This is a genomic window from Bartonella propinqua (assembly GCF_047263965.1).
Taxonomy (GTDB): domain Bacteria; phylum Pseudomonadota; class Alphaproteobacteria; order Rhizobiales; family Rhizobiaceae; genus Bartonella.
On record NZ_JBLEBK010000001.1, the window covers coordinates 153,650 to 384,335 of the forward strand.

At 38.4% G+C, this 230,686-nt stretch carries 178 protein-coding genes, 1 tRNA gene, 1 other RNA gene and 1 pseudogene (2 of these 181 cut by a window edge); 91 read left to right on the top strand and 90 right to left on the bottom strand.

Features of this window, described 5'->3' with window-relative positions; all coding sequences use genetic code 11:
• The 4 genes from ACMFKV_RS00665 to ihfB form a co-directional block, all read right to left on the bottom strand.
• On the bottom strand, window positions 1-818 hold the 5' portion of the coding sequence (locus ACMFKV_RS00665) for a TrmH family RNA methyltransferase (RefSeq protein WP_413154231.1). The gene continues 31 nt to the left of window position 1, outside the view; the window shows 818 of its 849 coding nt (coding positions 1-818); its start codon is at window positions 816-818; its stop codon lies beyond the left edge, outside the window.
• A gap of 2 nt (window positions 819-820) precedes the next feature.
• The gene (locus ACMFKV_RS00670; RefSeq protein WP_336287614.1) at window positions 821-1,753 is read right to left on the bottom strand and encodes a class I SAM-dependent methyltransferase; all 933 of its coding nucleotides are present in this window, start codon (window positions 1,751-1,753) and stop codon (window positions 821-823) included.
• A gap of 167 nt (window positions 1,754-1,920) precedes the next feature.
• Window positions 1,921-2,217 (bottom strand): LapA family protein, encoded by a 297-nt coding sequence (locus ACMFKV_RS00675; RefSeq protein ID WP_336287615.1) that lies wholly within the window; start codon window positions 2,215-2,217, stop codon window positions 1,921-1,923.
• A gap of 8 nt (window positions 2,218-2,225) precedes the next feature.
• Window positions 2,226-2,504, bottom strand: coding sequence for an integration host factor subunit beta (gene ihfB / locus ACMFKV_RS00680; protein WP_336287616.1), 279 nt, complete (start codon window positions 2,502-2,504; stop codon window positions 2,226-2,228).
• A gap of 190 nt (window positions 2,505-2,694) precedes the next feature.
• Between ihfB and lptC the strand changes: the two genes are divergently transcribed.
• The 8 genes from lptC (at window position 2,695) to ACMFKV_RS00720 (ending at window position 13,874) form a co-directional block, all read left to right on the top strand.
• The gene (gene lptC, locus ACMFKV_RS00685) at window positions 2,695-3,339 is read left to right on the top strand and encodes an LPS export ABC transporter periplasmic protein LptC (protein ID WP_413154232.1); all 645 of its coding nucleotides are present in this window, start codon (window positions 2,695-2,697) and stop codon (window positions 3,337-3,339) included.
• A gap of 83 nt (window positions 3,340-3,422) precedes the next feature.
• Window positions 3,423-4,031 (top strand): LptA/OstA family protein, encoded by a 609-nt coding sequence (locus tag ACMFKV_RS00690; protein ID WP_336287618.1) that lies wholly within the window; start codon window positions 3,423-3,425, stop codon window positions 4,029-4,031.
• 7 nt (window positions 4,032-4,038) lie between these two features.
• Complete coding sequence (gene lptB / locus ACMFKV_RS00695) at window positions 4,039-4,833, top strand: LPS export ABC transporter ATP-binding protein (RefSeq protein ID WP_413154235.1); 795 nt, start codon at window positions 4,039-4,041, stop codon at window positions 4,831-4,833.
• A gap of 1,122 nt (window positions 4,834-5,955) precedes the next feature.
• Entirely contained in the window at window positions 5,956-6,420 is a 465-nt protein-coding gene (ptsN, locus tag ACMFKV_RS00700; RefSeq protein ID WP_336287798.1) for a PTS IIA-like nitrogen regulatory protein PtsN, read from the top strand.
• A 943-nt stretch (window positions 6,421-7,363) separates the two neighbouring features.
• Window positions 7,364-7,873 carry an invasion associated locus B family protein gene (locus ACMFKV_RS00705; RefSeq protein ID WP_336287620.1) on the top strand — a complete coding sequence of 170 codons (510 nt, stop codon included), beginning with the start codon at window positions 7,364-7,366 and terminating at the stop codon, window positions 7,871-7,873.
• A gap of 34 nt (window positions 7,874-7,907) precedes the next feature.
• Complete coding sequence (gene rlmN, locus ACMFKV_RS00710) at window positions 7,908-9,143, top strand: dual-specificity RNA methyltransferase RlmN (protein WP_336287621.1); 1,236 nt, start codon at window positions 7,908-7,910, stop codon at window positions 9,141-9,143.
• 1,492 nt (window positions 9,144-10,635) lie between these two features.
• On the top strand, window positions 10,636-12,297 hold the full coding sequence (locus tag ACMFKV_RS00715; protein ID WP_336287622.1) for a lysine--tRNA ligase: 1,662 nt from the start codon (window positions 10,636-10,638) through the stop codon (window positions 12,295-12,297).
• Complete coding sequence (locus ACMFKV_RS00720; protein ID WP_413154236.1) at window positions 12,297-13,874, top strand: peptide chain release factor 3; 1,578 nt, start codon at window positions 12,297-12,299, stop codon at window positions 13,872-13,874. Before ACMFKV_RS00715 ends, ACMFKV_RS00720 begins: the two co-directional genes overlap by 1 nt.
• A gap of 110 nt (window positions 13,875-13,984) precedes the next feature.
• On the opposite strand, the gene trxA is transcribed toward ACMFKV_RS00720, so the two are convergent.
• The 14 genes from trxA to gyrB form a co-directional block, all read right to left on the bottom strand.
• Window positions 13,985-14,308 carry a thioredoxin gene (gene trxA, locus ACMFKV_RS00725; RefSeq protein WP_336287799.1) on the bottom strand — a complete coding sequence of 108 codons (324 nt, stop codon included), beginning with the start codon at window positions 14,306-14,308 and terminating at the stop codon, window positions 13,985-13,987.
• 108 nt (window positions 14,309-14,416) lie between these two features.
• Window positions 14,417-17,893 (bottom strand): double-strand break repair helicase AddA, encoded by a 3,477-nt coding sequence (addA, locus tag ACMFKV_RS00730; protein ID WP_413154237.1) that lies wholly within the window; start codon window positions 17,891-17,893, stop codon window positions 14,417-14,419.
• Window positions 17,890-21,033 (bottom strand): double-strand break repair protein AddB, encoded by a 3,144-nt coding sequence (addB, locus tag ACMFKV_RS00735; protein WP_413154239.1) that lies wholly within the window; start codon window positions 21,031-21,033, stop codon window positions 17,890-17,892. Before addB ends, addA begins: the two co-directional genes overlap by 4 nt.
• A 265-nt stretch (window positions 21,034-21,298) precedes the next feature.
• Complete coding sequence (tsaE, locus tag ACMFKV_RS00740; protein ID WP_413154241.1) at window positions 21,299-22,786, bottom strand: tRNA (adenosine(37)-N6)-threonylcarbamoyltransferase complex ATPase subunit type 1 TsaE; 1,488 nt, start codon at window positions 22,784-22,786, stop codon at window positions 21,299-21,301.
• 68 nt (window positions 22,787-22,854) lie between these two features.
• Window positions 22,855-25,320, bottom strand: coding sequence for a PAS domain-containing sensor histidine kinase (locus tag ACMFKV_RS00745; RefSeq protein ID WP_336287627.1), 2,466 nt, complete (start codon window positions 25,318-25,320; stop codon window positions 22,855-22,857).
• A gap of 39 nt (window positions 25,321-25,359) precedes the next feature.
• Entirely contained in the window at window positions 25,360-26,757 is a 1,398-nt protein-coding gene (ahcY, locus tag ACMFKV_RS00750; RefSeq protein ID WP_336287628.1) for an adenosylhomocysteinase, read from the bottom strand.
• Window positions 26,758-27,273: 516 nt separating this feature from the next.
• Complete coding sequence (locus tag ACMFKV_RS00755) at window positions 27,274-28,272, bottom strand: complex I NDUFA9 subunit family protein (RefSeq protein ID WP_413154242.1); 999 nt, start codon at window positions 28,270-28,272, stop codon at window positions 27,274-27,276.
• Between the two features lie 43 nt (window positions 28,273-28,315).
• On the bottom strand, window positions 28,316-29,635 hold the full coding sequence (locus ACMFKV_RS00760) for a bifunctional folylpolyglutamate synthase/dihydrofolate synthase (protein WP_413154243.1): 1,320 nt from the start codon (window positions 29,633-29,635) through the stop codon (window positions 28,316-28,318).
• Window positions 29,636-30,556 carry an acetyl-CoA carboxylase, carboxyltransferase subunit beta gene (accD, locus tag ACMFKV_RS00765; protein WP_336287631.1) on the bottom strand — a complete coding sequence of 307 codons (921 nt, stop codon included), beginning with the start codon at window positions 30,554-30,556 and terminating at the stop codon, window positions 29,636-29,638.
• Between the two features lie 482 nt (window positions 30,557-31,038).
• Window positions 31,039-31,758 carry a sulfate transporter family protein gene (locus tag ACMFKV_RS00770; RefSeq protein ID WP_413154244.1) on the bottom strand — a complete coding sequence of 240 codons (720 nt, stop codon included), beginning with the start codon at window positions 31,756-31,758 and terminating at the stop codon, window positions 31,039-31,041.
• 663 nt (window positions 31,759-32,421) lie between these two features.
• The gene (coaBC, locus tag ACMFKV_RS00775) at window positions 32,422-33,837 is read right to left on the bottom strand and encodes a bifunctional phosphopantothenoylcysteine decarboxylase/phosphopantothenate--cysteine ligase CoaBC (protein ID WP_413154245.1); all 1,416 of its coding nucleotides are present in this window, start codon (window positions 33,835-33,837) and stop codon (window positions 32,422-32,424) included.
• A 69-nt stretch (window positions 33,838-33,906) separates the two neighbouring features.
• Complete coding sequence (gene ubiB / locus ACMFKV_RS00780) at window positions 33,907-35,493, bottom strand: 2-polyprenylphenol 6-hydroxylase (RefSeq protein WP_336287634.1); 1,587 nt, start codon at window positions 35,491-35,493, stop codon at window positions 33,907-33,909.
• Between the two features lie 2 nt (window positions 35,494-35,495).
• Window positions 35,496-36,278 (bottom strand): bifunctional demethylmenaquinone methyltransferase/2-methoxy-6-polyprenyl-1,4-benzoquinol methylase UbiE, encoded by a 783-nt coding sequence (ubiE, locus tag ACMFKV_RS00785; RefSeq protein ID WP_413154247.1) that lies wholly within the window; start codon window positions 36,276-36,278, stop codon window positions 35,496-35,498.
• Window positions 36,279-36,396: 118 nt separating this feature from the next.
• On the bottom strand, window positions 36,397-38,829 hold the full coding sequence (gene gyrB, locus ACMFKV_RS00790; RefSeq protein WP_336287636.1) for a DNA topoisomerase (ATP-hydrolyzing) subunit B: 2,433 nt from the start codon (window positions 38,827-38,829) through the stop codon (window positions 36,397-36,399).
• A gap of 807 nt (window positions 38,830-39,636) precedes the next feature.
• Between gyrB and ACMFKV_RS00795 the strand changes: the two genes are divergently transcribed.
• Window positions 39,637-40,500 carry a transporter substrate-binding domain-containing protein gene (locus tag ACMFKV_RS00795; RefSeq protein WP_413154248.1) on the top strand — a complete coding sequence of 288 codons (864 nt, stop codon included), beginning with the start codon at window positions 39,637-39,639 and terminating at the stop codon, window positions 40,498-40,500.
• Window positions 40,501-40,514: 14 nt separating this feature from the next.
• Here ACMFKV_RS00795 and ACMFKV_RS00800 read toward each other — a convergent pair whose 3' ends face one another.
• Entirely contained in the window at window positions 40,515-42,047 is a 1,533-nt protein-coding gene (locus ACMFKV_RS00800) for a YifB family Mg chelatase-like AAA ATPase (protein WP_336287638.1), read from the bottom strand.
• A gap of 404 nt (window positions 42,048-42,451) precedes the next feature.
• Between ACMFKV_RS00800 and ACMFKV_RS00805 the strand changes: the two genes are divergently transcribed.
• Complete coding sequence (locus ACMFKV_RS00805) at window positions 42,452-44,416, top strand: autotransporter assembly complex protein TamA (RefSeq protein WP_336287800.1); 1,965 nt, start codon at window positions 42,452-42,454, stop codon at window positions 44,414-44,416.
• A complete protein-coding gene (locus ACMFKV_RS00810; RefSeq protein ID WP_413154249.1) occupies window positions 44,416-49,092 on the top strand; it encodes a translocation/assembly module TamB domain-containing protein in 4,677 nt (1,558 codons plus the stop codon). Before ACMFKV_RS00805 ends, ACMFKV_RS00810 begins: the two co-directional genes overlap by 1 nt.
• A 27-nt stretch (window positions 49,093-49,119) precedes the next feature.
• Here ACMFKV_RS00810 and ACMFKV_RS00815 read toward each other — a convergent pair whose 3' ends face one another.
• Window positions 49,120-50,886, bottom strand: a complete 1,767-nt coding sequence (locus tag ACMFKV_RS00815) for an ABC transporter ATP-binding protein (protein ID WP_336287640.1) — start codon at window positions 50,884-50,886, stop codon at window positions 49,120-49,122.
• Between the two features lie 220 nt (window positions 50,887-51,106).
• The gene (gene infC, locus ACMFKV_RS00820; RefSeq protein WP_336287641.1) at window positions 51,107-51,625 is read right to left on the bottom strand and encodes a translation initiation factor IF-3; all 519 of its coding nucleotides are present in this window, start codon (window positions 51,623-51,625) and stop codon (window positions 51,107-51,109) included.
• 192 nt (window positions 51,626-51,817) lie between these two features.
• Between infC and ACMFKV_RS00825 the strand changes: the two genes are divergently transcribed.
• The 3 genes from ACMFKV_RS00825 to dapE all read left to right on the top strand — a co-directional run bounded on the left by ACMFKV_RS00825 (window position 51,818) and on the right by dapE (window position 54,777).
• Window positions 51,818-52,606, top strand: a complete 789-nt coding sequence (locus ACMFKV_RS00825; RefSeq protein WP_336287642.1) for an alpha/beta hydrolase — start codon at window positions 51,818-51,820, stop codon at window positions 52,604-52,606.
• Window positions 52,607-52,642: 36 nt separating this feature from the next.
• Window positions 52,643-53,389 carry a M48 family metallopeptidase gene (locus ACMFKV_RS00830; protein WP_413154250.1) on the top strand — a complete coding sequence of 249 codons (747 nt, stop codon included), beginning with the start codon at window positions 52,643-52,645 and terminating at the stop codon, window positions 53,387-53,389.
• A 215-nt stretch (window positions 53,390-53,604) separates the two neighbouring features.
• The gene (dapE, locus tag ACMFKV_RS00835; RefSeq protein ID WP_413154251.1) at window positions 53,605-54,777 is read left to right on the top strand and encodes a succinyl-diaminopimelate desuccinylase; all 1,173 of its coding nucleotides are present in this window, start codon (window positions 53,605-53,607) and stop codon (window positions 54,775-54,777) included.
• Between the two features lie 41 nt (window positions 54,778-54,818).
• Here the strand turns inward: dapE and hemW are convergent, their stop codons facing one another.
• Both hemW and rdgB read right to left on the bottom strand, forming a co-directional pair.
• Window positions 54,819-56,018: a radical SAM family heme chaperone HemW gene (hemW, locus tag ACMFKV_RS00840; protein ID WP_336287645.1), complete on the bottom strand. Its 1,200-nt coding sequence runs from the start codon at window positions 56,016-56,018 to the stop codon at window positions 54,819-54,821.
• Window positions 56,015-56,662, bottom strand: coding sequence for an RdgB/HAM1 family non-canonical purine NTP pyrophosphatase (rdgB, locus tag ACMFKV_RS00845; protein ID WP_413154252.1), 648 nt, complete (start codon window positions 56,660-56,662; stop codon window positions 56,015-56,017). The genes hemW and rdgB overlap by 4 nt, the downstream gene beginning before the upstream one ends.
• 318 nt (window positions 56,663-56,980) lie before the next feature.
• Between rdgB and hrcA the strand changes: the two genes are divergently transcribed.
• Together hrcA and grpE are read left to right on the top strand one after the other, a co-directional pair.
• Entirely contained in the window at window positions 56,981-58,051 is a 1,071-nt protein-coding gene (hrcA, locus tag ACMFKV_RS00850) for a heat-inducible transcriptional repressor HrcA (RefSeq protein ID WP_336287801.1), read from the top strand.
• Between the two features lie 123 nt (window positions 58,052-58,174).
• On the top strand, window positions 58,175-58,855 hold the full coding sequence (grpE, locus tag ACMFKV_RS00855) for a nucleotide exchange factor GrpE (protein ID WP_336287647.1): 681 nt from the start codon (window positions 58,175-58,177) through the stop codon (window positions 58,853-58,855).
• 82 nt (window positions 58,856-58,937) lie between these two features.
• Here grpE and thpR read toward each other — a convergent pair whose 3' ends face one another.
• From thpR to ACMFKV_RS00885, 6 genes are all read right to left on the bottom strand, one after another.
• Complete coding sequence (thpR, locus tag ACMFKV_RS00860) at window positions 58,938-59,501, bottom strand: RNA 2',3'-cyclic phosphodiesterase (RefSeq protein WP_413154253.1); 564 nt, start codon at window positions 59,499-59,501, stop codon at window positions 58,938-58,940.
• Window positions 59,502-60,130: 629 nt separating this feature from the next.
• Window positions 60,131-60,430 (bottom strand): HPr family phosphocarrier protein, encoded by a 300-nt coding sequence (locus tag ACMFKV_RS00865; RefSeq protein ID WP_336287649.1) that lies wholly within the window; start codon window positions 60,428-60,430, stop codon window positions 60,131-60,133.
• Between the two features lie 17 nt (window positions 60,431-60,447).
• On the bottom strand, window positions 60,448-60,843 hold the full coding sequence (locus ACMFKV_RS00870; RefSeq protein WP_336287650.1) for a PTS sugar transporter subunit IIA: 396 nt from the start codon (window positions 60,841-60,843) through the stop codon (window positions 60,448-60,450).
• Window positions 60,844-60,970: 127 nt separating this feature from the next.
• Window positions 60,971-61,435 carry an HPr kinase/phosphatase C-terminal domain-containing protein gene (locus tag ACMFKV_RS00875; RefSeq protein ID WP_336287651.1) on the bottom strand — a complete coding sequence of 155 codons (465 nt, stop codon included), beginning with the start codon at window positions 61,433-61,435 and terminating at the stop codon, window positions 60,971-60,973.
• A 23-nt stretch (window positions 61,436-61,458) separates the two neighbouring features.
• Window positions 61,459-63,243 (bottom strand): sensor histidine kinase, encoded by a 1,785-nt coding sequence (locus tag ACMFKV_RS00880; protein ID WP_336287652.1) that lies wholly within the window; start codon window positions 63,241-63,243, stop codon window positions 61,459-61,461.
• Window positions 63,244-63,281: 38 nt separating this feature from the next.
• Window positions 63,282-64,004 carry a response regulator transcription factor gene (locus ACMFKV_RS00885; protein ID WP_336287653.1) on the bottom strand — a complete coding sequence of 241 codons (723 nt, stop codon included), beginning with the start codon at window positions 64,002-64,004 and terminating at the stop codon, window positions 63,282-63,284.
• Window positions 64,005-64,395: 391 nt separating this feature from the next.
• On the opposite strand from ACMFKV_RS00885, the gene lysM reads away from it, so the two are divergent.
• The gene (gene lysM, locus ACMFKV_RS00890) at window positions 64,396-64,845 is read left to right on the top strand and encodes a peptidoglycan-binding protein LysM (RefSeq protein WP_336287654.1); all 450 of its coding nucleotides are present in this window, start codon (window positions 64,396-64,398) and stop codon (window positions 64,843-64,845) included.
• Window positions 64,846-64,998: 153 nt separating this feature from the next.
• Here lysM and ACMFKV_RS00895 read toward each other — a convergent pair whose 3' ends face one another.
• Entirely contained in the window at window positions 64,999-65,472 is a 474-nt protein-coding gene (locus tag ACMFKV_RS00895) for a copper chaperone PCu(A)C (protein WP_413154254.1), read from the bottom strand.
• A 770-nt stretch (window positions 65,473-66,242) separates the two neighbouring features.
• On the opposite strand from ACMFKV_RS00895, the gene dnaK reads away from it, so the two are divergent.
• From dnaK to lepA, 5 genes are all read left to right on the top strand, one after another.
• Window positions 66,243-68,132: a molecular chaperone DnaK gene (dnaK, locus tag ACMFKV_RS00900; RefSeq protein WP_336287656.1), complete on the top strand. Its 1,890-nt coding sequence runs from the start codon at window positions 66,243-66,245 to the stop codon at window positions 68,130-68,132.
• A gap of 157 nt (window positions 68,133-68,289) precedes the next feature.
• Window positions 68,290-69,432, top strand: coding sequence for a molecular chaperone DnaJ (gene dnaJ, locus ACMFKV_RS00905; RefSeq protein ID WP_336287802.1), 1,143 nt, complete (start codon window positions 68,290-68,292; stop codon window positions 69,430-69,432).
• 820 nt (window positions 69,433-70,252) lie between these two features.
• Complete coding sequence (gene argB, locus ACMFKV_RS00910; RefSeq protein WP_336287803.1) at window positions 70,253-71,158, top strand: acetylglutamate kinase; 906 nt, start codon at window positions 70,253-70,255, stop codon at window positions 71,156-71,158.
• Between the two features lie 33 nt (window positions 71,159-71,191).
• On the top strand, window positions 71,192-72,088 hold the full coding sequence (locus ACMFKV_RS00915) for a DMT family transporter (protein WP_336287657.1): 897 nt from the start codon (window positions 71,192-71,194) through the stop codon (window positions 72,086-72,088).
• 547 nt (window positions 72,089-72,635) lie between these two features.
• Window positions 72,636-74,441 (top strand): translation elongation factor 4, encoded by a 1,806-nt coding sequence (gene lepA / locus ACMFKV_RS00920; RefSeq protein ID WP_413154255.1) that lies wholly within the window; start codon window positions 72,636-72,638, stop codon window positions 74,439-74,441.
• Between the two features lie 85 nt (window positions 74,442-74,526).
• Here the strand turns inward: lepA and dapD are convergent, their stop codons facing one another.
• The gene (gene dapD, locus ACMFKV_RS00925) at window positions 74,527-75,363 is read right to left on the bottom strand and encodes a 2,3,4,5-tetrahydropyridine-2,6-dicarboxylate N-succinyltransferase (RefSeq protein ID WP_413154256.1); all 837 of its coding nucleotides are present in this window, start codon (window positions 75,361-75,363) and stop codon (window positions 74,527-74,529) included.
• 193 nt (window positions 75,364-75,556) lie between these two features.
• On the opposite strand from dapD, the gene ACMFKV_RS00930 reads away from it, so the two are divergent.
• Window positions 75,557-76,336, top strand: a complete 780-nt coding sequence (locus ACMFKV_RS00930; protein ID WP_413154257.1) for an LOG family protein — start codon at window positions 75,557-75,559, stop codon at window positions 76,334-76,336.
• Window positions 76,337-76,367: 31 nt separating this feature from the next.
• Here ACMFKV_RS00930 and truA read toward each other — a convergent pair whose 3' ends face one another.
• From truA to def, 3 genes are read right to left on the bottom strand one after another with little or no spacing between them, the layout of a single operon-like run.
• Window positions 76,368-77,111 carry a tRNA pseudouridine(38-40) synthase TruA gene (truA, locus tag ACMFKV_RS00935; protein WP_413154258.1) on the bottom strand — a complete coding sequence of 248 codons (744 nt, stop codon included), beginning with the start codon at window positions 77,109-77,111 and terminating at the stop codon, window positions 76,368-76,370.
• A gap of 1 nt (window position 77,112) precedes the next feature.
• A complete protein-coding gene (gene fmt, locus ACMFKV_RS00940) occupies window positions 77,113-78,042 on the bottom strand; it encodes a methionyl-tRNA formyltransferase (protein ID WP_413154259.1) in 930 nt (309 codons plus the stop codon).
• Complete coding sequence (gene def, locus ACMFKV_RS00945) at window positions 78,042-78,572, bottom strand: peptide deformylase (protein WP_413154365.1); 531 nt, start codon at window positions 78,570-78,572, stop codon at window positions 78,042-78,044. The genes fmt and def overlap by 1 nt, the downstream gene beginning before the upstream one ends.
• 90 nt (window positions 78,573-78,662) lie before the next feature.
• Here def and ACMFKV_RS00950 point away from each other — a divergent pair, with 90 nt between their 5' ends.
• The gene (locus ACMFKV_RS00950; protein WP_413154260.1) at window positions 78,663-79,841 is read left to right on the top strand and encodes a DNA recombination protein RmuC; all 1,179 of its coding nucleotides are present in this window, start codon (window positions 78,663-78,665) and stop codon (window positions 79,839-79,841) included.
• Between the two features lie 99 nt (window positions 79,842-79,940).
• Complete coding sequence (locus ACMFKV_RS00955; RefSeq protein WP_413154261.1) at window positions 79,941-80,528, top strand: transglycosylase SLT domain-containing protein; 588 nt, start codon at window positions 79,941-79,943, stop codon at window positions 80,526-80,528.
• A 493-nt stretch (window positions 80,529-81,021) separates the two neighbouring features.
• Here ACMFKV_RS00955 and ACMFKV_RS00960 read toward each other — a convergent pair whose 3' ends face one another.
• Complete coding sequence (locus ACMFKV_RS00960; RefSeq protein ID WP_413154262.1) at window positions 81,022-81,273, bottom strand: BQ00720 family protein; 252 nt, start codon at window positions 81,271-81,273, stop codon at window positions 81,022-81,024.
• A gap of 143 nt (window positions 81,274-81,416) precedes the next feature.
• Window positions 81,417-81,713 carry an alpha-crystallin domain-containing protein gene (locus tag ACMFKV_RS00965; protein ID WP_413154263.1) on the bottom strand — a complete coding sequence of 99 codons (297 nt, stop codon included), beginning with the start codon at window positions 81,711-81,713 and terminating at the stop codon, window positions 81,417-81,419.
• A gap of 113 nt (window positions 81,714-81,826) precedes the next feature.
• On the opposite strand from ACMFKV_RS00965, the gene nth reads away from it, so the two are divergent.
• From nth to ACMFKV_RS01015, 10 genes are all read left to right on the top strand, one after another.
• The gene (nth, locus tag ACMFKV_RS00970) at window positions 81,827-82,567 is read left to right on the top strand and encodes an endonuclease III (RefSeq protein WP_413154264.1); all 741 of its coding nucleotides are present in this window, start codon (window positions 81,827-81,829) and stop codon (window positions 82,565-82,567) included.
• A gap of 135 nt (window positions 82,568-82,702) precedes the next feature.
• Window positions 82,703-82,906: a 50S ribosomal protein L35 gene (gene rpmI / locus ACMFKV_RS00975; RefSeq protein ID WP_336287667.1), complete on the top strand. Its 204-nt coding sequence runs from the start codon at window positions 82,703-82,705 to the stop codon at window positions 82,904-82,906.
• Window positions 82,907-82,939: 33 nt separating this feature from the next.
• Entirely contained in the window at window positions 82,940-83,341 is a 402-nt protein-coding gene (gene rplT / locus ACMFKV_RS00980; RefSeq protein ID WP_332059860.1) for a 50S ribosomal protein L20, read from the top strand.
• 93 nt (window positions 83,342-83,434) lie between these two features.
• Complete coding sequence (gene pheS / locus ACMFKV_RS00985) at window positions 83,435-84,520, top strand: phenylalanine--tRNA ligase subunit alpha (RefSeq protein WP_336287669.1); 1,086 nt, start codon at window positions 83,435-83,437, stop codon at window positions 84,518-84,520.
• Between the two features lie 32 nt (window positions 84,521-84,552).
• Window positions 84,553-86,967 (top strand): phenylalanine--tRNA ligase subunit beta, encoded by a 2,415-nt coding sequence (gene pheT / locus ACMFKV_RS00990; protein ID WP_413154265.1) that lies wholly within the window; start codon window positions 84,553-84,555, stop codon window positions 86,965-86,967.
• 276 nt (window positions 86,968-87,243) lie between these two features.
• Window positions 87,244-88,149 (top strand): metal ABC transporter substrate-binding protein, encoded by a 906-nt coding sequence (locus ACMFKV_RS00995; RefSeq protein ID WP_413154266.1) that lies wholly within the window; start codon window positions 87,244-87,246, stop codon window positions 88,147-88,149.
• Window positions 88,149-88,979: a manganese/iron ABC transporter ATP-binding protein gene (locus ACMFKV_RS01000; protein WP_413154267.1), complete on the top strand. Its 831-nt coding sequence runs from the start codon at window positions 88,149-88,151 to the stop codon at window positions 88,977-88,979. The genes ACMFKV_RS00995 and ACMFKV_RS01000 overlap by 1 nt, the downstream gene beginning before the upstream one ends.
• Window positions 88,976-89,830: a metal ABC transporter permease gene (locus ACMFKV_RS01005; protein WP_336287673.1), complete on the top strand. Its 855-nt coding sequence runs from the start codon at window positions 88,976-88,978 to the stop codon at window positions 89,828-89,830. The genes ACMFKV_RS01000 and ACMFKV_RS01005 overlap by 4 nt, the downstream gene beginning before the upstream one ends.
• A gap of 7 nt (window positions 89,831-89,837) precedes the next feature.
• Window positions 89,838-90,743, top strand: a complete 906-nt coding sequence (locus ACMFKV_RS01010; RefSeq protein WP_413154268.1) for a metal ABC transporter permease — start codon at window positions 89,838-89,840, stop codon at window positions 90,741-90,743.
• Between the two features lie 394 nt (window positions 90,744-91,137).
• The gene (locus ACMFKV_RS01015) at window positions 91,138-91,524 is read left to right on the top strand and encodes a YbaN family protein (protein WP_336287675.1); all 387 of its coding nucleotides are present in this window, start codon (window positions 91,138-91,140) and stop codon (window positions 91,522-91,524) included.
• 376 nt (window positions 91,525-91,900) lie between these two features.
• Here the strand turns inward: ACMFKV_RS01015 and pncB are convergent, their stop codons facing one another.
• From pncB to aroA, 5 genes are all read right to left on the bottom strand, one after another.
• Complete coding sequence (pncB, locus tag ACMFKV_RS01020; RefSeq protein WP_413154269.1) at window positions 91,901-93,205, bottom strand: nicotinate phosphoribosyltransferase; 1,305 nt, start codon at window positions 93,203-93,205, stop codon at window positions 91,901-91,903.
• Between the two features lie 131 nt (window positions 93,206-93,336).
• Complete coding sequence (locus tag ACMFKV_RS01025; protein WP_413154271.1) at window positions 93,337-101,919, bottom strand: GH36-type glycosyl hydrolase domain-containing protein; 8,583 nt, start codon at window positions 101,917-101,919, stop codon at window positions 93,337-93,339.
• 196 nt (window positions 101,920-102,115) lie between these two features.
• Complete coding sequence (rpsA, locus tag ACMFKV_RS01030; RefSeq protein ID WP_336287678.1) at window positions 102,116-103,816, bottom strand: 30S ribosomal protein S1; 1,701 nt, start codon at window positions 103,814-103,816, stop codon at window positions 102,116-102,118.
• 138 nt (window positions 103,817-103,954) lie between these two features.
• The gene (gene cmk / locus ACMFKV_RS01035) at window positions 103,955-104,599 is read right to left on the bottom strand and encodes a (d)CMP kinase (protein ID WP_413154272.1); all 645 of its coding nucleotides are present in this window, start codon (window positions 104,597-104,599) and stop codon (window positions 103,955-103,957) included.
• On the bottom strand, window positions 104,596-105,924 hold the full coding sequence (gene aroA, locus ACMFKV_RS01040) for a 3-phosphoshikimate 1-carboxyvinyltransferase (protein ID WP_413154273.1): 1,329 nt from the start codon (window positions 105,922-105,924) through the stop codon (window positions 104,596-104,598). The genes cmk and aroA overlap by 4 nt, the downstream gene beginning before the upstream one ends.
• A gap of 177 nt (window positions 105,925-106,101) precedes the next feature.
• Between aroA and ACMFKV_RS01045 the strand changes: the two genes are divergently transcribed.
• From ACMFKV_RS01045 to ilvD, 3 genes are all read left to right on the top strand, one after another.
• Complete coding sequence (locus tag ACMFKV_RS01045) at window positions 106,102-106,485, top strand: TIGR02300 family protein (RefSeq protein ID WP_336287681.1); 384 nt, start codon at window positions 106,102-106,104, stop codon at window positions 106,483-106,485.
• 119 nt (window positions 106,486-106,604) lie between these two features.
• A tRNA-Ala gene (locus ACMFKV_RS01050) sits at window positions 106,605-106,680 on the top strand.
• A gap of 468 nt (window positions 106,681-107,148) precedes the next feature.
• Complete coding sequence (gene ilvD / locus ACMFKV_RS01055; protein WP_336287682.1) at window positions 107,149-108,990, top strand: dihydroxy-acid dehydratase; 1,842 nt, start codon at window positions 107,149-107,151, stop codon at window positions 108,988-108,990.
• A gap of 312 nt (window positions 108,991-109,302) precedes the next feature.
• On the opposite strand, the gene mutS is transcribed toward ilvD, so the two are convergent.
• Window positions 109,303-112,053: a DNA mismatch repair protein MutS gene (gene mutS, locus ACMFKV_RS01060; RefSeq protein WP_336287683.1), complete on the bottom strand. Its 2,751-nt coding sequence runs from the start codon at window positions 112,051-112,053 to the stop codon at window positions 109,303-109,305.
• Between the two features lie 208 nt (window positions 112,054-112,261).
• On the opposite strand from mutS, the gene ACMFKV_RS01065 reads away from it, so the two are divergent.
• The gene (locus ACMFKV_RS01065; protein WP_336287684.1) at window positions 112,262-114,559 is read left to right on the top strand and encodes an NADP-dependent malic enzyme; all 2,298 of its coding nucleotides are present in this window, start codon (window positions 112,262-112,264) and stop codon (window positions 114,557-114,559) included.
• Between the two features lie 56 nt (window positions 114,560-114,615).
• On the opposite strand, the gene secB is transcribed toward ACMFKV_RS01065, so the two are convergent.
• Together secB and ACMFKV_RS01075 are read right to left on the bottom strand one after the other, a co-directional pair.
• Window positions 114,616-115,092 (bottom strand): protein-export chaperone SecB, encoded by a 477-nt coding sequence (gene secB / locus ACMFKV_RS01070; protein ID WP_336287685.1) that lies wholly within the window; start codon window positions 115,090-115,092, stop codon window positions 114,616-114,618.
• 140 nt (window positions 115,093-115,232) lie between these two features.
• Window positions 115,233-115,739, bottom strand: a complete 507-nt coding sequence (locus ACMFKV_RS01075) for an FxsA family protein (RefSeq protein WP_336287686.1) — start codon at window positions 115,737-115,739, stop codon at window positions 115,233-115,235.
• A 183-nt stretch (window positions 115,740-115,922) separates the two neighbouring features.
• Between ACMFKV_RS01075 and ACMFKV_RS01080 the strand changes: the two genes are divergently transcribed.
• Together ACMFKV_RS01080 and ACMFKV_RS01085 are read left to right on the top strand one after the other, a co-directional pair.
• On the top strand, window positions 115,923-116,615 hold the full coding sequence (locus tag ACMFKV_RS01080; RefSeq protein ID WP_336287687.1) for a Tim44/TimA family putative adaptor protein: 693 nt from the start codon (window positions 115,923-115,925) through the stop codon (window positions 116,613-116,615).
• 57 nt (window positions 116,616-116,672) lie between these two features.
• Window positions 116,673-117,272 (top strand): Smr/MutS family protein, encoded by a 600-nt coding sequence (locus ACMFKV_RS01085; RefSeq protein ID WP_413154274.1) that lies wholly within the window; start codon window positions 116,673-116,675, stop codon window positions 117,270-117,272.
• Window positions 117,273-117,990: 718 nt separating this feature from the next.
• On the opposite strand, the gene ACMFKV_RS01090 is transcribed toward ACMFKV_RS01085, so the two are convergent.
• Window positions 117,991-119,004, bottom strand: a complete 1,014-nt coding sequence (locus tag ACMFKV_RS01090) for an Hsp33 family molecular chaperone (protein ID WP_413154275.1) — start codon at window positions 119,002-119,004, stop codon at window positions 117,991-117,993.
• Between the two features lie 918 nt (window positions 119,005-119,922).
• Window positions 119,923-121,128 (bottom strand): aspartate aminotransferase family protein, encoded by a 1,206-nt coding sequence (locus ACMFKV_RS01095; protein WP_336287806.1) that lies wholly within the window; start codon window positions 121,126-121,128, stop codon window positions 119,923-119,925.
• 460 nt (window positions 121,129-121,588) lie between these two features.
• Here ACMFKV_RS01095 and ACMFKV_RS01100 point away from each other — a divergent pair, with 460 nt between their 5' ends.
• The gene (locus ACMFKV_RS01100; protein WP_336287690.1) at window positions 121,589-122,122 is read left to right on the top strand and encodes a GcrA family cell cycle regulator; all 534 of its coding nucleotides are present in this window, start codon (window positions 121,589-121,591) and stop codon (window positions 122,120-122,122) included.
• 142 nt (window positions 122,123-122,264) lie between these two features.
• On the opposite strand, the gene ACMFKV_RS01105 is transcribed toward ACMFKV_RS01100, so the two are convergent.
• From ACMFKV_RS01105 to ccmA, 5 genes are read right to left on the bottom strand one after another with little or no spacing between them, the layout of a single operon-like run.
• Window positions 122,265-122,894: a DsbE family thiol:disulfide interchange protein gene (locus tag ACMFKV_RS01105; RefSeq protein ID WP_336287691.1), complete on the bottom strand. Its 630-nt coding sequence runs from the start codon at window positions 122,892-122,894 to the stop codon at window positions 122,265-122,267.
• Window positions 122,869-123,120 carry a hypothetical protein gene (locus ACMFKV_RS01110; RefSeq protein WP_336287692.1) on the bottom strand — a complete coding sequence of 84 codons (252 nt, stop codon included), beginning with the start codon at window positions 123,118-123,120 and terminating at the stop codon, window positions 122,869-122,871. Before ACMFKV_RS01110 ends, ACMFKV_RS01105 begins: the two co-directional genes overlap by 26 nt.
• Window positions 123,108-123,887: a heme ABC transporter permease gene (locus ACMFKV_RS01115; protein ID WP_336287693.1), complete on the bottom strand. Its 780-nt coding sequence runs from the start codon at window positions 123,885-123,887 to the stop codon at window positions 123,108-123,110. The genes ACMFKV_RS01110 and ACMFKV_RS01115 overlap by 13 nt, the downstream gene beginning before the upstream one ends.
• Before the next feature lie 48 nt (window positions 123,888-123,935).
• Window positions 123,936-124,601 carry a heme exporter protein CcmB gene (ccmB, locus tag ACMFKV_RS01120; RefSeq protein ID WP_336287694.1) on the bottom strand — a complete coding sequence of 222 codons (666 nt, stop codon included), beginning with the start codon at window positions 124,599-124,601 and terminating at the stop codon, window positions 123,936-123,938.
• A gap of 1 nt (window position 124,602) precedes the next feature.
• Complete coding sequence (gene ccmA / locus ACMFKV_RS01125) at window positions 124,603-125,223, bottom strand: heme ABC exporter ATP-binding protein CcmA (protein WP_336287695.1); 621 nt, start codon at window positions 125,221-125,223, stop codon at window positions 124,603-124,605.
• Window positions 125,224-125,520: 297 nt separating this feature from the next.
• Here ccmA and acnA point away from each other — a divergent pair, with 297 nt between their 5' ends.
• The 11 genes from acnA to gpsA all read left to right on the top strand — a co-directional run bounded on the left by acnA (window position 125,521) and on the right by gpsA (window position 140,166).
• Window positions 125,521-128,208, top strand: a complete 2,688-nt coding sequence (gene acnA, locus ACMFKV_RS01130) for an aconitate hydratase AcnA (RefSeq protein ID WP_336287696.1) — start codon at window positions 125,521-125,523, stop codon at window positions 128,206-128,208.
• Between the two features lie 231 nt (window positions 128,209-128,439).
• The gene (rpsT, locus tag ACMFKV_RS01135) at window positions 128,440-128,706 is read left to right on the top strand and encodes a 30S ribosomal protein S20 (protein ID WP_332059824.1); all 267 of its coding nucleotides are present in this window, start codon (window positions 128,440-128,442) and stop codon (window positions 128,704-128,706) included.
• Window positions 128,707-129,400: 694 nt separating this feature from the next.
• Window positions 129,401-130,975: a chromosomal replication initiator protein DnaA gene (gene dnaA, locus ACMFKV_RS01140; protein ID WP_336287697.1), complete on the top strand. Its 1,575-nt coding sequence runs from the start codon at window positions 129,401-129,403 to the stop codon at window positions 130,973-130,975.
• A gap of 208 nt (window positions 130,976-131,183) precedes the next feature.
• Window positions 131,184-132,305: a DNA polymerase III subunit beta gene (gene dnaN, locus ACMFKV_RS01145; protein ID WP_336287698.1), complete on the top strand. Its 1,122-nt coding sequence runs from the start codon at window positions 131,184-131,186 to the stop codon at window positions 132,303-132,305.
• 20 nt (window positions 132,306-132,325) lie between these two features.
• On the top strand, window positions 132,326-133,459 hold the full coding sequence (recF, locus tag ACMFKV_RS01150) for a DNA replication/repair protein RecF (RefSeq protein WP_413154276.1): 1,134 nt from the start codon (window positions 132,326-132,328) through the stop codon (window positions 133,457-133,459).
• Window positions 133,460-133,510: 51 nt separating this feature from the next.
• Window positions 133,511-133,975 (top strand): type II 3-dehydroquinate dehydratase, encoded by a 465-nt coding sequence (gene aroQ, locus ACMFKV_RS01155; RefSeq protein WP_336287700.1) that lies wholly within the window; start codon window positions 133,511-133,513, stop codon window positions 133,973-133,975.
• Between the two features lie 117 nt (window positions 133,976-134,092).
• Window positions 134,093-135,064 (top strand): ubiquinol oxidase subunit II, encoded by a 972-nt coding sequence (gene cyoA / locus ACMFKV_RS01160; RefSeq protein WP_336287701.1) that lies wholly within the window; start codon window positions 134,093-134,095, stop codon window positions 135,062-135,064.
• A gap of 75 nt (window positions 135,065-135,139) precedes the next feature.
• Window positions 135,140-137,158, top strand: coding sequence for a cytochrome o ubiquinol oxidase subunit I (cyoB, locus tag ACMFKV_RS01165; protein ID WP_336287702.1), 2,019 nt, complete (start codon window positions 135,140-135,142; stop codon window positions 137,156-137,158).
• A 2-nt stretch (window positions 137,159-137,160) separates the two neighbouring features.
• Window positions 137,161-137,826 (top strand): cytochrome (ubi)quinol oxidase subunit III, encoded by a 666-nt coding sequence (locus ACMFKV_RS01170; RefSeq protein ID WP_336287807.1) that lies wholly within the window; start codon window positions 137,161-137,163, stop codon window positions 137,824-137,826.
• On the top strand, window positions 137,826-138,227 hold the full coding sequence (gene cyoD / locus ACMFKV_RS01175; RefSeq protein ID WP_336287703.1) for a cytochrome o ubiquinol oxidase subunit IV: 402 nt from the start codon (window positions 137,826-137,828) through the stop codon (window positions 138,225-138,227). Before ACMFKV_RS01170 ends, cyoD begins: the two co-directional genes overlap by 1 nt.
• 916 nt (window positions 138,228-139,143) lie before the next feature.
• Window positions 139,144-140,166, top strand: coding sequence for an NAD(P)H-dependent glycerol-3-phosphate dehydrogenase (gpsA, locus tag ACMFKV_RS01180; protein ID WP_336287704.1), 1,023 nt, complete (start codon window positions 139,144-139,146; stop codon window positions 140,164-140,166).
• A 273-nt stretch (window positions 140,167-140,439) separates the two neighbouring features.
• Here the strand turns inward: gpsA and fabI are convergent, their stop codons facing one another.
• From fabI to fabA, 3 genes are read right to left on the bottom strand one after another with little or no spacing between them, the layout of a single operon-like run.
• Window positions 140,440-141,258: an enoyl-ACP reductase FabI gene (gene fabI, locus ACMFKV_RS01185; protein ID WP_336287705.1), complete on the bottom strand. Its 819-nt coding sequence runs from the start codon at window positions 141,256-141,258 to the stop codon at window positions 140,440-140,442.
• Between the two features lie 48 nt (window positions 141,259-141,306).
• Complete coding sequence (fabB, locus tag ACMFKV_RS01190; RefSeq protein ID WP_336287706.1) at window positions 141,307-142,527, bottom strand: beta-ketoacyl-ACP synthase I; 1,221 nt, start codon at window positions 142,525-142,527, stop codon at window positions 141,307-141,309.
• Window positions 142,528-142,584: 57 nt separating this feature from the next.
• Entirely contained in the window at window positions 142,585-143,094 is a 510-nt protein-coding gene (gene fabA / locus ACMFKV_RS01195; protein WP_336287707.1) for a 3-hydroxyacyl-[acyl-carrier-protein] dehydratase FabA, read from the bottom strand.
• 237 nt (window positions 143,095-143,331) lie between these two features.
• On the opposite strand from fabA, the gene irrA reads away from it, so the two are divergent.
• Window positions 143,332-143,832: an iron response transcriptional regulator IrrA gene (gene irrA / locus ACMFKV_RS01200; RefSeq protein ID WP_336287708.1), complete on the top strand. Its 501-nt coding sequence runs from the start codon at window positions 143,332-143,334 to the stop codon at window positions 143,830-143,832.
• 53 nt (window positions 143,833-143,885) lie between these two features.
• On the opposite strand, the gene ACMFKV_RS01205 is transcribed toward irrA, so the two are convergent.
• The 5 genes from ACMFKV_RS01205 to ACMFKV_RS01225 form a co-directional block, all read right to left on the bottom strand.
• Window positions 143,886-144,446: an SH3 domain-containing protein gene (locus ACMFKV_RS01205; protein ID WP_413154277.1), complete on the bottom strand. Its 561-nt coding sequence runs from the start codon at window positions 144,444-144,446 to the stop codon at window positions 143,886-143,888.
• A 676-nt stretch (window positions 144,447-145,122) separates the two neighbouring features.
• A complete protein-coding gene (locus tag ACMFKV_RS01210) occupies window positions 145,123-145,986 on the bottom strand; it encodes a C40 family peptidase (protein ID WP_413154278.1) in 864 nt (287 codons plus the stop codon).
• Window positions 145,987-146,156: 170 nt separating this feature from the next.
• The gene (locus ACMFKV_RS01215; protein ID WP_336287711.1) at window positions 146,157-147,530 is read right to left on the bottom strand and encodes a leucyl aminopeptidase family protein; all 1,374 of its coding nucleotides are present in this window, start codon (window positions 147,528-147,530) and stop codon (window positions 146,157-146,159) included.
• A 13-nt stretch (window positions 147,531-147,543) separates the two neighbouring features.
• Window positions 147,544-148,488, bottom strand: a complete 945-nt coding sequence (coaA, locus tag ACMFKV_RS01220; protein WP_336287808.1) for a type I pantothenate kinase — start codon at window positions 148,486-148,488, stop codon at window positions 147,544-147,546.
• 181 nt (window positions 148,489-148,669) lie between these two features.
• The gene (locus tag ACMFKV_RS01225; protein ID WP_413154279.1) at window positions 148,670-149,659 is read right to left on the bottom strand and encodes an asparaginase; all 990 of its coding nucleotides are present in this window, start codon (window positions 149,657-149,659) and stop codon (window positions 148,670-148,672) included.
• 188 nt (window positions 149,660-149,847) lie between these two features.
• Between ACMFKV_RS01225 and hslV the strand changes: the two genes are divergently transcribed.
• Both hslV and hslU read left to right on the top strand, forming a co-directional pair.
• A complete protein-coding gene (gene hslV, locus ACMFKV_RS01230) occupies window positions 149,848-150,429 on the top strand; it encodes an ATP-dependent protease subunit HslV (protein WP_332059799.1) in 582 nt (193 codons plus the stop codon).
• The gene (gene hslU, locus ACMFKV_RS01235) at window positions 150,430-151,737 is read left to right on the top strand and encodes an ATP-dependent protease ATPase subunit HslU (protein WP_336287714.1); all 1,308 of its coding nucleotides are present in this window, start codon (window positions 150,430-150,432) and stop codon (window positions 151,735-151,737) included.
• A 20-nt stretch (window positions 151,738-151,757) separates the two neighbouring features.
• On the opposite strand, the gene ACMFKV_RS01240 is transcribed toward hslU, so the two are convergent.
• The 3 genes from ACMFKV_RS01240 to rpsO all read right to left on the bottom strand — a co-directional run bounded on the left by ACMFKV_RS01240 (window position 151,758) and on the right by rpsO (window position 155,564).
• Window positions 151,758-152,756, bottom strand: coding sequence for a class I SAM-dependent methyltransferase (locus ACMFKV_RS01240; RefSeq protein WP_336287715.1), 999 nt, complete (start codon window positions 152,754-152,756; stop codon window positions 151,758-151,760).
• Between the two features lie 72 nt (window positions 152,757-152,828).
• Window positions 152,829-155,030, bottom strand: coding sequence for a polyribonucleotide nucleotidyltransferase (gene pnp, locus ACMFKV_RS01245; protein ID WP_413154280.1), 2,202 nt, complete (start codon window positions 155,028-155,030; stop codon window positions 152,829-152,831).
• A 264-nt stretch (window positions 155,031-155,294) separates the two neighbouring features.
• The gene (gene rpsO, locus ACMFKV_RS01250) at window positions 155,295-155,564 is read right to left on the bottom strand and encodes a 30S ribosomal protein S15 (protein WP_332059793.1); all 270 of its coding nucleotides are present in this window, start codon (window positions 155,562-155,564) and stop codon (window positions 155,295-155,297) included.
• A 320-nt stretch (window positions 155,565-155,884) separates the two neighbouring features.
• Between rpsO and ACMFKV_RS01255 the strand changes: the two genes are divergently transcribed.
• Window positions 155,885-157,513, top strand: a complete 1,629-nt coding sequence (locus ACMFKV_RS01255) for an MFS transporter (RefSeq protein WP_413154281.1) — start codon at window positions 155,885-155,887, stop codon at window positions 157,511-157,513.
• Window positions 157,514-157,616: 103 nt separating this feature from the next.
• Here ACMFKV_RS01255 and truB read toward each other — a convergent pair whose 3' ends face one another.
• The 23 genes and pseudogenes from truB to ACMFKV_RS01370 all read right to left on the bottom strand — a co-directional run bounded on the left by truB (window position 157,617) and on the right by ACMFKV_RS01370 (window position 181,954).
• Complete coding sequence (truB, locus tag ACMFKV_RS01260) at window positions 157,617-158,579, bottom strand: tRNA pseudouridine(55) synthase TruB (protein ID WP_336287718.1); 963 nt, start codon at window positions 158,577-158,579, stop codon at window positions 157,617-157,619.
• A gap of 5 nt (window positions 158,580-158,584) precedes the next feature.
• Window positions 158,585-158,992, bottom strand: coding sequence for a 30S ribosome-binding factor RbfA (gene rbfA / locus ACMFKV_RS01265; RefSeq protein ID WP_413154282.1), 408 nt, complete (start codon window positions 158,990-158,992; stop codon window positions 158,585-158,587).
• A gap of 126 nt (window positions 158,993-159,118) precedes the next feature.
• Window positions 159,119-161,641: a translation initiation factor IF-2 gene (gene infB / locus ACMFKV_RS01270; RefSeq protein ID WP_413154283.1), complete on the bottom strand. Its 2,523-nt coding sequence runs from the start codon at window positions 161,639-161,641 to the stop codon at window positions 159,119-159,121.
• Window positions 161,638-162,273 (bottom strand): RNA-binding protein, encoded by a 636-nt coding sequence (locus ACMFKV_RS01275; RefSeq protein ID WP_336287721.1) that lies wholly within the window; start codon window positions 162,271-162,273, stop codon window positions 161,638-161,640. The genes infB and ACMFKV_RS01275 overlap by 4 nt, the downstream gene beginning before the upstream one ends.
• Complete coding sequence (gene nusA, locus ACMFKV_RS01280) at window positions 162,274-163,887, bottom strand: transcription termination factor NusA (protein WP_336287722.1); 1,614 nt, start codon at window positions 163,885-163,887, stop codon at window positions 162,274-162,276.
• 70 nt (window positions 163,888-163,957) lie between these two features.
• Window positions 163,958-164,563: a ribosome maturation factor RimP gene (rimP, locus tag ACMFKV_RS01285; protein ID WP_336287723.1), complete on the bottom strand. Its 606-nt coding sequence runs from the start codon at window positions 164,561-164,563 to the stop codon at window positions 163,958-163,960.
• A 152-nt stretch (window positions 164,564-164,715) separates the two neighbouring features.
• Window positions 164,716-165,417, bottom strand: a complete 702-nt coding sequence (locus ACMFKV_RS01290) for a tRNA (guanine(46)-N(7))-methyltransferase TrmB (protein ID WP_413154284.1) — start codon at window positions 165,415-165,417, stop codon at window positions 164,716-164,718.
• Complete coding sequence (gene metK / locus ACMFKV_RS01295) at window positions 165,414-166,682, bottom strand: methionine adenosyltransferase (RefSeq protein WP_336287725.1); 1,269 nt, start codon at window positions 166,680-166,682, stop codon at window positions 165,414-165,416. The genes ACMFKV_RS01290 and metK overlap by 4 nt, the downstream gene beginning before the upstream one ends.
• 130 nt (window positions 166,683-166,812) lie before the next feature.
• On the bottom strand, window positions 166,813-167,226 hold the full coding sequence (locus ACMFKV_RS01300; protein WP_332059779.1) for a helix-turn-helix domain-containing protein: 414 nt from the start codon (window positions 167,224-167,226) through the stop codon (window positions 166,813-166,815).
• Window positions 167,227-167,374: 148 nt separating this feature from the next.
• Complete coding sequence (lnt, locus tag ACMFKV_RS01305; protein ID WP_413154285.1) at window positions 167,375-169,009, bottom strand: apolipoprotein N-acyltransferase; 1,635 nt, start codon at window positions 169,007-169,009, stop codon at window positions 167,375-167,377.
• On the bottom strand, window positions 168,972-169,991 hold the full coding sequence (locus ACMFKV_RS01310; protein WP_336287727.1) for a hemolysin family protein: 1,020 nt from the start codon (window positions 169,989-169,991) through the stop codon (window positions 168,972-168,974). The genes lnt and ACMFKV_RS01310 overlap by 38 nt, the downstream gene beginning before the upstream one ends.
• Before the next feature lie 98 nt (window positions 169,992-170,089).
• Window positions 170,090-170,566, bottom strand: a complete 477-nt coding sequence (gene ybeY, locus ACMFKV_RS01315) for an rRNA maturation RNase YbeY (RefSeq protein ID WP_413154287.1) — start codon at window positions 170,564-170,566, stop codon at window positions 170,090-170,092.
• Complete coding sequence (locus tag ACMFKV_RS01320) at window positions 170,563-171,687, bottom strand: PhoH family protein (protein WP_413154288.1); 1,125 nt, start codon at window positions 171,685-171,687, stop codon at window positions 170,563-170,565. Before ACMFKV_RS01320 ends, ybeY begins: the two co-directional genes overlap by 4 nt.
• A 133-nt stretch (window positions 171,688-171,820) precedes the next feature.
• Window positions 171,821-173,197, bottom strand: a complete 1,377-nt coding sequence (gene miaB, locus ACMFKV_RS01325; protein ID WP_413154289.1) for a tRNA (N6-isopentenyl adenosine(37)-C2)-methylthiotransferase MiaB — start codon at window positions 173,195-173,197, stop codon at window positions 171,821-171,823.
• A gap of 30 nt (window positions 173,198-173,227) precedes the next feature.
• Window positions 173,228-173,719, bottom strand: coding sequence for a ribosomal protein S18-alanine N-acetyltransferase (rimI, locus tag ACMFKV_RS01330; protein WP_413154290.1), 492 nt, complete (start codon window positions 173,717-173,719; stop codon window positions 173,228-173,230).
• Window positions 173,719-174,402, bottom strand: coding sequence for a tRNA (adenosine(37)-N6)-threonylcarbamoyltransferase complex dimerization subunit type 1 TsaB (gene tsaB / locus ACMFKV_RS01335; RefSeq protein ID WP_336287731.1), 684 nt, complete (start codon window positions 174,400-174,402; stop codon window positions 173,719-173,721). The genes rimI and tsaB overlap by 1 nt, the downstream gene beginning before the upstream one ends.
• A 1,104-nt stretch (window positions 174,403-175,506) precedes the next feature.
• On the bottom strand, window positions 175,507-176,556 hold the full coding sequence (locus ACMFKV_RS01340; RefSeq protein ID WP_336287732.1) for a YeiH family protein: 1,050 nt from the start codon (window positions 176,554-176,556) through the stop codon (window positions 175,507-175,509).
• 49 nt (window positions 176,557-176,605) lie between these two features.
• Window positions 176,606-177,211 (bottom strand): recombination mediator RecR, encoded by a 606-nt coding sequence (gene recR, locus ACMFKV_RS01345; RefSeq protein WP_336287733.1) that lies wholly within the window; start codon window positions 177,209-177,211, stop codon window positions 176,606-176,608.
• 51 nt (window positions 177,212-177,262) lie between these two features.
• Window positions 177,263-177,586 (bottom strand): YbaB/EbfC family nucleoid-associated protein, encoded by a 324-nt coding sequence (locus ACMFKV_RS01350; RefSeq protein ID WP_332059766.1) that lies wholly within the window; start codon window positions 177,584-177,586, stop codon window positions 177,263-177,265.
• Window positions 177,587-177,607: 21 nt separating this feature from the next.
• The gene (locus ACMFKV_RS01355; RefSeq protein WP_413154291.1) at window positions 177,608-179,512 is read right to left on the bottom strand and encodes a DNA polymerase III subunit gamma/tau; all 1,905 of its coding nucleotides are present in this window, start codon (window positions 179,510-179,512) and stop codon (window positions 177,608-177,610) included.
• Between the two features lie 210 nt (window positions 179,513-179,722).
• Window positions 179,723-179,820, bottom strand: an RNA gene (gene ffs, locus ACMFKV_RS01360) — signal recognition particle sRNA small type.
• Window positions 179,821-180,350: 530 nt separating this feature from the next.
• Window positions 180,351-181,163 (bottom strand): annotated as a pseudogene (locus tag ACMFKV_RS01365) (prephenate dehydratase domain-containing protein).
• A 59-nt stretch (window positions 181,164-181,222) separates the two neighbouring features.
• Window positions 181,223-181,954, bottom strand: coding sequence for a 3-deoxy-manno-octulosonate cytidylyltransferase (locus ACMFKV_RS01370; RefSeq protein ID WP_413154366.1), 732 nt, complete (start codon window positions 181,952-181,954; stop codon window positions 181,223-181,225).
• Between the two features lie 115 nt (window positions 181,955-182,069).
• Between ACMFKV_RS01370 and ACMFKV_RS01375 the strand changes: the two genes are divergently transcribed.
• The 4 genes from ACMFKV_RS01375 to ACMFKV_RS01390 all read left to right on the top strand — a co-directional run bounded on the left by ACMFKV_RS01375 (window position 182,070) and on the right by ACMFKV_RS01390 (window position 186,645).
• Window positions 182,070-182,630, top strand: a complete 561-nt coding sequence (locus ACMFKV_RS01375) for a c-type cytochrome (protein WP_413154292.1) — start codon at window positions 182,070-182,072, stop codon at window positions 182,628-182,630.
• A 147-nt stretch (window positions 182,631-182,777) separates the two neighbouring features.
• Window positions 182,778-183,896 carry a microcin C ABC transporter permease YejB gene (locus ACMFKV_RS01380; protein WP_413154293.1) on the top strand — a complete coding sequence of 373 codons (1,119 nt, stop codon included), beginning with the start codon at window positions 182,778-182,780 and terminating at the stop codon, window positions 183,894-183,896.
• Window positions 183,896-185,038 carry an ABC transporter permease gene (locus tag ACMFKV_RS01385; protein ID WP_413154367.1) on the top strand — a complete coding sequence of 381 codons (1,143 nt, stop codon included), beginning with the start codon at window positions 183,896-183,898 and terminating at the stop codon, window positions 185,036-185,038. The genes ACMFKV_RS01380 and ACMFKV_RS01385 overlap by 1 nt, the downstream gene beginning before the upstream one ends.
• Window positions 185,035-186,645 (top strand): ABC transporter ATP-binding protein, encoded by a 1,611-nt coding sequence (locus tag ACMFKV_RS01390; RefSeq protein ID WP_413154294.1) that lies wholly within the window; start codon window positions 185,035-185,037, stop codon window positions 186,643-186,645. The genes ACMFKV_RS01385 and ACMFKV_RS01390 overlap by 4 nt, the downstream gene beginning before the upstream one ends.
• Here ACMFKV_RS01390 and ACMFKV_RS01395 read toward each other — a convergent pair.
• Complete coding sequence (locus tag ACMFKV_RS01395) at window positions 186,591-187,379, bottom strand: molybdopterin-synthase adenylyltransferase MoeB (protein WP_413154295.1); 789 nt, start codon at window positions 187,377-187,379, stop codon at window positions 186,591-186,593. The genes ACMFKV_RS01390 and ACMFKV_RS01395 overlap by 55 nt on opposite strands.
• Window positions 187,380-187,467: 88 nt before the next feature.
• On the opposite strand from ACMFKV_RS01395, the gene gshB reads away from it, so the two are divergent.
• The 19 genes from gshB (at window position 187,468) to ACMFKV_RS01490 (ending at window position 211,289) form a co-directional block, all read left to right on the top strand.
• Window positions 187,468-188,406, top strand: coding sequence for a glutathione synthase (gshB, locus tag ACMFKV_RS01400; protein WP_413154296.1), 939 nt, complete (start codon window positions 187,468-187,470; stop codon window positions 188,404-188,406).
• Between the two features lie 141 nt (window positions 188,407-188,547).
• The gene (locus tag ACMFKV_RS01405; protein WP_413154298.1) at window positions 188,548-189,594 is read left to right on the top strand and encodes a PstS family phosphate ABC transporter substrate-binding protein; all 1,047 of its coding nucleotides are present in this window, start codon (window positions 188,548-188,550) and stop codon (window positions 189,592-189,594) included.
• A 62-nt stretch (window positions 189,595-189,656) separates the two neighbouring features.
• Window positions 189,657-191,111 carry a phosphate ABC transporter permease subunit PstC gene (pstC, locus tag ACMFKV_RS01410; protein ID WP_413154300.1) on the top strand — a complete coding sequence of 485 codons (1,455 nt, stop codon included), beginning with the start codon at window positions 189,657-189,659 and terminating at the stop codon, window positions 191,109-191,111.
• Entirely contained in the window at window positions 191,108-192,400 is a 1,293-nt protein-coding gene (pstA, locus tag ACMFKV_RS01415; protein WP_413154301.1) for a phosphate ABC transporter permease PstA, read from the top strand. Before pstC ends, pstA begins: the two co-directional genes overlap by 4 nt.
• 43 nt (window positions 192,401-192,443) lie before the next feature.
• Entirely contained in the window at window positions 192,444-193,202 is a 759-nt protein-coding gene (gene pstB, locus ACMFKV_RS01420) for a phosphate ABC transporter ATP-binding protein PstB (RefSeq protein WP_336287743.1), read from the top strand.
• A gap of 19 nt (window positions 193,203-193,221) precedes the next feature.
• Window positions 193,222-193,944, top strand: coding sequence for a phosphate signaling complex protein PhoU (gene phoU, locus ACMFKV_RS01425; protein ID WP_336287744.1), 723 nt, complete (start codon window positions 193,222-193,224; stop codon window positions 193,942-193,944).
• Between the two features lie 707 nt (window positions 193,945-194,651).
• Entirely contained in the window at window positions 194,652-195,503 is an 852-nt protein-coding gene (locus ACMFKV_RS01430) for a cell wall hydrolase (RefSeq protein ID WP_413154302.1), read from the top strand.
• Window positions 195,504-195,535: 32 nt separating this feature from the next.
• Window positions 195,536-196,783: an aminopeptidase gene (locus ACMFKV_RS01435; RefSeq protein ID WP_413154303.1), complete on the top strand. Its 1,248-nt coding sequence runs from the start codon at window positions 195,536-195,538 to the stop codon at window positions 196,781-196,783.
• A 57-nt stretch (window positions 196,784-196,840) separates the two neighbouring features.
• Window positions 196,841-197,716, top strand: a complete 876-nt coding sequence (gene mutM, locus ACMFKV_RS01440; protein WP_413154304.1) for a bifunctional DNA-formamidopyrimidine glycosylase/DNA-(apurinic or apyrimidinic site) lyase — start codon at window positions 196,841-196,843, stop codon at window positions 197,714-197,716.
• Window positions 197,717-197,789: 73 nt separating this feature from the next.
• Window positions 197,790-199,178, top strand: a complete 1,389-nt coding sequence (locus tag ACMFKV_RS01445; RefSeq protein ID WP_413154305.1) for a dipeptidase — start codon at window positions 197,790-197,792, stop codon at window positions 199,176-199,178.
• A complete protein-coding gene (locus ACMFKV_RS01450) occupies window positions 199,179-199,799 on the top strand; it encodes a ribonuclease D (protein ID WP_413154306.1) in 621 nt (206 codons plus the stop codon). It begins immediately after the preceding gene.
• 541 nt (window positions 199,800-200,340) lie between these two features.
• Window positions 200,341-200,661 (top strand): hypothetical protein, encoded by a 321-nt coding sequence (locus ACMFKV_RS01455; RefSeq protein WP_413154307.1) that lies wholly within the window; start codon window positions 200,341-200,343, stop codon window positions 200,659-200,661.
• A gap of 1,171 nt (window positions 200,662-201,832) precedes the next feature.
• Window positions 201,833-202,669: an outer membrane protein gene (locus ACMFKV_RS01460; protein WP_413154308.1), complete on the top strand. Its 837-nt coding sequence runs from the start codon at window positions 201,833-201,835 to the stop codon at window positions 202,667-202,669.
• Window positions 202,670-202,917: 248 nt separating this feature from the next.
• Entirely contained in the window at window positions 202,918-203,766 is an 849-nt protein-coding gene (locus ACMFKV_RS01465; RefSeq protein WP_413154310.1) for an outer membrane protein, read from the top strand.
• A gap of 313 nt (window positions 203,767-204,079) precedes the next feature.
• Window positions 204,080-204,946 carry an outer membrane protein gene (locus tag ACMFKV_RS01470; protein ID WP_336287753.1) on the top strand — a complete coding sequence of 289 codons (867 nt, stop codon included), beginning with the start codon at window positions 204,080-204,082 and terminating at the stop codon, window positions 204,944-204,946.
• A gap of 224 nt (window positions 204,947-205,170) precedes the next feature.
• Window positions 205,171-206,079 (top strand): outer membrane protein, encoded by a 909-nt coding sequence (locus tag ACMFKV_RS01475; RefSeq protein WP_413154311.1) that lies wholly within the window; start codon window positions 205,171-205,173, stop codon window positions 206,077-206,079.
• A 139-nt stretch (window positions 206,080-206,218) separates the two neighbouring features.
• Window positions 206,219-207,673: an outer membrane protein gene (locus tag ACMFKV_RS01480; protein ID WP_413154313.1), complete on the top strand. Its 1,455-nt coding sequence runs from the start codon at window positions 206,219-206,221 to the stop codon at window positions 207,671-207,673.
• A gap of 253 nt (window positions 207,674-207,926) precedes the next feature.
• Window positions 207,927-210,842 carry an isoleucine--tRNA ligase gene (gene ileS, locus ACMFKV_RS01485; RefSeq protein ID WP_413154315.1) on the top strand — a complete coding sequence of 972 codons (2,916 nt, stop codon included), beginning with the start codon at window positions 207,927-207,929 and terminating at the stop codon, window positions 210,840-210,842.
• A 198-nt stretch (window positions 210,843-211,040) separates the two neighbouring features.
• Window positions 211,041-211,289 carry a hypothetical protein gene (locus ACMFKV_RS01490; RefSeq protein WP_336287757.1) on the top strand — a complete coding sequence of 83 codons (249 nt, stop codon included), beginning with the start codon at window positions 211,041-211,043 and terminating at the stop codon, window positions 211,287-211,289.
• A gap of 411 nt (window positions 211,290-211,700) precedes the next feature.
• Here ACMFKV_RS01490 and ACMFKV_RS01495 read toward each other — a convergent pair whose 3' ends face one another.
• The gene (locus tag ACMFKV_RS01495) at window positions 211,701-212,144 is read right to left on the bottom strand and encodes a nucleoside deaminase (protein ID WP_413154316.1); all 444 of its coding nucleotides are present in this window, start codon (window positions 212,142-212,144) and stop codon (window positions 211,701-211,703) included.
• A 273-nt stretch (window positions 212,145-212,417) separates the two neighbouring features.
• Here ACMFKV_RS01495 and ACMFKV_RS01500 point away from each other — a divergent pair, with 273 nt between their 5' ends.
• The 7 genes from ACMFKV_RS01500 (at window position 212,418) to lpxK (ending at window position 220,584) form a co-directional block, all read left to right on the top strand.
• On the top strand, window positions 212,418-213,821 hold the full coding sequence (locus tag ACMFKV_RS01500; RefSeq protein ID WP_413154318.1) for a pseudouridine synthase: 1,404 nt from the start codon (window positions 212,418-212,420) through the stop codon (window positions 213,819-213,821).
• Entirely contained in the window at window positions 213,802-214,371 is a 570-nt protein-coding gene (gene rsmD, locus ACMFKV_RS01505) for a 16S rRNA (guanine(966)-N(2))-methyltransferase RsmD (RefSeq protein ID WP_413154319.1), read from the top strand. Before ACMFKV_RS01500 ends, rsmD begins: the two co-directional genes overlap by 20 nt.
• A gap of 701 nt (window positions 214,372-215,072) precedes the next feature.
• Window positions 215,073-216,404, top strand: a complete 1,332-nt coding sequence (locus tag ACMFKV_RS01510) for a TldD/PmbA family protein (RefSeq protein ID WP_413154320.1) — start codon at window positions 215,073-215,075, stop codon at window positions 216,402-216,404.
• A complete protein-coding gene (locus tag ACMFKV_RS01515) occupies window positions 216,391-217,194 on the top strand; it encodes a 3'(2'),5'-bisphosphate nucleotidase CysQ (RefSeq protein WP_413154321.1) in 804 nt (267 codons plus the stop codon). The genes ACMFKV_RS01510 and ACMFKV_RS01515 overlap by 14 nt, the downstream gene beginning before the upstream one ends.
• A 45-nt stretch (window positions 217,195-217,239) precedes the next feature.
• Window positions 217,240-217,482, top strand: coding sequence for a DUF4170 domain-containing protein (locus ACMFKV_RS01520; RefSeq protein WP_336287762.1), 243 nt, complete (start codon window positions 217,240-217,242; stop codon window positions 217,480-217,482).
• A gap of 770 nt (window positions 217,483-218,252) precedes the next feature.
• Window positions 218,253-219,575 (top strand): lipid IV(A) 3-deoxy-D-manno-octulosonic acid transferase, encoded by a 1,323-nt coding sequence (gene waaA / locus ACMFKV_RS01525; protein WP_413154322.1) that lies wholly within the window; start codon window positions 218,253-218,255, stop codon window positions 219,573-219,575.
• A complete protein-coding gene (lpxK, locus tag ACMFKV_RS01530; RefSeq protein ID WP_413154323.1) occupies window positions 219,565-220,584 on the top strand; it encodes a tetraacyldisaccharide 4'-kinase in 1,020 nt (339 codons plus the stop codon). Before waaA ends, lpxK begins: the two co-directional genes overlap by 11 nt.
• 56 nt (window positions 220,585-220,640) lie before the next feature.
• Here the strand turns inward: lpxK and ACMFKV_RS01535 are convergent, their stop codons facing one another.
• Window positions 220,641-220,877, bottom strand: coding sequence for a DUF2093 domain-containing protein (locus ACMFKV_RS01535; RefSeq protein ID WP_413154324.1), 237 nt, complete (start codon window positions 220,875-220,877; stop codon window positions 220,641-220,643).
• Between the two features lie 131 nt (window positions 220,878-221,008).
• Window positions 221,009-222,853 carry a DNA mismatch repair endonuclease MutL gene (gene mutL / locus ACMFKV_RS01540; protein ID WP_413154326.1) on the bottom strand — a complete coding sequence of 615 codons (1,845 nt, stop codon included), beginning with the start codon at window positions 222,851-222,853 and terminating at the stop codon, window positions 221,009-221,011.
• Window positions 222,854-223,140: 287 nt separating this feature from the next.
• On the opposite strand from mutL, the gene ACMFKV_RS01545 reads away from it, so the two are divergent.
• The 4 genes from ACMFKV_RS01545 to ACMFKV_RS01560 all read left to right on the top strand — a co-directional run bounded on the left by ACMFKV_RS01545 (window position 223,141) and on the right by ACMFKV_RS01560 (window position 227,460).
• Entirely contained in the window at window positions 223,141-224,235 is a 1,095-nt protein-coding gene (locus ACMFKV_RS01545; protein WP_413154327.1) for a 2'-deoxycytidine 5'-triphosphate deaminase, read from the top strand.
• A gap of 390 nt (window positions 224,236-224,625) precedes the next feature.
• Entirely contained in the window at window positions 224,626-225,774 is a 1,149-nt protein-coding gene (gene lldD, locus ACMFKV_RS01550) for an FMN-dependent L-lactate dehydrogenase LldD (protein WP_336287768.1), read from the top strand.
• A gap of 404 nt (window positions 225,775-226,178) precedes the next feature.
• Window positions 226,179-226,322: a hypothetical protein gene (locus tag ACMFKV_RS01555; protein ID WP_336287769.1), complete on the top strand. Its 144-nt coding sequence runs from the start codon at window positions 226,179-226,181 to the stop codon at window positions 226,320-226,322.
• Between the two features lie 379 nt (window positions 226,323-226,701).
• A complete protein-coding gene (locus tag ACMFKV_RS01560; RefSeq protein WP_413154329.1) occupies window positions 226,702-227,460 on the top strand; it encodes a BID domain-containing T4SS effector in 759 nt (252 codons plus the stop codon).
• Between the two features lie 2,429 nt (window positions 227,461-229,889).
• Here the strand turns inward: ACMFKV_RS01560 and hutG are convergent.
• A protein-coding gene (gene hutG, locus ACMFKV_RS01565; protein WP_413154331.1) for an N-formylglutamate deformylase crosses the window boundary here: on the bottom strand, window positions 229,890-230,686 show its 3' portion. Its footprint extends 25 nt past the window's final position; only the last 797 of its 822 coding nucleotides appear in the window; the start codon falls outside the window, past its right edge; it ends in the stop codon at window positions 229,890-229,892.

Genomic DNA, 230,686 nt, shown 5'->3' on the forward strand with positions numbered 1-230,686 from the left:
AGATAAGAACGGCGAATTTCATAAAGCATAATCGCTGTTGCTACTGCCAGATTAAGCGAATCAGCACGCCCACTTTGAGGAATGCGCGCGAGTTTATCACAGCGACTTGCAAGAATGTCTGGTAAACCTTGTTTTTCATTGCCCATTAACAGTATAATAGGACCATTTTTGAAACCGATTTTACGATAATCGACAGTTCCTTTGAGATGCGTCCCAATGATCGTGCCTTCAAAGTGTGCAGACCAGTCTAAAAAGGCGCTTTCATCAAAACGGTAAAGTGGTATGGAAAAAATTGATCCCATTGTTGCACGCACTGCTTCAGGTGAGAAAGGATCTGTTGTTTCACCGATTAAAATAACACCTTTAGCTCCAACGGCATCAGCAGTACGGATAATAGTACCAAGATTTCCTGGATCACGCACCCGATCAAGCGCGATATAAACATCTTCTATCCGTTCTTTTATCATTTCAAGTGAGTGCCATTGTTGCTTGAAAATACCAATAACTGTTTGTGGATTATCGCGACGAGTGATAGATTCCATGACTTTTTGTGAAGCTTTAATGACGAAACCACCATTGGCTATAGTGCGTGCAGCGGTGTTTTCGATAACAGCATTACCAATTTCGCTTTTGGAAAAAATAAGTGTTTGTATTGTCCAACCCAGATTTAAGGCATCAATCACCAATTTAAGTCCTTCTGCCATAAAAAGACCTTCTCTATTTCGGTTTTTCTTTTGGCTGAGTGCTTTAATATCTTTAATGATGGGATTACTAAGGGAGGTGATTTCTTTAACTTTACCGATTTTTGGTATACACATATTCAGGCAGTCCAACGGCTAAAAAGAGAAGTGGAAAGGGCACGCCCAGCAGTTTCTTCGCGCAAGATCAGTTCTCCTGATTCAACTGTACCACCAAAATTTATGAATTCATCACGCATCAAAGTATGAAGTGTGTAAAAGGAGGCACGAATAGAATAAGCTGTGAGTATAATAGCAAGAGGCTTGTCGGATAAAAGTTTGCGACAATTTGTAATCATTGCTGGTAAGTGATCAAAAAGTTGCCAAACTTCACCATGAGGTCCACGTCCATATGCAGGAGGATCAAGGAGAATTATATCATAGTTTTTTTGACGGCGCAATTCGCGTTCGACAAATTTTACTGCATCATCGCAAATCCAGCGAATAGAGCGATCTGATAATCCAGCTATTTCTTGATTGGTTTTTGCCCAAGCAATAGCTTTTTTAGAAGCATCAACATGAGTAACATTTGCACCTGCGCGTGCTCCAATCAAAGAGGCAATACCTGTGTAACCAAAAAGATTTAATAATTTGACTGGACGTGTGGTTTTAACAATTTGTTCTTCCATTGAGCGCCAATGGGCATCTTGTTCAGGAAAAACACCTACATGACGAAAAGAAGTGAAGCGACCTAAAAAGGATAGTCCATTCCAAGAAAGTGGCCATGTTTCACCAAGCTGCTTTTTAGGAAAATACCAACGACCAACACCTTCTTCATCTCGGTTGCCTGTGAAAATGGCATCAACACTAGCCCAATGCTTTTGTGATAAAGCTGGTTTCCATAGCGCTTGACCTTCTGGTCGAATAATACGGTAAGCTCCATAACGTTCCAATTTTTTCCCATTACCAGAGTCTATGAGAGCATAATCTGCACTCACACCTGTTTCTAAAATAAGAGGTAACTTTTCCTGCGGATACATATTGCTATGGTGTGGTTGAAGGCATTGTGCAGGCATATTCAGTTTCACTATACAGTCATTAAAAAATTATATTAAAAGGCTATTAAATTTTTGTAATAATACAAAAATTTGAAATCGATTAAAATATGTATAAATGAGAGAAAAATTACTTTTAATATTGAGTAAAACACAATTAAAGGCGAGATGCCATTCAAATGTCATCATTATATCATATCAGCGATAGATATTTTTAATTTTTCGAGTTCAGCTTTGCTTTCTTTAAGAGCTTTTCTGCATTTATGGCATGCAAACCAATTGATTATACTTCCTAATAAAATACCTAGACCGAAAAAAATAAAAAGCCATATAAACAAAGGAGCTTGATAAGTAAAACTTTCAGAGTTTGTTCGAAAAGGATCAAGCGTTAAAGTAACCATTTGACGGTTAGCTATGATAAAGGCAATCAAAAGAACTGTGGGGGGTACCAAGATAATTGCTAAAAGGATACGTTTGGTAGTCATAAGTTTGCTCATTGATTAAGTCGATCACGCAAGTCTTTGCCAGTTTTGAAAAAAGGAATCCATTTTTCTTCGACGACAACAGCTTCACCTGTTCGTGGATTACGACCGTTACGTGCTGAGCGGCTTTTGACAGAAAAGGCTCCAAAACCGCGAAGTTCAACGCGATTTCCGTTAGCGAGTGCTGCTGAAATTTCTTCAAAAATAGCATTGACGATATTTTCCACATCACGTTGAAAAAGGTGTGGATTATGCCGAGCAATGATTTGTACAAGTTCTGACTTAACCAAAATGACCTCTCTTTCATACAAAAAAGATTTTTTGCAATTGTGCACTTTATGTACACACACTACATATATAAACGAGTGCAAGAAAAATAAAACCAAGAAAAAACAAATTGCAACAAACAAAATTTGAAAATACCCTTTATAGAGGCTATACAGATCGAGAAGCATGAAATATTTGAAAGATTAGGGTAGTATGGTCACACACAATCATTGTGAAGTCTTTTCAACAAAATCATCTTTTGGTGATATTTTAAAAAAAACATATCGTCATTCACGTCGCATTAGCATATTAAAGATTTTTTTACCTCTCTCAGCATTTGCTATGGCGCTGGTTTTTTGCTGGTTTACGTTTTTTTTTACTCCAAATGTTTCTGATCCTGTGATCTTGAATAATAAAGAAGATGGGATAATGAAATTGACAATGCTTAATCCAAAATTAGAAGGTTATACAAGTTCTCATGAACCTTATTGGATCAAAGCGGAAAAGGCATTTCAAGATTATACACGTTCTGGGATTGTAGGACTTCAAAATATCACAGCTGAGGCGTTTGTGGGCAAAAAGGGACGAGTTTTCCTTGATGCACAAGGGGGGATTTATGACAATATTAATGGTCGTTTACAATTAGACAAACCATTCACGATTACAACAAATGATGGAATGGTTGCACAATTTATTGAGGCAGATATTAATTTGTCTGATGGGCAATTAAGTACAAATAAACGTGTCAATATTCAGAGTGCGGGCTTGCATCTTGTAGCAAATGCTTTGCAAATTCGAGAAAAAAAACAAACCATGTATTTTCAAGGTGGTGTGCATTTAATCATTGATAAGCAATAAAAGAGTACCAATACGAACCTAGATGATCTTTATGAAAGAGAATTATATGTACGTGTAAACAAAAGAATTGAGAGTTGAGTGAAATGAAGCCAAAAACATCATACGGAAAATGGGGAGTCATATATTTGGCTTTTAGTATGGGGATATTAGGGCTTGGAGTAGTTTATGGATATGCTGAAGGAGCACGTTTGGGAATTAATCTCTCAAACAAAAAAGAGCCAGTAGAATTGTATGCAGATTCTTTAGAAATACGTGATAAAGAGGGAATGGCTCTCTTTGATGGTAATGTATCAGTGGTTCAGGGGAACCGTCTCCTGCGAACATCGAAATTAGTTGTTTATTACGATAAGGCGCATAAAGTAACGGATAGGGATCAAGCCAATACAGAAATAGTATCACCTATGAGGTTCGGATCAACAGGTGTTCAAAAAATGGAAGCCTTAGGAAAGGTTTATATAAAAATAGCTACGCAAATTGCTACGGGTGATAAAGGTATTTTTGATGGAAAGTCAAATATGATGACTTTGACAGGTAATAATGTTGTATTAATCGATGGTGATAATGTAGCAACAGGGTGCAAATTGATAGCAGATATGAAAACTGGAAAAATTTTGCTTGAAGGCTGTGAAACGTCTGAAAAAAAGGGTCGCGTTTCAATCATTTTAAAACAAAATCAAAAGAACGACCATTAAGATTTTTATGTTTGGAATCAAGAGAGAAAAAAAAACGGCTGGATGTGATCTTGCAGATGAAGCTTTAAAAGAGCCTTTAAAAAGAACTTTGATTGCGCATCATTTGATTAAAATTTACCGAAAAAGACAGGCTGTTAATGGTGTTTCTTTCGGTATTCGTACGGGAGAGGCTGTTGGCATTTTAGGTCCCAATGGTGCTGGTAAAACGACCTGTTTTTATATGGTTACAGGTCTTGTTAAATCTGATGGGGGATCAATAAAAATTGATGGATTTGATATCACCCATCTACCGATGTATCGGCGTGCTCGTTTAGGTATTGGGTATCTTCCGCAAGAAGCATCTATTTTTCGCGGACTTTCAGTAGAAAATAATATTAAAGCTGTTTTGGAGGTAATCGAAAAAGACCGCCGTAAACAACGTGAAGAGTTAGATGCGCTTTTACATGAATTTAAAATTGATCATTTACGCAAAATACCTGCCATTTCTTTGTCAGGGGGGGAACGTCGGCGCCTTGAAATTGCGCGCGCTTTAGCCTCTCGTCCCAATTTTCTATTACTTGATGAACCGTTTGCGGGAATTGACCCTATTGCCATTTTTGATATTCAACAGCTTATTCGCCATTTAACCCAACGTGGTATTGGTGTTTTGATAACTGATCATAATGTGCGTGAGACGTTAGGTCTTGTCGACCGCGCTTATATTATTCACGCAGGGAAAGTGTTAATTCACGGTTGTCCTAACGATATCATTAATAACGCTGACGTGCGAAAAATTTATTTAGGAAATCAGTTTTCTCTCTGATTTTACAGCTTTTATGAATTTTCATTTAAATTTAAGCAGAATTGATATTGTAAGCACAAACACTATTTTTCTTATATAGTGAATAACCAATCTCATTTTACAAAGCTTCAATGAACTTTATTTTGATCCTCAAATAGGTGTTGCCGATATGCGCGCTGCCATTGTGTGATCAGGAATTTTGTTGGTATAGGGTAAAATTTGTGATTATTTTAAAAAAATAGGACAAGTAAGGGTATTTGTAAGCTCAGATACACAATCAGATTTTTTATGATAGTTACATTTATTGCGTTATTTTTAACAAATTCCTTATTTGTGCCAAAACTTCTTTTATGACTACAATTTTAAACTAAGCTGTTGCTGAATGATGAGAAAAAGCTTCATCACAAGATAAGATAGTTTTATTGCTTTTGCAGTTTGATTTTCTTTAAATTGTATCATGGAAAAGGTATCGCTAGATTCACTTTATGATAAATAATAAATGAGGCGGTGAATAAAACTGTATTTCTGGAAGGTATATGAAGAGTGAGAATAGTTTTCTCTATCAAATCAAACAATATATAGATGATACTGTTATTGATATTCTGTGATTTATTACAGTTGTTAAATGTGTTCATACTACTTTTATTGCGTTATGGATTTAAAAACTATTGCATTATTGTAAAGATTAGTCCAAATTTACGGGCTATTTTAAAGATATCCATTAAATGTATTAGAGACTGTTTGAGTCATGGTAGTTTGCTGTTTTAAGTTGCACAGTAATTGTCAAAATAAAGTGCTGTTTTATATAGGTACGCTTTTCATGTTACGGGAACCAATTCTTGAAAGGAAATATCTAACGAAGAATTGTACACCAACTGTTATGACTGAAAGGTCGGTAAATTTATGAAGAGTGGCTATTACTGATATTATAGTGAACTTAGATTTTGTGAATAATTCCATTCCCTTTTTTCATTCTGTTAATTAAAAGCTGAATACTATTTATCGTTGAGTTGGTAGTAAGATGAATTGAATCATCATCTATTATGGATTGAAAAGTGGATATACATACGGTGAAATTAAGGTATCAATACCGCTTACTGATTTGTGGATGAGCATTTGAGTATGCAAAAGGAAAATGAAGGTATGAATTTGAGTGAGTTAATTGCACCGGAAGCAATTATTCCGGCTCTTAGGGCGAATTCGAAGAAACAAGTTTTGCAAATTTTAGCTGAAAAAGCAGCCGATCTAACAGGCCTTAATGAGCGTGTAATTTTTGATGTTGTTTTACAACGTGAAAAACTAGGATCAACAGGTCTAGGTGGTGGTATTGCTATTCCTCATGGAAAATTACCTGATATTAATAAAATTATTGGCATATTCGCTCACCTTGAAATTCCAGTTGATTTTGAAGCTCTCGATGATGAACCGATTGATCTCGTTTTTTTACTTTTGGCACCTGAAAATGCTGGTGCAGATCACTTAAAAGCTTTGTCACAGATTGCGCGTGTTTTGCGTCATTCTGATGTTGTTCAGAAGTTGCGTAATACATATGATGCTAATGTACTTTACACGTTATTGATTCAGAATTCAGCGTCAAATGCAGCTTAAAAAATGATGATGTGTGCATTGCGGTCATTGAATTCACAGTGGAATAGAAAACGGTATAATCTACGCTTGAAGAGAATGCTTACTTTAAAGAACTGAAGATAGAGCAAGTTGCTGATTTTTTTTAAGTTATTTTTATTTTTCATACTAGAATCACTCATTATCGTGATTTTAGATCTATTTACTTGGGTTATTCATTCATAAATTTCTATTTCTCAATCAGGTGATTGATGTGTTTCTTTGTAATGAATGTTTAAGCATCAAAATATATAAAAATTTCCTTTGTATAAGATGATGAGCATTTATATCTATCAAAGTAAGAAAAATTATATGCAGTGGTTGGTGCTAAAGTATTTCAGAGTCAATATGTCAGTAATGTTTGGTGCTTTTTTGCAAAATAACTTTGAAATAGTGTGAGAGTATTGTGCGGTAATATCGCAAGATATTCAAATATTGGCAAATAGTATTGAGTGAAAAGTAAGGTGTTTTACGGTTTTTACTGCTGCAAATATGTTGAATCTGTTAAATTGATTGATAACCTCTAAATGAGAGTGAAATTTGGAGTGTTATTTGATAGATGTTTTCCTAAAGTTTTGATCAAATTGTTTATAGTAGGGCAAGGTAGTTTGCTTTTTAGCAGACTGATAATGTATTACGCTTTATTTATTTTGAAATCCAATTGCTTCAAGAGATAATTTTTTATACAAAAAGCGAACTTAATAAAGTGAGATCAAAATATTTTTTTTAAAAATCCAATTATTAAGTAAGAAAATTCATGTTTTAGTAACTATTAAAGAGTCAAAATTAAACATAAAGATTTGTTCTGATGAGGGTGACAATATTTTATTTCTTGATAAGATTGGGAGAGCTACATAAGCAGTAAGCAGGCTTTTGTTGGAGCTTTGTCAGTGAAGAAGATTTTGTAAAGAATAAAGAAGTGAGCTAAATGAAGATATTTGAAAAGACGTTTATTGCTGCATTTGTAATGGTTGTGGTTACTCTTGAGATGGCATGGGCACAAACACCGAGCCGTTTGGATCAATTTGATGCTTGGGGAACCTATTCCTATAAATCACCAGAAAATACAATTTGCTACGTGTTGTCGGTGCCTTTGGAGTCGCTTCCAACAACGGTTAAGCATGGCGATAATTTCTTTTTGGTTACTAAACGTTCTCATTCACCTGTTTCTTTTGAACCGCAATTTATGGCTGGTTATACACTTAAGGAAGGATCAAGAGTTACTGTGACTATTGGAAATAAGGATTTTGACTTTTTTACGAAGGATTCATCGGCTTGGTTGGAGTCTCCAACGTTAGAAAAGCAGCTTGTTTCTGCTATGCGTTCTGGGAATAATATGACAGTGAAAGCTACCTCAAAACGGGGAACTCATACCACTTATACTTATTCTTTAAAAGGGGTAACTGCTGCATTAAATCGGGCACAAAAATGCCATTAAGAACACTTGTAATTTTAAAATAGTGATGAAATCAATGGCCATTTCATATGACCTCAAGCCAATAAGTGTATGTTCAACACTGAAGTCCGATGGTGTTGTAGTAAAGGAGAGATCTAAGCTACCTTTAATTGGTTTATCGCACGATGAAATGGTGGAGGCTTTAAAAGAAATTGGTGTGCCAAAACACCAAACGCGTATGCGTGTGCGTCAGCTTTGGCATTGGCTTTATGTACGGGGTGTTTCAAATTTTGATGAAATGCGGAATATTTCTAAGCCAATGCAAGAAATGCTTAAAAGCCATTTTTCCATTGCGCGTCCAGAAATTGTTGAAGAGCAAATATCAAAAGACGGTACGCGTAAATGGCTCTTACGTTTTCCAGCACGTGGGGCTGGGAAGCCTGTTGAAATTGAAACGGTCTATATCCCTGAAGAGGGACGTGGTACTTTATGTCTCTCATCTCAGGTAGGGTGTACATTAACTTGTTCTTTTTGCCATACGGGAACACAAGTACTTGTTCGAAATTTAACAGCGGAAGAAATTTTAGCACAATTATTGGTTGCACGTGATTGTTTAGGTGATTTTCCTGATAAAAATACCCCTGATGGTGCAATTGTTCCAATTGAAGGGCGCAAAATTACCAATATTGTTATGATGGGGATGGGGGAGCCACTTTATAATTTTGAAGCAGTCAAAAAAGCTTTATTAATTGCTTCTGATGGAGATGGGCTTTCTTTGTCAAAACGTCGCATTACTCTTTCGACGAGTGGAATCGTTCCTGGGATTGTACGAACGGGAGAGGAAATTGGGGTTATGTTGGCAATTTCACTTCATGCAGTGCATGATGCGCTACGAGATATGCTTGTTCCAATTAATAAAAAATATCCGCTTGCTATGTTAATGGATGCTTGCCGTAATTATCCTGGTCTTTCTAATGCTAGGCGAATTACATTTGAGTATGTTATGCTGAAAGATGTAAATGATAGTTTAGATGATGCAAAACGATTAGTTCAGTTACTTAAAGGTATTCCTGCTAAGATCAATTTAATTCCTTTTAATCCGTGGCCAAAGAGTAATTATCAATGTTCTGACTGGGAACAAATTGAGCGTTTTGCTGATGTGGTGAATCAAGCAGGCTATGCTTCGCCTATTCGAGTACCGCGCGGGCGCGATATTTTAGCTGCGTGCGGTCAGCTCAAATCTGCTTCAGAACGTTTACGAAAATCTGAACGTTTGCAGTTTGAATATGGAGTTGATAACAAGCAACTTTAATTTTGGCTGATTGGTTGATAAAAAAACTACGGTCATTAATATTATCGTAAATCTTCTCTTGTTTATCATAAAAAATCCACTTCTGCTTGCCTAAAGATGTTAAGCAAGATTCGTAAAATATGTTAATTGTGAACCCATAAAGCGGGCAAGTGTAAGAGGGATTTTTTTGAAAGTTTTGAATAAGACTATTCTTCATAAGAATGATGAAAATTGTAATTTGCAAAAAAATAAGAGCACAAGAAAGCTCTAAAATGAGCAATTTGTACGTGGTCATGAGGTCTGAGCATTAATAAGTTGTGGAAAAAAGTTACGTTAAAAAATGATTTTAGAGTTTAACAAATTAATTCCAATGCTGGCAAATGATGCGTCTAAGACTTTGGTGTTTTTAAAGATATTTGTTTGAAAGAAAAATGTAAGGTGTTGGCGTAATTGCTTGCAGGACTAAAAGATAAAAGGCATTTGCAATCTTAGGGGAAAAGCGCGTAGCTAGGTAAAAATAAGCGCCAATAAGCCAAATGCTACAGTGACAATTCAAATAAAAAAACTTATTGCCATCCCAAAGGCACATAATAATTTTAGCTTTTTTGTTTTATGCAATAGCCACTGCTCTACGATCATAGATGATATCAGGTTCTAGAGTAAGTGCTAAAATAAGCAATGTTATTGTACAATACAAATCGTCCAAGTAGAAGTAACATACAAATTTCTTTTGCTTGCAGTTTGTACAGAAACAGCTTTATTTGTTACTCTTTTGTTATAAAAATTGCCCTAAAAAGTGACCATAATGACTACTGGTTTTAAGATTTTTGTTTTAATTAATAAGCACATTTTATTATTTTTTCTCAAGGGAAGAGCTATAGTCGTGAAAATGGTAAAAACCGTTTTTTATGGGTGTGAAGTTGTGTTTTATAAAAATCTAAAAGATAAAATTTTCGACATTGAATCATCAAACGGATTTTTAAATAGATAAATTAATGTCGTTTTATTTTGATAAATCTATAACTTTTAAGGATAATCAGAGTGCTTATGGTTAAAAGAACGCTGTTGGTTTATTAAAAAAACGCAAAAAGCTTACACATATTCGTGACGCGTTTGGTAAGATAAGCAGAAGACGATATTCATTATATTTATTTATAGCTGAAAGACATGATTTCTGTTTAAACCTACAAAAAGGTACTTTCCTAACGGATTTTTGCTAATAGATACGCTCTTTGTTGCCTCTTAGCTCAAGGAAGCTTTCTTTTTACCAATAGGGATAATAGAGGAAATCTATAAGAAGGGCAATTAAAGCACCAGTCACTAAAATAAGCAAATTATAATTCATGATATTTCAGAGTTTTTGTTCCTATAAAAATAGGAAAAATTATCAGTAAAGCTCAGATAGGTGTTGTATCATGACAAAAATATAATAGGAGTTATGAAGCTTTTTGCTTGCTATTATTGACGAATAGATTCAAGAATCAAAAAAATTTAATTTTGTAGGATAAAAATAATGATGCGTGATCAGTGTGGTACTCTTAGCCTTACGCCTGAAGTAAGAGATGCAGCTATTGAGTCAAAAATTTGGCCATTTGAAGAAGCGCGTAAGATTATCAAACGATACGAAAAAACAGGTTATCCAGAGAGTATAATATTTGAAACAGGCTACGGACCTTCTGGTTTGCCGCATATTGGAACGTTTGGGGAAGTTGCTCGTACAACTATGGTGCGTCATGCCTTCCATATTTTAACTGAAAACAAGGTAAAAACAAAACTTCTTTGTTTTTCTGATGATATGGATGGTTTGCGTAAAGTTCCTGATAATGTGCCTGATCGCGAAAAAATGGAAAACTATATTGGTCAACCGCTCAGTTGTGTGCCAGATCCTTTTGGGGATGGTTATCCTTCCTTTGGAGCAGCAAATAATGCACGTTTGCGTGCTTTTCTTGATCGTTTTGGTTTTGATTATGAATTTGCAAGTGCCACTGATTATTATAGTTCTGGTTGTTTTGATGAAGCACTTATGAAAATACTTGCTTGTTATGATAAAGTGATGGCAATTATCTTGCCAACATTGGGTGAAGAACGGCGGGCTAGCTATTCACCTTTTTTACCTATTTCTCCTTTTTCTGGGAAAGTGTTGCAAGTGCCAATCATTGCTTATAGTGCTGAAAAAGGTACTGTCACTTATATTGAGCCTGAAACAGGAGAAACCATTGAAACGGAAGTGACAGGAGGAAAAGTCAAATGTCAATGGAAGGTAGATTGGGCAATGCGCTGGAAAGCGATAGGGGTCGATTATGAAATGGCAGGCAAAGATCTCATCGATTCCACAAATCTTTCTTCTAAAATTTGCAAAGTACTTGGTGGAAATCCGCCAGAAGGATTTAATTATGAGCTTTTTTTGGATGATAAGGGGCAGAAAATTTCCAAATCCAAGGGAAATGGCTTAACCATTGATGAGTGGTTAACTTATGCACCAACAGAGAGTTTAGCGCTTTACATGTTTTCAAAGCCCAAAACAGCAAAACGGCTTTATTTTGATGTTATTCCAAAAGTCGTTGATGAATATTATACGCATCTTTCTGCATATGGTCGTCAGAAATGGCAAGAGCGGCTTAACAACCCTGTATGGCATATCCATAATGGCTGCCCTCCACAGGTTGATTTGCCAGTATCTTTTGCTATGCTACTGAATTTGGTAAGTGCTTCAAATGCTGAAAATGAACAAGTTCTTTGGGGTTTTATTTCTCGCTATGCTGAAGGCGTAAATGCACAAACGCATCCAGAGCTTGATCTGTTGGTGAAATTTGCCATTAAATATTTTGACGTTTTTGTTAAACCAAATAAAAAATTTCGAATCCCTGATGAGTGTGAGCGCGCAACGTTGGTGAATATCGATATGAAATTAGCCAGTTTACCTGAAACTGCTGATGGAAACACTCTTCAAAATGCGCTTCTTGATGTTGCGCGTTTAAAAGAACGCTATCAAGATCATAGCAAAAAAAGTCCTGAAGGGGGACCAGGTGTTTCAAATGTTTTTTTTCAAATGTTGTATGAAGTTCTTTTAGGGCAAGAACGAGGACCACGATTGGGGTCATTTATTGCGCTGTATGGGATTAATGAAATGCGTGCACTTATTGCTGAAGCACTTACGCGATCTGTGGAGGAATAATGGAAAAAAGATCGCAAGAAGTAAAGCGGCGTCGCACATTTGCTATTATTGCTCACCCTGACGCAGGAAAAACAACGCTAACGGAAAAACTTTTATTGTTTGGTGGTGCTATTCAGCTTGCTGGTGAGGTAAAGGCGAAAAAAGATCGTATTCAAACCCGCTCTGATTGGATGTATATTGAGCGTGATCGTGGTATTTCGGTTGTCACATCAGTGATGACGTTTGAATATGAAAATCATATCTTTAATCTTTTAGATACTCCAGGGCATGAGGATTTTGCTGATGATACATATCGTACTCTCACGGCTGTTGATAGTGCGATCATGGTACTGGATGGTGCACGCGGAATTGAACCCAGAACACTGAAATTGTTTGAAGTGTGTCGGATGCGGGATATTCCTATTGTTACTTTTGTGAATAAAATGGATCGTGAAGCGTGTGATCCTTTAGAAATTTTAGATGAAATTGAAGAAAAACTCGCGCTTGATACCGCACCAATTACATGGCCTATTGGTGCTGGCAAGGATTTTATGGGAACTTTTGATATTCACCATGATCGTTTTCGTCAACAAGATGATGAGGTAATTCAACAGGCAGTTTCTGGACCTGATGAGGTTGCAAATTTACTTCCCGAAAATCGACGAGCGTCTTTTATTGAAGGAGTCAATCTTGCTCGCAATGCCTGCAAAAATTTTGATCTTCAAACTTTCCGTGAAGGACATATGACACCAGTTTATTTTGGTTCGGCTTTGCGAAATTTTGGTGTTCGTGATTTGATTAATGCACTGGTTGATTTTGGTCCCAGTCCCCGCGATCAAGTAGCAATTCAACGCAATGTCATAGCTACTGAACCTAAAATGACAGGATTTGTTTTTAAAATTCAAGCCAATATGGATCCCAATCATCGTGATCGGATTGCATTTTTTCGAGTGTGTTCGGGGACACTTGAACGTGGCATGAAGACAAAATTGGTGCGAACGGGGAAGCCAATGACACTTTCAACACCGCAATTTTTCTTTGCTCGTTCACGTCAAATTGCCGATAAAGCTTATGCTGGTGATATAGTCGGTATTCCCAATCACGGAACTTTGCGTATTGGTGATGTGCTGACGGAGGGAGAAGATATTTTCTTTAAAGGTATGCCTAATTTTGCGCCGGAAATTTTGCGTCGTGTTTGTTTGGGTGATCCAATGAAAGCAAAAAAACTTAAAGAAGCTTTACAACAAATGGCTGAAGAAGGAGTCGTACAATTATTTATTCCTGATGATGGATCGCCTGCTCTCATTGGTGTTATTGGTGCTTTGCAAATTGACGTTTTAATGGAGCGACTGAAGATGGAATATTGTTTACCAGTGAGCTTTGAAGCAGCACGCTTTAATATATGCCGCTGGATTTCTGCAGAAAGTAAAGATGAGATGCAAAAATTTCTCACCAATCATCGATCTGCTATTGCTCATGATTTAGAGGGTGCCCCAGTTTTCTTAGCAGAAAATCATTTTTCATTGAATTATGAAGCAGAGCGGGCACCAAAAATAAAATTTGCAGCTTTTAAAGATTATCAAATACATTCTGAATAAACAGACAAGATGTCTTTTTTGCAAAAATAAGAGTATTCTTAAAAAAAAGTCAAATGGAAAGGGAGAGGAAAAACCTCTCTCCTTTATAAAAAAGTCACTATGAGTGGATTTTAACGAAGACCATCTTTAACCCATTCGGAAACGCGTCCTTTAGAAGCTGCACCAACCATATTTGATGAGACATTTCCATTTTTGAACATCAATAAGGTGGGAATTGAGCGCACTCCATATTGGGTAGCCAGTTCGGGATTTTCATCGATATTTACTTTGGCAATTTTGACTTGATTTTGCATTTCTGTTGAAATTTCATCTAAAATCGGAGCAATCATTTTGCAAGGACCACACCATTCAGCCCAAAAATCAACTACAACAGGGGTGGAAGAAGCGAGCACTTCACTTTCAAAATTGCTCTTATCAATTTTTATACATGTCATTGATTTATCCTTTATCTTTGCTTCTATATCGGTACGATAGCGATTCATATCAAGCTATTCTTGCAAAGATAAAGGATAGGAAGCCTTAAGGGAAAGAGTTTTCTTGATTTACAAGGCAATTTCATCAAGAAGTGCATCGAGTTTTTCCGAGGTAAGATTAAAAACTTTTGCTTCTTTACTATAGATAAGAAGAGCTTGGATGTCTTTTTCGGGGTGAATAGCTTGCAATAATTTTCGATAAAGAGCCATTTGTAACAAATAGCGTGGTGCAATAGCGGCTTCGTTTTCGGGTGGTGTTCCAGTTTTAAAATCGGCAAAGATAACACTATTTTGCGTGATGTATAGACGGTCGATTTGTCCAGAAACTGCCTGCTCTTTTCCACGAATTTTGATAATGCCCATTAAGGAAACTTCAGCACGTGAAAGGTCAGAAAAGAGGGGTTTGAGAGAAGAGTTGTCTAAAATTTGCCAAACATGACGGAGTGCATCTTCTCGTTGGGTTTCATGCCAGTGAGAAGCCTTGGTGTTAAGATAGTGTTGGGCATAATCTCGACGTTTTTGGGGGGCGCAATCAGGCAAATATTGCAGCAATCGGTGCACAAGATTACCATATTCAATGGAAAAAGCTTGGTTAGTATTTGTTTTTCCTAAAACAGGTGAAATGTTAAGCTGTTTTGGATTGGGAAAAAGCTCAATATCAGATTCAATGGAAAGACTAGCAATAGAGGGCTTTAACGGTTTTGGTAAGGTTGGTTCTGTTGGTACTTTATGGTCAAAAAAATTGGGTAAAGGTGGAAGTGTTTGGCTTTCTGCACAAGACACTTCTTGGTTGATTGGTGAAGAAGGAGCAGATGTTATACTGTAGCGCCAAGCAGCAATATCTTCTGCAGGACCTTCTATAGGTACTGCGTGTGGTTTGAGAGCTTTCTTTATCAATTGTAGCCATGTTTGAGTCGGAGTTTTCTTACTGCTGTATCCACAAACAAATAGCCGATCTTCAGCACGGGTCATTCCTACATAGAGAAGACGTCTATACTCTTCTTCAGCACGCTCTTTTAAATGCAGAAGTGCTTTTTCAGAAATTTTTGTTTTAAATTCTGCATTGGGATGCCAGATAAAACCTTGTTGGTCGTTCAATTGTGTATTGCGCATGGGAACTTTAAGCAAATGAGGCGCATGCTGCGAATGCCAGATTGCACTACCAGAATCAACCAGAAAAACAACAGCAGCTTCCAGTCCTTTAGCGGCATGAACAGTCATAATACGAACTTCTTCGTGGTTTTGATCAAACTCACGTTTAATTTCTGGTTCGCTTTCGCTTAGTATTTCCAAAAAAGCTTGCAATCCTGGTAAGCCAGTTTTTTGAATAGCAAGCGTGTAATCCATGAAAGCATCAAGCACGTCATTTGCTTCAGAGCCTAAGCGAGCCAGAATTTTTTGTCGCCCTTTATCATTGTTAAGAATATGGCTATAAAATTCAAAAACAGGTATTTTATCTACTAAAGTGCGGTAATGGCTTAAACTTTCAAAGGCATTTTTAAAAGACTTTTGCGATGGTGCGTGCAGGGAAAGGCTTTGCCAAAGTGAGTCTGTACGTTGTGCAGCAAGCTGGTAAAGCTCATCTTCGGTAAGCCCAAAAAGTGGACTTTTTAAAACACAGGCAAGAGAAAGGTCATCTTGTGGTTGCAAAACAAAACGCGCAAGCGCCATTAAATCACGTACACTAATATGTTTGGTAAGCTGTAAACGGTCAGCACCAGCTACGGGGATGTTACGCAGTTTAAGTGCACGGGAAAGTGCAGAAACAAATTGACCACGATTACGAACCAAGATCATAATGTCACTGGCACGCAGTAAGCGCCCTTTTGCTGGAAGCATTTCCCCTTTATGTAACCAGTTTGCAATAGTTTCAGCAATTTTTTCTGCCAAACGCACTTCAGGTGTGTCTAAATGATCAACAGTTGCATGCCAATCCTCAGGCAGTTCATTTGTTTCTTTGGAAATGGCATCCCATAAAATAACATCACCAGGGCTATGAACACGAATAGCCTCATGCACTGTTTTTATATTGTCTGCTGAAAGACCTTTGTAATTTTCTGGCGTCTCAAAAACAAGATCAACGCTTTTAAGCACATCGGCTGTAGAGCGAAAAGAATAATTCAGTTGTATTTTTTCAAATTTTTGTTCTGCTTGTTGCGCTTTTTTTTGAATTATTCGTCCATTAGCGGCAAAATTTTCTGGTACGGCACCTTGAAAAGAATAAATGGATTGCTTTTCATCTCCAACAGCAAAAAGAGTGCGTATATTTGTGCGTTGACTGTAACCTGTGAAAAATTCTTCGGTTAAAAGTTGAATAATTTGCCATTGCTCAGGATTGGTATCTTGTGCCTCATCAAGCAGAATATGATCAAGACCACGGTCAAGTTTATACTGCACCCACTGGCTTGCACCTTTACGCTGCAGTAAATGAAGTGTGCGTTCAATGAGGTCATCAAAATCTAATAATCCGTTAGTCTTTTTTAAATTTGCATAAATTTTAAGATAAATGGCACAAAGCTGAAAAGCGGCAATATTAAATGTAACGATTTTGATACATTGATATTTGTCTAAAAGAACAGAAAGTTGGCTTTGTTTGTCTTCAATTTCTTTTTGAATAAAAGGCCAAATTTCATCTGATTTTTTAGAGGATAAGCGTGAAATGCTACGGGGGTTACTATCGGTTTTAAAATAAATATTTGAAATAATATTGATAATATTTGTTTCATCAGAAGCAAAAGCTAATTGAGAAAATTTATCAAGCATATCTTGGGCGCTTTTATTGCCATAAATTTGAAGATATTGGAGGGCATGAGGGGACAGTAAAGCAGTCTGTTGAATTTTTTTCAGTAGCAGTTGATTTGTTTCATCAGGTGCTAAATCAAAGAGTGCACGCAGTTGTTTTTCTCCATTTTCAGAGAGAATGAAAGTTAAAAAACGAGACAGTTTATGTTGCTTTTGGGCTGCTTCATCCAGCAATTCATCAAAAGTGTTTTCACTGATAATTTGAAGTAACTGTTTTAAAGCTGGTTGTGCATCTTTATGCGCTAAAAGTTGACGGCGCGCTTCTTGTAACAATTTTTTTCGATTAATATCATCAAGGAGTTCAAAATGTCCAGCGATATTGGCTTCTAACATAAATTGATGCAATAAAGATTCGCAAAATGCGTGAATCGTTTGGATTTTTAATCCCCCAGGTGTTTCGAGGGCACGAGCAAAGAGTTGACGTGCAGAAATTAATTTTTGCGCACTGACAGGTTTATTTTCAAGACGCGAGAGGACTATTTTGAGTTGCGCGTCATCAAGTTCATTCCAGCCAGAAAGTGTATTAAAAATTCGCGATTGCATAACCGCAGCGGCTGCGTTTGTATAAGTAAGACATAAAATGCGTGCTGGAGGGGTGCCGTTTAAAAGCAAACGGATGACGCGTTCGCTTAAAACATGTGTTTTTCCAGATCCTGCATTTGCAGAAACCCATACGTTTGTTTTTGGATGCGTTGCTTTTTTTTGTGCATTGAGGGCTGCTTTAGGAATAGAAAAAAGAGTCATGATTGATCTGCCTCGTGAGAATCACTTGACCATTCCCATAATCGCGCCAGATGGTCATAATCGCTTTCATATGTTGTTTTAAAGGGCACTGCATGTGAAAGATAGCCTTGTTGTGGATTTTGGTAATAGTCCATTAATGCAATAAGATGTTTCCATGCTTTTTTGCCAAGATTGATTGCGTCTTTTGAATCTTGTTCCGTGTTTTGCTTATTTTCTTCTTTTTTGTTTGAAAGAATTGACTGAGGCTTGATTTCACCTTTTTTATTGAGGGGGATATAAAGTAAATTTGATGGGGTAAAATCTTGAAAATCTTTAAAGGCTCCTTGCATTAACAAAGCTGTTTCTAATGCTAATTGTGGAAATAATAAATTGCGAACTTGTTTTGATGAGGGGGGAGTTCCAGTTTTAAAATCAAGAATTTCAACCATTTTGTTTGGCAAGGCATCAATACGATCAGCACGTCCTGAAAGCGTTACGCCTGTTGTCCCTATGGGGACTTTTTGGGATGCCACTTCGGCATATCGCTCCCGAGACCCAAGACTTCTTTCCCATTGAATGAAAAATGGAGCAAAATTTTCAAAAATAGTCCACCAGATTGTTTCAATATCGGGCGTTAAATTTAATTTATCGAATTCTTGGCGCCCAATTTTCAGGAGTGCATCTAATGCGTTTACAGCATTGGGATTTTTTATTTGTGTGCAAAAAGTGGCAAGAATAGCATGATAAAGTGTTCCGCGTTCTGCGGCGCAAGGGTCATGGATGAGTGCTTTAAGCGGTTTTAGGCGTAAAATTTTTTTTGCATAAATTGCATAAGGGTCATAGCGCAACGTTGTTATTTCGGTGACTGAAAAATGGCGTGGACGCATATTAAGAGGTGGTACAGGGCAAGGGCGTGTTGCACAGGCAATGATGTTTGTATTGTCAAGTGCTTTTGCCCAATGAAGCAATATTTCACCTCGCGCACAGATTTGTTCCCAAACCTGTTTTCCTATAACTGTTTCTAGACGTTGTAGCCAACGCGAAGGAATAGAGGGAGCATGATTAACCCGTTTAGCTCGGCTCATCACCACTTTGTCCATTCCCATAGCCCATTGAAAATCATGTGCAGAAAGACCAATGCGTTGTTCTGGCGGTTCAAGAGTTAACATCATTTTCATCGGTCGCGATAAAAAAGCATCATTGCGGGTTGTGATTGGCCATGATCCTTCATTAAGTCCGCCAATGACCATGGTATCAACTGTTTGCAGACGTGATTCCAAAGCGCCCCAGATGAATAAGCGTGGGTGTCCTCCAGGGGGAGGCGTTACGGAACGGGGCGCGATAAGAGCAGAGAACATAGCAGGCCATTCGCAAAGGCGAAATTTTAATCCTGATTTATCACATACAAGTTCACGCAAAAAGGTTGATAGGGCTTGTCCTGCTTCGTTTTGATAAAGATTTACAAGGGAATTGTTCTCATCATACCCAAAATTTTCAAAAACCTCAACAGTTGCTATTGCAGCTTCATTTATGGTGCATTCCTTTTGCTGTTTCATGAGAGATGTTAAAGGTTCAACAGCTTTGACTAAAAGATGACAAAGCAGACGCGCTTCTTCACTTTTTTGTTGGTCAAAAGAATCATTGTGAGAAATATCATGAGAATGTGTTTTCATCCATTTTTCAAAAAATTGATCACATTCACAAAGATTAATACGACCAGTACTGCCTCGAAGAATAAACAGTTCAAAGTTTTCTGCCATTTCACGTAAGTGATGACGATTTTGTCCAAGTGTTGTGAGCGGATGCTTAAGAAGAGAAAGAAAAGCAATTGGATCGTCAGGTTGAAACAGATTCTCTAAAAGAAGCCGTAACAAAGTGGAAGGCAGTGTTTGTGCAAGCGGTATTCCACCTGAATCATTTGCTTCGATTCCAAATCTTTGTAGTTCAGCTGCGACACGGCGCGCTAAATTACGGTCATTTGTAATAAGAGCTGCGGTTTTTGTAGGGTCTTCAATGGCATTGCGTAAAGCAACAGAAATGGCAAGAGCTTCTTCACGTTCATTAATGGCTTCAATGAGTGACCAATCTGCACAAAGGCTTTCATAATCGTCTCGTAAAATTTGTGCCCAGCGGTCTGTTGTAGAGGCTGGTCGGAACGCTTCTGATAAAAGAGCTGTACGTTTTTCCTTAATCACGCTTTGTTTGCCAATTTCGCGAACATGAATGCGTTGACATTTCATGAGAGATAAAAGTTTTTTAAAATGATATTGAGGGTGGCTAAAGGTGTTAGCTGCATGATCGAAAAAATCAAAAGTTGTTTTTTCTTTATGGATTGTGCCTAATACATCCCATTGTTCTTCGTCCATATGAAGATCAAGACCTGGAAGAACAACAGCTCCTTTGGGCAGACAGGAGATGACCTTTAAAAGATGTGCGACTGCGGGGATGGAACCTGTTGCACCAGCTGCAATAATAGGTTTATTGGGTTGTGTGCGGTGTAGAGTTTCCGCGTGCATTTTGAGTATTTGATTGCGCCATACAGCTGGATCGCTTTGTTGTCTTTCTTGTAAAATTTGCGGCCAGCTTTGTGTGACAATAGTAAGAAAATTAAGTGTTATTTGCCACCATTCAGCTACCATATCGGGTACAATTTCTTTAAGCTTTGACCAATCTGCTGATTCTGTTTCAACTTCATCCATCAAATGCGCTAAGTCTTGCGCAAGCCAAATTGCATCAGCAGTATGAGCAGGAATGAGTACATCTTCTGTACCAAACATGGCGCGCAGATGGGTGGGCAAATTTTCACGCCAAGGACGAATGAGGCGCGCTAAAAGTAAGAGACGCTCACTTTCTTCCATGGGGGGATTTAGAGTACTGGTATGGTTTTCAGCGAAGAGGAAGCTATCTTCGTCTACATCTCTTAAGGGGCGAATGGTTGGCAAGAAGGTTGATCGTGTGTCGCTTCTTTCAACAAAGGCTGCACGTAAAGCGCGAGCAGCACGGCGTGTCGGAACGTAGATGATGGTGTCAGCAAGAGCAGTTTGAATATCTCCGTTTGGTGCAAAATTATCAATAAGGGTATGAGAGAGCAGTGCATCGACAAAATTTGGTAAAAAAGCATTTCCTGAAGAAATAGAAAAGACACGCGGTTTATGAGTCATGTGATCACGTTTAGAATGTATGGAAATTATTCCATATTATTGATTATTTGCATTTTTTCTACTGTATACAATTTTCATAGAGGGAAAACTAAAAAGCTGTATTTGTGTAGAAATTTTGATTGGGGTTAAACTGTAATCTAGCAGATAATATCTGTTAATGACTATCAAAGATTTGGAAAAAAATAAAATATATTTATTTTCATATTCCACAGTGAAAGTGGATCGCTTTGGTTAAAGTAGTTTAAAAAAATTATAGCAAGACATCCTACGGTTCTTTTGAAAGGATACCTAATTCTTGATAAAAGTTTTGTAAAGGCGCAAGAATTGGATGTGAAAGGTTACGGGCAAGATACTCTCGTAGATGGGGTAGATGTTTAAGATAAGAAGATTTTCCATCTCGCTGGTGGAGACGTACAAAAATTCCTAAAATTGTCGAAATCCGTTGGGTACCTGCAAAAGCGAAAAGCTTACGTAATTCATCCTCATCAAAAGGTCGTGATGCTTGATGACGTGCGTTGCAATAAGCATCGAGAATTTTTGCTTCAAGTGTTGATGAAATAAACAGGCGTGCATCTTGTGCTAAGGAGACGAGGTCATAAGCTGTTGGACCTTTTAATCCATCTTGAAAATCAATCAGGCCAATGCGGGCAGTTCCTTCCTTATGCGCACGCCAAAGAATATTGGGCGAATGATAATCACGCATAACAAAGGTTTTTTCTCCTTGGGCGAGATTATCAAGATAGGGTTGCCAACAAGCAAAAAAAGCTTCACGTTGTTGTTGATCTAAGTTTTTTTTCGTTTGAAAAGGGAGATACCAGTCCAGCAATAAAGAGAGTTCTGATTGCATAGTCTGACGATTATAGGATGGAATTTGCAGCAAAAATGCTGAAAATTGTTTTTCTGAAGGCCACGCTTTTTGGTGGAAATCTGCCAGCAATTGGCTACAGGCGATATAACGTTCTTCTATGGGATTGCCAGTTTGATCTACAAGTCCTTCACGCCCTAGATATTCTAGAATCAAAAGACCTTTTTCAAAATCTTTGACAAAAATATGCGGGGCAGAAAATCCATTGTCTAAAATGATCTGGTTAATTCCTACAAATTGACGAATATCTTTTGCAAGATGGGTTATTTCTGAAGTATCTGTATTTTGTGCCATTTGCATGGTTTGCGCATCCATAAGGACTTCTTGATGATGTCCATCATCTAAAAGTTCATAGGTGCGTGCTGAGGCATCACCTGCCAAAAAATGGCGATGAACGTGACCGCGTCCATGGGCTGTTAAAAATTTACGAATTGCAAAGGATCGCTGTAAACGTTCAACAGAATGTTCTGCTGAAGTAAGAGTTAAATGACGCCCGCTGTCCTCATATTGCAAAGTGAGTGCAAAAGTAACCGATCCCAAAATATCTGCACTTTTTTCTGGCCATTCAACGAGTAAAATGCTTTGCTCACGTGCTTCATGAAGTCCTAATTCATCGATTTCCTCTGCCATAGAAAGTCGATAAAGGTCAGCATGAATAATTTCAAATTGTGGAAGTTGATAGCTTTGGGCAAGAGTGAAAGTAGGGCTTGGAACATCCAATGTATTGTCGTTTGCAAGTGTACGGATGAGTGTACGTGCGATGGTTGATTTCCCTGTTCCAAGATCGCCTTGGAGTGTCACAAGATCGCCAAGTTTTAAAGCGAGAGCTAAATCTTGCGCAAAGAGCTTTGTTGCTTCTTCATTTTCAAGAAAAAAACTAAAATTCATTAAGGTTTCCATGAAAGAGATGAGAAAAAGTTTTGTAAGTATAAAGTTTGTAAGTATAAAAAGTGAGATTAAAAAATTTTATCTTTTTTAGAAACTGGAAAAAAACATTTAACCGTTGTTCCTTGTCCTGCTCCAGTAAAAATTTCAACATGTCCACCATGGAGTTCAACAAAGCTTTTGACAAGGGAAAGACCAAGACCCGCTCCTGCACGTCCACCATGATGTGGATGAGAAGAAAAACGTTTGAAAATTCGGTCAAGAATGTCTTTTGGAATATCAGATCCTTTATTGTGGACACTGAAGATGATGTTCTCATCTTGTTCATCAGCACAAAATTCAATTGTGCTTGCTTCTGTTGCGAAATTAATAGCATTACTGAGAACATTAACAAAGATTTGATGCAAACGTGTTGCATCAGCAAAAATAAAATTTAAGGAAGGAGAAATTTGTTGTAAAAGCGTAATATGACGCCCGTTAAGGCGCTCTTCCACACGTGCTATTGCTTGCACCATAGCATCAGCAATGTTAACTGGTTTTATGTCCAACTCCATGATGCCTGCGTCAAGGGTGGCAAGGTCAAGAATATCATTAACGATATTCAAAAGCACACCTGACTCTGAATGAATATGTCTAAGATATTCATGTTGGCGTTCATTGATGGAGCCAAAGATTTGATCACGTAAAATATCAGAAAATCCAATAATATTAGTGAGAGGCGTACGCAATTCATAGGAAACATGTTGAACAAATTCATTGCGCAAACGGTCAGCACTTTCTAAGGCTTCATTTTTTTCTTGAAGAGCACGCGCGACATAGACAGTATCAGTGACATTAACGAAAGTGAGCATCGTCTCTCCATTGGGGAGTGGCAGCAATGTGTAATCAATGATTATTCCATTTTTGAGATCCATACGACCTGAGTATGTGTCACGTTTTTCAGCAAAACCAGTAATGAATTTGGTGAACTGATCCCATTCTTTCCCCACGGTTAGGGGGGCACAATGACTTTTTAGTTGTGCAATATGAGTCCCTTCTACCAATAAATTATAGGGGAGAGACCACAATTTCGATAAAGCTGGATTCGATAAACGAAGACGTCCATCGGTACCAAAAACCACCACTCCTTCTGAAAGCTTATCAAGTGTTTCGCCTTGTATTTTAATTAATGTATTATAACGTCGTTCAAGATCAACTTTTTCTGTGAGATTTTCGTAAAGCCAAGTGACACCTCCTTGTGGATGAGGGTTAGAAATAACACGCACCGTGCGTCCATCTGGAAGATTCCAAATTTGTTGATTCGATTCTGTTTGCTGGTAAGCTTTAAAAAGTTCTTCTTTCCATGCGCGCCAGTCAGGATGTTCACCAATAAGTCCTTTTTCACGCAAACGTTCAAGAAGCAATGTATGGCTTGGCTCACTTTCTAGAAAAGAACTTTCTAATGTCCATAAGATTTTAAAAGCGTGGTTGCAGAATTTTAATTTTTGGTTTGTATCAAAAACTGCTACAGCTGTCGAAATTTGATCAAGTGTTTCACAATGGCTTTGAAGAACACGTCTCATTTCATTGGCAAGATTTTCATATGCACTATCATCACGGGCAAAGGCTGCCATTCCTTCTGCTGTTGTAATACGTGTGAGATAAAAATGGTGTCGTTCTCCATCAATTACCGTATGAACATGTTCTTGAAAAATTGTTTCTGCCTCATCTATTTTGTGTTGTGTTGCTTCATTGAAAAGATCATTGACTTCATTGCATCCTTCTCGAAAGCCTGCCATTTCTCTAAAGGCACGATTGATAAAATAAATTTTCCCTTCACAATTTCGTATCCATACTGGTTCTTGAATCCGATCAAGAAGATTGCGCTGCATTCTTAATTCTGTAAGAATTCGCTCGATATCTTTCTGTAAACGAGCATTTTCGCTCTGCTGTGTTGAAATGTTTTGAAAACGTACAATGGCAACTGTTCCTGCAATTATACCTGTGGCTTGTAACAGCGTATTATTTGCGGTGGTGATAGAAAGTTCAAAAGGATGACAGTGAAAACGCAATTGAGTCAACGCATAGTCAAGTTCTCGTAGAGATGTTTCTTCAAGCCAGAGTTCAAAACGTTGAAAATTTTGCTGACTAATGCCTGTTTTTTGCAATGCGGGAATGTTGCCAACTACACGTGGTAAGGATGTTGGATTTTCCCAAATAAGAAGACACTGCTCTGTTTCTTCCAGAAGTCGTTCATAATACTTAAGTTTTTCAGAAAAATCTGCTTGAGTTGCTTTCAAAAGCTTCCATGAAGTTTTTTTTGCGCTTATAATAACGATTATGCACGTAAGAAGTGAAGCACAAGAGATTCCTCCGCAGAGGGCTAGAATGAGCCATGGACCATCTGGGAATGTGAAAGAAGGCAGTAGGTGCATTGTCGATGATTGAGCAATAGCATCCGTTGGAGAGAAAAGAAGAAGAAGACAAAAGATATCGATACAGATTTGGATCATTTTTTGAGCTTTTTCTTTGGGGGCATAGTCACCAAAGCTGAGCACGACGCGTTTTCCTTTTTTCTTTTCGCCCCAGAAAATGTTTTAGTAACGGTAATGATTTGGTTTATAGGGTCCTTGTGGTGTGACTCCAATATAGGCAGCCTGTTCTTCCGATAAAACACTTAATTTTACTCCTAAACGATCGAGATGAAGACGCGCAACTTTTTCATCAAGATGTTTGGGTAAAACAGTCACTTCATTTTTGTAGTTATCTGCGTGAGTAAAAAGTTCAATTTGCGCTAAAACTTGATTGGTAAATGAGGCGGACATAACAAAAGAGGGGTGACCTGTAGCATTACCGAGATTTAGTAAACGTCCCTCGGATAACAAAATTACACGTTTCCCATCAGGAAAGGTAATCATATCTACTTGCGGTTTAATATTTGTCCATGGCAGATTTCTAAGAGCTGACACTTGGATTTCATTATCAAAGTGACCAATATTTCCAAGAATACACATATCTTTCACTTGTTGCATATGGTCTAAGCGGACAACATCTTTATTGCCAGTTGTTGTTATGATAATATCAGCGCTAGAGGCTGCATCATCCAAAGTAACAACTTCGTAGCCATCCATAGCTGCTTGAAGGGCACAGATTGGGTCGATTTCTGTTACTTTAACGCGAGCTCCAGCACCTGAAAGGGATGCTGCTGAACCTTTACCCACATCACCATAACCACAGACAATAGCTGTTTTTCCAGCTATCATCACATCTGTTCCGCGTCGGATACCGTCTATTAATGATTCTCTACAACCATATTTATTATCAAATTTTGATTTCGTAACGCTATCATTGACGTTAATGGCAGGAAAAGGCAAAAATCCTTCCTTTTGTAATTGATAAAGACGATTTACTCCTGTCGTAGTTTCTTCGCTTATGCCTTTAATTGCTGCGCACTGGCGCGTAAAAAATCCTGGTGTAGTGTCCATACGCTTTTGAATTTGTTTGAAAAAAAAGCTTTCTTCTTCTGTTTTGGGATGAGATAGAATGTCTTTATTCGCTTCTGCGCGACATCCTGTTAAAATATAGTTTGTAGCATCAGCTCCATCATCCAAAATAAGGTTGGAGGGATTGCCATCAGGCCATTGGAAAATTGCGTCTATATAGGTCCAATATTCTTCAAGTGTTTCACCCTTGAATGCGAAAACAGCGGTACCTGTGGCTGCAATAGCTGCTGCTGCGTGATCTTGTGTAGAAAAAATATTGCTAGAACTCCATCGCACGTCAGCACCAATTGCTTTCAAAGTTTCAATTAAAACAGCTGTTTGAATGGTCATATGCAACGAGCCAGAAATGCGTGCTCCGCGTAGAGGTTGATGGGGGGAAAATTCTTTACGGCAAGCCATCAAACCAGGCATTTCCGTTTCAGCGATATCAAGTTCTTTACGACCATAGGCAGCAAGTGCGATATCTTTTACAACATAATCTTGAGCTGCCATTTTTTATTCCTTTAAAATCAATTTTTTTTAAGACGGTAGGAGAAATTGAAAAAAAATGCAAGCGGATAGAAAGACTTCTTTATGTGAAATTTATGTAAAAAATTCTTTTTAAGTTTCTACGAAATTTATGTGATTTACATATTAAGTAATAATGTTATAGGCAGCACAGAAAGGGATCCATGAAAATTTTATTGAGTGAATAAGTTTATCGATGTTCGTTTTTCAATAAAAGGGGAAACGCTTGGTAAAAAGCGTATTAAATTTGCTAAGACGTTGCAGAAGTACTGTTTTGTTCAAAAATAATCATTGAGCGCGTAACCACTGCTGAAGGATGCTTGAATTATTTAATTTTGAAGGAGGACAGTATGCAGGGAAAATTGTTATGAGATCACGCTTTATGGAAAAAGAATGAGACATATAATTTTCGTCACTATAATTATTCTCTCTTTGGTAAAGCGTGAACTAATTCAATCACAAAAAATACGCGCTAAGTTGGAGGAGAATAAGGAATACGCGCTATGCTGGTAAATTTTTGGAGAATTGACCCTGTGGACGGAACCGCCAAAGATAATTCGGTAAGATAGCAGCCATTGCTTTGGGGATAATTCCTACTCCTTCTAAAGTGTATCCATGTTTTATAGCTTCTTGAGAGACAATATTATCCACTTGCAGGAAACGTATCTGGTTGTTTGTTACCAGTGTTGGTATGAGAGGCAGTTTCCCAATAGTCCCCAAGAAACCTCCAAGAAAGAGCCCAACAGAAAGAGGCACAGAAAGAGTTGTTTTTTTGCGATGAATGATTTTTAATATATTTTTAAGAGCATTTGACAATGTGATAATCTGGGGACCACCAAGATCATAGCTTTTTCCAAAGATGACATGCTCTTCTAAAGCGCGCACAACAAATTCGGCAATATCACCAACATAGACGGGCTGCAATTTACTTTGTCCACCTCCAAAAAGAGGCATAATTGGTAAAAAACATGAAAAATTTGCTAAGGTGTTAAAGAAACAATCCTCTGGTCCAAAGATAACTGATGGACGCATAATGATTGCTTGAGGATGCGTATTATGAACGATTTGCTCACACAAAGATTTGACGTGCGCATAAAGAAATGAAGCGTTTTGATTGGCTACAAGTGTTGACATATAGATGAGTGGAATATTAGCTTGAGCTGTTAATTCGGAAACATTTTGTGTACCATCAACTTGTGTATTTTTAAAGTTTGATTGATTTGCTTGTGTTAAGCTACCAGGAAGAAATACTGCCCCATCTGCTCCAAGCAACGCACGTGCAACAGAGGCACGATGCTTGATATCAGTTTGGAGCATTTGGGTTTGTCCCACTTCCCCTATTTGTAGCATATAATAAGCTTTTTGCGGATAACGAACAGCGATACGAACGCGGTAACCTCGTTTAGTTAAAGTTTCAACAACATGGCGTCCTACAAAACCAGAACCGCCAAAAACGGTAATAAGCTTAGGATGTTGATAAAGTTTACAATCAAGTTGCATAATAAAAAGATCTATCTTCTAAAGCTCTATAAATAACCAATTTTTAGCATGGTGGTGTTTTATTGTCACGTAAAATATCGCCTGCAAGGTAAAGAGAACCACCAATAAGAACAGTCGCTTTTTGGTGCTCTGAATTAATTTTACGTAAAGCATCTTGTAGGCTAGCTTGTGGACTAGCAAAGAGTCCTGCTTTTTGGGCGGATTTCGCTAAAGTTGTTGGGCAAATACTTGCGTCGTTGCCGATCAACGAGATCGTGTACACTTTATCTACAATATTGGCTAGAGGGCGAAAATAACCAACAGCATCCTTCGTATTGAGCATGCCAACGACCATAACAATAGGGCGATTTAATTTTTTTTTCCATTGAGTAATCTCTGCTGCAACAACTTTTCCAGCAGCAGAGTTATGACCACCATCTAACCATAAATCAATATCAGGGGATAGTTGATCAACCAAATGCCCATGGGTAAGATGTTGCATTCGTGCTGGCCAATAAATATTTTGCAGAGCATGACTTATCGCTTGTTCTGAAAGTCGAAAACCTGCTTGATAAACTGCTTCAAGAGAAGCTCCAGCATTGGCAATTTGGTGCGCTCCAATAAGGTTAGGAAGCGGAAGATCCATTAAACCTTGACCATTTTGAAATACCATACGTCCATGTTCTGTATAGCTTTGATAATCTTGACCAAATAAAGAGTAAGGTGCTTTATTTGTATCAGCAAGGGCAGTTAAAGTGGAAACAGTTTCATTATGGTCTTGCTTACCAATAACCACTGGAACTTCTGATTTTATAATGCCTCCTTTTTGGAAAGCAATTTGTGCAATTGTGTTTCCAAGAAAGATCTCATGATCGTAATCAATGGGCATGATAAGGGATACTGCTGGTTTTGGAATGACATTTGTAGAATCAAAACGTCCTCCTAATCCAACTTCTAAAATCACAACATCGGCTGGATGTGCGCTAAACAGCATAAAGGCAGCTGCTGTGAAAATTTCAAAGACAGTAATCAGTTCTTGACGATTCGCTTTGATAACTTGATGAAGTGTTTCGGCTAATTGGTTTTCTGTGACAAGCTGACCACCTCCTATTTGACTTAATCGACAGCGTTCATTCCAGTTGACCAGATGAGGTGAGCTATATACATGAACGCGGTAGCCTGCACTTTCCAAAAGAGCGCGACAAATAGCTGAAGCAGATCCTTTGCCATTTGTTCCAGCAATATGAATAACAGGTGCAAGCTTTAAATGCGGGTTACCAAGATTCTCTAAAAGACGAAGAATACGCTCTAAAGAAAGATCAAATTTTTTAGGATAATTTTTCAGTATATCATCTACTATCCTTTGCACTTGGCTTTGTTCCATTTAAGCAGCTTCTGTTTTAGAAAATGACACCTGAGAACTTGTTGGGGATGGATTGGAAGGATTAATAGTAGCAGGACATTTCATCATTAAGCGTAAAAGCCGTGCAATGGTAGTTTTCATTTCTAAACGTGACACAACCATATCAAGCATACCATGTTTAAGAAGATATTCGCTACTTTGAAAACCCTCTGGTAAAGTTTCGCGTATGGTTTGCTGAATCACACGCGGTCCTGCAAAACCAATCATAGCACCAGGTTCGGCAATGTGAATATCACCAAGCATGGCGTAAGAAGCAGTAACACCACCTGTAGTTGGGTTTGTAAGAACGACAATATAGGGAAGTTTTGCTTCCTTCATCATTTCAATTGCTACGGTTGTACGGGGCATTTGCATCAATGATAGCGTTCCTTCTTGCATGCGTGCTCCACCAGAAGCGGAAAAAAGAACCAAGGGACATTTGTCGGCAATGGCAGTATCAAAAGCTTTGATGATAGCTTCTCCTGAAGCCATACCCAGTGACCCACCCATAAAGGAGAAGTCTTGAACGGTTGCAATAATCGGTAAGCCTTCAATAGTACCCCGTGCACTTAAGATATTATCATCAACACCAAGTTTGGCACGATAATCTTTTAATCGGTCAATGTAGCGTTTTTCATCGCGAAATTTCAAAGGATCTGTTACCACTTTTGGATTTTCAAGAGGTGTATAAACCCCATCATCAAAAAAATGAGTGAGACGATTTTTAGCGCTGATGCGCATGTGATGTCCTGAAGAGGGAATCACATATTGATTAGCTTCTAAATCTTTATGGAATACCATTTCACCGCTGGTGGGGTCTTTGATCCACAGATTGTCTGGAATTTCACGGCGTCTCAGTATAGAGTTGATTTTAGGACGAACATAACTTGTAATCCAGTTCATCTTTGTAACCTCTCTTTAAATGTTATACAATTTTTGTGCAATTTGAGGAAATATAAAATCAAATGCTTGCTTTTCTGGCTAAATAAACGGATCTATTTAATATTTTTATCATTGTATGTACAGCTTTCACCCCATTATCCTTTAATTTTTTATTTTTCCAATATCACAACGATAATTTTGAATAAGAGTATCCATGCAAATCTTTCAATGATTTTAATAGTTTACATCGTTTGCTTTTTTATTTTTAGATAAAATCTTACTCTCTGCGCCTGTTAGAAAAAAAGTTTCTCACTTATTTTTTATGGAAAATCAATATTGAATAATCCATTAATGTAAACGGTATGCGCCTGAAGCAACCCCCCTATTTTAAGCATAAATTAAAGCTACAATGGTTCAAAAAACAATGGATATAGACCGCATCATGTTAGCGAAATGGCAGTATTAGAGCAAGGATTTTTTGATTTTTATGGGTGATGAATGTGTTATTTTATTGTGATGCGTGTGATAGCTTTGGGGGAAAGCATTTTGTGTAAGTGTGTCATAAAGGCAGCTGCGAAAAGCGGCGTTGCTAAATTAAGAATAGGAATTGAAACAAAAAACGCTATCAATAATCCGGCGCCAAAAACCTTCGCGGAATGAGCGTTTAAAAAAGCATGAGCTTCTTGTTTGGATCGAAAACGATAGGCAACAAGCAAGAAGTATTCGCGGCCGAGCAAGCAGCCGTTAATAACATAAAAAGCAATTAAATTGATACCTGGCACGAAAAACAAAATAAAAGCGATTCCATTGCCGATAAGGCTTAAAGTCATAAATTTTAAAGAGAAAATGAGTGAGCGTCCAAATGGTATAGCGTATCCAAGAGGTTCGTGAGGGTAAGCTTCCTTTTCAATAATTTCAGCGGCAGAATCAATGAAAAAACCACCAATTATAGCTGTAATGGGAGCAATCAAAAAAGCCATGAATAAAGCAAAGCTAAAATGGAAAATGATAAGTATGATAAATCTTAACCATCCCGTCCAATCTGATAATTTGGGAAAAAAATAAGCAATCCAAAATTCAGAATAAGACATAAAAAGTTGGTGTAGGCATAGCCATATGATGACGAGAATAATAAAAGTAAGTCCCAGTACTTTTACCATTATAGTTCGATATTGTGGAGTGAAAAGATGCTGTAAAGCGTGATAGGCAGCAGTAAAAATCATAAATAGGAAAAAAGAAAGAAACCAAGATGTGGACTAGAAAATATATTATATATATTTGTTTTTTGAATCATAAAGTCAGGTCTCAATTATTTTGATTAAAAAGAGATAATGATATTATTTTTGCGAATAAAATGGATTTTTTGTTTTTATATATCATGAAATTTAGAATAATTTTTTCTGTGAAATTGATGAAATGGGTAAGATGAGTTGTCAGCAGGAGAACCCATTGAGATTAATGAGTTAAAGTTATGCTGGAGAGAAAGGAGTAGAAGCTTCAATCTTTAAATTAAGGCGAGGAAATTTTTAAGAAGCTTCTGCTTTAGCAAAAGTTTTAAATATTCTTGCGCAGAATGTATTGTATTTATTTTTATATGTAAAAAAGATTTAAGTAAAAGTTGTTTAGCAAAAAAAGTGTTATTGCAATTTGTTTAGTTAAGCAAGGTGTAGCTGTTGTTGATAGGGGGAGTGGCTATATTTGCAGTGCTTGTATAGCTATATACAATTAATTTTTTGAGGAGAGTATATTTTGGGTTTTCTTTGTATAATTGTTATCATTGGATTCGATTATTTAATGGATGCAGATATTTTTGCATAGTGGGTAGAATAAATTCATTGCTCATTTTATGGTGCGTTTTTAGCAAAATTAAATTATTTGAAGAAAATTTAAAGAATCTTTTGCTCATTTGAATGAGCAGAAGTATGAAGGCAGAAAAATGATACAATGACACCTGCTAATTTTTGAGCAACTTGTTGTTTACTCATGTGTGGCCATTGTTCGATATTTTCTTTGCTAACGAGACAAACTTGATTTGTATCAGCACCCATAACGCTTGTGCCATCAACATGAAAAGAAATATCATTAGCAAGGATAAAATTAGCGCCTTTTTCAACACGTTTTTTTTGCGCATTGGCAATGATGTCACAGGTTTCAGCGGCAAAACCAATCACGAGTGGAGGACGATTTGGAGCATGTCCAATCGTTGCTAGGATATCAGGGTTTTCCACTATGTGCAAAGATGGTGGTGTTTTGTTGGCACTTTTTTTAATTTTCTGCAAAGATTGTGTTTTGCTGCGCCAATCGCAAACAGCAGCAGCAAAAATAGCTCCATCGGCAGGCAATGCTTCTTGAACAGCTTGTAACATTTGATACGCTGTTTCAACATGAACGGTTTTTACGCCTTGTGGATCAGCAAGATTCACTGGTCCACAAATAAGCGTTACGTTGGCACCTAAATGCGCGAGAGCTGTTGCAATAGCGTGACCTTGTTTGCCTGAAGAGCGATTAGCAAGATAGCGTACAGGATCAATTGGTTCATGGGTGGGACCAGAAGTTACAATGAAATGACGACCAGAAAGTGTTTTTTCTTGTGCATTCAAAAGAGTTTCTACTGCAGCTACAATAGTTAAAGGTTCACTCATGCGTCCACAACCTGCTTCATCGCGCTCAGCCATTTTGCCGATTTCTGGTCCGACTATGTGCACACCATCTGTGCACAGTTGTGCGACATTGCGAACAGTTGCTGGATGTGCCCACATAGCTGGATTCATAGCTGGTGCAATCAAAAGTGGACAACGTGCTGCCAAAAGTACACAATTGGCTAGATCATCTCCTATACCATGAGCTATTTTTGCAATACGATTTGCTGTAGCTGGTGCTATAATAATCAAATCAGCATTATGTGCGAGCCGAATATGACCAATATCATGTTCTTCTTCGCGTGAAAATAAATCATTATACACAGTATTACCGCTCAGAGCTTCAGCTGCTAAAGGGGTAATGAATTTTTGTGCTGCTTTTGTCATAATAATGTTTAAGCGTGCTCCACGCTCTTGCAAACGGCGAATCAGATCAAGCGATTTATAGGATGCAATACTACCACCAATGATAAGAAGGATAGATTTTGATTGCAATGATTGCGCCTCAAGAGCACTTGCTTGAGATGAGCATATGGTTGGAGTTGCAGGATTGCTTAAAAGGCGACGAGCCTCTTCTTCCATAGAAACACCGTTTTTCGCGGCACGTATTCGCAAAGATTCTTTAATTTTAGGTGATAGGTTACGTATGGTAATATTTGCCATAAAATATATCCAAAAAACAAAGTGATTGCAATGATATCATCATAGATGTTTTTTAGTATATTGGATAGATTAGAAAGGATAAAAAAATAAAAAAGTCAATATAATGCAACAAAGTGCGATGATAAATAGACTATAACGGCTATAACGATTGGCACGACTTTGTTCAACAGCAAGCTGTTTGAGGGTGGTAGGAGAAAGATTAAATCCTCCTTCTATCATTTGGTTAAAATCTTCTTCTATACGTTGAAAATTTTGTATCAATTGTGGTGTTTTGCGCGCTAGCGAAAAGAGTGCTTGCGCCCCTTCACTAAAATCTTTTGCAAATCCTACAGGTCCTAGATTTTTACTAATCCATTCTTTCACAACTGGTTCAGAAGCTTTCCACATATTAAAATTTGGATCCAATGTGCGTGCAACACCTTCAACGACAACCATAGTTTTTTGTAATAATAAAAGTTCAGGACGCGTTTGCATATCAAATAACTCAGTGACTTCAAACAAGAGTGTGAGCAACTTAGCCATAGAAATACTTTGTGCTGATTGTCCGTGAATCGGTTCACCAATGGCGCGATTAGCTTGAGCAAAGCTCTCAATATTGTGGTGCGAAGGTACGTATCCTGCTTCAAAATGAGCGCGTGCTACCCGATGGTAATCACGAGTAATAAAGCCGTAAAGAATTTCAGCGAGGAAATACTTTTCTTTTTTTCCAAGTCGTCCTGTAATTCCTAAATCGACAGCAACAATACACCCATTTGGATCCACAAATAAATTACCAGGGTGCATATCTGCATGAAAAAAACCATCACGTAATGTATGACGAAGGAAAGATTGAACAAGCGTAATTGCGAGTATTTGCAAATCAAAGCCAGCTTTTTTAAGTTCAGAGATTTCGGATATTCTTATACCATCGATCCATTCCATTGTGAGAACATTGCGCCCTGTTCGTTCCCAATCAATTTTTGGTACTCGAAATCCTATATCATTTTGAATATTTTCAGCCATTTCTGATATGGCAGCCGCTTCTAACCGTAAATCCATTTCAAGACGTGTAGTTTGTGCCAAAGTGTCAACAACACAAACAGGACGAAGGCGTCGAGAGGCGGGGACATAACGCTCTTGAAGGTGAGCAATGAGGTAGAAGCTTTTAAGATCTTTAGCAAAACGATTTCTGATATTGGGACGAATGACTTTAACAGCACATTTTTTTTTATGGCCTGCTTCATCACAGTATTCAGCTGGATGAACTTGAGCAATAGAAGCGGCAGCAATAGGAGGATAGAAGTTTACGAATAAATCATCGATAGAACGACCAAGTGAATTTTCAATTTGGGCAATAGCAGCAGAGCAGGAAAATGTTTGAACACGATCTTGTAACTGTACCAAATCCTTCACGATATCACGTCCGACAATATCGGGTCTGGTGGCAAGAAATTGACCAAGTTTTATATAAGAAGGACCAAGCTTATTGATGGCATCTGAAATATTTTCAGATCGTCGCTTCTTTCTCGTTTTACGTCGCGCTAACATTCCTGCTATACGATGACAAAATGCTGGAAATCCTCGAAGATCGTCACTGGGAAGAGCACTCAAAACACCTTCACGTGCTAAAACCCATCCTGCACGCATCACTTGAAAGTAAGTAGAAATTTGCACCATTTTTAAATCTTCCAGCCTGAATGCAGTGTTGCGATTGCACCTGTGAGATTACGGTATGATACCCGTGAAAAACCCGCATTATTGATCATATGGGCAAAATCATCTTGTTTGGGAAATTTACGAATAGATTCAACTAAATAACGATAAGCGTCACCATCATTTGCAATAAGTTGACCCAGTTTGGGAATGACATTGAAAGACCAAAGGTCATAAATTTTGTCAAGCAGAGGCATCTCGACATTTGAAAATTCTAAACATAAAAAACGTCCACTTGGTTTTAAAACACGAAAAGCTTCTCTGAGGGCTTGGTCAATATGAGGTACATTGCGGATTCCAAAGGCGATTGTGTAAGCATTAAAACTTTGATCTTCAAAAGGCAAATGTTCTGCATTAGCTTCTACAAAGTCCATCAAAGGAGCTAGACCATTTTTTTGGGCGCGTTCTTTACCGATGCTGAGCATTGATCCATTAATATCAAGTACTGTAACATGGGCTTGTTGACGTGAAGCATTAAGAATACGAAAGGCGATATCACCAGTGCCGCCAGCTACATCAAGTGCCTTCCAACTGGAAAGTGCTGGGGGAGAAAGCCATGCAACCATGAAATTTTTCCACGCACGATGCAGTCCAAGCGATAAGATATCATTCATCTTATCATAATTTTCAGCGACAGAGTGAAACACATTATCCACCATGGACTGTTTTTGCGCTTCATCAATTTTTGTAAAGCCAAAAGAGTGCTCCATACCACCTTTGACTCCTACGCGTTCTGTTTCAGCTGTCATGTGCGTGACCTTTCTTATTTTTCTTTTATCGTAAATGAAATATAGAAGACATGTTCAAATACGAATAAAGCAACTATAAAACCGCGAAATTTATACAGCCAAAAACAAAAGAGTACCTTTAGATATCAAGATTGGCAACGCTCAAGGCATTGTCTTGAATAAAAGCCCGTCGAGGTTCAACTTCATCACCCATTAAACGGGAAAAGAGTGAATCTGCATCAGTTGCATCATTAATTTTAACTTGTAAAAGAGCGCGCGCATCAGGATTAAGAGTTGTTTCCCAAAGCTGTTCAGCATTCATTTCTCCAAGGCCTTTATAACGTTGTAGAGTGATGCCTTTTTTACCATTTGTAAAAATGCTCTCTAATAAGCTCATAGGTCCAAAAATGCGTTCTGATTTATCTTTGCGATGAAGAAGGGGAGAATGATTATATATTTCTATAAGATTTTTGGAAACATGATCAATTTGACGTGCATCAGCTGAGTTTATAAGTCCTGTATCGAGTGTGATAACGTCTTTAACTCCGCGTAAAATGCGTTCAAAAGATAAACCCCCATCTGGTATATATTGACCTGTCCAACCACGTTCCATATCATCGGCAATTAAATCAAGACGACGTGCCACATCATCAGCTGTTTTTTGAGCTTTTTCAGGTGTGGAAAAGGCTTCAAGATTAAAAGCGCCAACAATTGCTGCTTGTTCAACAATATTACGATTGTAGCGGGTATGAAGACCATTTAAAAGTTGACGTAATACACGGGCATCTTCAGCGAGTTGACGCAAATCAGCACCTGCACAAACTTCTCCTGTCGATAATTCTAATGTTGTTTCTTCTAGCCCAGTATCCATCAAAAATTCTTCGAATGCTGTTTCATTTTTGATATATTGAAAAGACTTTCCGCGTGTTACTTTGTAAAGAGGTGGTTGGGCAATATAAAGATGTCCACGCTCAATCAATTCAGGCATTTGCCTAAAAAAGAAAGTAAGCAGAAGAGTACGGATGTGCGCACCATCAACATCTGCATCGGTCATAATGATGATTTTATGATAACGTAATTTATCTGGTGAAAATTCATCCTTACCAATGGAAGTTCCAAGAGCAGTGATAAGCGTTCCAATCATATCCGATGAGAGCATTCGATCAAAACGTGCTCGTTCAACATTAAGAATTTTACCACGTAAAGGCAAAATTGCTTGATTTTGGCGTGAGCGCCCACTTTTTGCTGAGCCACCCGCCGAATCTCCTTCAACGATAAAAATCTCTGATTTTGCTGGATCACGTTCCTGACAATCAGAGAGTTTGCCTGGAAGAGATGTGATGTCAAGAGCTCCTTTGCGTCGTGTGAGTTCACGCGCTTTGCGTGCTGCTTCGCGCGCTGCTGCAGCTTCTATCACTTTCGTTGTAAGAATTTTTGCTTCACTGGGATGTTCTTCTAGCCACGCGGAAAGACCTTCATTCACCAAATTTTCAACAATAGGTCGTACCTCAGAGGAAACCAGTTTATCTTTTGTTTGTGAGGAAAATTTGGGATCGGGAACTTTAACTGAAAGAATAGCTGTGAGTCCTTCACGGCAATCATCGCCAGTGAGATTCACTTTTTCTTTTTTTGCAATGCCTGAAGATTCAGCGTAGCCGTTAATTTGACGTGTAAGAGCGCTGCGAAAACCTACCAAATGAGTTCCACCATCACGCTGAGGGATATTATTAGTAAAGCACAACACTTTTTCATGGTAGGAATCGTTCCACCATAGAGCAACATCAACGCTCATTCCATCCTTTTCATTTGTAATGTAAATAGGGTGATCGAGCAGCGCTTTTTTTGATTGGTCAATGTATTTGACAAATTCAACCAATCCGCCTTCATAGTGCAATTCAACTGACTGAACATCAGCATGGCGTTGATCAACAAGAAGAATATGCACACCAGAATTCAAAAATGCCAATTCCCGTAAACGGCGCTCCAAAGTTTCAAAGTCAAATTTAACCATAGTGAAAGTTTCAGAACTTGGTAAAAATCTGATTTCTGTTCCGCTTTCTGCATCGCAATCACCGATAATTTTTAATGGAGAATCGGCAACACCATTTGTGAATGATATTTCATGGATTTTCCCATTGCGTTTGATTCGCAGTTGTAACCAAACTGACAGTGCGTTAACAACAGAAACTCCAACACCGTGTAGTCCTCCTGAAACTTTATAAGAATTTTGATCAAATTTTCCGCCAGCATGAAGTTGGGTCATGATAACCTCAGCTGCTGAAACACCTTCTGTTGGATGAATATCGGTAGGGATGCCACGTCCATTATCACGAACGGAACAGGAGCCATCAGCATGGAGTGTAACATTTACAAGAGTGGCGTGACCCGCTAAGGCTTCATCAATAGCGTTGTCTACAACCTCGTAGACCATGTGATGCAGACCTGAACCATCATCTGTATCGCCGATATACATGCCAGGACGTTTGCGTACGGCATCAAGACCTTTGAGAACTTTAATGGAAGCGGCATCATAGTCATTATCGTAAATCGGTGAAGTTACTTCATCACTCATAAGTTAATCCATTTCTGTGTTTAATTTGCGATATTTCATTAGCTTTTTTAAAAGCTTAATGTTTTGGCCAGTTATTTATGGAATAACCACATTACACATTTACCGTATATCAAATTTATATTCAACATCTGTCAGTACATAATAGATAGAATGCTTTTTGCACACACAAATGATTATTGTACCATTTTATATTATGTTTTTAATGTAGAAAAACACTTAAAATTGGTTTGATGAAATTTCCTCTTATGATTAAAGTTTGAGGGGAGAAGAAAAGTTATTTGGGCATTACAATGATGCAAAAAGTAAGATGTTATTGTTTTTTGATGATTGATAAAAGTGTGTGGAAAGTTAATTAAGCCAATTTTTGTACTTTTATGAACACTTTGTTTTGCTGAGCTTTTGCATAATCCGACAAACTGGTAATGTATTTTACGTCATTTTTGTTGGCACATGAAAGGTTTTGATGAAGTTATATAATGATGCCTAAAATGTGTATAGCTTGTACGTTCAGCAAAATCAGAAGATCTTTTTTAAGAGTGAAATTTTATTTTGTGCTAAAAAAATTGCTTTTCTCCTAAACAGTTTTCTTTTGTGCGTTTTTTGGGAAAGGTTTGTGTACAAGTTCTGATCACACCAATGTATTTTGAAAATGTATGAACATTGTTAAATTTTTTAACAACTTTAAAGAACAACAAGACATGTTAATTTCTTAATGTGGCAGACATTTGAATAAAGTGCATTAAATACAGTGATTGGGCAGAATGACATTTTAGTTGTAAAAAAAATCGGGGGAAAAAGATTTTGATAATGAGTAAATCTATAGACGTGTTAAATGCTCTTATTGGAATTTTATTTATAGCATGGGGAGTTTTCTTTTCATCTTTTGCATCGGCAGAAACGGCTGGAAAATTACCCTCTTTTTTTGGTGCGCATGAACGTTTTGTGCAACTTGATACAACAGATATCGTTCGTTTGCGTTTTGTAACGACTTTTGATTTCCCCCCTTTTAATTTTCTTGATAAGACAGGGCACCTTGCAGGCTATAATATTGATTTGTTACGCGCTATTTGCTCAAAATTAAATCTTGAAAAATTCTGTGAGGTAGAAGTTATTCCTTGGGAAGAGCTAGTGGATCATGTCAAAAATGGTAACGCAGAAGTGATTATCGCTGGCTTAAAAGAAACAATAAAAACACAGCAGGATCTTGTGTTTACTCGGGCTTATCTGCGCTTTCCTGCTCGGTTTGTTGCTTCTCAAGTTGTGAATCTTGATGAGCCAATAAGCGAAAAACTTATACATTTAAACAGTGGGTTTTTACTCAAGAGTGCGCACGAAAAGCTATTTCATAGTTATTTTCCTGAAGCCAAATGGCAGGGATTTAAGAATAGGGAAGAGCTTTACAAAGCACTACAAGATCATAAAATTGATCTTATTTTTGATGATGGATTTGCTTTGTCTTTATGGTTGAATGATCCAAAGTCATTTGATTGCTGTCATTTTGTTGGGGGGGTGTATATGGCTCCACAGTTATTAGGAAAAGGAATGCGCATTGCTGTTGCAAAAAAGAATGCAAAATTGGTTCATATGCTCAATTATGCTTTGAAATCTTTAGAAGATGATGGCAAACTTGCAGAACTTTATCTGCGCTATTTTCCAGTCAGTTTTTATTGATGAATGTCTTAATCCTAGGTAAGCGCTGTTAACCTTTCATTTCCCAGTCGATAGGAAATCGCTTCGGCGAGATGATGGCGTGAAAGGTGATCTGCTTCTTCAAGATCGGCAATAGTGCGCGCGACTTTAAGAATGCGGTGATAAGCACGTGCAGAAAGATGCATCTTTTCACTCACATCCCGTAGGAGTGTGGCTGCATTTTTATCAAGAATAGCAATTTGTTCAATGATTTTAGCAGGGCAATCGCCATTGGTGCGAATATGGTCAAGACCCAATGCGGTAAAACGTTTGATTTGAATGGCGCGGCACCGTGCGACGCGTTTTGCAACATCGCAACTTTTTTCTGATTGTTCTGGTTGCATAAGATCCATAGCTGTTAAAGCGGGAACATCAATCCGTAAATCAATGCGATCAAGAAGAGGACCAGAAATGCGGGACTGATAATCAATTTGGCAGCGTATTCCTTTAGCACAAACATGACCTTTTTCACCTGCCATACCACATCGACAAGGGTTCATTGCAGCAATGAGTTGGATACGGGCAGGATAGCTGATGTGATGATTGGCTCGGGCAATAACACATTCTCCGCTTTCTAGAGGTTGACGAAGAGAATCAAGAACCTGTGGAGAAAATTCAGGCAATTCATCAAGAAATAAAACGCCATTATGTGCAAGTGAGACTTCTCCTGGTCGTCCTTTAAGACCACCACCGATCATTGCTGCCATAGAGGCAGAATGATGCGGGGCACGAAAAGGGCAGTGGAGTGAAATACTATTATGTACTGTTTCTCCTGTGATAGAAGCAATCAGAGAAACATCTAAAAGTTCACGGCTATCAAGAGGCGGCAAAATGGAAGGTAAGCGTTGTGCTAACATAGATTTTCCTGCACCAGGAGGACCTACAAATAAAAGATTATGCCGCCCAGCTGCGCAAACTTCTAATGCACGTTTGGCAGTTTTTTGTCCTTTAATTTCAGAAAGATCTGGAAGATCAGTTTGGATTTTATATTCGCGTGGTTGCGGGCGTTGTTGAATTTGGGTTCCTCTAAAATGATTAACCATAGTGAGAAGAGTCTCAGGTGCGAGAATATTCGTTTCTGCATTTGCCCATGCTGCTTCAGATCCGCATTGAGATGGACAAATAAGTCCTTTATCGAGTGATAAAGCTGTTATTGCAGCTGGTAAAACACCGTTGACTGCCGCGATAGATCCATCCAGTGATAATTCGCCTAGAATGATGTAGTCTTGCGCCACTTCAGGAGGCAGAAGTCCCATAGTAATCATTAAGCCCACTGCAATTGGCAAATCATAATGCGACCCCTCTTTAGGTAAATCAGCTGGTGCAAGATTAATGGTGACCCGTTTATTTGGCATAGAAAGCCCACAGGCGTGAATTGCTGCTTGCACACGTTCACGGCTCTCTGCGATTGCCTTATCGGCTAGTCCAACAATAGCCATTCCTATTTTTCCAGAGGAAATCATAACCTGAACGTCGACTGGCACCGCCTCTAGACCGCGAAAAGCAACAGTTGTAACATGCGCGATCATCAGTTTATTTTCCCCCTTTTGATTGTAAAGAGACAATCATATCTGTACATAAAAATCAAGAAGCGTCTGTATAGCTTTTGAGTTGAAGAGGCCTATATACCTATGCAGATTTTTGCAATGCCATTAAAAATGGTGATTTGCGTAAATTTAACTATGATAACATGATAATGTGCGGCTAAATAAAATATTTATAATGAGCTAAAAGAATATGTTAAAGAAAGAAGGGTTATTTGTGTCACACAGGAGCTCAGGGCTTTGTGAATAGAAAAAGAAATGTTTAAGTAAAGAGTGTCGTTTGGTATCATCAAATGTGTGAAATATCCTGAGTAGATGTGTTTATATTTCTTGTTTGGTGTTATTTATAAATAGAGCAGTGTAAAAAGTGTACTAAGGTATCTGATTTGATGATATATCAGGCAAGAATTTTGTTAAAATCAGGAACCATGCGTAGTATATTTATAGGTCTATGCTTTGTCTTTGCTTTTTCGCAACCGCTTGCAGCATTTGAGCTTTTCGGCATTCCTCTTTTTGGGCAAAGGAAGGCAAGTGTCTCTCCAAATAACGTCAACAGTACAGAGAAAATTTATAAAATTGAGGTTGTTGCACCACAAGGTGCACCATCAGAAGGTGTTAAAATAGTTAAGGCTGTATCTTCTCTTGTTGCTGATCAAAGTAAAGCATTATCTAGTTCTTCTGGTCTATTGGCTAAAGCCCGTTCGGATTATCGTGCAATTCTTTCTGCTCTTTATGCTGATGGACGCTATGGTGGTGTTATTAGTATTAAGATTAATGGTTTAGAAGTTGCTGATTTGAGCCCTGTGACTCAATTACCAGCAAAATCCAACATTGTTATTATGGTTGATGCTGGTCCACAATACATCTTTAGTGCTGCACGTATCAATAAAGTTGCTCCATTCACGAAATATAAAACCAATAAAATGCCTTCAATTGAAGAGTTAGGTTATAAAATTGGGGCTGTGGCACACTCTGACACCATTCTTAAAGCAGAAAGATGGACGATTGAGGGGTGGCGTCGACAAGGTTACGCTAAAGCTAAGATTATTAATCGTGAGATAGTTGCTGATCATGCTGCGCGTCTTATTGATGCGCAGATTACGGTTGATCTTGGAAAAGAGGCACATTATGGACCTTTAAGAATACATAATGTAAGTAAGAAGCCACGTATGGATTCAGCTTATATTGCATGGATGGCAGGGTTGAAACGAGGTCAGAAATACGATTCTGATGAACTTGCTAAGACGAATGAACGACTTACACGACTTGGTGTTTTTCGTTCTATGAATATACATGAAGCTGATGCAATTAACTCTGATGGTAGTTTGCCACTTATGCTTGTTCTGGAAGAACGTAAACTGCGACGTTTTGGTGTTGGTGGAAGTTATTCAACATTAGATGGTGCAGGTTTTGATACTTACTGGATGCATAACAATCTTTTTAGCCATGCAGAAAGCCTTAAAATTGAGACAAAAATAAGTGGTGTTGGCAGTAGTAAGAAGCAATCATACAATCTTAAAAACTTTGATTATCTTTTCGGAGGTACATTTATAAAGCCTGGTGTACTCACTCCGGATACAGATTTTAGAGCAGAGCTAAAAGTGCAGCAATGTGTCTTAGACAATTACACCACAAAAGCTATTAGTGGGAAATGGGGTGTTACACATATCTTTAGTGGCGATCTATCGGGGCAGGTTGCTTTAGAAGTTTCTCATGGTTATTCAGACGATATCTATTTTGGAAATCGTAATTTCACGACAATTGGGTTACCAAGTGGTTTGATTTACGATAGTCGTGATAATAAATTTGATGCGACAAAAGGTTTATATGGCGAAGCACTTCTTGAACCTTTTTACGAAATGCGTTTTGGCAATTTTGTTGCAAAAATGACTGTGGAAGGTCGTTCTTATTGGGTACTGGATGAAAAAGAACGTTTTGTTTTTGCAACGCGGACAAAGTTTGGTACAATTATTGGGAGTGTTACAGAACAAGTGCCTTCGGATACACTCTTCTTTGCTGGTGGAGGTGGATCTGTTCGTGGTTACGCCTATCGCAATATTGGCATTAAAACTGAAAATAATGCTATTATTGGCGGGCGGGCACTTGTTGAGGGTTCAGCAGAATTACGTTTTTCTTTAAATGATAAGATAGGGTTTGTCAGTTTTATTGATGGAGGTCTCATAGGCGAGAAAGCGCGATTTAACTTTTCTAGAAATATTAAATGGGGCGCTGGTATTGGAGGTCGCTACATGACAGGTCTTGGTCCTTTACGTGTTGACTTAGCTTTTCCCCTTCAGCGAGAAAAAGGTGATCCTCGCATTGGTTTTTATGTGGGAATAGGGCAAGCATTTTAATGAAAAAAATAGTGCGTTTATGGATCTTTTTATTTTTGCTTTTTCTTCTTCTGGTGAGTGCTGTTTCTTGTGTGCAGAAAGATACTTCACATCTAAGCAAAACGACAGCCTATAATCGTTCATGGCTCGTCTCTTTTATTGAACATAGACTTTCAACACCTAATCGTCAAATCCGTTTGCATAATATGCAAGGAGCAATATCTTCTCAAATATCAATTGATACTATTACTGTCAGTGATAAAAAAGGTGTTTGGCTTAAAATTACCAATGCTAAAATAGATTGGAACCGTTTAGCATTGCTGAGGGGACGTGTAGAGATTAACCAGCTTTTTGCTGAACAAGTTACGCTTTTACGCAAATCGCAGGGCGGCTCTTCGCTTGTTTCTTCCATTGAAGCGGGGGAATTTTCTTTACCTAGATTGCCTATAGCAGTTTCTGTTAATACGCTTATGGCTAAGCATGTAATGTTTGAACAGAACTTTTTGGGTTTTTCTGCTGATGTGTCCTTAAAAGGGCATTTAACCTTAGCTAAAGATGGTCTTGATGCTGACATAGCGGTTCATCGTTTAGATGAGCTAGGTTCTTTTTCTGTTTTGGCGAAGATATCTAATAGCAATCGTACAGCCAAAATTGATATTTCTGCTAATGAACCGCAAAACGGTATTGTGGCTAATATTCTTAATATTGAAAAGCGCCCTGCATTAAATCTCTCCATTAAAGGTGATGGTACTTTTGATGATTTGGTTGTCAGGCTTTATTTAAAGGCTGATGATGATCTTATTTTGGATGGAAATGTTACTCTTGCAAATATTTTAGAAGGATACAGTCTTTCTACAAATCTTGTAGGTACATTTGGTCTTTTTATGCCTCCTCAATATCGCAGTCTCTTTGAATCTGATGTGATGTTGAAAGCAGATGCGAGGATGACAAAAGAAGGTGTCGTGCATCTTGATCATATGGCTATTCAAGGTAAAGCAATCAATTTTGTTGCCAATGCTGAAATAACAGCAGATAGATTTTTACGCAGGCTTTTTGTTGATGGCAAGATTGCCCTTGATAAGGACAAAGAGTTTGCTCATTTACCAGTGCTGGAAGTACCAAAGTATGAAGATAGTTTAGAAAATCCAACGCGTACGGATAATCTTGCTTTAACCATTGATTATGGACGTGAAGGGCAGCAGTCTTGGAAGGGACAGCTTGTTATACATAATTTGGGTAATGAAAATGTTTATATTCGCGATGCTATTTTTGATATGGGGGGAGTGAGCGAAAATCTTGATAATGTAGCTTCTCGTCATGTCGGTATTCAGGTTAATGGAACGCTTCAAGGGATCACAAAAACTAAAGAGACATTAGCAGAAGGTTTAAGCCAAACGATTCATGTGCATTTAGATACAGATATTGTTTCTAAAAAACCAGTTTTGATCCATGATTTTAGTGTCACAGCTCAGGGTTTTTCTGCTTGGTTAAAAGGAAAAGTAAATCGTTTTGTTTTAAAAGGTGATCTTGGTTTAAAGGCACAAACATTAGCACCTTTAAACCTATTGAGTGAGCGACCACTTTCTGGTAGCGCAGATATTAAAGCCAGAGGAACTATTGGTTTAATGAGCGGTATTTTTGATATTAAATTATCAGGGATTGCTGACAATATAGAAATAGGTGTGAAACCTTTTGATCGTTTATTCAGGGGAAATCTCATTCTTTCAGGTGGTATTGCTCGGGATATGACGGGTTTAGTTTTGCGTCGTTTGGATTTGAGAAATCAATATGCAAACGTAAAGGCTGATGGGCATTTTTCAAGTGAAAGCGCTAAGATGGATTTAGCTGCTCAAATATCTGATCTTGCCATATTGGATCCAAGGATGAGCGGTGCATTTACAATCCAAAGTGCCGCGAGAGGACGCAATAACCTTATAACATTGAGTACGCGTGCTCATATTGCTGAAGCATTGTTAATGGGAAAGGAACTTCAGAATACAACATTTGTTATTCATACACATTTGGATAATACATCGCCGATTGCTTCTTCTTTAACAGGTTCTGTAAAAGGAGAGGGAACTTTTGCTAAAAAACCATTGTATGTATCTGCTTCTTTTAAAGATTCTGGTCAGGTTCGAAAGCTTCAGGGTATCAATATTAGAGGGGGAAGTGCGAAGATAACTGGTGATTTTTCTCAAACACTGGGAGGTTTTATAAAAGGTGCTTTGCATATTGATGCTGATGATATTTCAGTACTTTCTGCATTATTTTTGCAAGAAGGTAATGGAAAAGTAAAAGGAGATTTTGTTTTTGATGAACAAAATGGCATGCAAAAAGCTAATGTGAGAGCGCATATTGATCATTTGAGCTTTGCAAAGAATAGAATTCAAAAATTAGCAGTAGAAGCCAACATATTTGACCCTTTTGGTATGATACAGTTTGAGGGTTTGATCAATGCTGAACATATCCAAACACCTTTGGTGATGATCAATCATTTAAATGCTCATGCCAGTTGTAAGAATGAACAAACAGTTTTTACTGTTCAGGCAATGTTGCATAATAATACAAACACACAACTTTCTGGTCGTGTGATTACTGTGGGGCTTCCAGAAGGCGTAAAACGAGAAGTACAGATTGAAGCCATGGATGTAAAACAATCCAATCTCCACGTGACATTGCCTAAACCAGCTACGATTACTTTTGATAAAGATGGGATGGTGGTAAGCGAATTAGGATTCTCGGTTAATGGAGGCAAAGTTGCGCTTACGGGTAATTTTTATGATACCCTTAATCTGCATCTGACGATGAATACTTTTCCTGTCGCTTTAGCCAATTTATGGAAACCTAATCTTGGAGCTGCAGGCACTTTAACAGGACAGGTTATGATTCGCGGTAATTTGAAAAAACCTGATATGATCTATGATATCAAAGGTGAGAGTTTAACAACTGTTGCTCTTCAAAATAAAAAAATAATGCCTTTGGCACTCTCTGTTACGGGGAAAACAGTAAACCAAACCCTTACTTTAAATGCAGATTTAACAAGCGAGGGGATACAAGCACAAGCACAGGGAAGTGTATCTTTAGACAAAAACAAACTTGATATACATGTTAATTTGCAAAATTTATCTGCGCGTTTGGCTGATGGCTTTATTGAAGGGCAAGCGCTTGGCGGAATGGTGGTAGGCAAGGTTGATATTACTGGAACAGTGAAGGATCCATCTGCTCGTTTTGAGCTTTCTAGTCGGGGCATGACTGTTATGACCCCTAAGGGACGTATGCTGGTAAATATGAATGCACTTGGTTCTTATAAGCAATCGGCATTTCATATTGAAAATATAATAGCAACAGGAAATAAAGGACTAGATCTTTCCATAAATGGGCCTTTTTCTCTCAATGGTTTAGAGACTAAACTGAATATTAAGGGAAGAATGCCTCTTGATTTTGTTGATTTATTGTTAGCAAAGCGTGGTGCGTATGTAACGGGCACCGCAGAAATTGACACGACTCTAAATGGCACATTATTGCATCCACAGCTAAGCGGACATTTTTCTATAGTTGATGGTAGTTTTTTTGATTCACAAACAAATTTAGGATTCAATAATATAACGCTTATGGGCAAATTAAATGGCGACCATGTTCTTATAGAGAAGGCTTCTGCTTCTTCGAGTGGTGAGGGATCTCTTTCTGCTTCGGGTCGTATCACGAATGATTTACAGACAGATTTGATTATTCATCTCGACCGTGCCAATTATAACGATGGTTCTATGATTCTTGCAACATTGTCAGGCAAGATGACAGTGACGGGTCATTTTCTTGGTGAGCTTGTTATTGGTGGTGATGTTACAGTTGAAAAAGCTGAAATTCTTGTTCCCGATCATTTTCGAAATACAAAATTTCTTGATATTAAAAATAGGAATTTAACCAAATCGATTCAAAAAACGCTTGAACGTGCTGATGTGAAGAATTTTAGCAAAAATCGCAGTATTTCTCAAAAATCTTCATCTATTGTACAATTAAATATGCGTATTACTGCACATAATCAGTTTTTTGTACGTGGGAGAGGTTTAGATACTGAGTTAGGAGGACGCATTAATTTGACGGGTCCAGTATCTGACGTGCATCCAGTTGGTGAATTTCAGATGATTCGTGGACGTTTTGATATTCTTTCACAGCGTCTTGATTTTGATCAAGGACAAGCAAGCTTTAGCGGTAATCTTAATCCCACTGTTTATTTTGTGACAAACAATAATAGCGGCGATATTCGCGTTACTGTAACTGTAAGTGGAATGATTGATAATCTTGATGTTCATTTTTCTTCACAACCTAATTTGCCGCAGGATGAGGTTTTGGCGCGTTTGATTTTTAACCGTTCCCTTAGCGAGCTATCACCATTTCAGATTGCTCAGCTTGCAGCAGCTGCAGCTGATCTTGCAGGTGCTAATACATCTTTGTTGAACACTTTACGGACTAAAATTGGTCTTGATGATCTTGATGTTATCGTTAATGAAAAGGGTAATACAGGTCTACGTATTGGGCGCTATATACACAATAACATTTATTTGGGTTTTGAAGCGGAGTCTGATGGAACGACGAAGGGAACAATTAATTTAGACATTTCACGCCACCTTAAAGCTAAAGGCGCCATAGGGAATGAAAAGAATTCGAGTGTTGGCTTATTTTATGAAAAAGACTATTAAGGAGAGAGCTTTTTTAAATTTAATTGCTTAAAATTTTTGCTTTTTAAATTGGATATTATGAAGCTTTTTGTAAAAACCATTTTCTTTTTCCAGCAGTTCTTTTTGGGTTCCTTGTTCAATGAGTTGTCCATTTTGTATGACAACAATTTTATCAGCATGAGCAATTGTTGAGAGGCGATGGGCAATTATAATTGTCGTGCGCCCTTTGGTGAGGTGATGAAGAGCTTTACTAACTTGTGCTTCAGTATGTGAGTCCAATGCGCTTGTTGCTTCATCAAGAATTAAGATTTCGCTATCGTGAAGCATTGCTCTGGCGATGGCAAGTCGTTGTTTTTGTCCACCTGAAAGATTATTGCCATTATCGCCTATTTGTGTATCATAACCATTTGGCAAATCCATAATAAAGTCATGGGCATTGGCTGTTTTTGCTGCTTTAATGATATCATCGTCACTGGCACCTTCTTTTCCAAGTCCGATATTATATTTGATAGTTCCTTGAAAAAGAAAAGTATCTTGTCCTACATAGGCCATAAGATTTCGAAGGGAGCGAAATGTGATGTATCGAATGTCTTGTCCATTGATTAATATACGTCCCTGTGTGGGATCATAAAGGCGCATAATAAGATTGATAAAGGTTGATTTTCCCGAACCTGAAGGTCCCACTAATGCGGTCATTTTTCTTGGTTCTATTTCTAAATTGATGTCTTTCAGCACCATTTGATTATCCATATATGCGAAAGAAACATTTTCAAAACAAATAGCTCCTTGCGTTTTGTCCAGATCTTTAGCTTCTTCATGCTCTGTAACTGTAAGGGGATGGTCAAGTATTTCGTACATCGTGCGGATATTAACTAAACCAGATTCAATTTTGACACGCACATTTGCTAATCTTTTCGCAGGATCATAAGCGAGAAGTAGTGCGACAATGAAAGACATCAATTCACCTTGGACCCCTGCACGTTGTTTTGCAAGGTAACCAGAAAAGCAAATAATACCCGCAATGGCAATACCAGCGAGTGTTTCCATCATTGGATGTGTAATGGCTTCAAGTGTTGCAATATTGTTTGCCTGCTTTTCAACATCACAAACGGCTTTGTTCATACGCTTTTTCATTAATTCTTCTAATGAAAAAGCCTTTATGACCTGAATGCCAATAGTACTTTCTTGCACAATTTTGATGATTTCACCAAGCGAAAGAAGTTCTTTTTCCATAAGGTGACGAACATGTTTTAAAGTTATTCTTACCCCTAAAAAAGCCAATGGACCTACTATTAAGGTAATAGCAATTAATGCAAAATTTTGGATAAACATAACAAGCAATAAACCACTCACTGAGAGCAAATCACGTACAAAAGTTGTGATAATAGTATCAATGATATTACGGGCTGCTGTAGCATTGTGAGTCACACGGACAAGAAGATCGGATGATGTATTATTTTGATAAAAGGAGACTCCCTGTTCCATAAGGCGTGCATAAATTTTGCGCTGTTGTTCAGCGACGATACTATTTCCTGCTTTGCTTAGAAAATAAGTTTGGGCAAAAGTTGAAATTCCTTTGAGAATAAAAATGAAAGCAATGATGCTAGAAGTCAAAACAATCATACTAAAATTCTGCGCATCAATAATATAATTGACAACGTCACGTATAATCCATGCGCTGGCTGCAGTCGTGCAGGAAATGATGATCATTGAAAAAATAGCTGCACCGTACCATCGTGCATGTTTACGAAAATTTTCTCGTAAAAGACGAATGATAAGATGTCTATCAAAAGAAGAAATTTGTTTTTTGACCATGAAGCGCTTCTATATTTTATCGTTATTTATATAAGAGTGAGAGATTCTTTGTTAAAGGCAATGAGCCTTTTTGATAAAAAATACTCTCTTATAGAGAGGTTGGCTACATGCTAGCCGCTAATTTTAAAAAGCACCACAACAGCAACATGTGATGCTTTTAAAATCGTCTCCACGCTCACTCTTAAATCAGTTGCGTGCTATATGTCATCTTAATGAAAAATTATTTAGGCGCTATCACCATCATCATCTGACGGCCTTCAAGTTTTAACTCAGATTCAATTTTCGCGATTCCACTTGTATCTTCTTTAACTCTCTGAAGGAGCTTTAATCCAAGATCTTGGTGCGCCATCTCACGTCCACGAAAACGCAAAGTGATTTTTACTTTATCACCATTATTAATGAAACGATGAACAGCCTTAAGTTTGACTTCATAATCATGAACATCAACATTCGGACGCATCTTAATTTCTTTGACTTCGATGATTTTCTGTTTTTTGCGTGTCTCAGCGGCTTTTTTTTGGTTCTGATACTTCAGTTTGCCCAAATCAACGATTTTACATACAGGCGGTTCTGCATTTGGTACAATCTCGACCAAATCAAGTCCAACATCTGCAGCCATAGCAAGTGCTTCTTGTATCGAAACAATCCCTTGATGTTGTCCCTCATCATTGATAAGCTGAACGCAGGGAACCCGAATATCCTGATTTGAACGTGGCCCATCTTTTTGGGTATGTGTCATTTTAAACGGTCTGCGAATGGTTTACGCTCCTTCATTTAGATTCATCCATGAGGTAATTTAATATATAATTATGTACAAAAAAACAACTAGAATTCTTACTTTTTTCACCCTTTGATTTATTATTTTAGCGTTTGATTTGCAGGATAAAAACTTTTCTTTTATAAGTGGGAGTATTTTAAGGAGGAAATAATAATGGATCAAGATCTCCCTTGCCAATTTTTTTCATTTAAGGACACCGCTCTTGCAGTACGTCATCGTAAAGGCAGTTCCTCACCTGGTTTGGTTTGGATTACTGGTTATGGAGCTAGTATGCTGGCTAGTAAGGCGGTTATGGTTGATGCTTTTGCTCAAAAGAATGGTTTGTCTTGTTTACGTTTTGATCATTCTGGTCACGGAGAGTCTGAGGGAAATTTTCTTGAGGGAACGATTTCACGTTGGGTGGAGGAAAGTTTAGCGGTTATTGAAGCCTATTGTGAAGGACCACAGATTTTAATTGGTTCTTCTATGGGTGGGTGGATTGCTCTAAGGCTTGCTCAGATGCTAGCAAAGAAAAGTAAAATGCTTGCTGGTATGATGCTAATTGCACCTGCTCCTGATTTTACGCGAACAGTGGTAGAGCCATTGTTGGGTATAGTAGAATGGCAAATTTTGGAAGAAAAAGGATATATTGAAGTACCTGCAATCCGTAAAATTGGTTACGTGGAGCCAAAGCCTGTTTCAAAGGTGTTTATTAAAGATGGACGAGAAAATTTTGTTATGAAAGGGTGCATCGATGTTGGATGTCCAGTTCATATTCTGCACGGAATGGAAGATGAACAAATACCCTATCAGCATACATTGGATTTGCTTAATCATTTGCCTTTAAATGATGTAACATTGACGCTTGTTCGTGATGCAGATCATTCAATTTCGCGTCCGCAAGATTTGGATTGTATCGAAACGGCATTGAAATTATTGGTTGATCGAGTTCAGGCAAAATAAGAAGGGGCAAATTCATTGGTGTTGAAGACATAGTGTATGACTGTTTATGAACAGCACTTTATTTTCTCTAATCGCGTTGTGCCTCTACGAGTGCGGGAACGCAAATGCGCGCGCCGTTTTACATTACGTATTGATGCAGGCATCCAAGGAATTTGTGTAACAACACCACCAGAGACAAGTCTCAGTTCGGTTCAGGGGTTCATTGAAAAGCACCGATCTTGGATTGAGGCACGTCTTGCTCGCGTACAAGGTTTTCACGAAAGTTTTCATCTCAAAGAAGGTTCAACGATTCCTTTATTGGGTATTGCACATACCATTCGGCATAAAAAAGGACGCGGAGTGACTGAGATTGTTGCAAGTGGTGCGGGACAAGAGCCAAAAATTATTGTTTATGGTCAATTAGAATATTTGCCAAGGCGTGTCGCTGATGTTTTAAAAAAGCAGGCTGCACTTATTATAACGCCGATGGTGAGGCATTATGCAAATAAAGTAGAATGTCAAGTGAGATCAATTTGTTATAAGGATACCAAGAGCCGCTGGGGGTCTTGTTCAACAGATGGGCGTCTCTCTTTTTCTTGGCGTCTTGTTATGGCGCCAAAGGAAATTGTAGAGTATGTTGTTGCACATGAAGTAGCCCATCTTCTTGAAATGAATCATGGAAAAAAATTTTGGGATATTTGTGAAAAACTTTGTCCCGACAGTAAAGCTTGTCGTGCTTGGTTAAAGACAAATGGTTATAGGTTACATGCAGTCAATTTTCATTCATATAAGCTGGAGATATGATATATAAACTGGAGATATAAAAAATAAGACATATTTGATGGAACTTTTTATTTTGTATTCCGTTATATATGTGCTTCATTGCATGTTAAGGAAGCCATTGAAGCCTCAGCACGATTGTCTTCCCCTACTTGGTTTGCTGAGTGTCTTCAATGTTTTGCTTTATCTTTTTTGTAATTCAGCTTAAATAATGCTCAATTCAGATTGGAAAAGTACTTATGTGTGTTCTCACAAATCCTATTCAGCTATTACAAGCCCTTATCCGTTGCCCTTCTGTTACGCCTCATGAAGCAGGTGCCTTATCAACTTTAGAGCAATTTTTAAAAAAGATGGGATTTAGTGTTGAGCGTCCTGTTTTTTCAGATAAAAATACACAAGATGTTGAAAATCTTTATGCAAAAATGGGGAAAGAGGGTTCGCATCTTATGTTTGCTGGTCATACTGATGTGGTACCACCAGGAGAGCTAGAAAATTGGAAACATCCTCCTTTTAAAGGTGTAATAGATCAAGGGAAATTATATGGGCGGGGCGCCGTTGATATGAAGGGTGCGATCGCGTGCTTTATTGCAGCACTGGCTCGGGTTCTTGAGAAGCGTTCCATTAACGGAACAGTAAGTTTTCTGATCACTGGTGATGAAGAAGGTCCAGCTATTAACGGTACGGTAAAGCTTCTAAAGTGGGCAGAACAAAAAGGCGAAAAATGGACTGCGGCTCTTGTAGGAGAACCAACGAGCGTAAAAACCGTTGGTGATGTGATCAAGATTGGTCGTCGAGGATCAATTTCTGGTATCATTACGGTCAAAGGTTGCCAAGGTCATGTGGCTTTTCCTGAGCGGGCAGCCAATCCACTGCCTTTAGCAAGTAAACTTATCCAAGCATTGACACAAAATCCTTTGGATAAAGGAACGAAGAATTTTCAACCCAGTAATTTAGAATTAACAACCATTGATACAGGGAATTCTGCGGTAAATGTTATTCCAGCACAGACGACGATACGTTTTAATATACGCTACAATGATCTGTGGACAAAAGAAATGCTTGTGACAGAGATTGAAAAGCGTCTTGCTTTGGTGCAGCCAAAAAACAAGAGTGATCACTTACCTTACTATCAGCTGGAATGGGTGCAAAGTTTGGGGAGTGTTTTTGTGACTCAAAATGATAAACTCGTTAACACTTTATCAAATGCTATTGAAAGTGTGACAGGAAATGTACCAGAATGCTCAACTTCGGGGGGGACTTCTGATGCACGGTTTATTAAGGACTATTGCCCAGTGGTTGAGTTTGGTTTACCAGGGCAGACTATGCACATGGTAGATGAGTGTGTGGCTCTTGATGCAATGGAAAGTCTCACTTCTATTTATGAACGTTTTATTATCGATTTTTTTTCGTAGAAAAGCGATTACTTTGATGGCAGGTTGAAGTCATGTATATTTTAATTTGCCAGTTGGTTGATGATGTAGTCAAGAAGGATACGTCCTGTTGTTGTGGCTTTTAAGCACTGGTTTCCTACCATTTCTACCAATCCTTGTTGTTGTAAAGCGATAAGTTTGTCCATTGATAAACCATTGGGGCTTAAAGCTTCATAACGGATCAGATCTAAACCTTCCGAAAGACGCAAGCCCATGAGGAGCATTTCGTTTGCTTGTTGTACTTTGGTCAGTTGTTCTGTTTCGACGCAGCCATGCCCTGTAGTTTCGACTAACTCGAGCCAATGTTCGGGATATTTTTCATTTATTGTTACATAACGTTCATGGTTTGTAACTTGAGGTGAAGATGCTTTTGAAAAGGAAGAGGAATCGCTTGGTAGGTGCTTGATAAAGCGTCCATGTGCTCCTGGACCAAAGCCTGCATATTCATGATAACGCCAATAAAGAAGATTGTGCGCTGATTCAGCACCAGGGATTGCGTAATTTGAGATCTCATAGGCTGGAAGTCCACACATAGTGGTTATTTCTTGGGTGAGATGATACATATCTGCTGCAAGCTCTGATGCGGGGAGAATAAGTCTTCCTGCGGCATGAAGTCGTTTGAAAGCAGTGCCTTCCTCTATAGTCAATTGGTAAAGAGAAAGGTGGTCTGCTGCCAGATCAATGGCTTGAAAAAGTTCACATTTCCATTGCTCGAGTGTTTGTTCGGGGCGAGCATAAATTAAATCAAATGATAAACGTGGAAAAATTTCCCGCGCTAAAGTAATAGCGTGAAGGGCTTGTTTCACATCATGAAGACGACCAAGTTTTCGCAGTGCTTTGTCATTGAGTGCTTGTACGCCTAGAGAAAGGCGGTTAACCCCTGCTGCGCGATATCCACGAAAGCGCTCTGCTTCCACACTGGATGGGTTCGCTTCCAGTGTGATTTCAGCTTGATTATCGACTGTCCACTTTTTTGCGATAGCTTGCAATAAGGCATATACAGTCTGAGGCGTCATGAGGGAGGGTGTTCCTCCGCCGATAAAAATACTCGTAATATGACGTGGACCTATTTTATGGTATTGCGTTTCTATTTCGCGTTCAAAGGCGGTTACAAAACGTGGTTGATCCACCCCATTTACACGAACATGTGAATTAAAATCACAATAGGGGCATTTGGCAGTACAAAAGGGCCAATGAATGTAAATGCCAAAAGATTCATTCATGAGAGTGCCAAAAGGTTTTCTGCAAAAAGCTTGAAAGCGCGCGCGCGATGTGAGAGGGGTGTTTTATCATTGAGTTTCCAGCCATGTTTTTGCTCCGTTGACATTTCACCAAAAGTATTTTCATATCCATTTGGTAAAAAAATAGGGTCAAAGCCAAAACCTTTATCTCCGCGTGGAGGCCAAATAAATGTACCTTCAACGCTGCCGCGGAAATAATCTGCGTAACCATCGGGCCATGCAATACAGATGACCGATATAAATCGACTTTTCCGTTGGCTTTTTTCATATGCTCCAATTTTTTGAAGTTCGTCTTCTATTTTTTGCATAGCTTTTGAATAATTACGTGTACCATCGGATTGAAGAGCCCAATCGGCGGTATAAACACCTGGTGCGCCATTTAATGCATCTACTTCCATGCCAGAGTCATCAGATAGGGCAGGAAATCCTGTATTTTTTGCAGCTGAAAAGGCTTTGATGTAGGCATTTTCTTCAAATGTTGTTCCTGTTTCTTGCGGTTCGAGCAAACCGAGCTTCTTTGCTGAGAGTGTTGTTAAACCAAAAGGAGCGATCAATGTAGTAATTTCGTGCAATTTATCGATGTTATGTGTGGCAATGACGAGATTTTGAGTTGCTATGCTTCTCATATACATTTCTCCAAATGAAGTGAGGTGGCTGTTTTCTATATTTAAAACGAGCTGAAATGATCGTATGATATGGGTCTTACAAAATTTTACAAGATATGATTTTTCTATATGTTTGCTGATATTCAGTTTAAATAAGATTTTCTGTATTGGATGAGAGGGCAAGTGGGAGAAACCCATAGAAGTATCTTTCTTTTTGACTATGGTATTTTTTTTATGATAAATATGCGATATATCTTTGCACCACTTTAAACTATTTGACCAAACCTTGGCAGGATTTATATAAGAAGCAAGTATTTTTAAAGTAGTGAAACAATTGTGATGAGACACAAATCGATTGATGATGAACTAAAATGCCTTGATGAGCGTTCGCGTGATATTTTTCGTCATATTGTTGAAGCTTACCTTAATGATGGTGAACCTGTAGGATCACGAAATCTTTCACGGCTTTTACAACAGACATTATCACCTGCAACGATTCGTAATGTTATGAGTGATCTCGAACATCTTGGTTTGATCTATGCGCCTCATGTTTCTGCAGGACGAATGCCGACACAATCAGGCTTACGCTTTTTTGTTGATGCATTTATGGAAGCAGGTGATTTGCCGACGCAGGAGCGCGAAAATATTGAAAACCAAGTCAAAGAGGCTGGTCATACACAATCGGTTGAACATTTTCTCGTTCAAGCTAGCCAAGTTCTTTCAGATCTTTCACGTGGGGCAGGGCTAGTTCTTGCGACAAAGCATGAAGGAACATTGAAGCATATTGAATTTGTGCGCCTTGATGGGGAGCATGCTCTTGCAGTTTTAGTGACTCAAAGAGGTGAGGTTGAAAATCGTATTGTTCACTTACCAGAAGGGGTTACCCATGCACAATTGACAGAGGCAACAAATTTTCTTAATGCGCATATTCAGGGACGTACATTGCGTGAAGCGAAAGAGGAAATTGCGCGTTTATGCTCTGAAACACGAGCTGCACTCGATCATTTGTCTCATCATCTTGTTGAAACTGGGCTTGCTCTTTGGGGAGGAGAAGATGCTAATCATAAAATACATCTTATTGTTCGTGGGCGAAGCAATTTGCTTGAAAACGTGAGAGCAGAAGAAGATTTAGAGCGATTGCGACATCTGTTTGATGATCTGGAAACGCGTGAAAGTATGGCACAATTGCTCGATTTAACGGATGAAGGTTCGGGCGTTCGTATCTTTATTGGTTCGGAAAATAAGTTATTTTCGCTTTCTGGTTCTTCCTTAGTGGTGGCACCTTATTGTGATTCACAACAAAGGGTCGTTGGCGCTTTGGGGATTATTGGACCGACACGGCTTAATTATGCAAGGATCGTTCCTATGGTTGATTATACGGCTCAACTTGTGTCGCAATTGTTGCGTTAGATTATTAGGTTGGGTATTCTATTATAAACGTTCATTGTGTTGAGATGTGTAAATACCCCTTGATTTTTGTCTGTAAAGTTTCGATATCGAGAATAACAAGTCTTATGAAGGAATGAAATTTTTATGTCTAATGAAAAAAACAAATTTACTAGCGCTTCATTTGAAAATTGCGATTTGAAAAATCCAGCTGACCACGCTACGCTTAAACAAGCTGCTGATGAATTTTTGAAAATGCATGAAACAGAAAGCCACGCAGACGTTGAAGAGTGCACAGATGTTGAAAAAGAAAGCGATGAATGTACCAATTCCTTGGATACTTTGCAGGATGAAAATAAAGAACTAAAAGACCAACTTTTACGCCTTGCTGCAGATATGGAAAACCTTCGGCGCCGTACTGCGCGTGATGTGGCTGATGCGAGAGCTTATTCAATTGCTAATTTTGCACGTGATATGTTATCTGTCTCTGATAATCTTAATCGTGCTTTGGAGGCTATTCCAGAGGGTGCACGGGAAAATGATGCTGGTTTGAAAGCATTAGCTGAAGGTGTTGAAATGACTGAGCGTGCAATGATGGCAGCATTAGAGCGTCATGGGGTGAAGAAGATTCATCCCGAGGGACAAAAATTTGATCCCCATTTTCATCAAGCGATGTTTGAAATTCCTAATTCAGATGCTCCAGATAATACCGTTCAGCAGGTTGTTCAAGCAGGTTATATCATCGGTGAGCGTGTCCTGCGTCCAGCGATAGTTGGTGTCACAAAAAGTGGAGCAAAAGAAACTTTTGTTGAACCTGATACAGCATAAATACATTAGAAACAATATTCTCAGAATGAAACTATAATATTACATACGATTTTGCATTTCTGAGGCATTTTGCAAAGAAGTCCTAAAGGGTGTTTTTAGCACCCTTTTGTGCTTGAAGCTTCCAGCTTCCTTGCACAATATAAGGGACATTGTCATCGAGAGAAGGCGACGAAAATAAAACAAAATGATCAATATCAAAAAGAGGAAGCGAAAAACCACGCCGAGAAGATATATAAGAAGCAAGATCTTCAGGTTTAACATCGAGCAGTCGTGCAATGGTGATGTGGGGAGTAAACTTTCTTTGGTCACGAGGTAATTTTAAACGTTCTTGAATACACTGTATCTGTTCATGCAAAAGATTAAGAGTTTCACAAGGTTCAATACGGACAACGAGAGAATCAGGAATAGTTTCTGAATCAAAAACCTTGGAATGGTGAGTGCGTAATTGAAAAGGGGGAAGCTTTATTGTGTTAAGAGCACAAATAATCTCATCTGCTAGGGAGCGTTCAACTTCGCCAAAAAAATACAAAGTAATGTGAAAATTTTGCGGGTTCATCCATTGCACTTGAGGCAAGCCATGCTGCAATGATATAAGTTCTTTTGTTATTTCTTGAGGAATCTGAAGAGCACTAAACAGACGTAGCATAGACACTTCCTTATAACTTAAAAGACACCGCCATAAACACGACGATAGATAAGCTGATAGTAGCCCTATTGTGCTACCAAAAAAGACCCAATGATGCAGATAAAGAATGGCTAAAAAATGACTATCGTAATTATAAACTGAATTTGTAAGGTTTGTTGATTAAAAGGGTGGTTGTGATGCTAACAAGAGCCATATTTACGTAAAATTTATCGCAAAGATATAGAGTTAGAAAATTACTTGTGCTTTTATTAACAGCATTACAAATTTTTACAAATATAAAGAAAATTGATAAACTTTTGATCGTAAAATAATCTTCGCGGTTACCAAAAACAAATTCAAAATATTTTAGCATCATTAGTTAGAAGATCATATACTTCTCTTTTATAAATATTTAACTAAAAATGTTAAGCATGGTGATAGCTCTTTGTCTAAAGAGAGGTATGTACAAATATCGTCATATAACTGGCATAAATTCTTATATTTGCAAATGATTGTAGTGTTAAAAATATTCATATCTATACAGATATTATATGCTGATATTCATAAGAGAAAAAAGGAAGCTGATTAAAATAATGACGAGAAGAAGCTTTTTTCAATTAAGGTGATGATAATTTTTGAGGTGAAGAGCTTTAATTTTCCTCTCCAAATTTATTTTTGATGAGTGTTTCAAGAGCATCAAGAGCATCAGTTGCTTCGGGTCCTGAAACGTGGATAGTGATATTACAACCAGATGAAGCTGCTAACATCATAAGTCCCATAATTGATGAGCCACCGACGGTTTTTTCATCTTTTTCAACTTCAACAATGGCGTTAAAATTGTCAACAGTTTGTACAAATTTTGCAGAAGCACGTGCGTGCAATCCACGTTTATTACAAATATTGAGATGACGACTTAATGTATTATTGGGGAGAGTTTCTTTAGAGGGCATCAGTGTTTAATTATCCGCTAAATCATGCTTGGCACATTAATATATTTGCGCCCAGCTTCTTGTGCTATTTTTAAAGCCTCTGATAATGAAATATCAGGGCATTGACGAATAGAGATTAGTTTAATAAGCATGGGGAGGTTAACGCCCGCAATCATTTCAACCTGTCCTTTTTCAGTAACAGAAACAGCCATATTTGATGGTGTTCCACCGAATATATCTGTTAATATGATTACGCCATGATTTGTATTTGTGGAGGAAACTGCGGCTATAATATCAGTTCGGCGCTGATCAATGTCATCATCAGGATATATGCATATTGTTGCGAATTTTTCTTGTGTTCCAATAACATGTTCCACAGCATGTAAAAATTCGATAGCCAATCTGCCGTGCGTGACAAGCACGAGTCCAATCATTTTACAAAACTCCTGTTAACAAAGACCCCATATAGCAGGAATGTCATTTTACAAGGCTTTGTTGTACTTCCAAGAAAAATTTTCAAAAAAGAGAAAAAATAATGATTTTTTTATCTTTTGAAAAAAATTAGACAGATTTATGCCATATTGTTCTAAAAAAGAATGCTTCAATGGCTTGGCAAATGACTGTACAGTCTGCTTCGCGAAGGCTGGGGAGTTTTAAAAGAGGGATTCGCAAATCCGCAAATTTAAAAGTCTGATTTGTGTAGAAACGTTCATATTCAGAGCCGAGAAGAATAACGCAGTCAATAATTGTTTGTTTTTCGAACTCTATTGCATAAAGACCAGCACCGCGAATTTCTATGCCACCTTGTAAATTTTCTGGAGTATATCCGTGAAGTTTTCCATTTTTTACACAAAGCATTGTATAATCGTCACTGATAAGTTTTGCTTCACGTTTTGACCATCCAGCACGATCAAGTAAGGAAATTGTGAGAGCTGATTTTCCTGATCCCGATGGACCTATAATCAACAATCCTTTGCCTCCAAGTTGGAGACAGTTTGCATGCAGTATTTCATTTTTTTCTGTCATACTTTTTGCTTTGGATGGAGATCTTATTTGGCAAAGGGAAGTACAATAATAAATCGTGCACCAGTTTTACTATTTTCAGTTATGGGGTCAACAATATTTTCAGCTGTAATTGTTCCATTATGCGCTTCGATAATTTGCCGACTAATAAAAAGGCCGAGTCCTGAATTTTGTCCAAATGCATCCTCGCTTGGTCGATCGGTATAGAAGCGTTCAAAAATATGCTCAATATTTTCTGAACGAATACCAGGACCATTATCTTCAATAGTTAAGATGAGAGTTGAAGCGGTACTTTTCATAGTTATACGAATTTGTCCACCATTATTGGGAATAAAGGAGCGTGCATTTTCAATAAGATTGGAAATAACTTGACCTAAGCGAAGCTCATATCCTAACACAAGATAAGCTTTGCCATGAGGACGTGGAACAATATTAAGGCTAATATCAATAGTCTGCGTATTACGATGTATCTCATGGGTAGCATGAACAAAAGTTTCTAAAAGCAGACCCATATCAACAATTTGTGCGGTTTCACGGGCAAATTCTGCATCTAGCCGCGATGCATCAGAAATGTCGGTAATCAAACGATCAAGACGACGTACATCATGTTGGATAATTTCAAACAATTGTGTCTGCGCTTCTTTATTTTTAGCCAGTGGGAGCGTTTCAACAGCGCTACGCAATGAGGTAAGGGGATTTTTTAATTCATGGCTTACATCAGCGGCGAAGCGTTCAATAGCTTCAATGCGCGTATAAAGGGCATTGGTCATATCTCGAATAGAGGTCGAAAGATGACCAATTTCATCTTCGCGTGCAGAAAAATCAGGAATTTCTACACGTTTATTATTGCCGTTGCGTACACGATTGGCACAAGCAGACAATTTGCTTAATGGATAAGCAATTGTATGGGCTAAAAACAGGGAAAGTACCAAGAGTACACTACCGACAACGGCAAAGACTTTAAAAATAACCAGTCTTTCGCCCTTTACAATGTTATCGATGTCTGCTCCTGTGGTTGAAAGAAGAAGAACACCTACCACTGCACGATAGCGTTGAACAGGTACAGCAACAGAAACTATTAATTGACCTTGCTTGTTCCGTCTTCTAGCGGTGGCAAGAGAACCATTTAATGCTCGGTAAACTTCTGGATAAACAATAGTATTGCTTTTTGTTTGCTTTTTATCAAGGGAAATACCACTGCCATAAAGAATATTTAAAAACCATGAATAGAGGCGTTTCCATAGATTATGTTCAGTTTTGATAGAGGGTAAATCATAGCTGAAAACTTCGCCGCTAGAATAAATAACGCGTGAGTCAAGAAGCAATGTGGCATCACGGTCATAGATACGTGCTCTCGTTATTTTTGGCGTAATAAGACGTCGTAAAAGCGGGGCAACTCGTTCAGGATTAATAGGAAAGTCCCAAGAGTCAGTTGATTGCGGTGCTGGTGTGATGCTTTCTCCAACCTGTAATTCCAGAAGTTTTTGGGGGTCAATGAGAATAGAATTTGTATCTATTGTTGCAGAGGCAGCAATAGCTCCAGCGATAATTTTTCCCTGAATACACAAACTGTCAATTTTTGCTTCAATCAAACCATCGCGAAATTGATTAAGGTATAAAATGCCTGTAACAAGAATGCCAAGGGCAGCAAGATTTAAAATGACAATACGACGTGTAAGACTAGAAAAAAATAATTGTCTGTATAACCGTTGTACCCGAAAATGCAAATGGGCAAACATAGAAAATCGTTTTAAAGAAGCGTCGTTTGATGCTTTTTTTTGCAAAGTCTCCAATTGAACATTTTTTGTCATTGATTTGATCGCCGTTCAAACTTTTGCGACAAAATATTTTAAACCTCGTGAAAACGATAACCTACACCGTAAAGTGTTTCAATCATTGCAAAATCATTATCCACTTGTTTAAATTTTTTACGCAAACGCTTAATGTGACTATCGATGGTGCGATCATCTACATATACTTGGTCACTATAGGCAGCATCCATCAAAGCATCACGACTTTTCACAACTCCTGGGCGTTGTGCCAAGGTTTGAAGAATCAAAAATTCTGTGACAGTCAGGATAACAGGTTTATCTTTCCATGTACAGGTGTGACGTTCTTGATCCATCACAAGATCTCCACGTTTAAGAGAGGAGGCAGGTGAGACTCCTGTTGTAAGTGGCTGATTACGAGTGCTTGAACGACGTAAAATAGCTTTTACTCGCTCAATGAGAAGACGTTGAGAAAAAGGTTTTGTAATAAAATCGTCCGCTCCCATTTTAAGACCAAATAGCTCATCAATTTCATCATCCTTGGAAGTGAGAAAAATAACTGGAACATCAGATTTTTGACGAAGTCGACGTAGAAGCTCCATACCATCCATGCGAGGCATTTTAATATCAAAAATAGCTAAATGTGGGGGGTGCAATGTTAAGCCTTTGAGTGCAGATGCTCCATCCGTGTAGCTTTCAACTCGATAGCCTTCTGTCTCAAGCGCAAAAGATAAAGATGTTAAAATATTGCGGTCATCATCAACAAGTACAATCGTTTGGATGATTGTTGGAGTATCCTTCATGGCTTCTTAGACCTTTCTATTGCCGTGGTAGCAAATCGCCCACACTATTTATATGGGAGTTCACACTTTTTTTGCAAAGCAAATATGACACAAATTGTAGCAGAGTAAAAAAACCTTTTATCGTCATAATAAAAGCTGTTTTGTCTTTGCAGTTTTATAACGCTTTTGCATGTATTAAGTTCCATCTTCTGAGAATAAAATTTTTATTAAGGCATTTTTATCAAAATTTACCGTTATTTATGTCCAATAAATGGACAGACTGATTTGTGATAGTTGAAGTTTAGAAAACCCGCCTATCTGCTTTAAGAGCAAAAAAATTTTAAAAACAAAGAAAATAATATGGTGATAAACGAATACAAAATGTGTCTAAATTTCACAAAAGGAGATCATAATGGGACTATTTAATTTTGTTAGAACGGTTGGAGAAAAACTTGGTATTGGGGATCATGAACCAAAAGAAGAAGATTTTAAAGATGCATTTGATAATTTTCAGCTTGATACAGAAAAAGTAGGTGTTCGGATTGAAAATGGTAAAGCTATTTTGAGTGGTGAAGTTGAAGATAGGGAAACACTTGAAAAGGCGGTTTTAGTTGTTGGTAACACACAGGGAATTTCTTCTGTTGATATTGATCAATTAAAGATTGTGGATACTACATCTACAAAAGCTTCTCACTTTTATGAGGTGAAATCTGGTGAGAGTCTTTGGAAAATTGCTGAAAAAGTTTACGGAAAAGGGCAAGGTGATAAGAATGCATTCATTTTTGAAGCCAATAAACCAATGCTCAAATCACCTGATAAAATTTATCCTGGACAGGTTTTGCGTATTCCTGAGCTTGACTAAGTTTAACTAAATGTAAGGTGAAGTCTTTGATTTAAGATATATTTTATCTGCAACGCTGGATAAAAATAAGAAGCATAAAGTTCTTTTTATGCTTCCCAAGTGCCAAACTGATTAAGTATTAGTGAAAAAATTTATTAAATGAGTAAATAGGAACTATTCATATGTAGCTTCTGTATTTACGTAAAAATAAATGTCAATTGTACCAGCTTTTTCAAATGTTAGCTTTGCATTGATTTTATCGCCTAGTTTGAATGGTTGTGAAATCCCCATGAACATGACATGATTACCACCTGGCTTAAGTGTGACTTCGCCATTGCCAGGGATTTCGATGCCATTGGGAATTTTTTCCATTTTCATGATATCGTTAACGACTGTCATGGAATGAAGTTCTGTTGTTTGTACTCCATTTGCTGAAACAGAGATGAGACGGTCTGGAGTGTTGCCATGATTAATGATACTAAGATAACCACCACCAGACTTCGTCCCTGCGAGTGTTGGACGCGTCCAAGGGTGAATGATTTCTAAACTACCAAGTTTATATCCATGAGCGATTGCCGGCAAAGCTATAAGAGAAAAAATAAGAACTCCCAAGATATTTTTGATAACTTTTTTTGTAATAAGTATCATCATTATTCACCCTCATTCATTAAATCATTTTTGAAATCTGTGAATGCATTAGCAGAGTTTTTCGTCAAAATAAATAGAGAAAATTGCGCATTTTATTCTTGGTAAGAGTGCGTGAGTTTGTTGTTTTGTAAGGAAGGAGATGAGGTTTAAAATTGCGTGCATTTCAGAGAATAACGAAACGTTTATTTTTGTAATGGGCAAGATGAAATTAGCATAAGCTGAGATGTAAGAGATACTACGTTTATGAATTGCGTAAAAATATTACGGTTAGTGAGGGTTTATCTAAAGAAGATTGCGATTCGTGATATAAATCTGTAGCGCTCGAATAATATTTCAAAAATCTTTTACATACAGTGGCTTTTACATACAGTGGTTTGTGTATGGACAAAGAGTATCAGATAAGATGCTCATCATTACCTTTGTCATTGTTTTCAATTTTTACCAGTTAATGTTTTTCATGTTACAAGAATCAAAGAAGAAACTCACTGTTGTACCTACTTGTATTTTCAATGAGGGCGAATCTTTGCACGTGCATATTGAAAATACAGTACTCTTTTTAAGGAAAAACTTTATTTTGGAAATGTTTCTTCATTATCTCTTGTAGCGATAAGAGCTTGTTCTTATATACCAAGCAACGGAGCTTGTTGTGACTTTCAATTTATTGTTTTTGTGTAATTTGAAACGAGATGCAGGCTTTGAATGTGATAAGGAGCTGTTTTAAAAGGATGCTTGATGAAGGTTGAGGCAGCTTGCTGAATGGAGATTATAATATGGCAAAAGTAATTGGTATTGATTTGGGGACAACTAACTCTTGTGTCGCTGTTATGGATGGCAAAAATGCAAAGGTCATCGAAAATTCAGAAGGAGCGCGTACGACACCTTCTGTTGTTGCTTTCACTGATGGGGGTGAACGGCTTGTTGGTCAGCCTGCTAAACGACAAGCGGTTACAAATCCTGAAGGGACAGTTTTTGCAGTTAAGCGTTTGATTGGGCGCCGATTTGATGATCCCATGGTTGAAAAGGATAAAGCTCTTGTGCCTTATAAAATTGTTAAGGGCGACAATGGTGATGCGTGGGTTGAAGAAACGGGTAAAAAATATTCTCCATCGCAAATTTCAGCTATGATTTTGCAAAAGATGAAAGAAACTGCTGAGTCTTATCTGGGTGAAAAGGTTGAACAAGCAGTTATTACAGTTCCTGCTTACTTTAATGATGCGCAACGTCAGGCTACTAAAGATGCTGGTAAAATTGCTGGGCTTGAGGTTTTGCGGATCATCAATGAGCCAACAGCTGCTGCTTTAGCTTATGGTTTGGATAAAAAAGACGGGAAAACTATTGCTGTTTACGATCTTGGTGGCGGTACCTTTGATATTTCTGTCCTTGAAATCGGAGATGGCGTTTTTGAAGTTAAGTCGACCAATGGAGATACTTTTTTAGGTGGTGAAGACTTTGACATGCGCTTGGTTGGTTATTTTGCGGATGAATTCAAAAAGGAACAAGGCATTGATCTGAAAAATGATAAACTGGCATTGCAGCGCTTAAAAGAAGCGGCGGAAAAGGCGAAAATTGAACTTTCTTCTTCACAGCAAACAGAAGTTAATTTGCCATTTATCACAGCGGATCAATCTGGTCCAAAGCACTTGACGATGAAATTAACTCGGGCAAAATTTGAATCTTTAGTTGATGATTTAGTTCAACGTACTATCGAGCCTTGTAAAGCTGCATTAAAAGATGCTGGATTGAGTGCTGGCGAGATTGACGAAGTTGTTTTAGTGGGTGGTATGACTCGTATGCCCAAGATTCAGGAAGTGGTGCAAAGCTTTTTTGGCAAGGATCCACACAAAGGTGTTAATCCTGATGAAGTCGTTGCGATGGGTGCTGCCATTCAAGGGGGCGTACTGCAGGGCGATGTAAAAGATGTATTGCTCTTGGATGTAACGCCTTTGTCCTTGGGTATTGAAACGTTGGGTGGGGTCTTTACGCGTTTAATTGAACGCAATACAACTATCCCAACTAAAAAATCACAGGTTTTTTCAACGGCTGATGATAATCAAAATGCTGTGACTATTCGTGTTTTTCAAGGTGAACGCGAAATGGCTAGTGATAATAAACTGTTGGCGCAATTTGACCTTGTTGGTATTCCACCCGCACCACGTGGTGTGCCTCAGATTGAGGTTACTTTTGATATTGATGCAAACGGTATTGTGAATGTTTCAGCCAAAGATAAAGGAACTGGTAAAGAGCACCAGATTCGTATTCAGGCATCAGGTGGTTTGAGTGATTCTGATATCGAAAAAATGGTTAAAGATGCAGAAGAGCATGCGGCTGAAGATAAAAAGCGCCGTGAAGGTGTTGAAGTTAGAAATCAAGCGGAAGCTCTTATCCATTCAACTGAAAAGTCGCTGACTGAATATGGTGATAAAGTATCAGCTGAAGAGAAAGGGCAGATTGAAACAGCAATATCTGACTTGAAGTCTGCGCTTGATGGCACTGATACTGAAGAGGTAACAGCAAAGATGCAGAAATTAGCAGAAGTGAGTATGAAGCTTGGACAGGCTATGTATGAAGCTTCACAAGCAGCAGCCAATACTGAAACAGATACAGAAAATGGTGATGTTGTTGATGCTGATTTTGAAGAAATTAATGATAAGAAGAAATAGTGTAAGAAAATGTGTTAATGAATCAATAAACCCGGCCTTTGAAATATAAGGCGGGGCTTTATTGTTTGAGATTAGTTGCAACTCTGTTACTAAAGACATAAATTGAAAGCAAATGTTATCTTAAAATAGATGACAAATGATTTATCAGGAATACATGATGAAGGTTGATTATTATGAAATTCTTGGTGTGACCCGTGAATGTGATGATAAAAAGCTGAAATCCGCTTTTCGTAAGTTGGCAATGCAATATCATCCTGATCGTAACGCAGGGGATAAAGAGGCAGAGCGGAAATTTAAAGAAATTGGCGAAGCCTACGAAGTTCTCAAAGATCCTCAAAAGCGGGCTGCTTATGACCGCTTTGGTCATGCTGCCTTTGAAAATAACGGTCGAGAGGGAGCAAATCCATTTGGTGGTTTTGCTGCTGGCGGCGGATTTGCCGATATTTTTGAGGATTTTTTTGGTGAAATTATGGGGGGTGGACACCGTAAGCGTAGCGATGGCCGTGAGCGTGGTGCAGATCTGAGCTGTAATGTGGAAGTGACTTTGGAAGAGGCATTTTCAGGAAAAACCGCACAAATTAATATTCCCAGTTCTGTTACTTGTGATACTTGTGAGGGGTCAGGTGCGAAAAAGGGGTCTAAGCCACAAACTTGTGGGACTTGCCATGGGTCTGGTCGTGTGCGTGCTGCGCAAGGCTTTTTTTCCATTGAACGAACATGTCATGTATGTCATGGACGCGGTGAAACCATTACGGATCCATGTCCCAAATGCCACGGGAAAAAACGGGTAGAAAAAAACCGTTCATTGAGTGTAAATATTCCAGCTGGTATTGAAGATGGTACACGTATCCGTCTTTCTGGTGAGGGTGACACTGGTATTCGTGGTGGTCCCAACGGTGATCTTTATATTTTTCTTTCTATTAAACCACATGAATTTTTTCAGCGAGATGGAGCAGATCTTCATTGTCGCGTTCCTATTTCAATGGTTACAGCTGCTTTAGGAGGTGAATTTGAGGTTTCTGATCTTGATGGTGTTAAAGCACGTGTTAAGGTTCCAGAAGGTACTCAAAATGGATGTCAGTTCCGCCTTAAAGGTAAAGGAATGCCTATGTTGCGCCAGAAAGAAAGAGGTGATCTTTATATCCATATCACTATTGAAACACCGCAGAAGCTGACGAAAGAGCAACGTGAGTTGTTACAAGAGTTTGAGAAGCTTTCAAATCATGAAAATTCGCCGCAATCGCACGGTTTTTTCTCACGTATGAAAGAATTTTTTGAGAATATTTCTGGTCAAAGTTAGTAAGGAAGTGTGAAAAAGGCATGCCTAACGGATTATTTTGGTGAAATATTTCAGAATTTTTTTCTCCGATTAGGTATGTCTGATTCTGTGCATATGAAAGAGCATGAATAAATGCTAGACGTTTTACAGTTCTAGGGCTGTTATGATGTTATAAAGATGTTATAAAATAGTAATTTTGAAATTTACGTCTTTTGAAGGGAGTGAATGGTTACTAAGAGAGGGGTTGTGTGTATTTTTTTGCATAAACAGAGGGAATGGCTTTCTTCTTGTAGTGAGATAAAATCTGCAGAAGGGTGTTTAAATTTTTTTCGGGTATTTTTCTGTTGTGAGTGAGATGATTTTAATTATCACGAAGATAGTGGGCACTTTAACAATTTCGCAAGTTGTTTCAAAGAAGTATGTATAGTTTAGAAGAATGTAGTAATGAAGTGTGTGTACTACAGATTTTTTTGATTTGATTTTGTTTTTGCACTAAAAAATCAACAGTTGTATATATTCACACTCTTGTGAAAGAGTTTATTATAAGATACAATAAACCTATTAATGTACGATGTTTCTTGAAATTTTTGTTAAATTCTTCTGCTAAATTTTATACATAAGGTCATAAGAGAGTGACAGTGTATATTTTTTTCAATTCCTTTGTAGCAATCATTACTAAGAAAGCTAATTTTAATTCATCTCATTATTACTTTGATCGTAATGTTAAGGTAACTTGACGATTGTCAAGGAGATGGAGAGAGCAAGATTTGTTTTAAAATTTGTTTTCACTTTTCCTAAATTTCATTAAGAGATGGTGAAAAATGATGAGGAGGCTCTTTTGATGGATGATGTTGGGAAAGTTGCTGCAGATATTTTTGAAAAACAGGCAGCATTTTTGTCGTCTTCTTTACCTTATATGCAAAAATATGAAAATGAAACTGTCGTTGTAAAATATGGCGGTCATGCTATGGGGGATCCTGATTTGGGGCGGGCATTTGCGCGCGACATTGCTTTGCTGAAGCAATCAGGCATTAACCCTATTGTGGTTCATGGCGGTGGTCCTCAAATTGCTAAAATTTTAATGAAAATGGGGATTGAATCGCGGTTTGAGAATGGTTTACGCGTGACCGATGAACGAATCGTTGAAGTCGTTGAAATGGTGTTGGCAGGATCTATAAACAAAGAAATTGTTGCTCTCATAAATGCTGAAGGTGAATGGGCAATAGGATTATGTGGTAAGGATGGTAATATGGTTTTTGCCGAAAAGGCTTATAAAACTGTGATTGATCCTGATTCGCATATTGAGCGTGTTTTAGATTTAGGATTTGTTGGTGAACCTGTTGAAGTTGATCGAAGATTACTAGATCTTTTGGCATGTTCTGAAATGATCCCAGTTCTTGCTCCTGTTGCTCCAGGTCGCGATGGCAAAACTTATAATATTAATGCTGATATTTTTGCTGGAGCCATTGCTGGTGCTTTAGAAGCAAAGCGCCTTTTGTTTCTGACTGATGTGTCTGGAGTATTGGATAGAGAAGGTAAGATTTTAAAGGAACTCACAATCGCTGAAGCTGAAAAGCTTATCAAGAATGGAACAATTTCAGGAGGTATGATTCCAAAAGTAGAAACATGTATTAATGCCCTTCGAAATGGGGTAGAAGGAGTAGTTATCTTGAATGGTAAAACGCCTCATTCTGTTTTGCTTGAATTGTTTACCGAACACGGTGTTGGGACTCTTATCGTTTCCTAAAATGTAGAAGAATAAGTCGAAGGATGGAATTTTATGGCTGAAATAAAACAGTTAAAACGCCCTTCATTTAGTCAACAGGAATTGGTGCTATTTTCTGCAACAATACTGTGGGGGATTACATTTTTAGTCACACATACGGCGGTACGCTATAGTGGTCCTCTCTTTTTTATAGGGTTTCGTTTTATCGTTGCTTCATTTATGTGTGGGATGATTTTTGGGCGATCTATGAAGGGTATAACGGCTTATGAAATTTTTGCTGGTATCGCTGTTGGTTTTGCAATGTTTCTTGGTTATGCTTTGCAAGCATCTGGGCTTCAGACGATTATCAGTAGTCAATCGGCTTTTATTACAGCACTTTATGTGCCGATGGTTCCAATATTGCAATGGATTATTTTTAAAAAATCCCCTCGTTTAACCAGTTGGATTGGTATTATTTTTGCTTTTGTTGGGCTTATGTTTGTTTCAGGACAAGGGATAAAGGGGATTCATTTTTCAAAAGGTGAAATTCTTACTTTGCTAGGCGCCTTAGCGATTGCTGTGGAAATCATTCTTATTGGTTTTTTTGCTAGTAAAGTTAATAGCTATCGTATTACAATTGTACAGTTGTTTTTTGCGAGTTTTTGTTCATTTTCTTGTATGCCTTTAATAGGAGAAAGCATTCCTGCATTTTCGTGGGTGTGGGTGAGTGTTGGTATGGGATTGGCACTCATGAGTGCAGTAATTCAATTAGCTATGAACTGGGCACAAAAATCTATCTCCCCTACTCGTGCAACACTTATTTACGCAGGTGAGCCCGTTTGGGCTGGCATTGTTGGGCGTTTGGCTGGTGAACATTTATCTCCTCTAGCTTTATTGGGTGGTTTGTTTATTCTGATCGGGATTGTTGTGGCTGAATTACAACCCTCACAATGGCGGAAAAAAATAAAATGATTCAAAAAAAATGAGCTTTCTTTTCTCAAGACAACAATTTGAATGATGATTTTTTTTTAAACAGGGATATTCATTGAGGTTTTGAAAAGCTTATACACGGTCAAATAAAATAAGATGAAAGAATAAGGCAAAATTTTCATCTTTATGGTTTTTTCGGGAAAGCTAAAATTTTGTATTTTAAAAAGATATTAAAAGACAAAGTGCTTGCCAGATTTTACTTTTGGGGGGGGGGTGTTTTTTACCTAAGTTTACAAAGTGAACTGTAATCCACAGGCAAAAAAAGCATAGTACACAGGCTTTGATCAACAGATCAAATTGTAGAGAGATTTTTGATATGAGCTAAAGAGTGTTGATAATACTTCTAAACTTATTTGAGAAAATAAAAAAGCATTTGGATATTTTTGAAGGTTTTTATTACGATTGAGTTAATTAGATTTCAAGGAGCAAGGTTCGTTTTTTACAGAGCACTTTTTTCTTTTTTTAAAGATGTTCAAAGGTATGTAATTGGTCTTTGCGTTTTGTGTTATTCTTTGCTAAATCGCCCTGTATGACTGTAGATCGCAATTATATACGTAATTTTTCCATTGTAGCACACATCGACCATGGAAAGTCGACTTTGGCTGATCGTTTAATTCAAATGACTGGTGGTCTTGAAACACGAGAAATGAAAGACCAAGTTCTGGATTCTATGGATATTGAGCGCGAGCGTGGAATTACCATTAAAGCACAAACGGTACGTTTACATTATAAAGCAAAGAATGGTGAAACTTATATTTTGAATCTTATTGATACACCTGGTCATGTTGATTTTGCTTATGAAGTTTCACGTTCGTTAGCAGCTTGTGAGGGTTCACTGTTGGTGGTAGATGCGAGCCAAGGTGTCGAGGCACAAACATTAGCAAATGTTTACCAAGCTATTGATAATTCCCATGAACTGGTTGTTGTGCTCAATAAAATTGATTTGCCAGCAGCAGAGCCTGAGCGTGTTAAAGAACAAATTGAAGATGTGATTGGTATTGATACGTCCAAGGCAGTGGAAATATCGGCAAAAACAGGCTTGGGTATTGCTGATGTTTTAGAAGCAATTGTGATGGAATTACCACCTCCACCTACAGGTGATGTTGTCAAACCCCTAAAGGCAATGCTGGTTGATAGTTGGTATGATGCTTACCTTGGTGTTATCGTTTTGGTTCGAGTGATTGATGGCGTATTAAAAAAAGGTCAAACCATTCGCATGATGGATACAGGGGCAAAATATCCAGTTGAACGGGTTGGGGTATTTACTCCTAAAATGGTACAGATTGATGAATTAGGACCAGGAGAAATTGGTTTTATAACAGCATCTATTAAAGAAGTTGCTGATACACGGGTTGGCGACACTATTACTGAAGAACGCCGCCCTTGTGAAGAAGTTTTGCCTGGTTTTAGACCTGCTCAACCAGTTGTTTTTTGTGGTCTTTTTCCAGTTGATGCAGCCGATTTTGAAGATTTACGTGCAGCCATGGGTAAATTACGCTTAAATGATGCTAGTTTTTCTTTTGAGATGGAAACATCAGCTGCTTTAGGTTTTGGTTTTCGTTGTGGTTTTTTAGGACTTCTTCATCTTGAAATTATTCAAGAGCGTTTAGAGCGTGAATTTAATTTAGATTTAATCGCTACAGCACCTTCTGTCGTTTATCGTATGAATATGAATGATGGTTCTGTTAAGGAATTGCACAATCCAGCTGATATGCCTGATCTTGTTAAGATTACTTCCATTGAAGAGCCATGGATTCGGGCAACAATTATGACGCCTGATAATTATCTTGGGGCAGTTTTGGAACTTTGCCAAGAACGGCGTGGACAACAGGTTGGTTTATCTTATGTTGGGACGCGTGCTATGGTGACGTATGATTTACCCTTAAATGAAGTTGTTTTCGATTTTTATGATCGTTTAAAATCAATCTCAAAGGGATATGCTTCTTTCGACTATCAGATGCGTGAATATTCTGAAGGTGATTTGGTTAAAATGTCTATTTTGGTCAATGGAGAATCGATCGATGCTTTGTCGATGCTTGTGCATCGCAGCATAGCAGAAAAGCGCGGACGTTCTATGTGTGAAAAACTTAGAGATCTTATTCCTCAACATATGTTTCAAATTCCAATTCAAGCGGCAATTGGTGGTAGAGTTATTGCTCGTGAAACAATTCGTGCTTTGCGTAAAGATGTAACAGCTAAATGTTATGGTGGTGATATTACCCGTAAGCGCAAACTTTTGGAAAAGCAAAAAGAAGGAAAAAAACGAATGCGTCAGTTTGGAAAAGTAGAAATTCCGCAGTCAGCTTTTATTCAAGCTCTTAAAATGAGTAAATAATGAACAAAAAGAGAAGTTTTCTTCTCTTTTTATTTTTTTTCTTTTGTACGTTTTTTATGGATTTAAAGTTTTTGAAAAATGCTTTTTAATCGCGCAAAAGATCATTAATCGCCGTTGTTTCTCGTGTTTTTTTGTCAACGCGTTTAACAATAACAGCACAATAAAGGTTAGGTCCTGCATCTCCATTTTGTAACGGTTTTCCAGGTAAAGATCCTGGAACAACAACGGAATAGGCAGGCACTTCACCTATGAAAATTTCGCCTGTTGTACGGTCAATAATTTTTGTAGATTTCCCAATAAAGACTCCCATACTTAAAACAGCACCTTCACGGACAATACACCCTTCAACGATTTCAGAACGTGCGCCAATAAAACAATGATCTTCAATAATTGTTGGGTTGGCTTGAAGTGGTTCCAAAACACCTCCAATACCAGCACCACCAGAAAGGTGAACATGTTTACCGATTTGTGCACAGGAGCCAACTGTGGCCCACGTATCAATCATTGTTCCTTCACCAACATAGGCACCAAGATTTACAAAGGATGGCATTAATATGACGTTAGGTGCAATATAGGCAGAATGACGTACAATTGCTCCAGGAACTGAGCGGAAATTCGTTTTTTTAAAATCATCTTCTTGCCAACCAGAAAATTTTGAAGATACTTTATCCCACCAATATGACTCATTGCTTCCACCAGAAATGATGCGCATAGGATTGAGTCGAAAGGACAAAAGAACAGCTTTTTTCAACCATTGGTTTACATGCCATTGCCCATTTTCTTGGCGTTCAGCTACACGAACTTCTCCTTTATCCAGAAGATCCAATGCATATTCAACACTAGAACGGATTTCCCCTTTTGTTGTGGTGTTAATAGAATCGCGATTGTTAAACGCTTCTTCGATAATTGTTTTAAATTGCATGCAATTAATCTTTCCAAAAGGTTCCATTAAATAAGTTGAAAGCATCAAGATTTATCATTTATAATTTACGCGAAGACATATATGTAGTCAATAAAAGGACTCAACAGGAATATAAGACAGATACGTAGGAAAAGATGAAATAAGCAAAAATAGCTAGATACCATCTCTCCATATGAAAAGGAAAGACCAAAAAATGAGTGAAGTATCTGATGTATCACAAGTGCGTTCACTAACTGATTGTTTAGCTTATATGGATCAAAAATTTATGGCACGCCCTGAACTGCGTTCACAGCGTATTGGCCTTGAATTTTTAAAAGTAGAAATAACATTGCAGGAATATGATATTCAATCAACAGTTGTTTTATTTGGTGGAGCGCGTATTCCTGAACCTAGCCAAGAAGCATGGGCAGCAGAAAATGAAATGCAAAAGAAAAATTTGCAAACTATGTCACATTATTATGATCAAGCGCGGGAGTTTGCGCGGTTATGTTCACGTTATTCTGCCACGACTAAATATCGTGAATTTGTGGTTGTCACAGGAGGAGGGCCTGGGATAATGGAGGCAGGAAATCGTGGTGCCGCTGATGTTGGAGCGCCAACGATTGGGTTGAATATTGTTTTACCACATGAGCAAGAGCCAAATCCTTATGTAACACCGCATTTGTGTTTTAATTTTCAGTATTTTGGGATGCGCAAAATGCATTTTTTAATGCGGGCAAAGGCATTGGCTATTTTCCCTGGAGGATTTGGAACTTTAGATGAATTATTTGAAACGCTTACTCTAATACAAACGGGGCGTATGAAACGAGTTCCGATTTTAATGTTTGGCAAAGAGTTTTGGGACAATGTTGTCAATTTTGATTATTTGTCTGCGCAAGGTATGATTTCTCCTTCCGATGTAGCTCTTGTAACATTTGTTAATACAGCAGCGGAAGCCTTTGAAGAAATTCGTTCTTTTTATAAGCTTTGTTAATCACTTTTGAAGAAGTGATTCTTTAAGGTAGCTAATAGTCAACTTGTGTCAAATAGAGTCCTGAAGGAGGTGCGACCATACCACAACGTGTGCGGTCTTTGGCATGAAGAGCTGCTTCAAGGTCTTTAGCAGTCCAGCGTCCAATGCCAATTTCCATAAGGCTTCCTGCAAATGAACGGATTTGATGATGAAGAAAGGAGCGGGCTTGTGCATATAGCAAAATTTCTTCTCCTTGCCTTTGAACATCAAGGCGTTCAAGGGTGCGAATAGGACTTTCAGCTTGGCAGTGCGCTGAGCGGAAAGTGGTAAAGTCATGTCGTCCTAAAAGTTTTTGGGCTGCTTCGTGCATGGCATCAGCATTGAGAGGTTTTGGTATCCACCATACACGTTTGGCATTGAGTGCGGGTGGTGCGCGGCGATTGAGAATTTTAAAAAGATAATGGCGTTTTGTTGCACAAAAGCGTGCATGAAAAGTTTCAGAGACATTTTGTACACTCAAAATTGAAATATCTTCTTTTTGTTGTTGTAAGTGAGCATTGAGCGCATCACGTACAGTATGAGCGTGCCAGTTTTTTTCAAAATCGATATGAGCAACTTGTCCTGTAGCATGTACACCCGCATCAGTTCTCCCAGCAGTTGTAATGGTCAGTTGTTGACCACTAAAGCGAAAAATAGCCAGTTCAAGAGCTCCTTGTATAGTACGGAGTTTTTCTTGACGTTGCCAGCCAAAATAATTTGAACCATCATATTCAAGGGTAAGCTTAAAACGTGGCATATTAAAAAACTGCAGAAATATGAGATCCATGCAAAAATGTTGCGCTATCAAGAATTTTTCCACCAGATCTTTGGAGATGAGTTATTTCAAGACGCCCTTGTCCACAATGGATAATCAATTTATTTGGCTCTATTTTACCAATTTCAAGAGAATGACCCGCTGCTAAACGGCTTCCAAGAATTTTTATCCGTTGCCGTTTTCCTCCTATAGTCATTTCACACCAGCAACCAGGAGAGGGAGAGAGAGCACAGATATGCTTATGAATGGATTCTGCTGATTTCGTCCAGTCAATTTGTGTTTCTTCCTTTCGAATTTTGGAGGCATAGGTTATTCCATCCAATGATTGTGGAGTGAGTTTAAGTTGACCTTTTTCAAGGGCGGACAAAGCTTCCACAATGAGTTCTGCTCCTATATGCGAAAGCTTATCTGAAAGTTCTTGGGCTGTAATGTTATCGGTGATAGGGGTGGATCGAGATAAAGCAATAGGCCCTGTATCAAGACCTTCATCCATTTTCATGATCATTATCCCTGTTTCCTTATCACCAGCCATAATTGCACGCTGAATAGGTGCAGCGCCTCTCCACCGCGGTAATAATGAAGCATGGGCATTAAAACAGCCAAATCGCGGTGCTTCAAGAATGGCTTTCGGTAAGAGCAGCCCGTAAGCTACAATGATCGCAACATCAACGGAGAGCGCTGCAAATTGAGCTTGTTCTTCGGCTGTTTTAAACGTTTGAGGAGTGAATACAGGAATGGATTTTGCTTGTGCTGCATTTTGAACAGGTGAGGGGATTGGCTTAAGACCACGACGTCCCGCTGGACGGGGAGGCTGACTGTAAACAGCTACAATATCATGACCAGCATCTAATAAAGCATGTAAAATGGGTACAGAAAAACTTGGTGTTCCCATAAAACTTAAACGTAATGCCATTACAAAATTGTTTCCCGTATATTTTTTTCTTTTGCTCGTTTTTTTAATTTTCGTATTGCCATATCGCGTTTAATCTTCGAAATATGATCAATAAAAAGGCAGCCATTTAGATGGTCAATTTCATGCTGTAAGCAAGTAGCTAAGAGGTGGTCAGCTTCAATTTCCATTTGCTTTCCTTGGCGATCTTGATAGCGAACACAGAGGCGTTTGGGACGTTCGACTTCTGCGTAATATTCAGGAATAGAAAGACAACCCTCTTTGCAAATATTGCGCTCATCTGAAAGCCATAAAATTTCTGGATTGATAATAATAAGCGGATTCTTCTGAGCATCATCTCTAGAGACATCTATGGTCAAAATACGCAATGGTATTCCAACTTGAATGGCGGCAAGACCAATTCCTTGAGCATTATACATGGTGTCCAACATATCATCAGCAAGTTTTTGGAGAGTTGAATCAATATGTTCAACGGGTTTGGACACTTCTCGTAAAACTGGATCAGGTAGAGTCACTAAAGATTTCATTAACATTAACATAGACTAATCAATGGTTTGTTATGGGTCAATATTGAATAATAAATTTTTGCGCTTTTTTACGATAAGAGCATTATATTGTTTTTCATGTTTGATTCGTTTTTTTCTTTTTTACTCTTTAGTGAGTCTTTTGCTAGATTGATAGTTCTACTTTTATTAGTTTGTTTAGCATTTTTTATGCTCATACGCTCACATAGAAAAAAAGCACTTTTAGAAAGTGAAATGGCCAAACGTGCTTGTGAAGTGCAAATGCAGATGGAAACATTGTTGAAGACACAAACTGAAATGCAAGGGCGTATGCAAGCAATGGTAGAAATTTTTGGTCAAAAGCAGACTGAATTGAATCAGTCTATTCGTGAACAGTTCAATATGATGACAACAAACGTGGGGCAAACTCTACAAGTGCAAACTAAATCTACTTATGAAAATTTAACGCGTTTGCAAGAACGATTAGCGGTGATCGATGCTGCACAGAATAATATTCAGTCACTTACGGGGCAAGTAGTTCAGCTGCAGGCAATCTTAAGTAATAAACAGACACGCGGCACTTTTGGTCAGGGACGTATGGAAGCAATTATCGCTGATGCTTTGCCAGCAAATTCTTATGTTTTTCAAGCGACTCTTTCAAATGGGAAGCGACCAGATTGTCTCATTCATATGCCTCATAAATCACCTTCTCTGGTTATTGATGCTAAATTTCCTTTAGAGGCTTGGAATGCGATGCGAAAAGCACCATCACCTCAAGAGCGTCAGGAGGCAGAACGTCAATTTCGCGCTGATATGGAGGTGCATATTCGTGATATTGCGCAAAAATACTTGATTCCTAGAGAAACGCACGATACGGCTTTTCTTTTTGTACCATCGGAATCGATTTTTGCAACAATTTATGAAGATTTTGAGTCATTGGTACAAAAGGCTAATCAAGCACATGTGATTATTGTTTCTCCATCTTTATTGATGTTATCTGTTCAAGTTGTACAAACTATCATGAAAGACGCGCGAATGCGTGAACAAGCGCATTTGATCCAGTCAGAAGTAGCAAAATTAATGAAAGATTTTGGGCGAATGGATACACGTGTTCGCGATTTACAGAAGCATTTTTACAAAGTGGGTGAGGATGTTGAAGCAATTTTGATATCATCTTCTAAAATTATGAAGCGAGCTAATCGTATTGAAGCTTTTGAATTAAAAGAGAGTGATTCTATGCAAACGCAAGCGAAAACTCCTGTTGAGTCGCAAACATTGCGGTTGGTTGATGAGGATTAAAGCAAAGCTTCCAATACAGTAGAATGTGATCATCTCTTTTGTTGATTAAAAAATTTTTTAATATTTTTATTTTATTTCTTAATGAAGAGGAATAAAAATATGCGGAACCTTGTATTTTTAGGAATATTTGTGTTTTTGTTAGGAGGGTGCGCTACAAAACCTCCCATATATACGAATAATGCTTGCGCTATTTTTGCTCAAAAAGGTGGTTTTTTTAATAATTGGAGAAAAGCTGCTAAAAGAGCAGAAATGTATCATGGGATTCCTATGCCTATTATTTTGGCAACTATTAATGTAGAATCGGGTTTTCGTCACAATGCACGTCCTCCGCGCAAAAAATTGCTTGGTTTTATTCCATGGAAGCGTCGGTCGACAGCGTATGGTTATTCTCAAGCAATTGATGGTACGTGGACAATGTATCTCCGCTCTACAGGAAGATTGTTTGCGCGGCGTAACAATTTTGCAGATGCTGCTGATTTTGTTGCTTGGTATCATCGCCAAAGTGTTCAACGTAATGGTGTTAGGGTTGATGATGCATATAGCCTTTATTTAAATTATCATATGGGACATGGTGCTTATGCTCGCAGTGGGGGGTATGCAACTGCAGCACTTATAAAAGCAGCACAGCGTATGGAAAGAATAGCTAAAAACTATGAACAGCAATTAAGAGCATGTGGGCTGCGTTAGGAAAAATTTTACAAATGCCTGAATCGGGAATAGGGTTGGTTTTAAAGTTGGTTTGATAACAAAGTTTATCGTAACGCGAATGTGGGTACGAGGTGGCGGATTACGCAAGTTAAATAAGCTTAGGCAATAGAAGCTTTTGCAATGCGTGATGAAGACGGTATTGTGTAAAAATTTTTGTTAAAAAGAGGATATGGTATCAGGAGACGAGGCGTTCAACATACAAATCTGAAATGTACCAAATAACACTTTTCAACGTTCTTTGTGTAAAGAGAAAGAAAAAATAAGCGCTGCTACTCTAAAAGATTGATGATACATAATAGAGGCAGTTCAAAATAAAATGCACGTACACACTTTCTAAATTAAAAATAGCCATAATTTCTTAAAATGAGAATTGTTTTTTCCAATTCATTAACAGAAACAGGCTTACTCTTTTACTTTACTGAACAGAGCTGACAGGATTTAAGGACAACTCAATCATTTTTTGTAAGATAGTCTAGTGCAAAGTTACGATTTGTAGTTCATGCTCATTGGCTCCTGCGAGAGCGACAGAACGTTCGTCAGATAAAATGATCGGATAACCTGTTTCACCAAAGAGAGCCCATATCGTAATTCCTGGGGTCATTGGTGGAAGATCTGGAAAATTGGTAGCCAGATCATCTGTACAAACTTTTTTTAAATAAGCAATCTGCCCTGCATCAGAGTGGGTTATGTTTTGCACTGATAAGTTTTGTTTTTGTTCTCCCATCTCATCGTTCCTTTACGTTTTGATTTTTTTCACTCACCATTGTTGGCTGTGATTGGAATCTGTTTTGTTTGTTTTTGTTTAATGTCTGTAGATTAGTTTATAAAAGACCATTTTTCAACTCAGCATTTGTGATGTATATTCCCTTAAGTAAAAAAAGATGTGGTAGCTATCGCGTGATAAAAATATCGGTAATTTTTACGGTCTAGTTTTTTACTATAAATAATCAGTTGAGTATCGTTGAGAAAAACACCAAGATTATTGACTTTAAATCCAGAAGCAGCCAGAGTTATACATATACGATTTATATTATCGATTTTTTGTAAACGCTCAATATTATAGTCTAGGTGAACTCCATTAGTTTTATCAATATGTTGTAACGTTTTCTTTGCTGTTTCAAATCCTGAAAAAAGGGGATTGGAGAAAGGCATCACATATGTCATTGTGAATATCTCTTCAAAGTGGCTATTTAATCAAACTCTAAAAAGCGTTTTCTGCATTCTTTCCATATGGCGAGTGTGAGTAATAACTTCAAGAGAAAAGGTGAGAGAGTTCAATGACACAAAAAACAATAAAATTGTCACAGGGAAGAAAAGCTGCTGAAGCATTGTACAAAGAAGACGAGATTGCAGAAATATTTCGCCGTTTTTCAGTTCAACGTCCTCATCCCAAAAGCGATCTCATTTATACCAATGTTTTTACTCTTTTGATTGCGGTTATCCTTTCTGCTCAAGCGACAGATGTTAGCGTTAATAAAGCGACAAAAGAATTATTTCGTCTCGCGGATCAACCAGAAAAAATGATTGCATTAGGAGAAGAAGAAATTGCACGTCATATTCGTACTATTGGTCTTTGGCGTGCAAAAGCGCGCAATGTTTATGCACTTTGCCACTTTTTAATGGATCGGTATGATGGTCATGTACCTGATAGTCGTGAAGCGCTTATGGCACTCCCTGGAGTGGGGCGTAAAACTGCTAATGTTGTTTTAAATGTTGCTTTTGGACAACCTACTATGGCAGTAGATACGCATATTTTTCGTCTTGGGAACCGTCTTGGTTTAGCACCTGGAAAAACGCCAGAGATCGTTGAAGAAAAGTTGCTAAAAATTATACCAATTCGTTATCTTTGTTATGCGCATCATTGGCTCATTTTGCATGGACGCTATATTTGTCAAGCACGTAAAGTACAGTGTACACAATGCATCATTGCTGATTTATGTAAAGCAACAATAAAAACAAATGCAATTCCAGCACCTTTGGTTGAAGTTCAAGGCAATGGGGCTCCGATTTTTTTTTGATACGATCTTGCTATTTTGTGTATACTGGCTTATGAAAATATTGTTGGAGCCGCCCGGCAGGGCATGCCGTGGCTGTTCAGGTGCTTGTTCAAGCTTTGGTCAGCTTGATCGATTTTAGAGATGTGGAGTAGCAAAATGCCCAAAATGAAGACCAAATCATCCGCTAAAAAGCGGTTTAAAATCACTGCATTAGGTAACGTTAAAGCAACAGCTGCGGGAAAACGGCATGGGATGATTAAACGTTCCAATAAGTTTATTCGTGATTCACGTGGAACAATGGTTCTGAGTAAGTCAGATGCTAAAAAGATCGTCCAGTGTTATTTGCCAAATGGCGTTTAAGTTTCGCGCTTTTGATTTTTAGGAGAGTATCATATGGCACGTGTAAAAAGAGGTGTTACAGCGCACGCTAAGCACAAAAAAGTTCTTAAACAGGCTGAAGGTTTTTACGGTCGACGTAAAAATACTATTCGTGCAGCTAAAGCAGCAGTTGATCGTTCAAAGCAATACGCTTATCGTGATCGCAAAAATAGGAAGCGTACATTCCGTGCTTTGTGGATTCAAAGAATTAATGCTGCTGTTCGTGCAGAAGGTTTAACTTACGGGCGCTTTATTGATGGCTTATCAAAAGCTGGTATTGAGGTTGATCGTAAGGTTCTTTCAGACATAGCGATCCATGAATCGGCAGCATTTTCTGCTTTAGTGGCTTCTGCAAAAGAGGCTTTGGAATATCTGAAAGATACAACGCCTAATGCTTTTGAAGGCGCTGTCAAGTAAGCCAGTCGTATTCTGTTAAAGCATTTATTTATTCGGGATCCCGTACTGGTTATTGCTGGTGCGGGTTTTTTTTATTCAAAAATAGGCAAAAATATGAACGATATTGAGCGTCTAGAACAAGAAATTTGTTTAGCTTTAGAAGCAGCGGGTGATGAACAGGCACTTGAGGCAGTACGTATTGCGGCATTAGGTAAAAAAGGCAGCATTTCTGAAAAGTTAAAAGCGTTAGGAAAAATGAATGCCGAAGAGCGTCATCAAGTAGGATCAGTTCTTAATGGATTAAAAAGTCGTGTTTTAGAGCTATGGGCGCAAAGACGTGATTTTCTTAAAAGACAAGCAATGGATGCACGTCTTGCTCGTGAAACGGTTGATATCACTTTACCTGTCCGTTCTTCTCCTGTTGAGCGGGGGCGTATTCATCCTATCTCACAGGTAACTGAGGAAATTATAGCTATTTATACGAATATGGGTTTTTCTATTGCTGAGGGACCAGATATTGAAACAGATTATTATAACTTTACTGCATTGAATTTTCCTGAAGGTCATCCAGCTCGCGAAATGCATGATACCTTCTTTTTTGATGTTGATAAAACGAAAGAGCAGAAATTATTGCGTACCCATACATCACCTGTACAAATTCGTACGATGGAAAAGCAGAAACCACCTATACGTATCATCATTCCTGGAAAAACTTACCGTATGGATTCAGATGCGACCCATTCCCCAATGTTTCATCAGGTAGAGGGTCTTGTGATTGATAAAACTTCTACTATTGCACATATGATGTGGCTTCATGAGACGTTTTGTAAAGCTTTTTTTGAAGTTTCTTCTGTGAAGATGCGTTTTCGTCCATCTTTTTTTCCTTTTACCGAACCATCTATGGAGGTGGATATTCAATGTGATCGTTCTGGTTCAGAAGTAAAGTTCGGGGAAGGGCAGGATTGGTTAGAAATCTTAGGATGCGGAATGGTGCATCCTCATGTCTTGAAGAATGTTGGTTTAGATCCTGATGAATATCAGGGTTTTGCGTGGGGAATGGGCATTGATCGTATTGCCATGTTAAAATACGGTATGCCTGATTTGCGGGCTTTTTTTGATGCTGACCTACGTTGGTTAGATCATTATGGTTTTCGCTGTTTTGATATGCCCGCTTTTTTTTCTAATTTAAAAAATGTGTGATCTTGTCCATAGCTTTCATATGAGGTTTTAAAATGAAATTTACATTGTCTTGGTTGAAAGATCACTTAGAAACAGACGCGTCTTTGGATGAGATTTGCGATAAGTTAACAGCTATTGGTCTTGAGGTTGAACATGTTGATGATCGTTCTTTTTTAAAAGGTTTTGTAATTGCAAAAGTTTTAACGGCAACAAAACATCCTGACGCAGATAAGTTACAGATTTTATCGGTAGATACGGGCTCTGGTACACCTATGCAAGTTGTTTGCGGGGCACCAAATGCACGGAGTGGGCTTGTTGGTGTTCTTGCGTTACCTGGTACTTATGTGCCTGGACTTGATGTGACATTATCTGTGGGCAAAATTCGCGGTGTTGAAAGCTTCGGGATGATGTGTTCACAAGAAGAACTTAAGTTATCGAATGAACATGATGGGATTATAGAGCTTCCAGAGGATGCACCTATAGGAGGTTTATTTTCAGTTTATGCAGGCTTAAATGATCCAATCATTGATATTGGTTTGACACCTAATCGTTCTGATTGCACAGGTGTTCGCGGTATTGCGCGTGATCTTGCAGCTACTGGAATTGGACAATTAAAAGAATTGTCTTTGCCGCAATTTATAGCTTCTTTTGAAACATCGATTCATGTCTCTCTAGATTTTTCGCAAGACTCATCATTATGTTTAGGTTTTGCTTGGCGTGAAGTGCGCAATGTTCAAAATGGCGTATCACCACAATGGATGCAGCAACGTTTGAGTGCGATTGGTTTGAGACCGATTAATGCGCTGGTTGATATGACAAATTACATAAGTTTTGACCTTGGGCGTCCACTTCATGTTTTTGATGCAGATAAAGTAAAAGGAAATTTAGTTGTACGTCGTGGTCGTGAAGGAGAACAGCTTCAAGCGCTTGACGGAAAAACCTATAATTTGGGTGTTAAAGATTGTGTCATTGCAGATGAAGAAGGTGTCGTCTCGATTGCTGGTATCATGGGTGGTGAAAGAACAAGCTGTGATGAAACAACGCGTCGCGTTCTTATTGAATCAGCGCTTTGGGATGCATATAGCATTGCACAGACGGGGCGCGCATTAGGACTTATCAGTGATGCACGTTATCGATTTGAACGAGGTGTTGATCCAGCTTTTATGGAAATAGGGCTTGAGATTGCGACAGAATTGGCTGTGCGTCTTTGTGGTGGTGAAGTATCAAAGACAAGGGTTGTTGGTTATCAGCAGCCAAAAATCAAACAGATTACCTTTCCGTTTTCTGAAATTAAGCGTTTGACACATTTGGAAATAGAGCGTGAGCAAGTCATTACTATTTTGACAAAGCTCGGATTTCACATTGAAGGGGAAGGGGATGTGGTTACAGTGAGCGTGCCAACGTGGCGTCCTGATATTGTCGGTAAAGCTGATTTAGTGGAAGAAGTGATGAGGGTTTATGGGTTGGATAAAATTAAGCCCATCCCGTTAGAAGAATTTGTAGAAGGAAAAGGTCAAACTTTAACATGCTCGCAGATTCACTCACGTGTTACACGTTTAGCTTTAGTGCATCGTGGTATGAGGGAAGCAGTGACGTGGTCCTTTATTTCTGAAAGTCAAGCACTTGCTTTTGGAGGTGGTCATGCACAGCTTAAATTAGCAAATCCTATTACTGTTGATATGTCAGTGATGCGTCCTTCTCTGTTGCCAGGTTTGCTTGTGGCAGCGCAGCGAAATGTTGATCGTGGTTTTTTAGATCTTGCTTTGTTTGAAGTTTCTAGCATCTATGAAGGTGATACACCTGATAAACAGCAACGTGTTGCTGGTGGTATTCGCCGTGGAACAGAACGATTTGAAGGAGTAGGACGTTTTTGGAATGGGAATGCAGCAGCAGTTGATGTTTTTGATGCTAAAGCAGATGCATTGGCTGTTCTAGAAGCGTGCGGTATGGATGTTAATAAGATTCAAATTGAAGCTGGAGCACCTGATTGGTATCATCCTGGTCGTTCAGGGGTTATAAAGCTTGGATCAAAGATTATTCTTGGTTTTTTTGGCATTTTTCATCCTGCTACATTAGAGAAATTGGGTGTGAGCGGTTCTTTATGCGGTTTTGAAATTTTTCTTGATCGGATTCCAGAACCCAGAAAAAAGGCAACGAAAAGTCGTTCTCCTTTAAAGCTATTGCCTTTTCAAATGGTGCGTCGTGATTTTGCGTTTGTAGTTGATAAAACGGTTGCTTCTTCTCTTATTGTTCGCGCTGCAAGTGCAGCAGATAAAAAGCTTATTCATTCAGTGCAAATTTTTGATCTTTTTGAAGATTTAGCGCTTGGAGAAGATAAAAAATCTGTTGCAATTGAAGTTACTATTCAACCTATTGAGCGAACTTTGACTGATGAAGATCTAGAAAAGCTTGCTTTAAAAGTGGTGGAGAACGTTACCAAGATGACGGGTGCATATTTGCGCTGTTAAATATTATTTTTTTTTATCGGATCATCTTATGAAGTGGGAGTACTTTTCAGTGCTCCCTTAATTTTTATGTAGTTCAAGACCCATAAAGCTATATGAAATTTGCCTTCGTATTAAAACATACCCTTTTGAAATATCCGCTTTTAAAAATGTGAGAAAGAACATTGTTAAATAGTTTAAAAATTTATTTTTTTGTGAAAGTCCTTCATTGCAAAAATAAAAGATAGCTGTTATTAGTTAAAACATTAATGCAAATCATTAGCAATAAAGAGAGAATCAATGAACGTAAAAGCGATTTTTACTATAGTTTTTGGGAGTGTTATTTTTTTTACACCCAATTTAGCTTTGTCTGCTGGAAAATTTAAGGCTGTTACAACTTTTACTGTCATTGCTGATATGGCACGGAATGTAGCAGGTGATGTCGCTGATGTTGAATCAATCACTAAACCTGGGGCTGAAATTCACGAATATCAACCTACCCCTCGCGATCTTATGCGCGCGCAAGGAGCAAATCTTATATTATGGAATGGGTTAGAGTTAGAACTTTGGTTTGAAAAATTTTTTCAAAATATCAAAGATGTTCCGAGTGTCGTTGTTTCAGAAGGCATTGTGCCGATTAAAATTGGTGAGGGGCCTTACAGTGGAAAGCCGAATCCTCATGCATGGATGTCCCCGAATGCGGCTTTGATTTACGTTGATAATATTCGCGACGCTTTCGTAAAATACGATCCTGAACATGCTTCTATTTATGAAGAAAACGCTGAAGCTTATAAACAGAAAATTCGCTCAATGATTGAGCCTATTAGAGTTGAATTAGAAGCATTGCCAGAAGACAAACGCTGGCTTGTGACCAGTGAGGGTGCATTTAGTTATCTGGCTCGCGACTTTAATTTAAAAGAACTTTATCTGTGGCCAATTAATGCTGATCAGCAAGGAACACCACAGCAAGTTAAGCATGTTATTGATATGGTTCGCAAATACAATATCCATGCAGTTTTTTCTGAGAGTACTATTTCTCCAGCACCTGCCAAGCAGGTCGCAAGAGAAACAGGGGCAAAATACGGTGGCGTTCTTTACGTCGATTCACTAAGTGAAGCAAATGGTGAGGTTCCAACCTATATTGATTTGTTACGTGTTACAAGTGATCGGATTGCTCGTGCTTTATTAGACGGAGTAAAAGGGTAATGACTGAAACTGGAATATTTGCTCAAGGGGTAACAGTAACTTATCGTAATGGGCATACAGCTTTGCGTGAAGTAAATTTTGAAAGCCCAACAGGTTCTATTACGGCATTGATTGGCGTTAATGGATCAGGTAAGTCAACATTATTTAAAGCTATTATGGGATTTGTACGCCCTTCAAAGGGAAAGATTCGCATGTTTGATTTGCCAGTTGCGGCAGCTTTAAAACAGAACCTCATTGCGTATGTTCCTCAAAATGAGGATGTTGATTGGAATTTTCCTGTTCTCGTTGAAGATGTTGTTTTAATGGGGCGGTATGGTCACATGAATTTTTTTCGCTATGCGCGGGAAAAAGATTATGAAGCTGTCCGTATTGCATTAGAGCGTGTCGATATGTTGGCATTTGCCAAGCGTCAAATTGGGGAGCTTTCTGGTGGTCAGAAGAAGCGTGTTTTTCTAGCACGCGCTCTGGCACAGCAGGCGAAAGCTATTTTATTAGATGAACCATTTACAGGGGTTGATGTTACAACAGAAGATAAAATTATTGCCTTGTTGCAAGATTTACGGAAAGAAGGCGCTGTAATATTGGTTTCTACCCACAATTTAGGCTCTGTTCGTGAGTTTTGTGATCACACGATTTTAATAAAAGGAACTGTTTTGGCTTCTGGGGTAACAGACATAGTCTTTACACAAAAGAATCTCGAAAAAACTTTTGATGGTGCTTTACACCATCATATTTTTGATTTTCAAGATACAACAAAAAATGATGTGTTTATAGAAAGTAAAAAAACGTTAGACTTTGAGAAGGTTCAAAAAGTGGAGAGTATTGCGTGATGTCTTGGTTGCTTGAGCCATTGAGCTATCAATATATGGTTAATGCTATGTGGGTGTCAGGGTTAGTTGGGTGTGTTTGTGCCTTTCTTTCTGCTTTTTTGATGTTGAAAGGTTGGTCGTTAATTGGCGATGCGCTTTCCCATTCGATTGTGCCTGGAGTAGCGGGAGCTTACCTTTTGGGGTTGCCTTTTTCGCTTGGAGCCTTTTTTTCTGGTGGGCTTGCAGCAGCAGCGATGCTCTTTTTTAACCATCGAACAAAGCTGAAAGAAGATACCATTATTGGTTTAATTTTTTCTTCCTTTTTTGCTTTTGGGTTATTTCTCAAATCATTAAAACCGATGTCTGTTAATATTGATACGATTGTTTTAGGGAATATTTTGGCAGTAAGTGCGTCAGATATTTTACAATTGGCTTTTATTGGGTTTTTTTCTTTATTGATATTGTTTTTGAAGTGGAAAGATATATTAGTTGCTTTATTTGATGAGACGCATGCGAGTGCTATTGGATTAAATGTAAAATTTTTAAAGATTCTTTTCTTTACATTGCTGTCTGCTTGTACTGTTGCTGCTATGCAGACAGTGGGGGCTTTTTTAGTTATCTGTCTTGTCGTAACGCCAGGAGCGACAGCTTACCTTTTAAGTGATCGTTTTGTGAATATTTTGCTTATTGCAGTTGTGATTGGAACATTCACAAGTATATTTGGCGTTTATGTAAGTTATTTTTTGAATGCGCAAACTGGTGGTCTTGTTGTGCTGTTTCAGGCATTTTTATTTATTATGGCCTTCATTTTTGCTCCTAAACACGGCTTTATTGCTGCCCGCTTACGTATAAAAGCGGCAAAAAAAGTGTAATAATATCATGATTGATTGTTTGCTACTTCCTTTTCAGTTTTCTTTTATGCTTAAGGGCATGGTTATTGTTATGATCCTTTCTGTTCCAATGGCAATGCTTTCTTGTTTTCTTATTTTAAAAGGATGGGCGCTTTTAGGTGATGCGATTTCCCATGCAGTTTTTCCTGGCGTAGTTGTTGGTTATATGGCAACGCCGTGGGTGATAGCATTTTTAACCTCTTTACCATTTGCTTGGTTTCAGCACGTAGATTCAGCTAATGTTACGATGACTTTGATCGCTTGCGGTGCGTTCGTGGCGGGTATGATTTGTGCTATCGTAACAGGTTTCTTAGGGAGCAATAGCCGCATTAAACAAGATACCGTGATGGGTGTTGTTTTTTCGTCAATGTTTGGTTTGGGGCTTGTGCTGGCAACGGCTATTTACAGCAACCTAGATTTGAATCATATTCTCTTCGGGAATCTTTTGGGTGTTAACTGGCTTGATATTACGCAGACGGCGGTAATTTCTGTTATCGTTACTTTTATTCTAGGAGCAAAATGGCGTGACTTTATGCTGTATATTTTTGATTCAGTTCAAGGTCGTGCAATGGGATTGCGAATATCGGTGCTTCACTATACTCTTTTAACAATGATTTCCCTTACTATTGTTGCGGCTTTGAAAGCCGTTGGTATTGTTTTGGTAATTTCTTTATTGATAGCGCCAGGAGCGATTGCGTATCTTATCACTAAACGCTTTTTTTCTATGTTGGTGATTGCTGTACTTGTTGCAGCTTTCTCTGGTTTTTTAGGAATTTATTTAAGTTTATTTATTGGCTCTGATTCTGCTGCCACAATTGTATTAATTTTAACACTCATTTTTATTGCTATTTTTATATCACTATTTTTTCGTCGAGACACGATGCAAAAAATTTGAGTAACATAAGTTCGTGCATAGCAGTCATGCATTTTTGTGTGTTGTCTCTTGTGCTTATTTTAACTAAACAAAGGACGTTAGATTATTTTCCTCCTAATATCTAGCAAATGAATGCGGTATTTCCTCCCCCCCTAAACGCTGCATTCATAATTAAGAGGCTGCGTTGATTTATTCTGCAGCCTTTTTACTTTTTTCCTAAAAATTTGTTCTAATTGCTTGAAATTTTTGAAATGGTTATCATATTGCGTAGGCTGTTCTATGCTTTGGAAGAAATGATCACTCGAAAATATGCTTATCCAATGAAGTGATATTAGGAAGTGATTTTATACATCTAAAGCGTGTGAAAAGCAGAGAGGATACAGATGTTTTTCATAAAGGAAAGTGGCACTAGAGGATGAAAAAATATTTTAAGACATCTTACCCTTTGCGTATTTGTTATTTGATAGCAGGCTGGGCAATGGTTATATTGGGTGTTATTGGTATTGTGTTACCTATTATGCCAACAGTTCCCTTTTTATTAGTTGCCTCGTGGTGTTTTGCTCGTTCATCACCACGTTTTTATTCTTGGTTGAATAATCATCGCATTTTTGGTTTGCCTATTAGGCAATGGAAAGAAAAGAGAGCTATCCCAACATTCGTTAAAATTTTTGTTATGGTTAGTATGGCGTGTGGTTTTTTATCATTTTTGATGATATTACACCCCGCCTTGTGGTTTACCTTATTGGTTGCAGCTACTTTGCTTTTGATTGCTATTTATATTATGACACGCCCATCTTCATAATAACAAAAGTCAAAGATTTTATTAGCTAAACGGCATTTTTATTTTTTCTGATTTGTTTGAGCTACTAATAATAGAGAGTTTTGCCTCTAGGCTTTAGGATAATATTTATATATTAGCTGATTAATTTTTAAAAAATAGTTATAAAACTACTTATTGTTTGGATAGAATGGCGTGCTTGTGAAGCAGTTTTATTAATAAGCAAGTTATCATGCGAATAGCCCAATTAGCTGTCCATAAATCACCTTGATTGATAATGATAGGCTTATCTTTATATGAGCGTTATTTCTGTAAGTTGAAGGTGAGAGAGAACAGTGTTATTGATCTGTTACTGATTTCATAATCACTTATTTTGATTGTATACAAACGAGTTTATGATTTAAGTTTTTATAGGCCGAGAAACACGTTTTTTATTACCAAAAAACTTGAGATAATATTGTATTTTTTGCGGATCACCAATTGTTTTTTCAGGATTATCTGAAAGTTTTACAGCTGGTCTGCCGTTGACATGAGTGACTTTACAGACAAGGGAGAGAGCATCAAGAGTTGCAATTCTTTGGGGTGCACAGCCTGCAAAATCATTGGTAAGATCTGTTCCCCATCCAAAACTCATACGCACTTTTCCATGGAAATGATGATAAGTTTTTTCAATAGTATCTACATCAAGTGCATCAGAAAAGATCAATAATTTTTCACGTGGGTCTTTTCCTTTTTCTTTCCACCATTCGATAATGCGTTTGCCACCCTCAATGGGGGGAGCACTATCAGGTCTGAAACCTGTCCAATCAGCTACCCAATCTGGTGCATTACGTAAAAATGCTTCTGTACCAAAGGTATCAGGCAAAACAATTAAAAGATTTCCGCCATAATAACGATTCCAATCTTGCAGGACTTGATAAGGCGCTTTACGCAATTCATCATCACTATTGGTGAGAGCGGCAATGACCATAGGTAGTTCATGTGCATTTGTACCAAGAGCTTCTAAATCGGTATCCATGGCGAGAAGGATATTGGAAGTGCCTATCAAAGAATCTCCAACACCTTCTTTTAATGCTTCTACACACCAGCGTTGCCATAAAAAAGAATGACGACGTCTTGTACCAAAGTCGGATATTTTAATATCAGGTAATTTTTTGAGATGTTCAACTTTACTCCACATTTTTGCTTTAGCACGAGCATAAAGCACGTCAAGTGCAAAACGATCCAAGTTTTTCATGGCAGCACGTGAACGTAATTCACTGATAATGGCAAGGGCAGGAATTTCCCACATGGAGCTGTGAGTCCACAAACCACTAAAATGAAGGATATATTGTCCGTCTTTGCGGGTTAGCTCATATTCTGGTAGTTGAAAATTTTCAAGCCAATTAAGAAAATCTGGTTCGAAAATTTGTTTACGTCCATAAAATGTGTTTCCAGCAAGCCAGATCATTTCTTTTTTCGTAAAGCGTAAACTACGGGCATGATCAAGTTGAGCACGCAGTTCACCTTCATCAATATCATCGGCAAGACGTATTGTTTTGGTACGGTTTATGAGGGAAAAAGTAACATGTACATTTGGATAAAGTCCCCAAATCATCTGCACCATAAGAAGCTTATAAAAATCCGTGTCGAGAAGTGAACGAATAATTGGATCAAGTTTCCAAGTATGGTTGTAAACACGTTTAGCAATGTCCGTATGATTCATGACTCTTTCTTTTTCAGCTAAGTAAAATTGAAGATTATGACGCACCAACGTAAACATCATAGGAAACGCAGGAACTATAACAACTCTGTATTTTTGAGCAAGAGTAAAAAAGTTTGCTATCTTTTCTGTTTTTAGGATTTGAGGGTGCGTATAATTTCATGTATACCTGCTTTTTTTAACTTTATTCCTGCATGAACATTGGCATATTCTTTACCATCAACATGGAGTATATTTTTGAGTCCCCGCTTGACCTTTATTGTATAAACAGCATCAGAAAATTTTATTTTCGCTTCATATTTCATCCAGAAGGAAGGCAAATGTGGATATAAAAATAATTGATTGGCTTGACGGTGAATCCCAAGAATAGCATGTGTTGCAGTACGGTAGAACCAGCCTGCTGAACCTGTATACCATGTCCAACCACCTTGTCCACGGCGTGGTTCAATGGCGTAGATGTCTGCAGCCATTACATAAGGTTCAACACGATAAATTTCAGGATTTTTCCCATGGGTAATTGGGTTGATCATAGAAAACAAACGATAGGCTTTATCGTTCTCACCCATTTCAGCAAGCGCTAAAATGCTCCAAATAGCACCATGAGTGTATTGACCACCATTTTCTCGAATCCCTGGAGGATAACCTTTTATGTAACCAGGTTCGAGAGTACTTTTATCAAAAGGTGGCCAGAAGAGACGTATAAGCCCCCCTTTTTCATCATATAGATGCTCGAACATTGATGCCATTGCTTGTTTTTGGCGTTTAGACGATGCCATTTGAGAAATGACAGCCCAAGATTGAGCAATCGTATCAATTTTGCATTCATCATTTATTTTGGAACCAAGGGGAGTTGCATCATCAAAATAACCACGTCGATACCAAGCGCCATCCCAGCCGTTTTTTTCTAAAGCCTTGGTCAAACGTTTAAGATGTGTGTTCCATGCTTCAACATGGCTGTTATCATCACGGTTTTTAGCAAGAGGAATAAATGCTTGTAACGTAGTGCCAAGAAACCACCCTAACCAAGTACTTTCGCCTTTCCCTTCAATACCTACCAAATTCATGCCATCATTCCAATCACCGCCTAAAATAAGGGGGAGACCATGTTGTCCGCAGCGTTTGATGGCAAGATCTAAAGCCAAAACACAATGTTCATAAAGTGTTGCAGTTTTTGAGGATTGTGTGGGTTGAAAATAAGTATCGTGTTGCTTTGTGTTCAGAGAAGCTCCTTCAATGAAAGCAATTGGAGTATCAAGAAATGCGTAATCACCAGTAGTGTTTACATAAAGAGCTGTTCCATATGCGAGCCAGACAATGTCATCAGAAATGAGTGTGCGGACACCAGCATTGGTATCGGGTAGCCACCAGTGCTGTACATCACCTTCAGGAAATTGATGAGCTGCGGCGTTTAATAATTGTTCACGCGCAAGTTGTGGTTTCAACAATAACAAAGACAAGCTATCTTGCAATTGGTCGCGGAAGCCAAAGGCACCACTGGCTTGATAAAAAGCTGCACGTGCCATCATGCGGCATGCATAGATTTGATAAGGAAGCCAATGATTGACCATGATATCGAAGGAAGGATCGGGTGTTTTTACTTGGATTGGAGAAACGAAATCACTCCATTGTTGCTTTTGTTGCGCTAACAAAATTTCAAAATTACTTGTACGCACTTGGTCTAGCAATTTTTTAGCTTCTTGCATATTTTCAGTACTGCCAAGATAGAAGACTATTTCTTTTGTTTGCTCTGGTAACAGATCAATATCATAGGCGAATGCCGAGCAAGGATCACGTCCTGCTTCAATCGTATTTGAAAGGGCATCAGCTTGACGGATAGCTTGTGGATGTATGATTGTTCCTAGTGAACCGATAAATTCAGTACGATCGGTGGTGGTACTGGTTGGCATTTCGGATGCTGATAAAAATGTCACTTGTTGAGATTTTTCGATGTGATAGGGATTTTGAATAAAATGTGCACCACGTTTAGAATCATAATAGGGGATAATAAAGGGTGCATATTTTGTGCGGACGTTTCCCAAAACCCATTCAACATAGTTATAAAGACGTAAGCTACGTGTTTTTTTTCCTTTATTTTTGAGGATCAAACGAGAAAAGCGAACAGGTTTTTCTTGATCGAGTGTATGGGTGAGTTCTAATACAATTTCTGAATGTGTGGATTTGAAGGTCGAGAATCCAAAACCATGACAAGCTTCATATACGACGCTTTCATTACATTCTACAGCAGAAACGGGTGAAAAACAGCTTAAAGATTGGCGATCTACAAGGTAAAGTGCTTCCCCTGGGCGGTTAGAAACTGGATCATTGCTCCAAGGGGTTAATTGGTAATCACGGCTGTTATTGACCCAAGTAAAAAGTGCACCTTCAGCGGATACATGAAAGCCAAAATTGTGGTTGGCAATGACGTTAATCCACGGATGTGGTGTGGTGGTGCGTCCGTTAAGGCGTATGACATAATAGTTATGATGGTTAAAACCGCCATAACCATTCCAGTATTTTAAATCTTCTCCGTGAGTAGGCAGAGCGGATGATTTTTGTGAACTGATAGGATCAACGGAAGCAAAGAAGTGTTGTTTGATTGGTGTTATTTTCTTTCTTTTGCCGTGTTTTTTGTCGTTTAATTTATAATGAAATCTTTGATGATTATTGCGAGTTACCAGATCAAAATCGCTATCATCAATACGTTTGAGCTGTTCAAATAAGGAACCATTTTGAGCATGAAGTATGATGCGGGCTGATGCAAGAAGCGTTTTAAAACTTTGTTCGTTTATTTGGTCACGCCGAAGTGTAAAAATATGTTGGTGTTTATTATCGATGTCGTTGATATGGTGATGGTAAGATTCACAGACCCATTCAATAGCGCGTTGCGTATCTTGTATATAGGAGAATGCTTGTTCATTTAAAATGACAAGATCAACAATTAGCCCGCGCATACGCCAATATTTATGTGCTTTAAGCAGTTCGCGTAATACAGTTATGTCCCCTTCATTATCTAATCTGAGAAGACAGATAGGATAATCACCTGAAATGGACATTGACCAAAGATCAGATTGCTTACCAAGAGTTTTTGCCAATATTTCAGAAGGGAGACGCCATGTTTGATCTGGATAGATAAGTGGTGTTGCGTATTTTTGATAAGTAATAGCTTCTTTAAGGTGGATACCACTTTGATACAACGAAATTTGCGAGCGTATCCACGCCAGTGACAATTCTTGTTGGAAAATATTGGGTTGTTGATAATGTTTAATATGATTATGCAGTGTTTCTTTTGCATTGGCAGCAAAAGTCCAAAAAATAAGTTCTGCTGTTTCATGTGCTGGAATTTTTATATGACATCTGATAGAGATGATTGGGTCAAGAACACAACCTTGACTGTTATTGAAGCGAGCATTTTGGTCAAATGCAGCAGGATGATGAATGGATCGACCTCGACCAATAAACAAGTAACGATCAGTTTCAGCTTCTATTTTTTGAATAATGTGAGCTGTATCGGTAACAAAATGAGCAATATAAATTTCAGGATCATGGAGGGAGCGTTTGCGCCTTTTTACAAAAATTGTTCTTCCTCCTTCAGCAATTTCTGTTTCTATAAACATACGTGAAAAAGCAGGATGAGCGCAATCTGTTTCCATTGTTGCTAATGCGAGTTCACCATAAGAAGTAACTTCAATGAAGCGATCTCTATTTGTTGTATTCATAAGTTGGATACGTCTGCCTTCACCATTATTTTCAGCGGTAACAAGACATTCAAGTGTTGATTTGATGCCGTCAACTATTTTCGTATATTCAGCTTTTTCATCTGTAAAAATGCTGATCGTTTCTTCTTCAACAATACGTGTTGGTTCACCAGTAGCAGACCACCAATGTCCGCTATGCGTATCACGTATGAAAAATAAAAATCCTTGTTGATCTTCGGTAGCATCAGGAATAAAGCGTGTAATTGTATAATCGTGCCAGCGGCTATAACCAGAACCACTGGCTGTCAGCATTGTAGAATAACAACCATTAGATAAGAGCAAAGTTGCGCGTGGTTTGAGTAACGGGTTAGTGATAATGCGTGAAGGGGCATCGTCAAATGCTTGAGAGCTATTGCGTATAGGATTAACATTTTTGGTATGAATGATAGGAATTTGATGCGGAGCTCTTTCCTGTAATAATAACTGTGCTGCTTCAATGACGGGATCACGGTGAAAGCGATCACGCATCCGCCCTTGAAAAATGACATTGTTAATAGCAAGAATAGACATGCCATGATGATGTGCATAATAATTGCGCACAATGGCGTATTTTTTTCCTTTTTGTACACGTGAAGGCGTGAAATCAACAGAGTCATAGTAACCGTATGTTCCTAAAGCTCCAAGATTACGCAATCGTTTTAAATTGCTTATAGCTTGGGAGGGTGCGTATTGTGTAGCTAAAAGACTGGCATAGGGAGCAATAACAGCATTGCGTGAGAGACCACGTTGGAGTCCGAGGTTTGGAACACCAAAATTGGTGTATTGGTAGTTCATGAGGTGATCGCGGGCATTAAATGCAGCTTCTGAGATACCCCACGGTAATCCCCGTTTATGAGCGTATTGTATTTGATGACGAACGATTAATCGATTAGTTTGATCGAGTATAGATCCCAAAGGTTCATGCATGATGAGAGATGGCATGAGATATTCGAACATGGAGCCAGACCATGATAGAAGGGCACTTTTCCAACCGATTGGAACAAGTAATCGTCCGAGATGAAACCAATGTTTAAATTTGATATCTCCTTTTGCGATTGCAAAAAGACTTGCGAGGCGTGCTTCTGAAGCAAGAAGGTCATAGCAACTTTCATCAAGTTTATTTTCTTGAACACGATATCCAATGGATAAGAGATGCCGTTCAGATTGCTCTAAAAAGTCAAATTTCATATCAAAGGCTATTTGCCGCGTTTTTACAGCTAAAGTTTTTAATTTTTTGCGAAGTTCTTCGGTATTATAATTACTGGTTACATCGTGATGATGCGCTTCACAAGTTTCCACAAGGCATTTTGCCCAAGAGAGTGCACGCGCAGATTCTATCGTTTGAGTTTTTTGATCGAGTCCATCTATTAAATGTACGATATCATGAGCAATGCCCAAGAGGTTAAGAATACAGTGAGTAAGAGCATCTGATTTTTCTTTAAGAAAAATATTGGTAGTGCGATGAAAATAAGTAATATGTTTTTTGATTTGTTGATGTAAAGGACGTAAAATGCGCTGATTATCTGGAATTTCTTTGACAACTTCTTCAAGAATAGCACTGACATCACATAGAGCCACTCGGTTACTTTGCAGAAAAACATGAGGTATTTCAGCCCATTCACTTAAGGCTGAGGAGAGTGTGATTAAGTGACCAGCAAGATTTCCTGAATCAACTGTGGATACATAAGTTGGCAGGAGAGGTTTGAGTGTATCCGTTGCATACCAATTGTAGAGGTGGCCACGGAATTTTTCCATTTTTGCAAGAGAGCTTAATGTGCATTCAACGCGTGTAATGGTTTCTTCAAAACTAATCCAGCCAAAATCACGAGCAGCAATGATGGAAAGAAGATAGACTCCAATATTAGTGGGGGATGTGCGTTGAGCGATAAGAGGTTTGGGATCTTCTTGAAAATTATCAGGTGGCAAATAATTATTTTGCGCATCGACAAAAGTTGCATAATAAAGCCATGTCCGTCGTGCAATACATCGTAGTGTTTTATTATCCTGTGAAGATATATTAAGAGTATCTTGAGAGGTTGAAGGTTGGCTGACAATCCATGCAATCAAGGGTGAAAAAAACCATGCTAGCCCAAAGGGTAAAGCAATGAAGCTTGTAGGGCTATGAGAAAATAGAGGTGGTGCTATTGCAAAAATACCGATAAGCGATGCTGGCCACATTGTAAGAACATAGAAATCCAAACTGTTGGGAATCAATTTTGCTGTAGCGGAAGTTTTCCATTCAAGGAGGTGCTTTTTGGAAATCTTCATGCGATAAAGTGTGCGGATAATCGCATCAGTCATAAAATAAGCTGAATGGGCAAGAAGTGTAGTTTTAAGAAATATATCCGCTAGCGTAAGGGCAGTTTTGTTTAAAATTAATTGGAGTTGTCCGCGCAAAGAATGATCAAAATTGACCGAAACGAGAAGTTGTAATATACCTAAAATTGGCGAGATAAAGAGGCTTAGCAGCAAGAATATTTGCCAGATGATTGCTATCTTTAACGGTAAAAAAGACCATCCCACGATTGTTGTAATCAGCCACATAAGCGGTATGAGAGAACGGCGCAGGTTATCTTGTATTTTCCAACGCGTAATGGAACTCATTTGAGATCGAGAAAAGAGATAAGGCAACAATTGCCAATCGCCGCGAGTCCAGCGGTGATAACGAATCACATCAACATTATAGGCTGTTGGGTAATCTTCAATCACTTCTACGTTATTGACTAATGCAGCACGTGCATAGCCTCCTTCCAAAAGATCATGGCTAAGAACGGTATTTTCTTTAATTTTTCCATCAAGTGCTTGTTCAAATGCATCAATATTATAAAGGCCTTTACCAACAAAAGTTCCTTCTCCTAAAAGATCTTGGTAAGTATCAGAAACAGCAAAGACATAAGGATCAATGCCACGATTGGTAGAAAAGACGCGTTGCAGAATTGATGTTTCTTTGTCCGTTGTAAGAGAAGGTGTAATACGAGGTTGCAAAATGCTGTAACCCTTTATAACCCGTCCAGTTTGCGGATCAAAAATGGGATGGTTGAGCGGATGATTAAGTTTTCCAACGAGTTTTGTGACACCTTCGGGGGTTAGACGTGTGTCTGAATCTAGAGTCATAATAAAACGGCAATCCATAGGAAGACGTGGATTTGGAGGATAAAAGCTTGTGTTTTGATTGCCTCTTAATAACAAATTGAGTTCATGAAGTTTACCACGCTTGCGTTCCCATCCCATCCAGCAATTTTCGCTCGTATTATAAAGACGCCGACGGTGTAAAAGGAAAAAGAGAGGGATGTCATCACGATGATAACGGTGATTCAGCTTATCGATACTTTTTTGCGCATAGTGAAAAAGGTCAAGATCTTCTTGCGTTTCTTCTAATGGAGCATCATTCCAGTCCGTGATGAGTGCAAAATGAATTGCACCTTTAGGATTAGAAAGGTAGTGTACTTCAAGATTGCGTACTTGCTCATCAATATAATCGCGTGATGTGATTAATGTCGGCACGACAACCATTGTACGTGCATGTTTGGGAATACCATTTTTATATTCATAACCAATAAGCTGTCTTGGTGGGATAAACCATGAAACAACAGTGTTGAAGAAGGCAAAAGCAGCTTCCATAGCAGGAAAAAGTGCTAATGCGGTAAAAAGAAAGCCCATCCATGGTGTTATGTCAGATGTTCGTAACAGAGTATAGATTGTGAGCAAAAGAGCGAGCGTCAAAAGCGAGACGGGAATTGCAATTATTTCTATCTTTGAGAAACGGTAAGTTCGTAGCCATTTTTTGAAAAAAGGTGGAGTATATTTACAAACCTCTTCAAATACATAACGCCCTTCATCGACGAGATACCATCCAACAGAAGAAATGTTATGATGAGGGGTATCTTCAGAGGAAGAAAGTGTCATTTCTATAGCTTTGCGTGCAACTTCTATCTCACTAAAAGGTGAAAAACGTGCAATTTTTTCGATTACTTGTCGATAGATATTGCGTGAATGAGAATCAATTTCAGAAAAATCACTATTTTCACGTAAAATAGAGTCTACAGAACTGACTGTTTCAAACCATACCGTCCAATCAATGTCATCAATAGTTTTAAGGGCACGAACAACGTTGCCCATGGTTACACCATCTGCTGCTTGACGGGTGTGTTCATCGGTTGTCGCAATTTCTAGGCTGCTGCCTTGGTTATGCAATTGCTTTTCAAGCCAAGTTAATGCTGTTGTTGAATCGAAAGATGTATTTCGCAGGCGGTAAAATAAATGGGCTGAAAAGGTTGAATGAGCGGTAAATGCTTCATACAGAGTAAAAAGAGTGTGTAATTTCGTTTCATTTTCGGCAAGAAAAATTTGATCAGCTGCTTGGTGAGCGAGATGGCACATATGACGCGCTTGTTCAATACACAATGAAAGACGACGGACATTTTCAATTAAGAGCATCTGTATGACAGAAGGAAGTGCCCATAACTCACCAATTTTAAGGGCGCAAATTTTTTGAAATCCATTGATCGTAGCTGTGAGCGTTTCTTGTGAAAATTTGCTGTCTGTATGAGCAATATAAAGCCAAGCTAAAGCGAAGATACGTGGCATTTCCGCCTTTTGTTGATAAAGGGGAAGTTGTTTAATGAAGGACTTTGGTAAGCTGCGGCGTAGCTGTTGTATGGTTTTGTCAATAGTATAATGATTATCAATAAGCCATTGAGCAGACGGTGTAATGGTTTCATCGTTTCGAGCAGCTATATCGCTGGTATGAAAGGCATGGAGAATAAATTTAGCATTTTCGTTTAAGCGCTTGTGAAAGTTTTTTCCTCCGTCATACGCAGGAAGTAAGACCTCTTTTTCTAAAGCGATATCATGACCTAATTTATAGAGTTCGTCTTGCGATTTATAAGGTGAGCGAATAGGAAAATTGGTTTCAGTGAGACAATAGTTTTCTGTTTGGTGAGAAAAAAAATACTTCATGAAAGATATTTTAAGCACCGTCATATTTCATTGCCATCACTTATGTGGTTTCTTTTATTTAATAGGCTATTGGCATTTTTATCTCAATAATAAGATTTGTATTTGAGAGTGTTTACAATTTTTTAATCAGATAATCGAAAATTCCTTATGGCAGTTCATTGAAGAATAAAAAAGGTCGCCCGAGAAACAAGCGACCTTATTAATTTAATCTATTTAATCATTAATCTTGTTCTTGCTTTTTCAAAGCAGCACCGAGGATATCGCCAAGAGAAGCGCCTGAGTCTGTTGAACCATATTGTGCAACAGCTTCTTTTTCTTCTGCGATTTCTAGGGCTTTGATAGATATTGAAAGTTTACGTGTTTTTTTGTCGAATGCAGTGATACGAGCATCGACTCTCTGACCAATAGAGAAACGTTCTGGACGTTGCTCATCACGATCACGTGCTAAATCAGCGCGGCGAATAGTTGTTTCAAGATTATGGTCAATCAATTTTACATTGATGTCATTGTCGTTGATTCCAGTAACTTCACAGGTTACGACAGCACCTTTGCGGAGTTCGCCAGCAGCAGCTGCTTCTCCAACTTTATCGCTAGAAAGTTGCTTAATTCCAAGAGAAATACGCTCTTTTTCAACGTCAACATCAAGTACGACAGCTTTAACAATATCGCCTTTATTATAAGTATCGATAACTTGTTCACCAGGACGATTCCAATCCAGATCAGAGAGATGAACCATACCGTCAACATCGCCTTCAAGTCCAATGAAGAGACCGAATTCTGTTTTGTTTTTAACTTCTCCTTCAATTTGCGAATTCACAGGGAATTTATTAGCAAAAGCTACCCACGGATTTTCAAATGTCTGTTTTAAACCTAGAGAAATACGGCGTTTAGAAGGATCAATTTCAAGAACAACCACTTCTACTTCTTGTGATGTAGACAAAATTTTTCCAGGGTGGACATTTTTCTTTGTCCAACTCATTTCAGAAACGTGGATCAATCCTTCGATTCCTGGTTCAATTTCAACAAAACCACCATAGTCGGTAATGTTGGTAACAGCTCCAGTAATTTTTTTACCAATCGGATATCTGGCACTGATGCTTTCCCAAGGATCACTTTCGAGTTGTTTCATTCCAAGTGAAATACGATGCGTATCTTGATTGATGCGAATAATTTGAACTTTAATCGTTTGACCAATTGTAAGAATTTCGGATGGGTGATTAACACGCCGCCATGCCATATCCGTGACATGTAAGAGACCGTCAATTCCACCAAGATCAACAAAGGCACCATAATCGGTGATATTTTTAACAACACCTTCAACGATTTGGTTTTCTTCAAGGTTTTGAACAATTTCTGAACGCTGTTCGGCGCGGCTTTCCTCTAAGACAGTACGACGTGAGACAACAATATTGCCACGACGACGATCCATTTTCAAAATTTCAAAGGATTGTGAATTGTGCATTAACGGTGAAACATCACGAATGGGACGAATATCAACTTGGCTGCGAGGCAAGAAGGCAACAGCACCATCAAGATCGACGGTAAAGCCACCTTTTACTTGGCTAAAGATAACTCCGTTGACGCGTGCGCCAGCGTTGAATTTTTCTTCCAAACGAATCCAGCTTTCTTCACGTCGTGCTTTTTCACGGGATAGAACAGCTTCACCCATCGCATTTTCAATGCGCTCAATGTAAACTTCAACTTCATCACCAACTTGTAAAGAGCCATCTTTTCCTTTAGCTCCGAATTCCTTGAGTGGAATACGCCCTTCAACTTTAAGACCAGCATCAATAATAGCCATGTCTTTTTCGATTGCAATGACACGGCCTTTAACAACGGCTCCTTCATTGAGGTCATTGGTTTGGAAAGATTCCATTAAAAGGGTTTCAAAATCCGCTGTTGTAGGATTGTATTGTGACATAAGAACTCCTGATACAGACCTTTATAGTAAAAGGTATAAGCGCTAGGTTAGTGTTGATATAAAGTAATTTCCAATCTTTATTTCTTAAAATACAGGAAAAAATTAGCGCTAGACTAAAAATTACCTTGACGATTTTATTTAAACGCCATGGGCTTTTATGACAGGGTCAATAAAGGCACATGCAGTTATGAATGCTGCTTCTATACTCAATTCTGACGTATCAAGCAAGAGGGCGTTTTTTGCTGGTTTGAGCGGGCTTTGTTTGCGGGTTATATCGCGACTATCACGTTGTTTAAGATCGGCAAGAATCTCATTATAATCTGCTTGGTGTCCTTTTTTTAAAATTTCCTGATAGCGACGTTTTGCACGTATTTGAACATCTGCTAAAATGTAAAGCTTAATATCTGCATTGGGGCAGACGACAGTACCAATATCGCGACCATCAAGCACACTGCCGGGCAAAATTTTGGCAAAATTACTTTGTTTTGCAACAAGAGTTTCGCGTACAGCTGGTATAAGCGCTATTTTTGAAGCTGCTTCGCCAAGCGCATGAGAAGAAAGAAGAGTCGGATTTAAGGTATTGAAATCAAGTTCTTTAGCATAAGCAACAGCACTTTTTTCATTATCCAGAGCAACTTTTTGTTGTAAAAGTGTATGAGCAACAGCACGATACGTGAGCCCAGTATCTAAATGGCGCAGGCGATAATGGGTGGCAAGTTTGCGTGCTAATGTCCCTTTACCTGAGGCTGCTGGTCCATCAATTGCAATAACAAAAGGTTTCAATAAATTTTCCCCCCGAGTTGTCGTATAAAAGGGATAAATTCTGGAAAGCTTGTGGCAATCATCTGTTTATCATCAATGGTAACAGGTTTTTCTGATGCTAATCCAAAGACAAGAAAGCACATAGCAATTCGATGATCAAGATGCGTTGTGACGTGTCCACCACCCAATCCTTTGGCAGAGCTTTTTCCATGTACGATGAGAAAATCTTTACCTTCTTCACACTTTATGTGATTGATTGTTAATCCTCGTGCAACAGCAGAGAGTCGATCTGATTCTTTAACACGCAACTCTTCGATTCCTAGCATAGTGGTTTTGCCTTCAGCAAAGGCTGCTGCTACTGCTAAGGCGGGATATTCATCAATCATTGATGGAGCGCGTTCTTTGGGTACAGTTACACCTTTTAGCGCTGATGATTGAACCCGAAGGTCGGCAACATCTTCTCCACCTGTTTGGCGTTGATTCAAAAATTCAATATTTGCCCCCATTTCCCACAATGTTTCAATAAGACCGATTCGAGAGTTATTTATAAGGACATTTTCAATGGTAATATCAGAATCTTTGACAAGAAGAGCTGCGATAAGTGGAAAAGCTGCAGAAGAAGGGTCACCTGGAATATCAATAGTTTGTCCCGTAAGATGTGGTTGCCCATTGAGATGAATAAAACGTGTGCCTTCTGCATTTATTTCTATCTCAAGTTCAGCACCAAACGCTTTTAACATTTTTTCCGTATGATCTCGAGTGAGAATCGGTTCAATAACGGTTGTGGTGCCAGCGATATTGAGTCCGGCAAGAAGTATTGCTGACTTAACTTGGGCAGAAGCCATTGGAATACGATAGCGAATCGGGTTAGCCATTCTTGGACCGTAAAGCGTTAAAGGGAGACGGTCGCCCTGTGTCGCTTCAATTTCAACGCCTATTAAACGCAATGGGTCGAGAATACGTCCCATTGGGCGTCTAGAGAGAGAGGCATCACCGATAAAGGTTGTTTTCATATGGTAAGGACCAACCATTCCCATAATCAGTCGGGCACCTGTTCCAGCATTTCCAAAGTTTAAAGGTTGCTGTGCTTGTAAAAGACAGCCATTACCAGTTCCACGGATGATCCAGAGGTTGTTTTTTTTATGAATACAGGCTCCCATAGCGCGCATAGCTGCAGCTGTATTGAGGACGTCATCGCTTTCAAGCAATCCGTGAATATATGTTTCACCATTTGCTAATCCTCCCAATATAAGAGATCGATGGGAGATTGATTTGTCTCCTGGTATCTTAATTTTGCCAGAGAGGTTGGTAGATTGGTAGGCAGTTATGGGTATTGCTTTTTGCATAGAAGTTCTATTTAATCCCAATTAAATAAAGCACCCTTTAACATATGCTTTGAAAGGCGTCATGAGGAAATCCATTGGGAATGATATATTTATCTTTGACAAAGGTATTGTCTTTCGATTAAGCACCATAAAATTCGTTTTTTAGTGGAATGATAGTTAACCAAAGAGGGACGGTTCATGGCAAAACAAGAACTTGGAACTAAACGCGTTGATCCAGAAACGGGAAAGAAGTTTTATGATCTTAATCGCGACCCTATTGTGTCGCCTTATACAGGGATTTCTTATCCTCGTTCTTATTTTGAAGTTGCAGCAGCTGAAGCGAGTAGTGAAGAAGAAGTTGATGCTGAAGAATTGGATACAGCGCTTGAAAAATCTGCCTTTATGCTTCTTGAAGAGGATGTTGATGATTCTAAAGACGATGATCTTCCTGATTTGGGAGACAGTGATGTGGATCTTGGTGATGACGATGATACGTTTTTGTCTCATGATGATGACGATGAAGATGATGACGTTACCGAGATTTTCGGAGGCAATAGTGTTTCTAGTGATGATGATGCTTAAAAAGTGAGAAACTATTCTTCATCACTTAATACAAATTCTTCTTGATCTTCGAGTGCTCTCGTTTTAAAAAATTTTTTGAGATTGTTTATATCCTTTGGGATAAGGGAATTTATTTTCGTGGGGCTATAGCTCAGCTGGGAGAGCGCTTGCATGGCATGCAAGAGGTCAGCGGTTCGATCCCGCTTAGCTCCACCAAAAAACTAGAATATTTTTTTAATATAGAATAGTAATTTTGAAGAAAGATTTCTCTGCTTATTGAAAAGCAGTTTGGTGTTTATAATAATTCTTCCCTATATTTTTCGACGGATTCTATAATGCGCTTATTCACTGTGCGCCTTTTATTGATTTACAATACTTACGGGGCTTTATTATTATGAAAGCGAAAAAGTAAGTTAGTAATATTTTTGTAGTGCGTATAAAAAAGAAAAAAAGCTATTTTTAACTTATATCACATCATTAAGGTAACAGCAGAAGATTCTACTGAACAGTTTTGTTGGATTATGAAAAATGGCTGTTGAGTAGGGCTTATACATACATAGATGGAAATTTTGTGATTTAAATGTCTCAATAAGAGACATTTTTTATTTCTAATGTTAGAGCTCTTGTTTTTATGGTTGTGTTGCAGCACAACAGAAAAATGGAATTATTTGAGGGGAAAAAATAATGCCTTCTTACCGTTCAAGAACATCGACTCATGGACGCAATATGGCAGGGGCTCGTGGTCTCTGGCGTGCAACAGGGATGAAAGACACTGATTTTGGTAAGCCCATTATTGCGGTTGCGAACTCTTTTACGCAATTTGTACCAGGACATGTACATTTAAAAGATCTTGGGCAACTTGTTGCACGAGAAATAGCTGCTGTTGGCGGTGTCGCGAAGGAGTTTAACACGATTGCTGTGGATGATGGAATTGCTATGGGGCACGACGGAATGCTTTATTCTTTGCCTTCACGTGAAATCATTGCTGATTCTGTTGAATATATGGTTAATGCTCATTGTGCTGATGCACTCGTGTGTATTTCCAATTGTGATAAAATTACGCCTGGTATGTTAATGGCTTCTCTAAGGTTGAACATTCCAACAATTTTTGTTTCAGGCGGTCCTATGGAAGCGGGTAAGATTAAATGGAAAGATCAAGATCTGAGTGTTGACTTAGTTGATGCAATGGTTGCTGCGGCTTCAGAACATAATTCAGAAGAAGAAGTTGCTGAAATGGAGCGTGCTGCTTGTCCTACATGTGGTTCTTGTTCAGGAATGTTTACTGCAAATTCCATGAATTGCCTTACTGAGGCATTAGGGCTTTCTCTTCCTGGCAATGGATCAATGTTAGCAACACATGCAGATCGTCGGATGCTTTTTGAAGAAGCTGGACGACAGATTGTTTCATTGTCTAAGCGTTATTATGAAAAAGGCGATGAGACAGTTTTGCCACGTTCTATTGCTTCGCGAAAGGCTTTTGAAAATGCAATGACCGTTGATATTTCTATGGGAGGATCAACCAATACTGTTTTGCATCTTTTAGCAGCTGCGCAAGAAGGTGAGGTAGATTTTACTATGACGGATATTGATCGTCTTTCACGTCAAGTTCCTGTTTTATGCAAGGTTGCACCTGCTATTGCTAATGTGCATATGGAAGATGTCCACCGCGCTGGTGGTATTATGAGACTTTTAGGAGAATTGGATGCAGCGAAACTCATTGATACATCGGTTTATACGGTTCATGCAAAAACAATGAAAGAAGCTCTTTGTCGTTGGGATGTGAAACAAACTCATGAATCAATAATTCATGAATTCTATCGTGCAGCACCAGGCGGTGTGCCAACACAGACAGCTTTTAATCAGTCTTGTCGCTATGATACTCTTGATCTTGATTGTGAAAAAGGGGTAATTCGCGATATTAAACATGCTTATTCGCAAGATGGAGGATTGGCGGTTCTTTATGGGAATCTTGCAAAGGATGGCTGTATTGTGAAAACAGCAGGTGTTGATCCATCAATTTTAACTTTTAAAGGTCCAGCAAGGATTTTTGAAAGCCAAGATTCAGCTGTTTCTGCGATTTTGACCGATAAAATTAAATCAGGTGATATCGTTTTAATTCGTTATGAAGGTCCGCGCGGTGGACCTGGAATGCAGGAAATGCTTTATCCAACGAGTTATCTGAAGTCCAAGGGATTAGGAAAGGCTTGTGCACTTATAACGGATGGTCGCTTTTCAGGAGGGACTTCAGGGCTTTCTATTGGGCATATTTCACCAGAGGCTGCTGAAGGAGGAATAATTGCTCTGGTAGAAGAGGGTGATATAATAGAAATTGATATCCCTAATCGTGCCATTCATATGTTGGTTGATGATGCTGAGATGATACAGCGTCGTGCTAAAATGCAAAAAAAGGGAAAAGCAGCTTGGCAACCAGTTGAAAAGCGTAAACGTAAAATTTCAAAGGCTCTCAAAGCATATGCAGCTATGACGACTTCTGCGGCAAAAGGCGCAGTTCGTAATGTTTTATAGATGAAGAGTTCATCTTAGGTGGGGGAGATAGAGCTTTTAGAGATTGTGATGCCTTTGCATGATATTTTAAGCAGACTGCTCTCTTAGCCTCGCAGAAGATTGCGAATCATTGTGAATATAAGATTTGAGGATTGTTGTAGATTTTATCCTTTTTTGTATGAAATCTTATAATTTGATCTTGGAAAATATTATGCGCAAATTTTTTCTCTATACGCTACATTATCAAGATACATTGAATAAAAAGCAAATGACAGTATGGTAGGTACGTCAGTGTGAACTGAGAATCATAGAGAAAGGGCGCTTTTTTTAAATTTACTTTATAGGGAGAGTGTCTTTTTCAAGTTGTTTAAGATGATAAAGTGCTTCTAAAGCATCTTTAGGAGAGAGTTCATCAGGATGAATATTTTTTAAAGCTTCATGGAGTACGCAACGTTTGTTTGTTTCTTCATTAATGGGAGATGTTGCTTTAAGAGAAAATAGCGGTAAATCATCAATTAATTTATGTCCTTTTCCAGCCATTTCGCCTTGTTCTAATTGGTGCAGAACATCTGTAGCACGTGTAATAACCGCTGCGGGAAGTCCCGCAAGTTTTGCAACTTGTACCCCATAAGATCGATCTGCAGCACCTTGTGTAACCTCATGAAGAAAAACCACATCACCATCCCAATTTTTGACTTTCATTGTTACATTATGAAGACGGTTAAGTTTTTCGGTGAGTGCAGTCATTTCATGAAAGTGCGTAGCAAGAATGGCACGACAGTGGTTAACTTCATGAAGATATTCAACTGCTGCCCAAGCAATTGAAAGTCCATCAAAAGTTGATGTTCCCCGTCCGATTTCGTCAAGGATAACAAGAGAATGACTACTAGCATGATTAAGAATTGTTGCTGTTTCAACCATTTCCATCATAAAGGTTGAGCGTCCCCGTGCAAGATCATCAGAAGCACCAACACGACTAAATAAGCGATCGACAACACCAATATGTGCTGAAGTGGCTGGCACAAAAGAGCCCATTTGCGCCATAATAGCGATAAGAGCATTTTGCCGTAAAAAAGTTGATTTTCCTCCCATATTGGGACCTGTTAAAAGCCAAATTGCTGCATATTGATGATTTTTTTGCACAGAAAGGTCACAATTGTTCGCAACAAATGGTTCTGCAGCTTGTTTTCGTAGTGCTTGCTCTACGACAGGATGGCGTCCAGCGGTGATATGAAAGGTAAGTGATTGGTCAATTTTTGGACGACAATATCCTTGTTCCTCAGCTAAATATGCTAAAGCAACAGATACGTCTAAAACAGCAAGTGCTTCAGCTGCTTTACGAATAAAATCAGCCTGTTCGGTAATTTCATTAACAAGAGTATCAAAAATTTCCAACTCGAGAGTCATAACATGGTTGGCTGCATGGGCAATACGCGTTTCAAGTTCGGCAAGTTCTGTTGTGGTAAAACGCATAGCGTTTGCCATTGTTTGTCGGTGAATAAAACGCGCTTTTGCTTGTGGAGTATTGGTGAGAGCAGGTGCTTGTAAATTGGTTACTTCAATGAAATAGCCTAAAATATTATTATGCTTTATCTTGAGTGTTTTAATATCTGTTTCTTTAGCGTATTGTGCTTGAAGTTCAGCAATAATACGGCGGGATTCATCACGCAGAGCACGCATTTCATCTAGCTCTTTATGATAATGAGGACGAATAAAACCACCATCGCGTTTAAGCAGTGGGAGATCATCGGCTAATGCCTGTTCTAAATGAAGATGCAAAGCTGTGGGTAAATGTGAGAAAACATGTTGTACATCACTTATTTCTTGAGGAGGCAATTCATTATTAAGAAGCTGATTAAGTTCACGAATAATGTCAAAACCACGCTGAATTGTCGCCATATCACGTGGTCCTCCTCGACCAAGAGCCAAGCGTGAAACTGCGCGGGGCATATCTGGTCCCCCTTTTAAAATAAGCCGTATAGCTTCTGCAAGAGAAGTGTTGCGTAGAAAAAAGGCAATTGAATCTAAGCGCTTATCAATAGTTGAAGGTGTGGTTAGAGGAGCAATTAAACGATCAACGAGAAGGCGTGATCCTCCTCCTGTTACAGTGCGATCAATGGCTTTTAGTAAGCTTCCATCACGTTGACCTGATGTGGTTCGAACAAGTTCAAGACTCTGTCTAGTTGCTGCGTCAATAAAAAGGGTAGCACTTTCATTTTGGCGCTCAGGACGCATGAGAGGAGGACGGTGAGAAATTTGCGTTTTTTCGATATAGCGAATGGCAGCAGCGATTGCAGAAAGTTCGGGGCGCGAATAATCGGCAACACCTTCAAGGGTTGAGAGTTTAAAATAGCTGCAAATGTCGCGTTCAGCAGTGATTACATCAAAAAGACTAGCTGGTTGAGGTGAAATGATACGATCGAGAACATTAAAAAGCGATTTGTGAGATTTATCATAAAAAAAGGAGTCAGCTACAATGATTTCTTGTGGATCCACACGCATAATGTCTGCTAAAAGTTTTTCATGGCGGCTTTCTGCTACACGAAAGATACCTGTTGAGATATCAATCCAAGAAAGAGCAAATTCTTCTCCATCGCTGGTTTTAATGCGGGTCAGTGTCATCAGATAATTTGCACGCGTTGGATCAAGAAGCTTTTCTTCTGTTATGGTTCCAGGTGTGACAAGGCGAACAACATCGCGTCGAACAACCGATTTTGATCCGCGTTTTTTAGCTTCTGCTGGATTTTCTGTCTGTTCACAGACAGCAACGCGATAACCACAAGAAATCAGCTTTTGCAAATAATCATCCGCAGCATGAACTGGAACACCACACATAGGGATATCTTCACCCAAATGTTTGCCGCGTGTTGTGAGTGTAATTCCTAAAGCCTGAGCAGCTTCAATCGCATCATTAAAAAATAATTCATAAAAATCACCCATACGGTAAAAAAGAAGGGAGTCGTTATTGACTGCTTTGATTTCTATATATTGCTCCATCATAGGTGTGAGGCGTTCTTGGTGCGGAACAGATAAAGGCGCGGGTTGTGAGATTAAATCATTTTTATGCTCAGTTTTATTATTCATTTTTACGCGCTTGATCCTTTCAATAGAGGCTTTGATACCCTTTTTTGTTTACTTCAATGCTTGTCTTCATTATCTCTAAATTGAAACGCATGATCATATCTGTTAAAGCGAGCATAGCGACTTCTGGCATATGAATCAAATTTTAAAATCAGATAATTAACGCATTATCGAACAGGAATTTGCACTGTTTTTGGAGAAATGAAGTAAGATGAAAAAAAGTGAACAGGATCAAAAAGCCTATCAAACGGTTTATAGTGTCAGTGAGCGAGAAGCTCTTGATTTTCATAGTCGTGGTCGACCTGGAAAGCTTGAAATTGTTGCGACAAAATCTATGGCAACGCAGCATGATTTAGCACTTGCTTATTCGCCAGGTGTTGCTGTTCCAGTTAAAGCAATTGCTCAAAATCCAGCGCTGGCTTATGATTATACGGCAAAAGGCAATCTTGTTGCTGTTATATCAAATGGAACTGCTATTTTGGGTTTAGGCAATTTAGGTGCGTTGGCATCTAAACCAGTAATGGAAGGCAAAGCAGTACTTTTTAAGCGCTTTGCAGATATTGATTCAATTGATCTGGAAGTTGATACAAATGATACGGAAAGTTTTATCAATCTGGTGCGTCATTTAGAGCCTTCTTTTGGTGGGATAAATCTTGAGGACATTAAAGCACCTGAGTGTTTTATGATCGAAAGTCGCTTACGTGAAATAATGAATATTCCTGTTTTTCACGACGATCAGCACGGTACTGCAATCATTGTAGCTGCGGGTGTGCTTAATGCTTTGTATTTAACTGGGCGTGATATGGAAAACACAAGGTTGGTTTGTAATGGTGCTGGTTCTGCAGGAATTGCTTGTATTGAACTCATTAAGGCAATGGGGTTTCGGTCTGAAAATATCATATTATGTGATACGAAGGGTGTTGTCTATGAAGGTCGTGAGGAGGGGATGAATCAGTGGAAGTCTGCTCATGCTATTCGAACGGATAAACGTACTCTTGCTGAGGCGATGGAAGGTGCTGATATGTTTTTCGGTGTTTCTGCCAAAGGTGCAATTACTCCTGAGATGGTAAAGTCGATGGCACCTCAGCCAATCATTTTTGCTATGGCTAATCCCGATCCAGAAATTACGCCAGAAGAGGTTATGCAAGTGCGTGAGGATGCTATTATAGCGACAGGTCGTTCAGATTATCCAAATCAGATAAATAATGTTCTTTGTTTTCCTTATATATTTCGTGGTGCACTTGATGTACGCGCAACGGTCATTAATGAAGAAATGAAAATTGCTGCAGCAAGAGCTCTGGCAGATTTAGCTCATGAGGAAGTGCCTGAGAGTGTTGCGGAAGCTTATCGCGGAAAGCGATTGAAATTTGGTCGAAATTATATCATCCCTGTTCCTTTTGACCCGCGTTTGTTTACGGTTGTTTCAATTGCAGTGGCAAAAGCAGCAATGGAAAGCGGTGTCGCACAAAAGCACATTGATGATTTAGAGGCTTATGAGCGTGATTTGAATGCGAGACGTGATCCCATCTCTTCCATTATGCGTGGTGTTTATAATCATGTTCGTCAAGCGCCAAAACAAATTATTTTTGCAGAAGGTGAAGAAGAACAGGTAATGCGGGCAGCTGTGTCCTATGTTCATCAAAAATTGGGGCAAGCAGTTTTGATTGGTTGCGAAGAAAAAATTAAGAAAACTGCTATTGTTGCTGGTATTGATCTTGAGCGTGAAGGCATTTCTGTTATGAACGCTAAGCTCTCTTGCCGTACCGATGCTTATGCAAATTATCTTTATAAAAAGATGCAGCGCCAAGGTTGGTTATTGCGTGATTGTCATCGCCGCATCAATAATGATCGCAATTATTTTGCTGCTTGTATGGTAGCGTTAGGGGATGGTGATGCAATGGTTACAGGGGTGACACGCAATTATGAGACAGCATTAATTGATATACGTCGCGTAATTAATGAGAAACCAAAAGAACGGTTGATTGGTATCTCAATGGCTATTTGTCGTGGGCGGACTGTATTTATTGCTGATACAGCCGTTTACGAGAGCCCTAACGCTGAAGAACTTGCTGATATAGCAGAACAGGCAGCTTCTTTTGTTTGTAATTTAGGATATCAACCGCGGGTGGCATTTGTAGCATTTTCTACTTTCAGCTATGTGAAAGGACAGGTTACACAGCATATTCAGGATGCTATTAATATTTTGCATGAACGCAAGGTTAGCTTTGAATGTGATGGAGAAATAAGTGCTGATGTGGCACTCAATTCAAAATTGATGCAGCAATATCCCTTTCTGGGACTAACGGAGCCTGCTAATATTTTGGTGATGCCTGGATATCACGCATCTTCCATCGCTAGCAAAATGTTACAAGAGCTCGGTGAAGCAACCATTATCGGTCCTATTTTGATTGGATTGGAGAGATCTGTTCAAATTGTGCCGTTTAGTGGAAACGATACGGATGTTGTCAATATCGCAACTTTAGCTGCTTATCATGCAAAAAAATTATAAAAAAAAGGCCTCTGATATTTCAGGGCCTTTTTGATAATAAAGAAACAAAGTTTGTTTTAAGATGGTTGTGTCTGGCTGTTTTTTTGTTCTTCAGCAATACGTTTTTGAAATAGAGCTGCAAAATCAATCGGATCAATCCACAAAGGTGGGAAACCACCATTTTGAGTAGCATCAGATATAATTTGCCGCGCAAATGGAAATAAAAGACGAGGACATTCAATGAAAACAAGTGGCATAACATGTTCTTGTGAAATATTTTTAATATGGAAAACACCACCATAAATTAATTCTACGTGAAATAACGTTTCAGTGTCATCATCGGCTTTGACTGAGAGGGATAAAACGACATCATAATTGTCATCACCAATTGGATTGGCGTTGACATTGATGTTGATATCGATTTGCGGTGCCTTCTCACGTGGATGCAGTGAGCGAGGGGCATTTGGATTTTCAAATGAAAAATCTTTTAAATATTGAGTCAATACAGCAAAAACTGGTTCTCCACCATTGTTATTAATTTCACCTTCAGCCATACTACGAACCTCTCATTATAATGTGTGTATTTCTATTTTATATCTAACGACCAAGCTGGTTACCACGCCTTACAAAAGGTTGCAAGAAACGCTCTCCTTGTCTTTATTATTTTATGTCCGTGACAGATTTTTTAGGCATTTCAATGATTATTATCATTTTTTCGCCACGGTGATTCTTTGACATTGTGAATTTGATATTCTTCTTCTTTAAGTTCAATTATTTTTTCAAATTTATTTTTGGTATTGTCATTGTTCTTATGATAGCTGCTGGTGTTGTTATTAAATGACAAAAACAAATACCAGATAATTTTACGGACTGGTTTAATAAGGAGTAGTATTCCTAAAATATCGCTTACAAATCCAGGAACAATAAGTAAAATTGCACCAATAATGATGAAGGCATCATTGATTATATAATTCTCTAATGTACGTCCTTGAATAAGCTCACGTTGTATATTTTTTAAAATGCTAATACCTTGAATTCGCAATAAAATACTGCCAACAACTGTCGTTAGAATGATCAAGCTCAAAGTTGCCAAAATTCCAATTTCTTTGCCAACAAAGATAAAACTAGCGATTTCGATTAAGGGAGCGCCAAAAATGACAATAACAAAAAAGCGAGGATTTATAGGGTAAGATTTGATCACATGAAAATTCCCTTTTCAAAATTTGAGGCAAAAAATTATTAAAAGTTATCCTTTTTGAACTTAAATTGGGAACTATAAAAAATATTTAAATGATAGATTCCCTATTTTACATGTTTATTGATAAATGATATTGACTGCAATGTTTATTACAGATCATCTTAGGTTTGGAGATTGACAGTGTCCATGGAATTTGACATCGTACTTGTCGTAGCTCTTGTTATTATGGTTGTCGTTTTTGTGCAGCTGCGTAATGTTTTAGGAAAACGGATTGGTTTTGAAAAGCCTCCCTTTGATCCTTATTCAGATTGCTCTAAAAAACAGGTTGAGACAGAAACGGGTGATAATATTGTTTCGTTCCCTCACCAAGTCAATTCGCAAAAGGGCGATTTTAGTGAAATTAACGCAATTGCACCTGAGGGAAGTGTTTTGAATGAAGGCTTGCGGGCTATTCGTCAGAGCGATCCTCATTTTTCTCCTCAATTTTTTATCAAGGGTGCTCAAGTTGCTTATGAAATGATTGTCACAGCTTTTGCCAAAGGTGATCGTGATCAGCTTAAAAAATTGCTTTCTCAGGATGTCTTTGAAAGTTTTTGCGCGGCTATTGAGCAACGCGAAAGAAACAGTGAAAAAGTCCAGTTCACTTTTGTTGGAATTAATAAGATCGAATTTGTTGCGGCAGCAATGCAAGAAAAAGAAGAGTTTTTAACTGTGCGTATTGTCAGTGAAATGATTTCTGTAACTTATAATGAGCAGGAAGAATGTATAGATGGTGATCCTGAAACTATTGTAGAAGTTAGAGATGTTTGGACTTTTGTTCGCAATAGTCTATCATCAGATCCCAACTGGAAGCTTTTTGCAACAGAAGATGAAAATTAAAACGCTTTTCGTCCATAAAATCATATAGATAAGATTTATAAGAGATTGAAAACTGAAATGGCTACGGGGAAATGGAGACAAAAAGGGGATCCATTAGTTTTAAAAGACCGCCTTTTATGGGAAATGGTATGTCGTACTATAATACCGCTTCATAATCAGCTTCACTCTCCTCTTCCAGAAGAGGCTGCAAATGTTGACCATGAAAACCAACGTGTAGCACAAATTTATCCATTTTTTCAGGAAAATCAACAGAGACCAATAACGGCTAAAAAAGAAAAAACGGCTAAAAAAGAAAAGGAACCTGTTGCACAGGCACATACAGATCATTCCTTCGATCGTATAGCACATCGTAAAATTGCCAAAGGTCGTTATCCTATTGATGCGCATCTTGATCTTCATGGTTATACGCAGGAGGAGGCTTACTTTTTCTTAAAAAATTTTCTAAAATCATCGCAGCAAAATGGGTTGCGCTATGTGCTCGTGATTACAGGAAAAGGTCGATCGCATGGGAGTGATGGCGTTCTGTCTCATTTTGTTCCTCATTGGTTGTCAACACCAGCTTTTCGATATTATGTGCATGAATTTGGGCAAGCTGCTCGTCAGCATGGTGGTGGTGGTGCGCTGTATGTTCGGTTGCGCCGTTCTGTATTAAGGTAAGGGTATGTTTTTTTGGTTATTTTAGATTGAGTGTTGGTTTCATCAAGAGCGATATTTTGCGAACCCTATTTTCTTGTAAGAGATGTGAAAGCAAACGATTTTTTTAGTATTTGCATTATCATTTTCAATTTTTGCGGGCAGTGATCTTTGCTGTTGCGATTTTAAGAGTTGCTGTTATTGCAAAACAGAATATGTGTGCAATCATGATCTGTATAGCAGCCACTTAGAGCATCGCAGAAATTTGGGTAAGTTCTGATTTTTCAGTAATTAAACGTTTGTTTGCAGCTTTGTATTTGATGATTTGTTACATAATCACATGTTTTATAATGTTTTTGGCAGTTGCGCTGTCAAAGTCATACAGTTTTTTGTCTTTGCTTTTTTAATCGTGGGATGTGCTGTCATTGAGGCTTATCGTTATCATTAAAAAGAACTCGAAGGAGTTAGTTTGATTTGTAAGCGATCAATTTCTGATATGTAAAATATGACAGAGATATTTTAAAAGAAGGTGAAATTTTTGAAACGAAAGCTGTGCTGATAGATTGTAATGGAATTTGTTACTGATTTTAACAGGAGCGTTATAGGTGTAAAGGAGTGAGCGAGTTGAAGGGGATGAGATAAACAAAACTGCTGAGGCTCAGTCAGTTAATGCTAAGATACAATGGTATGATAAAATTAACTTAGGATATTATAGCATTTTCTTTATTGTGAGAAATATTTATCATGTTTTTTCTTGAGAAAATTCTTGTGGCTTAAAATGATAAACTGTTGAGCAAAATTCGCATGTCACCGAAATATGTTCGTCTTTAATCATTTGGATACGTTCTTCAGAGGGAAATCCTTCTAGTATGTCTTTAATTTTTTTGCGCGAACAGGAGCATTGATTCACAAGAGAAAGAGATGTAAAAACTCTGACGCCTTGTTCATGGAAAAGGCGGAACAATAGTCGTTTGCTACCAACTTGAGGATCGGTCAATTCTGTATTTTCAATGGTTGCAGTGAGCGCTTTGGCTTCTTGCCACTGATCTTCAAGTTGGGCACGAGTTTTGGTTTCTGCTAATTTTTTATTGGATTCACATATTTTATGATGAGCTGGTGATGTTTGGGGTAAAAGTTGGGTTAAAACACCTCCGGCTCTCCAGCTTTTTTGCGGTTTTCCTTGTTGGTCGCGGTTAATCAAGATAGCGACCGCTAAACGAATATCGGTTGGGATTTGCTCTGATTGGTCAAAATAAGCACGGGAAACTTCTTGTAAATTTGATCCATCTAGTTCAACAATTCCCTGATAGCGCTGCGTATAAGTGCCTTGATCGATGGTGAAGGCTAAAGTTCCTTTGCCAAGAAGTGTTTCTGAGGATGTCTGACCATTGGCTATTGCTTGTTTTAGGTTTTCTTCATCAAAACGAGCGTAACCACGCAGACTGGAAGGAGGAGAAAAGTCGCAAACCAACATATTAACTGGTCCATTGGAGTGAGTTTGTAAAATGAACTTTCCTTTAAGTTTTAGGGAAGTACCAAGAAGAACGGTCAAAACTAAAGCTTCTGCTAAAAGGTAAGAAACAGGTTCAGGATATTGATGCCTTGTAAGAATGGAATCTAAAGTTTCCCCAAGTTGTACGGCACGCCCACGGATATCAAGTTCTTCGACTTGAAAGGGAATAACAGTATCATCTTCACTCATGTAGATGTTATGGAGAGAAGTTTTATTTTTGGCTTGTTCGTGCTTGTTGCCCATATTTTCGCCTTTTATGTTATTTGTTTTGGCAGGTTATTGTGAAGAGAAAAACGCATCTTGTAAACACCATGAAGGAACTACTTTTTAGGCATGAAGAGGATTTTTATATTAAAATGCGGTTTATTGAACGCAAAATCTATAACTTCTTGATTATGATGAATGAGACAGTGCATGAAGAAGGTGTTGGATTTAGCGTATTCATCACGGGTTCATTGGCTTGATAAGGCTTAAGGCATGAGTGATTGTGGCTACAAAGTGTTTATCCTAAAAACTCCACGTGTCTATAATGATGTAATCGATATCTTCGGCAGTTTTTAGGGATTATTTGTGCGTGTAATATTTACTTTGTGTGTGTGCTGCCAGATTAACATTTTGCCTGTGATTCAGATCAAGTTGCAAATGAAAATTAAGGAAAGTTTGCTGTGTTTATCAAGGGGTGGATGACATTATTGCCATCTTTTATCCAAGAAAATATTTTCTAACAGTATGTCTGCAATGTTCTTTATAGGTGCTAAAGCTTGGCAAAGATATATGATCTGTAAAATTGTTAATGACGAAAATTTTGAACATACTGCGTTCATTTCAATAGCGTGTGATATTTGAACCCGTAGAATAATGTACTTCATAAAAAGTGATAATATTTGTGCAATATCTGGGAGATTTTACAGTGCGCGGACTGCTTTTTTTGAAGTAATTAATGAGTAATGTTTTCATCAAACGAAACATATTTATATTTTTATTAAATGAAGCACGTGCGTGTAGATAATTTTCCGAAAATCATCGTTAATATTTTTCTAACAAAATATTATGAATTTTTTGCGCTGAAATTCATTTCGAGGTGCTTTGCATAAGAGGAGCGCGCGCTTTACGGGCAAATAGATAAATGAGTGAAGTGATAAGGATTTATTTATCATGATATTACATTTGTCGTTCTTTGTTTGTTTGTGAAAGATAGGAAATTGCTTTTTCAATACGATATAAGCTTTCATCTATTTCTTCTTCAGTGATGATAAGGGGAGGTAATAAACGCACTACGTTATTGTTGGCACCAACACTCAAAATATATTCATTTTCCAATGCGTTAATGACAACATGAGAGGGGATGACACATTGAATCCCTACCATAAGACCTATGCCCTGAACTGCACAGATAATGTCGGGGTAAGTATTTAAAATTGTCGAGAGCCCACTTTTTAGCTTATACCCCATGCGCTGAACATGGTGGAGAAAGTCTGGTTCTAATATGATATCAAGAACACTGTTGCCTACAGCCATACCGAGAAGATTTCCTCCAAAGGTTGAGCCGTGAGTTCCTAGTGTCATACTTTTTGCAGCTTTATCTGTTGCAAGGCAAGCTCCTAACGGAAATCCACCACCCAATCCCTTTGCGAGGGTAAGAATATCAGGTACGATATCGCTCCACTCATAAGCAAAAAACTTCCCCGTCCGTCCAATGCCAGTTTGGACTTCATCCAAAATCAACAAAAGATTATTATCATCACATATTTTGCGCAAAAGCTTTAAATTTTCATAAGATACCGTTCGTATTCCTCCTTCTCCTTGAATAGGTTCAATAAGGATGGCTGCGGTATTTTTATTGATAGCGTTATGTAAAGCAATTTCATCACAAAAGGGAATTTGAATAAATCCACCAGCTTTAGGTCCAAAGCCTTCAAGATATTCTTTTTGCCCAGTAGCAGCAAGCGTTGCAAGTGTGCGTCCGTGAAATGCTCCTTCAAAAGTAATAATTTCAACACGTGTTGGATGACCGGATGCATGATGATAGTGACGAGCAGTTTTAAATGCACATTCCAGTGCCTCGGCACCAGAATTGCAGAAAAAGACCTTATCAGCAAAGCTGTTTGCACAAAGTCGTGCAGCAAGAGTTTCTTGTTCAGGTGATTGAAAAAGATTGGAGACATGCCACAGCTTTTCAGCTTGTGTTTTAAGCGTATCAACCAATTTGGGGTGTGCGTATCCTAATGCATTGACGGCAATACCAGATGTACAGTCAAGATAACGCTCTCCTTTATCGGAAATAAGCCATACACCGTCACCTTGCTTAAAATGTAAATGACGTCGAGCAAAACACTGGTAAAGTGGGTGTGTAGCGATGGTATTCATCATTATTTCCTTTATGTTGTGAGTTTTGCAATGCCACCAATAAAACTGTGCTGCGTCTCTCAATACAGTATAGCAGCGTTTTATTACGATAAATTATCGATATAAATGATTGCATTGATTGACAAAAAGTCAATAAAAGTTCTGAAAGGGGTATATTTGTATAAAAAAATCTTGAATAAAAGGAACAATTTTATCTATGATTGATTCGCAAGTTGGGGAAAACATCCTAAATAGACCTTTTAAAAGGGAAAGACACTTGTCATTGAGTCAGTGCATATTGTAGTTTAAATCGGCAAGCGAAATTGTATTTCGGTTCGTAAATTCCACAGGTTGAGTGAAGTTTTTTGTGCTCGGGTAGGGTATAAGAATTTTTCATTCAGCTTATTTGAGAATATGATTGAAATATTTGAAAGGTGCAATAGAGCGCATCTCGATGAGGTGATTGGAATGGAGTGCTGGTATGAGTTGGACATGTGAACGTGTTGAACTTCTTAAGAAGTTTTGGAGTGAAGGTTTAAGTGCAAGTCAGATTGCAGCTCAGTTGGGTGGAGTGAGTAGGAATGCAGTGATTGGTAAAGTGCATCGGCTAAAGCTACCAGGACGTGGTAAAACAGCGCCAGTGGTGTCACGTGCGCAAAAGGCATCTGCAAGTGTTAGTCCATCGGTTTCGCGGATGCATCGCACTGCATCGACGGTATTACCAACGAATGCTGCTTCTTGCAGTGTTGGAGCGACAGCTTTAAAGATGGAATTTGTCGCTGAGGAAGTAACAGAAATTGATGTATCTGCAAAATCAGACGTAGTTGTACCTATGTCTCGCCATCTTAGTCTTTTGCAGTTAAGTGAAAATACATGTAGATGGCCAGTCGGAGATCCTTTGTCACCAGATTTTCATTTCTGTGGTGCCGATTCTGGTGAAAATAGTTCTTATTGTGCCTTTCATGCAAAAATAGCATTTCAGCCAATATCTGAAAGACGGCGGATAAGAGTGTAGTATTTATTGCTGTAGCTTTTATACTTTATCATTTAGGTCTCAAGTTTAAATATATATATCCGCTATGAAAGGGGATTTTTGCGAGAATATTTCGTTAGTGAGCTTAAAGATTATTCTCAGCGAGGGGCTTTTTATTCAAATTTTATCTCTTGATGTTACTGTATGATGGTGTGTTATTGGATATTTCCTTTGTTATTATAGCCTTTTCGATTTTCGGTAAAATTTCTTTTTGGTAAATTTGCCATGTTAAAGTGCCAACATGTTTAGCAATGATGATGCTGTTTTTATTCAAAAGAAAGGTTTCAGGTGGTCCATATACACCCCAGTTTATGGCTGTACGTCCCGAAATATCAAAGCCAATAAATTTGAAAGGGTTCCCAAAATTTTTTAGAAAACGTTGGGCATTTTCTTTGTTATCCTTGTAGTTAATTCCAATAAGGTCAAAGCGTTTATCTTGTGCAATTTTCATAAGAAGAGAGTGCTCTTCGCGACAAGGTAGACACCAAGAGCCCCAAAAATTGACCAATGTTACACGCCCTTTAAACTGTTCTGAATCTAAATAATTTTCATTGTCAAGTAAGGGAAGATAGGTTTTGGGGACGGGTTTTTCAGTTAGTGTGTTTGGGATAAGAGAAGTGTTGCTGAAATATTTGCTGTCCATGAGACCGAAGAAAAAAATCATAAGAAGGAAAAAAAGTAAAAATGGTCCAAAAAAGCTGAAAAAAACAGGAAAAGATACGTTTTTTTTAGGTGTTTGAGGAGTGCGTTTCATTGTACTTTTCTTTTTGGAATAATTCTTTTTCTTTTAACTGTTGTAGAGTTTTTTTTTGGTGTACGCTTTTGCGAAGAATATGCCCAATAAGGCAAAGAAGAGAAATTGCAGAAAGTATGTAGCTCAAAACAACAATTTGCTCGTGGCGAAGAGTGCCAAGGAAAAAATCAATTTGCTGAGACAGATTCCCTAAAAACCCATTCTGGGTACCATTTAGGTTGAACATGACGAAGAATCCTGATGTCGTGCGCGACGTGCTTCTTTGATCTGAAGTGCTTGGATATGACGATTGACGATTTCGTTTCGCATAGCCATTAAATATAACAAAATAAACGTAAAGGTAAAACAAAATATCATTGTTATGAGTGGCCATAACATAGCACTATCGATTGTTGTGCCTCCTGAACGTAAAAGCGATGCTGATTGATGGAGTGTGTTCCACCAGTTAACGGAAAATTTGATAATAGGAATATTCACAAATCCCACCAATATCAAAATTGCTGTAGCACGCGCAGCTTTTTTTTGGTTATCAAAAGCGCGAGCAAGCATAACAATGGCGAGGTAGATAAAAAATAGGATAAAAACCGATGTTAGTCGTGCATCCCACACCCACCATGTTCCCCATGTAGGACGTCCCCAAAGTGCTCCTGTCATTAGAGCTAAGGCTGTGAAAATTGTGCCGATAGGCGCACCACATTTAAGTGCTATATCAGCGAGAGGATGCTTCCAAATCAGAGTTCCTAGTGCGGCAGTGCACATCACCACGTAACAAAATGTAGATAACCATGCAAATGGTACATGAAGATACATGATCTTAACAGTCATACCTTGTTGATAGTCATCAGGGGAGTGCATAATAAGAGTAAGCCCTAAGAGAAGAAAACACAATGTTATGGTGGTTAACCAAGGCAAAACAACACCACTTATTTCCATGAAACGGGTTAAGCTTGCAGGAAATGATTCCATTTTATGTGTGTGAGATATTTTATCCATAAGTTTATATAATAGGTAGACTTTAGCTGTACAGCAAATTATCTTTTACTATTCTGATAAATATTTGAGTGTTATAGCTGCAACAAAAGAGCTAAGAAGACTCAAAATGAGCGAAAAAGCGGCGAGAAGAGCCAAGGCAGTAAGAAAAGGGACATTTGGATTTGTTGGAGCTGCAGCAGCCACAATACCAAAAATCATGATTGGAATTACCCATGGTAGAATGATAATAAAAATGAGAAGAGTGCTGTGCAATAATGATGTCGCTAATGCTGCTCCAACAGCACCAATAAAAATGATGGCTGGTGTTCCACATAAAAGAGTGAGTATTGTTGTCAAAGTTGTCACTGTATCTAAATGAAGCATCAATGCTAAAATAGGTGTAACAAAAATAAGGGGCAGCATAGTTCCTACCCAATGGGCAAGGCACTTGGTAAACACAATCAGCGTTAGACTTTGTCTTTGTCCCGAGAGAATGAATTGGTCAAGATTTCCGTCATCGTGATCGGTTTGAAAAAGTTTATTTAGATTAAGGAGTCCAGCAAGAAGGGCTCCAAACCATAACATGCCTGGACCTATTCGTGCGAGGGTTTTCGGATCTGGTCCAATGGCGAAGGGGGTTATGACAATAACCGCGATGAAAAATAAAAGTCCTGTTAACGAGGAAGCTTGTGGCGATAAGGTTAACCTAAGATCACGCCAAAATAGCACTTTCATTTTATTCTCTCCCAAGAGGTAGAAAATTTTCTAGAATAATCTCATGGTTTTTTGGGGTGGGGAGTGGTATATGGGTTGCAGCGATAATCATGCCGCCTTGGTTTAAATGGTGCTGGAAAAGATCGGCAAGGATAGTTTGAGCTTGACTATCAAGTCCAACTATCGGTTCATCTAAAATCCAAATAGGGCGATAAGATAGCAAAAGGCGGGCAATGGCAACACGTCTTTTTTGTCCAGTTGATAAAACTTTAAAGGGTAAATGTCCAAGATCAGCAAGACCAATGTCTGCAAGGGCTTCATGGGGATGGCGCATATGTTGCCCATAAAATGCTGACCAAAATTGTAAATTATCAATAACTGATAAGGGAGATTTCATGGCATTTTGATGTCCTAAATAATGACATGCAGTTGCCACGGGGTATGTGTGTTCGTGGTCTTTCAATATTACATAACCTTCAGTAGCTTCAAGAAAGCCAGCAATGATTCGAAGTAAGGTAGATTTTCCGATACCATTCGAACCTGTGATTGTCATAAGTTGCTGGGGAAATAAACAAAAAGAAAGACCTTGAAATAAAATTTCTTCGCCTCTCTGTGCTGCTAAATTTTTACCCAATAATATCATATGGATTGCCTAGTTTTGCCATTGTTTGTGTAATCTTTATTGCATTATAAGACAAAAAACACGTTTTTTATGTAATTGTGCCTAGAATAGTTCTAGAAATAGTTCTATAAGCCATGTTGCACCAGCAACGAATGGAGAATGGTTTTTGGCGCTGATTTTCGAATTTGCCTATGAGAGAGGGCGGAAGGAGAAAATGAAAAGTAGGGGGTGGCTACGTTTGCGCGCAAGCTGCGATCTTGACTCGCAGGTTGTTCATTCTGGGAAATCGGATAATTTTTAGTATGAGGGTGGGCAGTCATGTCTCAAATTGATAGCTTTAATTGTTGCAAAACTTTAGATATTGATGGCAAAGAATACACTTATTATAGTTTGATTGAAGCGGAAAAAAATGGGCTCCATGGTGTTTCTCGTTTGCCGTTTTCAATGAAAGTTATTCTCGAAAATTTATTACGATTCGAAGATGGTCGCACAGTTAAGAGAGAAGATATTTTAAACGTTGCTAAATGGCTAAATGATAAAGGCAGCGCTGGTGCAGAAATCGCCTATCGCCCTGCACGCGTTCTCATGCAAGATTTTACAGGTGTTCCTGCAGTTGTTGATCTTTCCGCAATGCGGGATGCTATGGTTAAACTTGGGGGTGATGCTGAAAAAATCAATCCTCTCATCCCCGTCGATTTAGTCATTGACCACTCAATTATCGTTGATAATTTTGGCAATCCTATGGCTTTTAAGGAAAATGTTGAGTATGAATATGAGCGCAATAGTGAGCGCTATCGTTTCTTGAAGTGGGGGCAGCAAGCTTTTCAAAATTTTCGCGTTGTTCCTCCAGGCACGGGAATTTGCCATCAGGTTAATCTGGAATATTTAGCACAATGTGTGTGGATGAAGGATGAAGAAGGACGTCGGACGATTTATCCTGATACTTGTGTGGGCACTGATTCGCATACGACTATGGTGAACGGTTTGGGTGTTTTGGGATGGGGTGTTGGTGGTATTGAAGCAGAAGCAGCAATGTTAGGACAGCCTGTTTCTATGTTATTACCTGAAGTTATTGGCTTTCGTTTAACAGGTAAGCTTAAAGAGGGTGTGACTGCTACTGATTTAGTGTTGATGGTGACGCAAATGTTACGCAAGAAGGGCGTCGTCGGTAAATTTGTTGAGTTTTTTGGCTCTGGTTTGGAACATATGACGCTTGCTGATCGAGCGACAATTGCGAATATGGCACCTGAATATGGGGCAACATGTGGTTTTTTCCCAATTGATAAAGAAACTGTGCGTTATCTCAATATGACAGGGCGCGATGAACATCAGATTGCTTTAGTGGAAGCTTATTCTAAAGTCCAAGGGATGTGGCATGATGAAATGGTTGCCGATCCCATTTTTAGCGATACAATTGAATTGGATATGGGAAGTGTTGTGTCTTCTATGGCGGGTCCTAAGCGCCCTGAAGGGCGTATTGCATTGGAAAATGTTGGGCAGGGTTTTGAAGAGGCATTGGTTAATGACTATAAGAAGACTGTTGGGCAAGATGATCGTCATCACGCTGAAAATGAGGAATACGATCTTGGTCACGGCGATGTGGTGATTGCTGCGATTACTTCCTGCACGAATACATCAAACCCGAGTGTCCTTATTGCTGCAGGGCTTTTGGCACGGAATGCTGTGGCAAAAGGTCTCAAGAGCAAACCATGGGTTAAGACTTCTCTTGCACCTGGTTCGCAAGTTGTTGAAGCCTATCTTCTCAATTCGGGTCTCCAAAAAGATTTGGATACGCTAGGATTTAACGTGGTAGGTTTTGGATGCACAACGTGTATTGGGAATTCTGGTCCTTTGTTACCAATTATTTCTAAAACAATTAATGATAATGGTTTAATTGCTGCTGCAGTTCTTTCAGGAAATCGTAACTTTGAAGGGCGTGTATCGCCCGATGTGCAAGCGAATTATTTAGCTTCGCCGCCGTTGGTTGTTGCGCACGCTTTAGCTGGAACAGTGCGTAAAGATTTAACCAAGGAACCTCTTGGTGAAGGTTCAGATGGTCAACCAGTGTATTTGAAAGATATTTGGCCAACTTCTGAAGAAATACAGGAATTTATTGAAAAGAACGTTACACGTAAGATTTTTGTTGAAAAATATGCAGATGTATTTAAGGGAGATGAAAATTGGCAAAAAGTTCAGGTTCCCACGGGTGTAACCTATTCTTGGGATGAGCAATCAACCTATGTGCGTAATCCGCCTTATTTCGATGGCATGCAGAAGATTCCTAATGTTTTATCAGATATTAAGGATGCGCGGATTTTGGGTTTGTTTGGTGATAAAATTACGACGGATCATATTTCTCCTGCTGGTTCCATTAAAATTGATTCTCCTGCTGGGAAGTATTTAACTGATCATGGTGTTCAAGCGGCTGATTTTAACCAATACGGCACTCGTCGTGGGAATCATGAAGTTATGATGCGTGGAACCTTTGCTAATATTCGCATTCGTAACTTCATGTTAGGAGAAAATGGTCGTGAAGGAGGCTATACAGTTCATTATCCGTCCGGAAAGGAACAGGCAATTTATGATGCAGCGATGATGTATAAGCGGGAAGGCGTTCCGCTCGTTGTTTTTGCTGGTATTGAGTATGGTAATGGATCTTCCCGTGATTGGGCGGCTAAGGGTACCAATCTTCTTGGTGTAAAGGCAGTGATTGCTCAGTCTTTTGAGCGGATTCATCGCTCTAATCTTGTCGGTATGGGAATTGTTCCTTTTGTATTTGAGGCTGGTGCAAGTTGGCAATCTTTTGGCTTAAGAGGAGATGAAAAGGTAACAATTGAAGGAATTCATGATTTAAAGCCTCGTCAAAAGACTGTAGCCATAATCACTTTTTCTGATGGAAGAGTGCAAACAATTCCATTATTGTGCCGTGTCGATACTGAAGATGAGTTAGATTATTTGCATCACGGTGGTATTTTGCAGTATGTTTTGCGTAATTTAGCCGTTTAAATTGCATTTGTCTGCTTTGGGAGGATTTTGAATTATTCAATTGAGTATAGAGGCGTTGGATTGCAGATTTTTTTATGCTCATTTTTGAGAATTCGATTGACGTTGGTTTTAAGGTTGCGTTATAAGTCCGTTTGGTTATCAATAGCTCGATAGTTGGGTTTAAATTTGTTTGTGTTGGTAGAGATATCACTGAGGATGTTTTTACCAATGAGTTGAAAGAAAGAGATATTTATGGCGAATACACCTTCGGCTCAAAAGGCGGTGCGTAAAGTTATTGCGCGTACGCAAGTCAATAGAGCCCGCCGTTCACGTGTTCGTACCTTTATGCGTAAATTTGATGATGCTTTAGCTGGTGGTGATAGGGCATCTGCGGAAGCAGCATTTAGGGATTTTGAGCCTGAAATTATGCGTGCGGTTTCTAAAGGAGTTTTTCATAAAAATGCTGCGGCGCGGAAAGTATCGCGTTTAGCGAAACGCTTGAAGGCTCTTAGCGCGTAAGCTTTTTTCATTTAATTGTTAATAGAAATTAGGTTAGCATCTATATTAGGTGCTAACTTTTTTCTTTCTAAAAATCTTATACCTTTTAGGGGTATGGGAGAGATTCTTCCTGTTAAAAAGCAGAGTAAATTTGCGGAATTTTGATGGTTATCCACAAGCTCTGTGGATTTTTGCAGAGTCTTTTTTGTCAAGCTTTTTTTATTTTTTTTTTTGATCCGCATAAATTCTTTATTATTGGTAAATTTAGAGAAAAAAAAGTGAATTGAATCAATTATTTTTCTCGTCTTTATGTTTATATTTGCAAGTTTTTAGAGGTTTTTGATTTTATTTTGACCTCTTGCATTTCCCCTCTGCAGTTTTGTATGGTTCTTATGAAGATTGAAAATACACAAGGTTCGTATCGGCTCATTATTCTGTATTGAAATGTAGAATGCTTTTTACGGATTATATGAAGCTTTATGTTAAAAAGGTTCTGTGATGTGTTTTTTAATTTTCTTGATTGATATGTTTTCTGTTTTGAAGAACGTATTGTGCCATTAGTACAAGTAAATCTTATTGGTCATCTTTATTAGTTGGATTGTAATGAGGCTATCCTAGGGGGGGATATCTTATTTGGGGTAGGGCGTCCTTACCTTCGCTAAAGCAATTTTAGCTGTTTGGTGGGACAAAGTTTTGGTTTTTATCGGGATGAAAGATGGTGGATAAATTGAACTCTAAAGCTAGTTCCTTTAAAAGGGTTTCGGTGAATATCCTGTCGGCAGAGAGAATAATAAATAATAAGATGACGGATATAGGTGGGGCTGTTAGTGCAAATGCTTTTGCAGAACATCCGATTATCTCAGAGGAGGAAGGTGCAGCGGCTTTCGCACGTGTAATGGCGCAATTAAAAGCGCAGGTTGGTATCGAGGCTTATACAAGTTGGTTTGGTCGTTTAAAGCTTGCTGAATATAACCGTAATCTTATAAAGCTTTCTGTTCCTACAGCGTTTTTGCGTTCGTGGATTAATAATCACTATGGTTCTCTTTTGACCAGTTTATGGAAACAAGAAAATTCAGCGATTCTTCGTGTTGAAGTTATTGTTCGCGGTATGAAGCGTGTTTCGAAAGGCGTTGCGTGTGCAACAAGTGCAGACCCTGTTGTTGTTCCTGAGGAGCAGACGACCTCATCTTGCGCTGAAAGCTATGCAGAGTATTCGGGAAAGAGCGTTCAGGCGGGTATCTTTGGTTCGCCACTTGATTCTCGCTATACTTTTGAAAATTTTGTTGAAGGTTCTTCTAATCGTGTTGCTTTAGCTGCAGCGCGTTCGATTGCAGAGGGGCATAAAAGTGCTTTGCGATTTAATCCTCTTTTTATTCACGCATCTGTTGGTTTAGGAAAAACACATTTGCTTCAAGCTACTGCAGCTGCTGCGCTGAGTCGTTTAATGCCTGCGCGGGTTATTTATTTGACTGCTGAATATTTTATGTGGCGTTTTGCAACGGCTATTCGTGATAATGATGCTCTTTCTTTTAAAGAACAGCTTCGCGATATTGATCTTTTAATTATTGATGATATGCAATTTTTGCAAGGAAAGTCGATACAGCATGAGTTTTGTCATTTACTTAATATGTTGCTTGATAGTGCAAAACAAGTTGTTGTCGCTGCAGATCGTCCGCCAGCAGAATTAGAATCGCTTGATCTTCGGGTTCGCTCTCGTCTTCAAGGTGGGGTATCCCTTGAAATTGAAGCGCCAGATTATGAAATGCGCTTGCAAATGTTGCGTCAACGGTTAAAAGTAGCGCAACAAGATGATAATATGGTTGCAATTTCTGATGATGTTTTGGAATATATTGCTAAGACAGTTTTGGGATCAGGGCGTGATATTGAAGGGGCATTTAATCAGTTATTATTTCGTCAGTCTTTCGAATCTGATTTATCTTTAGAGCGGATTGATGAGTTATTGGGTCACTTGACACGTTCAGGCGAGCCTAAGCGTATTAGAATCGAAGAAATTCAGCGTACGGTTGCACGTCATTATAATGTCTCTAAGCAGGATTTGTTATCTAATCGTCGAACGCGTACAGTTGTAAAGCCCCGACAAGTGGCTATGTATTTGGCAAAAATGTTGACACCTCGCTCATTACCAGAGATTGGGCGTCGTTTTGGAGGTCGTGACCACACGACAGTTTTGCATGCTGTGCGTAAGATTGAAGATTTGGTTTGTGATGATCAGACATTAGCAAAAGAGCTTGAGCTGCTGAAGAGGTTGATCGGAGAGCAGGCTGTATAATCAGGCTGTATAATATTGGTAGTTTCTTTTCTGTTTGTTGGAAGTGTTGGAGTGAGATTAAAGGGGGGGGCTATTTTCTGTGTGCAGTAGTTACTTGCCATTTGAAGAGAGGTTGAATAAAGTTCTATAAGTGATTCTTTTGAGTAATTTGTTGTCTTTTAATATAGAGAATCTTTATAGTGCTTAGTAAATTATAACGGGGATTTTTATGCGTATTGCAGTTGATCGCAGTCAATTTCTCAAGTCTCTTGGTCGCGTTCACCGTGTGGTTGAGCGTCGTAATACTGTTCCTATTTTGTCGAATGTTTTAATTGATGCAGAAAATGGCGGTGTGCAATTAAAAGCAACAGATCTTGATTTAGAGGTTACGGAATCTTTTGTTGCCAATGTTGAGCAAGCAGGAGCAACAACTGTTCCTGCGCATTTGTTGTATGAAATAGTTCGAAAACTTCCTGATGGCAGTGAGATTATATTATCAGTTGATGTACAACAAGCTGGTAAAATGTCTATTGTTTCTGGTTGTGCTAACTTTCAGCTTCAATGTCTTCCTAAAGAAGATTTTCCAGAGTCGCTTCCAGGTCAATTTGGTTATTGTTTTTCTTTATCAGCATCAAGTTTGAAGCATTTGCTTGATTGTACGCAATTTGCTATTTCTACCGAAGAAACGCGTTATTATCTTAATGGTATTTATTTTCATGTAATTGATGATGGTGTTTTGAAGCTGCGTTTAGTTGCTACTGATGGTCATCGTCTGGCACAAGTTGATATGAAGGCTCCTGCAGGGGTTGATGGTATGCCAGGTATCATTATTCCTCGTAAAGCTGTAGGGGAGTTGCAGAAACTTCTTTCTGAGGAAATCGATGGTGATGTACGTATAGAGCTCTCAGAAACAAAAATTTGTTTTTCCGTAGGGTCTTTAGTTTTTACATCAAAGTTGATTGATGGAACATTTCCAGAGTATCAACGTGTTATTCCTCTTGGAAATGATAAGGAATTGGTTGTCAATAGACAAGATTTTTCTTCTGCGGTTGATCGTGTTTCAACGATTTCGAGTGATCGTGGGCGTGCGGTGAAGTTGATGATTAAACAGGGACAATTAAGGCTTGTTGTTAATAATCCTGATTCTGGGAGCGCAGAAGATCAATTAGCCGTAACTTATGCATCTGATCCGCTTGAAATAGGGTTTAATTCACGGTATCTTTTAGATATTGCTGGGCAGCTTTCGAGCGATGAGATGGTTTTTATGCTAGCTGAGGCGGGGGCTCCTGCTTTGATTCGTGATAATGGCGATGCAGATGCGCTTTATGTGCTGATGCCTATTCGCGTTTAAGAGCGGTTGTTTTGCAGTGCATGGTTGGTTATGTGCACAAAGTAGCAGTGAGGCAGCTAAGGTTAGCGCATTATCGTAATTATGATTCCTTTAATATTCATTTTTCAGGTCAGCATGTGGTTTTTACTGGTCATAACGGTGCTGGTAAAACTAATCTTTTAGAAGCGTTGTCTTTTCTTTCTCCTGGTCGTGGTTTACGGCGCGCAGCTTATTCTGATATTAGTTTTTCGAAGAGTGGAGGTGCAGGGTTTGTTGTGTTTGCTCGCCTTGAATGCGCTCTTTATGGTGAAGTGAATATTGGTACAGCTTTGGAAATTGGCGATAATAGTCGAAAAGTCCATATCAATGGTGTAAATGAGACAGGCGATTGTTTAACAGATTACTGTCATATTAGTGTATTGACTCCCTCTATGGATGGGCTTTTTACAGGTGCTTCGCTTGAGCGTCGTCGTTTTTTGGATCGTATGGTTTTGGCTATTGATCCTTTGCATGGTCGCCGCATCGCAGATTATGACAAGGTTATGCGCGCACGTAATCGTTTATTTTTGGATGGAAGTGAAGATCGTGCTTGGTTTGATGCTTTAGAAATGCAGATGGCAGAACTTGCAACAGCTATTGCTGCCGCACGTGTTGATGTTATTCGACTTTTGAATGATATGTTTGTACAAACATCAGTTGATACACCTTTTCCACGAGCTTTTTTGCAAATTGATGGTTTTGTAGAAACAGCTCTTAGTAATGTATCAGCGGTTGAAGTTGAAGAGCAATTTTGTGATAGGTTGCGACGTAACCGTGCAATAGATCGTGCTGCTGGACGAACATTAGAAGGACCACATCGTACGGATTTACAAGTTTTTTATGCTGATAAAAATATGCCTGCAATATCTTGCTCAACAGGTGAACAGAAAGCTCTGTTGATAGGTTTGGTTTTGTGTCATGCGCGTTTAACAGGCATGATGTCGGATAAGGCACCTATTCTTCTTCTTGATGAAATGGCTGCCCATCTTGATTCTCATAGGCGTGCTGCTTTGTTTGATATTCTTGATGACTTAGGTGGGCAAACATTTATGACAGGAACAGATCGCGTTTTATTTGACGCCTTAAAAGGAAGAGCAGAATTTTTTGAAATTAAAGCTGGATCTTTATTGCAGTAAAAGCATGATAAAAGGTTTTTATAAGGTTATGACTAAGAAAAGAGACTCATTATGTCTACTATTATAACAGTTTTAAATGGTCCTAATTTAAATTTTCTTGGTAAACGCGAACCAGAAATTTATGGCACTGAAACTTTGGAGGCAATTGAGCGGCTCTGCAGGGAATATGCAGCAAAGCTTGATGTCACACTGCGCTTTTATCAAAGTAACTATGAGGGACAATTGATAGAATGGATACAAGAAGCGATTGGGGTAAGTGCTGGATTAATCATCAATCCAGCTGCTTATAGCCATACATCTGTTGCGATTCTTGATGCGTTAAAAATATTTACAGGTCCCATAGTAGAAGTTCATTTGTCCAATATTTATCAGCGTGAAGATTTTCGTCATCAGTCTTATACTGCTGTGGGTGCGGATGCGGTTATTGCTGGGTGTGGTAGTGAAGGGTATTGGTTTGCGCTTGAATATATTATTAAGCGGCTTAAATTTGGCATAAGGGAGACAAAAAATATATAATACCAATGAAGGGGTTTTAATTTACTTGATAATTCTTTTTAAATAAGTAAGCATAATGTATATGGTGTTGTTGGTTTTTTGATGATAATTTCCAATATATTATGATGGGGCAGTAGAATGATAGATTTTTTAAAACGGATGAATATGCTCGTGATTTTGGGAATTGCGTTGCTTTTATCTGGTTGTAAAATTGATGTTCTTCAGCCGTCAGGGTATGTTGCGCGTCAACAGCTTATTTTGATTATTACGTGCGTTGTCGTGATGCTGTGTGTTGTGATCCCAGTGATGATTGCAGTGGTTGTTTTAGCCATAAAATATCGCGCATCTAATACGGCAGAAGAATATTTACCTGATTGGGGGCATTCAAATAAACTTGAAGCATTTATGTGGGGTGTTCCAATTATCATTGTAACAATTTTAGGTTCATTAACGGCTTATTATACTTATAAGCTTGAACCTGCGAAGTCACTTCCAGTAGATGTTGTTGGTGAAGAAAAGCCATTACAAGTAGATGTTGTGGCTCTCGATTGGAAGTGGCTATTCATTTATCCTGAGTACAATGTTGCATCAATCAATGAAATTTATGCGCCTAAAGGTCGTCAGGTTTTGTTGCAGTTGACATCAGAGAGTTCTGTGAATGCCTTTTGGGTACCAAAATTAGGTACGGTTCTTTATGTTATGCCGCAAATGAATTCTAAATTGCATTTGGTGGCTGATGAGCAAGGAGTATTCAAAGGAAGCTCGGCAAATTACAGCGGTGATGGTTTTGCAGGTATGCGGTTTTTATGGCATTCTGTATCTTCGCAGGAATTTGACAATTGGATTGCTAAAGCTCGTGCTAATGGTCAAAGACTGGATCGCGCGTCTTATCGTCAACTTTCCATTGCGCCTCGTATGGGGGAAGTTGCTGCAAAGGAAAAGGATGCGAGGGTTCGTTATTTTGCACCTGTTGAGAAGCGGCTTTACTACCGGATTGTCAATCGGTGTGTTGATGAAAATACAGTGTGTAATGAAGACTTGATGAAGCGCGCTGCGGCTCAAACACTTTGGGGTGCGCTTTGTTCTGTTTTTGATCCTGGTATTATTTAGAGCATCAATCGAGAAAGAATCCTTTTTAAAATAAGGTTTCTTTAAAACTGAAATTCATTTGATATGGGTTGAGAAATGTTTGGAAGACTTACAGATCCTACGGCTGGTGCTTTTCATGCACTTACACATGAGCCAATTGTTTTATACACATGTATTGCGATTGTTTTTGGTGGCTTAGTTGCTGTTATTGCTTTGACAGTGCTTGGATGGTGGGGAGTTTTATGGCGAGACTGGATTACAACAGTTGACCATAAACGCATCGGTATTATGTATATTATTCTAGGCATTATTATGCTTGTTCGTGGTTTTGCTGATGCAATTATGATGCGAACACACCAAGCTTTTGCTCTTGGGAGTGAAACGGCAGGTTATTTGCCGCCTGAGCATTTTGATCAGATTTTTTCAGCTCATGGTGTCATTATGATTTTCTTTATGGCAACGCCGATTTTATTTGGTCTTTTCAATTATCTTGTACCGCTTCAAATTGGTGCTCGCGATGTTGCATTTCCATTTGCGAATAATCTTGGGTTTTGGATTACAGCTGCGGCGGCGATATTGATTAATGTATCACTGGGTGTTGGTAATTTTGGTCGTGGTGGTTGGTTGATGTATCCACCTTTTTCAGAGTTGCAAAATAGTCCAGATACAGGGGTTGATTATTATTTGTGGTCGCTTCAGCTTTCTGGTATTGCAACGACAATGGGAGCAATTAATTTTGTTGCGACCATCATTAAAATGCGTGCTCCTGGAATGACGATGATGAAAATGCCTGTCTTTTGTTGGAGCGCTTTTGTCAGTAATATTCTTATTTTAGTTATTTATCCTGTCTTGGCTGTAGCATTTGCATTATTGGCATGTGATCGTTATTTGAATATGAATTTTTTTACCAATGTTGCTGGCGGCAATCCAATGGTATGGATTAATTACGTTTGGATTTTTGGTCATCCTGAAGTTTATGTTCTCGTTGTTCCTGCTTTTGGGATTGTTTCCGAAATTGTGTCAACTTTTTCTTCAAAACGCCTCTTTGGTTATACTTCAATGGTATGGGCAATAGTGGTTATTTTGATTCTTTCGCTTCTTGTTTGGGGACATCATTTCTTTACAATGGGTGGGGGTGAAGCTGTGAATACTTTTTTTGGTGTCGCAACGATGATCATTGCAGTTCCAACAGGTGTTAAAGTCTTTAATTGGTTGCTGACTATGTATAAAGGTCGGATTCGTTTTGAGCCTCCAATGCTTTGGTGTATGGGGATGATATTTACGTTCGTTGGTGGAGGATTAACAGGTGTTTTGATGGCAATTGTTCCTGCTGATTGGCAGTTTCATAATTCTCTGTTTTTAATAGCTCATTTTCATCATACAATTATTGGAGGGGTTGTCTTTGCTTATTTGGGTGGGTTAGCTTTTTGGTTTCCAAAAGTTTTTGGCTTTAAACCAAACCGTATATTAGGCATTGCATCTTGTTGGTGCTGGTTTATTGGTTTTTATCTTGCTTTCTTCCCAGTTTATGCGCTTGGTTTGATGGGGGCTACGCGCCGACTTCAACATTATACTGAACCTAGTTGGCAGCCAATGTTTATTATTGCGGCAATGGGTGCTGTTATTATCCTCTTTGGGATTGTTTGTTTTGTGCTGCAAATTGTTTTAGCTATTTGGTATGGTATTAAGCATAAAGGGTGCTTGCCAGTAACGTTGAATGATCCTTGGGGTGATGCACGTACACTTGAGTGGTCTGTTTCTTCACCTCCTCCTTCTTATAATTTTGCAACACTTCCAGAAGTGCGGACTGAGGATGCTTATTGGGATATGAAAAAAAGTGGGTATCAGCGTCCGACAAGTGGATTTACAAAAATCCATATGCCATCAAATACGTCAGCTGGAATTGTTGCAGGTTTTTTCTCATTAATCGTTGGTTTTGCTCTTGTTTGGCATATTTGGTGGCTTACTGTGGTTGGGTTAATTGGTTTCATTGTGACGATCATTTGCCATTCATTAATGGGCGATCATCATGGTTATTATATTTCATCTGAAGAGGTGCAGAAGACGGAAGATATCTTCACGGCTGTTCTTAAAGAACAAGGAGTGAAAGCATGAGTATGAGTGCGGTGACAACAAATAACACTGATACGGATGAGCATCATCACGACAATAGTTCGACAATGATATTTGGTTTTTGGGTTTATATTCTTTCAGATTTAATCCTGTTCTCAACACTTTTTTCAAGTTTTGCAGTTTTTTCTGCTGCTTATGGTGGGGGAAAAGCGGGCAATGAGTTTATAAATTTAAACTTTGTTTTGGTTGAGACTGCCATTTTATTGTTATCATCGATTACGTATGGGATCACTATGATACAAGTCCATAAGAAGAACCTTATTGGTGTATATTCATGGATGGCTTTTACTTTTATGCTTGGGGGTTGTTTTATTGGAATGGAAATATACGAATTCCATGAGCTTTTGAGCGAAGTATTTTATTACGACCCTAGCGCTTATGCTGGTATTGATCCTGTGACAGGTGTCAAACTTTTTGGACGAGAAGTGCTTTCTGCTTATTGGTCAGCATTTTTTGCTTTGGTTGGTACTCATGGTCTCCATGTGAGTGCTGGCTTACTTTGGATGATAGTGATGTTTTTTCATTTACGTCGTCATGGTTTAGATCAAGATAACAAGACACGCTTAGAATGTCTTTCAATTTTTTGGCATTTGCTTGATATTGTATGGGTTGGTGTTTTTACTATGGTTTACCTATTAGGAGCATTATAATGAGTTCGCATAACGAAACACACAGTCCAACTATTGGTTCTTATCTTGTCGGCTTTATTTTGGCTGTTATTTTCACTTTAGCTTCCTTTATTCCTGTGATGTATGGGATGCTGTATAGCTTAGCGGTAAGCACGAAAGTTATTTATCTTATTGGAATGGCGCTTATCCAGATTACCATACAGATTGTTTTCTTTTTACACTTAAATTCTGGTCCAGATGCTAAGTGGAATTTGGCAACTTTATGGTTTACGGTAATGTGCGTTTTCATTATTATAGGAGGAACTTGGTGGGCTATTTCTCATTTGAATTATAATATGATGGGTGGTTCAGGACGCGTTATCGTTATTGAGCCAGAAACGAATATGGCAGTACCAGAAGAAACGATATTGGAAAAGCAATAGCCAGAAATTTGCCACTTTTTTATAGTGGCAAAATATGGGGCGTCAAAACGAGATATATACAATGCCATTTTATTTAGGATAAGAGTGGTGAGTTTTATGCTGTGAAAAAGACCACGGGTTCCGATTTGGAAAAAAGGTTTTGTTATGTCAGATAGGCAATTGTATATATTTAAGGTTGTTGTGCTAAGGAATAATGTTATCAAAAATTTATTTGCTGCTTAAATTCTCCTTGTGTGTTGAATTAAAATAGAGTCAGAAAGAATGTGTAATTGGAATATATCTGATTGCCCTCAGAGAAAGTTCATTTCCCGATGTGATGCGTGACCACACATCGGTAATGTACCCAGTACTTAGTGTTACTTTTGTCAACCGTTGTCAATGATTTTGGCTTTTAAAATTTTAATTTTCATAACCAAAATACTGCGTGAAAATAGCGGTATAACTGAGTTGATAAAGAAAAAAAGATTGTTATTGATTGATGTTCTTTTAGTAATTTTTATAGAGGGTCGTTTTTTATTTAATGGATTTTCTATCATCAGAAATAAAGAACAATTACAATAACATGAAAAAATAGGAAAGGCATAAAAAGCCTATGATTGTTATCTTAGCAAATGAAAAGAAAACATTCAAATCTATGAAAATTGTTGAACAGTATGACTTTGCATGTGCTTTTATTTTAAAAGAGAGAGTTTAGTGAAACAGTTTTGATTTGAGGAAAATAACTAGGACATATAAGCAATGATTCTTATATAATTCAGTACAAGATCAGAGGATTTCTAAAAGGTTATTCATGTTTAAAATCATGAAGAGGTTATTTCAGCTTTAGTGAATTTATATTAAAGATATTTCACTTAAAGGTATGCGCAACGATAACATATATTAAAATTAAAAATTTAAAGGATTATCAAGGAACTTAATGAATGTTATTTCGATAACGGTTATTGGTGCTGGATCTTATGGCACTGCATTAGCTATTGCGCTTGCGCGTAACGGTCATCATGTTTTACTTTGGGGATATAATCCTCAACATGTAAAAGAATTAAAAGAGTATCGTTGCAATCAGGCATTTTTGCCTGATGTTCAATTTCCTGACAATGTATTACCTGAAGCTTCGCTTGAAACTGCAATAACGGCAAGCCGCAATATATTACTCGCTGTTCCAAGTCATGTATTTCGTCAGGTATTGTATAATATTCAACCTTATTTGGATCAACATTCACGTATTATTTGGGCAACGAAAGGTTTGGAGCATGGTACAGGGCGCCTTTTACAAGAAGTTGTTCGCGAGATTTTAGGCGATAAAATCCCTCTAGCTGTATTTTCTGGACCAACTTTTGCCAAAGAGCTTGCTATCGGTTTGCCTACAGCAATTACAGTAGCAGCTTCTGATGCTGAGTTTAGTGAAGAATTACAACAACTCTTCCCCTGTGACAAAAATTTTAGGGTGTATAAAAGTTCAGACATGATTGGTGTTCAGCTAGGTGGGGCAGTCAAAAATGTTATTGCTATTGGTGCAGGAATATCAGATGGTATGGGGTTTGGAGCAAATGCTCGGACAGCTCTCATTACACGAGGATTAACTGAAATCAGTCGCTTAGGTATCGCTATGGGCGCTGAGTTTTCTACATTTATGGGAATGACAGGTTTAGGTGATCTAGTTTTGACATGTACTGATAACCAGTCACGCAACCGCCGTTTTGGAATGCTGCTTGGCCAAGGAATGGATAAAGAAGAAGCAGAAAAACAGGTCGGTCAAGTTGTTGAAGGTTATTTAAACACTAAGGAGGTGTATACGTTAGCGCAACGTATTAGGGTAGAAATGCCAATTACAGAGCAAATTTATCAGGTCCTATATTGCAATAAAAATGTTTCTGAAGCAGCTAACACATTATTGAACCGTACACTCAAAGATGAAATATACGATACACGGTGTCTTTAAATTCATTATTCAAGCATATGAAAGGGTGTGACGCTGTTACGATAAGAATCTTCAAAACAACATTGAATTTATCAAATGGATGATAAAATTGCAGTGAAGAGGAGGTTTATATAGTCAATTTTTATGCAACATGACTTAAAAATCTTGAACATTTTTTAAGTCATATTTTTGCAAATAAATTACCTTTTTCAGCCATATATACATCATTTATATGAGAAAAAAGGTATTCAATATATTTCTGAAATGACAAAGAAAATAGCTATTTTTTATATTTTATTCTTCTTGAGCATCTTCACTTTTCTTTAATTCTTCAAGTATTGGCATAGACATGATGTTATAGCCTGAATCAACATAATGAATTTCGCCCGTAACACCTGATGATAAATCAGAGAGCAAGTAAAGAGCAGCTTTTCCAATTTCGTTAATGTTTACAGTACGACGTAGGGGTGCATTACGGCGCTGATACGAAAAAATTGCTCGTGCAGCTGCAATGCCATTGCCTGCTAAAGTTCTAACAGGACCAGCTGAAATTGCGTTGACACGTATATTTTGTGGACCAAAATCTGCAGCTAGATAACGTACCATAGCTTCTAAAGCAGCTTTAGCAACACCCATGATATTGTAATTTGGTACCACTTGTTGTGAGGCTCCATAAGTGAGTGTTAGAAGTGCACCTCCATTGGGCATAAGTTTACCAGCGCGCTGGGCAATTTCAGTAAAGGAATAAGCTGAAATAACCATTGTGCGGTTAAAATTTTCGCGTGTTGTAACATCAACATAACGCCCTTTGAGTTGACTCTTATCTGAAAACCCAATGGCATGAACGACGAAATCGATTGCTTTCCATTCTTTTTCAAGATATTCAAAAACATGATCAACATTTTCAATTTTTTCAACATCGCATTCAAGCAACAATTTACAACCGAGCTTTTCTGCTAGTGGTTGCACACGTTTTCCAAAGGCATCTCCTTGATAGGTAAATGCTAACTCAGCTCCTGCTTTTGCTAATTGACATGCAATACCCCAAGCAATTGAATGGTCATTTGCAACCCCCATAATAAGGCCACGTTTGCCCTCCATCAAACCTTTCATATTATTCTCCGTAAGACCTTGCTTTTAAATCTAGCTAGAAACTTTTGTTTATGCATAGCGTTGGAAAACGAGTGTTGCATTAGTACCGCCAAAGCCAAATGTATTCGACAATACAGTATTAAGTTGTTGATGATCACGACGCTTGCGAACAATTGGCATATCAGAGAAAACTGGATCAAGCTCTTCAATATGAGCACTTTCGCAAATGAAATTATGATTCATCATTAACAATGTATAGATTGCTTCTTGAACACCTGCTGCACCTAAGGAATGACCAGTCAAAGATTTTGTGGCAGAAATTGGTGGGCATTGCTCGCCAGCTCCAAAGATACGGCGGATTGCATCTATTTCAGGGGGATCACCAACAGGCGTTGCTGTTGCATGAGGGTTGATATAATCAATTTTATTATTCACAGTTGTAAGCGCCATGCGCATGCACCGTTCTGCTCCCTCACCAGATGGAGCAACCATATCGTGACCATCGGATGTAGCACCATAGCCAACAATTTCCCCGTAGATTTTTGCACCACGCGCCTTAGCTAGCTCTAGTTCTTCAAGAACCAAAACACCAGCTCCACCAGCAATAACAAATCCATCACGATTAATGTCATAAGCACGCGAAGCTTTTTCTGGTACGTCATTATATTTGCTAGACATAGCACCCATGGCATCAAATAAAACAGATAATGTCCAGTCCAGATCTTCGCAGCCGCCAGCAAAGACGCGATTCTGTCTGCCGTACTTTATCATTTCATAAGCATTGCCGATACAATGATTAGATGTAGCACATGCCGAAGAAATTGAATAGTTTACTCCTTTAATTTTAAAAAAAGTTGCAAGTGTTGCAGATGCTGTAGAACTCATCGCTTTAGGTACAACAAAAGGACCAACACGCTTTGGAGCTTTTTGACGTGTAATGTCAGCAGCTTCAACAATCGATTGCGTTGAAGCTCCTCCAGATCCCATGATAATGCCTGTGTATTCATTTGATACTTCATGAGGCTCTAAACCTGCATCAGTGATCGCTTGATCCATCGCAATATGATTCCAAGCTGTCCCGCGTCCATGAAAACGTAAAGCACGTCGATCAACCAGTTCTTCTATATTGATATCAGGTTTGCCATGAACTCTACTACGGAAGCCTAATTCGGCATACTGGGGCGCGTAAGAAATTCCAGATTTTGCTTCACGTAAACTGGTTAAAACAGCTTGCAGGTTATTCCCAATCGCAGAGACAATTCCCATTCCAGTTACAACAACTCGACGCATTCATACCTCCTTGTTTTGTATAGAATAACAAAAAGCCTCTTCTGATAGGAATAATATTCAATCTTCTTTAAATAAAGCAACACGTAAATCATTCGCTTTATAGATGGATTCTCCATCTGCTTTCACCCATCCATCGGCTATTCCCAAGACCAAATTTCCACGTCGGATACGTTTAAAGTCTATTCCATATTCAAGAAGTTTGGTTTGTGGAGTTACCATACCTGATAATTTTACTTCACCTGTTGATATAGCTCTTCCTTTTCCTAGCTCACCTAACCAACCGAGAAAAAAACCTGTTAATTGCCACATACCATCCAGACCGAGACATCCTGGCATAACAGGATCACCCATAAAGTGACAATCAAAGAACCATAAGTCTGGGGTAATGTCAAATTCGGCACGAACCATCCCTTTATTATATTCACCATCAGTTTCACTAATCTGGGTGATTCGATGAACCATCAACATCGGTGGTAAAGGTAATTGTGCATTGCCTTTACCAAACATTTCGCCGCGAGCGCAGCTTAGAAGCTCTTCATAAGTGTAGCAGGACTTTTGTTCAGCCATTGTTACTCCATTTATTTGTATATGTTTTTACTTCTGCGCTTTTCCCCAACTTACTTTTAGAGCAAATTTTAAAGAGAGGGAAATGATTTTATATTATTTTTGATGACAAACTCCCTTTTTTATGTATCCTATAAGGGTAAGTATTTAAAATAGAGAATAAAAAGATTATACTGCATATCATTTCTGTTTTACAGAATTTTAGCTTTGCTTGAGTACAAATATTATACAATTTGTAACATGATAGTGAGCGCAGGTGATTTAGGCTTGAATGAAGAGGAACGGTTCGTGCAAGACTGTGGAAAGGTTGTGAATTATCATTCCATATCTGTGTTAGAAAAGCGTTTACGTCAAAATGGTTTGCGACCAACACGTCAGCGATTAGAACTTGCCAATATGATTTTTGCTCAAGGCAATCGCCACATTGCTGCTGAAGAATTGTATGAAGAAGCAGTGAGTGCGGGTGTACCAGTGTCTTTGGCAACGGTTTATAATACGCTTCATCAATTTACGGAAGCAGGGTTGCTACGTATTATTGCTGTAGAGGGTTCTAAAACTTGGTTTGATACGAATACTTCTGATCACTATCATTTTTACATTGAGGGTGAAAATCGTATTCTTGATATTCCTTGCGGTTTAGGTGAATCTCCTATTGTTGGGAATTTGCCTCAACCGCCAGAAGGTATGGAAATTTCGCATGTTGATTTGATTGTACGGTTAAAACCAAAGAATCCATCTTGATTTTGGGAATCAGGAAGTCCAAAATAAAAATTGAACATGGCTCGTTTAAAAATTTACCAATTTTTGATTTTTTCATCAGGATAGATTCCCCATAACTGGGATTGATGGAGCCATCCGCGGATATTATGGATGCTTAATTCGCACCAGTGTCCATCGCATTGGCGAATATTACCAATAACATTAGGCTCTATTTCTGCCACGACTTTTGCATTGTTTGTGGGGCTTTTACGCAGCATAAGTCTTTTTGTTTTATCTTTTTGCCACGGAATAGTTATGGCAGTTCGCTTGCCTGATAAAAGCGATTGATACACCCATCCTTCATCGCCTTCAGCATCACGGATTTTACGCCATTGATCATATTCTTGGATAATTTCAATAGGTAAGCCTTTTTTGTGGTAAGTAAAAATGATAGCATAATTACTTCCTGGTCCGACGCGCACATTAACGCGAGTGGGTTTAATTGAAGCAAACCGTGGGAGCGGCAAACCGCTTGGTCCTAAATTTTGATTAGATGTTTGTGCATAAGAAAAATTAAGGAAACTAAATGACAATACACCTGCCATTAAGATACATGGTGAAGGTACTAAAAGTCGAAGCCATCTAGAATATTGCACGTTTAACCCCTTTGTTTCTTCATTTTTTATATATTGGAAACCTAAAATCTAAAAAATAGGCTCAAGAATGATCAAATCTATGGCAAGTCGCTCGTTAAAGAGATTTAGACAACAAGAAAATTATTACGAAAATAACAAGATAAACAAAGTAAAATTTGAATTTCTTGATACTCGTTTAATTAATATAGCGCGCTTGTAATATGTAATATTTTATTGAAAGTATATTAAATCAATCAACAAGTTTTTACAATATTTTCAAAATGAAAAAGAATTGATAAAAGGTTTTTAAATGGGTGCTAAATATTAAGGTTTATCAAACCGTTAATTCCAATATGATATAAGTGAATCTGTAAGAGTGTAGATATCTATTCGTTGGCATATAAGCAACAGCTGCGGTTTTGTATTATTAAGCTAAGTATAAAGTAAAAATAGTTCTATTTTCCGAGTGTACGAACAATTGTTTTTGAAAATATGTACCTGAAGATGAAAGATGTTTACAGAATAAATGAGAAAAACTCATAGTTCTTTATGAAACGACATTCGGGTTTAAAGACAATACGTTTTGTACTTTTAAAAAAATTCATTTGAATTGATATATTATTGAAAAAGTATTTTACAAAATAGAAGGAAATCCGATTTTTCAATCTATTAAAGACACACCTTATTCAAGCGTGTATTATTTTTCCTGAATTGGTCGACGTTTTGCTACAGGATATTGATGTTTTTTAGCAATACGGGTAATTGCTGTTTCCAATGGTTCGATCATAACGTCCATAGAGAAGCCATTTGCGTGGATGATATTTTCGTGATCAATCATAATGGCGACATGGCCTTTCCAAAAAATCAAATCGCCTCGTTGAAGTTTGTCACTGTCCGTGAGTTGTCTGCCTATAGTTTTTTCTTGCATATCGGCATCGCGTAAAACCATTTGATCAGTCATCATCATGGAGAGCTGAACTAACCCAGAGCAATCAATCCCAAAACCGCTGACACCACCCCAAAGGTAAGGTGTGCGGATAAAAGTTTCTGCAACTGTAACGTAATCTTCATACACACGTCCAATGGGACTGAGATGGCAGGAAATGATCGCTTTTCCACTGTTAAGGATAGAATACATTGTACCACGGACTTCAGTTTCATCAACAACACTTACTTTACTTCCCATAGATAAGGGGTACTCTATTGGTCCACGTAAGTCGGCTTGTAAATATTGAAAAGTGCGTGGTACTGAAACTACATGTGTTTGTTTTATGTTTGATGTACAAAGAACTGTTGTATCAATATAACCTACATAGCCATCTTTGAGAGATTGACCCCATGACATAGTTTCCCCTTGTTCAAAGATTAAAAGTTCTTCTCCCAATAAGCACTCTGTTTGTCTTTCGCTTTGTGTATTACTTTCTTTAAATAGCCCAGCGACAGGCGTATTAACGCGTTTTTTTTCACCTTTAACAAAGCGCTGAGCTACAATTTCTGTTTTAAGACGTTGATCTGCTAAATCATCTCTAAACGCGTACAATCTCGAATCTTTATCAGCCATCTGTTTACCTCTTATTTTTTGCTTTTTATCTTCAAATAAGCTCATAAAAACTATATTTGTGGGATTTTTTTATCCTTGAATACAGCACAAAGCTGCAGTTTAAGATGCCAAGCAGTCACCCATAAACAGAAAAAATGTCCATTTTTATGGACATTTTTTGTCAAGTTTTGTTAGGTGTGATTTTTAAAAAGGTTATAAAGGGCGCGAATAACCTGTGCAGATCCGCCGACGGGATAGCCTGGTTTTTCTTTTGAAACCCATCCATAAATATCAAAATGAGCAAAACGTTCAGCTTTTTCAACAAAAGAGTTAAGAAATAAAGCAGCAACTATGGAGCCAGCATAACTGTTTCCAGTTATATTGTTAAGATCAGCGATTGGTGATGATAATGCTTCTTTATAAGGTTTCCAAAGTGGCATTTGCCAAAGAGGATCAGAAACAGAGTGGGAAGATTGAGAAATTTGTTGCGCCCATATTGGGTCATTACAATAAAATGCGGGAAGATCTGGTCCTAATGCTATGCTAGCTGCTCCTGTTAAAGTAGCCATACAAAGCATAAATTGTGGACTTTCTTCGTCACCGTAAGTGAGTGCATCAGCTAAAATAAGTCGACCTTCAGCATCTGTATTGCCAATTTCAACATTTAAACCTTTACGACTTTGAAGAATATCGCCTGGTCGGTAAGCATTGGCAGAAATTGCATTTTCAACGGCTGGAATCAAAACACGCAGACGGAAGGGTAATTTGGCGTCCATGATAAGTTTAGCCAATCCCAAGACATGCGCACTACCTCCCATGTCTTTTTTCATTAATAACATATTATTGGCAGATTTAATATCTAATCCCCCAGTATCGAAACTTACGCCTTTGCCAACTAACGTTATTTTAGGATGGTTTTCTTGCCCCCAGCGCAGATCAATCAGCCGCGGTGGTGTACTGCTGGCACGTCCTACGGCATGAATCATTGGAAAATTATGTGTTAACAATTCATCTCCGCAAATGCTTTCAACGTGAGCACTGTAGGTTTCAGCGAGTTGGCGTGCTGTTTTCTCGATAATTTCAGGACTCATGTCATTGGCTGGAGTATTAATAAGATCACGAACCAAAAAGACAGTTTCATAAATTCTTTGCAGTTCATCAAGATTAACCGTGTTGTTTACATGGATTGATAATGATTTGAAGGGGGAATTTTGACGATAGCGGTTAAATTGATAACTTCCTAATGCCAACCCAAGATAGGTATTTATTTCATGGGAGGCTGCGCCTTCTAAATGCCAATGACCGGCGGGAAGATTTTTAGCGAGGAGTCCAGTGATAAAAGGTTCGTCACCATTGCCTAATCCAAATAAAACCTTTTTTAAATGTCCTGCTTCGTGAGGAATAAATAATATTTGTCCCGCTTTCCCAGTGAAGTCATTAGCTTTCATCCATGTTGTTGTTGACGCATCAAGTGATAAGTCAGCAAGGCTTGTTGGGCTTACCAAAAAAACAGGACAACTATTATCAGCGCGTGTTGGGGTGAAATTAATGTGATGTAGAGACATATTCAAAGAATCCTTATAATCGCCGCAGTGCGACATATTCGACCAAATGATTTTTTCCCTTACGTAAAATGAGATTAGATCGTGGTCGTGTTGGTAGTATATTTTCTTGTAAATTTTTCAAATTAATTGTTTGCCAAAGGTTTTCAGCGATTTTTGAAGCTTCTTTTTCATTGAGCAGTGCATAACGATGAAAATAGGATTCAGGGTTTTGAAAAGCCGTTTTGCGTAAATGTTTAAAACGCTTCAAGTACCAGTGACGGATTACCTCGGTTTCAGCATCTACATAAATTGAAAAATCAAAAAAATCTGAAACAAAAGGAATGATTTTGCCATCCTTGGGAAGATCATTGACTTGCAGCACATTAATACCTTCAACAATTAAGATATCGGGACAATCAATAGTAATTGTTTGATTTTCCAGAACATCATATGCCGTATGCGAATAAAGCGGGGCACTAACATTACCGATACCAGCTTTTATAGCAGAAAGAAAGCATAACAATTTTTTAATATCATAAGAATCGGGAAATCCTTTACGATTCATGCGATTTTTTTGTTGTAAAATAGCGTTAGGATAAAGAAAACCATCAGTTGTAACCAGATCCACTTTAAGACTAGACGTCCAACGTTTCAAAAGTTCTTGAAGAATGCGAGCGGTGGTCGACTTTCCTACTGCAACAGATCCAGCAATTCCAATGATAAATGGAGTTTTTCTGGCTCCTTCTTTATGTAAAAATTGCTGACGTTTTTGAAAAAGTTCCTGCACTGCTTCAACATGGCATGATAACAGACGTGATAAGGAGAGATAAATGCGCTGTACTTCCTCAAGATCAATTGGATCATCAATTGAGCGTAAGCGTTTAATTTCATCAAAAGTCAAAGTAAGTGGTGTGTCTGCACGAAACTGAGACCATTCTTGTGCAGTAAAAATATTATAGGGCGAATACCGGTCAGAAATAGATTTGACCAGATTATCTTTTTGAGCAATTTTTGATATAGTTATATCAGTCATTTGTACGGGGCAAAAATTTTTTTCTGTGACAATGATTAAAGGATGGAAAGGCAGATCGTGCAGATCGTTTTGTATCCAGCCCCAATTTTATTTTGCATGTTCTCTTCTTTAAGATAATAGATAATAGTTAGCTTATAGTCCAGTCATTCCAGCGTGTACTAATTTGCGTTAATGATAGCTCTTGTGCCAAAAACGCCCATAAAAGTAAACGTGCTTTTGTTGCTGATAAATAACCAGACATGAGAGCACCAGAAGTGATCATATCGGTTTCTGAACCTTTATAGCCATAGGTTATACGGGTTGTTGAGCCATTATAACAACGGCTAGCAATAATGATTGGTATTTTTTGTGCATATTGTCGCACGATGTCTGCTGCTTGAAAACTACAGTGTCCCGCGCCAAAGCCAGCGATAACTATGCCTGCATAATACCCACTTTCAAGGCAAAATTTCATTAACTGTGTATCAGAAGATAAGGAGGAATATATGAGAGCAACTTGGTGATTATCTTTTTGGGGAATCTCAAAAGTTGTAGGAAAGAAATTTTGATCATTGAAATAAATCAGTTGTCCCTCCAAAATGGTTCCTAAAGTACCCGCTGGATCTGACTGAAATGTTTCAATTTTTACGGTATGGCTTTTTTGGATCCAATAAGGTGAGTGAATTGTATCATTTATGACAACTAAAACGCCTTTATTCCGACTTTGTGGATGAGCAGCAACGCGGGTTGCTGCCAAAATATTAGCTGGTCCATCAGCACTTAATTCATTGGGTGTACGCATAGCACCAGTTATAATGAGTGGTTCAGCCTTATTCCAGTAAAGAGAAAGAAAAAAAGCTGTTTCTTCCAATGTATCAGTGCCTTGGGTTAAAACAATACCTTCTGCGCCAGCCTTTATTTGTTGTGTTGCCCATTCTATTACTTCAAAAAGAATTTTAAAAGACAAAGATCCACTTGGTAATTGGGTTAATGTTTGTGCATGAATATTAGCAACGTTATTTAAGCTGGGAACACTTTTTATGAGTATGTCTGAAGTTAAAGTCGGTTGCATTTGACCAAAATTATCAGCAACCATTGCAATTGTTCCTCCCAATGTTCCTATGGCTATTCTTTTCATAATTTTTCCTTTAAAGAGGCAAATTGTTTATAAAAGTTATTTAGCAACAATTTGCATTGACAACAATGAGATCATTTTTTTTATTTCAACAAATTGAGTTGTGCTTTGCTGTATATGTTCTTAAATAAAGAGAGTAGTAATTGGATTTTATATTTGATGGAGAAAAATCAATATTAAGGAGTTTCTTTATGGCAGAACATAAGCCTGACATAATGTATGGTACGACTATTATTACTGTACGAAAAGGCGGCAAGGTCGTGATGGCTGGTGATGGTCAGGTTTCACTTGGGCAGACGATTATGAAAGGTAATGCACGAAAAGTGCGTCGTCTTGGGAAAGGTGGAGTGGTTATCGCTGGTTTTGCAGGCGCTACAGCAGATGCTTTTACGCTGTTGGAAAGATTAGAAACGAAACTTGAGCAATATCCTGATCAGCTCATGCGTGCATGCGTAGAGCTTGCAAAAGATTGGCGAACAGATCGCTATTTGCGTCGTCTTGAAGCCATGATGCTTGTGGCAGATAAAAAAGTAACTTTAGCTTTAACAGGGCTTGGTGATGTATTAGAACCAGAAGATGGTGTTATGGCCATTGGTTCTGGAGGCAATTTTGCCCTTTCGGCGGCACGAGCACTCATGGATATGGATTTGGATGCAGAAACCATTGCCCGTAAAGCGATGGATATTGCCGCTAAAATTTGTGTTTACACCAATGATCATTTCACGATTGAAACATTGGATGCAGAATTATCTTCTTTAGAGAAAGCTATTTGAATGTGTGTTGTATTTTCCCCTCGCGAGACTGTTTCTGAACTCGATCGTTTTATCATTGGTCAAGATGATGCTAAGCGTTCTGTTGCTATTGCACTGCGCAATCGGTGGCGTAGACAACAGCTTGATGGCCCGATGCGTGAAGAGGTTATGCCCAAAAATATTTTGATGATAGGACCAACAGGTGTTGGTAAAACGGGTATAGCGCGTCGATTAGCAAAACTTGCTGGAGCACCCTTCGTTAAAGTAGAAGCTACTAAATTTACTGAAGTTGGCTATGTAGGACGCGATGTTGAGCAAATTATTCGTGATCTTGTTGAAATTGCAATTTCTCTCGTGCGTGAAAAGAAACGGGATGAAGTGAAAGCAAAAGCTCATATTAATGCTGAAGAGCGCGTTTTGGATGCTCTTGTTGGAAAAACCGCAAGTCCTGCTACCCGTGATAATTTTCGCAAAAAATTGCGTGAAGGTGAATTGGATGATAAAGAAATTGAAATTGAAGTAGCTGATAATAGTAACAGCGCTTCAACTTTTGACATTCCTGGTATGCCTGGTGCGCAAATGGGAATTATGAATTTATCAGATATTTTTTGCAAAATGGGTGGTCGTACAAAGATTCGCAAAATTATAGTAAAGGACGCTTTTAAGCCTCTCATTGACGATGAGTCTGAGAAACTTCTTGATCAGGATCAAGTTATTCAAGAAGCACTGCGCGTTGCTGAAAATGATGGTATTGTTTTTATTGATGAGATTGATAAAATTGCGACCCGAGATGGTGGAGCAGGTGCTACCGTTTCGCGTGAGGGAGTCCAACGAGATCTTTTGCCTCTTGTTGAAGGAACAACAATTGCCACAAAATATGGGCAAATTAAAACAGATCACATTCTTTTTATCGCTTCAGGCGCGTTTCATGTCTCCAAGCCATCTGATTTATTACCAGAGTTGCAGGGACGTTTGCCTATCCGCGTAGAGCTAAATGCTTTAACGCGAGAAGATTTACGACGTATTTTGACCGAACCTGAAGCCAGCCTGATTAAGCAATATATTGCTTTGATGGCAACGGAAGAGGTTCATTTAGAAATTACTGATGATGCAATTGATGCTTTAGCTGATATTGCTGTGGATTTAAACGCAAGGATTGAAAATATAGGGGCGCGTCGTTTACAAACGGTAATGGAGCGTGTTTTAGATGAAATTTCTTTTACTGCACCTGATAAAGCTGGAACTTCATTTAAAGTTGACGCTGCTTATGTCAGGCAATCTATAGGTGAACTTGCTTCTGATGTAGATCTTTCACGTTTCATTCTTTAAGAGTTATTGTTTATTGTTATCTATCGACATGCTTGGATAACTTTGAAGCTAGAGGTAGTTTCATGTATTAAGACTGTGCGAAAGATGTTTTTTAACAATGTTTCATAAGGCAGATGGCGATTAGCAACGAGAAGCAAATTGCCATTAGGCTTTAGATATTTAGCAGCATTCGTAATGAAATGCTGACCCAGTGAAATATCGGTAGTTTGTTGTGTGTGAAATGGTGGGTTGGAAATGATTGTATCGTACAGGTCTGTGATGGGTTCATGTACGAGATCATGCCAATAAAAATTAATAGGGAGAGCAGAATTTCTGTGCTTTAGGTGCTGTTTTGCTGCCTCCAAAGCGTTGTAGTCGGCTTCATAGAGGTCAAGAGCAGTTAATTTTTCACTTTTCTCAAGTGCAGCGTGAGAAAGGAAGCCCCAGCCAGCACCGAAATCGGCAATTTTCCCAGAAATAACTTCGTGCATATGTAGAACAAGCACAGCAGATCCAGGATCGACACGTCCGTGTGAAAACATTCCAGAACTTGTCTGAAATTTATTTTCAAAAAAGAGCGGTGGTGAGCGCAATTGTGCAATATTTTGTTTATCTATTTGTTGTGGAACTTGAAGCCAGAATACCAGTCCATGATTTTTGGACAATTTATCGGTGATGGGGACAATTGTTTTAACCCATTTCAACATTGAAGCGGCACCAGCAGTTTTATTCCCAGCAACGACAATCCATCCATTGGGTTTAACATGTTCTAATAAATCAAGAAAACAATTTTGATTAAAACCACGATATTTGCTCAATTGCAAAAATGCACCATCATAGGTAGAAATTTTGTCTATTTGGGGAGAGCAGCGAAATTGAGCATTGGAAAATTTTAAAAAATCTGGTCGCCAAGGCGTTATGATTTCTAAATTTTGTGCCCATTCTGAGGCAGGAACTTCAGGTAAACCAAAACTCAGCCAATTTTGACTTGAATGAGGAAGCGGAAGATCATGGTTTTCAAAAGGTAAGAACAGTAACACATATGGCTCTTTTAAAGAAAAATGCCATTCCCTTTTTGAGATGGCATTTTATTTCGTGATAAAAGAAAAATATCAACTTTCTTTTTTCTTACGACGGCGCTTGTTTTCAGAGTTACTTTTTTCATCAGCGCTATTTTCTTTGTCAACCTTTATCGAATTGTCGTCAGTAATTTCTTTACCAGTCTGTTGATCAACATTTTTCATTGATAATCGAATTTTACCACGCTCATCAAAACCCATTAATTTGACCCAAACTTTATCGCTTTCTTTAACAACATCAGTTGTTTTGGCAACACGCTCTGATGCAAGTTGAGAGATATGAACGAGTCCATCGCGTGAACCAAAAAAATTTACAAATGCACCAAACTCTGCAGTTTTTACAACTGTTCCTTGATAAATAGCACCGACTTCAGGTTCATCAACGATCGAATGAATCCAACGTTTTGCTGCTTCAATAGTTTTAGCATCTGCAGAGGCGATTTTGATCGTTCCATCATCTTCAATATTGATTTTGGCTCCAGTTTGTTCCACAATTTCTCGGATTACTTTTCCGCCAGAACCGATAACATCGCGGATTTTATCAACAGAGATGTTCATAACTTCGATGCGTGGAGAAAATTCACTAAGTTCATCACGTGCGCTGGTTAAAGCTTTGCCCATTTCGTTGAGAATATGGATTCGACCACCTTTAGCTTGCTCAAGTGCAATTTTCATAATCTCTTCAGTAATACCATCAATTTTGATATCCATTTGCAAAGCAGTGATACCATTTTTTGTACCTGCTACTTTAAAGTCCATGTCACCGAGGTGATCTTCATCTCCTAAAATATCAGATAAAATGGCAAAGCGCTCACCTTCTTTAATCAAACCCATGGCAATACCTGCAACGGGACGTACCAAAGGTACACCAGCATCCATCAATGCAAGTGCTGTTCCACAAACAGTTGCCATTGAAGAGGATCCATTTGACTCAGTAATTTCTGAGACAGCACGAATGGTATAAGGGAAGGATTCTTTACTGGGCAACATGGGATGAATGGCACGCCACGCCAGTTTTCCGTGCCCGATTTCACGACGACCAGGAGAGCCAATACGTCCTATTTCTCCCACTGAAAATGGAGGAAAATTGTAGTGGAGTAAGAATGTTTCTTTATACATACCTGTTAAAGAATCAATATATTGTTCATCTTCACCAGTTCCCAGTGTTGCAACAACCATTGCTTGGGTTTCTCCACGGGTAAAGAGGGCTGATCCATGTGTTCTAGGTAAGATACCCACTTCTGATTGGATGGGACGTACTGTTGAAAGATCGCGCCCATCAATGCGCTTTCCTGTATTTAGAATGTTCCAGCGAACAATTCTTGCTTGCAACTGCTTAAAGACGGTTGCAATTTGATCTGCGTTAAATTTACACTCCCCTTCAGCTTCGGACATAAATTTGTTTATAACTTCTGTTTTAAGTGTATCAATTGCAATGTGACGTTCTTGTTTATCAGTAATTGTATAAGCTTTTTTTATGTTCTCTTCAGCTATTTCCAATATAGCTTTTTCGAGGTCAGATAGATCTTCAGGAATGAAATCGCGTGGATCTTTTGCAGCAACTTCAGCAAGTTTGATAATGGCATCGATCACAGGTTGGAAGCCTTTTTGCCCAAACATAACTGCACCTAACATGACATCTTCAGGCAATTCTTGTGCTTCTGATTCAACCATCAATACTGCGCTTTCTGTTCCAGCAACAATAAGATCAAGTTTGGATTCAGGCATTTCGTCGATATGAGGATTAAGAACGTATTGTCCATTACAATAGCCAACACGGGCACCAGCAAGAGGTCCCATAAAAGGAACGCCTGATAAGGTCAATGCGGCAGAAGATGCAATCATTGCTAGGATATCGGGATTATTTTCAAGATCGTGCTGTATAACGGAAACAATGATTTGGGTATCATTTTTATAACCGTCAACAAAGAGAGGGCGAATTGGACGATCAATTAAACGTGAAATTAATGTTTCACTTTCACTTGGTCGGCTTTCACGCTTAAAATAGCCGCCAGGTATTTTACCAACAGCATAGGATTTTTCTTGATAATTAACAGTAAGTGGAAAAAAGTCTTGGTCTGGTTTTGGGCTTTTCGCTGACACAACGGTTGCTAAGACAATTGTTTCACCATAGGTAGCAATCACTGCACCATCAGCTTGACGCGCTATTTTCCCTGTTTCGAGGGTGAGTGGTCGACCAGCCCATTCAATTTCTATCTTGTGCGTTTTGAACATTTTTTATCCTTAAATGGTCAATGTTTACATTCTAAGTGCTCACATTCCAGTGTTGTGTAGCATATTTAAAGCCACGGGCAGGATAACAAGGTACTTCTATTTTTCACCAGAGGAGGGGAATAAATCACAATTAAAATGTGAAGCAACTAATAATCCTGCCCCATGACGGCTGCTTATCAGTTTTTTTTAAATTGTTAACTAAAAGCAGCAAGCTGGAACACAGAGGTGGACTTTTATAAAAATATCATCCACCCGTCTTTACTTTTAGCGACGCAAACCTAACTTTCCGATAAGTGTTTGATAACGATCTTGGTCAATTTCTTTAAGGTAATCAAGAAGGCGACGGCGTTGGGATACCATCTTTAAAAGACCACGACGAGAATGGTTATCTTTTTTGTGAGATTTAAAGTGATTAGTCAAATTAGAAATACGTTCAGAAAGCACAGCAACCTGCACTTCTGGTGATCCTGTATCACCGGCTTTATTTGCATATTCCGCAACAAGAGCTTGTTTACGTTCAGCTGTAATCGACATCGTATTATCCTTTCAATAAACAAAGAAACAAAGGTCACCCACAGCCGAGATGTCGTTCAGCAAGGGTCCGCGAAAAAACAAGGAGAGCCAAAGACTCTTACCTGTCTTGGCGTTTATATAGGAAAGAAGGTCAAAATGCTAGTCCTTGAAAGTATCTTGAAGATCTTATTAATAAATGGTTTTATTTTGCAATGTTGATTTTTAAAATACTGTAAGGGAAATTTTTAAAAAATTATGCATCATTTTGATACAAATATTTTTGCTTTACAGAGTATGTTTATAGTAACAAAAGCAATAGAATGCCGATTTGGAGGCAAAAGATGCAGAATATTTCAACGTTAAAACTTTTTCATAATTCAATATTTCGTAATTTATGGTCAGCTACACTCGTTTCTAATTTAGGAGGACTTATACAAAATGTAGGAGCGAGTTGGTTGATGGCGTTGATTAGTTCTTCACATTCTATGGTTGGGCTTGTTCAAAGCGCTACAGTATTGCCGCTTGTTGTATTTTCTTTAGTTGCAGGAGCGTTAGCCGACAATTTTAATCGGCGTAAAATTATGTTGTGTGCGCAGATTATAATAATGATTGTATCAATTAATTTGGTTATTTTATCCTATATGGAGCTTTTGACACCTTGGCTTTTGCTATGCTTTACATTTTTTATAGGATGTGGAAATGCTTTTTATAATCCTTCTTGGCAAGCAACCATGGGGGATATTGTGAGCAGAGAAAATATTCCTGCAGCTGTTAGCCTGAATAGTGTTGGCTTTAATTTAATGCGTAGTGTAGGTCCTGCTATTGGTGGTGTGATCATCGCTACTTTGGGTGCAACAGCGGCTTTTTTATTCAATGTTATAAGTTATATTCCTTTAATTGGCGCTTTATTTTTGTGGAAACCGAACTATAAAAGCAACCCATTGCCACGGGAAAGATTTTTAGGGGCAGTTGCAGATGGTTTGCGTTATGTTGCGATGTCACCTAATCTCCTAAATATTATGGTTCGAGCGTTCCTTTTTGGTACTGGAGCGATTTCGATTTTGGCACTATTGCCAGTCGTTGCGCGTGAAATACTTGGAGGAAGTGCACTTCTTTATGGTACATTGTTGGGTTGTTTTGGTTTAGGAGCGATTGTAGCAGGTGTGATTAATGCCTCTGTACGGCGTTATTTTAGTTCAGAAATGATTATTGCAAGTGCATTTATTGGTTTTGCCTTTTCTTGCCTTTCGTTAGCAATGAGTCGCTCATTGATTGTAAGCCATCTTGTTTTATTTCCTGCAGGTTTATGTTGGGTTTTGGCGTTATCGTTGTTTAATACATCTGTGCAGCTTTCTACACCACGCTGGGTTGTTGCACGTACTTTAGCGCTTTATCAAACGGCATCTTATGGTGGTATGGCCATTGGAAGCGCAATTTGGGGAGCATTTGCTGATGGCTATTCTCTAAAAGTTGCTTTGTACGTTTGTACTTTATTTTTAATTTTTGGGGCTTTTGCAGGGGTAAAATTTAAAATTCAAGAAATTCCTCAGATAGATCTTGATCCTCTTGATCACTTCAGAGAGCCAGAGCTTTTACTTGATCTAAAAGCACGAAGTGGTCCTATTATGATTATGATCAACTATCAAATTCACGAAAATGATCTCGAAGAATTTCTGAAAGTGATGACACGTCGTCGCCATATTCGTTTACGTGATGGTGCTCGTCAATGGGTTCTTTTACGTGATCTTGAAAAGCCTGAATGTTGGACAGAAGCCTACCATATGCCAACATGGGTGGATTATTTGCGCCATAATCATCGTCGTACAAAAGCAGATGCAGAAGTGAATAAGCATCTACGTCGCTTAAATTATGCGCCTAATGGTATAAGAGTACATCGCATGATTGAGCGGCAGACAATACCACAGGTCAATGAAATGCATTTAAAACCATCTGCCGATCACTTACCTTGATAGTATCAAGAAGGTAAGCATAAAGAAACGAGAATAGTTTTATTTTGTTTATGAGGATAAAAAATATTTTGCTTGCAAAAAATTGTCGTGGGCAACAAATTTATTAAATTGTGAAAATTCGCTTTGGTGTAAATTGGCTCTTGTCAAGGGTTCCTATAGCAAGAAGTTGGTTTTTGTAAATTACACAAACTTCTTCTTCATCAATGGGTGCACTATGATCGTTGAGAAGTATTGAATTGCCCATCATTATACGCTGTGCTTGGGTTTCGCTAAGGATATAGTGTGAAAGACAATTTAGTGCAGCCCCTGTTTCAATTAATAATTCATCAAGTTTTGTGAAATCTCTTTTAGGGGAATCATCATGTTGATTTGTTGTTATATTTTTATCTAGTCCTGCAACTTTTAGTGCGTCCCATGTAATGAGATCATCTTCACAAAAAGGTACAACTGCGATACGTCTTAAGTCGGCAATATACCCGTAACAACCCAAGTCACGTCCCATATCGCGTGCTAAGGAGCGCACATAGGTTCCTTTCCCACACGTTATTTCAAAGACAGTGTGTTTTTCTGAGGTGAATTCAATTAATTTAAAAGTTTCTATTTCCACTTGACGTGGCGGAATTTCAAAAATTTCACCTTCACGTGCTAAGTCATAGGCGCGGTTACCAGCAATTTTGATTGCTGAAAATTGTGGAGGTATTTGCAGAATAACACCTGTATATTTAGGGAGAAGGGCGCGTATCTCTTCTTGTGTCGGACGTTTAGAAGATGTCTTAGTGACCTCTCCTTCTAGATCATCCGTTAAACGCTCTTCCCCCCAAGCGATTTGGAAACGATAAGTTTTTGAGCCTTTCATAACATAGGGAACAGTTTTAGTTGCTTCACCCAATGCAATTGGCAGGAGACCAGAAGCAAGGGGATCAAGTGTGCCTGCATGTCCTGCTTTTTGTGCATTGAAGAGCCATTTAATTTTTGCAACAGCTTCTGTTGATCTCATTCCTTTTGGTTTATCGAATATTACCCAGCCAGAAACAGAACGACCTTTTTTTTTGCGTTTCCTTATCATATTTTTTAATCCTCATGCTTATGATGATTGTGCAGATCGCGTGCTACCTCGGGTAAGCGAAGCAGAGCATCAATTTTTGCAAAATTATCGAAGCTGCTATCAAGTCGAAAACGCAGTTCAGGCATATATTTCATTTGTCGCAGTGAATAACTTATTTCGCCACGGATAAAACGGTTATGTTTATTGAGGATATGAATAACATCGGCATGGGACGCATTATTAAGAGTGCTGAGGAGAGAAACAAAACAGGTAGCAATTTTTAAATCTGGAGACATGCGCACTTCAGAAATAGAAATCACAACGTTTTTCAAAGCATCGTCAAATAAAATCCCTCGCTGCAGTATATGAGCTACCGCGTGACGCACCTGTTCTCCCACTCTTAATTGTCGTTGTGATGGATTTGCATTTTTCATTGAAGTTGTACCTTAAGTTACAATTCCTTTTTGCTTGATTACTTTAAAAGATAAGAAAAAACAGAGGCATTGCGTATAAAACCCAATAACTTTTCTCATTTTACAAAGAGTAAAGCCATTGGATTTTTATAATGTGCGATGAATATGCTCGACGCGGAAGGTTTCAATGATGTCTCCAGCACGGATATCTTCATAATTTTCAAATGCCATTCCACATTCTTGACCACTTTGCACTTCATTAACTTCATCCTTGAAGCGTTTGAGTGTTTTAAGTTTTCCTTCGTGAATGACAATATTATCGCGGACAAGGCGAACACCCGCCCCACGTTCTATTTTACCTTCTGTAACGCGACATCCAGCAACTTTTCCGATTTTTGTAATGTTAAAGACTTCTAAAACTTCAGCATTACCAAGGAAAGTCTCACGCTGCTCTGGTGAGAGCAATCCTGACATAGCGGCTTTTATATCGTCAACAAGGTCATAAATGATGTTATAATAACGAATTTCAATTCCTTGTACCTTGGCTGAATCACGAACTTGTTTATTGGCTCGAACATTAAAGCCAATTACGGCAGAGTTGGAAGCTTCAGCGAGAGAAATATCACTTTCAGTGATACCACCAGCACCAGAATGCACAATGCGTGCACGCACTTCCTCATTCCCAAGTTTTTCTAATGCTGAAGCAATTGCCTCAATAGATCCTTGTACATCTCCTTTAATAATAAGAGGAAATTCTTGAACACCAGTGGTTTGTAATTTGGTCATCATTTGTTCAAGAGAACCGCGCGAACCAGTTTGTCGAGCTACAGCTTTATCGCGTGCTAATCGTTGACGATATTCAGCAATTTCCCGTGCTTTTGCTTCATGAGTGACAACAGCAAAACGGTCACCAGCTTGTGGTGTACCTTGCATACCTAAAATTTCGATGGGTGTAGAGGGGAGTGCTTCTTTTACATGGTGACCATGATCGTCAATCAAGGCGCGTACACGACCCCACTCATTACCAGCGACAATAATATCAGAAGGATGTAGTGTTCCTTTTTGGACAAGAACTGTTGCGACAGATCCACGACCACGATCCAGTTTGGCTTCAATGACAACACCTTCTGCAGTTCGTTTTGGATCTGCTTTTAAATCAAGCATCTCAGCTTGAAGGAGAATAGCTTCGAGAAGCTTATCGAGATTTTGACCAGTTTTAGCAGAAACCTCGACTTCTAAAGTTTCTCCCCCCATAGTTTCAACAAATACTTCGTGTTGTAGAAGCTCTGTACGCACTTTTTGTGCATCAGCAGTTGGTTTATCAATTTTATTGATAGCAACAATAATGGGCACACCAGCAGCTTTCGCATGATTGATTGATTCAATTGTTTGCGGCATGACACTATCATCAGCGGCGACAACCAGAACGGCGATATCCGTAACACGAGCTCCACGAGCACGCATAGCTGTAAAGGCAGCATGCCCAGGAGTATCAATGAAGGTAATCTTTTGACCGTTTTTTTCTACTTGATAAGCACCAATATGCTGCGTAATGCCGCCAGCTTCACCAGAAACAACATTTGCTTTTCGAATAGCATCGAGAAGAGAAGTTTTTCCGTGGTCGACATGACCCATAATGGTTACGACTGGTGGGCGTTGCTGCATTTTTTGAGGATTATCAGCTATATTAAAGATGCCTTCTTCTACGTCAGATTCTAGAACACGTTTAACAGTGTGACCAAATTCAACCGCGATGAGCTCGGCAACATCTGCATCAATAATATCGCCAGGTTTCATCATTTGTCCCTGTTTCATCAGAAATTTAATCACATCGACGGAGCGTTCAGTCATGCGCTGCGCAAGTTCTTGAATAGTAATAGTCTCAGGAAGGATAACTTCGCGGGAAATTTTTTCTCTTGGCTCTTGGTTTTGTGCACGTTTAAACTTTTCTTGTCTGCGGCGCATTGCAGCCATTGAGCGCCCGCGTGCACTTCCTTCTTCGTCTAGTGCACTATTGAGGGTAATTTTTCCACGACGTCGTTCATCGGCACCTTTTACAATTTTGGGTGCACGCACTTCTGATTTAGCAGAATTTGTACGTCGATTATGTCTGTCATCATCTTTATTGTCATCTACTTTACGTTTTTCAATCGTAGTTGTATTTTTAGGCGTGACGGGAATGTCTATCGGTTCTGTTAGGGGAACAGAAGAGGAAAGGGATGGAGCTTCTATCGTAGAGCTTTCACTTTCTTGATGTATTTTTGCTTCCTGTGCTTTTTGCTGCAAATTTTGTTCACGTTCTTTAGCGCGTCTTTCTTCTTCTTTGGCTTTTTGACGCATTATTTTTTCTTGAATATGCGCTTCTTCTAATGCACGAAATCTCGCTTCCATTTCAGCTGATGAGAGATCACTTTTGGCTACAGGCTCACTCGGCATTGCTTCTTCAAACCGTGGTTTAGAGCGTTGAGGAGCCACGTGTGGTTTCGTAATTTGCTGCGGTGTTTCAGCTTTTTCATCAGGTCGCGTAATTTTACGCCGTTTAGTTTCGACGACCACAGCCTTCGTACGGCCATGGCTAAAGTTTTGTTTGACCGTGCTAGTTTCTAGGACTGACCGTTTTAAGGTCAGTGTCCTCTTGACTGTTGTTTTGTCGTTATTATTTTCACTCATTGTATTTCCTTCACGACTTGTGCCGTCATCTCACTAGGCTTACTATGCTTGTCATCACGATAGGCGATCAACTTGTATAATGTTTTGAGAAACCCTTCTGCAGCTTTCGTATTCAATAAGGCTGTGTGCATTACAGGATTAGTCCCAAAAGCCATTCTCATTTCATCACTTGTAAATAAAGATATGGTTTTTATGTTCTGGTTTGTTTGTTGTTGTATTGTATGAATGGCTTGTGAAATTTTTCGTTTCCCATCTTCTGTAGCTCCTTTAGCGTGAAGTACGAGAATGACTTGACCAGAGCGGATAGCTGCATCAACTTTGGTTGCCCCCGTGACAATAGCACCTGCTTTTCGCATCATGGAAAGGCTTCCAAGAGCAGCTTTTAGCAAAAGTGTATCTACAATATGCGCAAGATCTGATGCAACCTCAACATCTGTTTTAAAGCTTTTTTTAAAAGCTTTTTGTTTGACTGCTTCCTCAACGACAGAGTAGTTAGCAGAGACCCATACGCCACGTCCAGGCAAATTGGCTTTAAGATCAGGGACAATTTGATTATTGGGACCAATAACAAAACGGATCAGCATTTTTGCTGAAGCATTTTTTCTTGTCACAATACAGGTCCGTCCATTCATTTAAAGTGTATCCACATTCAAATCATCTATTGTTTCGTTTTCTACAGAAGTTTCTGTAACAAGATCCGCTTGGTCTATCCAGCCTGCTTGCACACGCGCAGCTAAAATCATAGCTTCTGCATCAGCGCGTGTAATGTCAAAAGAGCTCAATATCCCAGAAAAATTTTGTGTTTGCCCTTCTTTACGTTCTCTCCAGCCAACCAAGTCGTCAACTGCATAGCCTGCAAAATCTTCCATTGTTTTTACACCATCTTCACCAACAGCAACTAACATAGCACTTGTCATTCCAGGAAGTGTGCGCAGTTCATCAGAGACACCGAGTTTTTTACGCTTTTCATCGAGTTCTTTTTCTTTGTGTTCTAGATAGTCGCGTGCACGGCTTTGGATTTCTGCTGCAGTTTCATGATCAAAACCATCAATGGAGGCGATTTCTTCAAGGTCAATATAGGCAATTTCCTCAATGGAGGAAAAACCTTCTGATGCCATAACTTGTCCAATCATTTCATCAACATCTAAGGATTCCATAAACAGCTTGCTGCGTTCTGTAAATTCTTTTTGACGATTTTCAGATTCTTCTTGTTCCGTTAGGATATCAATATTCCATCCTGTTAATTGTGAAGCTAAACGCACATTCTGTCCACGACGACCAATAGCGAGACTAAGCTGATCATCAGGTACAACGACTTCAATACGTTCTGCATCTTCATCAAGGACAACTTTGGAAACTTCAGCAGGCTGCAGTGCATTGACGATAAATGTTGCAGCATCAGGAGACCAAGGAATAATATCAATTTTTTCGCCTTGTAATTCTGAAACGACAGCTTGAACACGGCTCCCTCGCATTCCAACACACGCTCCAACAGGATCGATCGAGCCATCGCGTGAAACAACGGCAATTTTAGCACGTGAGCCTGGATCACGGGCAACAGATTTAATTTCTATAATACCATCGTAGATTTCGGGCACTTCCATGGTAAAAAGCTTCACCATAAACTGGGGATGTGTGCGTGAAAGAAAAATTTGTGGACCTCGCTGTTCGCGGTGCACATCATTGACAAAGGCACGAATACGATCTCCATAACGGAAAGCTTCACGTGGAATTAATTCATCACGTCGCACAATAGCTTCACCACGTCCCAGATCAACGATCACATTGCCGTATTCTACGCGTTTTACTGTACCAGAAACAATTTTACCAACTTTATTTTTGAATTCTTCATATTGTTGATCACGCTCCGCATCGCGTACCTTTTGTACAATAACTTGTTTAGCAGATTGTGCTGCGATGCGTCCAAAGTCCATGGGAGGCAAAAGGTCGGAAAAAAAATCACCAATTTTTGCGTCTACTTTATGTTTAAGTGCATCAGATAATGTGATTTCAGTTGTATAATCTTCAACGACATCAACAATTTTAAGCAAGCGTTGTAATTTAATTTCACCTGTTTTGGAATTAATTTCAGCACGGATATTGGTTTCTTGACCATAACGAGAACGCGCTGCTTTCTGAATAGCATCGGCCATCGCAGAAATGACAATCTCACGGTCAATCGATTTTTCGCGTGCAACAGCATCTGCAATTTGCAGAATTTCAAGCCTGTTAGCGCTTGTAGCCATCGATTTTCTCCTTCTTTATGCCACACGATGGGTATTGATCCCAGTGATATTAATTTTCATAATATAGTGCTTATTTTGAGATGTTAGAATTATCTTTAAGAGTTAATTGTTGACTTAAATCTTTATTTTTTTTCAACGTATCACGAATAAGTTCATCGGTAAGCACCAAACGCGCATCGATGATGCTATCAAAAGGAATAAAGGTATACATGGCTTCTCCATAAGCGGCTTTATCGGTGTTTAAAGTAAAGCCATCTTGTGTAATATTTGTGAGCGTTCCACGAAATTTTTTGCGTCCATCAATTGTTATTTTTGTTTCAATTTTTGCAATATGTCCCTCCCAATAAAAGAAGTCAGACTTTCTTACCAATGGACGATCAATCCCAGGAGATGAAATTTCTAAATGATATTTGCGTTCAATAACATTTTGTACATCAAGAAGAGGAGAAACAGTTCGACTAACAGTTTCACAATCTTCTATTGTCATGGAGCCATCAGCGTGCTCAACCATAATCTGAAGCGTTAAACCATTCAAGCCAAGAAGTTTTACGCGAACCAAACGAAAACCTAAAGGCTTAAGCAGCGGTATAATAAGAGCAGCAACCTGTGCTTCAATGCCATTTTCTTCAAATAGACGTGGCTCATCAATGTTGCTTATTCTTTCAGTGTTGTTCATACTACTTTATCCAAGTCGGTTCCATGAGCTTCATGATATTAAAAAGGAGCGGGTCTACATAGCCCACTCCTCATCATAAGACCAAGAATTTACCCATTGATACTCTTAAATTCAAAATTTTTCAAGTTGTTTATAATAAAGCGGTTCATCATTTATTTTTTGATAAAAGTAAGATAGGTAGGTGTTCGTCCTTCGCGTAAAGCTTTCTTTTCATAGCGAGTGCTTAGCCATAATGGATAAGGAATTTTCCAATCTTGGGGGCTTTCTGCATTCCATTCAAAGCTGTTATGGTGTATACAATGATATAGGGTCCAGTTTACATAACTATCTATATCGCTGGCAAAGCGAAATTTTCTACCTGTTTTGAGAACACGAGCAAAACGATCAAGATTTTTTATATTAATGAAGCGTCGTTTCCAATGCTTTTTTTTAGGCCATGGATCAGGATAGAAAAGATCTATGCCATCAAGTGATGCATTTGGTAGCCAATCAAGGAGATGCGTGGCATCATCATTATAAAGGCGAAGATGATTTTGGTGTTGTTTATGCTGTTCAATAGACATCAATATTTTTGCCATGCCATTGATGAAGGGCTCTACACCGATAAAACCAGTTTGTGGAAAATATTCCATTGCATGAAGTAAATGTTCACCACCACCAAAGCCAATTTCAAGCCGGACTTCTTTTACTTTGCTGAAAAATAAGGACGTTAAATCTCGGGGTGTAGGGTGACTTAAATCAATGTTAAGAGTTGGAAGAAGTGTTTTTATACGTACAAGCTGACTATTTCGTAGCCGTTTTCCTTGTCGGCGACCAAAAAAAGCCCCACTCATATGCCTGTTATATACAATCATGGTACTTTAACCATTGTTTGAAGCTTTTTAATGAGATCAGTTTTTTCCCATGAAAACGAGCCATCAGGTTTTGGTTTGCGTCCAAAATGACCATAAGCGGCTGTTTTTGTATAAATGGGTTTGTTAAGATTAAGATGCTTGCGGATACCTGTCGGTGAAAGATCCATTATTTTGCGGATTGCAGCTTCCAGAACACTTTCATCAACTTTGCCTGTTCCATGAAGATTAAGATAAATGGATAAGGGTTGTGCAACGCCAATTGCATAGGATAGTTGAATAGTGCATCGTTCTGCTAAATCAGCTGCAACAATATTCTTAGCTAGATAACGTGCAGCATAAGCTGCAGAACGGTCAACTTTCGTTGTATCTTTTCCTGAAAAAGCTCCTCCACCATGAGGTGCTGCACCTCCATAAGTGTCAACGATAATTTTGCGTCCCGTTAATCCCGCATCGCTTCTGGGACCACCGATAACAAATTTTCCTGTTGGGTTAATGTACCAACTGCATTGAGCAGAAATGGGAATGTCATGCAAAGCTTGACGAATATAAGGCTCAACCACTGTGCGGACTTTATTAGAATCCCAATTTTCATCTAAATGCTGTGTCGAAAGAACGATGGATGTTACCTCTATAGGCTGCCCATTTTTATACCGTATTGTTATTTGACTTTTGGCATCTGGTCCTAATTTCCCAGTTTCTCCTTCCTGTTTATGGCGGGCTGCGGCAAGAAGCTCTAAAATCTTATGCGCATAATAAATTGGCGCGGGCATGAGATCTGGTGTTTCTCGGCAAGCATACCCGAACATGATACCTTGATCACCTGCTCCTTCTTCACCATGTCGATCTATTGCATTATCAACACCTTGAGCAATATCTGTTGATTGAGGGCGCAAAAAAACATCAATTTTAACAGTTTTCCAGTGAAAGCCTAATTGTTCATAACCAATTGCACGAATAGCACGGCGTGCTACTGCTCGAAAACGAGTAGGGTTAATGAGCGGAAAACCAGTTTCATCATAGATAAATTCTTTATTTTTATCTCTCTTTAACAGTGTATCAGGAACACGTACTTCACCAGCAATAACAACACGATTTACACTTACTAAAGTTTCGCAAGCGATTCGTACCAGCCATGGATCGGTACCAGTTTTTTGAGCTTCTTTGTAGACCATATCAACAATTTCATCGGAAATACGATCACAAATTTTATCAGGGTGTCCTTCCGATACCGATTCACTAGTAAAAAGATAATCTTGATGCGGCATAGAAGCTCCTTCAAAAAAGAAAATGAATACTCTATTAATGTTTATTAAGACTGTCTATTTGCCAATCCCATGGCAAATCGTCAATGTTGATTTATGAAGTGATAAAGGAAAAGGATATAATTTTTTTATTTTATAGTTTATTTGTCAAATCTTCTTCAGACAGTGCTTTAGCCAAATCAATAATTTTTCGACGTACTTTGGCATCAGAGATATTAGTAAAAGCTCGCATAAGTTGGATTCCTTCATTGCTGGAGCAAAAATCCATAAAATTGCTATCGCTTTCAGCAAAACCTTCTATATGTTGTGTAGCAATGCCTTTATCAAAAAAATAAGAAACAGGCACATCCATAATTTCTGCAATTGCTTGAAGACGGCTTGCACCAATACGGTTTGTACCTTTTTCATATTTTTGGATTTGTTGGAAAGTGATGCCTAGTTTTTCCCCCAATTTTTCTTGGGTAAGTCCTAAAATGTTACGACGTAAACGAATACGGGTTCCGACATAAATATCTATAGGATCGGGCTTTTTTTTAGTATCGGTCATAATGCAACTCTTCATTTTCAGCGCTTTACTTCCAAACCAACATCAGATTTATGTGAGGTTAGTCTATCACACAATTAAGAGAATATGTAATATTTTTTCCCAACGTCACTGATATGCAAGGTGCAATATCATATACATGGGCACTTGATTACTTAGACTGTTTTGTAAAACCAAAAACAGCGCAACACAATAGCATAAGAATGAATAAGATGAAAGTGGAGAATATTCTGTATTTGTTGCTCCATGTAGGAGGAATAGGTGATGGAATTGGTGAATCAATGATGCCAATAGCATTCTGTTTAAGAGCTACAACGATTCGCCCATAAGAATCAATAACAGCTGATATTCCATTATTGGCTACGCGTATGAGGGGAATCCCCAATTCAACTGCGCGCAATCGTGCTTGTTGAAAATGTTGGTATGGACCAGGTGTAACGCCAAACCACGCATCATTTGTAATATTAATAATTGCTTGAGGAGGGGAACCTTTAAAAGTCATTTCATTAGGAAATATTGCTTCATAACAAATCAACGGAAGATAAGAAAAGCCGTTTGGCATTGTGACAGTTTTGCGTACACTAGCAGCACTATATCCACCTATATTATCAGCAAGGGCATGCAGTCCAATTTTATTCAACAAATTCTGATAGGGAAGATATTCACCAAAGGGAACTAGATGAAGTTTATCGGAGGTATTAAGAATATCACCTTTTGCATTAACCACCGCGATTGTATTAAAATGCCGCGTTTGAGCATTAAGAGAATTATTATCGGTGCGTACAGCTCCAATAATAGCCCATTGTTCAGGTTTGAGAAGAGAAGCAATATGCACTGCAAGAGCGGGCGAATCATTGAGAATATAGGGGACGGATGCTTCAGGCCATATGATAAAGTCAGGTTCATGTTTGTGATTGGCTGTTGGCGTAGCGCTTAGGTTCATATGAGTTGTTAATATAGCTCTTGGTACAGTGTTATCCAATTTTGCGTTTTGCTTGATAGAGGGCTGGACAATACGTACCCAAAGATTGCTTTTTTTATAATCAGCTGTGTTGGGTGCTGTATTGAGACGATAAAGTCCAAAACCACTGTGGGCTAATATAAGGGATAGGCAGAGAAAAAGTGCAAATTTCTTTTTTTCATTCGTTAAGAAAACAGTTGGTAGACTGTAGGCTAAAACAGCAAGAATATTCATTCCGTAAAGCCCTACTATGACATCTGATTGCATGAATATCGGGGTTGGCATAGCTGTATAACCAAGGGCATTCCATGGAAATCCTGTGAACAGAATAGCACGTAACCACTCTGCCAAGCCTAGCGCAAAAGCCAAGGTAAAGAAGCGTGCTATTCCTTTTGTCCACAACAAACCAACAATAAAACCAGCAAAAAACCAATAAAGAGAAAGGTAGAGAGGAGGGCAAAGAATAGCAAATGGTACTGCCCAGCCAAAAGTAACAGGATCTATCAATAAAGCATTTCCCAGCCACCAAAGGCTGCAAATAAAGTAACTGAAGCCGAAGGTTCCACAACTTAAAGCATAGGTTAGAAGGCGTTTTTTATTGTTTTGAATGGCACTTATTTTGTCAAGAAAGACAATAAAAACGGGAAAAGTTAAAAAGCAGACTGGCGTGAAACAAAAGGGTGGAAGTGCAAAAGACGTAAACGCACCACACAAAAACACTACTGCTTGCCGTTTCCAGCCAGTAACAGCAAACAAGAAAAGCATGAAGCTATTAAAAGATACTCGGCTATTCTTTAGAAATAACATTTTGCTTAAAATTTTCATTTTCCGAGATACGAAAAATGCGCAATCGCTTAATTCGACGTTTATCGGCTTCTAAAATACGGAATTGATAGCCTGGCACGGCTTTAATGACTTCACCTTTTGTAGGAATACGATCAAGAATAGAAACGATTAAACCACCAATGGTATCAACTTCGTCACCGTGTTCTCCTACGATAAAGTCAGGTCCAAGAGCTTTTTTTACATCTTCTAACTCTGTTTTTGCATCAACAAGCCATTTATTGTTAGGTTCGCGCACAATAGCATTATCAACATTGTCATGTTCATCTTCGATATCACCAACGACCAGCTCGACAATATCTTCCATAGAAACTAAACCATCTGTGCCACCATGTTCATCAATAACCAAAGCCATTTGTGTTCGTGTAGTTTGCATACGCGTTAGTAATTTGCTTGCTAACATGGAGCTAGGAACGAAGAGAACAGTTCGAATCAGATCTAGTTCGCCAATTGGAATATGCAAATCTGTGTGGTTTAACTGAAGCAAGTCGGATGTTTTTTCGATCTGGGATGACTTGGTAATGAAGCGCGTTATATAATTAAGGATATCACGAATATGGATCATTCCCCGTGGATCATCTAAGGTTTCAGCATAAACAGGTATGCGAGAATGACCAATTTTTGCAAAACATTTAAGAGTTTCTCCGAGAGGAGTGTTTATTTCTAACGCTTCAATTTCAGAACGCGGAATCATAACATCATCAACGCGTGCTTCGCGTAAGCGTAAGATATTGTGAAGCATAATACGCTCTTCAGGTGAGAAGAGAGATGCGTCTTTTTCATTGTCAGTAGCCAGTGCAATGGTAAGATCATCGCGCAGTGACGTGTAATTGCGACCACGTAAAAATGAAAATAAATGATTTATCAGGGAATGTTTTTCTGTATGATTTGTTCGCTGAGGGGGATGTTCTTCAATATTAGAAGATGTGTGACTGTTATTTTGTGCATTAACTTTGTCTGCCATGATTCTCAAATATTCTAAATTTTATTTTTATACCAGATACATAAGGTGATTTAAATTGTATGGTTGTCATATTAATTTAAAAAGTTAATCTTATCCTTTTAAGACAATTCAATATAGGGATCCTTTATGGAAAGTTTTTGAAGGATTTCTCTTTCGAGCTTTTCCATTTGCTGAGCTTCATCGTCTATTTCATGATTATAGCCAAGAAGATGGAGGACACCATGAACAATCATATGCGTCAAGTGATCCTCGAATGATTTTCCTTCTTTCTTGGCTTCAAGCGCGACAGTTTCTCGTGCGATGACAATATCACCAAGCATAAGCCTAGGGGGCTGCCCAACTTTAAGAGGAAAAGCAGGAAAGGACAGCACATTAGTAGGTTTGTTTTTATTACGCCATTGTGCATTGATCTGTGCCATATGTTTGTCATCCGTAAAAAGCAAACTAACTTCACTTACAACATTCTCCAATGAAACATGATGCATTGTAGTTTTTAACGCTTTTTCAGTGATATTATAAAGCATTTGCTTATCATTCCACCCAGAGTTCTCAATAGTTATATCAATAGTAATCATGATGAGTCGAATTTATTTTTTTGATGAAGGGGATGAGAGTGGTATTTTTTATTTTGTTCACCAAGGTCGTTATCATAAGCACGAACAATAGCAGCAACAAGAGGATGGCGCACAACATCTTTTTCATTAAAACGAATAATTGCAATATTGTCTACGTGTGAGAGAATGCGGATTGCTTCAATTAAACCTGATTTTTGTCCTATAGGTAAATCAATTTGGCTGATATCGCCAGTAATAATCATTCGCGTTCCTTCTCCAAGACGCGTGAGGAACATTTTCATTTGCATGGGCGTGGTATTTTGTGCTTCATCAAGAATAACAGCTGCATGAGCAAGTGTTCGTCCACGCATGAAAGCAAGAGGAGCAATTTCTATGACACCAGAAGCTAGAATGCGCTCTACTTTTTCGACTGGCATCATGTCATAGAGAGCATCGTAGAGCGGTCGCAAATACGGATCAACTTTTTCTTTAAGATCACCAGGAAGAAAGCCTAGATGTTCCCCAGCTTCAACGGCAGGACGTGAGAGGATGATTCGTTCAATGATACCGCGCTCTAGGAGTGCTGCAGCATGTGCAACAGCGAGATATGTTTTGCCTGTTCCTGCTGGACCTATACCAAAAACAAGTTCAGTATGTTCCATTGCGCGTATATAAGTATCTTGTGTCGGGGTTCGGGCATGGATTACTTTTTTATGAGTACTCAACTGTGCTGGTATATGCTTTGTCGCAGATTGGGTTATTTTTAGCAATTTTTGGGGTTCTTGAGGAAAATTTGCCATAGCAATTGCTCCTTCTATATCCGATAAAGTGAGCTCTTGATGTGTTTTGGCGCGTTCATAAAGCTGCTGTAATACATATTGTGCACGCCTCGTAGCAGCTACCTTCCCACGAATTGAAACTTCATTGCCGCGCGGATAAACACTAATCTTAAACTTTTTTTCGATATAAGTAAGATTTTCGTCGAATTGACCAAATACTGCTTTTGCATATTTGTTGTTTTCAAAAATTAAAACAACATGGTTAACACTTGATGCACGTGCTTTTTCTGAGTTACCAGTATTTTCAGGACAAGACCTTATTTTCTCTTTAATACGCTTCACGCTTTCGGTTGAAGTTTTCAACCTATTCTCCCATATCTACTGAGTGTCGCACACTTTTTTGAGTAAATTTTATAAATTTTAGGTGCGATCACTTTAATTTCAAAAATAAAACAAATTCCTATAATCGATGTTTTTAAAAACGTTAAAGATGCGTTTATACATTTACTGCTTCACCTACAAAACTATTTGATCCTGCATTTTTGATATGAATTTTCATCACCGTGCCTGTAGAGGATTTTGTGTTTACTACAACAGGTAAAAGCCAAGGTGAGCGACCTATCATTTGCCCAGAGTGACGCCCAGCTTTTTCGATGAGAACATTGGTTGTTTGACCAACTTTAGAGTGTAAAAACGCATGTTGCTGCTCAAGGAGCAACACTTGCAAATGTTGAAGCCGAGCATCTTTTACAGTTTCATCGATATGATTTTTCATTGTTGCACCAATTGTCCCAGGTCGAGGCGAATACTTGAAAGAATAGGCTGAACTATATTGCACTTGTTTTATAAGTTTGATGGTTTCTTCAAAGTCTTCATCTGTTTCTCCTGGAAATCCTACAATAAAATCACCTGAAAAAGCAATATCGGGTCGAGCTGTACGAATTTTTTCGATGAGCTTAAGATAATGAACACTTTTGTGTTGACGATTCATTGCTTTTAGAATGCGATCTGAACCCGATTGGACGGGGAGATGCAGGTAGGGCATTAATATATCAAGATCTCGATGAGCAGCAATAAGACTATCATCCATATCACGGGGGTGGCTAGTTGTGTAACGCAGACGCTTTAAACCATCCAGTTTGGCAAGATGATAGAGAAGATCGCCAAGACGCCAAGTCTTTCCGTCAGCACTTTGCCCGTGCCAACCATTTACATTTTGTCCAAGGAGTGTAATTTCTTTGACACCGGCTTCAATGAGTTGGCGAGCTTCCTCAGTAATTTGTTCAACTGATCGCGATATTTCGGCACCCCGTGTGTAAGGAACAACACAAAAAGTGCAAAATTTATCGCAACCTTCCTGCACAGTTAAAAATGCACTAACACCCCGTTTTTTTACAGCACTTTTATTATGAGGCGGTAAATGAGCAAATTTATCTTCAACAGCATAGTCTGTTTCAACGATTTTTTTCCCTTGTTGGGCTTGTTTTAATAACTCTGGCAAACGATGATACATTTGCGGACCAATAACGAGATCCACTGTTGGTGCGCGACGCAAAATTTCACTTCCCTCAGCTTGTGCAACACAACCAGTTACTCCGACCATTAAAGGTTTGTCAGGTGTACGTTTTTGACGTATCATTCGCAAGCGACCAAGATCGGAATAGAGCTTTTCTGCTGCTTTTTCCCGAATATGACAGGTATTCACAAGAATAAGGTCGGCATCATTTGGTGTTTGTGTGGTGACATAACCCTGTGAACTAAGACTATCATTCATCCGTTGGCTGTCATAAACATTCATTTGACACCCATAAGTTTTAATAAAAACCTTCTTCGGAGTAACAGGGAGTGAATTTTTAGGATTTGCTTGTTTCATAACGCATTCTAAACTTTTTTTATGTGAAACTCAATCTGTTTGCATAAAAGTTTTTTGCATAATAATTGCATCTGTGCGGTTATCCTTTGATGGGTAATAGGCAAGACGTTTAGCAATTTTTTGGAATTCGAAACGCTGATAAAGACTTAAAGCAGAAAGATTATTTTCTTCTACCTCTAAGAATAGTTTTATAGCGCGTTCGTGATGAAGGTGCCGAAGTGTACTATCGATAAGCAAATAGCCAATCCCTTGTCGACGGCAATGAGGGTGAACCGCAATTGTGATAATTTCCGCTTCATCAAGAATAAGGCGGCATAGGCAAAAGCCTAAAATTTTATTGGGTTGACCAATAATAGAGACTTTGTATCCGAAGATAGAGCAATCTTTTAGGAAATTATCAAATGTTTGTTTCCCCCAAGCTGGGACAAAACAACGCTGATGAATTTGATGAAGGAGAGCGCTGTCATCAGTTTGTAGAGGGGCAACCCAAAAATGCTTGTTTGTAAATGAAAGTTTAGCCATTATTTTTTTCGTGGTAAGGCAAAATCAGTTTGTTGTTTTGCATCAGCATTACGTAGATAAAGTGGACGGGGTGAGCCTTGGGGCTGTTTTTGGGCAGCAAGGTGGGCATAGTTTACAATGTCAGCTGCTTCGCATAAAGTTTGGTCTAATATGATTTCTTTATCTATCTTACGGTTTTTAATGTGTAGTGCAATGATATCAGCTGCTGAACCCGTTATCCTCGTTTGCTGAGGCAAATCTTTTATGATATTTTCAATTGTTTTTAGGCTAGGTGATCCTAAAGGTATGAGATCTTCATTAAAATTTTGATAGTAGAACATGTCTTTACCAGCTTGAATGACAACAGTGATTATTGATTCGTTATTTTTATTGGTTATCTGTGCTGCTGATGCTTCAAGTGCACTTACTCCAACAGCTGGTATTTCTAATGCTAATGCCAAAGCTCTTGCTGTTGAAACACCTACACGCACACCGGTGAACGATCCAGGTCCAATATTAACAGCAATACGGTCAACTTGACTGAGAGTGACATTGGCTTGGTCGGTTACTTGTGCAATGTGCCCGATGAGCCTTTCGGCATGTCCCTTGTTCATGCGTTCGCTGATACGGGCAATGACGGATTGATGGCGAATAAGCGCAACGGCACAATAAATTGAAGCAGTGTCTATGGCAAGAATAAGCATAAGAATATTTTAGTTGAAGAATACGATAAACAAAAGGCCTACTGTGTTTTTTAGTCTTTTTTATTTAGAATAATACTCTTCATAGAATTGTTACGCGGAATTATCTTATGGTTATATGGTGAGAAAAAAGGAGGGAGATTGTTGTTTTTCTGATATATTGTGATTATTTTGCAACTTTTAAGCATTTGAGCGTATTGTTTTATTTTTTGTTAGTGCATATTTTCTGATATTTATCATAATATTGCGTAAATGATTTTTTGTTCTGTTTTTAATCAGACAGCTAAGTATTGGCGCAAATTATATATAGGTAAGGTATATATGTATGCTAATATTCCTTCTTTGAAGCTCAAAATCTGCTTTTGTTAAGGATAATTGAGTAGCATCAGAGAAAATGTGTTATAGTTTAGTATGATTTAGTGTGGAATTAACAACAAATCTTTTGGTTTTTTTAATCACATATTAGCGATTTTGGTAAAATTATCGTTTAGCTTGGTTCATTTAAATGTTCTTCTGCAGCAAGTCCATGGTAAGTATTACGCTACATTGTCCAGATTTATTTTAGTATAGCTTTGGTGGCAACATTTTTTGTAAATTCATTGAGATATTTGATTTTTTCAGAATAAAATTATTATGACACTTGCAGATGTATGCGAAAGAGAGAAAAAGATATAATTAATAGAATTAAAATTGCCACAGTAATAGAAAAGTAAAGCATATTGCCAGCTGTAATTTTGCTTCGTTGATATATTTATAGCACTTTAAAAAAGTTTTAGAGCCAATAAGAAACATCGTTTTTTCCAGTAATAGCATGTCTATTAGTTTTTTGTGAAAATTGATTTTGATTATAGAAAATGAAAAAATAGCATGTTTTTTAATGAATTATAGATTCAATCATGTGCTATTTAGCTATATAATTATTGTACTGACAAACTGATTCAACACGCAATTTAGGAAAAGTCGCTGCTAATTAAAGTAGGGCACATTCGTTTTTTATATAGAATGATAGAGAATTTTTATAGTGTGATCTGGTTTGCTGAAAAGGTTGTAATATGAGCAAATCTGTAGAATGTTTGTGAGCTACATTGAAAAAATATTTCAGAGTGCTCAAAATGTTATATGGTGTAGATTAATCAACTTTATCATAATAAGGCTACAAACACTGAGGATGAGTATGGAGCAGATTGAAGCAAAAATAATGCGCAATCCTGTCTTTTTTAATGAGCGGATATCGACTTCTAATCCTAGTGCTGCCATTGAGATGACAGTGAAAAACTGCGCAATAAATCTGATGGGGTTGATGACTGTTGCAGGAATAAGCTCGCTTGAGCGGATAAGCATCATGATAATAAAACCAATAATAAACCATGGAACAAGGGTGTGTAGACGCAAATGTGTTTGTGTTGATCGACGGTAAATAATTGACAAAGTAAAAATCACAGGGGCTAACATGAGCACTCGCACCAATTTGACAATTGTTGCAATTTGGACACTTATAAAAGATACAGATGCTGTTGCTGCTATAACCTGTGGTACAGCATAAACAGTCATGCCTACAAGTACACCATATTGGCTAAATGACAAATTCAGCAGTGGATGTAAAAAGGGTAGAAGTAAGATAATAAAAACCCCTAAAAGAGCGCTAAAGGCAATTGATGCAGCTACATCTTCCCGCTTGGCATTGATGACAGGTGCAGTTGCTACAATAGCTGAATTGCCACAAATAGCATTACCACAAGCAACTAGTATTGCTAAATTCACAGAAAGCCCAAAAAATCGGCTGATGGCAAAGCTGATGAGAAGAGTTATAAATATAAAAAATACAATACTAACAAGTAGGTTCCAACTGACTGAAAGAATTGTGTGGATGCTAATACTGGCTCCTAGAAGAACAATAACAATTTCGAGAAGTGTTTTTGCACAAAAGGTTATACCTTTTTGAAAATATATTGGCAGAGTAAAACAACTACGGATAATAGATCCCAATAAGATTGCCAAAACAAGACTTTCGAGCCACTTCTCTGCGAATAGTTGTTTTTCAATTATTTCTAAACCATAAGCTAAGGCGGAGATGAGCAAGCATACTAGAATTCCAGGACAAAAATCGCACAGAAAGGAAAGCCTTTTCTTAAGTACTTTGAATATTTTTCTATACATTAAAAGACAATGACGAGTAAAAAGGGTTATAATTTAAGCGAAGATAGTTTTAAAGATTGGTTCTTGCTTGTAGAGCTGCGGCTAAGGTTCCATCATCAAGGTAATCCAGCTCACCTCCTACTGGCACTCCATGAGCAAGCCGAGTAATTTTAACTGAAAAATTTGAAAGTTGGTCAGTGATGTAGTGCGCTGTCGTTTGTCCTTCAACGGTAGCATTAACGGCTAGAATAACCTCCGTAATTGGACTGTTTACAACACGTTGTACTAAGGGAGCGATATTGAGCTCATCTGGACCTATCCCATCTAATGGAGAAAGTCGTCCGCCCAATACGTGATAACGTGCAGCTAGAGTTCTCGCGCGCTCAAGAGCCCAGAGATCAGCAATATCTTCAACGACAATAATTGTAGTATCATCACGGCGGGGATCTGTACAAATCGAACAGGGATCAGCTGTATCTACATTGCCACAAATAGAGCAAATGCAGACTTTATCTGCAGCAGCTTGTATTGCTGCTCCTAGGGGCTCTAATAATATTTCCTTTTTTTTTATAAGGTGAAGGGCAGCACGGCGCGCTGAACGTGGACCAAGACCTGGTATTCGTGCTAAAAGCTGAATGAGATGCTCAATTTCAGATCCTGCAATGTGTTTAGCCATACTATTTATGTCCAAGGTATTGTCCAAGAGAGGTAGATAAAATGCTGTTCATTAGAACGGAAGTTTAAAACCTGATGGGAATGGTAATCCTGCTGTTATGCTTTGAGTTTTTTCTGCTATAGCTGTTTCAATTTTTGCCTTAGCTTCATTATAAGCTGCCATAATCAAATCTTCAAGAATTTCAGTTTCTTCGGGTTTTATTAATGAAGGATCAATTGTGATTGCCGTTATAGTATTTTGGCCATTTAAAGTAATACTGACAAGCCCACCGCCAGCAGTGCCAATTTCTTGCAGGTTAACCATTTCTTTTTGAATTTGCTGCATTTTTTCTTGCATTTCTTTGGCTTTTTTCATCATACTCATCATATCGCGCATAAGAATAGGTATCCTTATTTATTATTGATCACTTTTATTTTTAAAGGTATCGGGAGATAAATCAAGATCATTTGCTTGTGTATTCGGACGATTGTCGACAATTTCTGCTCCTGGAAAATGATTGAGGATTGTTGCGATATCAGGATCTTTCTGTGCAAAAGCCACACTTTCTTCCTTTAAAGTTGGTCCTCCTCCTTCATTGATGAAGGATATAGTGTAATGTTTTCCAATCCATTGAGACAGCATTTTCTTTATGTCATCTGCAAGTGCACTGGGAGCATTTTCAGAAAGTCTTAAAGTAATATGTTCTGGCTCAAAAGAAACAGGATGAACAAAATCTGTAATAAGCGCTTTAAAAGGAATTTCATTATATTGTTCAGCTAACCTAACAATATCATGCAAAGAATCAATAATGACGTTCTTTTGTCCAGTAACTTCTTTTTCTGTTTTCAGGGCAGGGCACGGTAAATTTGCAATATTTTCAGAAAGATTAACAAACTGGGAAGTTTCAGAAATTTCTTTTATTTTAAAAGAATTTGTATCTTCAGAAGTTTGCATCTTCAATGAATTTTCCACTGGTGAGGAGTGATCTAATTGATTGCTCAAGGGTGCGCTTAAATCAGGCTGATTTGGTGATGTGTTTAAAGTGCGTGGCGAAGAATGAACAGATGCAACTGTTCCTTTTGTCGTATTATTTGCACTCGTGGATTCTTGGTGAAAAGATTGTGGAACAATTGTGAGGGGTGTTTTATCTTGCGAAATCTTTTTTAAAGCTTCATCAAGAGTTGGCAGGTCAGCAGTGTGAGTAAGACGAATCAATAACATTTCGGCAGCTTGAAGTGGACGAGCAGTTTGACTAACTTCCTGTAAGCCTTTGAGTAACATTTGCCAGTTCCGAGACAAAATGGGAATGGAAAGTTTTTGTGAAAAATTTAAGCTTCTTAAGCGCTCACCTTCAGTAAGTGAGAAATCTTCTGCTATTTCTGGTGTAAAACGTAAACGTGTAACGAGATGATTGAAATCAGCCAATTCCGTTAATATAGTGAGAGGGTTAGCACCTGAATCGTATTGACTGCGAAATTCATTCAATGTGCTTACAATATCGCCTTTCATGATGAATTCAAAAAGGTCAATAATACGTGCTTGGTCAGCCAGCCCTAACATTGTGCGTACCGTAATTGCACTGACGTTACCATTGCTATGCGCAATTGCTTGATCCAAAATGGATAGTGCATCACGTGCAGATCCTTCTGCGGCACGTGCAATCATGGAGAGCGCTTGATCTTCCACTTCTACGTTTTCATGTTTAGCAATTTGGCGCAAATGAGTGATCAAAACTGCCGATTCAATACGCCGTAAATCAAAGCGCTGACAACGTGAAAGGATGGTAATAGGAACTTTGCGAATTTCTGTCGTGGCAAAAATAAATTTTACATGTGCTGGTGGTTCTTCAAGTGTTTTCAATAAACCATTAAATGCTTGTGTTGAGAGCATATGCACTTCATCAATAATATAAACTTTATAGCGTGCAGAAACAGGACAGTAACGTATCTGTTCAATAATTTCACGAATATCATCAATTCCCGTATGTGAAGCTGCGTCCATTTCTATAACATCGAGATGGCGTCCCTCGATGATTTGTGTGCAGTGTTCACCCAGTGTATCCAATGCAGTAGTTGGTTGGTCAATATCTTTTGTTTTGTAGTTGAGTGCGCGAGCTAAAATACGCGCAGTTGTAGTTTTCCCTACTCCGCGAATTCCTGTTAGCATCCATGCTTGTGCAATACGTCCTGTTTCAAAGGCATTAGTAAGGGTGCGCACCATCGCCTCTTGCCCAATCAGGTCAGAGAAATTTTGGGGACGATATTTGCGAGCAAGAACGCGATAGGTCGTTTCTTCAAGCATATTTTGCATCAATGACCCCAATTTTGAATTTTTTTTGGATACATTTCGATAGTACGAAAGCACAAACTAGCACGCTACTCTAGATGTAAAAGGATTTTTTCTCAATCAATTTATTTTTTTAACGGAATTATCTGCCTTAAAGCGACAAAATCCCTTATTCTTTGAGAACGTTACTATATAAAACCACCAATTTTACACTGAAAAACGACAGAAATATGATTTATTTAAAAAATAGGAGGCTGGCACTATGACCCGTACTAAAACTCGTTGGGGCTGCTTCTTTCCAGACCTGACCCAGTTGGCGAGCAGTTCGTCCATCACCAACCTCCCAAATTCATATTGTCGATTTAAAATGAAAAATCAAGTTAAGAAATGAAAAAGGTGGAAGGAACGATTGAAAATTTTTCCTTTGTGTTTAATCTTTGCACTATTTTTAATTTGCTTAAATCAAAAGTGGCGCAGTTCGATAAGGTAAATACTGATTTTTTTTTGAGTTTAAACATATTGAAAGGTACACAACGCCTTTATGTAATAATTATAAATATTAGGGCAAATGAAATTATACGCAGTTCATAATCCTTGAGTAAATCTTTTATGGTGTTTTTCCCTTTTACTATGAAATACGATGAGTCATTTTAAGAATTTTTTGTATCCAATATAACTGAATAAACTGTTATTTCATGTCCTTTTGTGATATCCTAATTATCATTTCTTTATACTAATTGAACGCATATCCACTATTATATTAATTCGTGAAAAAATGTTATCGGAATAATTTTAATACTCTGTTAGTGGATGCTATCGCTTATTTTTTCATTAGTACTTGTTATGAAGGAGAGCTGTAGTGATTTCATTGTCCTTATATACGGGTTGTTTTATCATTTTTAGCTAAATAAATGCCGATAATGGGCAATTCAGCGAAAGAGAAAGTTAACTCTTCCAAGGCAAGTTTTATCATGAGATTTTCAAGATGCCCTTCAATGTCAGCAAAGAATTGTATTGCATTAAAATTTTTGCCAATTTAGTAGCTTTCTAATTTTGTCATATTGATACTGTTCGTGGCAAATTCCCCCCATAGCTTGATAAAGGGCAGCTGGGACATTGCGGACGTGAGAAAGAGGGCTAGTGATGATTTTTACCATTTTGAGGTTTGGGTATGTGTCGTTGAGAACGTGAAAAGATGACAAAACGGGGTAATATTGAGGACTATCTTCAATATTTTTTGCGAGAGTTCAAGCCCATAAAGTTCTGCTGCCATTAGAGGCGCTAAGACTACATTAGAGGCGCTAAGACTACTTGTGAAAGTCTAGAATTTTTTATAATTTTGTAATTCCAGTGGTATTAATAAAAATGGCAAGTTTTTAGCCGTTTTTTGTATGATTTTACGGCATTGTGCAAGGGCATGAATATGGTTGTGGACAGTTTCAATTTCTTCATGTTTAACGCTAAGTAAGATCATTAATTGAAAATGGATAGGCAAAAAGTACTCTCCAACAATATAAAGGGATGATTGTGGTAGAAGGTGATGAATATACACAACACCCTCAGCAAGAGTATTTTCAATAGGGATCATAGCGAGATCGGTTTATCTGCTTTCTACAAAATTGAGCGTGTCTTCAAAAATGACAGAGGGGATAGCGTTCATATTAGGAAATATATTGGAGTAGGCAATATGGGAATTAAAGCTATATTCTCCTTAGAAAAAGATCTTATAGGCTTTTTCAATTATTTTCATGCTAAAATTTTGCGTACTTTGTCAAGGTCACGTTGTGTATCTACACCTAAGGGAATTGTGTCAACTATTTCTACATCAATACGCATATTATGCTCTAATGCACGTAATTGTTCAAGTTTTTCACGTTGCTCAAGTGTAGAAGGTTTGAGAGCTACAAATTGTTCAAGCGCTTTACGTCGATAAGCATATATTCCGATATGGTGGTAAAGAGTACCATCTCCATAAGGCGCTGTTGCGCGGGTAAAATAAAGCGCACGAAGGCGATTTTGAGAAAGCGGTGTGCCAATAATTTTTACTATATTTGGATCTATTTTTTCATCTTCCTCAATAATTTTTGCACCCAAGGTTGCAATATCAGTAAGGCTATTTTCTAAGGGTCGTAAAGCACTGATGATTTCATTGGGTGTTATTGTTGGTAGATCACCTTGTACATTCAAAATAGCATTATAGCGTCTTTCAGGGTCAATATTGGTTAAAGCTTCATAAATACGGTCAGACCCAGATTTGTGATTACCACATGTTATGATACATTCATGTCCGTAAGCTGTAACAGCTTTTGCAATATCATTATGATCTGTTGCAACTATAGTCCGCCCTAATGCGGCTTTTTTTGACTGTTCAATGACATGAACAATCATGGGCTTTCCAGCGATTTCAGCGAGAGCTTTTTGAGGAAGACGGGTTGAGCCTATACGGGCGGGGATGAGAATAATTGGTTCAATAGTCATCATAAATTTCCAAATATCAAATATTATGTGTGTGATGCGTTTGTAATATTGTGTATTATAAAGAAAAAGCTTAAACTGAAAACGGTAATGGAAAAGTGTAGACGTGTGAATTTTTATGAATCGTTTGAAAGTTGCCTGTTTTTTTGGTGCTTGTCTATTTTTGCTGATTATTTTTGCAGGAATCTTTATGATGAGTGATTGGTTCCGTGATACTTCTGCACCAGTTCAAAGTTCTTATGAAATTACAGAAAAGGACATGCTCAAGGAAGAGCAGCAGATGTCGGCTGTCTCTTTGTCATTGAATGATCGTCTTCAACAAGGCGACCTTGAAAATGGGCGTAAAATTTTTCGTCGATGCGCTATATGTCATACCTCTGGGCGTAATGAATCTGGTCGTGTTGGTCCAGCACTTTGGGAAATTGTCAATCGCCCTTTAGCGGCAACAACAAATTTTGCTTACTCACGGGTTTTGCGTGAAAACTCTGATCAAAAATGGGACTTTGTGACCTTGGATCGTTATCTGCAATCGCCGCGTGAAGCATTTCCAGGGACGATAATGTCTTTCCGTGGAATCAAAAATGACCAAGAGCGTGCTGATCTTTTGCTTTATTTACGGAGTTTATCCGATCATCCTGTTCCCCTACCAGTAGATAACAGAGAAGGCGAACCAAACTGAGTTGTATCAAAAGTACCCCTTTGGAGAAGGGGGAGGCAATTGGTTTTTATTTTTAATCTTGTTGTCATGAATTTATCAAAAAAATTGTTATTGATACGTCATTTAAAATTGATTCGGTGCGACTGTGTCAGAAGGTGAAAGTAAAAAATGGCAGCCTACATTCTTCGGCGTCTTTTGCTCATTATACCGACGCTGATCGGTATCTTAACGGTAACCTTTATTATTATTCAATTTACGCCAGGTGGGCCTATTGAAAATATTATTGCTCAATTACAAGGAATAGGTGGTGATGCTGTAGGGCGATTGGGTGGTGGAAGTGATCTTGGTCTTTCTTCTGACGTTGTTTTGGATGGTGCTCAAGTTGGGTCTTCTTCGGGGGCTTTTAAATATCGTGGTGCACAGGGGTTAGATCCAGAATTTATTGCCAAACTGGAAAAGCAATTTGGGTTTGATAAGCCGCCTTTGGAGCGTTATTTGATAATGCTTGGTCGTTATTTGCGCTTTGATTTTGGAGATTCTTATATACAAGGGCGTTCGGTTATTGAGCTTATTAAAAGTGCTTTACCCGTTTCTGTTTCGCTCGGGTTTTGGCAATTGCTGATTTCTTATGCTATTTCTATACCGTTAGGAATCCGTAAAGCTCTTAAAGAAGGGACAGCTTTTGATGTATGGACAAGCGCTATTATTATCATTGGCTATGCCATTCCGAGCTTTCTCTTTGGTATTTTTTTAATGGTTTTTTTTGCTGGAGGGTCTTTTTTCAATTGGTTTCCGTTAAGCCATTTAACGTCTGATAATTTTGATCAATTATCTTTTGGGGAGAAAATATTAGATTATCTTTACCATTTGGTTCTTCCGTTAACAGCAATGGTCATTTCTTCTTTTGCTACAACGACATTGCTGACAAAAAATTGTTTTCTAGAAGAGATTCGTCAACAGTACGTCACCACAGCACGCGCTAAGGGGTTAAGTGAACGCTCAGTTCTTTATGGTCATGTTTTTCGCAATGCAATTTTAGTTGTGGTTGCCAGCTTTCCTGCAACTTTTATGGCATCATTTTTTAGTGGGTCTTTGCTGATTGAAATGCTTTATTCGTTAAATGGTATGGGGCTTTTAAGTTATACGTCTATTGTCAATCGTGATTATTCTGTTGTATTTGCGTCTCTCTATATTTTTTCGCTTATTGGTTTGATTGTTAGTCTCATTTCTGATGTCGTTTATATGCTAGTTGATCCACGTATTGATTTTGATAAAAAGGATTTGTGATGCAGGAAGTGGGGCATGATAGTGTGCATAGTTCTAAGTTGCAGAAAGAACCTTTTTTTTCTCCATTGAATGCGCGTCGTTGGCGCAACTTTAAGAAAAATCGACGCGGTTGGTGGTCATTATGGTTCTTTTTATTTTTGTGTTTTTGTTCTTTTTCGGCAGAATTTATTGCCAATGATCGTCCAATTATTGCTTCTTATAAAGGAGAGCTGCTCTTTCCTATTTTTTTTGATTATCCTGATGAAAAATTTGGCGGAAGCTTAATTGTAGCAGATTTTCGTGATCCTTTTATTCAAAATGAAATTGCGCAACATGGTTGGACATTATGGCCGCTGGTGCGTTATTCCTATAACACGGTAATGGGAAATAGATCTGTAGCGTTAGCGCCACCTTTTTGGCTTCAAAGTAAAGAGGAACGTTGTGCCAATTATGCTCAGGGAGACGCTGATCCAGAATGTACAATAGGTCAGTGGAATTGGCTTGGAACAGACGATCTGACACGTGATATTTTTGCACGCGTTTTATACGGTTTCCGAGTATCAATAACTTTTAGCATTCTTTTAACAATTATTTCCACGATCATCGGTGTTACAGCAGGAGCCGTTCAAGGATATTTTGGTGGTTGGGTTGATTTAATCTTTCAGCGCTTGATTGAAATATGGTCTTCTGTACCATCACTTTATTTGGTTATTATCATGGCAGCAGTTTTGGCACAGGGGTTCTGGGTGTTGTTGGGAGTTATGCTTCTTTTTCAATGGGTGACGTTAGTTGGTGTGGTGCGTGCAGAATTTTTGCGTGCGCGCAATTTTACCTATGTCAATGCTGCGCGTGCTTTAGGGGTTCCTAATAGCACTATTATGGTGAGGCATTTATTGCCAAATGCGATGGTTGCTGCCTTGACCTATATGCCTTTTTTATTAACATCGGGGGTTTCATTACTCACATCACTTGATTATTTGGGGTTTGGTCTTCCTCTTGGTTATGCTTCTTTAGGTGAATTGATGCGGCAAGCTACCATTAACTTGAATGCTCCTTGGATTGGTATTACGGGGTTCGTTGTTATTGCTGTTATGTTATCATTGTTGGCGTTTATTGGTGAAGCTGCACGAGACGCTTTTGACCCGCGAAAGACATTACAATGACAAATTTGCTTTCAGTACGTGATCTTTCAGTTGCATTCCACCAAGCGGAAGAAAAAAAATACATCATTGAACAAGTTTCTTTCGAGATTAAAAAAGGAGAGACAGTTGCTTTGGTAGGGGAATCGGGTTCTGGAAAATCGGTAACAGCACTGTCTATTTTGCAATTATTGCCTTTTTTGAAAACGCTTTATCAGTCGGGTGAAATTCTCTTTAACAATAGGGATTTATTGAAGCAGAAAGAAGAAGATTTGCGTAAAATCCGTGGTAAAGATATTGCCATGATTTTTCAGGAGCCGATGACCGCTCTTAATCCTTTGCATAACGTAGAGCGCCAGATAGGCGAAGTTCTCAAAATGCACTCAAATATGTCAGATCAATCACTACAAACAAGTGTTATTGATTTATTGACTCAGGTAGGAATTCGTGAGCCACAAAAACGTTTGGGTTCATTTCCTCATCAATTATCTGGTGGACAACGGCAGCGGGTGATGATTGCGATGGCACTTGCAAATAACCCACGATTATTGATTGCTGATGAGCCGACAACAGCACTTGATGTGACTGTTCAAGCAAAAATTCTTGAGCTTTTGATGCAACTTAAAAAGCGCAACAATATGTCAATGCTTTTTATTACCCATGATTTAGCTGTTGTGCGCCGTATTGCAGACCGTGTCTATGTGATGAGGAAAGGAAAAATTGTTGAAAGTGGTTCAACAGACGGATTGTTCAAAAATCCCCAACAGCCTTATACCAAGCAATTATTGGCAGCAGAACCTAAAGGTCATCCTCTTCAAGTTGATGAAAGTGCACCCATTTTGATGCAAGGCAAGAAAGTTAATGTTTGGTTTCCGATTAAAAAAGGTTTATTGCGGCGAACAATAGATTATGTGAAGGCTGTTCAGGATATAGACATTACAATTCGTGTTGGTCAAACGCTTGGTGTTGTGGGTGAATCTGGTTCAGGAAAAACAACATTGGGGCTTGCACTGATACGGATGTTGTCTTCCAAAGGGCAAATTACTTTTGATAATATCGACATTAGCAGCTTTACTTTCAGGAAGATGCGCTCTTTGCGCCGTCATATTCAGATTGTTTTTCAAGATCCTTTTGGTTCTCTTTCTCCACGTATGTCTATCAGTGAAATTATCGCTGAAGGATTATTAATCCATGAACCTCAGCTTTCTTATTTTGAACGCGATGATCGTGTTATTGCAGCATTGCGTGAGGTTGATCTCGATCCTTCTACGCGTCATCGTTATCCACATGAGTTTTCTGGTGGACAAAGACAGCGGATTGCTCTCGCGCGTGCAATAATCCTTAAGCCGCGTTTTCTTATGCTGGATGAACCAACCTCTTCTCTTGATGTAAGTGTGCAGGCGCAAATCATTGATCTTTTGCGTCATTTGCAACAAAAATATCATTTAGGCTATTTGTTTATTAGTCATAATCTGAAAGTTGTGAAAGCGCTGGCACATGAAGTGATTGTCATGCGTAATGGGGAAATGGTTGAGCATGGTTCTGCTGATCGTATTTTTTCTTGTCCCCAAAAGCCTTATACGCAAACTCTGATGACTGCTGCATTCGCACTAGAATCTGACCGTTTATAGGTAATGACGTTAAATTGCGCTAATAGTCCATTATAGAGAAGAACTTTCCCTACTAAAGGTTCACCAATGTTTGTAATAAGCTTTATAGCTTCCATTGCTTGGAGTGTTCCGATGACTCCAGGTAAAGCACCAATAATTCCAGTTGTAGCACATGTTGGGATTGTGTCAGGGTCTGGTGGGTTGGGAAATAAGTCGCGATAGTGAGGATTGTTGTCTTTATAAGGCATAAGCACCGTCAGTGAGCCGTTGAAACGCTCTACAGCGCCACTTATCAAAGGTTTTTCGCATTGGGCAGCATGATCTGCAAGAAGATAGCGCGTAGAAAAATTATCGCTACCATCGATAATGATATGATAAGTGTTTAGCAATTTATCCACATTACCTTTATCCAAACGTAGATTGTGTTTTTCAACCGTAATATGGGGGTTTATTGCTTTTATAGTAGCCTTAGCGCTGTCGGTTTTGGGTTGATTAATTGTGTTTATTTTGTGGATAATTTGGCGTTGTAAATTGGAGAGCGAAACGATATCATCATCAACAATTCCAAGAGTACCAACGCCTGCCGCAGCTAAATAGATTAGAGCAGGAGCACCAAGACCACCCGCTCCAACGACAAGAACACGTGCAGCTTTGAGTTTCTGCTGTCCTATGCCACCAATTTCAGGTAAAATGATGTGGCGTGCGTAACGCTTAATTTCTTCGTCGCTTAATTTTGTATCAGTGTCTTGTATCATAGGCTTTCTCTTGTCATAGTTCCTTTATTATTTACTAAGTTTATTGCGCATAGACCAGTCCGCTTTTATTTATAGAGAGGCTTTATTCATGAAGATTGCTATTCAGATGGACCATATTTCAACAATTCGAATTCAAAGAGATACTACATTTGCGCTTGCTTTAGCAGCGCAAGAACGTGGACACTCTCTCTTTCATTATACACCAGATCGTTTATCTATGCGCGATGGTTGTGTAATTGCACGATTAGAGCCATTAACGGTATATGATGAGGAAGGGCACCATTATCAATTGGAAAAGCCTGTATGCAAGGAGTTAACAGATATGGATGTGGTTCTTCTACGCCAAGATCCACCCTTCGATCTCAATTATATTACCACAACGCATTTGTTAGAACGGATTCACCCTAAGACATTAGTTGTGAATGATCCAGTATGGGTACGCAACAGTCCAGAAAAAATTTTTGTTACTGAATTTTCTGATTTGATGCCAGAAACATTAATTACGAAAGATATTGAAGAAATAACGGATTTCAGAGCTAAGTTTGGTGATATTATCATTAAACCACTTTACGGCAATGGAGGAGCAGGTGTTTTTTATATAAAACAAGATGACTGCAATTTAACATCACTCTTGGAAATGTTTGCACAAATTTATCGCGAACCTTTTATTGTTCAGCGCTATTTGGATGCAGTGCGAAAAGGGGATAAACGAATTATTTTGCTTGATGGTATGCCAGTTGGAGCAATTAATCGGATTTCAGCAGAAATGGATATTCGCTCCAATATGCATGTTGGAGGTCGCGCAGAAAATACTGATTTAACAGAACGTGATCATGAGATTTGCAAGCGCATTGGTTCAACTTTGAGAGAACGTGGTCTTTTTTTTGTAGGGATTGATGTAATTGGAGATTATATAACAGAAATCAATGTTACATCTCCTACTGGAATTCGTGAAATTAAACACTTTGGTGGTGCGGATATTGCGCATCTTTTCTGGGATGTTATTGAATTTAAACGTTCAAATTAAATTTTTTAAAACAGAGAGCTAAAACACTATTTTATCAGGAAAATAATATTTATATTTGTTATGCTGCAAATGTGAATTAAAATTCAGATGATTATATGGTGTATACCAGAGAGCTGGGTTCACATTCGATGGAGTTTATGAATGAGCAGATTGTTATCAGTTTGCATGGGAATCGTTTTTGTAGCCCTGTTATCAGGGAATGTTAGTAATGCACGTGATCAAATTCGGATTGCGGGTTCATCTACAGTTTTACCTTATCAAAAAATTGTTGCTGAAATATTTGGAGAAATTTACCCTAATTTTAAGATTCCAGTTATCGAATCAGGTGGTTCAGGTGCTGGTATTAAAGAGTTTTGTCGTGGCATTGGAGAAAATACAGTTGACATTGTTAATGCTTCACGAGCAATGAAGTTAAGCGAATTGCAATCTTGTTTTGATGCTGGTGTAAAAGATGTTGAAGAAATACTCATAGGGTATGATGGCATTGTTTTGGCAACAGATATCAATGGTCCTGATTGGCAATTGCAGCCAGTGGATATTTATAAGGCACTTGCTGCTCAGGTTGTTGTGAACGGAAAATTGCAGCCAAATAAAGTTTCTAAGTGGAATGCAGTCAATAGTACTCTTCCTGATTGGACGATAACAGCTTATATTCCTGGAGAAAAGCATGGAACGCGTGAAGTTTTTGAAGAAAAATTACTCGCTGTGGGTTGTAAAGCTAGTGGAGCAGTTGAAGCAATGAAATCTTTGGGGATGAATGATAAGGCGATTAATGCTGCTTGTATTGCTGTACGGAGGGATGGAAAGGCTGTTGACATTGATGGTGACTATTCTGAAACATTTGCACGTCTGACTTCTAATAAAACAGCGATTGGTGTTTTGGGTTTGTCTTTTTATGAAAATAATGCAGATAGGCTAAAAGTTGCAGATATTAATGGTTTTACGCCAACTGTTGAAACGATTTCTAATGGTGAATATCTGGTTGCTCGTCCACTTTTTTTCTATGTCAAAAAAGCGCATTTAGATATTGTTCCAGGTTTGCGGGAATATGTTGATTTCTTTATTTCTGATCAAATGATTGGTTTTAATAGCCCATTGGCTGAATATGGTTTGGTTGTTGCGTCTGAAAAGGAGCGAAAAGCGCAGCGTTCTGCTTTTTCTACTGGTGCCGTGATGACTTTGAAATAATTTTCTAAATTTGCAGTGTAAGAGTTTTCTGTACTGCTTTTTTGTAAAAATTGAAAAACAATATGCACATTTCCTCTATAATTTTTTTGTTATTGATTTTTGGTTTTGTTGGCTTTTGTATTTCTTATATACGGGCTCGCTCTTTTGAATATGCACAATGTAAGATGCATTCTCGTACGTATTATTACGGTTGGTGGACATTTTTGATAACTGTTATTCCAGCTCTTGTTTTTTTAATTTGTTGGGATAGTGGGAGTGCAATTTATTTAGAGTATAGTGCTTCGCGAGAGATTGAAGCGTATATAGCGCACATGACAGAGGTTGTTAATCATGACCTTATTTTGGGGACTATCCGCAGTTTAGCCAAAATTATTCATCGCTTTGAAGGAAATATTGCTACTGCTTCATATGAAGAAGTGCGGGCACAATTATTTACGAAGGGGTTCATTTTACCTAGTGAAGCACCAGATGATGTGTTAAAAATAGCACAGTTATGGTATTTCTCTGCTGCAAAGCTGGAATTTACTGGTCATAGCTTATTTTTTGTAATTGCACTTTGTGGCTTTATCTGTGGGATTATGCAAATTACTCCACGTCAACGTGCGCGCAATAAAGTTGAGTGTTTGATTGTTATTGGGTTGGTTTGTGCATCTATCGTTGCAGTTTTAACGACAGCTGGCATTGCACTCTCTATGTTTTTTCAGACGATGTATTTTTTTCAGTCTGTACCTTTTTCAAATTTCTTTTTTGGAACGGTTTGGGATCCACGCTTTTCAGCTAGCGGTTCAGGAGTGGGGCAATTTGGTTTAATACCGCTCCTTGCTGGTACACTCTATATTGCATTTGTAGCAATGCTTTTTGCTGTTCCTATTGGACTATTTTCAGCTCTTTATATGGCTGAGTATGCTTCTACTCGATTGCGATCAATTATAAAGCCATTATTGGAAGTTCTTGCTGGTATTCCAACCATTGTTTATGGCTTTTTTGCTTTGAAGGTTGTTGGACCATTTTTACGTGATCTTTCTGTTTCTCTTTCTGGTGGGACTGGTTTTGTTATGGCTCAAAGCGTTTTGACAGCTGGGTTTGTGATGGGGATTATGTTGATTCCTTTTGTTTCCTCTTTGTCAGATGATGTGATTACGGCTGTTCCACGTTTTTTGCGCGAAGGGTCTTATGGTTTAGGAGCGACGCAATCTGAAACGATTAAAAAAGTAGTCATACCAGCAGCCCTTCCAGGGATTATAGGTGCGATTTTGTTGACAGCATCACGTGCAATTGGGGAGACAATGATTGTGGTTTTGGCAGCAGGCGTTGCAGCAAATTTAACTTTTAATCCATTTGAAGCGATGACTACGATGACAGTTAAGATTGTTAATCAATTAACGGGTGATTTTGAGTTTAATTCTCCACAAACTCTTGTAGCTTTTGCTTTGGGGATGACACTCTTTATTATAACTCTTTTGATGAATATTCTTGCTCTTTACATCGTGCGTAAATATCGGGAACAATATGAATGAATGAGGCTTATCTTTCGCATCGTCGCAATATTGGTCTTAGACGTAGATATTGGGCTGAACGTCGTTTCCGTGCGTATGGTTTGATTGCTATTTTTATTGGTTTGTTTTTTTTGTTCGCTCTTTTGTGGTCTGTTATCAGTCAAGGGTACACAGCTTTTTTTCAAAGTGAAATGACATTATCGGTTTATTTAGATGAAAAAATCATTGATCCAAATGGACAACGTGAGAAAAATCCACAAGTATTCATAACGGCGAATTATCCACTTCTTGTACGTAATTCTTTAGCAAAAAAGCTGAATTTAGATCAAAGTGATCAGGCATTATTGCGGGATGTTAATCGTATGTTTTCGAGCAATGTACGCGTTCAATTACGTGAAATGGTAACAAAAGATCCAAAATTGATTGGAACAACACAAAAAGTCACAGTCTTAGCGGCTGCGGATATCGATGCTGCCTTTAAGGGGCAGATTGATTTACGTGTTCCAGAAAAAAACCGAAAAGTTTCAGATCGTCAGGTAGAATGGATGAAACATTTGGCTCATGAAGGTACACTTTATAAAACATTCAATTTTGGTTTTTTTACTTTTGGTGCTTCAAGTCGCGCTGAGACTGCTGGATTAGCTGTTGCGATAATTGGTTCTTTTTATATGATGGCTATAGTTTTAGTCATTTCACTGCCAATAGGGATAGCAACGGCTCTTTATCTTGAAGAATATGCTCGCAAAAATAAGTTTACAGATTTTATAGAAGTTAATATCAATAACCTTGCAGCTGTTCCTTCGATTGTTTTTGGTCTTTTAGGGCTTGCTGTTTTTGTTAATTTTTTAGGGTTGCCACGTTCAGCCTCTTTTGTTGGTGGGCTTGTTTTAGCTCTTATGACGCTTCCAACGATTATCATTGCAACGCGTTCTGCTTTGCGCGCTGTTCCTCCCTCTATTCGTGCAGCAGCTTTAGGGTTGGGAGCTTCAAAAACGCAAATGGTATTTCATCATGTTATTCCTTTAGCTGCGCCAGGTATTTTAACTGGTACGATTATTGGTATAGCCCAAGCACTGGGTGAAACTGCACCTTTGCTTTTAATTGGAATGGTTGCTTTTGTTGCGAATATTCCTGTTACACCAATGGATCCAGCAACAGCTTTACCGGTTCAAATTTTTATGTGGGCGGGTGAAGCAGAACGCTCTTTTGTTGAAAAGACATCAGGTGCTATTATTGTGTTGATGACTTTTCTCGTTGCTATGAATATTTTTGCTGTTATTTTACGTCGCCGATTTGAACGACGCCAGTAACTTCGATAAACTTTATGTTCGTAAAGTCAAGGTGAGTTTTGTAATGAAAATTAAAATGCGTGGTCAGGATGTAAAGGTTCTTTATGGAGGCAAAGAAGCTCTCCATGGTATTACTCTTGATATCCCTGAACATCAGGTTACTGCTTTAATTGGTCCTTCTGGTTGCGGAAAGTCAACCTTTTTGCGCTGTTTTAATCGTATGAATGATACGATTGAAGGTGCTAAAATAACAGGTCTTATTACCTTAGATGGGGAAAATATTTACGACTCGCGGATTGATGTTGTAGAGTTGCGTGCGCGTGTTGGGATGGTTTTTCAAAAGCCCAGTCCTTTTCCAAAATCTATTTTTGAAAATGTTGCTTATGGTCCACGTATTCATGGTTTAGTCAAATCGCGTGCTGAGTTGCATGATGTTGTTGAAAAGAGTTTGAGGCAGGCAGGTTTATTTGAAGAAGTAAAAGATCGTCTTCATGAGGCAGGAACAAGCTTGTCAGGAGGACAGCAACAGCGCTTGTGTATTGCTCGTGCTATTGCGGTTAATCCTGAAGTTATTTTAATGGATGAGCCTTGCTCGGCTCTTGATCCAATTGCAACAGCACGTATTGAAGAGCTTATCGACGCATTACGAAAAAATTATACAATCGTCATTGTGACACACTCAATGCAACAGGCAGCACGTGTTTCTCAGTATACAGCCATGTTTCATTTGGGGCATTTGGTAGAGGTTGGTGCAACTGAAATGATCTTCACCTCACCAAAAGAGCAACGTACGCAAGATTATATTACGGGGCGTTTTGGATAAGTGAATTGAGGAATATGATATGTCTATGAACCATACTGTCCATTCTTATGATGTAGAACTAAAATATTTGGAAGCAAAAATTATGGAAATGGGGAATCATGCTGAAAAAATGATTCAACGTTCTGTAGCATCGATTGTGCATAACGATCTTCAGCTTGCGACAACAGTTATTGCCGATGATTTATTTTTGGATAAAGCAGAGCGCGATATTGATGAAAAAGCTATTACGATTATTTGTAAGCGCCAACCGATGGCTGTTGATTTGCGTGAAATTGTTGGTGCTATTCGTATTTCTTCTGATCTTGAGCGGATTGGGGACATGGCTAAAAATATTGCTAAACGTGCGGTTGCTATTTCAGAAGCACGCCAATCCGCAGCCTTTTACTGTGGGCTTGAAACGATCACAGCTTTAGCACTCAATCAGCTAAAGGAAGTATTAAATGCTTATACTAGCCGCTTATTGGATCGTGTTGATGCAGTACGCGAGCGTGATGATAAAATTGATGCTTTGTATACTTCTCTTTTTCGTGAGCTTTTGAGTTATATGATGGAAGATATGCGCAAGATCACGGTTTGTACGCATTTACTTTTTTGTATAAAAAATATTGAACGAATTGGTGATCATGTTACCAATATTGCTGAAATGCTACACTATATTATAACAGGTTACCATATGTCTTATGATCGTCCTCGTGATGATCTTACATATAAGGTTGGAGTAGAAGAAAAGAAAACAAATTAAGGTTTTAGTCTTAGACGTAGAAAATGATTTTGTTATTAAAGATAAAAAACATTGAACGTTTTTTTTCAGTATAAGTGGAGGAGGGTGTAGTATGTGCATTATGGGTAATGGAGAAAAAGCGAAGAGTTTTTTTAATTGATATTACGGATTTTTCGATTCTTAGTGTGAGATGTTTAGGTTTTGGGGTGTATTGTCGTTTACGCTTTGAAGTTAGAAGATAAGATTCTTTTTTATTATTGTGTTAAAATTTGTTATAAAAAATGCTCATTTAGGTCGCTTCAATATGAGTGCAGAGAGTTTTAATACCTCATTGTCGGTATTAAATGAATGGTATGGCTGCATACTGTTTTGAGGGCGGGGTGATATTTCAATTATATCTTGGATCTAGCCGAAATTTTTTTATCTATATTCTAAATCATTTTTCTCGTATGCATCATTGTTGGATAATGTTCATAAATATTATTTTTTGAAAACAGCAATGCGAAGATTTTTATTTTGATATTCATAGACAGCGATGAGTAATGGCAAACTTAATTTGTACAGCTTATGAAATGATCTATGCTTTGAATTAAGAATTTTTTATTTTTTTCATTACTGCCTGTATTAAAAGTTTACTAAGTAGTAATAATTGGCTGTATATTTTCAGGATGTATTTAAAAATTACTTAGATTTTGAACTTTCAAAGACATAGGAATGTATTGTACACGATGAAAAAAAATTGTTGGACTGTTTTTGTTATCTGTTGCATGGCACCGTTGGTTATTGTGGGTTGTGCTTCAAATCGTGTTGGTTTTGGGAAAGTTAATAATAATAAAAAAACGAAAACAGTGGTGTATCCACTGACAGAGCGCCAATGCCTTATGCGAGCAATGTATTTTGAGTCGAATCGTACAAGTCGTGAAGGGATGATTGCAGTTGGAACTGTTGTGATGAATCGTGTCAATTCAACCGCCTACCCAAAAACAATTTGTGGTGTTGTTGGTCAGTACAAGCAATTTGCTCCTGGTGTTTTAACGCGTCCTATGACTGAGCCGGCATCTGTTGCTCGTGTTAAAGAGGCTGCTGATGCTGTTTTACGCGGCGAACGGGATAAGAAAGTGAAAGATGCTATGTTTTTTCATACTGCTGGTTTATCTTTTCCTTATAAAAACATGCACTATGTTCGTGTTGCAGGGGGAAATGCTTTTTATGAAAGACGCGCGCGTGATGGATCGCGTCAAGTCCCTGCTAATAATCGCCCCTATGATGTTGCTTTTGCTTTTGCTCAAGAACGTGCTGGCAATGCGCCGATTTTCATGGATGCGAGCTTAGAAAGTAAGGGAATAAAAGCAGAAGAAAAGAAAAATACGTCTCTTGCGATAGATGTAGCACAGGCAAAAAAAGTACAAAAAGAACCTTTTGTTGTTGCGCAACTTGACAAAGTTCCTATTCCTATAAATGCGCCTTATAGCACCAATCGAAAAGTAGAAAGCAAATCAGTTATGGCATATGCTGTGCTCTCATCAGATCAGTTAAATGCAGTTGTTGCAATGTTAGAAGAACGGTATAGAAGTCGATAATTCTTTCATAATCCAAGAAAGGGATATTGGTAATGTATCTTGATATCCATGATGCGATTTCATCTGAAATGCTTAATCGTCTCGCAGAAGTTGCGGTGAAAGTGGGACTCAATTTACAAAAGGGGCAGGATCTTGTTCTAACTGCTCCAGTCGTGGCATTACCGTTGGTTCGGCGTATTGCATATCATGCCTATAAGGCTGGTGCTGGTGTAGTTACACCACTTTTAAATGATGATGTATTGTCGCTTACACGCTTTGAAAATGCATGTACTGCCAGTTTTGATTGTGCACCGTTTTGGCTTTATGAAGGAATGGCGAAAGCTTTTGAAAATGGAGCTGCACGTTTAGCTATCGTTGGTGATGATCCTTTGCTGCTTTCCAATCAAGATTTAAATAAAGTTGCGCGTTTAAATAAGGCTACTTCAATGGCGTATCAGCCTGCCCTTAAAAAAATATCGAATTTTGCCATAAATTGGTCGATTGTTGCTTATCCAACAGCAGGATGGGCTGCAGCTGTATTTCCTTCTTTACCTCTTCATGAGGCGATTAAGAAGTTAGCTGATACAATTTTTGCTGCTTCACGTGTTACAGAAGATGATCCAGTGTGTGCGTGGAGTGTACATAATGCAACTTTGAAGCAACAATCGTCTTGGCTTAATGAGCAGCGTTTTGCTGCTTTGCATTTTACAGGGACAGGGACTGATTTGATGGTTGGTTTGGCAGATGATCATGAATGGCATGGTGGTGCGTCAGCTGCTCAAAATGGTGTTATTTGCAATCCTAATATTCCAACAGAGGAAGTGTTCACTACTCCTCATGCTTATAAGGTTGAAGGTTTTGTTCGTTCGACAAAACCACTTTCCCATCAAGGAGCACTGATTAATAATATTGAGGTGCGTTTTGAAGCGGGACGTATTGTTGATGCACGCGCTTCGACAGGTCAGGAAATTTTGCAACAGATTTTACAAACTGATGAGGGTGCAAGCCGGTTGGGTGAAGTTGCTCTTGTTCCACATTCTTCACCGATTTCTAAGAGCAACCTCCTTTTTTATAATACATTATTTGATGAAAATGCTGCATGCCATATTGCTTTAGGGCAATGTTATTCCAAGTGCTTTTTAGATGGGGCATCGTTAACAGCAGAGGAGATTGCAGCGCGTGGTGGTAATAAAAGTGTGATTCATATTGATTGGATGATTGGATCAGGTGAGACTAACATAGATGGTATTACGCGGGATGGCATGAGAGTTCCTGTGTTTCGCCAAGGTGAGTGGGCTTAATATTGTGGTATTTTAAACAGTATATTGTTTGTAAATGCTTAGTCATTTGGAAGGTAGATGCCTGAGCTTCCTGAAGTAGAAACAGTTCGTTGTGGACTTGATCCGGTATTGACTGGCGCAAGGATTGTATCTGTCACACTTAATCGTCAAAATTTGCGGTTTCCTTTTCCAGAAGCCTTTTCTGAACGGCTTGTGGGAAGAGTGATCTTAGAATTAGGTCGGCGCGCGAAATATTTATTGTTTCATCTTTCACAAGATGAAACAATTTTAAGCCATTTAGGCATGTCAGGATCGTGGCGTATAGAGGATAGAATTTTAGGCAAAGAATCTTTTTTTATGGGCAAATTGGTGGCGCATGATCACTGTATAATGGATGTTCAGGCAAAGAACGGTAAAGTTTATCGTCTCATTTATAATGATTCTCGTCGTTTTGGTTTTATGCTTTTAGTGGGAACAAAAGAGCTTTATGAGCATCCACTTTTAAAGAAGCTAGGGCCTGAGCCTATGAGTAATGTGTTTTCTGGTAGTTATTTACAAAAGGCTTTTTTAAATAAGAAAATATCTCTTAAAGGAGTTTTGCTTGATCAGTCTATTGTTTCAGGTCTTGGAAATATTTATGTTTGCGAGGCACTTTGGCGTAGTCGCTTATCCCCACAGCGCGGCGCATTTACATTGGCACTGAAAACTGTACGTGCACGTGAATTTGCAGATTCTTTAGCACAAAATATACGCGATGTTATTGCTGAAGCAATTTTGTCTGGTGGGTCTTCTTTACGTGATTATATGCATGTTGATGGCTCACTTGGTTATTTTCAACACGCTTTTTCGGTTTATGGACGTGAAGGAAAAGAGTGTTTGCAATGTAGAACGCCTATTGTGCGTATTTTGCAGTCAGGACGTTCGAGTTTTTACTGCCCACAGTGTCAAAAATGAATAAGGTGTCTTGCAAAATTTAATAAGAGGCTTAAAGTCATGTTTGCGATTGCGCGAGGCTTGAGAGGTTTTTATGTTGAATAAAGTACTGACACATCTTGATGAAAATATAGAAAAGAGCCTTGAGCGTCTTTTTTCGCTTTTACGTTTTCCATCAATCTCTACAGATCCATCCTATAAGAATGTATGTCGTAAAACAGCTGATTGGTTAGTGGAGGATTTAAAAAGCATTGGCTTTGATGCTTCACGTCGCGATACACTTGGTCATCCAATGGTTGTTGGTCATCATCCTGGGCCTTGGGAAAATTGTTTGCATGTGCTTTTTTATGGACACTATGATGTTCAACCTGTTGATCCGCTGGATTTATGGGAAGATGATCCATTTAAGCCTTCTTTAAAAAAGCGAGGAAAAGAGAAGGTTATTTGTGCCCGTGGTGCTTCAGATGATAAAGGTCAGCTTATGACTTTTATTGAAGCATGTCGTGCTTTTAAGCAGGAGACAGGACAGCTTCCTGTTAAAGTTACCATTTTATTTGAAGGTGAAGAAGAAAGTGGTTCTCCTTCGCTGATTCCTTTTTTGAAAGAAAATATTGATGAGCTGAAGGCTGATTGTGCATTGGTTTGTGATACATCAATGTGGGATGCGAATACACCATCGGTTGCGGTTGGTTTGCGGGGAATGTTAGGAGAAGAGATCATTGTTACGGCAGCTAATTGTGATTTGCATTCTGGGTCTTTTGGAGGTGCAGCAGCCAATCCTATCCGTATTTTAACCAAAATTTTAGCAGAGCTTCACGATGAAAATGGTCGCGTAACACTTTCTGGCTTTTATGATGGTGTGGAAGAAACACTGCCGCATATTTTGCAATCATGGAATAAGCTTGAGTGTAATGCTGAGACATTTTTAGGTCCCGTAGGCCTTTCCATTCCTACAGGTGAAAAAGGACGGAGTATTTTGGAACAAATATGGGCTCGCCCTACGGCAGAAATTAATGGCATTAGTGGTGGCTATGAAGGTGAAGGGTTTAAAACAGTTATTGCTTCAAAAGCAAGTGCAAAAGTTTCTTTTCGTTTGGTGCATAAGCAAGATCCAGAAAAAATACGTCAAACTTTTCGCAGCTATGTGCGCAGTTTTATTCCTGCTGACTGTACAGTCACATTTAAAGAACATGGTGCTTCTCCAGCGATTCAGCTTCCTTATGATTCACCTTTTATTAAAGCAGCGAAGGATGCTTTATCGCAAGAGTGGGGCAATCCGGCTTTATTAACTGCTATGGGGGGATCGATTCCAGTTGTTGGGGACTTTCAGTCAATTCTTGATATGGAAACCGTTTTGGTTGGATTCGCACTCGATGATGATCGTATTCATTCGCCTAATGAAAAATATAATCTAAAATCATTTCATAAAGGGCAGCGGTCTTGGGCGCGCATCCTTACAACTTTAGCAAAAATAGGAGTATAGATGACAAAGATTCGTGTTCATCAAGGTGATTTACCAAACTTAGATAATTATAAAGTTGATGCTGTTGCAGTTGATACTGAAACTTTAGGGCTACAACCGCACCGTGATCGTTTGTGTGTTGTTCAGCTTTCTTCTGGAGACGGTACTGCTGACGTTATACAGATTGCTAAGGGACAAAAGAGTGCTCCTAATTTGGTTAAATTGCTTGAAGATAAGGCGATTACTAAAATATTTCATTTTGGACGTTTTGATCTTGCTATTTTAGCGCATACATTTGGTATTATGCCAGATGTCGTTTTTTGTACAAAGATTGCCTCAAAACTCACTCGTACCTATACAGATCGTCATGGACTGAAGGAAATTTGTAGTGAATTATTAAATGTAAATATTTCTAAACAACAACAATCTTCTGATTGGGCAGCAGAAACTTTGTCGTCTGCACAAATTGAATATGCAGCATCAGATGTTTTATATTTGCATCGTTTAAAAAGTATATTTGAAGAACGCTTAAGGCGTGAAGAGCGCGAAAATGTTGCAAAAGCATGTTTTCAATTTTTGCCTATGAGGGCAAAGCTCGATCTTTTGGGATGGCCAGAGATTGATATTTTTGCACATAGCTGAGTTCAAAAAAACACCTTTTAACCGATAATAGGAAAAATTATCGAAGCAACAAAGTAAAATTTTCGTGGAATAGGTGCTGTTTAATTTGAGTATTGCACAATGAAAGTATCGGTGAGCATGTGCTCTCTGATGTTTGTAACTGTTTTTAAGGGTTGAGCGAAAAAGACAAGCAATTTTATAAAAGGATGGCAGAAGATAGACATGGGTGAATGCTGTATAAAATATTTGGCATACAGATTCTGCTGAAATCGCGTTGGACAGTGCACGATGAAATGTTTCTGCTAAAGAAAGTGCGCGGGCATAGATTTGTAGAGTGGGTTTAGTATCTGATTCTCAGAGTGTATTTATTTGTTACAAAATCAATGATTTTTGTGTTAGCGTAACCTAACAATTTTGCTTACTTTGAAATAAGAGTGCTGCAAAGCTCTATTTTTATAGGGATTTTTTTTAAATTTATAAATATATTATTTTTCTCCTATAGAAGCTTGAGGTAATCCTCCTATGTAAAATACATAATGTATTTTAATATGGAGATAGGTTTATGAATATAAAATCTTTTTTTATTACAACTTCTGCTTTTGCTTCACTTTTTTTGGCTCAGGGAGCTGGTCTTATAATTACTCAAAAGTTAATGCGAACCACTTCTTCTGTTATTCCTTCTAAAGATTTTCTTTTTACTGAAAAGGTGAGCGGTTCTTGGGGAAGAATTGTTCGAGAGAAATTTTCTTATACTGATAATAACAAATGGATAAAAGCCCCTAAGTCAGTGTCTGTATCGTTTCCAACTGGAAGGAGAACAGGATCTGGGTTGTGGGGAAGGAGAAAATGGCCAAGGTTTTCTCGTGGTCCGATAAGTTTTTAGCGAGCAAAGAAGCAGCGTTAAGGAGGGTGTCTTTCCTTTCGGCTATGGGTAAAGTCGGAAGGAGGGATTGTTTTGAGAGCTTGGGAATGCGGAAGTGTTATAATGGCGTGTGCTTTGTCGGGGTGGGGATTTTAGAGTGATTAGTGGCGATGTTGCTCATATAAGAGATGAGAGCCAAATTCAGGTAAAGAGGTGAACGTGAGGGGGGGATTATGGGTTTCGTAGGTTTACGGGGGTGATCTATCAAGTTTAATTTGTTGTAGATTATAAATTTTTACAAGACTATTTTAAAAAATTTTACTGTTTTTTCTGGATTTGTGTTTTGCGCAAAATAAAGAGGTGAGCTGTTTTTTGTGCGTTAGCACAGGTTCTTTCGAGGAAGGTGGAAGTCAGAGTAGTGATTTTTTAAGTAAGTTTGTGCTGAAGGTTGGGGAGAGCGTTTTTTCACTTTTTAAGAGATTCTGTCTAAGTTTTTCTGTAATATAATCTTAACATTGACGCTATCTTAGTAGAGCATAAGAAGACAAATAGATAATTTAAGCAGTAATTGCACAAAATTGAGCAAATTCTCTAAAGCAAATTTGTTAAAAAGAAGCATAAATTAAGATTGTACTTCAAAAATGATTAGTTCACTGTACAAGCTTTATCAGCTTCATTTAAAAAAGTGAGTGGATAGTGCCTAAATATTACGGTTTTTGCCAGTCATGTTTCATTTTACTATTGTTAGGGTCACTTATGTATAAATCTTATGTACAATAAAGGCTTTCCTTTTTGGTGTGATGAGACATAAGGCAGTTTAACTTAGCGTATCTGACAATTAAATCTAAAGTGCTGTTCATTTATACTTCTGGTTCTTATGTTGCATTTTGCAATGGTTAGCAGTGCTTTGCGATGATCAGCGGCACTATTTTACATGGAAAGTACTATTAGTCTAAATTTTGATGAAAAATCATAAAGAACAAAGTTGAATTTTATGAAAAGGTCGATGGTTTTTACGTGAGTTGTATCTTACAAATATCTTATTGTTACAGGTAAATTACTAAGAAATTGTGGTGTAATAGTTTTGAGAGAACGTGTGTTTTCTTATAAGTGTATCATTTTTACTACAGATATCTGTAGTTGTGGCTCTATATGAGATTGCGTGTTCAAATATCAGCTATGGAGAGAAATTATGAATATGAAATGGTTAATAACAGCTTCTGCTTTTGCTTTAGTTTCAGCTTCTGCAGCGCAGGCAGCGGATGTTATTGTCCCTCGTGATCCTGCACCAATTGCGCCAGTTATTGTTGCCCCTGCTTTTTCTTGGACAGGTTTTTATCTTGGTGGGCAGATTGGTAGTTTTTCTAGCAAAACGAAAATGGATATTTTTAGTCAAGGGAAATGGATTCCTGCGAATAAAGATCTTTTGCCTAAGCTCTCAGGTTTTATGGGTGGCTTTTATGCGGGCTCCAATGTTGATCTCGGCAATGGTCTTGTTTTGGGTGTTGATACAGATATTGTTTGGTCTGATAAAAGTGACACTAAGGTGGGAAGAGCATACAATATTGGTGAAGATGATATACCATATATTGAGAGAGTATTGACAGAAGCGGGAATTCAGATAAACGATAAAGATGGTATCCAAAAGGATGATAAGCGTGCTAGTAGCTTCACTTTTAAAGAAAAGTGGGCTGGTGCTACACGCGTGCGTGTTGGGTTTGCTGCTAATCGCATTATGCCATACATTGCTGGTGGTATTGCCTATACACAGCTTCAAGATATTGCATCGATATCAGTAACAGAAAAGGATACAGGTAAAGTAATTGCTTCTGGTAACCTATCGGATGAGAAAAAGTCATTGGTTGGTTATACCCTTGGTGCTGGTGTTGATTTCTCAATGACCAATCATGTTATTGTACGTGCGGAATATCGTTACTCAGATTTCGGTAAAAAGAAATTTGCAAAGGATAAAAACGACGTTTCTTACAAAACCAATGATTTTCGTGTTGGTGTAGCTTATAAATTTTAATTTTTCCAAAGCTAAACTTTTAAAGAGGCTCTGTCTTTGGCAGAGCCTTTGTTTGTCCTAATTATTGGTTTTCACCAAACGAAAGCTCTCAAATCAATATTAAAGGAATTAAAATTGCGTCAAAATTAAGACAATAACAATTTTTGTTCTTAAAAGAGCATTTATTTTGATATATGTGGTATTTTTATCACAGATTTTTTTGTGTAATTATGTATCATTGTGTCATAATTAATTTAGGAGCAAAATTCATGAATATAAAATGTTTAGTCGCGACTTCTGTTATTGCTTTAGCTTCAGCCTCTGCTGTGCAAGCTGCAGATGTTATGATGCCTAGAGAAGCACAATCAGTTGTCACATTTACCCCCACTTTTTCTTGGACAGGTTTTTACCTTGGTGGGCAGATTGGTAATTTTTCAAGCAAAAATGATGTACATAAAAGGAATGTAACAGACGCTCTCAAGAAAGAGTTTACACCTAAACCTTCAGGTTTCATGGGCGGCATTTATGCAGGTAGCAATGTAGATCTTGGAAATGGTTTTATTTTTGGGGTTGAAACGGATGCAGTTTGGGCTGATCGTGAAGATACAAAAAATGTCGACTCATGGACTTTGGCTAGCGCTGCAGAGGCAAATAAGCTTAAGCAAGATTTTGAAAATGCTAAGGTTACATTCGATGATGATCAAGCGGCATTATTTGTGGCGGACAGTACAGTGGCAGATGATCTGACTTTGAGAGAAAAATGGTCTGGTGCTACGCGAGTACGTCTTGGTTTTGCAGTTGCTGATCGTTTTATGCCTTATGTTGCTGGTGGTGTTGCCTATACACAGTTGCGGGGTATCAATCACGTTACGGTAACTGAAAAGGACAAAAAAGCTAATGATAAATCTACAAGCGTCTCTGGTGATTTATTTGATAAAACAAAGATGACGGTTGGTTACACCCTTGGTGCTGGTTTTGATTTTGCAATGGTTGATAATGTTATCTTGCGTGCGGAATACCGTTACTCAGATTTCGGTAAAATGAAATTCGCAAAGGATCAATATGAAGTTGGTTACAAAACCAATGATTTCCGTGTTGGTGTAGCTTACAAATTCTAATTTGTCGAACAATTAAGTTGTTAAGAAGGCTCTGTCAAAGACAGAGCCTTTGTTGTTTTTTTTGTGGTTAAAACATTTTTATGTATACCATCACTCAGTGTCATCTCAGGTGTTAATGAAAAGGGATATATACAGAATAAATTTGAGTTTGAGTAATGTAGAAGAATCGGAAATTTTAAAATTATGGTAAAATTAAGGATATGAAAACTTCTTTGCTCAATAAAACGCTTATTTTTAAGCTCGTATCATTTTTATCACAGTTTTTTTGTGTGAGTTGTGTATCATTGCACTATATTAATGAGGAGCAAATTTTATGAATAGAAAATCTTTAGTAACAACTGCTGTTATTGCTTTAATTTCAGTTTCTGTGGTGCAGGCTGCAGATGTTACGACATATAGAGACATTACGACACGCAGAGATATTACGAGATATAGAGAAGCACCACCCCTTGCCACCTTTACTCCTAGATTTTCTTGGGGGGGCTCTTATCTTGGTGGTCAGGTTGGTAATTTTTTAAGTAAAATTAATATGAATGAGGGGCTCAGGGATGTTAAGAAAAGTGCGACACCTAAGCTTTCAGGTTTTATGGGTGGTATTTATGCGGGTTCCAATGTAGATCTTAAAAACGGTTTTGTTTTTGGGGTTGAAACAGATGCAGTTTGGGCTAATCGAGAAGATACAAAACAAATTGCTACAGATGTTTCACTGAGTGCAGGTGCAGCGGCTAGTCTTAAGCAAGATTTTGTAAATGCTAAAATTACTGATAATGTAGATAATGTAGTTAAAGAAAATAGCACGAGAACGGATGATTTGACTTTGAGAGAAAAGTGGTCTGGTGCTACGCGGATACGTTTTGGTTTTGTAACTGCTGATCGTTTTATGCCTTACGTTGCAGGTGGTATTGCCTATACGCAGTTACGTGGTATCGATATAGTTTCGGTAAAGGAATCTGGAACCTCAGGTACTCCAAAAGCAGTTTCTGGTAAGGTATTTAATGAAACAAAGATGATGGTTGGTTATACCGTTGGTGCTGGTGTTGACTTCGCAATGATTGATAATATCATTATGCGTGCAGAATATCGCTATTCTGATTTTGGTACAAAGAAATTTTTAAATGAGCAATATGACACTTCCTACAAGACCAATGATTTCCGTGTTGGTGTAGCTTACAAATTCTAATTTGTTGCACAATTAAGTTATTAAGGGGCTCTGTCTTTGGCAGAGCCTTTAATTTATTCAAAAACACGTAAAAGAGATTAAACTTTCTCTGAATTATGGTAAAATTAAGTTAATCAATATTCTATTTTAATGAAACTTTTTATTTTTACGTATGTGTTATTTTTATCACAGATTTTTTTGTGTAATTGTATATTATTGTGCCATAATTAATAGGAGCAAAATTTATGAATATAAAATGTTTAGTCGCGACTTCTGTTATTGCTTTGGTTTCAGCTTCTGCTGTGCAAGCTGCAGATATTATGATGCCTAGAGAAGTGCCATCAGCTGTCACTTTTACCCCTACATTTTCTTGGACAGGTTTTTATCTTGGTGGTCAGCTTGGTAATTTCTCCAGTAAGGTAAATATCAGTGAAGGGGAAGATAAGCTCAATAAAGATATAACACCTAAGCCTTCAGGTTTCATGGGTGGTATTTATGCAGGTTCCAATGTCCATCTTGGAAAGCGTCTTATTTTAGGGGTTGAGACGGATGCAGTTTGGGCTGATCGTGAAGACACAAAACAAACTGGTTCAGCAACCTTTGATAATGAGGCTTGGGCTGATGATCTTGGTGAGCAATTTGCAGATGCGGGTGCTAGTGTGCCTGTTAAGGATAAATTTGCGATAGGTGACAAAGTAGTAAGCGATTTAACTTTAAGAGAAAAGTGGTCTGGTGCTACGCGGGTACGTCTTGGTTTTGCAGTTTCTGAACGTTTTATGCCTTTTGTTGCTGGTGGTATTGCTTATGCACAGATGCGGCTTATAAATACGACTTCTGTAACAAAAGTAAAGAGTGATGATACAGATAAAACTCCAGATAAAACTCTAGATCAAACTCCAAGAACTCGAATGGTTCGAGCAGGCAATAGCACTACATTAGGTGCGACATATTCTGCCAACCTATTCGATACAACTAATACAATGGTTGGTTATACCCTTGGTGCTGGTTTTGATTTTGCGATGACTGATAATGTTATCTTGCGTGCAGAATACCGTTATTCGGATTTTGGTAAGAAGAAATTTTTAGATGACTTTGAATCTAAAATTGCTTACAAAACTAACGATTTTCGTGTTGGTGTAGCTTACAAATTCTAATTTTTTAGAAAAATTTAATTATTAAGAGGCTCTGTCTTTAACGGAGCCTTTATTTTTTTGTGATTGTGTCATTTTTACTACAGATATTTCAAATAGGATGGCTTATAAAAACCTCCTTTTGGATATTTGGAGATGGATTATGAATACAAAACGTTTAGTAACGGCATCCGTTTTTGCTTTGATTTCAGCTTCTGCAGCACAAGCGGCTGATGTAGTGATTCCTCATCAACCAGCACCTGCTGTTCCCTCAACTATTGTGGCGCCTACTTTTACATGGACAGGCTTTTATTTTGGTGGTCAAGTTGGTGGTTTTTCGAGTAAAACTGATATGGATATTCTTGGTGAGGACCAAGATGCGCTGCTGAATAAAGAGTTGGCACCTAAGCTTTCAGGTTTTGTTGGTGGTTTTTATGCAGGTTCTAATATTGATCTCGGAGATAATTTTGTTTTTGGTATTGATACGGATTTAATGTTATCTGGGCGAAAGCACACAAAAACGATCACGTTAGACACATTTGATGATGATGCGGTAGAAAATGCAGTAAGAAGAGCTCGTAGATCAACAACAACACCAACAACAACATCAGCGGCAACACCAACACCAACGGCGACATTAGCACCAGCGGCGGCATTAGCAGCAACGACGACATTAGCACCAGAAAAAGGAACAACAGTAACAACACCAGAAGTAAAGTCGGAAAAAAAGACAACAGAAGCAGCACCATCAGCGCCGTCAATTCCAGCAGCAAAAGTAGTGAAAGCAGAAGCAAGATCAGCAGGAGAAGTAACAAAGCCAGCAGATGTATCACCAAGATCAGTGGAGACGCCAGCAAAATCAGCTGAAGTACCAGCAAAATCAGAAAGAACGCCGCCAGTATTAGGAAGATCAGCTACAGTAGGAGCTCAACAGAATGGAAAACCAGCAGCGGGAGCGTCGCAAGTTGCTGGTAATAGTGGTGCTGGGCACTCTCACGGACATCACGGGGCTGGTGGACATAATGCACACGGTGGACATGGTTCACATGGTGGATACGGTGGTGCGCATGGTTCTGCTAGTTCGCATACTGCCCCTAGTGTAGGTGGGAAAGTAGCTAATCCATATGCACCTCATGCTGCTGGAGCAGGGCATAATGCACAAAAAGCTGCAGATGGAAACAATAAATACAATGTAGAGCAAGTTAGAAATATGGTTTCTTCCTTTGATATTAACCAAGGAGAGGGTATAGGAACTTTTAGTCATACTTTAAAACAACAGTGGTTTGGAGCTACACGGTTACGTATCGGTTTTGCTGCTGATCGCATCATGCCCTATGTTGCTGGTGGTGTTGCTTATACGCAGCTTCAAGATATCGTATCAGTCTCATTTAAGGATACAGATGGAAAAGTAATTTTTTCTAAAAACCTAACAGATGAAACGAAGACGATGGTTGGCTATACTGTTGGTGGAGGTGTTGATTTTGCAATGACTGACAACATCTTGGTACGTGCAGAATACCGTTACTCGGATTTTGGTAAAAAGAAATTTGCAAAAGAAAAATTTGAAATTAACTTTAAAACCAATGATTTCCGTGTTGGTGTCGCTTATAAATTTTAATTTGTTATATAAGCTTTAAGTTACTAAGAGGCTCTGCAATGGTGGGGCCTTTATTTTTTAAGAAGATCATTTTGATGTTTCCTTTTTTTATTGTTTCATGATAAGTCCCATAAAGTATGGATAATATATCTCCTTGAACGTTGCCTGATATGAATGATTGGTGCGGTTTTCTGCAGATCAAAAAACTAAAGTTGTGAGGTTTAAGGGAATTATGCAAAAGTAAGATCGTAAAAGTGGACAGGAATATTTCACAATGACTGTGAAAAATGAAACAATAGATTATTCGAAAACTCTTTATCTACCACAAACAAATTTTCCTATGCGTGCAGGTTTGCCACAAAAAGAGCTTGAACTGATGGCGCGGTGGGAAGATATAGGGCTTTATACTCAATTGCGTCAGCAAGCAAAAGATCGTCCACTTTATATTCTTCATGACGGTCCACCTTATGCAAATGGTCACATTCATGTCGGGCATGCTTTGAACAAAGTTTTAAAAGATGTGATTGTTCGTTCATTTCAAATGCGTGGTTTTAATGCAAATTATGTACCTGGTTGGGATTGTCATGGACTTCCGATTGAATGGAAAATTGAAGAAAAATATCGTGCACAAGGGAAAAATAAGGATGATGTGCCTCTTAATGAATTTCGTCAAGAGTGCCGTGAATTTGCACAATATTGGATAACTGTACAAAGTGAAGAGTTTAAGCGTCTTGGCGTTGTCGGGGATTTTAATACTCCTTACACCACAATGGCTTTTCATGCAGAAACACGTATTGCGAGTGAATTGATGAAGTTTGCTATGTCAGATCAGATTTATCGTGGCTCAAAGCCTGTGATGTGGTCTGTGGTTGAACGTACAGCTTTGGCTGAAGCAGAGATTGAATATCATGATCATGAATCAGAGGTTGTCTGGGTTAAATTTCCTGTTTTTGAAACAGATTCTAGTGATTTACATGGTGCTTATGTCGTGATTTGGACAACAACTCCATGGACAATTCCTAGTAATCGTGCAGTGAGTTACTCTTCGCAAATTTCTTACAGTGTTTATGAAGTTGAAAGCACAGAAAATGATTTTGGTCCTCAAGCTGGAGAAAGGCTTCTTTTTGCTGATGCTTTGGCTATGAGTTGTGCAGAAAAAGCAAAACTTGTTTTGAAGCATTTGCGTGTTATTTCTACTGATGAGCTTAAAACTCTGATTCTTTCTCACCCACTCAAAGGTCTAGCTGGAGGTTATAATTACAAAATTGCAATGCTTGATGGCTCGCACGTAACAGAGAGTGCTGGTACAGGTTTTGTTCATACAGCTCCCAGCCATGGGCGTGAGGATTTTGAAATTTGGAATGCTTGTAAGTCTATATTGGAGCAAGCTGGGATTGATACTTCTATACCATTTCCCGTTGATGATGCTGGTTTTTATACGAAGGATGTTCCTGGTTTTGGACCAGATCGTCAAGGGGGAGCCGTGCGCGTTATTGATGATAATGGAAAAATGGGTGATGCTAATAAAGAGGTTATTGATGCTCTCATTCAAGCGGATCGATTGTTTGCACGTGGTCGTTTAAAACATTCTTATCCCCATAGTTGGCGTTCAAAAAAACCAGTCATTTTCCGTAATACGCCACAGTGGTTTGTTGCGATGGATAAAGATCTTGGAGATGGGTCAACACTACGTAGTCGGGCATTAGAAGCTGTCTCGACGACGCGTTTTGTTCCTTCTTCTGGTCAAAATCGTCTGGCTTCCATGATAGCGGATCGTCCTGATTGGGTTCTTTCTCGTCAACGCGCTTGGGGTGTGCCGATTTGTATTTTTGCGAATGAGGACGGCGTTATTCTTAAAGATGAGCGTGTAAATGAGCGTATTTTGCAGGCTTTTAAAGTAGAAGGGGCAGATGCGTGGTTTGCTGAAGGAGCGCGTGAACGTTTTCTAGGGGAGCGTGCGCATGAACCATGGGTTCAGGTTCTTGATATTCTTGATGTTTGGTTTGATTCTGGGACAAGTCATAGTTTTGTATTAGAAGATCGGGATGATTTACAGTGGCCTGCCGATGTTTATTTTGAAGGATCCGATCAACATCGTGGATGGTTTCAGTCTTCTCTTTTGGAAAGCTGCGGTACGCGCACACGTTCACCTTATAAAGCGGTGATTACGCATGGCTTCACTTTGGATGAAAATGGCAAAAAAATGTCTAAATCTCTAGGAAATACAGTTGTTCCGCAAGAGGTTATTAAAACATCTGGTGCCGATATTTTTCGTCTTTGGGTTATGACAACTGATTATTGGGAAGATCAGCGTTTAGGAAAAAAAATCCTTCAGACGAATGTAGATTCGTATCGTAAATTGCGTAATGCAATTCGCTGGATGCTTGGAACTTTAGCGCATGATGAAGGAGAAGAAATATCGTATTGTGCACTACCAGATCTTGAAAAGTTTATATTGCATCGGCTTTTTGAGCTTGATCAGCTTATTAATAGAGCTTACGATGAGTTTGATTTTAAGAAAATTATGCGTGCGTTATTAGATTTTTCAATCATTGAGTTGTCGGCGTTTTATTTTGATATCCGCAAAGATTCTCTTTATTGTGATGCACCTTCATCAAAAAAACGTAAAGCTTCTTTGCAAGTTGTTCGTGAGATTTTTGAGCGGATGGTAACATGGCTTGCTCCAATGTTGCCTTTTACAATGGAAGAAGCGTGGTTAGCACGCTACCCAGAAAGTCAATCAGTGCATTTAGAGCAGTTTCGTCCTGCGCGAGATGAATGGCAGAACGAATTTTTGGCTGAGCGCTGGAAAAAAGTTCGGCAGGTTCGTAAAGTTGTGACGGGTGCTTTAGAACTTGAGCGTGCTAGCAAGCATATTGGGTCATCTTTGGAGGCTGCGCCTGTCGTTTTTATTTCTAATCCAGTTTTACTGGAGGCAGTAGAAGATTTGGATATGGCAGAAATTTGTATTACCAGTGCTTTAACAGTTATTCAAGATGATCCTCCTTCGGATGCTTTTATTCTCAATGATGTTGAAGGTGTTGGTGTGTATTCAGAGAAGGCTTTGGGCACAAAATGTGCGCGATCATGGCGTTATACACAAGATGTTGGGAGCGATCCAGCTTATCCTGATGTATCTGCTCGCGATGCAGCTGCTTTACGGGAATTACAGATGCTCGGCAAAATTTAAAAATTTTTAATTAAGAGAGGTACAGAGGTAAAGGGTTATAAACAGCGCTATTATTTGAATTCTATCATTGATGGGTATGATCTTTTATGGTACTGATAAGTCCCACTGTTTTATCTGTGGGGGGGGGGTGTGCATAGGCTGATTTTAATAAGTTGCGGGAATATTAATCAGCCATATACTTAAGAAAATGGTTCAGCAGTGGAAAAACGTAAAGTAAGAATATTTTCAACAAGCATTTTGAGTGTATGCTTTATCTTAACAGGATGTAGTTTATCTGCGCCTACCTATGGTACGGGGAGTGCAGTTTCGGTGCAGTTTTTAGAAGATATTGCTAACTCTTCTCCGCTAAAATCAAAAAATAACAATAATCCGCTTGTTCTGAAGCCTCATCCGCAGCTTGTGTTGCCAAATGTCGACTCGCATACCACTTTGCCTTTGCCTCAGTAAAATAGAGCACAGAGTAACTTTTCAGTAGAACAGCAACATGCAGTATTACAGTAGCACTTTTTTGGTGGCTGAGATTTTATTTTCTACAAAATAGTATCATAAGTTAAGAGATATCTTGATATTTTCAGTTCAAAAAGTTTTTACAGCTTAATGTAAAGTAACGATAGGAATATTTATGTCGTGAGAAAGGGTGAGGGAGGGTGTGGTGTGAAGTGTCTCAATTTCTATATAAGTTATCGTCAATCAGTAGAAATTGCATATGTTGGTTAATAAGTAAAGGTACAATATTAAAATAATGTGAGAGAACAAATATCTCAAAAATGGATTCCGTTCAAAACGCTTAGTAGCCTTTTAAAAAAGGATTATATTTTTAAAAAGTGCGTGTTGATAATGAGAGGATAGGAATTATTTTTATCGCTTTTGTGCAAAAAAGTCTTTAAGCAACTGGGCGGCTTCTTTTTCTTTAAAACCAGAATAAACTTCGGGTTTGTGATGACAGGTGGGTTGCTGGTAAAGGTATGGACCATGTTCGATGGCGCCACCTTTGGGATCGTTTACTGCATAATAAAGGCGTCGTATACGTGCGAATGAAATAGCTGCAGCGCACATTGCACAAGGTTCGAGTGTTACATAAAGGTCGCAATCAGGAAGCCTTTCGCTTTGTAATGTTTCACAAGCCATACGAATAACGCGTATCTCTGCGTGTCCTGTAGGGTCGTGTGCGGATTTTATGTAATTGCCAGCGCGTGCAATAATTGTTTTTCCACGTGTAATGACGGCGCCTACGGGGACTTCATCTTTTTTTTCTGCCCACTGTGCTTCTAAAAGGGCTACTTCCATGGGAGTTAAAGTCATAATATTCTTTCTATAAAACATAGAAAGCCAAAAGGCTTTTTTCTATAGAGGGATGCTGTAGAAATGGGTAAAGCTATTATCATTTTATAATGAAAGAAACACTCTTGCTTTTAAAAATATTTAAAACAAACTTGCAAGTAAACAGATACATTATTACTGCTAAAGGATAGAAAATGATAAATGATTGTGCTACTCCCCCCTATCTCAGGGTAAACGATGTGGTGCATGTAAACAATTAGCTGAATATATGGAAGAGGTTGGTGTGAAAAGCAAATGAATGAAAACCGTGAAAATGAGCGGATTGCCAAAAGGCTAGCACGTGCAGGTGTTGCATCGCGTCGTGATGCAGAAATGATGATTATTGCTGGTCGTATTGTTGTTAATGGTACAGTTGTGACAACGCCTGCTTTTAATGTTACTCGCTCTGATATTATTAAAGTTGATGGAAAACTTTTGCCTCCTATAGAACGAACACGGTTATGGCTTTATCATAAGCCAGCAGGATTTGTTACCACTAACCGTGATCCTGAAGGTAGACCAACAGTATTTAGCAATTTGCCGAAAGGGATGCCTCGTGTCCTTTCTGTAGGTAGGCTTGACATTAATACAGAAGGGCTTTTACTGTTAACCAATGACGGTGGTTTAGCGCGTGTCTTAGAACTTCCTGTAACGGGATGGGTGCGCAAATATCGGGTTCGTGCTCATGGAAAAGTAAAACAAAGTGCACTTGATAGCCTGAAAAATGGCATTGCGATTAATGGTATTTTCTATGGTTCGATTGAAGCATCAATTGAACGTGAACAAGGGTCGAATATATGGCTTTCTGTAGCTTTGCGTGAAGGAAAAAATCGTGAAATAAAAAATGTTCTAGGTGCGTTAGGACTATCGGTTAATCGTTTAATTCGTATATCTTATGGTCCATTTCAGTTATCTGACTTGGAAGAAGGAGCAGTTCGTGAGTTGAAAGGTCGGATGTTACGTGATCAGTTGGGTGAGCGTTTAATTATGCAAGCGAATGCAGATTTTGATTCTCCTATTCTTAAGCCATTTTCAAATTCTGCAACTGTTACGGAAAAGCGAGGTAGTAAAGATCTTTCTGTTGAAAAGGATGACTGGGTTTTTTCAAGTGGGAGAGATGTGCAACGCAGACACAGAAGTAGTTCTGCTGAGCACGGTCGGGCACGGTTAAGCACAAAGCCTGATGATAAGTTTGTGAGTAAAGAGAAGAGCGAAGATAAAAAAGCCGAACGTTTTTTGCCGCGTTCTCGCCGTTCTAATGTGTGGATGGCTCCTGGTGCACGTCCACAAAATGCGCGTAAAAAGTCTTTCCATAGTGAGGATAGCTTTCATGGTCATAAGAGCGATTTTTTCAGTAAGAGAGTCTTCCATAGAGGTAAGGAAAAACCACAAGAAACCCAGTTACGGAAAGATAAGGGCGTCAGTCTTGATCAAAAGCGTGGAAAGACTTCTTATGATGAGGCGCGTGTTTCTAGCAAAAAAGATCGTTTTTTTAAGAAAGAAGGAAAGATTGTTAAAAGCGGTCATGATGAGCGTTCTGTTGAGAATAAGCAAAGAACGAAATCATTTAATAGTGCCATAAAAAAATCTAAATCGTATAGCGGTGGTACAAAAACATCGAAGGCATTTGGAGGATCACGTGCGGGTCATCGGCGGTAAATTTGCGAGGCGTGTTTTGTTTGCACCTGTTGGTCAGTCGATTCGTCCAACGAGTGATCGCACACGCGAAAGTCTTTTTAATGTTCTTTCTAGCCGAGAAGAACAATTTTGGATCAACAAACGTATTCTTGATCTTTTTGCTGGTACTGGTGCTTTAGGCATTGAGGCACTTTCGCGTGGTGCAAAGGCTGCTGTTTTTATTGAAAACTCTGTTGAGGGACGTGGGCTGATTCAAAAAAATATTGAATCTTTTGAATTGCAGTCAGTTGGGCGGATCTTGCGTCGTGATGCAACTAAACTTGGTAGTATTGGGACAATGCTTCCATTTGATGTTATCTGTGCGGATCCTCCCTATGGCTATTGTTTAGGTGAGCGTGCTTTTGTAGAGGCTCTAAACGGAGGGTGGGCAAAAGCTGATACACTTTTTATACTTGAAGAAAAAAAAGATGCGATTATTCAGTTACCTGATGTATTTTATTTAGATGATGAGCGTTTTTATGGTGATACAGCAATACGTCTTTATAAACTGCGATCATGGATTCGATCCTAAGAGAGAGTCAATAGGATGAAAAAACGGATTCTATACGCCTTTTTTCATTGTACTTCTCGTATGGATGAATAGGGTGCTTCGTGAGTGCAAAACTTTTCTTTAATTCAGTGATGATAAGCCTTGATTAATTACATGGAAATATATGGAAATAAAATCAATGCTGTTATTTTGGATCAGGTTATATCAATTGTAAAAAATTCTTGAATAAAGAATTGATATACTTTTTTGTCAGTTTACGTGAGAACTGATGAAATACAAAAGGGACACCACAGTGAAGCGTTTTCTTGCGCTTGCGTAGAGATGAAAGAATACTATAGGAAAGATAATAATGAAAATAGATTTGGCTCTTAGTAGCTGAAAAATATATGATTTAAGTGATCTTTTGATTACTGGAATGTTGGAGAACTTTGGCTTACAACCAAATGTCGTTGCACCATAACCGTCTGTCGGATTGATTATAAGTAGAGAATTGGTTTGTGGAATGACAAAAGCAGATTGTAAGTAAGGGTTGAAACCAAGGAAATTTATAACATACTGCGCTTTTTCGGAGAGAATCTGAAAGGAGTTTCTCGATTCGTTGCAGAAAAAAGAATGTGTTAATGACGCATAGTTTTTATTGATAAGCATACGAAAATTACATTTTTGTATAAATTTGTCAGGTTGTTTATCAATGTAATAATCAATATGTGATGGAGTCCATGATGACTGAGAAGGATCAGATTGATAAAGCCGCTTCGTTGGTTGAATCGGCAAAGCGTTTTGGAGCAAATGCTGCTGATGCTGTTATTATACGTGCACATTCTCTGCGTGTATCGGTTCGTTTCGGAAAAGTTGAAGCGACAGAATCTTCAGAGAGCGATGATTTTACACTAAGGGTTTTTGTTGGAAAGAAAGTTGCAAGTGTTTCTGCTAATTTAGCGAATTACCCACAGGAATTAGCAGAACGTGCTGTTGCAATGGCTAAAGTTTCTCCTGACAGTTTATTTGAAGGTCTGGCAGATAAAGACTGTTTAGCTACTTGCCCTAAAGATCTTGATCTTTTTGATAATTTTGTTCCGCATAATCATTCTTTAACAGAGGATGCTTTGAAAATGGAAGCAGCAGCTCTTGATGTTAAAGGGGTAAGCAACTCTGGTGGAGCTGCGACAGCTTATGGTCGTAGTGGATTTGTTCTTGTGACCAGCGATGGTTTTTGTGGAGCCTATCGTTCTAGTTACTTTTCACGTTCTTGTAGTGCGCTTGCTGGTGAAGGTACTGCGATGGAACGGGATTATGACTATACAACAGCTTTACATTTTTCTGATTTAGAAGCAGCAGAAACTGTGGGAAAAAATGCTGGATTAGGTGCGGTTCGGCGCTTAGGTGCAGTTCGTGCAGCTACTGGGATTGTTGATGTTGTTTTTGATCCGCGTATGGCTCGTGGAATTGCTGGACATATCGCATGTATGGTCAATGGGGCATTGGTTGCTCGCAAAACGAGTCTTTTACAAAATTTTCTTGGCAAAGCAGTGATGAAGCCTGATGTTAATGTGACAGATCAACCATTACTCTTGCGTGGAAATTCTTCTCGTCCTTTTGATGGAGAGGGGGTTGAAGGGCAAGCATTGAATATTATTGAAAATGGAATTTTAAAAAATTGGCTTCTTTCATCATCTTCAGCGCGTGAATTGGGTTTGAAAACTAATGGTCACGGTGTGCGTTCGGCATCATTAGTTCAGCCTGCAAGTACTAACTTTGCTATTGAACCAAGTTTAGTATCACCGCACGATATGATAAAAAGTTTGCAGAATGGTTTTTATGTTACAGAATTATTTGGACATGGTATTGATTTTGTTACGGGTCAATATAGTCGTGGCGCTTCTGGTTTTTGGATTGAAAACGGTGAAATTGCTTATCCAGTGAGCGAAGTAACTCTAGGCTCTGATTTGCTACATATGTTAGCGCATTTAACGCCTGCGAATGATATTGATCGGCGTTATGGTGTAGCTGCTCCGACATTGTTAATTGAAGGGATGACACTTGCAGGAAAATAACTCGCATCATTCTTCTGATCTAAACCTTTTGCTTGATGTTTGTCGAGAGGCAGGGGATTTAGCAATGAAGTATTTTGGATGCGCGTTAGATGTTTGGATTAAAGATGGAAATTCACCAGTCAGTGAAGCAGATTTTGCAGTTGATCATTTTTTAAAGAAAAGGCTTCTTGAAGCACGCCCAGATTATGGCTGGATTTCAGAAGAAACAAAAGATAATCGAAGGCAACAGGTTTATGAACGTTATTTTGTGGTTGATCCTATTGATGGGACTCGTGGTTTCCTTTCTGGCAGTCCTTATTGGTGCATTTCGATTGCCATCGTTGAGAATGGTCGTCCTATTGTGGGTGTTTTGCAGTGCCCAGCTCAAGGGAATGTTTATGCAGCTATCACTGGTGGAGGAGCGACATTAAATGGCATGGAACTTCCTCTTTTGGCATCTCAGGTTAATCGCAAATATATAGTTTCGCTTGATAAATCGGTAGCTCAAAAATTGCCAGATGATTTTCGTAATCAGGTCAGTTTTTCCCCTCATATTCCTTCTCTTGCTTACCGTATTGTTCTTGTTGCTCAAGGTGAGATCGATGTCGTGTTGGTTCGTCCGAATTGTCATGAGTGGGATATTGCGGCTGCTGATCTTATTTTGCAGGAATGCGGGGGACGTTTTCTATCACTTGATGCACCTTTTATATCTTATGGGATTGAACCTTATCAATATGGATTTTTGATTGCTGGTAAAAATAATTGCTGTCAAAATATGATAGATGTTGTTCGTCAAGCGAAGTTGGTTTAATCACATAAAAATATGCTCAAATTTCTTAATGCTATGGAGGAACACATGACGGAATCCAGAGAAAAAAAACAATATTTGCATCTTGTATTTGGGGGAGAATTGAAAGATCTGAATAGTAATCAGTTTAAGAATCTGGATGACTTAGATGTAGTTGGTATTTTTCCAGATTATCAATCGGCTCAAGAAGCATGGCAGGCAAAAGCGCAGAGCAGTGTAGATAACGCATTGCAACGTTATTACATTGTAGACTTGCATCAATTTCTTGATCCTGAAACAGGCAATGCGTAAATAGAGCTTGATATTGGATTATTGTTTTCTTCGTTATGCGCGTGTAGTAATATTGAATTTTTTAGATTTGATATTAAAGTGAGTGAAATAATTTAAAAAAACAGAACATTTATTGATGAAAATGTGATTTTGGAAAATTTTATCAGTGGATGTTGAAAAATTATTTGCATTATTTTTGGATAAATTGGCGGTTGAAAAGCTCAAATGATGTTATGAAGGAAAACATAGAGCACTTATAATACGCTTATTATCACTTTTTTGCATGAGCGGGGTATGATGAAGTCTTATTGTTTCATTTTTTTAATACAGAAATAAATACATAATTTACAAAAAGGTTATAGTCTCAATGTGCGCGTAGTTCAGAGGAGCTAGGTGAACGCGTCATATTAAATAAAAGCGAAAACAGACGCTAGTAACATAGTTAAAATGTTCTTAAATTTAGCAAAAGATGGCTAGATTGTGGATATCTTATATAGAAAAGTGTGTAAATTTAGGAAATGGATTACTTTGTTGGCTAAATTATTTACCTTATCATACTTTGTATACATTGTATTTTCATGGGAGAAGATTCTTGAAAGAGCGCAACGTAAAATTGTAACTCCGCTTTCCCTTTGGATAGTTAATCATTTTCGTGAGGGAAACGCTTTTCGTTTCTAAAAGTTCAAGTTGTATTTTACTAAGATAAAAGTGGATATAATGAACAAGTATGGTGAATCATTTAATAGAGAAAGTTTACAGGTATCTCAAAATAAGTGGGTGAGGTGATTTAAATGATAGAACTAAAGGCACGTGCGGCTCTTTTAATCTATCGGATGATTGGTTTTTGCTTACGTCCTGTTATTCCTTTTTATTTGGTGCTTCGTGCTATACGTGGAAAAGAAGAGTGGGGTCGTCAAAAAGAGCGTTTAGGTAAAAGCCATCAGGTACGTCCACAAGGTTCATTAATTTGGTTGCATGCGGCCAGTGTTGGAGAAACGCTTGCTCTTGTTCCACTCATTAATTATGTTTTATCATTAAAAATCAATATATTATTGACAACTTGTACTGTAGCATCTTCTTCCTTAGTGAAAAAACATTTTGGTAATCGAGTCATTCATCAATATGCTCCATTGGATTTAAATCTGGCAGTGCGGCGTTTTATAAGCCACTGGAAGCCTGATTTAGCACTGATTTGTGAATCAGAAATTTGGCCTCTACGGATTAAAGAGCTTGCCAAAATGCGCATTCCACAGATTTTGGTTAATGCCCATATGTCTGAACGCTCTTTTAAAGCTTGGCAAAAACAGCGTGTTCTTTCCAGATATATTTTTAGGAATATTGATATGGCTATTGGTCAAAATGAAAGAGATGTAGCTTATTACCATACGCTTGGAGTCAAATCTGTTGCACTTTCTGGTAATCTCAAGGCTGACGTTTTGCTTATTGAAAATCAAGAATTGCTCGCGCATTATCGTAATGCTATTGGTGGTCGTCCAGTTTGGGCAGCGGTTTCAACCCACGAAGGGGAAGAGCAGATCGCTTTTGAAGTTCATAAGATTCTTAAAAGTTATTTACCTGATTTGTTGACCATCATTGTGCCTCGTCATCCTGAGCGTTCAGAAGATCTTATCAAGAGATGTACCATTGAGAGTTTGCGTTTCGTTCGTAGAAGCAAAAATACTATTCCAGATGCGAATACGGACATTTTGTGGGGAGATACAATTGGAGAAATGGGACTTTTTCTTCGTTTATCAAAAGTTACTTTTATTGGTAAGTCATTATGTGGGGACGGTGGACATAATCCATTAGAGTTAGCTTTTCTTGGTTCAGCTATTTTGACAGGACCCCACGTTTCAAATTTTCAAGAGATGTTTGAACAATTTTTAACCCGCGATGCAGCATATATGGTTCAAGATACAAAACAGCTTGCTATTCAGGTGTATAAGCTTTTAACAAATGAAGCATTACGGCAAGAAATGGTTGATAAAGCTTATGAAGTAGCTGCGGATATGGCTGGTGCACTCGAGCGCACATTAAAGATTCTTGATCCATTTTTGCAGCCTCTTGTAATACAAACAAGTTTAAATCAGCATCGAGGTAGGTATGCGTATTAGCGCACCTCATTTTTGGTGGAAAGATAAAAGCTTTTTACGTTTTTTATTAGCACCAGTTTCTTGGATATATGGTTATTTTTCGCGTTGTCGTATGGCAAGAAAACCTCCTATTATTGATCTTCCAGTTTTATGTATTGGCAATTTTACATTAGGTGGTGCAGGCAAAACGCCTGTTGTCATTGCTTTTTGCCAAGTAGCCAAAGAGCTTGGTTTAGTACCCGGTGTTATATCACGTGGTTATGGTGGAATGGCTAAGGGGGTGCATCTGGTAAGTAGGGAATGTGATAATGCGCGCGATGTTGGAGATGAGCCGCTTTTATTAGCACAGCATGCTTTTGTGGCTATATCCTCTGATCGTTATGCTGCGGCACAACAGCTCAAGAAGGAAGGATGTAATCTTATTTTGATGGATGATGGGTTTCAAAGTCGTCGTCTTTATATGGATTATGCGTTGCTTGTTGTAGATGCAATGCGTGGTTTTGGTAATGGAGCTGTTTTTCCGGCAGGACCTTTGCGTGTATCGTTAAAAACACAGTTTTCTTTGATGGACAGTGTTTTGTTGATTGGTCATTCAGATGCTCATGATAAGGTCACTTTTCTTGTCACTGAGACCGGCAAACCTTTGCATCATGCACACCTTAAATCATTAGCTTCTGATGAGGTTGCAGGAAAATTATTTTTGGCATTTGCAGGTATCGGTAATCCAGATAAATTTTTCAGATCAATTAAAGAGCTATCTGGTCATGTTGTACAAACGTATTCTTATCCAGATCATTATTTTTTTACCGACACAGATTTAAGAAATTTAGTACAGAGAGCTAAAATTCAAAATTTATGGCTGGCTACGACTGCTAAAGATTATATGCGTATACAGACAAGCTGTGTGCAAAAAGAGTTAAAAAACCTCATTATATTTGATGTTAAAGTCGATTTTGTTCAGAAAGATTTTTGCAGTATAATCCTTGAAGAAGTTATGACGCGTTTTGAAAAAAGAAAGCGTTTTCTTTAATCAATTTGCAATTTTAAAGGCAATAAGAGGACTTTTTTTTTATAGTATTTAATCGATTATTTTTTTTGTGTTTTCAACAATTGACTGAGATATGGATTGCATTCAATTTCGCGATGATAAGAAATTTCGCAATTGGCATATGCTTCTTGACGGTGATGATTCCAATATTTTAAATCGTCTATAGGAATTTTTTGTCCGCTAACAGCGCACAGAGTATAAGTCCCATATTTGACGATTTTATATCCACTGTTGGAGTAATGAATTTTTGCTTCGCGTTCATTGTTGGAAAACATTTTTTATAGCCCCTTTTTATCTATATGAGAGATGATTCAAACAAAATGCCATAAGTTGCTTTATAAAGTCGAGAATGAATTTAAAAAATATCCCTTTTTTATTAAAACAGCTTTTATTAGAAAAGTGTAATTTATTTTCTGCCAAAAAGCCGTTCTATATCAGCTAATTTGAGTTCAATATAAGTAGGACGTCCGTGATTACATGTAGCTGTATTGGGCGTTACTTCTATTTGTCGTAAAAGTGCATTCATTTCTTCAGGACGTAAAAGGCGCCCTGATCTTATTGATCCATGACAGGCCATAGTTGCTGCAACATAATCAAGCATCGCTTTTAAATTGTCTGTAGTATCATATTCAGCTGCTTCGTCTGCAAGATCCTTAATAAGAGCTTGTACGTTAATTTCTCCTAACATGGCAGGTGTTTCACGCACAACAATTGCGCCAGGTCCAAAGGGTTCTATTCCTAAGCCAAATTTCTGCAAAGCGTCCTTGTGCGTTAAAAGACACGCTGCATCTTCTTCGGAGAGCTCTACAATTTCAGGGATAAGCAGCAATTGTGAAGGAAGCGGTTTAGAATAAAGTGCATTTTTGAGTGCTTCATAAACCAATCTTTCATGAGCAGCGTGCTGATCAACAATTATCAGACTGTCTTGAGTTTGAGCGATAATATAGTTTTTATGAATTTGCGCTCTGGCAGCTCCTAATGGATAATGTAACTCTTCCGATGAAGGTATAGTGCTTGCAGCGCATACATCGCCGCTTGGCATATCTAAGGATTCCATAATAGAAGTGGAATCCTCTCTGAAGTTGTGAGAGTTTGTAACTTCTAATGGTTTGTGAATCATTGATGCAGACGTTGATGCGAGATGCTGCTTTTGTGGGTTGTAAGAAAAAGTCTGGTGCGTGTTTTTAAAAGTTCCCAACGACTGTGAAGTTTGAAATGCAGCCAGAGCTGCTTCTGAGTTTGTTGAAATGGGGCGAACACCAGTCTGATGCAATGCTTCATGAATTGCTCCAACAATTAGACCGCGAATTAACCCTGGATCACGAAATCGTACATCAGCTTTAGCTGGATGTACGTTAACATCTACATCAGCAGGTGGTAAATTAATGAAAAGAATGGATACAGGGTGGCGATCTCGAGCCATGACATCAGCATAGGCTCCTCGGATTGCTCCGCAAAGAAGTTTATCACGCACTGGGCGTCCATTCACATAAGCAAATTGATGAAGGCTATTACTACGACTGAAGGATGGCAAACAGGTAAAGCCAGTCAAGCGAACTGTTTCACGCTCAGCATTAAGTATAATGCTATTAGAGGCGAATTCCTTTCCCATAATCTGTGTAATACGTTGTAATTGTCCTTGAGGACTATTCTCCATAGCGGGTAATTCTAGGGAAGTTCTGTCTGGACCAGAAAGAGAAAAGCGGATATGTGGAAATGCTATAGCAATTCGCTTAATTATATCAGTGATAGCATTTGTTTCGGCACGATCAGTTTTCATAAACTTTAATCGTGCTGGAGTGACAAAGAAGAGGTCACGAACTTCAACGATAGTTCCAAGATTAGCGGCTGCTGGTTTTGGTCCTACACTTTGCCCTGCTGTTACAGTAATTTCAGTAGCATTGTCAGCATGCTGCGTTCGTGAGGTCAATTTAAGTTTTGCGATAGAACCAATAGAGGGTAAAGCTTCTCCTCGAAAACCAAGGAAGCAGATATTGTGCACGTCATCGGTAATTTTTGATGTGCAATGGCGAGAAACCGCTAAAGTTAACTGATCTGCAGGAATTCCGCAGCCATTATCGCTTACTTTTATAAAGTTCTTTCCACCATTTGCTGTGACAATTTCAATTCGCGTTGCTCCAGCATCAATGGCATTTTCAATAAGCTCTTTGACGACACTTGCGGGTCGTTCAATAACTTCGCCAGCGGCGATTTGATTAATAATATTTTCGCTAAGATGGCGTATAAGCATATAACTAAAAGGATTCTAACGGATTTTATAAGAATTTTAACCATGATAACATTATTTGCTCAACATTCCAAGAATGAGAGAGCGTAAAAGATATTCTTTAAAAGAGCACTTTTTAAGTGTTATTTCGTCGTGTGTGATGCTCTATTCTTGATTATGGCAAAAAATCGTTTTTATTATGTTATAGAATTGGCTTAGAAAGTTAGTAAAAAATAAATCGCTCTAAGACAATTTTGCCCACAAATCTCTGGGGAAAAAAAGAAGCAAGGTAAAGATAGAAGGCAGGATACATGGTGCAAGTAAATGGTATTTTGGCAGATAGTGATATACAGACTTTAATTGATAATGACATTGTTAAAGCTTTGTGGCCATTTAATGCAACCCAAATACAGCCTGCAAGTCTTGATCTCCGGTTAGGAGAGAAAGCTTATCGTATACGTGCTTCCTTTATGCCAGGATCTGATACAAAAGTTTTGGATAAGCTCGAGCGGTTAAAGTTGCACGAATTTAATTTGCAGGATGGGGCAGTTTTGGAAACAGGTTGTGTTTATATTGTTCCTCTTTTGGAAAACTTAGCCTTACCAAAGAATTTATCTGCAGTTGCTAATCCTAAAAGTTCTACGGGACGGTTAGATATTTTTACACGTGTTATCACGGATAATGCTCAGGAATTTGATAAAATTTGTGCAGGTTATCATGGACCACTTTATCTTGAAATTAGTCCACGTACATTTCCAATTTTGGTACGTACTGGTTCGTATTTAGCTCAGCTTCGGTTCCGCAAGGGGCAAAGTTATTTAAATGAAATTGAGCTGCATGCTTTGCATAAGGATGAAATGCTGATATCGGATGATCTTCCTAATATCAGCGATGGTGGTGTTGGGCTATCTATTAATTTGAAAGGAAATGAAAATGGACTTGTAGGTTATCGTGGGAAGCGCCATACAAGTGTTATTGACATTGATAAACGAGCTGTTGCTCATGTTTTAGATTTTTGGGAACCTCTTTTTGATCGTGGTCAAAGGGAACTGATCCTTGATCCTGATGAATTTTACATTTTAGTTTCGCGAGAAGCTGTTCATGTTCCTCCACTTTATGCCGCTGAAATGACGCCTTTTGATCCATTAGTTGGTGAGTTTAGAGTGCATTATGCAGGTTTTTTTGATCCAGGATTTGGGCATATGGAGGTTGGCGGAAAAGGAGCAAGGGCAGTTTTAGAAGTGCGCAGCCATGAAGTTCCATTTATTTTGGAGCATGGTCAAATTATTGGTCGTTTAGTATATGAGCGCATGCTTAATCGTCCATCAGTACTTTATGGGCATCATGCTGGATCACATTATCAAGCGCAGGGATTAAAATTATCTAAGCACTTTAAACAAGTTTAAAAACATGGATTATGATAACGTGTATTCATGAAAGGAAAAGCTTTAGTTTTTTTTAATTAAATGAGTTGCACCATTTATGTTATGTTTAGAATTTAAATGACGATGTATCTGATCTTGTATCAATAGTATTCAAGAACAAATAGTTTAATTTTCAATTATAGTGCAATAATAAATTTTCAAAAAACAAAAAATTTCCTAGATTAAATTTTTAATCTGGAAAAAAATAATAAAGACATTATTTTCATCAATGAGTTTTTTTAGGTTGCAATCTTTATTCCCTGCAACTACTGAATGGAATGTTTTATTAGAACGTTTCATAGAAGGCGTGTGGGTTGGGGTTTATTAATTTTAGGGCGTTTTCGCATTTCATTCAGGAGCAATGGTGCCATTATGATTATTTCCTCAACATTTGATTACCGTAAAGCAGCAAGACGTCGGCTTCCCCCCTTTCTTTTTCACTATATTGATGGTGGAGCCTATGCTGAGGAAACGATGCGACGTAATTGTACAGACCTTCAAACACTTGCACTGCGTCAAAGGGTTTTGCGGCAGGTTGGTGAAGTTGATCTTTCAATTAAGCTTTTTGAGCAAACACTTGATCTGCCGATTGTGCTTGCACCTGTTGGGTTAACAGGTATGTATGCGCGTCGTGGTGAGGTAAAAGCTGCACGTGCTGCAGTTGCGAAAGGTATCCCTTTTACACTGTCCTCAGTTTCTGTTTGTTCCATTGCAGAAGTGCAGGCAGAGGTTGGAGATGCGTTTTGGTTTCAGCTTTATGTTCTCAAGGATCGTGGGTTTATGCGGGATGTTTTAGAACGATCTTGGTTAGCTGGTGTACGCACATTAGTTTTTACAGTTGACATGCCTGTTCCAGGTGCGCGTTATCGTGATGCACATTCGGGGATGTCTGGACCTTATGCTAATTTACGCCGTACTTTACAGGCTATTCTTCATCCACATTGGGCTTGGAATGTTGGTGTTATGGGGCGACCACATGATCTTGGAAACGTTTCTACTTATCTTCAGAAGAGAGTTGTATTGGAAGATTATATTGGTTGGCTTGGTGCAAATTTTGATCCATCAATTGGTTGGCCTGATCTCCAATGGATTCGAGAATTTTGGAAGGGAAAAATGATTCTGAAAGGGATTCTTGATCCGCAAGATGCGCGAGAAGCAGTACAGTTTGGTGCTGACGGTATTGTTGTTTCTAATCATGGTGGGCGTCAGCTTGATGGTGTATTGTCAACTGCGCGAGCGTTGCCAGCAATTGCGGAAGCTGTAAAGGGTGATTTGGCTATTTTAGTTGATTCTGGTGTGCGTTCTGGTCTCGATGTTGTACGCATGATAGCACAAGGTGCAGATGCTGTCATGATTGGTCGAGCTTTTGTTTATGCGCTTGCTGCAGCAGGTGAGAAAGGTGTTGCGCATCTCCTTGATCTTTTTGCTAGTGAAATGCGGGTTGCTATGACATTGACTGGTGTGCGTGCAATTAAAGAAATCACACGCGAGAGTCTAGCAAGTGCAAGTGCTATTGATTAATGAAGAATGTTTGCGGATATTTTGTATGGCGTATAGTGAGATTTAGCATAAAATAAACAATGGGTTAATAGATGTTAAAATTAAGATAACCAGTCTATTATTGTATTTTATTTTAATGATTAAATGGTGCTGTTTTTTTGGCAACATATTTTTTTATCAGCAAGCTGAAAGGTGGATCCGTGGATAAATTGACAAGAGGCGGTTTTTGAGTGGATTGACTGTGGGGGGGGCTATAAACCTTTTAAGTGCAAGAATAGTTACAACATTGGCTATCGAAAAAGACAATAGGGGTGGGATGCTGGCTTGTAGGTTGTGCAAGCGTAAGAGGGTGTCGCATGGGGGTTACGCTGTACCATCATGGATGATGTCGAGAAATGAAGTGAGGTGGTAGAAAGGATATATCCTTGAAGAAAGTACACAAATTAGCTGAACAGTGGCGTAACATCGTTGTTCGTACAGAATGTGATCTTATCAAAGAACGAGAAAAGTTAAAATGTGAAACTACTTGCAATCTTCACTTACTGAGTGGTTGTTCTGGCTGCTTGTGAAAACTGTAAAGCTGAGTAAAGGAAGATATATTCGTTACCATGTAGCCATATCTTTTTAGAAACAGCGCTTAACTATATTGGTAGGCTGCGTTGCATAGTTCTGGAAGATTCCTGAATACAGTATCACTTGCAATCTTTGGGTTAATGTTATTCCCAATGACATTATCATTCAATATAACACTGAAGAGTGTCTACGAGTTTTTAATCATTATTTTAGTAAGAGGTGACAATACATTACCATTCATAATATGTGTAATGAAGAATATTCTGTCATAAAATATCCAAAGATGGGAACGATAATTATCATTATGTATTTTATTTGTATTGCAATCATAGAATGAGTGCAAAATACCCTTATTCAAGAAGAAAGATTCTCATTATGAAACGCCACAAACCTGAAGCATTAATGGATAAAAACCTTGGAAATATTCTCATCCCAAGAAAGGAAGTCCCTCCTTTGAGCAGAGAGGAGATTTTTGAAGTCGTTACAACAGATCTCCTTGTTCAATCAAACAAAAAAGAAATTCAGCGCTTGTCGAAAGTGGTCTATGGCAATTCAGGAATACTGAACCAATATGTGGATCAGATTAGCGTAGATCCAAGCTCATACAAGGAGGTTGCGGATCAGATTGCAAGTTCTCCTCGATCTATTTCTAAGCTTGCGGGGGTTAAACGGTTAGGCGTAAAAAGTCCAGCGCGCAGACAGGCTCAAGAACATGTTTCGCAACTTAGTGAAGCAATTGAAAATTATGCAGATGCTGTAAGTTTTGTTAGTATGGCAACGCTTCAAAGGCGTGAAACAGAACGAATGCGTTGCGAAAAAGCGGTAGAAATGCCAAGTGGACAGCTGCTAAGTGTTCTTGCCATGTCAAAAGAAGCACAACAAGAAGCTTTAATGGTTTCTCTCGTACTTCAAAAAGAGCTCACTGATTTTGCAAGTAAAATCAAGGATCGTCTCTCACCAAGTGATCATAAAGCAATTAATGAAAATGATTATGCTAAACTAGCTGACAGTATTGGCATATCATCAGCACAAGCAGAGGAAGTTACAGGCATCATTCAGAAAACCAAAGAAGCACACCAGCATGCTCAAAAGCTTAAAGTTCATCGCTCACAAGCAATGGCTATGGCAAGCTAAAAGAGTGTAAAACTTTGTGTTTTTTTTCATGGAGGGTATTTTAAAGTAAAACCTTACTCATGAAGAATGAGGTACGGCTTTATTGGAGGGGAGGTGTCTGTGTGTTGAGTATTGTCTATTTGTGAAATTAGAGTACGGGATTGCACTCAAGATGGTGGTGTAGCGTTGTTGTTGGTTCAACAGGGATTTTATCATAAAAATAGATATGTCTCATGCTATTTATTTTTGTTTAAATTCATTTCTTCGATTAAGATGTGCAAGGGTAGTACAAGGGGGATTTTTATGGAAAAGAAATTACCAAAGAGGCTGTATAATTGATGCAAAATGCAATGGATTACAAACAAGTGGTGTTGATCAAAAATGTATTTATACCTCTGTAACAGAGGCTATTAATAAGGATAAAGATAGTAAAATACAACAGTGGAATAGCTAGAATGGTTTAGCTTCCAGCTCAATTTATTTGTGATATGATTTTTTACCAAAAAGGCTGGTGAGGAAGAGGGATCAGATTGGGGAAAGTAAAGATATAGTGATAAAAAGTGCCCAGTGCTGAAGAATTAAAAGTACTTTCTGGTATGTAAAGAGATCTATATAAACAATCTGGAAAAGAGAATGAAGGTTAAGAGCAATAAGAGAGTGACTTTATGTATGAAAGATTGTTAACAAATAATGGACACAATTCATTCTGAAACATTAAAATTGATTGACCCTGTTACACTTTTTGCTGTTTATATTGGCAATAAAAGAAGGCTAGCTAAAATCATTGAAAATATTCTTCATGATTGCTTACAGTAAATTTTTATAGAAATGGGGAAGATTTTCTTTAGGGAAAACTTGTCTTATTTGACTTTTTAGTTGTATTATGAAGTTTAAGAGATCTAAGACTAATGGCAAATCCCCTTAATTGTGCAACCAGTTTTATAGATTTCAGAACGGAAATAATTTAGTGTTCGATAAATCAAATTCTATATATGCTGATTTCCAATAAATAAATACATTTATCATATCGAAAAATTTTTAAAAGTGAGTGGTATTTTTTACTAAGGTATTTACCAACTAGCAGCTCTAGAACATTATCTCAGTGAGGTTTACTAGGCTATTTTCGTCGCTGTTTTGGTTAGCTTACTGTTAGCAATAGCCATATCGCTTGATTGCTAACCAATTTTCTGGAAAATAGATCAGGCACTATTATAAGCTCAGTATGACCTTTCTAATCTTCACATTACGCCAGATTTGGTTTTTTGATTGCACTGACGATCAAGATAATTTCAATGATAGTGGCATGTGCCTGATTTTTTTGTTTATAATGGTATAGATTGTTAACAATTGATGAGCTTCAGCTCATTTATCAGCCTGAGAAAAGACTAGTACTCTAAGTTTTGCAATTAAGAAGAATTGTTCAGGAACTCTGACATCAAAAATACCAATATTTCATTTTCCATTTTAATATGATGCTAAAGTTTTTTCCTCAATTCACATATTTCAATCTGTTTGGATATAATAAAAAATGCTGCTGGTGTTTTGTTCTAATATTCATCACGTCACTGGTTTATCCAGCGTGTTATCATAAAAATCCTAGTAGTTATGGCTCTGGTAATTCAATAACAGTATAATTCTGGTAATAGTCAGCTGAGATGATTTACGTTTGAGCTTTGCGCTGAAGCTTTTTCTCTTCATCAGGTCATCTGTATTTTCTTGGAATAAGCGTATCACTCTGTGTTCAGGGAGTTAAATCCAGTATACTGCTTGAATATAGATAAAAATTAATGAAGTGCCTTTTTAAAGGAGGATATTCACATCATATTTGGTTTTTTAAGATACAGTAAATCCACCATCTACTTTCTAATATAATGGTAGTTCAGATTCAGTCATAAAAAATACAGTATACTTTTTACACAGTATAACTGGATTTATTGAGCTAATAACTATTTTGTCAAATTAATAGCTTTATCTTTATCTTACGATTTGCGTGAGCAGATAAAGTAATGAGAAACTGATGCAACTTATCACTTTGTATTGTATCTCTATAAAATAGCTATGAACTAGACTAGCCATTATTATTTTTTTAGCTTTTATCAATTTTATAAACAATAAACTTTATTGGTTGTACGAGGAATCAGCTAATTGTTTTTTTCGTATGGTTAGAAAATTTAGAAAATATTACTTATAAATTTACACAATGAATTTAGTCGTAAGCTTTTTTTATCAAATACAAAATTTTTCATGTATTCAGCTGTGAAATTTCGAGTATTTAAATTTTTAATTTTTTCAGCATGAAAATTTGGATTTTTATAGTATCTTTTCAACCTCTTCACTTCACGTCTAAGTTAATTTCAATTTCTTAGACGTGGTTCTTTGTGTGGCGGTGCTTCTTCTTAAGTAAAACGCATCTAATGGTATACTAATATCTAAACTTCAAAAAATGAAATTTATTCAATAGAACCATGATAACGTTGTTTTCCCCAGTCGAGTGCTGCTGTAATGAGAGCCTTAAGTAATTTTTGTACCTGAGCGGCTGGTGTAGGAAGCCAAGAAAAGGTTGTTTCATCCATATAAATACACTGAGCCATCTCTAACTGAACTGCATGAATATGCTGTTCAGGGTTACCATAATGGCGTGTAATATATCCTCCCTTGAAGCGTCCATTCAATACATAACTGTATTGTGGGATACCTAGAGGGAGATTTTTACAAAGATTCAGCAGCATTTGACTCAGAGTAGGGTCACAACTGGTTCCATCCGCAGTACCAAAATTAAGATCTGGCAGCCGCCCTTCAAATAACCGTGGCACCACTGATTTTATTGAATGTGCATCCCATAACAATACATAGCCAAATTTATCCCGTAATCGCGCTAGTTCATTGGTTAGCGCATCATGATAAGGCTGCCAAATTGTTTTTAGAATCTTTTCTTTTGCAAGCTGATCTGGCTTACCTTGTGAGGTAAACAGCGGTTCCCCATCAAAAAAAATATCGGTGAATAATCCTGTAGTAGCAGTGCTATAAAGCGGCTTATCATCTGAAGGACGATTAAGATCTACTACGTAGCGAGAATAATTAGCACTCAGCATGCTAGCTCCCATATCGGCAACAACCTGATAAAGCTGAGGAATATGCCAATCAGTATCTTCCAAACGCTGACCTCGTTGGGTTAGTCCTGCTGCAACATGTGAAGTTAATTCTGTACCAGGATGAGGCATACTCACCAAAAGTGGAATTGTTCCTT

Excerpts from the sequence above, each read along its gene's own strand:
- ACMFKV_RS00670 (WP_336287614.1), bottom strand. The coding sequence starts at position 1,753 with ATGCCTGCACAATGCCTTCAACCACACCATAGCAATATGTATCCGCAG.
- ACMFKV_RS00675 (WP_336287615.1), bottom strand. The coding sequence starts at position 2,217 with ATGACTACCAAACGTATCCTTTTAGCAATTATCTTGGTACCCCCCACA.
- lptC (WP_413154232.1), top strand. The coding sequence starts at position 2,695 with ATGGTCACACACAATCATTGTGAAGTCTTTTCAACAAAATCATCTTTT.
- ACMFKV_RS00690 (WP_336287618.1), top strand. The coding sequence starts at position 3,423 with ATGAAGCCAAAAACATCATACGGAAAATGGGGAGTCATATATTTGGCT.
- lptB (WP_413154235.1), top strand. The coding sequence starts at position 4,039 with ATGTTTGGAATCAAGAGAGAAAAAAAAACGGCTGGATGTGATCTTGCA.
- ptsN (WP_336287798.1), top strand. The coding sequence starts at position 5,956 with ATGAATTTGAGTGAGTTAATTGCACCGGAAGCAATTATTCCGGCTCTT.
- ACMFKV_RS00705 (WP_336287620.1), top strand. The coding sequence starts at position 7,364 with ATGAAGATATTTGAAAAGACGTTTATTGCTGCATTTGTAATGGTTGTG.
- rlmN (WP_336287621.1), top strand. The coding sequence starts at position 7,908 with ATGGCCATTTCATATGACCTCAAGCCAATAAGTGTATGTTCAACACTG.
- ACMFKV_RS00715 (WP_336287622.1), top strand. The coding sequence starts at position 10,636 with ATGATGCGTGATCAGTGTGGTACTCTTAGCCTTACGCCTGAAGTAAGA.
- ACMFKV_RS00720 (WP_413154236.1), top strand. The coding sequence starts at position 12,297 with ATGGAAAAAAGATCGCAAGAAGTAAAGCGGCGTCGCACATTTGCTATT.
- trxA (WP_336287799.1), bottom strand. The coding sequence starts at position 14,308 with ATGACATGTATAAAAATTGATAAGAGCAATTTTGAAAGTGAAGTGCTC.
- addA (WP_413154237.1), bottom strand. The coding sequence starts at position 17,893 with ATGACTCTTTTTTCTATTCCTAAAGCAGCCCTCAATGCACAAAAAAAA.
- addB (WP_413154239.1), bottom strand. The coding sequence starts at position 21,033 with ATGACTCATAAACCGCGTGTCTTTTCTATTTCTTCAGGAAATGCTTTT.
- tsaE (WP_413154241.1), bottom strand. The coding sequence starts at position 22,786 with ATGAATTTTAGTTTTTTTCTTGAAAATGAAGAAGCAACAAAGCTCTTT.
- ahcY (WP_336287628.1), bottom strand. The coding sequence starts at position 26,757 with ATGGCAGCTCAAGATTATGTTGTAAAAGATATCGCACTTGCTGCCTAT.
- ACMFKV_RS00755 (WP_413154242.1), bottom strand. The coding sequence starts at position 28,272 with ATGCAACTTGATTGTAAACTTTATCAACATCCTAAGCTTATTACCGTT.
- ACMFKV_RS00760 (WP_413154243.1), bottom strand. The coding sequence starts at position 29,635 with ATGGAACAAAGCCAAGTGCAAAGGATAGTAGATGATATACTGAAAAAT.
- accD (WP_336287631.1), bottom strand. The coding sequence starts at position 30,556 with ATGAACTGGATTACAAGTTATGTTCGTCCTAAAATCAACTCTATACTG.
- ACMFKV_RS00770 (WP_413154244.1), bottom strand. The coding sequence starts at position 31,758 with ATGATTTTTACTGCTGCCTATCACGCTTTACAGCATCTTTTCACTCCA.
- coaBC (WP_413154245.1), bottom strand. The coding sequence starts at position 33,837 with ATGGCAAATATTACCATACGTAACCTATCACCTAAAATTAAAGAATCT.
- ubiB (WP_336287634.1), bottom strand. The coding sequence starts at position 35,493 with ATGGTGCAAATTTCTACTTACTTTCAAGTGATGCGTGCAGGATGGGTT.
- ubiE (WP_413154247.1), bottom strand. The coding sequence starts at position 36,278 with ATGACAGCTGAAACAGAACGCGTAGGAGTCAAAGGTGGTATGGAGCAC.
- gyrB (WP_336287636.1), bottom strand. The coding sequence starts at position 38,829 with ATGAGTGATGAAGTAACTTCACCGATTTACGATAATGACTATGATGCC.
- ACMFKV_RS00795 (WP_413154248.1), top strand. The coding sequence starts at position 39,637 with ATGAGTAAATCTATAGACGTGTTAAATGCTCTTATTGGAATTTTATTT.
- ACMFKV_RS00800 (WP_336287638.1), bottom strand. The coding sequence starts at position 42,047 with ATGATCGCGCATGTTACAACTGTTGCTTTTCGCGGTCTAGAGGCGGTG.
- ACMFKV_RS00805 (WP_336287800.1), top strand. The coding sequence starts at position 42,452 with ATGATATATCAGGCAAGAATTTTGTTAAAATCAGGAACCATGCGTAGT.
- ACMFKV_RS00810 (WP_413154249.1), top strand. The coding sequence starts at position 44,416 with ATGAAAAAAATAGTGCGTTTATGGATCTTTTTATTTTTGCTTTTTCTT.
- ACMFKV_RS00815 (WP_336287640.1), bottom strand. The coding sequence starts at position 50,886 with ATGGTCAAAAAACAAATTTCTTCTTTTGATAGACATCTTATCATTCGT.
- infC (WP_336287641.1), bottom strand. The coding sequence starts at position 51,625 with ATGACACATACCCAAAAAGATGGGCCACGTTCAAATCAGGATATTCGG.
- ACMFKV_RS00825 (WP_336287642.1), top strand. The coding sequence starts at position 51,818 with ATGGATCAAGATCTCCCTTGCCAATTTTTTTCATTTAAGGACACCGCT.
- ACMFKV_RS00830 (WP_413154250.1), top strand. The coding sequence starts at position 52,643 with ATGACTGTTTATGAACAGCACTTTATTTTCTCTAATCGCGTTGTGCCT.
- dapE (WP_413154251.1), top strand. The coding sequence starts at position 53,605 with ATGTGTGTTCTCACAAATCCTATTCAGCTATTACAAGCCCTTATCCGT.
- hemW (WP_336287645.1), bottom strand. The coding sequence starts at position 56,018 with ATGAATGAATCTTTTGGCATTTACATTCATTGGCCCTTTTGTACTGCC.
- rdgB (WP_413154252.1), bottom strand. The coding sequence starts at position 56,662 with ATGAGAAGCATAGCAACTCAAAATCTCGTCATTGCCACACATAACATC.
- hrcA (WP_336287801.1), top strand. The coding sequence starts at position 56,981 with ATGAGACACAAATCGATTGATGATGAACTAAAATGCCTTGATGAGCGT.
- grpE (WP_336287647.1), top strand. The coding sequence starts at position 58,175 with ATGTCTAATGAAAAAAACAAATTTACTAGCGCTTCATTTGAAAATTGC.
- thpR (WP_413154253.1), bottom strand. The coding sequence starts at position 59,501 with ATGCTACGTCTGTTTAGTGCTCTTCAGATTCCTCAAGAAATAACAAAA.
- ACMFKV_RS00865 (WP_336287649.1), bottom strand. The coding sequence starts at position 60,430 with ATGCCCTCTAAAGAAACTCTCCCCAATAATACATTAAGTCGTCATCTC.
- ACMFKV_RS00870 (WP_336287650.1), bottom strand. The coding sequence starts at position 60,843 with ATGATTGGACTCGTGCTTGTCACGCACGGCAGATTGGCTATCGAATTT.
- ACMFKV_RS00875 (WP_336287651.1), bottom strand. The coding sequence starts at position 61,435 with ATGACAGAAAAAAATGAAATACTGCATGCAAACTGTCTCCAACTTGGA.
- ACMFKV_RS00880 (WP_336287652.1), bottom strand. The coding sequence starts at position 63,243 with ATGACAAAAAATGTTCAATTGGAGACTTTGCAAAAAAAAGCATCAAAC.
- ACMFKV_RS00885 (WP_336287653.1), bottom strand. The coding sequence starts at position 64,004 with ATGAAGGATACTCCAACAATCATCCAAACGATTGTACTTGTTGATGAT.
- lysM (WP_336287654.1), top strand. The coding sequence starts at position 64,396 with ATGGGACTATTTAATTTTGTTAGAACGGTTGGAGAAAAACTTGGTATT.
- ACMFKV_RS00895 (WP_413154254.1), bottom strand. The coding sequence starts at position 65,472 with ATGATACTTATTACAAAAAAAGTTATCAAAAATATCTTGGGAGTTCTT.
- dnaK (WP_336287656.1), top strand. The coding sequence starts at position 66,243 with ATGGCAAAAGTAATTGGTATTGATTTGGGGACAACTAACTCTTGTGTC.
- dnaJ (WP_336287802.1), top strand. The coding sequence starts at position 68,290 with ATGAAGGTTGATTATTATGAAATTCTTGGTGTGACCCGTGAATGTGAT.
- argB (WP_336287803.1), top strand. The coding sequence starts at position 70,253 with ATGGATGATGTTGGGAAAGTTGCTGCAGATATTTTTGAAAAACAGGCA.
- ACMFKV_RS00915 (WP_336287657.1), top strand. The coding sequence starts at position 71,192 with ATGGCTGAAATAAAACAGTTAAAACGCCCTTCATTTAGTCAACAGGAA.
- lepA (WP_413154255.1), top strand. The coding sequence starts at position 72,636 with ATGACTGTAGATCGCAATTATATACGTAATTTTTCCATTGTAGCACAC.
- dapD (WP_413154256.1), bottom strand. The coding sequence starts at position 75,363 with ATGCAATTTAAAACAATTATCGAAGAAGCGTTTAACAATCGCGATTCT.
- ACMFKV_RS00930 (WP_413154257.1), top strand. The coding sequence starts at position 75,557 with ATGAGTGAAGTATCTGATGTATCACAAGTGCGTTCACTAACTGATTGT.
- truA (WP_413154258.1), bottom strand. The coding sequence starts at position 77,111 with ATGCCACGTTTTAAGCTTACCCTTGAATATGATGGTTCAAATTATTTT.
- fmt (WP_413154259.1), bottom strand. The coding sequence starts at position 78,042 with ATGGCATTACGTTTAAGTTTTATGGGAACACCAAGTTTTTCTGTACCC.
- def (WP_413154365.1), bottom strand. The coding sequence starts at position 78,572 with ATGTTAATGAAATCTTTAGTGACTCTACCTGATCCAGTTTTACGAGAA.
- ACMFKV_RS00950 (WP_413154260.1), top strand. The coding sequence starts at position 78,663 with ATGTTTGATTCGTTTTTTTCTTTTTTACTCTTTAGTGAGTCTTTTGCT.
- ACMFKV_RS00955 (WP_413154261.1), top strand. The coding sequence starts at position 79,941 with ATGCGGAACCTTGTATTTTTAGGAATATTTGTGTTTTTGTTAGGAGGG.
- ACMFKV_RS00960 (WP_413154262.1), bottom strand. The coding sequence starts at position 81,273 with ATGGGAGAACAAAAACAAAACTTATCAGTGCAAAACATAACCCACTCT.
- ACMFKV_RS00965 (WP_413154263.1), bottom strand. The coding sequence starts at position 81,713 with ATGACATATGTGATGCCTTTCTCCAATCCCCTTTTTTCAGGATTTGAA.
- nth (WP_413154264.1), top strand. The coding sequence starts at position 81,827 with ATGACACAAAAAACAATAAAATTGTCACAGGGAAGAAAAGCTGCTGAA.
- rpmI (WP_336287667.1), top strand. The coding sequence starts at position 82,703 with ATGCCCAAAATGAAGACCAAATCATCCGCTAAAAAGCGGTTTAAAATC.
- rplT (WP_332059860.1), top strand. The coding sequence starts at position 82,940 with ATGGCACGTGTAAAAAGAGGTGTTACAGCGCACGCTAAGCACAAAAAA.
- pheS (WP_336287669.1), top strand. The coding sequence starts at position 83,435 with ATGAACGATATTGAGCGTCTAGAACAAGAAATTTGTTTAGCTTTAGAA.
- pheT (WP_413154265.1), top strand. The coding sequence starts at position 84,553 with ATGAAATTTACATTGTCTTGGTTGAAAGATCACTTAGAAACAGACGCG.
- ACMFKV_RS00995 (WP_413154266.1), top strand. The coding sequence starts at position 87,244 with ATGAACGTAAAAGCGATTTTTACTATAGTTTTTGGGAGTGTTATTTTT.
- ACMFKV_RS01000 (WP_413154267.1), top strand. The coding sequence starts at position 88,149 with ATGACTGAAACTGGAATATTTGCTCAAGGGGTAACAGTAACTTATCGT.
- ACMFKV_RS01010 (WP_413154268.1), top strand. The coding sequence starts at position 89,838 with ATGATTGATTGTTTGCTACTTCCTTTTCAGTTTTCTTTTATGCTTAAG.
- ACMFKV_RS01015 (WP_336287675.1), top strand. The coding sequence starts at position 91,138 with ATGAAAAAATATTTTAAGACATCTTACCCTTTGCGTATTTGTTATTTG.
- pncB (WP_413154269.1), bottom strand. The coding sequence starts at position 93,205 with ATGAATCATACGGACATTGCTAAACGTGTTTACAACCATACTTGGAAA.
- ACMFKV_RS01025 (WP_413154271.1), bottom strand. The coding sequence starts at position 101,919 with ATGACGGTGCTTAAAATATCTTTCATGAAGTATTTTTTTTCTCACCAA.
- rpsA (WP_336287678.1), bottom strand. The coding sequence starts at position 103,816 with ATGTCACAATACAATCCTACAACAGCGGATTTTGAAACCCTTTTAATG.
- aroA (WP_413154273.1), bottom strand. The coding sequence starts at position 105,924 with ATGCAAAAAGCAATACCCATAACTGCCTACCAATCTACCAACCTCTCT.
- ACMFKV_RS01045 (WP_336287681.1), top strand. The coding sequence starts at position 106,102 with ATGGCAAAACAAGAACTTGGAACTAAACGCGTTGATCCAGAAACGGGA.
- ilvD (WP_336287682.1), top strand. The coding sequence starts at position 107,149 with ATGCCTTCTTACCGTTCAAGAACATCGACTCATGGACGCAATATGGCA.
- mutS (WP_336287683.1), bottom strand. The coding sequence starts at position 112,053 with ATGAATAATAAAACTGAGCATAAAAATGATTTAATCTCACAACCCGCG.
- ACMFKV_RS01065 (WP_336287684.1), top strand. The coding sequence starts at position 112,262 with ATGAAAAAAAGTGAACAGGATCAAAAAGCCTATCAAACGGTTTATAGT.
- secB (WP_336287685.1), bottom strand. The coding sequence starts at position 115,092 with ATGGCTGAAGGTGAAATTAATAACAATGGTGGAGAACCAGTTTTTGCT.
- ACMFKV_RS01080 (WP_336287687.1), top strand. The coding sequence starts at position 115,923 with ATGGAATTTGACATCGTACTTGTCGTAGCTCTTGTTATTATGGTTGTC.
- ACMFKV_RS01085 (WP_413154274.1), top strand. The coding sequence starts at position 116,673 with ATGGCTACGGGGAAATGGAGACAAAAAGGGGATCCATTAGTTTTAAAA.
- ACMFKV_RS01090 (WP_413154275.1), bottom strand. The coding sequence starts at position 119,004 with ATGGGCAACAAGCACGAACAAGCCAAAAATAAAACTTCTCTCCATAAC.
- ACMFKV_RS01095 (WP_336287806.1), bottom strand. The coding sequence starts at position 121,128 with ATGAATACCATCGCTACACACCCACTTTACCAGTGTTTTGCTCGACGT.
- ACMFKV_RS01100 (WP_336287690.1), top strand. The coding sequence starts at position 121,589 with ATGAGTTGGACATGTGAACGTGTTGAACTTCTTAAGAAGTTTTGGAGT.
- ACMFKV_RS01105 (WP_336287691.1), bottom strand. The coding sequence starts at position 122,894 with ATGAAACGCACTCCTCAAACACCTAAAAAAAACGTATCTTTTCCTGTT.
- ACMFKV_RS01110 (WP_336287692.1), bottom strand. The coding sequence starts at position 123,120 with ATGTTCAACCTAAATGGTACCCAGAATGGGTTTTTAGGGAATCTGTCT.
- ACMFKV_RS01115 (WP_336287693.1), bottom strand. The coding sequence starts at position 123,887 with ATGGATAAAATATCTCACACACATAAAATGGAATCATTTCCTGCAAGC.
- ccmB (WP_336287694.1), bottom strand. The coding sequence starts at position 124,601 with ATGAAAGTGCTATTTTGGCGTGATCTTAGGTTAACCTTATCGCCACAA.
- ccmA (WP_336287695.1), bottom strand. The coding sequence starts at position 125,223 with ATGATATTATTGGGTAAAAATTTAGCAGCACAGAGAGGCGAAGAAATT.
- acnA (WP_336287696.1), top strand. The coding sequence starts at position 125,521 with ATGTCTCAAATTGATAGCTTTAATTGTTGCAAAACTTTAGATATTGAT.
- rpsT (WP_332059824.1), top strand. The coding sequence starts at position 128,440 with ATGGCGAATACACCTTCGGCTCAAAAGGCGGTGCGTAAAGTTATTGCG.
- dnaA (WP_336287697.1), top strand. The coding sequence starts at position 129,401 with ATGGTGGATAAATTGAACTCTAAAGCTAGTTCCTTTAAAAGGGTTTCG.
- dnaN (WP_336287698.1), top strand. The coding sequence starts at position 131,184 with ATGCGTATTGCAGTTGATCGCAGTCAATTTCTCAAGTCTCTTGGTCGC.
- recF (WP_413154276.1), top strand. The coding sequence starts at position 132,326 with ATGGTTGGTTATGTGCACAAAGTAGCAGTGAGGCAGCTAAGGTTAGCG.
- aroQ (WP_336287700.1), top strand. The coding sequence starts at position 133,511 with ATGTCTACTATTATAACAGTTTTAAATGGTCCTAATTTAAATTTTCTT.
- cyoA (WP_336287701.1), top strand. The coding sequence starts at position 134,093 with ATGATAGATTTTTTAAAACGGATGAATATGCTCGTGATTTTGGGAATT.
- cyoB (WP_336287702.1), top strand. The coding sequence starts at position 135,140 with ATGTTTGGAAGACTTACAGATCCTACGGCTGGTGCTTTTCATGCACTT.
- ACMFKV_RS01170 (WP_336287807.1), top strand. The coding sequence starts at position 137,161 with ATGAGTGCGGTGACAACAAATAACACTGATACGGATGAGCATCATCAC.
- cyoD (WP_336287703.1), top strand. The coding sequence starts at position 137,826 with ATGAGTTCGCATAACGAAACACACAGTCCAACTATTGGTTCTTATCTT.
- gpsA (WP_336287704.1), top strand. The coding sequence starts at position 139,144 with ATGAATGTTATTTCGATAACGGTTATTGGTGCTGGATCTTATGGCACT.
- fabI (WP_336287705.1), bottom strand. The coding sequence starts at position 141,258 with ATGAAAGGTTTGATGGAGGGCAAACGTGGCCTTATTATGGGGGTTGCA.
- fabB (WP_336287706.1), bottom strand. The coding sequence starts at position 142,527 with ATGCGTCGAGTTGTTGTAACTGGAATGGGAATTGTCTCTGCGATTGGG.
- fabA (WP_336287707.1), bottom strand. The coding sequence starts at position 143,094 with ATGGCTGAACAAAAGTCCTGCTACACTTATGAAGAGCTTCTAAGCTGC.
- irrA (WP_336287708.1), top strand. The coding sequence starts at position 143,332 with ATGATAGTGAGCGCAGGTGATTTAGGCTTGAATGAAGAGGAACGGTTC.
- ACMFKV_RS01210 (WP_413154278.1), bottom strand. The coding sequence starts at position 145,986 with ATGGCTGATAAAGATTCGAGATTGTACGCGTTTAGAGATGATTTAGCA.
- ACMFKV_RS01215 (WP_336287711.1), bottom strand. The coding sequence starts at position 147,530 with ATGTCTCTACATCACATTAATTTCACCCCAACACGCGCTGATAATAGT.
- ACMFKV_RS01225 (WP_413154279.1), bottom strand. The coding sequence starts at position 149,659 with ATGAAAAGAATAGCCATAGGAACATTGGGAGGAACAATTGCAATGGTT.
- hslV (WP_332059799.1), top strand. The coding sequence starts at position 149,848 with ATGGCAGAACATAAGCCTGACATAATGTATGGTACGACTATTATTACT.
- hslU (WP_336287714.1), top strand. The coding sequence starts at position 150,430 with ATGTGTGTTGTATTTTCCCCTCGCGAGACTGTTTCTGAACTCGATCGT.
- pnp (WP_413154280.1), bottom strand. The coding sequence starts at position 155,030 with ATGTTCAAAACGCACAAGATAGAAATTGAATGGGCTGGTCGACCACTC.
- rpsO (WP_332059793.1), bottom strand. The coding sequence starts at position 155,564 with ATGTCGATTACAGCTGAACGTAAACAAGCTCTTGTTGCGGAATATGCA.
- ACMFKV_RS01255 (WP_413154281.1), top strand. The coding sequence starts at position 155,885 with ATGCAGAATATTTCAACGTTAAAACTTTTTCATAATTCAATATTTCGT.
- truB (WP_336287718.1), bottom strand. The coding sequence starts at position 158,579 with ATGATAAGGAAACGCAAAAAAAAAGGTCGTTCTGTTTCTGGCTGGGTA.
- rbfA (WP_413154282.1), bottom strand. The coding sequence starts at position 158,992 with ATGAAAAATGCAAATCCATCACAACGACAATTAAGAGTGGGAGAACAG.
- infB (WP_413154283.1), bottom strand. The coding sequence starts at position 161,641 with ATGAGTGAAAATAATAACGACAAAACAACAGTCAAGAGGACACTGACC.
- ACMFKV_RS01275 (WP_336287721.1), bottom strand. The coding sequence starts at position 162,273 with ATGAATGGACGGACCTGTATTGTGACAAGAAAAAATGCTTCAGCAAAA.
- nusA (WP_336287722.1), bottom strand. The coding sequence starts at position 163,887 with ATGGCTACAAGCGCTAACAGGCTTGAAATTCTGCAAATTGCAGATGCT.
- rimP (WP_336287723.1), bottom strand. The coding sequence starts at position 164,563 with ATGAACAACACTGAAAGAATAAGCAACATTGATGAGCCACGTCTATTT.
- ACMFKV_RS01290 (WP_413154284.1), bottom strand. The coding sequence starts at position 165,417 with ATGATTGTATATAACAGGCATATGAGTGGGGCTTTTTTTGGTCGCCGA.
- metK (WP_336287725.1), bottom strand. The coding sequence starts at position 166,682 with ATGCCGCATCAAGATTATCTTTTTACTAGTGAATCGGTATCGGAAGGA.
- ACMFKV_RS01300 (WP_332059779.1), bottom strand. The coding sequence starts at position 167,226 with ATGACCGATACTAAAAAAAAGCCCGATCCTATAGATATTTATGTCGGA.
- lnt (WP_413154285.1), bottom strand. The coding sequence starts at position 169,009 with ATGAAAATTTTAAGCAAAATGTTATTTCTAAAGAATAGCCGAGTATCT.
- ACMFKV_RS01310 (WP_336287727.1), bottom strand. The coding sequence starts at position 169,991 with ATGGCAGACAAAGTTAATGCACAAAATAACAGTCACACATCTTCTAAT.
- ybeY (WP_413154287.1), bottom strand. The coding sequence starts at position 170,566 with ATGATTACTATTGATATAACTATTGAGAACTCTGGGTGGAATGATAAG.
- miaB (WP_413154289.1), bottom strand. The coding sequence starts at position 173,197 with ATGAAACAAGCAAATCCTAAAAATTCACTCCCTGTTACTCCGAAGAAG.
- rimI (WP_413154290.1), bottom strand. The coding sequence starts at position 173,719 with ATGGCTAAACTTTCATTTACAAACAAGCATTTTTGGGTTGCCCCTCTA.
- tsaB (WP_336287731.1), bottom strand. The coding sequence starts at position 174,402 with ATGCTTATTCTTGCCATAGACACTGCTTCAATTTATTGTGCCGTTGCG.
- ACMFKV_RS01340 (WP_336287732.1), bottom strand. The coding sequence starts at position 176,556 with ATGTATAGAAAAATATTCAAAGTACTTAAGAAAAGGCTTTCCTTTCTG.
- recR (WP_336287733.1), bottom strand. The coding sequence starts at position 177,211 with ATGGCTAAACACATTGCAGGATCTGAAATTGAGCATCTCATTCAGCTT.
- ACMFKV_RS01350 (WP_332059766.1), bottom strand. The coding sequence starts at position 177,586 with ATGCGCGATATGATGAGTATGATGAAAAAAGCCAAAGAAATGCAAGAA.
- ACMFKV_RS01370 (WP_413154366.1), bottom strand. The coding sequence starts at position 181,954 with ATGACTATTGAACCAATTATTCTCATCCCCGCCCGTATAGGCTCAACC.
- ACMFKV_RS01375 (WP_413154292.1), top strand. The coding sequence starts at position 182,070 with ATGAATCGTTTGAAAGTTGCCTGTTTTTTTGGTGCTTGTCTATTTTTG.
- ACMFKV_RS01380 (WP_413154293.1), top strand. The coding sequence starts at position 182,778 with ATGGCAGCCTACATTCTTCGGCGTCTTTTGCTCATTATACCGACGCTG.
- ACMFKV_RS01385 (WP_413154367.1), top strand. The coding sequence starts at position 183,896 with ATGCAGGAAGTGGGGCATGATAGTGTGCATAGTTCTAAGTTGCAGAAA.
- ACMFKV_RS01390 (WP_413154294.1), top strand. The coding sequence starts at position 185,035 with ATGACAAATTTGCTTTCAGTACGTGATCTTTCAGTTGCATTCCACCAA.
- ACMFKV_RS01395 (WP_413154295.1), bottom strand. The coding sequence starts at position 187,379 with ATGATACAAGACACTGATACAAAATTAAGCGACGAAGAAATTAAGCGT.
- gshB (WP_413154296.1), top strand. The coding sequence starts at position 187,468 with ATGAAGATTGCTATTCAGATGGACCATATTTCAACAATTCGAATTCAA.
- ACMFKV_RS01405 (WP_413154298.1), top strand. The coding sequence starts at position 188,548 with ATGAGCAGATTGTTATCAGTTTGCATGGGAATCGTTTTTGTAGCCCTG.
- pstC (WP_413154300.1), top strand. The coding sequence starts at position 189,657 with ATGCACATTTCCTCTATAATTTTTTTGTTATTGATTTTTGGTTTTGTT.
- pstA (WP_413154301.1), top strand. The coding sequence starts at position 191,108 with ATGAATGAGGCTTATCTTTCGCATCGTCGCAATATTGGTCTTAGACGT.
- pstB (WP_336287743.1), top strand. The coding sequence starts at position 192,444 with ATGAAAATTAAAATGCGTGGTCAGGATGTAAAGGTTCTTTATGGAGGC.
- phoU (WP_336287744.1), top strand. The coding sequence starts at position 193,222 with ATGTCTATGAACCATACTGTCCATTCTTATGATGTAGAACTAAAATAT.
- ACMFKV_RS01430 (WP_413154302.1), top strand. The coding sequence starts at position 194,652 with ATGAAAAAAAATTGTTGGACTGTTTTTGTTATCTGTTGCATGGCACCG.
- ACMFKV_RS01435 (WP_413154303.1), top strand. The coding sequence starts at position 195,536 with ATGTATCTTGATATCCATGATGCGATTTCATCTGAAATGCTTAATCGT.
- mutM (WP_413154304.1), top strand. The coding sequence starts at position 196,841 with ATGCCTGAGCTTCCTGAAGTAGAAACAGTTCGTTGTGGACTTGATCCG.
- ACMFKV_RS01445 (WP_413154305.1), top strand. The coding sequence starts at position 197,790 with ATGTTGAATAAAGTACTGACACATCTTGATGAAAATATAGAAAAGAGC.
- ACMFKV_RS01450 (WP_413154306.1), top strand. The coding sequence starts at position 199,179 with ATGACAAAGATTCGTGTTCATCAAGGTGATTTACCAAACTTAGATAAT.
- ACMFKV_RS01455 (WP_413154307.1), top strand. The coding sequence starts at position 200,341 with ATGAATATAAAATCTTTTTTTATTACAACTTCTGCTTTTGCTTCACTT.
- ACMFKV_RS01460 (WP_413154308.1), top strand. The coding sequence starts at position 201,833 with ATGAATATGAAATGGTTAATAACAGCTTCTGCTTTTGCTTTAGTTTCA.
- ACMFKV_RS01465 (WP_413154310.1), top strand. The coding sequence starts at position 202,918 with ATGAATATAAAATGTTTAGTCGCGACTTCTGTTATTGCTTTAGCTTCA.
- ACMFKV_RS01470 (WP_336287753.1), top strand. The coding sequence starts at position 204,080 with ATGAATAGAAAATCTTTAGTAACAACTGCTGTTATTGCTTTAATTTCA.
- ACMFKV_RS01475 (WP_413154311.1), top strand. The coding sequence starts at position 205,171 with ATGAATATAAAATGTTTAGTCGCGACTTCTGTTATTGCTTTGGTTTCA.
- ACMFKV_RS01480 (WP_413154313.1), top strand. The coding sequence starts at position 206,219 with ATGAATACAAAACGTTTAGTAACGGCATCCGTTTTTGCTTTGATTTCA.
- ileS (WP_413154315.1), top strand. The coding sequence starts at position 207,927 with ATGACTGTGAAAAATGAAACAATAGATTATTCGAAAACTCTTTATCTA.
- ACMFKV_RS01495 (WP_413154316.1), bottom strand. The coding sequence starts at position 212,144 with ATGACTTTAACTCCCATGGAAGTAGCCCTTTTAGAAGCACAGTGGGCA.
- ACMFKV_RS01500 (WP_413154318.1), top strand. The coding sequence starts at position 212,418 with ATGAATGAAAACCGTGAAAATGAGCGGATTGCCAAAAGGCTAGCACGT.
- ACMFKV_RS01510 (WP_413154320.1), top strand. The coding sequence starts at position 215,073 with ATGACTGAGAAGGATCAGATTGATAAAGCCGCTTCGTTGGTTGAATCG.
- ACMFKV_RS01520 (WP_336287762.1), top strand. The coding sequence starts at position 217,240 with ATGACGGAATCCAGAGAAAAAAAACAATATTTGCATCTTGTATTTGGG.
- waaA (WP_413154322.1), top strand. The coding sequence starts at position 218,253 with ATGATAGAACTAAAGGCACGTGCGGCTCTTTTAATCTATCGGATGATT.
- lpxK (WP_413154323.1), top strand. The coding sequence starts at position 219,565 with ATGCGTATTAGCGCACCTCATTTTTGGTGGAAAGATAAAAGCTTTTTA.
- ACMFKV_RS01535 (WP_413154324.1), bottom strand. The coding sequence starts at position 220,877 with ATGTTTTCCAACAATGAACGCGAAGCAAAAATTCATTACTCCAACAGT.
- mutL (WP_413154326.1), bottom strand. The coding sequence starts at position 222,853 with ATGCTTATACGCCATCTTAGCGAAAATATTATTAATCAAATCGCCGCT.
- ACMFKV_RS01545 (WP_413154327.1), top strand. The coding sequence starts at position 223,141 with ATGGTGCAAGTAAATGGTATTTTGGCAGATAGTGATATACAGACTTTA.
- lldD (WP_336287768.1), top strand. The coding sequence starts at position 224,626 with ATGATTATTTCCTCAACATTTGATTACCGTAAAGCAGCAAGACGTCGG.
- ACMFKV_RS01560 (WP_413154329.1), top strand. The coding sequence starts at position 226,702 with ATGAAACGCCACAAACCTGAAGCATTAATGGATAAAAACCTTGGAAAT.